The sequence below is a fragment of the Mucilaginibacter sp. MD40 genome (genome assembly GCF_002288635.1).
GTDB lineage: Bacteria > Bacteroidota > Bacteroidia > Sphingobacteriales > Sphingobacteriaceae > Mucilaginibacter.
Map to the genome: position 1 here is coordinate 403,115 of NZ_NRSW01000001.1, position 230,686 is coordinate 633,800.

Genomic DNA, 230,686 nt, shown 5'->3' on the forward strand with positions numbered 1-230,686 from the left:
TCTTCATTTCCAAAAAGTCGCCTACAGTAATTAATTGATCACGATATAACCTTGCCTGATTAGCACGGTCACTTTGCATGTTTTTTTCCATATGCTAATTCTTGATAAGGCAAATTTGACCAAGGAAAATTAAAAGGCATCCACCCTTTATCCATAGGATGGTGTTTTTTTAAGAATATAAATGCTTAAAGGATGAAGCTCAATCTTCTTGTTATGGTGCATTTAGTGAAGAAGTCGGAAAAGAGAATATTCATTACCAACATCAGGTAGCTTGTCTATCGAGCCATCATTTTAAGCCATAGATACTGCTGATCACGTATTCCAGATTTCGCGCGTTCTTTCCCGCTGTGAAGAATGGCTACAAATCCTATTGATTGGAAATGGAATTTAAATGACGGTACTCCACAGGGGTTCGACCGACATGCTGCTTGAACAATCGGGTAAAATGTTGGGGATATTTAAATCCTAAACTGTAAGCAATCTCGCTTATCGATCTATCGCCACGGCTCATTTTTTCTTTAGCAAGATCTATCAGTTTAGACTGGATGTATTCCTGTGCAGTTTGGCCGGTCTCTTTTTTGATCAGATCCCCGAAATATTTTGGGGATAGAGCCAGCTCACCCGCACAAAAGGCAACCGTGGGCAAACCTTTATTCGAAAGGTTTTCTGAATTGAAATAATGATTAAGCAGGTCTTCAAACCGGGTGAGAATATCTTTATTTAAATGTTCTCTGGTAATGAACTGCCTGTCATAAAACCTTTCGCAATAGTCAAGCAATAGTTCAATATTGGTAGCGATTAGCTTTCTCGTATGTTTATCGATAGGTTGTGAAAGCTCGTAAATGATCTTTCTGAAGCATTCTGTCAGCAGCTCCTTCTCCCGGTCTGAAACGTGAAGTGCTTCCCGCACATCGTAGGAAAAGAAGTGGTAATTCCTGATCTGTCTACCTAGCGAGGTACCGTGTATAAAATCAGGGTGAAAGGCCAGGGCGTAGCCGTTCGGCTGTATTAATGCATCTCCTTCCAGCCCAGCAACCTGTCCGGGAGCAATGAAGATCAGTGTCTGTCCCTGGTAGTCATATCTGCTACGACCATATAGCATATCTGCGCATTGCTCCTGTTTAAAAAATACGATGTAAAGATCTGAAACGAACCGGTATGGCCGTATCTGGCAAGACTTTGACTGGTCTAATACGGTCACTAACGGATGATAGGTCACCTGCCCGCGTTCTTTATTGAATTGAGATACATCCTGTAGTCTGCCTGGTGTTTCCATACCGCTTGCTGCTGTGTTGTTCCATCAAAAATAGGATAAGATCGCAATACATGGTCTAAAAACAGGAATTATGGTAGGTAATACAGGAATATATATAACAGGCAAAAGATTTTTTGTTTAGAGCTTTGAATTAAATGAAACAACTGCTTATTGTCCTCTTAATTCTTTCTACTGGTCTGCATTCAGCGGGACAGATCACGCAACATCATTATGAATATGAACCGGTTCTTCACGGAGATACTATTGTTTTACCAATAACACTGATAGATGCTTTTCCCTTTATAACCGGCGAAGTTAACGGCGTTAAGGGCAAATTCATGTTCGATACCGGAAACCAGCGCGCGATCAGTATCAACGATCACGTTATAGATCTTCCTAAAAAGAGATTGGCCGGAAAAGGGATCGTTGGTAGCGGGCAAACATTTAACAATAGTATCAATGACACCATCAGGCAGGTTAAACTTGGTGATGAGATCGTGTATGATCACCTGCTGAATATAAAAAGCGGCAACTACAGTTATTTGGAAGGTATAACGCCGGATGTGATCGGCTACGTAGGTTATGATTATTTCAAGGGATATATCTTTAAACTAGATTATATTAAGCGAAAGGTTACCTTTTACAAGAACACGATCGAACGAAATAGTTTAAAAGATTTTCTGGCCGGTGAGCATGTTCTTGCTGTCATTCCATTTTTTACCCGGAAACTTCCCAATCATCCTATGGTGAAGGTCAAAATAAAAGATGTCGAACTATTGGGTGCGTTTGATACCGGACAATACGGCCTCTTGCAGTTAACCGTTGCAGATCAGAAGGAACTACAAGCTAAAAAGGCCGTGCTCGCTATCGGGGCGGACAGGGATAACACCCCTTTGCTCAACGTCCGGAATATTAACATTGCAGGCGTGTTCATGACCGATCTTAAGGGAGTAGAGTCTGCTACGCTTGGCGACACCGGTACTGTTAGAAAAGCACTGGAGATCACGGAAAAAAACCTGATCAATATCGGTTACCGCTTTTTAACCTCCTACAAAACGGTTTGGGATTATGATAATAAGAAAATATATGTGCTTTCATATTAAAATATGACGGATGGTATCCATCCTGCTTTCGGTTGAAGATGAATGAACTGACTTTACATAGAACAAAATGAAAAATATCGTTATCCTGGTAATTTGCTTATTCAATGTGATTGCGCTGGCGCAAGGACAAGATACCACCCGTATAAAGCATAAAAAGTATCAGGCAAAAGCACCGGAAACGCAGCCGTTCGGTCAGGAAGCCTTCACCAAGTCCAAGGGGACCACTATCCGCTGGCTGGGTATGGCCGGTTTCATGGTCAACAGCAGAGGCACGGTGTTCATGATCGATCCTTTGCTGGAAGGGTACGATATGCCGCTGCTGATGAAATTTCCCATACTGCCGAAACAGGTACCGCATGTAGATGCCATCATGGCGACACACAGCGATAATGACCATTACAGCGTCGAAACCTTTCGTGATCTGAAGCCGGTCACTGCTGCCTATCATTCAACGATATATGTAGACTCCCTGATGAAGAATGAAGGCCTGCCTTCATTTGGTCACCGGATTGGTGAAGCGTTCAGCATCGGTAAGGTAAAAGCTAAGCTGACCCCGGCCGATCATGCCTGGCAAAATGCCTATCCGGGAACCAGCAAGCGGCATTTCAAACCTGAGGACGCCTGCGGCTTTTATTTTTACACGCCGGACGGTACGATCTGGGCCCCTGGCGATTCCAGACTGATGCCGGAACAACAGAACCTGCCCGCCCCTGACCTGATCCTGTTATACTATTCTGAAGATGCCGAGTGGCATTTCGGGCTGGAGGGCTCAGCTAAATTGCTGAACGCCTATCCCAAAGCTCAGGTCCTGCTGGGCCACTGGGGCTTTGTAGACGCCCCCGATTTCAAACCGTTCAATGGGGATCCCGCAAGGTTGAAAAAACTTGTCGTTAATCCGGAACGCATTCACGTATTAGCGCCCGGAGCACCTTTTGTATTGAACGGAGCCAGGAAGAAGTAATGCTTTAAACGCTATCAAATGAAAACATTTAACCGGAAGAAATTGACACTGCTCATTTTATTCGCTCTAAACATCTGCACTATGAAAGCACAGGAAATAACCAACGATCCAAAAAGGTTAAACAGCCATCAGCAAACACTCGCCGCCATTTCCGCCCTTACGGCGACCGGTGACCAGGAAAAACTAAGATCCGCCCTGAATGAGGGGCTGGATGCCGGCCTCGCGGTCAACGAGATCAAAGAAGCATTGGTTCAGTTATATGCCTACTGCGGATTTCCGCGCAGCCTGAATGCTTTGGGCACGTTTCAGAGCGTTCTGGATGAAAGGGCCTCAAAAGGGATCAGGGATAAAGAAGGGAAAGCCATCATAGTGGAAAACGCCACAGCAGACAAATATGAACAGGGACGAAAAGTTCTGGAAGCGCTCACCAAAACCCCGCAGCAGAAACCGGCGCCGGGATTCGGTGAATTCGCGCCCCGTGCCGATGCCTTCTTGAAAGAGCACCTGTTCGCTGACATTTTCAGCAGCGACGTTTTGAACTACCGGCAGCGTGAGTTCGTGACCATATCGGCATTGTCCGCCATGCCGGGCGTAGCGCCGCAGCTGAAAGCCCATATAGCCATGGGCAAGAACACGGGCATAACGGATGCCCAGTTATCTGCACTGACCGGTGTGATCGAGAAAGTCGCCGGACGGCAGCAAGCCAATGTTTTAAGAGCCGCGATCGGTGAACCGGAATTGCCGGTTATGCAGCCCGATATGATGGTAAGGATCGCTGAAATAGAGATCGTTCCGGAATATCTGGAGCAGTATAACGCGATCCTGAAAAAGCAGTCGACCATTTCTATCGAAAAGGAGCCGGGCGTGATTTCCATCTTCCCGATGTATCAGAAGGATAACCCGACGGTGCTCAGGCTGCTGGAGATCTATGCCGGTAAGCAGGCTTACGATGCCCACATCAGGTCGGCCCACTTTCAGGAGTACAAGACCAGTACGCTGAAGATGGTTAAATCGCTCAAACTGGTGGAAATGGGTACAATAAACCCAGAGGCGATACCTGATCTGTTCAAAAAATTAAAGTAACACATAACAATAACCTATAAATAAATACATCTATATGGAAACACGCATTTTAGGACAGGAAAAATTAGCCGTATCCACCATCGGTTTAGGCTGTATGGGCATGAGCTGGTCTTACGGCGAAGCCAAAGATAAAAATGAAATGATAGCGCTTATCCGTTCTGCATTTGAACAGGGCGTTACCTTTTTCGATACGGCCGAAGTATACGGGCCGCTGGTCAACGAAGAGCTGCTCGGGGAAGCGGTTGCGCCTTTTCGCGAGGAGATCGTTATCGCGACGAAGTTCGGGTTTAAACCCCGGGAAAGCGACCCTGACCAGTCCCGCTGGAGTGCCATAGACAGCAGGCCCGAACATATTAAAACAGTGGTGGAGGGTTCCTTAAAAAGGTTAAGGACCGACCATATCGATCTCTATTATCAGCACCGGGTCGATCCAAACGTGCCGATTGAAGACGTTGCCGGAGCGGTCAAAGATCTGATCGCGGCAGGAAAGGTAAAACACTTCGGTTTATCGGAAGCCGGTGTCAGCAATATCAGGAAGGCACACGCGGTTCAGCCGGTAACCGCCCTGCAAAGTGAATATTCTATGTTCTATCGTGAACTTGAAAATGAGGTCTTGCCGCTTTTGGAAGAGTTGAATATCGGGCTCGTTCCGTTCAGTCCTTTGGGTAAAGGTTTTTTGACAGGAAAAATAAATGCGGATACTAAGTTTGACAGTACTGATTTTCGCACTACCGTTCCAAGATTCGAGCAGGAGAACATCAAAGCTAACATGGCCATTGTAGAATTGGTTGAATCGATCGCCCTTCAGAAGGGAGTCACACCTGCACAAGCGGCCTTAGCGTGGCTATTGGCACAAAAGCCATGGATCGTTCCGATACCGGGCACCACCAGACCGGAAAGGCTTTCAGAAAATATCGGTGCTGCAGGTATTCAGTTCACAGCGGCTGAGATCGAAAGTATCAACAAAAAGCTTGCAGGGATCAAGGTCCATGGCAACAGGTATTCTCCTGCCCAGGAAAAGATGATCGACAGGTAGGTAAGTAAATCATCAGGTACAACAAAAATGGGACTGCATATCGCTGTATCAGCAGACAGGCCAGAAGCGACTACTGCATTTTCCGGCAATGTCATCAAAACACAGGATAACAAGTATGTCATCACCATCGTAAAACCAAAGCAGTGGATGTAATCAATGATTTTAAAGTTTTCAGGGTGGAACATCTGGACGGTTATGTTCCTTCTTTCGGAAGGAAAGATCTTTATCGCATCTGTCTGATCACCGGAAAAAGCATCATTCATTATAATGACCAGCAAATTCGGATTGCCGGCAACTACCTGTTCTTTGGCAATATCAATACGCCCTATGCGTGGGAAATTGAATCGGGTGAACAGCTGGGATACAGCTGTTTGTTCACCTACGATTATCTGCTGGGGGCAGATCACGGGCAAAGCCTGAAAGACTTTTCTCCCTTTAATGCGGCCAATATTCCCCTTTACGCACTTACCAGTGAAAATCAGGTGTCAAGTGCGACTTTTATTTTCGATCGTTTGATGGAGATCAACAGTATCGATTATCCTCACCGGAGAGACATGATCAGAAGCCTTATCAATCTTCTGATGCATGAAGCGCTCCTGATCAGGCCATTGGCTACATACAGAACACATCGGATTGAACCCGGGAGAAGTTCACAACAGCTTTCAACTCGGTTCCTGAATCTTCTGGACAGCCAGTTTCCCGTCGAAAGCAAGCGCCTGGGCATTTCGATGACAACGGTGGCTGATTTTGCAGGTAAGCTCGGCATCCATCCAAACTACCTGAACAGGGCGGTAAAAAAGGACACTGGTAAAACAGTACTGAGGCTGATCAATGAACGTATCATTACCGAAGCAAAAGTGCTCCTCGAACAAACGGATTGGAGTATCTCCGAGATCAGTTTCTGTCTCGGTTTTGAATACCATTCCTACTTCGACAATGTGTTCAGGAAAGTGACCGGTTGCAGCCCGAAAGCTTACCGGGAGGGACGGGAACCCGTTCAGCATTCACCATGATCATTCGCCGTCACCGGCCGTACGAAAATAGCAAAAGGAGCAACCGCCCGTAATTAAAAGTTTGTTTCATTGCGGCCCTGAAAAGCTTTTCGCATGTGCAAAACGGTAAGGGCCCTGACTGCTAATGGTTAATTAAGTTCCAACTATTCAAAACAGAAATGATGAAAAACCCAGGATCTTTTAAGGTCATTACGATCGAAGAGCACTTCACTATCGGGGATATCTCTGCCCGGGTCATGATGTTTAATAAAAATTCGGGTAAGATCACGCCTCGTCGTGCGGCAGTACAGAAGGACCTGATGGCGATCGTCCTGCCAACGAACGATCATATAGAAGAAGTCGCCGAACAGCGGATCAAGTTCATGGATGAGGCCGGAGTGGATATGCAGGTGCTTTCCTATGGCGGAAACAGCCCCCAGAATATTACTGATAAAGATCTGGCCATAGGACTTTGCAAAAAAACAAATGATACCCTGGCGGAATTGATTGCAGCCAATCCTGCCAGGTTTTCCGGTTTTGCAACCCTTCCGGTGACCGATCCGGCTGCTGCCAGCGCTGAACTCGACCGATCTGTAAATGAGCTTGGGCTCAGGGGGGCAATGCTTTCAGGAACGCTGGAGGGCCGATTTTTTGATGCACCCGAATTCTTGCCCGTTTTTCAAAAAGCAAGTGCGCTCGGTGTGCCGGTCTACATGCATCCTGCCATCATCAATCCGGCAGTGGCATCCTATTATTATCAAAGTAACAGCTGGTCGGATGTTGCCGCGGCGATGTTCGCAACCGCCGGTTACGGCTGGCATGTTGACTCAGGCATCGCCATCATCAGGATGATCGCCGCGGGAATCTTTGACCGGTTGCCAGATCTCCAGCTGATCTCCGGGCATTGGGGAGAACTCGTACCGTTTTACCTGGACAGGCTCGATGACCAGTTGGGTAAAACGCTTACAATTGAAAGAAGGATATCGGAATATTACCGCAGCAACATCCATATCACACCTGCAGGGCTATTTTCGATCCCGCAATTGCAATATGCCATAGCAGAAATTGGTGCCGACAGGATACTGTATGCAGGTGATTACCCTTTTCTCATTGATCGAAACACCCGTAATTTTATTCTCAACGCGCCGATCGCTCATCCCGACAAGATTAAGATAGCCCATACCAACGCAGAACGACTCCTCAAGCTTTGCTGAAATAAGCTAACAAAGCTTTTCATTCAAATATGAACGAAAGCAAAGGGTTTGAAATTTGGTAGCATTGGTTTTAAACGTGTTAACAGGCAAGCAGATAGGACTTTAACTTTGAGTAACAAAATTTCATCAAACAGAAATCACTATGAATACAATTTTGGTCAATACCGTTTTAGGTAAAGTGGAAAATCTTGAAGAACTTCTTCCTCATGAATTTGCAGTGGTAGAAGGCTGGCAGAAAAGCGGCGTCCTTGCCCATCTTTTTCTGAAAGAAGCAGGTACCGGCGCGGTGCTGGTATTCAACGAAACCGACGAAGCAAAAGTACGTGAACTGATCACACAGCTACCGTTGCATACTCATTTTGAAAAAACAGAAATCATCGTTCTTGATAAAAAATTCTAATTCATGAAAAAGGTATTATTTGTCGTTACCAGTTGTAACGAAAAGGGAGAAACCAAGATCCCTACCGGGTTTAACTTAGCTGAAGTCACCCACCCGCTTTCGGTATTAGAAGACGGAGGTGTCCATGTTGATATCGCGTCCATCAAAGGAGGAGAAGCGCCCTTGGACGGATTGGAGGACCTGAACGATCCGATCAATAAAAAGTACTGGGCAGACAATAGTTTCAGAAACAGGATCGCCCATACACTGAAGCTTGAAGATGTCGATGTATCGGGTTATGATGCGATCTTCTTTGCCGGAGGGCATGGAACCATGTGGGATTTCCCGGATACGCCTGCCGTACAAAAAGCGATCCGTGAAGTCTATGAAGACGGAAAGATCGTTTCAGCCGTTTGTCACGGACCCGCAGCACTGGTCAATGCCAGACTCAGTGACGGATCCTATCTTGTAGCGGGGAAAAAGATAGCGGCATTTACAGATGACGAGGAGGAAGAAGTACAGTCAACGAACGTAGTCCCCTTCCTGCTGGCAAGTACACTGGAAAGTCACGGTGCACAGCATCAGTATTCGCCCAACTGGAGTGATAATACCGTAGTGGACGGTCGCCTGATCACAGGGCAAAATCCCCAATCGGCGTTCAGCCTTGGGAAAGCCTTGTTGAACGCTCTGAAATAAAGTAATATGAGCGTCGGTAATGATCGCATTTGCCGGCGCTTTTATCATGCTGTCACCCGATACAGGTCTTAAAGCGTCAAAAAGAAATGTTTATTTCATCGCGCCTGGTCATCGGATTGAAGAGCGGACCGGTTCGTCAACCTGCCGGGTTGTGAACACGGCCGGAAAAATTGAACTGCGGTCAGCTGATCTGTTTTCCTGAGAGAATGGTGAACTGATCCCGGATATACGGAATACCTAAATTAACCTGTGTTATGAAAAAAACAACCTCATTCAAAAATAAAGGCCTGAATATGGCCGCTGAACTACATTTTCCTGAAAGCTTTTCTGAAACGGAAAAATATCCTGGAATCGTTTGCATTCATCCGGCCGGAGGCGTAAAGGAACAGACGATTGGAGCATATGCTTCGAGGATCGCGGACAGTGGTTTCATCGTGTTGACCTTCGATGCATCTTATCAGGGAGAAAGCGAGGGTGAGCCGCGTTACCTGGAAGATCCTACAGCAAGGGTCGAAGATGCTCGTGCAGGAGCAGACTTCCTGGCTACGCTCAAATATGTAGACACGTCCCGTTTAGGTGTATTCGGCATCTGCGCCGGTGGAGGTTATGCCATCAGCGTCGCGCAGACCGAGCATCGTTTTAAAGCAGTGGCTACTGTGAGCGCCGCACCTATGGGTGAAGGCTTCCGGAATTTTCTCGGTCAGGAAACCCCGGTGCAGGTATTACTGGACATGCTGAAAAGCACGGGGGAACAGCGTAACCGGGAGGCCAACGGCGGCGAGTTGCTGTATATGCACTGGGTGCCTGAGACTACGGCCGAGATGAATGAGCAGACGCCTGACCTCTGGCGGGAGGGGCACGATTATTATAAAACACCAAGGGGGCAGCACCCCAATTCGGTTAACAAATACCTGTTCAGCGGAACGGACCGGATGATCGCCTTTTCTGCATTCGACCAGATCCCGACATTGCTTACCCAGCCTTTATTGCTGATCGCAGGAAGCAAAGCGGATACCCGAATTTTCAGTGAACAGGCGTTTGAACTGGCGAAAGGCGATAAGGAACTGTTTATTGTTGACGGTGCGAGCCATATCGCGCTGTACGATATCCCGGAATATTTTGAGCAGGCGGTGGCTAAACTGATAAACTTTTACCGTCATAAATTATAAGAAGTTAAAGGGGCCGATCCAGGCTCCTTCATTATTAATCATCACGTTAATCAAAGCAAAAGAACTATGAAACACTTACCAGCGATCGCATTAGGTACCTGGTCCTGGGGAACAGGAACTGCGGGCGGAGACCAGGTTTTCGGTAACCGGCTTTCGGCCGAACAATTGAAGTCCGTGTTTGATGCCGCGGTAAAATCAGGGCTGAATTTATGGGATACAGCTGCAGTTTACGGAATGGGCTCTTCAGAAATCATTGTGGGCGAACTTGCCAAAAGCTACGACCGACAGGATCTGATCCTGTCGACCAAGTTTACGCCGCAGGTTGCAGGCACATCGCCTGACCCCGTAGCGGAAATGCTTAATGGCAGCTTTACGCGGCTAAATACAGATTACATCGATATTTACTGGATCCATAACCCGTCGGACGTCGCCAGGTGGACACCCGGTCTGCTGCCGCTTTTAAAAAGCGGGAAAGTGAAAAGCGTCGGCGTTTCCAATCACAACCTGGAACAGATCAGGCAGGCCAACGCTATCCTGGCCGCTGAGGGATTTGGTCTTTCAGCGGTTCAAAACCACTATAGTTTACTTTACCGTTCGTCTGAGGATGCCGGTATATTAGATTATTGCAAAGCAAACAACATGACCTTCTTTGCTTATATGGTGCTGGAACAAGGTGCTTTATCTGGTAAATATAATAGCCGGAATCCATTACCTGAAGGAAGCGGCAGGGCGCAGACTTACAACCAGGTGCTTCCACAATTGGAGGAACTGACCGACGCCATGAGCGCAATCGGGGAAAGCAAAAGCGCTTCTGTTGCGCAGATCGCGATGGCCTGGGCGGTATCCAAAGGGACCGTCCCGATCATCGGCGTTACTAAGGTGCCCCAGGTGGAAGAAGCGGCAGCAGCTGCAAAGATCAGTTTAAGTGAACAGGAAATAGCTCAGCTGGAAACCCTTGCCGCTAAGGCAGGCGTAGATACCCGCGGCTCCTGGGAAGAAGCAATGGTATAAAAAATGAATAACCCGAATTTCAGATGAAGAATATATTGATACTTGGAGCGAGCGGGCAGGTTGCCCGGCTTGTGACTGAGCGGTTGTCAGAAAACAGTTCAGTTTACCTCACCCTTTATCTCCGTGATGCTTCGCGACTTCGATCCATGGAAGGAGAGCGGATCAGACTTGTAGAAGGCGATATCCTGGATGAAGAAAAGCTTCAGGAGGCGATGAAAGGACAGGATATTGTTTATGTAAATATCAACGGACAGGAAGACAGTATCGCCCGGCAAACCATCACGGCGATGCAAAACGCTGGTGTGAAGAGGCTCATATTCATTGCTGCTATTGGTATTTATCATGAAGTCCCCGGTGCATTCGGCCAGTGGAACGAGCAGATGATCGGTCCGATCCTGGAACGCTACCGGAAGGCCGCCAGCCTGATCGAAGCTTCACAACTGGAGTATACCATCCTTAGGCCGACCTGGTATACCAATAAGGATGAGGTTGATTACACCATTTCGCAGAAAGGCGAACCGGTTAAAGGGACGGAAATTTCCAGGAAAAGTGTTGCGGATCTGGTCGTGAGGCTTATTAAGGATCCACGGCTCCATGTCAACGAAAGTTTGGGTATGGAAAAGCCGGGAACGGAAGCTGAAAAGCCTGCATTTATGTAATAACCAATAGCAAACGTGGTTTATTGACCGCAGATTTGCTGAAGGCTTTGGATCCTGTTAAAAGAAATTTTTAAGATTCTGCCGGTGCATGGCTCCCCAGGCACTCAAGGCATTCATAATATCTTGTAAAGTATCGCTATAACCCGTCAGTTCATATTCTATGACTGACGGGTTATCCATCGGGTTCGTTTTTCTGAGAAAGCCGTTGATTTCTAATGCTTTCAATTCATTAGACAGTACTTTGGCTGATACCCCTTCGATTGCTCTATGTAATTCGTTAAATCTTTTTTTACCTTCAGAAAGACTGATAATAATGGGCAGACGCCACTTTCCGCCGACGACGTAAAGTGCATCGTTGATGGCTTGCAGGCTGGCTGTGCATTGCTGGGCCGATGGTATCGGCATTCTGTCATTCATCATTTTTTCCATATCACCATCTTTACTTACTAACCTGAACGTTACCGGTTACCTTCCGGTAAGTAGCGGCTTTCGATAATGAAAGGTAATTATTTTTGGCCTTATATAATTGAACAGACAGCATGAATAATATCTTAGTCACCGGGGCAACCGGACAATTGGGTCAATTGGTTGTAAACGAATTACTTTCCGAGGTAAGTCCTGAACAGATTTCCGTAATGGTCCGTGATCCTGGAAAAGCAATAGCCTGGCAAAAACTTGGAATTAAGGTGATCACCGGGGATTACAGTGAGTACAACTCACTGCTCGAAGCGTTTAACAGGACTGAAAAACTCTACTTCATTTCTTCAAGCGATAAGGCGGACCGGTTCGGACAACACATTAATGTCGTTAGGGCAGCTGCAGCAGCAAAAGTCGGGCACCTGATCTACACCAGTGCACACCGGAGATCAGAAGATGCAAGCTCACTTTTGACAGCCGATGCCCATTGGCAGACAGATGCCCTGATCAAGCAAAGCGATCTTAAATTTACTATCCTTAAACACGGCCTTTACGCTGAATTGCTTCCATTTTTTATAGGAACTGATTTTTTGGAAAGTGGCCTGATTGAATTACCGGCTGGGAATGGTAAGTCTTCTTATGCAACACGGCAGGATTTAGCTGCTGCTGCTGTTAAAGTCCTGATTACTGAAGGTCATGAGTTTAAAACGTACGACCTGGGCAGTGCCCAATCCTATTCGTTTCAGGATGTTGCAGCTTTAATGACTGAATTGACAGGCGAACGTGTCGTTTATTCAGAAATTTCAATTGAAGCATATGAGACAAAAATGCAAGCGCTTAAAGTTCCGGAGCATTTTATAAAAGGTGTACTGCATTTTTGTAATGCGCTGAAAGTTGGAGAGTTCGACTTTCCTTCAACTGATCTTAAGATGTTGCTTGGCAGAGAACCGAAAACCATTAAGGAATTTCTTAAAGACGCCTATGGATTATCACATGTATTTTCGACTGGTAAAAATACATGGGGATAGGCTTTTCCCTGGAACAGTTCCTAACATTATCGGAAAATGGAGAAGCTGTCTCAAAAGTGAGTCAGCTTCTTAAATTTGAGGGGTACTTATTTAGCTGAAAAATATGTGAGGCAAGGTGATTTTAATGAATACGACCCTGATCAGTCGACCTTTTTTCCTTGCAAGTTAGCCGAGCCGGTACGGTAAGTTACTATCAGGAAACCTGTTAAGTGCCTGAGCGGCAGGATATAGATCCGATTGACCGGCAAAAGCACCGGTATCAAATCCTTTTCTTGCGATGAAGTGATTGCATGCTTTGACCAAATCTCTCCAGAGATCGAACGGTAGCACTGCATGGACGGGCTGATGCCTGATTATGCAGCTTTACAAATTATACGAAAGCAGGTAAATCAGAATATATTTTGTCAATTGGAGTTTGATCCGCATTATTAATTAAACCGGGCTTTTAAAGTTGTTGAAAACCAAGGGAATCAGTTCTGAATCTGAACTTTGACGTCTTTTGAAAGCGGGCGATGAAAATATGCGTGATCAATAAAATATAGTGCCTTACATGACGAAGGTGAAGCTTATGACGGTAATTAGATGAAGCTGTTATCGTCATCATCTATAAACGCGGCAACAACATGTTCCATGCCCCGGAATTTCCAATGCATTAGTTACGAACAAAAGCTCGTGTTCGGCTAGGATGCAGGCAGTAGCTGAGCTGAACAAAAGCTGAAAGCTATCTGATGGCCTTACTTAAAGGGCTTGTCTAAAAACTCTTGTTCCGCGAGGTGCAGAAATTAATAAAGCGTTCCCTCGCGGAACGCTTTTACTTAACTATAAATTAACTGACAAATACTATATTTTAGTGCGGTTTAAACAGATTATCAACAAAACTCCTCAGGTTTTCTCCGCGGAGATTGACGGCAATGATCCGGCCGTCGGGGCCGATGATACAGTTGAACGGCACGGCTTTGATGCCGTAAGCATCCGCAACCTGCCCGTTGATCGATTCCGGATCATCCAATTGCGTCCAGGTCAATCCGTCTTTACTGACCGCAGCAAGCCATTGGGACTTATTGCTGTCCATTGAAACGCTGACAAAGTGCAGCTGTTCTTTTCCGTACTGCTGATGAAGTGTTACCAGCAGCGGGTTTTCCTTCCGGCAGGGAACGCACCAGCTGGCCCAGAAATCAAGAAAAACATACTTTCCTCTGTAGTCGCTGAGCTTAACGATTTTTCCGTTCGCGTCTTTCAGAGAAAATTCCGGCGCATTGTGGCCAGGGGAAATCATTTTCTCAGCGTCGATGAACATCTTAACGTTCCGGGCATAAATGGTTGACTTCCCGGCCGGCGAGAGTAACTGGTAAGCCGCTTCCGCTTTTCTGCGGTCCGGATTATTGACATAAAAATCTATAATTGCAAGCGCAGCAGCCGTAGAGCGGCTGTTTTTCATCACAAACGCCTGAAGGAGGCTGTCGCGACTGTACATATAGGCCTTGTAAATGTTGGACGAAGTGTCCCGTTTCGCCGCTCTGGACATTTGAGGCGCGAACTTTTCAAAGACTGCAGTCGACAGGGCCTTGAATTCATGATATAAGGAGTCCTCCCTGCCATTACTTACCGTTGCCTGGACCAATCTTTCCACGTTACCGTTGACGGATATAAGGCGATTTTCTGCCACAAAGATCCTGATCTGCTGATTTGCCGAATTGCTTAATGTACAGACAACAGCCTCGGGCAGACTCCCTTTAAATTTGAACGTGTTGTTCAGGATGCGTACAGAATCGATAAATCGTTTTTCGCCATATCGGTAAGACAATCTCAACACCGTTCCGTCAGTCGCTTTCATCGTCCCGGTGATGATGTAACCCTGAAGGCTGAATCCTGCCAAAACAAGCAAGGCTATTGGCAGCAGTAACAATGCTTTCCGTTGATATCTAATTTTTTTTAACATGACATTAGTAATTCAGTCCCGGTATAGGTGTTTCATTGATGATCTTATCCAGCATTTGTTTCAGATAAGCCAGATGTTCTTTACTCGCAACATCCTTAGTGCGGGGAAGCGCTTTACTGATATCAGCCCTTAGTTTTTTTAAATGGGCGAAAGCAAGGGCACGTACATTGGAATACATGACGTCGTGGGGCGCCAAAGAAGCCAGGATGTTGTCAATTGAACCCTGCAGTGCAAATCTTTTATTATACATCGTGATGATACTGCCTACATAGCTTTTCTGTAGTGCGCGGCGATACTCATCTATCGTTTCGCCTTTTCGCAATTCCGTGAAGATACCCTCTTCCAGATCGTTTAGCCATTCTTCTGGTGAATATGCGCCTTTACCATAGTCACGCTGGTTCAGCATCATCCGGTAAAGACGGCTTTGTGAGGTTACTGCAGCGATCATACCTACCTGCACCTTTTCCACCGGGTTGCCTTCATAACCGGTAGTGACCCTTGACAGAATTTCACGGTTCATCAACCATTTAGGTGTTTTGAAAAGCTGCTCATTAAAGAATTTGATCGCCTCTTTCTGCCTGGTCAGGCTAACCGGCTGATAAACGGCGCCTGGCTGATCATAGGTCTTTTGTGTGGTTTCAACACCTCCCAATATTTTCAGAACGTGTCCCATATAACGGTCGTATTGCTCCACGGCACCTTTATAGATACTGGCCAGCTCACTGTAATCTTCACCGTCTTCACGGGTCCAGGTGATTAGTTGTGGTATGATACGTTTCAAATTCCTGATGCCGTACAGACTTGCCTTTATGCCGTCATCGCCAAGATCTTCTGCTTGCGAACGCGGGTCATAGTCCCGGCCTTCGCCGCCGAACCACAAACGTTTATTATGGGAAAGACTGTCAATGACCCAGTGGTTCAATATCTTTTTATCAGCTTCTGCATCGGGCGTATTCAATATCGGTTTGTAGCCCCACTGAATCGCCCACTTGTCATAGTCGTTTACGCGCGGGAACAAGCCTGCTTCGCTAATATTGTCCTCCGGTTGCGCCACGTAATTGAAACGTGCATAGTCCATAATAGACGGCGTATGGCCATGGGCTTCTACCCAGGCTTTATCGCGCAGTTTTTCTACAGGAACAGTGCTGCTTGCACCCATATTATGACGCAGACCAAGGGTATGGCCGATTTCGTGGGATGACACAAAGCGGATGAGCTGGCCCATCAGCTGGTCATCAAATTTTACTTTCCGGGCGCGCGGATCTACTGCACCGCACTGGATCATATACCAGTCATGTACCAGGCTCATCACATTATGATACCAGCCAACATGGCTTTCCAGAATTTCGCCGGTCCTCGGGTCAGCGACATTAGGACCATAAGCGTTTTGTACCGGAGAAGCAAAGTAACGGATCACGGAAAACCGGGCGTCATCAAGACTCATGGTCGAGTCGCTTTCCGGCCATTCTTTCCCGACAATTGCATTTTTAAATCCCGCCTGTTCAAAGGCCTTTTGCCAGTCATTGATACCGGCAATCAGGTAAGGCCGCCATTTTTTGGGCGTAGCCGGGTCGATGTAATAAACGATCTGCTTTTTCGGTTCCACGAGTTCACCGCGTTTGAATTTGTCGATATCTTCGTCCTTGGGCTCCAGCCGCCAGCGATGTATAAATGTTTCCTTATCCACTTTTTGCTGGTTGTCGCTGTATTTATCGTAGTTGCCAGCGAAATAGCCGACACGTTCGTCGTACAGGCGCATCCGCATGGGTTTTTCCGGCAGTAAGATGAAAGAACAGTTGATGCCTAAAGTCACTGCGCCTGCAAGCCCAATCGCGGGCAATGCAGCAGGCATTCCCGGGGCTGACGGCGGATTGCCTGTATAGGTGCGAACGGTCCTGATTTCTGTATTGATCGGAAAACTTTTAACACTTTCAATGTAAGACCGGTCGGCAATCTGCATCGAAAGGCTGTAAGCGCTTTTTGCCCTGGAATCAAATGACAACAGCGGATTTTCACTTAACAGGAACTCTGTGACATCGATGACAACGGCGGATGAGTCTTTACTTTTTGCTTTAATCGGGAAGGCTGCCATTATGGGGTCGAAATTTGAACTCGAAACAGCCTTAGCGATCATATTGGTGGAATCGGCCCTGCTTACGACTGCGGCAACCTTTAAAAAAAGCTTGTTGTTCGGGCCGGCTTCCCAGTAAACAGTCCGTTCACCGATTTCTTCGCCGCCATAATTTCCCGCACCGGGAGTAGACCTGCTCAATCGGGTCACGGCCAGGATTTCCTTTTTGAGCAGGCTGTTTGGGATCTCAAAGAAATAACGCTCGTTGATCCGGTGAACGGTAAACAAGCCTTTCTGTGTAACGGCCTTTGAGGTGATCACGGCACCGTATGGTTTAAGCAGGTTAGGAACCGTATCAATTTTGGGTTTTACCTGCGTTGCGGCAACCACGACGGGTTTGGCTTTCTGCTTTTTAAAGATACTACAGGAGCCCGCCGTAAAAAGGAGCAAAGCAGTGGCTAAAACCAGGCAATTTTGCCTGGTTTTAGAGGTGTGTATGTTAATTTTCATGTTGCTTTTTAGTAACCGGGATTTTGTATGAGATTCGGGTTGGCATCAAGGGCCGCCTGCGGCAGCGGCAGCAGTTTCGCCGAAGGTTTATAGGTGGTTTTCAGTGCCCCCAGAACAGCGTCAGCCTGACCGGTACGCTTCAGGTTATACCATCTGTAGGCCTGTTCGCAAAACAGCTCCTTCCGGTTTTCTGTTGCGATCTCGTTCAGCAGGTCAGCTGCAACTGTGGTGTTAGTGGTCGGGGCCCCGGCGCGTGTCCGGATTGTATTTAAATCGCTGAGTGCACCGGCCAGGTCAGAGCCGATCCTGGCTCTTGCCTCGGCCCTGATCAGATACTGTTCGGCCAGCCGCATCATGGTCAGGTATTCTGTCACACCGCTGGATGTTGCAGCAGACTGACTGTTGTTTTTGTACTTGAAAGGAATACTGTAAGTAGTTCCGCTCACTGTAACATCATTGATCCATTTCGTACGCCGCAGATCAGATGCTGAAAATAATTTCTTCAGATCAGCGCTAATGCTGTATGAAATTGCGGATGCGCTATAGAAATAAGGAATAAATGTCGAACCTTCGTACGTATAACCGTAGGTGTTGTTGATCGGAGGAGCAAGCTGCCAGATACTTTCCTTGCTGTTCTTTGCAAAAACACCCGTAGCGATGCTGGTTTGCGGGGTCAGGCTGTAAAGACTAGAAGCTAAAACTTCTGATGCATTGGCTTCCGCCTCGGCATAACGCGCTGTAAAAAGATACACTCTCGCCAGTAACGCAGCAGCCGTGAACTTATTTACGCCGATGCGGTCTTGCGCGGTAAAAGCATAATCACTTAGCAGATCCGCCTTTGCATCCGTCAAATCTGCAATGATCTGCTGGTAAATTACGGCAATGTCCGTTCTCGGAAGGAAAGCGGTTTTCGACACAACGGTTTCTAAAACCAGCGGCACGTCACCGAATGTATTGATCAAATTGAAATAACAGTAGGCGCGGATAAACTTAGCCTCTGCTGTAAGCTGCTTTTTTATGGCGGGAGAGGTGCCGGAAGTAGATTGCAAGCCATTGATGATCGAATTGGCCTGATAAATGATATTGTACCAGTTATTCCAGGGGTCATCCGAAATGGTGCTCAGCCTGGTATAGCCGTTGGTCGACAATTGGACCAGAGAAGGGTTTGCAGACAGATAATTAAGATCATCTGCCTGGAGCGAGCTGTACTGCGTTAATTCATAAGTTTGTACAGGAACCTGTGAGAGGGAAGTATACAGGCCTGAAAGGGCACTTTTGGCAGTCGCATCGCTGCTGAAGGCAAGCCGAGAAGACGTTTCATTCAATGGCGGATTGATTTCAACCAGCTTTTTGCATCCGGTCCCGGCAATCGCGATGAAGGCAAGAGACGAGGCTATAATTAGGGTAGTTTTCTTGAACATGATGAGTCTTATTAAAATGAACACTGTAAACCTGCAACAATAGTGCGCAGTGGTGGCGTGGCAACACCCTGCGATTCAGGATCAAAGCCTTTGTATTTGGTAATGGTGAAAAGGTTCTGGCCCTGAACAAAAAGACGTACGCTCTGGGCACTAATATGCTTCAGCCAATCTGAGGATAGGGAGTAGGAAAGGCTCACATTTTTCATCCGTATGAACGATGCATCTACAACAGTCGCATCTGAGACCGTATAGTTGGAATAAGCAGTGTAAGCCGCACCATATCCGGTAGTCGCCAGTTTAGCTGCTGAACTCAAAGCGAAATAATCGTTTGTGACGTTGGCAGCTGCATTGTAGAGGAAGCCCGGCGGGTAAAATGAGGATGCCAGCAAACTGCGTCCTTTTTGTTTCACGAACTGAAAAGTGAAATCAAGGTTGAAGTTTTTGTAAGTAAAGGAGTTATTAAAACCACCATAATAATCAGGATAAGCAGTTCCGGCATAATTGCGGTCGCCGCGGCCTGTCGCTGCAAATCCGTAAACAATTCGGCCATCCCCGTTCAGATCCTTAAAAGCAGGCAGTCCGGTGGATGGGTCTACACCCGAAAACTGGTATAAATAATAGGAATTAATAGGATTGCCTACTAGATATAGGGTATAATAAGATGATTTTTCAATGTTGGGAAAGGAAACCAGCTTGTTCCGGTTCCTGGAAATGTTAAAGGATGAAGTCCAGCTGAAGGCCTTGGTTTTAATATTGGCAGTTCTGAAGTTCAGTTCGTATCCTGAGTTTTGAACTGTGGCAGGAAGGTTGGCCTGGTATGTTGTAAACCCTGCCTGGCCACTGATTCTGTAGCTTAGCAACTGATTACTGGTGCGGTTACGGTAATAGGCTGCCGTCATGGAGATCCGGTCCTTGAGGAAACCCATATCCAGTCCAAACTCCAGTTTTCTGGTCGATTCCCACTTGAAATCAGCGTTTGCAATTCGTGATGGGATCAGTCCTGTCGAACCGTTATAACTATAACCGGAAGCATAATAGCTGTCCAGGTATTGGTAGTTTCCGATATCATCGTTGCCGACGATGCCGTAGCTTCCCCTTAACTTACCGAAGCTTAACCATTTGTCTGCGCTTTTGGCAAACTTTTCTTCTGAAAACACCCAGGCTGCTGCCGCAGACCCGAAATTGCCGTATCGGTTGTTTGGTCCAAACCGGGAGGAGCCATCCCTGCGGAAAGAAAAGTTCGCTATGTATTTACTGTCAACATTGTAGGTCAGTCTTCCGAAGGCGGAAGCATATTTATAATCAGAAGATGCGCTTGAAACTGTCCGGTCGCTGGCAGCAGAAATGTTGGTCAGGAACAGGTCGGACGGAAATCCTGATGCTGTAATATAGTAGGGTTGCTTGGATTGACGGAATTGCCAGGTGCCACCTGCAAGCGCGTTGAGTGTTCCTTTCCAGACGGTTGTCGTATAATTGATCTGGGGCTCGATGATATAATTATTCGTGTAATTGTAGGTGCTGCTTACGATCCCTGTAGTTGGCGGTGTTCCGTACAAAGGGACGGGATTTAAAGAAGACAACGGTCGAATGGCCAGCTGCTCCATGTCGGTCTTGCTGTATCCCAGGGTGGTTTTAATGTCCAGCCCTTTTGCCAGGCTGTATTTCAGACCGAGGCTGCTCAGTAAGTTGCTTGTTTTATTGTCGTTTGTCTGGTTTAAATAGCCAAGCGGGTTATTCACTGCACTGGACCAGTAAAGCGTTCCGTCGGGTTTGTACAGCGGATAATTGGGCGGCAGATTGTATGCATAGGTCGCCAGATCGGTCGTGCTGATATTGTTTTTATCAGCCGCATATATCGTTGAAAATGAAAGGTTAAAGCGCTGGTCATTTGATGTGTGATTGAGGCTGAACTTGGCAGAACCGCGATGGTATCCCTGAGATCCCGGATAAACATTGCCTTCGTTGTGATAGGTTCCGCTCAAGTAAAAATTTGTATTACGGTCACCGCCGGAGATATTGAGATTACCGTCGTATGATTTGGCCGTTCTCCCCATTAGTATCTTCTGAAAATTGTTGCTGGTGTTTTGATCCCAAACCAGTAAATCAGGAGCAGTTCCGACTGTTGGGGTTAAGTTGTCGTTTTTGAACGCCTGACGTCTGATGTTCAGAAATTGTTCCGTGTTCAGCATATCGACGAAGTGTGCCACCTTAGAAAAGCCTGTCTGGAAATTTATCCCGACAGCTGTTTTTCCTTCTTTTCCCTTTTTGGTGGTGATCAGGACAACGCCGTTGGCTGCACGGGAACCATAGATTGCCGTCGCATCAGCATCTTTAAGCACCTCTATGCTTTCAATATCACTGGGATTAATGGAATTCATCGGGCTGGTGTTTCCTTCGGCAGAAGGGAGGACAGCACCTGAGGTAGTTGCGTTTATCGGGCCGGACAGATATGGAACACCGTCAATAATGAATAACGGCAGGTTGCTTTTAGCAAGTGAATTGGCGCCGCGTATTTTAATGTCGATTCCGGCCCCCGGTAATCCGTTGGACTGTGTAACAAAAACACCCGGTAATTGCCCCTGAAGCGTTTGTAATACATTGGTTACCGGCTGTTTTTGGATGTCCTTGGCAGAAATACCTGCCTGCGAACCGGTGCTGGTGCGCCGGGTCGTGGTTCCGTAGCCGATCACCACGACTTCGTCCAATTTGCCGGGGTCAGGTTGCATCTTTACATTCAATGTAGCCATCGAGCTAACTTTCATTTCATACTTCTTGTAACCGATAAATGTAAACTCGATGACGGAATTCGGCGCGGAAACGCCTATGGCATAACGTCCTTTTTCGTTGGTCTGGGTCGCCTGCATGCCATCCTGAATTTTGACGGATACTCCGGGAAGCGGCTCATTATTTTCGTCGGTGACGATGCCCGACACCACGAAGCCGGACGGTTGGGGAGCAGCGGGATTGGCGTCGGGAACCGCATTGATTTCGGCTGTCTGTTTTTTTCCGGATGGTTTTTGTTTCAAGACAATAAACTGGTCGTTGATGACCTCGTAAGACAATTCTGATGAGGATAAAATCTTATCCAGCGCATCTTTAAGGCGGCTGTGATTGAATGCGATACTGATTATTCCTGTTTTACCCCAGATCTGGCTGTTGTATACCAGTCTTACTTCTGCTTTGGCGGCGATCTTTTTTAGAGCTGCTTCCAGCTTCTGGTTTTTCAATTCGATCGTTATGCGCCGTTCCAGAATTTCCTGCGCTCTCAGGGGTGAAGAAAAACTTACCTGAAAGGTAAGGGCAACCAGTATGATTTGAATCAGGGATAGCCTCATGAGCCGGATTAAAAAGGGAAAAACGTTTAACACGTGCGTTCCTATAACGCTTCGGTTATTTGTCGGCCTCATTTTTAGTGCATAGGAAGGCCGTTTGAACAATTTCTTGTACATTTGTTTTGGTTTAGCAGTAAATTAATCAGAGAGTTGCTTCTAAATCTTATAAGGCAGGGCGTGTTGGTAGCACTCCTGCTTTTTTTATTGATAGGGTATAGCTTAATGCATCAGTTACAGCCTCCTCCTGTAATTTTTATTTGATCATTGTTAATAGAAAACTCTGCACCTATGGAGGCGCATATCACTTTAAGGGTATTTTGCAATGATTGGTCGGTTACATTAGCTGATATCCGGCATTGTTGATACGCTGCCTGATCTGTGGTGATACTAACGTCAAACTTTTCTTCTATCCGGCGCTTGATCTCTTCGAAGCGGGTGTCTTCGAATGCCATGGGATATTGCGTTCCGTAGACTACCGCATCCTTGTTATCCAGGGTAGATACCGCTAGACTGGGTTTTATAGCCGGGTTCAGCTTTTCATAAACCTGGCCCGGGGTAACAATTACGGGTTTTTGGTTTGGTAAATTCTTTTCATAAAATACCTGTACTTTACCGGTTAGCACGGTAAGTTTGAATGCCCCGTTATTATTTGATCTGATGTTAAAGCTGGTCCCGAGCACACGGGTAATGTATTTACCTGCGCTGATGATAAAAGGGTGCTGCCGGTCTTTGCTGACTTCAAACAAGGCTTCACCATGAAGCATCACGTTACGCGTACTGTCGCTGAAATGAGCCGGATAACTAATGCTGCTGTTGCCTTTCAGCCAAACCAGTGAATGATCGGGTAACATTATCTTCCGAATCTGACCTGGCCGACCCATTACGGAAAACTGACCGGCACTGGTATCCTGTTTGGCCTTAAAAACTGCAATTCCTGCAGTGGTGATCAGCAACACAGCAGCAGCAATTTTGGCCCATAACGGATATAATCTTTTTACAGGTATGATACGAGCCCTGATATTTTGAAATAAACGCTGTTTAAGATCCTCACGACTTTCGTTTTCTAAAAGCCATTCCGGATTTTCAAGCGATTTTTCCGAATACCATTTTTCCAATATATCCATTTCGGGAGCCGTAATGGTTCCGCGTAGGAATTTTTGAGTAAGTTTATTTATTTGCTCAGGTCTAAAGTCGGCCATCATTATTGCTTTTCGACTTTATAGTGTAAAAAGACGGCTCGACCCCTTAGTAGATGTTAACTTATTTTTAAAAAAGTGTGAATTTTTAAAAAAATCGCATACAATCAGAAGAGCCAAAGTTGATTTATGCCTGATTTTATGACCTTAATCGCTTTTGTAATATGTGCTTCTACCGTTTTGCTGGAAATACCGAGCTCTGAAGCGATTTCCTTGACGCTTTTTCCCTGCTCACGACTCATTCTGAAAACCAACTCACATTTTTCAGGTAATTGACCCATGAGAATTTCCAGTTTGCCACGCACATCGTTGAAACTAAGCAATTCGCGGGTGCTGTCATCGACAAAATGGTCTTCTTCGAGGGAAGAAATGGAAACTTGATTTTCCCTTTTACGCTGCGCTACAGCCGCATATACAGAATAGCGTAAAGCAGCCGAAATATAAGTACGAAAAGAAAACCTTAATTGCGTGGCATGACGGTTGTTCCAAATTTCAAGAAATATCTGTTGCACAACTTCCTCAGCATCTTTTTGCGAATTCAGCTTATAATAAGCCGTCTCCAACAGCCGATCCCAATATCGGTCAAAAAGAATTTTGAATGCCCGGTCATCATTGTCTTTCAACAAGGCAAATAATGCTTCATCAGTATTCTTTTGGTAATCATGCATCCGGAGCAGCTCAAATTAATTATCTAATTTATGGAAATTTAGAGAAATATGAAAATGGCAGGAACTCAATTTGTGGTTGCCTATTACGGATGTGTTCCTTTGTTAACTTCATGTGTAGGGGAAATTCTTTATTAACCGCGCACTTTTCATTTTGCGGATATATTGGCCTCCAGCAATAACGCCTTTGCCGAGGGTTCCGTTGCCGAGGGGCCTGCCTCAACTGATGCCATATATCTTCTTCCAGCCTGGCTTTTAAATATTTCCATGTATATTAAAAGCTCAGTTCAACGACTGACGAAACTCATGAGGGGAAAGGCTTGTCTTTGCCCTAAAAAGTTTACTGAATGACTGCGGATGTTCAAATCCCAATGCATAAGCGATTTCACTTACCGTAAGGTCGGTCGCTGACAATTTTTCCTTTGCCTTTTTGATCAGTTTATCGTGGATATGCTGCTGAGGGCTCTGCCCGGTGACCGTTTTAATAACTGGGTGATATATTCAGCTTTTCGGCCAGGGACATGGCAGTAGGCAAGCCATCCTTTAAAGCATTATCGTCATAAAACTGCTGTTCCAGTAGCGCTTACCGCTTCGACCACCAGTTACTGGCCGCAAAAACGGACACAACCGATAAGCATGACCAATACACCTATAGAAGATTTGAAATATTTTACGACTTATAAAAATGCTACAGGGTGAAGGTCACCCTGCTCCATACAATTCCGGTAAGAAAATTCACTGAACTTTAAAACAACAGAAAGTAATTGCAGCGGTGCCTCGTATTTTCGTACACTTTCCCCAAGAAATTCCCTGAATCCGTCTCTGTCCAGTCAAAACGGATGATATATAACCCCTTTTCCGGCGGGAAGAAACAGACCTCTCCATGGTCATCAACAACAAGTTCCTTCTCCCAGTTATCCGGATTAAAAATTCTGATTTTTGATCCGGCCGGACAAAGTTTGCCTTTTAGAAAAATAGTCGCTTTTTTTAATTTACCGGTATCCGCAACAAATATATCGAGCAATTGAGCTGGCGTTGGATATGTGTATGTCACCTGACCAACTTTATAGTCCGCATAAAGGTAATCGACAGGCTTCACACTGATCCCTCCCTTCGCAGAACGGTCAATTACAGGGTGCTGGTCATTCAAACCAATAATTCTGAATCTGCCCTCATGCATAGGCGTAAAAAATCCTTCCCAATGATCTTTATTTTTAGAAATGATTATTGATGATCTTTTTCCATCTTCCTCCAGAACAAAGAGCTTAAAGCTTCCTGTCAGGTCAAGTTCCGCACCTTTATCCGGCACACGTATACCGAAGTCATTTATGCTGCCGTAAAAGATTTTTACCGCAACTTTTTGGTTTATCTTTCCATTGCCGGCAACTTCTAACCAATAAGCGCTTGCTTTCGTTAGGAAGGGTATACAAAACACCAACAGACCACCGGTCAATAACGTACGGAACAGTTTAAATGCTATCATTTTTGTGTTTATTGTCTAATCAATTAAATAAATTTTTTAGTTGAACAACTCCGGATGCAAACATTGGAATTGCGATTGACACCCGGAGTTTACTTTCAGCATTTAGAATTTAAGGGCGATGCTTCCAATAAATGTTGCCGGTGCCTGCGGCGTTAACCGCTCGGACCATGCCTTTTCACTCGTCAGATTGTCAACTTTTAAGCTCAGCCGGTATTTAGGCTGATCGTAGAATAATGATGCATCCAGCATGGTATAGGACGGAATGGTCACAGTCGTTGTTCTGACACTTGCAGTTGCTCCGGTTCCGACTGTCGCCCGGTTAAGGGTCTGGATCGCTGAACTGCCGTAGTTGCCGCCGAACCCGGCACCCAAGCCTTTCCATTTACCATCGGGAAGACGGTAGCTGGCCCAAAAATTCAAGGTACGCCCAGGGCCGGAAAGCGCCGGGCGGTAACCAATGAACAATGGGTCACCTTTCGTGTACTTGATGTCATTATAAGCATAACCAGCCACCAGGTTAAGGCCAGCAAAAGGATTCGCTACCAAATCTACTTCTATACCTTTGCTGCGCTGGCTGCCGTCCTGAACCTGATAATTGGCATCCGTCGGATCGGTGCGTAAGGTATTATCCACGCGAATATCATACACACTCACCGTTCCTACTATCTTATGATCCAGCAGGTCCCCCTTTAAACCGAATTCCAACTGGTTCCCATGTTCGGGTTTAAAAATACTGCCGTCCTTAGCTGCACCGCTATGATTGAAAAAGCCGTTCATGTAATTTCCAAACAGGGATAGCTGATCTTTAAGGACTTCATAAACTAACCCCAGCTTAGGAGCCAGCGCAGTTTGCCCGAACGGCCCGGCCTGCTGTCCGCTTGTACCCAAACCGCCGCCTGTAACGCCTGTATTGATATTATAATTGCCTTTATACTGATAACGGTCTATACGCAAACTCAGCATCGCATTAAACCTGTCAGTTAGATTTAATACGTCAGAAACATAAGCAGAATACGTATTATCCTTATTGATTTCTTTACGTAGCGTACCTGTATTCGTCAGGACATCCACCTGATTACGAGTGATCCGGTAGGTTGCAGGCGGATTTAAGAAATTGACTGCCGGCGCACTGACAGTCACACGGTCAAAATCATTATAATTGTTGAAGTAGTCTAAGCCGATCACCATCCGGTTTCTCAGGTTGCCGATCTTAAAATCTCCGGTAAAGTTTTGCTGAAGGTCTGTAGCAGTAAAAGAAGTAACACCGGCAATGATGTTCGGGCGAACAGTGGTATCGCCGGCCAAACCATTGAGCGCGGTGATGTACCCGCTGATATTTGAACGTGCCCTGGAGATCACGGTTTGTGAAGTCCAGTTGCCGGATAGCTTATAATTCAATTGTGCAAAAAAATTGACCATTTGCGTCTGATAAGGCAGGTCATTGCTCAGGAAAGTTCGTTTGTAAGGAAAGCCGATATCCGTTATGCTCCAGTTTTTCCCGCTTGAGTTGTAGGGGTTAAAACGGACCACCGACGTGGCTTTTGCCTGACCGTATTCAACATCCACCAGCATCGATAGCCGGTCGTTTATCTGATAAGAAAAACTTGGTGCCAGGCTTAGGGTATTGGAAAAGCCCAGGTCCTGGAATGATTTCTGGTAGGTGGTGGCACCGCTCATCCGGAAGAGCGCAGTTTTATCTGCATTAACAGGTGTGTTTAAATCAACGGTCAGGCGGTTCATGTTGAAACTGCCGCCGTAATAAGCCACCTCCCCGCCAAAACCATTATAGGGCTTTTTGGTTACCCGGTTGATCAACCCGCCATAACTGCTGGAAACACTGTTTCCAAACAAGGTTGCCGAAGGGCCTTTAATAGCTTCCACCCGTTCAAGGTTTGCAGGATCAATTATGGAAAATGCAGTACCCGCAACACCATTACGCGCATTAGGTTCAACCTCAAATCCGCGCGAGTGAAAGGTCACCCTTCCCTGGTTAGCCACTGTTGGAATACCAGCGCCGGGAATGTCCTTACCCACGCTCCCGAGATCTATGATGGATTGTTCTTCAATCATCGCCTTAGACACAGTATTATAAACCTGCGGATTTTCCAGGTTTTTTAACGGCAACCTGGCAACATACGGACTTTCCTTCTTGGCAAAACGGTTGCGGCTGCTGTTAATGCTGACTTCCTGCAGCGCCTGGACATTTTCCTTCGGAAGCTGATAATCTCCACGGCTTGTTTGCCCGTCAGCCACTTTTACCTGCAAAATTTTCTCCGGCGCACCCAGCACCTGAATTTTTAGATGATAAACCCCTGCGGTAATATTTAAGAAGGTATAATTACCCTGCTCATCTGTAAGCGTCCCCTTTCCGGTTTCAATGATGGAAACGGACGCTGAAGCAAACGGATCACCGTTTACAAGCCGAACAGTCCCGGTAATTGAACCGGTTGTCTGTGCGCTGGCGGCAATGGTAAAAAGAAGTATAAAAATTGGTAGCGTAGTAAATCTGAGGAACATGCGATAAACATTAAATTAATTTAGACTAATTATAAATAATGCGCAAATATATAATTCATCTTCTATATTATCCAAACCTTTAGCCATAAAGGCTACCGAAATCAAGTATCAAAAGAATTACATATAATATAACCTTTGAGATGCGCAGGAAAGGAGCGTGCTGAGTAGAAGTTGACATATAAAAGCCTTCATAGTCAAATTAATCAGGCAAATGGAGGCTGGGATAAGTCTGACGATGAGCTTGGTGATCTGAATGTTAGCTTTGAACATGTCTACTTCGAATGATTGTTTGGCTTTTATGAAGCCTAAAGAGCAAACGCGCTACCGTCAGGCGTCACCCTGCCTTTAAGAGGTGAAGTTACGTCGGTACAGAATAGTTTGAAGGCAAACGATCACCGTGACCAGCGCGGTGATCGTTTACAACTGCCGCCCGGATTATTGTTACATATCCCAATCAGAGCGATATGCAATGAACTAACCGTTTGTTTCAGAAGATCTGTTGGAACAAGCTACTGGATTTTCTCCGGTGTTTCAACGCTATGGATATACCGATCGTATTACGGTTTCTATCAATGATAATTGCTTCGTATTTGAATTAAACGAAGAAGAGGTTTAACAGGTCTTGGGTTACGACGATACTGATTTCCGTTTGTTAAAGGCAATCGTGGATAAATTAAAGCAAATATGAATTTTCAGCTATTACCCTTACAGGGCTAGCAACAAACAAAATATAATCCATTTCATTGACTTAGCATTGAAAGACTTACTTGAGTGTTTTATTTATTTCAATCAAGGTACTCACATTCAAAACCGTTACCTTGCAAAATCCGGATGATCTTTTCCAAGCATATTTTATCGGACTTAACCCTTAAAATTCTATCGCAATCATCCAGATCAAAGTTGCAGGATAGTTCCGGCGCTTGTTGTTTTAAAAGCCGGAGCACCTTATTTGCTTGTTCCCGGCTTTCAATGTTTGTTTTAAATATCTCTACAGCCATGCTGCTGGAGTGGTTGATTAGAATGTGTAAAAAAGGCTGGCTTGGATAGTGCTGTTTTTAAAGTCGTTGTTGACCAAAAGGTTGTTAAAATCGCCGACTTTTGAAATGCCATATATATACCTTGCACCGATGCCCAGTCCGATCCTTGATTGATAGCCTAAGCCACCTACCGCTGCGGCATCAATTTTCTTGGCAAAGTTTGTTGAAGAAAAACCAGCTACCTGTTCCTTAACTTTAATACCTGCCTGACCGCCGGCTTCCACGTAAAACCCGGATGTGGTACGGTACTTTAATACAATAGGCACTGTAACATAAGACAACTTAAGATCTTGTGATCCTAAAACCCCGGCTTTAAGCTTGGCTCCCTGGGTAGAGAACAGGAAATCTTCCTGAACCATCAAATGATCTGTAAAACGGTAAGCCACCGACAGGCCGCCATGAAAACCGATTAATGGGTCTGTTGAAGCGTTGAAGTTTTGAAAGTTACTGACATTGACACCACCTTTAATGCCGAACTCTAACCGGCTCAGTATTTTTTGACCAAAGCTTTGTTGTGATGGCGTTGTTTGCGCGAATGTTTTAACTGAAGTGAGCAGCAGGAGTGCTAAAATTAATTTTTTCATAACATTTATTCTTGTGACGTTTACATGCAGCTTTTGCTGTGTTTGTCAAAGGTGTAATGTTATGCTACCCGCTAAAAGCCTAAATATGCCGAAGCGGGCAAAATGAAGGCGGAGCGATCAATATTAAAGGGTAAAGAATCGGACTATTTAGAGTTAAATCAGTGCTCTGCAAGCCAGGCCAGAAATTGCGAAGACTTCGCCTTGCTGACAATTACCTTTTCATCAGTAGCAACCTTTAAGTTAAGCGACAGTTTTCGTGAAAAGAAATGAGAAACGTCTATGATGGCATCCCGGCACACCAGCGCCTGCCTGTTAGCCCTGTAAAAGTTCTTACCTGACAAGCGTTCCAGCTCATCCAGGTTTTTATTTGGATAGTATATTTTCCCGCCAAAGGTCATTAAATGGGTAGTTTCGTTTTTGAGATAGAACAAAGCGACTTCTTCTATTTTGATAGGAATGATTTTATCCTGGTGATATACCAGAACAGACGCTGCCCGTTGTTTCGGCTTTTCGTCCAGCATACGCAGCAAAGCTTCATATTGCGGTACCTGGGCTTTGGAGAACAGGTTGGAAAATTGCTTGTATTTTGTCAAAGCGGCCTCAAGCATTTGTATTGTAAAAGGCTTTAAGATATAATCAATGCCATTGGCTTTAAAAGCTTCCAGTGCGTAAGTATCATAAGCTGTACAAAAGATAACGGGAACATTTAGTTGAACGCTCACGAATATTTCAAAGCTTAGCCCGTCGCCGAGCTGTATATCGCTAAAAATGAGATCTGGTGCAGGGTTATTTTCAAAGTGTAAAATGGCATTATGCACAGATTCTATTTTAATAATTTCAGCATTATTGTTTAGTAATGTCAGTAAGTTCTGTTCCAATTCATCCGCAACAAGCGGTTCATCCTCAATAACGACTATCTTCATTCGGTAATAGTTTTATACTTACGGCAAAATAGTTTTCATCTTCATCAATCCGGATCTCATCGCCTGACCAAAGCCGGTAACGCTCGGCCAGGTTTGCCAATCCGTAATTAGTAGAATCTGCTTTAGTTTTACGTTTTTGCAGGTTATTTTTAATCATCAGCCAGTCGCCTTGCTGGTAAATATTTACACACAGCGCACTCTCCCTGGTGAAAATATTGTGTTTGATGGCATTTTCCAGCAAGGGCTGAAGTGAAAATGCAGGCAAATAAGTATGCTGCAAAGTTTCTTCACTAAGGTTGATATGGCATTTGAGCGCAGTTCCGAACCTGATCTGCTGCATTTGAAGATAATCATTAAGCAGCGCTACCTCATCTGCAAGTTTAGCGACATGCGAAGCTTGATGGAAAATGGACGCCCTTAAAAAGTTAGCCATATGGACGATGTAGCGGTCTGCCGTTGGCAAATCTTTATGGTATAATGCCTTTAAAGTATTGAGCGCATTAAAAAGAAAATGCGGTTGTATTTGCTGCTTCAGGGCAAGGTTCATGGCTTCTGCATTTGCCGTCGTCAGCCTTGCTAATTCAAGTTCTGCATAAAGCTTATGCTCATAAAGTAAAACAGAATCATGAAGCAAGGTGATCAGGGTATTGATCACAATTGCAGATCCTGTAAAAATAAGCAGCGATTGCATGTCTAAGAATGTCCAATGTTCGCCGCCCACATAAGAAAATACTGGCCTTAGGCATTGATAGATAATAAATGCCAGCAGATAAGTAATGATTCGTCTGCAAACTGAAAATTTGCTGCCCCTGATGGACATCGATCTTGACAGAAAGACCATTGTCAGGATATCTGCATAACCCACCATCAAAATTCCGGACATGGTGAGCAGGGTGAGCAGGTTGCCGTGCGGGTTTCCGCTATGTGTGATCAGCAGGTAAAATATGAACCCAATGGTTAAGACCTGCAGCCACGTAAGGCGACTGAGCCGCCTAACCGGTAATTTCTCTTCCATGCTGATAAAGTTAATGATTATTTAAACTAGACAGTCTGTATAAGCGCTGAAGCGGGCAAAACAAGAGCTAAAACGGGCAGCTTGTTTTTTTTGGGGTGCTTATACATAACGCGGCTCAATTATTCCCTGGAAAATTATCAAAGCAAACTAAAGCTGTTTAAGCCGGAAAATTGCCCGCTTCGCCTCTTTTGCGCTTGTCAGGTGGTGGCATTGTACAATAGGTTTGCTGAAAATTAAAGCCATGAAAAGTATAGGTTTAACAATTATTTTGCTGGCAGGAATTGCCATTACAAAAGTAGGTGCGCTGATGCGCGATCAGGAAACGCCGGCCCACATTACCGGTATCAGGTCTTCTAAAGGTCAAATCATCCTTAACATTTTCCGGACAGCAGAAGAGTATGACAAGCAACAGCCTTTTAAAACAGAATCTTTCAGTAAAACGAATCTTAGGAACGGGGAACTTAATATCAGGGTCAACCTGTCTGAAGGTATTTATGGGTTTACCATGATAGACGATGAAAACGGCAACGGTAAACTGGACAAAAACTTTATCGGTGTACCTAAAGAAGGTTTCGGGTTCTCCAACTATTTTATGGAGAAACTGCGTAAGCCGGCTTTCAACGATTTTAAGATAGACCTTGCCCACACGCCATCCTTCGGTATACGTGTAAAATACATGTAATTAAATCTCGTATCATAAATTAGAAAAAGATGAAAAAGAAAAGTATTTATTATTGCCTTATGCTGGGCATATTAACAAGCATCACTTTATTTGCCTGTAAGAAAAACACCATCGATCCATCGGGTCAGTTTAACATTAAGGTAGTCAATGCCTCAGCTACATCAGGCCCTCAAAGCTTTACATTGGCTGGCAACGTGCTGATCAATGGCGGATTAAATTACATGGATAATTCTGCATACATCACTGCTCCGTCCGGAAAAAACATGATTATGGAATTTAAACGTCCGGATAATTCGGTGACTGCTACCGGCTCATTATATACTGCAGATGGCGTAAGTTTTACAGTATACCTGGTCGGGCAAGGTTCAGGGGCAATCGTAAAATCTTACCAGGATGATCTGGCGGCGCCAAACAATGGAAAGGTGAAAGTAAAGTTTATCCATTTAAGTGAAAATGCGCCTTCGGATGTCATAGTAAAAGATGCCTCAGGAAATGATTTAGTAAGCAATGTAAGCAGATTTGTTGCCAGTGGATACAAATACGTTGATCCCGGTGCGTTAAATATTCAATTGGTCAGCTTGGCCTTGAAGAAAGATCTTGGAAATTTCACTATTCAGGATTTGCAGGCAGGTAAAATCTATACCTTATATTTTACAGATGATGCCGGCGGCAACCTGGTTATTAATAAAGTGCTTCATAATTGAGTTTTCGTTTAAATATTCAAACTCTGCATCTATCTTTTAAGTATCATTTCGATGTTTCAAAGAAAAGTCGCCATATATATAGAAAGAGCCTTCTTCTTAGAGGCTCTTTCTATCTCAACTTAATCATTAACTAACTTATCTAAGAACGAAGAAGATCTTATTGCTGCGTCAACAGATATTGTATGGTGCGCTGTACCCAAATGTTTTCAATTGATTTTTTTAGCCAAACCTGATACCAGTCCGTACCGGCATATTGACCAAGCCCCTTAGTTTCCAACTGACCAGCTTCCACTTTTTCAAGTTCAAGATATCTGTTCATTTGCTCTTGCTTTATTTTGCTTTCCGTCTCGGCCTGTTTAAGCCCAATCACTTGTGGTCTTTTGGAACTCAGGAAACGTGATATGGAATCCATCCGGGTGAACCTTCCGGAAAAATCCGGATACTTTAAAAACTCTGTATCAGCAATTTTGACGGGTGTGTAAGTATTCAGATGATAGGATACTGCATCGATTGTATCTGCAGGCAATACTGAAAATTGGTCCTTCTCCTTAAAATGAGCGTAACTGGTGAGATCCGGCAGACAAAGATCAGGATGGACACCGTTCTTTTGAGTAGTTGATCCGTTGATCCTGTAGAATTTTTCCATAGTCAGCTTCAGGGCGCCAAATGACGGTTCTCCGTCCTGATTTATTGTTCCTAAAGGTAACTGGTGCTGTACCGTTCCTTTTCCGTAGGTATCAGTTCCCACAATCACCGCTCTCCTGTAGTCCTGCATCGCAGCAGCAAATATCTCGGATGCTGAAGCGCTGTACCCATTGACAAGTACAGCCATTGGACCATCATAGAGGGTTGTACCGTCATCATCTGTAAGAATCCTCAGCTCACCCTTCTGGTCCTTTACCTGCACGATAGGACCGTATTTCACAAAGTAACCACAGATTTTCACAACATCATCTAAAGATCCACCGCCGTTATAGCGCAAGTCAACAATCAGTGCGTCTATTTTTTCATTCTGTAATAATTTAAGTTCTCTGGCTACGTCATTCGCACTTTTTGCACCATCCCAATGAGCATAATCATTGTAAAATTCTGGCAGGTAAAGCATACCTATTTTCTTTCCGGCAGCCGTTTTTATAATCCCGCTCCTTGCTCCAGACTCCTGAACGTTTACTTTCTCGCGAACCAGGGAAACATCATTGATCAGACCTGTTTTACTATCCTTGACCTTCAACTTGACAATGGAACCTCCCTTTCCCCGGATCTTATCAATAAGCTCCGGAATTTCCAGACCATCTACATCCTCCCAAACACCCTGCTCACCTTCTGCAAAAGAGATAACCAGGTCTCCAGGATTGATTTTCTTACTTTTTGAAGCGGCGGCACCAGTCATCACTGACAATACCTTGATATCACCCTGATCGGTTTTACCTAATGTTATACCCACCCCATAAAATAGGTTACTCATCTGCTGATCATATTTTGTTTTGTTGACCGGAGGCTGATACTCAGAATGCGGGTCAAGTATAAACGTGATCACGTTCACATAATCTGCGAAACTGGCAAAAGAATCCACTGGCTGCAGCTTGCTTTTCAGCCAATGTTCGTATTTGTTCCGCAAGGCTTTCACAATTTTTTCTTTGAGCAGGGATTTGTCGGAATAACCTTTTTCCAAATCAGCCTCTTTTACAAAATATTCATAGGATAATAACCGGTTCCATCGATCTGTCCGCTGTGAACGGCTAAAACACCACTTCAGACTGTCCGCTGGAAATATGATTTCATCTTCATTGCCGGGACGCCAATTCTTTCTTGAAAATATCGGTAATACTGATAACTCTTTCAGCCGATCGAAATAAATGCGCTGAATTTCATCGTAAAATTGCAAGGGCATCTTTTCTCCCCGTAATTCGTCATCCAGCGTGTACTGGTATTTATTGAGATGATCGATATCAGACTGCAGAAATACGGCTTTATTAGGATCGAGTTTTATAAGGTAATTGCTGTAAATCTTTGCGGATAAACCGTCATTGAATAACGGCGGTGCGTAATGGTATTGTCTGATGACACCTGCGAGCCCTTTATACAAAGTCTGCATTTTTGAGGTATTGCTTTGCTCAGGCGACGGATAGTTCTGCGCACTGGCCTTCAGACTTAGAAATGAAGAAGTGTAAATAGCCGTTATATAAAATAGCGATTTAAAAGACATAAGAAATTGGGTAGAATTAATATTGATAAACATTCTTTTGCATTAGCGGCAACCGATCATTTTTTTCTGAATGCAGCTGTGGTCAACGCTTTTAACAATGATGAATTAGGGATAGCATTTTTGATAACCATTTGAGTCAGCGGATAGCCGGTACTATTTTGTTCAATGACATGTGTACTGGAAACCATGCCGATGACATTTCCCCGGTCATTCAGGATCGGACTTCCGCTCGAACCTACTGCAAAATCAGCTGTAATTGCCATAAGGTTTCTGAGTGATCCCCCTTTTCCGTCCGGCCACATGAGCGCATCGGTGTATAAATTGGCGACCATTCCTTTGGTGAAGACGTAATACATATCCTGAGGATTTCCTAACACATAAAGGTCCTGACCGATTTTCGACAAAGTTCTTTCTATAGGCACAAACGGCAGTTTTTCTCCAAGACCAATCGCTAATTGCAGTACCGCAACGTCATCTTCGATGGAAGCATAGAGCACTTTTTTTAACTGGTAGGTTTTCCCATTTCCCAGCCTAACTAAGAATACACCGGTATCATCGATCCCTTTGTCTTTGGCGAAAGCATATAACACGTGGTAATTGGTCAGGCAAACGCCGTCCGGGGTGATCACGAAAGCTGAGGCCGGATTGACCGATACGCCCGCGACCGTTTTGCGGTAGCACATGGCCACCCATCCGACAGCCCCTTTACTTTGTTCGTATATCTGCGTTCCGTCTGATTTCAACGTGTTGCCCTGGGCTAACTGCCTTGTTTTTAAAGATCCTTCCATCCTATTTCCATTAAGAAAAGTAAGAACTACAGCAGGTGAACAAATTACCTGCTGGTGCGATAAAAGGGAATCTGCTATGTGTAAGGTCGGTTCCTTAACAGTAAGATCTCCATTGAGGAATTGTGCCGAACTGGTTTGACCGATCGTCAACAACAGGCCGAATAGTAAAGCGCCTGCAATACATACATTCTTATTTGTCATCATATATATTAAAAAGCCGTGTTGCGATGACAGGAAGCGACCGTACGCAGCGCGGCAGAACTTGTGGGATCTGTTATTTTAAAATTTCTGATAGTTTTTTTTCCAATTCCTCTCCCCTCAAATTGGTTGCTATGATCTTACCGGTTGGGTCAATCAGAAAATTTGCAGGTATACCTTCCACGCTATACAATTTGGCTACGAAACCGATTTGTTCCGGGACGCCAACAACATTTGTCCAGGTATACTTATCTTCCGTGACTGCTTTCTTCCAGGCATCCATATCCTGATCCAGCGAAAAGCTGAGAATGGTAAAATTCTTCTTGCTATAGTCAGCGTAGTTCTTGACTAAATTCGGGCTTTCTCTGCGACACGGGCCACACCAGCTTGCCCAAAAATCCAGCAATACATATTTGCCTTTGAAATCAGACAAATGCAATTCTTTTCCAATGACGTTCTGAGCGGCAAAATCCGGGGCGACCTTGCCAACACCGACTTTAACGGCGTCTTCCATTGAAATTTGATACATTTCTCCCGGCGGCGTTTTTCTGACAGAATCGGTAAGGCTTTCAAAAAGCGACCTGGCCAGTTGAATATTATCTGAGGGTTTAAAGTTAGCCCTGAGCACGTTTAATGCTACCATGGATTTTGGATGGGTATGAATAAATTTAGCCAGGCTCGTTTGCAGCAAAATATCCAGATTTAAATAATCCTGCTGCAACGAGTCAAGCGTCCGCTGATCTTTGATGTCCCGCGCTCGGGCACTGATCCCGGCTTGCAACTCTCGAAGATTTCCTACGGCATCAATATATTCCTGCTGATCTTTATTGAGCGGTGTTCCGCCAACCCTGGCATGTTTTAAAGAATCTTTGGAATCAATCGTGGTTATACCATTTTGAAGATATACGGCGACCTGATCCATGGATGGATGCGAATAGATATTCTGTCCATTCTGAGCCAGCAGCACAAATGCTTTCATGGGCATCGGTGCAGTTCCCTTAAGAACAAACTTTCCGTCCTTCACTACTGCGGAATCTTTATGGAATCCCTGATACTGGTAATACATGTAGGCTTTAGCAGGTTCTTTGATACCATGCAAAGTTCCCTGTATATGATAATTTACTTCCTTTTTTACTTGCTGAGCAAATGTGCTGACGGTTAAAGCGGATAACAGACACGTTGTTAAGATTTTTATTTTCATGATTTTTTAAATGTTAGATTTTGTAGCGTTTTAAGTGTGGCGGGATTGGATGGTCTTGTCATATCACGTACCTGAACTTTTCCGGCAGGGTCAATGAGGATAAAGCGGGGGATGCTGTTGATTTGGAGTTGATGCTCAAATAAAGTATCTGTGACACACCATTGCGTACCTTTCATTCCCACACCGGTCAGGGCACCTTTCCAGCGCCACGAGGTTTTGTCCAGTGAAATCCCGATCACCTTGATTTTAGTCGTATCCAGTTTGCCTGCCATAGCTTCCAAAAGCGGATATTCTTTTCTGCAGGGATAGCACCAGGAAGCCCATATGTCTAAATAGACATATTTCCCCTTGAACTCCCGCAGCGAGTGCTGGCGGTTCGCACTATCAATGAAGATGTGATCGGCGACAGCCAGTTGTTGCGAACTTGCAATACTTTGGGCTTTCAAAACTGAAGTACCGCATAAGGCCAGGATAAAAACGAGATAGGTTGTTGCTTTCATAAAAAAATAATTTGTGTTAGCCATCAATTAGGTTTATTGCAGAAAAAAACGGATGTAAGCGACAGATGAATCGGAAGCTGCCGGAGGCACCCCATACTTTGACGCTTTGTAGTGCTTTAGTTTCACCGCCATCAGGTAATACTGATATTGAACTAAACTGTCCCGGTTCGAAAATTTCAGAACCAGACTATCTTTGCTGACCCCTGCCCCACCAGGTATGGTAACCCGTGAATTGGCCAGTTGGTAACAATAGGATGGCAATGGTACAGAGAAAAAATACTGGGCTTGATTAATAGAATCTACCTGGCTGGCACTCAGTGTCATCGCTTCGGCGATGACGTCCTGTCCAGGAAGCGGCATGTTAAGTCCGACGCTCAATTTCAGGGAATCCGGATAATCAAAATATAGAAAATTAAACGCCCCGCCATCAAGTCTGCTGGTAGCAGCACCATTCAGAGCGGTAGCATTGTCAATGTAGGCGGTAAGCTTTGCAGCTTTTATACTAATCTTAAAATAATATAGATCCTGAGACAGTTTATTACCTTTCCTTGAAGTTAACCTGACCGGCACCAGGTAGACACTTGATGATTTTAAACCCTGACCGCTTCTCAGCATTATAAATAGGGAATCCTTTGAAACCGTCGCCCCTGCTGCGACCGGGAACCTCCCCTGATGGGCGATCATAAAGGCGTCTGCAGGAAAACCAGGATTCCGTTCGCCGTGCTGGGTATTGTATTCACTGATGGCCGAAGGATCGATCACCGCAAGTACCGTGTCCGCTTGCGGTGCTGGTTTACTCAAGGACACGCTCATGGCAGTATAACCCGATGTATGACTGTACGCACTGTCGTTCAGGAACACAAGACTGCCACTCTCCAGATAGGAAACCGTATTACCGCTTCCTGATAATTTCAGGAGCTGACCGTCAAGTTTACTATCCTTTACACAGGCCGTAAACAACAATGCAGGCATGATCGCAGCTATAGCCTTACAAAGCAATTCTGATGAAAGAGTTGAAACCGAAAACTTTTGTAACAGCGCTTTTAAGCAGTGGCTAAAATGGAAAAACTTCATCGCGGGTTTTGAACAATATTGGGGTTAGCAGCTAAAACTATTGGTGAAAAAGGGAACAGGTATCGGGCAGAACCGGCCGGCAGCGTGGCATAAACAGTACCGGACGAACTCATGCGCATTAAATCCGTTTTTAATATAGGTGATGTATTTAGTCGTTTGAGGTCAAAAAGACGCAGTCCGCCGTGAAAGCAAAGTTCACGTCTCCTCTCTCCCAGTACATAACTTAAAATGTTGGCTGCTGTATAATTTCTGGCTGTCAAAGCATCAGGAGGAATCCTGTTACTACGAAGGCGGTCAAGCAGTTTCCCTGCACCATCGGCATCGCCGCTTCGTGCCAAACACTCTGCTTTGATCAGTAGCACCTCCGGTACGGCAACACTGTTATCAAAAACTATTTGCTGCGCGTTGATCGGATTCTGCAGATAAGAACCGAAAGAGAACCTGCTCGTAGAAAATCTGGTACTGAACCTTTTATCCTGACTAAAAAAACCGCCTAAACTATCCAACAGGGAGTTGCCGATCGTGAAAGTGCTTTTATAAACAGTGTAAAAGCCCTCATCGGTACTGGTACGACCAAGTAAAACTTCCGGGTTGCCTACAAGATCCTGGAGTTGATTGGGAACATAGGCACGCGAATTCTGATCGAGCAAACTGCTTACAAGATTCAAGGATGAATCAGCGTATACCTGTGCTGCCTTGTAATCAGCCCTATAAAGATAAGCCCGTGCAAGGAGGGCAAATCCCGCCGCTTTTCCGGGATGAATAATGTCGATCCCTTTCGAGGGCAAACTGTTATTGGCTACGGCTGTTTTGAGATCAGATAAGATCAGCGTATAAACTGCCTCAACAGAAGATCTGGCGGGCAAAGCATAGGCGTCAGGAACGGTTACTAACGGAACACCCGGGTCAGATTTGGCGGTAGCGGGATCATAGGCCGCACCGTAGGTGTTGACCAGTTGTAAATAGTACCAGGCTCTGTTGATCAATGCCTGCGAGATGATATTATTTCTGACCTGTGTAGTGTTAGCGGCATCGGCAACAGCAGCGCCTATTCTGTTTAAAATAACGTTCATCTGCAATATCCTGGAATAGCTGTTAGTGTACATAAAGTCGATTTGTGCCGGATTCCAGATGGACTGCTCCCACTGATAGGTTCTGCGATAAAAGTTATCGCCCATCCCATACTGCAAATCGGAAAGCTGCATGTCGTCCGTCATGAGGTCAAGCGGAAAAAACTGTGTTCGTACCAGGGAATCGCTATTGAGCACTTCCTGGAAATCCTTGATCGTCGTGGGATTGACGGTTTGACTGGAAGGCGTGATCGCCAGAAACTTCTTGCATCCGCAGCAAAAACTGCACAGTCCTAACAGCAGTAGGATGATCAATGAACCGGTGTGTGTTTTATACATTGCTAAAATGAGACATTAATATTTAAAGAGTATTGTTTGGGAATTGGTAAACCGATCCGCCCGGCAGCGTCAACCGTAATGGGATCTACGTGATATGGATTCCTGGTCCAGACATATAGGTTCTGCGCAGTTAAGGCGATCGTACAGGCGCTCATTCCGATATGTTTAAGCATAGATGGGGGTAAATAGCAGCCGATCATCACTTCCTGTAACCTGACGTTATCGGCCGATACGATACTGTTTGTCCCGTTCTGTACCACAAATGCCCGGAAGCTGGTATTACTCGCATTATTGATATCGATACGCGGCACATCAGTATATCTTTCGTCACCGGGTTTCTGCCATCTATCGGTGATGAGGATGCTGTTCTCATTCGTATTGCTAGAAGGATAAGGAATATAAGTGCGCATTACGTGCCCCAGGTTGAATACTAAAGAGGTCCTGGCGAAAAGCGACTTGTAACGGATGTCATGTATGAAGCCGCCGGTCCAGGGTGCCCTTGTCTTCCCGCTGTAAACAACACTTTTGGCAATAGTGCTACTGTCCAGCTTTGCGGTCACCTGACCGTCTTTGTTGTATATCTGGGGATCTCCCTGGTTGTTAAGGCCTGCGGATCTTACACTCCATAAGCTGGATACGTCGTAACCGTTGCGGTACATCGTCGTATAATCTACCGAACCGTAAAATACCGGGTCGGGTACGTTTTTGGCGATGTTCAGATTATAGGCGCCGTTTAACGTCACCTCATAGCTGAACACCGGGGTTTTGATCACTCTTACTTTGAAAAAGGCCTCGACACCTTTGTTGGTAATCGTGCTGTAAGTCACCTTTGCATTGGTACCGGTCGTTGGATCAGTCAGCGTTGCTGTAAAGTTATTTAAGCCGGAAGTCTGACGCTGGTAGTACCTTAAATCGAAGCTATAGGCATCGTCGTTGAGCCCCATTCTGGTGTATATTTCAAAATTTTTATTGTTTGGCGGCAATAACGAAAAACTGTTATTTATGGCCTGGCTGAAAGATCCATTATTAGCCACATTGGTGCCCATCACCAGGCCAAGTCCCTGGTAAGGGCTGATCGTTTCGACCTTAAATCCGATGTTAAATAAGTTTATCGTCTTAGAATGAAAAAACTTCTCATGACCGATGTCATACTCTCCACCGCCATTGATGGTCTTCTGCCCTTCCGGAGATTTGGCATATTCACCTTGAAAGCGAAGCAATCCGTGTCTGAGTTGACCACTAAGGCCTGCACTGATATAATGGAGCACCGTTGTTGACAGGCTGCTGTTATCCAAAGCTGCCGCTGTCGTACTCAAATTGTTCAGATTACCCCGGTTAGTCTGTGTATTATAAGCCACATGAAAGGACAAGGTACTGTCGAGCATGCTGAAGGCGAGCCGTTGATACCAGTTCGTCGATGACTGACCTTTTTGCTGGGTAGGCTGCAGGCCGTTGACCCATATCGCATAGTTGTCCCAAAGCGTCTGTTGATACCTGATATTAGAATAGGCTGCCGGGAGGTCCGGCAGTTTAAACCTGTCAATCCCCGTTTTCAGTGTGATATTTTTAAACAGGCCGGCGATTTTTTTAAATAACAGCGCCTCGCCACTGATTCCCGATGTGGAAAGCACGGAATAGGAAGAACTTTGTCCGTACAATGGGGAAAACACCGTATTGTAATTACCGGCAACTGTAAAGCGGTCTGCGTAATGATAGGTCAACGCCGCATTACCATTCAAATTTCGGTTTCTTGTCGTATCTCCGTTAATAGGACGAAGCAGTGTAGACGGATATACGCTGCCTGCAAAACTATTATTCAGCAGCACGTTATAATTACTGATCGCAGCGTTAGGGTCGGGCGAAGGCAGATATATCGGAGTGATTGTCGAAGCAGTGGTATTATAGCCGTATATCGTCGAGCTGTTTGGACGCAGGCTGCTTGTACTGGATGCACCCGCACCGATAGCCAGATCAAGGCGATGTTTTTTATAGGTTTTTGAATATCCAAGACCCGAACGAATGTTCCATTGTTCGTCATGCCGGTTTCCGGGTTGCAGTACATCGCCCCACGGAACATAAAAATTCACCCCACTATCATGATACTCACCGTAGGTATTGACCAATTGACGGGCATAGCTTGATTGCTTTCCGTAAACGCTTGCCGTGGATCGTTGCTGCCCGTCGTAATAAAGGGATGTTGACCAGTTGAGTCCGGGTATGACATCCCAGCTGAAATTTAAGCTTGTCCGCTTCTGATCCAGCCTGGAAATATTTTTATTGGCCCGGGCATCTTCCAGCAAGTTGACGCCGTTATTCAAGTACCCTTTGGACCTGATAACAGAATCCGCATAGGGCGAGAAATTACCGCTGTAATCGTATACATATCTTCCTTTACTATCCAGTAAAAGCTGATAAGGTTCAGTCACTGAGCTTGGACTGAAACTAAAGCCAGTTCTGCTTAATCCATTGGTATAATTGATGAGCCAATTGATACGAAGCCGCTTATTAAGCAGATTGAAACTATTGTTTAGGTTCAAGGTGATCGTTTTATTATAACCGCCCAGATCATGTGACCGGTCAGTAAGGTAATTGGTCAAAAAGTTGAATTTATAGACGTTGGTACCTCCGCTGATATTGAAGGTCTGATTCTGACTGTAGCGGTCCTGCTGAAGCAGATTAAGCTGCTGCTGGTTATCGAGCCGGCTTAGCGAATCAAAACCTCGTGTATAAGCATCATTGGAGATCAAACCTAATCTTCTTCTTGCAAATAGCCTTTGAGCCGGCGTTACGTAATAAGTGAGGTCGGTGTAATTCGGGCTGAATACAGAGTCAATTGCCTTGACATAATTCAGGTAATCGGCAGTAGATGCCAATCGTAGCTTTTTGCGATCAAATTTAGATGCAGGTTCAAAATAAAAGTTTGCGCTGTAATTGACCTGCAATTGTCCTTTTCTGGCAGCCTTCGTTTTGATGATGATCAAACCATTATTGGCTCGAGAGCCCCATTTAACCAGTTCCCGCGGGTCCTTAACGACTTCAATAGTTTCTACATTTGTCATTGGATAATTGGCGGGAAAACCGTCCTGCGGAAATCCGTCAATCACCACCAGCATACCCGCGGTCGAACCGGCAAAACTGTTGGAGCCGCGAACCTGCGGCACCAGTGTACTCGTTGTTGTCGTTACGGTATTGATGTGAAAAAAATCGCTTATGTTTCTGGGAACATTCCGGCCACTTAAAAGCAAGTCGATGATCTGCTGCCCTCTTTCGCTGCCCTGATCCGCCAGGAATTCATCAACCGTCATTCTGATCACCCCCTGGTATGGCTGACCGTTAACAAATTGTTTGTAGACATCTACACTGGTTACCACCTTGGCACTGGAGGTATTTACTTGTAGGCTCAGTCCGGGTACGGTCCCCTGCAACACCTGCGCCAGACTCATATAACTGCGGTTCGTCAGGTCAACAAATTTATTAGGGTTGGTCTTAGCGTCGTTAGCAGAATGAATACTTACTTCGGAAAGAATAACTGTTTCTTCCTTCCCCTTCTTCATAATTACTTTAAGGTAGCTGGTATCGGTATAATTGACGGCTTGCTTAAGAAAACCAGAAGCCGAAAAAAAAATCATTCCGGTACTGTCGATTACCGGCAGACTGAATTTGCCGTTATCACCGCTGGTAATGTAGCTGTCAGCACCCTGAATTGATACTTTAACCCCTTTGAGCGGCAATTCATTCTCATCATAAACAACCCCGTGTATGCTGCCATGAAGGGAAAAGGCCGATGTTCCTCTTCTTGTTGTGTCTTGAACACCTTCTTTATCCATCTTCTTCACCGCAATGGTCTTGCCGAAAATCTGATAGGTGAATCCCCTTGAGGTCAGCAATTTTGAAAGCACCGTCCTTAATGGAATATTTTTAAAGTTTACGGATACAGTTACATCGTCGAGATCATTATTTTTAAGAAAAAAAACATAAGGTGTCTGCTCTTCAATGGACTTAAAAACCGATTTTATCGAAACCCTGTCTTGTTTTATCGTAATGTTTTGCCCTTTAGCAACTTGGGCAGCTGAAAGGACGGACAAAAATAACAGACACAAAATCAGAACCTTCAAATAACCAGCCCTCAGGAAAAACTGGTCATCGATAGCTGATCCGGTCATAGCGCAGCCCGCGCGGTGGTGTAAAATTTCTGTTCGCTTCCGTTTAAGGCAGCGACTCCTTGTAAAAATCATTAGTTTTGTTGTGTTTAGGGGGGCTTACAGAATCAAGTCAAATTCATCGTGCCCTGCCTCAATCATTACGCCGGAATGTGTTCCACCACATTCCGGTTTTTCTTTGAAGGACAAGGCGGGTGTTATAGAGTCAAAATTTCTTCATACGCGGCTTATTGAATGATTAAAACATATTTATTAAAGGCATTTCGGGAAACTTTGAGATTGATGCCACTGTAGTGCAACAACTCAATCAGTTGTCCGAGGCTGATGTCCTGCGGTATTTTACCGGTGAAACTGATCTGGCTGATTTTATCAGTACCTTCCACACTTAAACCATACCAGGCTCCTATCCTGCTGATGGTCTCGGTGGTATTTTCACCGTCAAATACAAAATAACCATCCTTCCAGCGGCTGATGGCGGCTGCATCTACGTTGGACACCGATAATTTGTTGTTTTTTAAAAAGGCTTGTTGGTTAGGTTTTATGACGACAGGATCAAAGTTCTTATCGACAGGTGTAATCCTCACCGATCCCTCCATTAGCGTTGTTTTAACAGAAGATTTACCAGTCATACTTACATTAAATTTAGTACCCAGTACGGTGATGGTCTGGTGGTCAGTTTTTACAAAAAACCGGGAATGCTGCTGCGTTTTCTGTACTTCAAAAAAGGCTTCCCCAAATAACTCCACATGTCGATCTCCGTTATCGAAAGCAATCGGAAAAACCAGTCTGGAACTGGAATTAACGGCTATGCGTGTGCCGTCAGTCAACTGAATCCGGCATTGAGACGAGGCAGGCGTCTGCAAGGATATCTGCTTAATTGACGCATTGCCAGGCTTTCCGGAAAGAATCAAAAGACCGGTACTGTCTTTCCTGATAAACATGCCGTTGCCAATAGCGATCGCCCGCCCCACCTTCATGGTGTTGGAAGCAAGCAAATGGCCGTTCGGCAGCGTGAGTTCTGTCTTTTCATTGACAGGTTTGATGCCATTCAGCGCAGTGGTATTGAGCGGAGTCTCCTTTAAGGAAAACAGGACAAAACCTATCGCTACCGCTAGTAAGGCGGCCACACCGATAATCGGATACAACTTTTTATAAATCGGATCCTGTTGCGCAAAACCCATCTCATTAAATAAACGTTTTCTTACCCTTAGACGTGACTTTTTGATGTTATCGGCAGAAAGGTCAGCATTATGGTCTCCAGATAATTGTTCATACCAATCATAAATTTCCTTGCGATCATTGGAAGTCTCTTCCAAGCGAAGATATTTAGAGAGTAAGGACAGAAGTTTATTATTTTTAGGCATTGAAATACAATTGCATGGGTGCTTATAACTACAAGTAGCAATTTCCGACCACAGCACCTATACGTATTGGGATTTTTTTTTAAATAATTTCCAAACACCCGCTTATTTAGTGATGATTAGTTGTTTATTTACCTAAATTTTATCCAGAACCATAAATTTTTTATCATACCCGTCAAATTTTCTGTATTTTCAAAAAAATAGTTTGTTAATTATAAGTTATTAATGTTATTCAGATGACGCCCCAACATGTATAAAGTAAATAGCGATGCTTATGAACGATTGTTGCCTTTAATCGCCGCTGGTGATCAGCATGCATTTTCCGAACTTTACGAGATATTCTATCCGACACTTTTGAGACATGTCATCCAGAAGGTCAATAGCCTTTCTGCCGCTGAAGACATTCTTCACGACCTTTTCCTGAGCATCTGGAAAACCCGCGAAAGAATTACGGAAATTGACTCCCTGCCCGCCTATCTTTTTACGTCATGCCGTTATCTCATTATTTCATCAATTAAAAAAAAACAGCTTGAATTTGTTCATGAAGAGAATTATGATGAACATCCCGATACTGAACGATCCATTGAAGAAAAATTGTATTACCGGTATCTCCTTGATATTGTAAATGAAGAAATTGAGCGCTTACCGGAAAAATGTAAAGAAGTATTTAAGTTGAGCAGAATTGAATGTAAAACGAATAAAGAAATTGCACTTCACTTGCACATTTCAGAGTCAACAGTTGAAAACCAAATTAACAAAGCTTTAAAAAGGCTGAAATTTATTACGAAAGACATCCTGATAATAATTGCCTTCATCAACATGATTAAATAGACAAGCCTGATCTGCTTCGGTACGGCGACATTGTTTATTGCCAGCTAGATGGTCGGTCATCACTTGCGCGGAGCAATTGCACCTTTCTCCAAACTATTATGGCGATATGGTCAAGAAGGAGATCGGCAAAACAGCTTCGGAATATATTCAGCTAAAAGTAATGGCTATTGCCAAAGAAAAAATACTGGACGTAAACCGGTCCATCAGTGAAATTGCTTACGACCTACCTGGGGTTCAGATACCCTGCCCATTTTACAAGGACGTTTAAAAAAAGTACAGGTATCACACCGCTCGAGTACAGATCGCTTAATCGAGGGCTGACTTAGGACTTCAAGTCTCTACTTTTGCATCGAGAAATTTTATAATAAACAAAATCAATCAGTTTTGTCATAACAGTCGCAAACTAGCAACATACTTTATGTTCATTTGTAAGGTTGGTTTTAATATTTAAGACCTACTTCCTCGGGCATCGACAACCAAACCTCATTGAACGCTTTGAATATTTTCAGCGTCCGCCTAAGTTGATATGGCTTAAGGTTATGTCAGTATATCAATTCTGATCAGTAGCGAGCAGATCTAATGGTCAGATTTATTTTGACTGATTGAAGACATATTTAAATGAAACTATCCTATTGCCATTTTTGCCGGAATAATGGTTCAGTTGATTTTAAGCTAAAAAGGTGACTTCACAGTCACCTTTTTAGCTTATTCGGTTAATGCTGGTTACCTGAACCATTTAACTGGTAACAGCCAAGATCTGCACCCGGTGGTGTGGGATCAGATAAACCATAAATTTTATTCAACGGTACCAAAATTAAAGGTTGTATGCCAGTATTTCCTTTTCCGATCAGCGGCGAATTGGCCTGCAGGCGGAAGTTGAAGTTACCCACTGCGCTATAATCGGCCAGGGCATGGCCTGAAGTCGGTAAAGGAAAGTTCAGGAACATCGGGTTATTAAGCCTTACCACATCGCTACCATCATAGATACTTCCGGGCTTGTAGGTAGCCGGCAGGTATTTAGCCGAGGTTGTAATCGAAGGGATGTCTGTTGCCTGTGGCTGAGTGATGTAACCGGTAGGATAAAATTGGTTGGCAACACTTACCGAGTCTGCATACTGAAAATTATTTCCGTAAGTAAGGTGTGCAACATCTGCTGCGGGGCTGCCTACTACACGGAAACCATATTTACAGTTAATGGCCACGTTATTATAAAATGCACCCGCAGCGCCTTCCTCAAAATTAATACATCCCCCCCTGCCGCTTTGAACCTGGCGGTAACCACCACTGATAAACGTATTATTATACATCACTACGTTAGTCTGCGGTGCGCCTGTGGCCTGGCCCTTGTTAGATGCTTTCTGTCCGTTGGTGGCGGTACCAATGAATAGATTGTAAGCCATTGTACCTGTTGTACCTCCCTTTACATTCAGGCAGTCGCCGCCATGAACACCATTCTTTTCAAATGTGTTACGGAAAATAGCGATTTTTCCGGCTGATATCCTGATTGGGTCATCCACTCCGCCATAAAGCCAGGAATCTTCCATCACAAAATTGCCTTTATAGTTAGCAAAAAGTATACTGTACTGGTTTCCTGCACCTGAACTTGCGATAGTTGATGTGGCGCTGCCTTCTGTATAACCGGCGTATTCAATATGTGTCCAACGTAAAACCATTAGGTTACAGTTTGGGCCGCCAATAATCCCTTTCCAGTGACCAGCATAAGCAGAGTCTGCCGATGCAGCAACACCGCCCGGCGCATCATTCTTAACCATACCAGGGGCTGTAATGTAATTGGGCTGATCTTTTGATCCATTACTCACCAGGGTACCGAGTACGATGATGCTACTGCGCGAGCCCATATTAATTCGTACCCCTGGTTGCAAAAATAAAGTGTCTGCAGGATTAATAACCAAGTCGCAACCGGCTCCTACGGTGTATGTTTTGCCTGATAACATGGTTCCCTTTACGGGAACTACAGAACTGCCGCCACCGCATGACAAAGGTTGTTTATCACTTACAGGATTTGCCGCAGGAGGCGTATAGGTATAAATATCGGTATGTTCACCTTTCCATTTCTGGCAGGAGGTAATAAAAAATGCAACAGTGATGCTGAGGATAAATGTCAAAAATCGTTTCATTTGATCGGAGATTAAAGTTTGTAGCGAAGTCCGCCAAGGAACAGGGTTTTATAATAGTCGCTTTGAACCAGCGTTTGGGAAGAGATGTCCTGTTTTCCTAAAAACTGCTGTAATTTAGCGTCGATGTTTCCGTGTGGATACTTTAAATATATTTTGCTGGCGGCATTAGTGATATTGTTGATCTTTCCGTAAAGCGATAGATGCTTCGCGATAACTTTTTCAAAAGAAAAGTCCAGTTGCCCGTAAGCATGCTGATAGAAATCCAGGTTGTAATAAGGCGAAACCTGTGCTAAACGCTCACCGGTGTAAACAAAAGCCAGTTGCGCATCAAGGCCAATTCCTGTGCTTTTATAGAGGATGGAAGCATTACCCACATGATCTGCCTGCCCTTGAAGCGGCCTTGTCTCATTTACATAGTTTTGCTGTAAACCCGCGGCCGGATCATTATAGTAGTTCAGTTTCGCCGTAGTGATACGTGAGTGCGTATAGGTATAGTTCAAAGAAAAACCTATGTTGCCAAAAAATTTAGTTGCCAACGCTTCCAAACCTAAATTCGTAGCAGCGCCGTCGTCATTCTGCGGTTTGATCACCTGGTTACTTGGTCCCCCGTCGCGAACAACAAAGTATTCGATAGGGTTATATATCTTTTTGTAAAATCCACCTAATAATACCTGGTCGGCACCACCCGGGAATAATTCATAGCGTAAATCATAGTTATCTGCGGTAATATGCTTCAAATACGGGTTACCCTCCAGGTCGAAGTACTCGCCGCTGACTTTGTAAGGCACCATTTCACCAAAACCCGGACGGCTGATTGATGCAAAATATGAAGCCCGGATATCCTGGTTGTTGCTCAGATCATATTTTAAGTGCAGGCTTGGTAATACATCGGTATACAACACGTGCCCGCTACGCTGCGTGACAGTCATAGGCGACTGGGTGGCGTAGCTCATAGCAGTATTTTCCACGCGCGCACCGCCAAGTACCTGTAATTTACTGAACAGGTGAAACTTGAATTGTATGTATTCGGCATTGTCGTTCTCGGTAATCGTGTAGTTATTGTTCAGATCCGGATTGTTACTGCCGATGCCATCGCTTGCGGTGTTGAAAGCGAAAGGAATTGCTCCGAAGTTATTATTGAATAACGTTGATTTACCACCCGTTAAACTATAAGTGATATAATCTGCATTACGGTTTTTATGCCTGTATAAACCACCAACAGAAAGTTCTACTATCTGCCCTGCTATTTTAGGCGTATAAATCAAATTGGCATAACCCGCCAGATCGCGGTCACGGTTATTTTCCCAGTGATGACTAAGTTTAGTATTGTTATCAACTTCAGCAATAATAGTTCCTGTACTATTCAGCGACCTGTTCGCATCATAGTCAAACTGGGTACGATCCGGCATATGACGAGTTGCGATAGAATAAACGCCGTTCCAGTTGAAATGCAGGTTACCGGCTAACTCATGTTCACCATGCAAAGTGCTGTTGTATATATTCTGTTGTATCAATTGACTACGGTTCTGCAGCGTTATCTGTTTACTTAGTGCTGTTGAATTAAGACCTAAACCTAAAGTATCTGACGTGATACGCGATTCGAATTCATTTTGGTGGATATATAAATTGTAGAGCGAAATTTTATTTTTACTGTCAATCAAATAATCTATCTTATTATGCAACCCGAAACGTTGTGTTTGCGTGGAATAAGTACGGTCATAAGCGTCTGAGAAAACCGGGGTATTTGGTGCAGGGGTTGCTGCAGGCTGAGCATTGGGCGTCAGCTCCTTGGAATTGGAGCCCCGGTAAATGTTCTGAAAGCTTCCGGATAATATTACGCCGAGTTTATGGTTAAGAAACCTGTCGCCGATGGTTAAACCCGCGGTGGTACTAAGAGGCGAGTTCAGGTTTTGCGCACTTGTTAGTGCCTTGTTATTGAAATCTGCATAAGTAGCAGCATAGCTATTTCCATTGACCATTGCAGGAGACTGCCTGTTAGGAGACGCGTTGAAGCTTACAAAGGGCCGGCTTTTTGAAAACAGCGTTGAGAGACCGCCGGAAACATTGGCGCTTAGAATAAAATGATCCGGTGCACTCTTCATCGCCAGATTCATTGCACCGCCAATGGCATCACCTTCCATACTTGGCGTTAATGCTTTAATCACATCAAGGCGCTCTAACATTTCAGAGGGAAAAATATCCATCGGTACAAAACGATAGGCATTATCAGGGCTTGGTATCTTTATCCCATTGACCAACGTAGTATTATAACGCTGATCCATACCGCGAATGATAGCATATCGTCCCTCACCATTTGAAGACCTTTGTATAGTTACCCCGCTTACCCTTTGCAATGCGTTGCCTACCGTAACATCAGGTAACAATTGGATGGTATTTGCCGAAAGCATATTAACCACGCTTGGCGCTACCTGCTCCAGGTGGCGTACGCTACGGTCAGACTCATGGTTTCCCTGCGTGCTAACAACCACTTCGCTCATCTGTGTGTTTGAAGATTGGAGAAAAAGATTTACCTGCTGCTCCGTTTTACCTTTTATTATAATTTCTTTAGGTTCCAGGTTCATGTATCCGGTAAAATGCGCACTAACCGTGTAGGAGCCCGAAGAAAGACTTTTAAAAATAAATGAACCATCGAGGCGGGTTGCAGCATAAGTCGTTGTGTTCTTATGCGTTAATATCACTGTTGCGCCTGCGAGTGTTTCACCCGTTTTTTGATCGAAAACCTTTCCACGGATTATCTGCGCAAGTGTAATTTGTGAAAACAGGGAAAGAAGAATAATCAAAGCCAACTGCCTGGATAACAGACACCAGTTTATCATCCGATAAAGAAAGTTTGTTAGGGGTTTCATCATAACTATTGAATTTAGCGCAAAGAAACCCGCTCAAAACTGGAGAAAATCTGAAATTTTAACTCATTGATGATGAAGTAATAAAAAGATAATAATGACTTAACACGCTTGTGTGTTTGCGCATAGATTTATGCAGATTCTCTACAAAATTCAGCCCGAAGTTTGTGCAAATTGCTAGTTATGAACAAAATAGTTATAACCCTTATTGTTTGCTTATTACCTTTTGCACTTAAAAGCCAAAGTAAAACACCCATCAATATCATATATACCTCGGATGCGCATTATGGAATTTTCCGTGAGCATTTCCGCGGTGATACTAATGTTGCAGGCTACCTTGTAAACGGCGCCATGATCGCAAAAATCAATACATTACCCGGAACAAGGCTACCTGTTGACGGAGGTGTGCAAGCAGGACAGAAAATTGGATATATTGATTATTCAATACAATCCGGAGATATTGCCAATCGAATGGAACCGCCTTATCAATCTGCTACCATCTCATGGCAACAATTCGAGAACGATTATATAGATCATTTGCATTTAAAAGATCAGCATGGAAAGCCGACCCAATTGCTGGTCATACCAGGCAACCACGATATTTCTAATGCCATCGGTTATGTTAAAAAAATGATCCCTGCAACCGATCCGGTTTCGGAAATTGGAATTTACAACATGATGCTAAAGCCCAAAGTGCCGTTAACCGCAAGAGCTTTCAACTATAAGCAAAACAAGATCCATTACTCACGGGATATCGGTGGTGTTCATTTCCTGTTTATTAACCTATGGCCAGACTCTGCCGAACGCGTTTGGATGGCCGGTGATTTAAAGAAAGTTCCTATACAAATCCCTGTAATTATTTTTGCACATGACCAACCCACCTGTGATCCAAAGCATTTTAATAATCCTGCTGCTCCGGGCCAATTTCCTGCCGGAAGCAAATTTGAAGACCTCACCGAAGAACGCTACAAGGAGGGCAATGTACCGCAAAAGGGTGAACATTCGACTGACCTTGAACAACGCGGTTGGGTAGCATTCTTAAAACAGCACCCTAATGTCAAAGCCTATTTCCATGGGAACAGCAATTGGAATGAGTTCTATGTATATCACGGTCCGGACAATGATGTCAACCTGCCGGTTTTTCGGGTAGATTCTCCTATGAAAGGTGATATTTCTAAAAAAGACGAAACCCAGCTATCCTTCCAGTTGATCACGCTTGATCCAGACAGTCTGTTACTCACTGTTCGGGAGTGTTTGTGGAATACTGAACCGGGAAATCCAAAATCACCGGTTTTATTTGGCGCATGCAAGACAATTAAGCTGAAACAATCTGAATAGATTGAAGCTTTTTTATTTTTTCCAGTTTATCTGCGGAATCAGCCTGTATTTTTTCTATATATAAGCGGGGGGTATATCTGACACGAAAGTATTATTGGACAATCATGGACATGCTGAAAAATCTACCAGCCTTCTGGTTTTTCACAATAGCAAACATACAGCTGATATATTTTTAACAGGCACCGAAATTACAATTTAAAGCGGGCTTAGCCAGACAGACTTGAAGATCGTTCAGCTAGCCGCACTGTTTCATAATACAGGGTATTTATACGATTACATAAATTATGAAGAGAAAAGCAAACTCACAGCCGCTAATATCCTTATTCAGGAAAACAAGTAAAGTCTAAACTCGTTCTTGCTACAAAACAAGGCATCAATTCTGAATACTACCTGGAACGTTCTGTCTGGAGAGTTAACGTTTCAATTACAAAGGTGACTCGGCATTACCAAATCGTTTACAACTCAAAGCTGATTTTTTTTTAAATAAGGCCCACATCGGAATGACGCGGGCCTGCATGAAAGGACTGTGACAGTAGTTATTCTTTTTCAGTTTTTACGAAATTACCCTTCTCGTCAAAAACAAGTTCTTTACCTTTAATTTCAGCTTCGAAAAAGATTTTACCAGCGGCGTCAATTATTTTGCCTGCCTCATCCACTTTGGCCTTTCTATAATGCGTTTTGATGTAAACAGTCGCAGCTGCAGGTAACTGCGATGCAGTGATGGCTTGGACCTGTTCAACAAATTTCCCTGCTGGGGTAAACATCACGGATATATCCTCCCCTGATTTACCGCCCCAGTTAGCTTCAAAATTGCCTTTTTCTTTTTCCCAGGTTACTTTAGCCGCCTGCGGGTATTTCGCATGTAACTCCGCAGTTACAGCAGAGGGTACCTGGCTTTGTTGTACTTTTTGTGCGAACATGAGATTGCTGAACAACACTCCCGTTGCAAGCAATGTAATATGCATTAACTTTTTCATCTTTAAGTTTTTCAACAAGTATCATTTATAAAACTGTGTATTTGCTGTAAAAAAACTGTAGAAAAATCGGAATTTCAATTTTTCATGCTTTTGTTCAATAAATCCAATTTTTTTTCAGAATCGATTTTCTATTTTGTTTAAAGTGAAAATATTAGTGATAGAAGATGAACCCGGGCTGCGGGAGAGTATCCAGCAATATTTCGCTGGTGGTGGTAACGTTTGTGAAGTTGTTGCAGACTACGCCTCTGCGCTCCAAAAAATTAACATTTACCGTTATGACTGCATCGTTTTAGATATCACGTTACCTGATGGATCTGGATTAGACATTTTAGAGAATCTGAAAATAAACAATCACCCGGATGGGGTGCTGATCGTTTCCGCGAAAAATTCGCTTGACGATCGGTTGAATGGCCTCGATATGGGTGCAGACGATTACCTGGTAAAGCCATTCCACCTTTCGGAATTAAAAGCGAGAGTCACCTCTATCGTCCGAAGGAAATCTTTTGACGGTAGCCGTACCGTTACTTTCAGTGAAATTAAAATAGATCTCACTGCGCAGCAGGTAATGGTTCATGATATCATACTAAAGCTAACTAAAAAGGAATATGCATTATTGCTTTATTTTATTGCGAACAAAGCTAAGGTGATATCAAAGAATGCCATTGCGGAGCACCTTTGGGGTGACGAGGTGGACCTTTCTGATAATTTCGATTTTCTGTATTCTCATATCAAAAACCTCCGCAAGAAAATTATGGACGCTGGTGGAAAAGACTATATCCAATCCGCTTACGGTATGGGCTATAAATTTACAGACTTGTGAGACTGCTGGATAAATATAATAGAACCAGCCTGATCGCGACATGCTTTATCATCATTGTTGCTGGCTTTGTTTATTATTTTACGATCAGTTACATTTTGACCAGACAGGTTGATAAGGACCTGATGGTGGAAGAAAACGAAATATTTGACTATGTAAAACTTAACGGTCGCCTTCCACAGGTGTTTAAATCTGAAGATCTGAAAATCAAATTTGAAAAAATCGGCAATGAAGCGGTGCTTAGAAAGTTTGTAGACACACAATACTATAATGATCTTGATCAGGAAATGGAGGCCGGGAGAAGCCTTATCAGTTCGGTACGCGTTGGCGAACAGCCTTACAAGATCATCATTACCGAATCAAAAGTAGAAACAGAGGACCTGATCAGGGTAATTTTCTTTATTACGCTTGGCATTATACTGCTCTTACTGGTTTTTCTGCTATTAGTTAACCGGCTGGTGATGCGTAATTTATGGCAACCCTTTTATTCCATGCTTCAGCAGATCAAACAATTTAACCTGGCTGACCAGCAGGCCATTGCTCCGCTGAATGCCAATATAGACGAGTTTAACGACATGAACCGGGAGGTTACCGCTATGTCTAAGCGGGTGACACACGATTATATTGCACTAAAAAAGTTCGTAGAAAATGCGGCGCACGAACTGATGACCCCTGTAGCGGTATTAAATTCCAAACTGGATAACCTGGCGCAAGATAATGACATCACCGTGCATCAAAGCGAATTGATAACTGAGTTGTATGGCGTAATCGGGAAAATGACCCGGTTGAACAAATCCATGCTTTTGCTTGCCCGTATTGAAAATAGGCTGATGCCCGAGCAAGTGGAAATGGAAATTTCTGAAGCATTACGGGAAAAACTTTCAGAATTTCAGGGGCTTTACCAGGCACGCGGTATTGTTGTGGAAGCTCATCTGCAGCCCTGCCACGTCAACATGAACCGGGATCTACTCACCAATTTATTTAATAATCTTCTCGCAAACGCTATGCGCCATAACCATACCGGCGGGAAAGTGATTGTAGACCTTGATGCAAGCGGTATACGTATGAGTAATACAGGCAAGGATACCACTTTAGATGAAAAAGTTATTTTCCAGCGTTTTTATAAATCTTCCGAATCGGATGGTACCGGGCTGGGGCTTACGCTGGTGAAAGAGATATGCGATCTTTACGGGTTTCAGCTAAGCTATCATTACGCCGATCAACTTCATTGTTTCACCATTCAATTTAGAGCCTGATTGCCCATTAAATTATTACAAATTATGAAGCGACTGATTCTCTGTATTGTATTAGCATTTTCTGCGCTTGTAGTGCAAGCACAATCGTCGAAATTAGAAACCTTAGTACAATCAGCCCTGCAGAACAGCCCATTGATCAAAGATCTGAATAACCAGATTTTATCGGCTCAGATTGATAGCGTTCGCCTAAGAGCCGGTTTTAAGCCCCAGGTAACCGCCAGTGGTTTAGGTTTGTATGCGCCGGTGATCAGGGGATATGGTTACGCTAATGCCATTACCAACGGGCAGCAATTAACAGGTCTGCTTACGGTTGATAAGCAATTTATTGGCAAAAATTATCTGAACGCGCAAATATTGAGCATACTTAATCAAAAAGATTCTTTACGAAATACAATTAAGCTGTCTGAGCAGGAATTGAGGAAAACAATTATTGCCCAATACATCACAGCTTATGGGAGCCAGGAGCAGGAACGCTATAACCGCGAAATTACACTGCTATTAAGTAGTGAAGAAAAAGTTTTATTGAAACTTACCCGCAGTAATGTATACAAACAGGCCGACTATCTGGCTTTTTTAGTTACTTACCAGCAAGCGCAATTACAATTAAAGCAGGCGCAACTACAGTACAAGGCTGATTATTCGACGCTAAAGTACCTTGCCGGGATAAGGGATACCAGCCTGGATTCACTTGACAGGCCGAACTTAGTACCAGGCTTTATTTCGGACAAAAGCCAAAGCATCTTTTTCAGGCAATTTCAATTGGACAGTATCCGGATACGCAATCAGCAACAGTTGGTAGATTATGCTTACAAGCCTAAGCTTCATATATATATGGATGGTGGTTATAACTCTGACCTTACAGCGGATTATTATAAAAATTGGGGAGCCAGCGCTGGTTTTGGCGTAACCGTGCCCATTTACGATGGTGGCCAACGTAAGCTGCTACACAAGAAGGTACAACTGGAGGAAGAAACACGACAACAGTATAAAAATTTTTTTGACCGGCAATACAGTCAGCAAATCTACCAACTTACGGAACAGATAAAAGGTTATGATTCACTGCTTGCAGATATCCGGAACCAGTTCAAATACGCTGAATCGCTGATCAAGGTTGACGCGAAACTCATGCAAACTGGCGACCTGAAGATAGCGGATCTGATCCTCGCTGTTAACAATTATCTCTCAGTCCGTAACCTGCTTACCACCAATCTGGTCAGCCAGCTACAACTGATCAATCAGCTTAATTACTATAACCGATAACATGACCATAGAAATCAAACGACTGCTTGCCCGCGCTTTGGTACTTTTTACAGTTCCCGCGCTTTTTTCATGCGGTAGTAAACAACCTGCTGACGACGAGGAGCATACGCCTGAAGCCGTTACGCCGGTTACCATAACACATATTATTACAGAACCTGTTTCTGATACCATAACACTAAATGCCACCTCTGTTTTTTTGCAGAAGAGTTATGTAAAGGCCAATGCCATAGGTTATATAGAAAGGGTTAATGTTAAGCCTGGCCAATATGTACAAAAAGGCCAGTTGCTGTTTATAATTAAAACAAAAGAAGCACAGAGCATTGGCAATACCATCAATTCGCTCGATAAAAATTTTCGCTTTACCGGTGTCAACCATATCAGGGCATCTGAAGGCGGCTACATCAGCCAGCTCAATCACCAGCTTGGCGATTATGTGCAGGATGGCGAACAACTAGCCATTATCAGCGATCATAATAGCTTTGCATTTCTGGTCCAGGTACCTTATGAACTTCACGGGTTAATTGCTCAAAACCAAAATTTGCGTATCGATCTTCCTGACGGCACCAAGCTACCCGGACACATTACCTCAACCATGCCCACGGTTGATACACTGGCACAAACACAAGGTCTGGTGGTGAAAGTTAACGGTTCGGCCTCACTGCCTGAAAACCTGGTTGCTAAAGCACGTTTAATTAAAGCAGCTAAAACCCAGGCACCCACATTGCCAAAATCTGCCGTGCTGGCTAATGAAACCCTAACCAATTTTTGGGTAATGAAGCTGATCAACGACAGCACCGCGGTAAAAACTCCGGTAAAAACAGGTATTGAAACCGGAAACCGGATTGAAATCATCGAGCCTGTTTTTAAATCTGCAGACAGAATAATTGAAACAGGTAATTATGGCCTGGCAGATACCGCAAAAATCAAGATCACCAAACCATGAAGTTTATCAGCGACTTTTTTGTCAAATACAGAACGCCCGTTAGCCTGATGCTGTTCATCCTGCTACTGGGCGGCGCTTTTGCGTATACCCGGCTGCAGACCTCACTGTTCCCGGAGATCACCTTTCCCAAGATCAAAATAATTGCCGATGCCGGCCTGCAGCCCGTTGACAAAATGATGGTAACAGTGACCAAGCCGCTCGAAAATGCCGTTAAACAGGTACCCGATCTGCAATACGTACGCAGTACCACCAGCCGGGGTAGCTGCGAAATATCAGCATTCATGAACTGGAATGCTGATATTGATCTTAGCTTACAACGCATACAAGCAAGTATCGACCAGGTCAAGAATGCGCTTCCGCCGGAAGTGAACATCACGGTGGAAAAAATGAACCCCTCTATTTTACCCGTGAGCGGTTACACGCTGGAGAGCCACAATAAATCACCCATAGAGCTGAAGCAAATAGCTACATATACGGTAAAGCCATTCCTGTCGCAGGTAACCGGGGTATCCGAAATCCGGGTTATTGGTGGTAAAACTAAGGAATACTGGCTGATACTGAATATACAAAAGATGAGCAGCCTGGGCATTACGCCGGATATGGTCAGTAATACATTAGCACAAACCAACTTTATCAGGTCTGAAGGGTATCTTTCTGCCTATAAAATGCTGTACCTAACAGTTATGGATGCCACAGTAGGCGCGGCCGATAAACTGGGCGAAGTGGTGATCAGTAATGACCGTAAGCGCGTGGTGCAGCTGAAAGATATAGCCGAGGTACAAATTAATCCGGGTATTGAATATACTAAAATTAACGCCAACGGGCATGAAGGTGTACTGATAGCGGTGATCAAACAGCCCGGCGCTAACCTGGTTGATCTTTCTGATGCCATGGGCACCAAGATCAGCGCGTTGCAGAAGATCTTGCCGCCGGGGGTTACCATCAAACCCTATTATATACAGGCCGATTTTGTTAAAGATGCGATCCGCAGCGTGAGCGACAGTTTATGGATCGGTTTGGCATTGGCCATCATTGTTGCCATGATATTTTTGCGATCGCTTAAGGCAAGTGCAACCATCTTAATTACCATTCCTGTTACGCTGGCCTGCACCTTGCTGATACTTTACGTAAAGGATTACACCTTCAACATCATGACCCTCGGAGCTATCGCAGCAGCCATAGGCCTCATTATTGATGACGCTATTGTAGTGGTAGAGCAGATACACCGTACGCACGAAGAGCATCCCGACCGGCCAACTACCATCCTGATTCACGAAGCAATCGGTTACCTGCTGCCGGCAATGGTGGCTTCATCCTTGAGTACCATTGTCATTTTTATCCCCTTTGTGTTGATGACCGGCGTTGCCGGGGCGTATTTTAAGATCATGACCAACACCATGATCATTACGCTGGTTTGTTCATTCTTTATCACCTGGATAGGTTTACCTATTGTTTACCTGCTGCTTACCCGCAAAAAGCCCCGGAACGATAGCAGGAAAGAAGAGGAACACCATGTTAAAAAACAACGGTGGGTATCATTATTCATTCATAAACCTTTGATCAGTGCAGTTTTTGTGCTGCTCCTCATCGCCGTGATCATTTTCATTCCCGGTAGGTTGGAGAGCGGCTTTTTACCCGACATGGATGAGGGCAGTATTGTATTGGATTATACCTCCCCTCCGGGAACATCGCTTGAAGAAACCGATCGTATGCTGCGGGAGATTGAAAAGATCATTATCAAACATCCGGATGTGGCTGCGTATTCCCGCAGAACAGGTACCCAAATGGGCTTCTTTATCACGGAGCCTAATACAGGCGATTATCTTATCCAGCTAAAAAAAGGAAGAGAAAAATCTACTGAGGAAGTGATCAGTGATCTGCGTACAGCCATATCATCTACCCAATCCGCGCTCCGGGTAGATTTTGGCCAGGTGATCGGTGATATGCTGGGCGACCTGATGACCTCAACCCAACCTATTGAGATCAAGGTTTTCGGGAATGATCAGCGAATACTCCAGGATCTTTCAAAACAGGTTTCGCATGTGGTTGAGGGGGTGAAAGGCACTGCCGATGTTTTCGATGGTATTGTAATTGCAGGGCCATCGCTGGAAATACAGCCCGACTACGGAAAGCTTGCACAGTACAACCTAACTCCCAACAACCTGCAAATGCAGGTGCAAAATTCGCTTGAGGGTAATATAGCCGGCAACCTGATTGAAAAAGAGCAGCTATCACCTATACGCATGGTTTATCCGGGTAACCGATCATTGGATGTAGCAGGCCTCCAAAAGCAAAGCATTTTTCTTAACAATGGTAAGCTGCTGCCTTTGGCGGAGGTCGCAAAAATCACTATCCACGCCGGCGACGCGGAGGTTCAGCGCGAAAATCTGCAGTCGATGGGTGTGATTACCGCCCGGCTGGATAATGGAAGCCTTGGAAGTGTGATACCGGTGATCCAGAAACAAATTGCCGCCAAAGTTAATCTCCCATCAGGATACCACATCAGTTACGGCGGCGCTTACGCCGAGCAGCAGCAATCGTTTAAAGAATTGCTGATCATCCTGGTTACCGCCAGCTTGCTGGTGTTCTGTGTCATCCTTTTTCTCTTTCGCGATATCCGCGTTGGTTTTGTGATCTTGGGTGTTGCTGTGCTGGGTATAGCCGGCAGTTTCCTGGCCTTGTTTATCACACATACACCTTTAAATGTGGGCAGCTATACCGGGCTGATCATGATTGTTGGCATTATTGGAGAGAACGCCATATTCACTTTCTGGCAATTCAGGGAAAGCGCTCGTGAGAGCACCATTGATGATGCCATTGTATTTTCCATTTCTACACGTTTACGCCCCAAACTCATGACGGCTTTGGGCGCAATTATCGCTTTGATGCCATTAGCGCTTGGAATCGGAGCAGGCGCGCAATTGCATCAGCCGCTGGCTATAGCTGTTATAGGCGGCTTTATAGTAGCGTTGCCGCTGTTACTTATTGTATTACCGAGCACGTTACGGGTTATCTTCGGGAAGAAAATGCTGGATGAGCGTTTATTATAAATCCAAAATTTACACAGAATGATGTTTTAAATAGCACTAAAAAAAGAAAACATGTTAGCATTTAAAAAGATATACCTTTTAATAGGCACCCTTGCACTGGCAGGAACGGCATTAGCTCAGCAAAAATCAGGTTTACGTATTACCAACAATTTCCCTATCAAGAGTAGCGGCGGCTGGGATTACATTACCGTTGATGGCGAAGGTAAACGTATGTTTGTTTCTCATGGAACGCAGGTAAATATCCTAAGCACCGGCGGCGACTCGATAGGCGTGATCAATGGCACAAATGGTGTACATGGGATAGTGTTGGTGAAATCACTGAATAAAGGCTACACCAGCGATGGGCGTAATAACAGCTGTACCATTTTCGACCTTACTTCTTATAAAACTTTGGGAACCATACCCGTGGGAACTAATCCGGATGCCATATTTTATGACGATTTCTCTAAAAAAGTATTTGTTTTTAATGGGCGCAGTAAAGATGCCTCGGTAATAGACCCGGTCACGGATAAGGTTGTAGCCACAATTGCACTGGGCGGAAAACCAGAGACCGGTGTTTCTGACGGTAAAGGCAAAGTGTTTGTGAATTCTGAAACTACAAACGAGGTGGTGGTAATAGATGCCCGTACCTACAAGGTAATTAAACGTTATAAAATTGAAAGCGGAGATGAACCATCGGGCTTGGCCTTAGATCGCCATACCAATCGTTTGTTCGTTGGCTGCGGTGGCAACCAAACCTTTGTGGTGCTGGATGCCGCAAATGGCAAAAACCTGGCAAAATTCAAAATCGGTGATTGCGATGGTGTCGCGTTTGACCCGACGAACAAAATGATTTATACTTCAAATGGCGAAGGCAGCTTGTCAGTGATCAAGGAAGTATCGGCCAATAAATTCGAACAATTGGAAAACGTAGTTACCGAGCCAAGCGCGCGTACATTAGGCGTGGACCTGCTAACCCATAAAATTTATTTACCGGCTGCTAAAACGGAGCCGGTAGCTGCAACGGCTACAAATCCCAAACCACGACCTAAGCCTGCGCCCGGATCTTTCCATATCATTGAACTGAGCAAGTAATTCCCTTTCCCCTCATAGTTTATAGATTAAAAAGTTTTAAGGCTGCTTCCGGGCAGCCTTAAACATTAAAGCTGCATGCTAAAGCTTAATCCCAAAGCTCCATTTTGATAGGAGGGTAATATAATGGAACTGGTACGTTGTTTCTTTTTCAATTCTTCCGGAATGTCCCTGTTTTCCTCTTTCTCCCGTCCTTTCCTGGTCAGCCGGTTACGCAGGTAAGGATAAACCAGATAAGCAGTTTTGGTAGCAAGTATACCAACGCCTGCGCCGGCGATTACATCACTTAGCCAGTGATCCTGGTGATAGATCCTGAATATTCCCGTTGTTGTTGCGAAACCGTAGCCTATGATGCCATAGATCACCGACTTTCCACTCAGTTCCTGCGACATAAACTCTGCCTCAGCAAATGCGTTAGCGGTATGCCCGGAAGGAAAAGAGTATCTGTCGGATCCGTCCGGCCGCAAGCGATGGGTGGCATGCTTTACAGAAAATACGAAAATACTACTCATTGCTTCTGATAAACCCAGTAGGATAGTGCGGTCTAAAAATGTGTTCTTACCGTGTACCCCAACCAGGTTTAAGCCATATGTCAGCACAACGGGGGCATATTGAAAATAATTCTCCAGGTGGCTGTTTGGGACGATATTATGTTTAAGTGTTTCATTAAATACGGAGCGGTCAAGACGGCGGAGTGGTTTAACATAGAAAGAGGCAGCCCCATAACCAATCATCACTGCCGGCGGATATAATGTCCAGATTTTGGTTCGTAAATGAGGCACCGTATCTGGCGCAGTGGTCAGATCTTTTTTTAGTGTATCTGCAACATTGACTTTGGTGGTGTCCTTCTGCTGTGCGTGCAAATGCGTTGCTGACAAAACAGATAAAATGATCAATAATTTTCTCACAATTTTTTTATTTGCGAGATAATTGAACATTCTGGAATAAGTCTGGATTTTTGAAGGTTGAACAAAATTTGCATAATTCTGCTGTCAAAAAGGGGATGCTTGGAGAAGTATCACATGGCTTGGAGTTGTCGATAAGTAAACGCCCCATCGAATCTTACGGCGGGTTGCTTACTTTATACCAAAAGGTTTAAAAAACAATATTATTTGAAATACGGGACATATTCTCACCGTTAGCGAAAAAAATGCTCGGCAGGAATTCCTTCAATGAACAGAGCTTAAAAAGATTGTCACAATTTGAATTCGGAAAAGGGTCTAACCCGGAAAGAATTATCGGCCAGGAGGATATAAATCTGATCAGAAACCTTTTAATGTAAACGATCATATGGTACAAATTACTTTTGGGAAGAAATATTCCCCAAAAAGACGTTGCTTTATTTGATAACCCAAGCATAATCGACATCGGCGGAGGAATGGTCATTCCTGATTTATCATGAAATGATGCATATTAAAAAAAATAGCCCTGCTTCAAAAAATAATTGAATTATGGGATATGCGCACAAGCCACAAATTTTCACGTTTTCTAAAACCAATCCCTTTACTGTAGGATGCTGTATAACGTGAATGGTTCTTGTTATCATCGCCAAGGACCAGTTGAGTTTTATTAGTGCATGGCGAATATCCACAAGTCAACAGTGTTTACAAATTCTATCCGACTCCGATTGACTCGGAGTAGATTTCAAATCACTTAACTCATCTTTGTATAAAAACATCCTACCTCGTACATAATGTGTGATATATATTAGGATCAATCAGCAGCTTGGTACTAAAGCGATCATCATAAAAACACCATAGGGTGGTACAGGTGGTCAATTGTTTTCAGGAAAAGGGAACAATTTTGTTATGTGGGCAACTTAAAGTTTCCACGTATCACTTCATCTGATAGGAATTTAAGTTTGAGTTTTATATCAATAAATGAATAATTATGGCAGCAGAAATCATCACGAAGGAAGACTTGCAGGAGTTCGGAGAGCGACTGCTTAGTCAAATGAAAGCGCTGATCAGCGGAAAATCAAATGAAGAACCAAGGAAATTTTTGAAAAGTTACCAGGTCAAGAACCTGCTTAAAATTTCAAATAATACTTTACAAACGCTTAGGGATAATGGAACGCTTCCATTCACCAAGATCGGCGGCATCCTGTACTACAATTACGAGGATATCATGAAAGTATTAAAAGGGGAAGTGAAGAGCAAGCGGATCAGCTTCACTAAATAGAAGTGTCTTCAAGATCATGGGCAGACCGGCTTTACAGGAAGGGGACAACAGGATCATTCAGTACAATATCCGGCTGACAAAAGAAAATAACGATATGGTTTGCAACTATGTCCAGGCATCGGAAATGATGCCAGCAAACTACACCAGCCACAAAGCATTTGCCGGGAGCTTTCCTGCCATCAGGCTTTCGCCGGTCAATGCAGCTCTTTACAGGGAGCTGCACAAAATCGGTGTAACCTGAAACAGGCAGTTAGGAAACCAAATGTTAGTAAACTATCCCCAGCTTTCACAGAAGGACATACTTAACTGCTTAATGAAATGACAGCAGACTGGGTGAAAGGAAAAGGGTTCAGGTGCGCGTTGCGTTACAACCTTCAAAAGGTTAAGTGTGGTGCTGCGAAGATCCTGGGATATTACATATTATCATCGATACTAGGCAAAGCAGCTAAGTTTACTTATATTTGTTTATCAAACAGTTCTGAGTACCAAAGTGAGTACCAGCTTTTTGAGGCTTTGTTAAGTAACTGATAATCAGCTATAAATATTACGGGGTTCGAATCCTGTTGCTCCCACAACATAAAGCCTTCAGATTAAGTTCTGAAGGCTTTTTTGCTTTAAGCTTGCTCATATTTAACTCATCTATTGATAGTTTAGGTAAGAGACCGCACACAACCGAGATTCTACTTTGCAACTCACATATCTATATTAAAAATTCATAGTGAGGTAATAGAAAAGGGCCGCTCTTTTCAGATACGGCCCGAGCAGTATGTATTGGAATTTGTTTGTAAATAGTTTTTAAAACAGTGTAAACTCTACTCTGCGGTTCATTTGCCTTCCTTTAGCGGTTTTGTTGATTGCTATAGGCTGAAGCGGTCCGTAACCCGTTGCCTCTATGCGCGATGCATTGGCACCTTTGGACACCAGGTAATTCTTTACAGCCTGCGCGCGCGCTTTAGACAAAGCCATATTTGCTTTCATGCTGCCCTTGCTATCTGTATGGCCTGCCAGTTTTAGGCTAAAGTCTTTTTGGATGAGCAATTCTGCTACGCGGTCTAAAGTTGGATATGAGCGCTCTTTGATCTTGGCCTTGCCGTATGCAAACTCCAGGTTCTTAATGGCATCGCCAATTACACGGCGGTCTTGCTGGGTAACTATTTCCTTTTCTTTAACCACAGTCATTGCCGGCAGTGGACAGCCTCCGCCATCTACCTTAGTGTTAACGGGCGTGCCTGGGCATTTGTCGTACTTGTTTGCTACGCCATCGTTATCATCATCAGCCATATCTTTTTCGTTTTGAAGGCGCTTTTGTTCTTCGGCCGCTAACCTGGCTTGTAACTGCGCGGCGGTTTCCTTAACTTCCTCGTGCACAACTGCTACCGTGCTAAAGTTCTGCAGCGGGCGTGAATTTTTCTTACCAAAACTATATTCTATACCCAAGTGCGCATAAGACATGTGATCATTTAAGCCGCTTTTGTAGCCATCAAAGTTGTTTGTTCTTATAGAATAAACAGTGTAACCCAGATCGATGTTAACAGCCCGCGAAACACCTATCTTAAAGCCGATACCAATTGGCAAGAACCAGCTTTTACCATCGCCGCTTGTGGGCTGTGGTACATTAGCCATTGGCGGTGGCGGGTTGCGCACCGTTGTTGAATAAGACATATAACCAACGCCTGCTGTAAGGTAAGGTACTAGTACGGCGGGTTTTATTGATAAACTTAAATTAGGAACGGTGAAATAGCCCCTCAGATCCGCAGCCCAGTTAATATTGGTTTCATAACCGCTCTGGTCCTGCCCGGCCACACCCTCGGGGAAATTGTTTAGCTTGGATGCATTTACCTTTCCAAAAAGCACATCAGCCTGCACACCAAGACTGGACAAGATCTGCCTCTTCACAAAAAAAGAATAGCCAAATTTTTCGTGCGGTGTGCCGTAATCGCCATTGGTCTTACGGTTAAAAGGTGTCCAATGGGTTAAAAAGCCGCCATTAGCACCTATTGACCATCGGCGCAGGTCATCAGTAGGCAATTTTGTTGTGTCGGTGCTGCTTGTTTGGGCAATACCTTGTGCAGAGATCGCCGACAGGCAAGCGATTAGGCACCAGTTTTTTAATGATTTCATTTTTGGAGAATCTTATGTGTGACAGATCTGTTAGCTATTTGCGTTTATTGATTTCATGAATCAGTAGGCGTTTTTGTTACCGGCCAGGGTATACACCACGGTTAAAAAAATGATGTACATATCCAGCAGAAAGGTCCAGTTCTTTAAGTACCATACATCGGCATCCACACGATTCAGCATTTCATCTACTGTTGCCGTTCGGCCACGCAAACCGTTGGCTTGTGCCCAACCGGTGATACCCGGCTTTACCAGGTGGCGTATCATAAAATGTTCTATCAGTTCAGAATATTCCCGTGTTTGAGAAAGCATGTGCGGCCGCGGACCAACTACAGACATGTCACCCATCAGCACGTTAAAAAATTGCGGCAGCTCATCAAGATTGGTGCGCCGTAGAAAAGCGCCTACCCTGGTTATACGGGGGTCGCCTTTGGCGGTTTGCAGCTTATCACAATCATCATTCATGTACATGCTACGAAACTTATAGCAGGCGAAACTTCGGTTATCGCGCGATGAACGTTCCTGTGAAAAAATTACCGGCCCCTTGGATTCAAGCCTGATGAGTAGGGCTATAATGGGCAGGAGCCAGCTTAAGATGAAAATAATAACAGCCAACGAAAAAACAATGTCAAACGCCCTTTTGCTGGCGCGAAACCAGTAATTGTTTTTGTAAAATATATTTTCATTTTCGGCCTCTATGAGTAACCCGTTAAAGGTTAACGCATTATTTATGAACAGATTGGTTGGGGCAGGAAAACTTATGCGGGCGTATGGTTGCGCCATATACCGGGTAAGTTCTTTGTAGTAAGCTGCGCGCAAGGCCGGTTTAAACAATTGATGATAACTGTTCGAAAACCCATCCTGGATTAAAATAGAGATGATACGGCTAAGGGATGTAACTCTTTCCATAACTTATGTACTATCTGTTAAACTTGTTTCAATAATCCTTTTCGTTGTTTTATTTGCGTGCTATGGTGAATATTAGCAGCGCTGTATTTAAAAAAAGCAGTCCCGGCTGCACTATAGTTGAAAAGTCCTGCATCTTCTCGTTCTTTATCGCCCTTCGGTTCTGTGCTACATAGATGATGTCCTGACTTTGCATGATAATGGCCGGGTTTGATACCGTACGAAAATCGTTCAGGTCAAAAAATAAAACCTGCGGATCTGTCATACCGCCCCGCACTATTTTAATTTTCTTTTCGTCGCCTTTTTCTGTCAAGCCGCCGGCTTGCGCCAGTACATCGATCAGGTTGGTCTTATCGCTTGTTAGCATGTAACTGCCCGGTGAGCGTACTTCGCCAAATACGGACACCTTCAGGTTCATTATTCGCAGGTCGATAATGGGGTTTTTGAGTACGGTGCGGGCGTAAAGCCCCTGTATTTTTTTGGCAGCCTCTAACTTGGTTAATCCGGCTACTTTTACTTTACCCAACACCGGCAGGGCAACTGTGCTATCGTTTTCTACCTGGTAGGTTTGGGGTTGCGGCGCATTTGAAGAAGCGTTTGATGTACTACCACCACCCGGAACTGTTACCACATAGTTAATATCCTGCAGGTTGCGCATTTGCAGTATGTCCTGCGTTTGTATCTTGTATTCATAAGGGGCAGCGCCTGCAATTGAAGGGGAATTTGTAGAGGCTACGTGTGTTTCAAAAAGCAATTGATTTTGCTTATATGAACAGGATATCCCTACTAACAAGTAGGCTAATGCGGTTAGGGTATAACACAAAAGGCGTATAGGTTTTTTGTGCATCATCTTAATTGTTTTTAGTTAAATGTGATCTGGCCTTCGCTCACCTTCGCCTGTCTCTTTTCTGCTTTTTCGTTCACTATCTGCTCAAAATGAGCAGCATAAGAATCAACAACATTATCTATACTGTAAAAATTCTTTATCCTGTCGCGGTTGTTCAGCACCATAGCGTTATACTCACCGGTGCCTTTGTTAATGCTGTTGATGTATTGTGCTACATCATTTGAGGTGTGGAAATACCAGGCATTTTCGTTAAGCACTGCGCGGTTAAATACATTATCGCTGGCGCAGATAAGCGCGTTGGATGCCATAGCTTCCAACAAAGATGGATTTGTACCGCCTACAGTATGTCCGTGGAAATAAAGGTTTGAGTAATACCTGAGATTATTAAGCTTATCGCCACTGAATATGCCCCCGCAGAAAATGATGTTAGGGTTGAACTTGAATTTTTTAACCAGATAATTGCCAAACACATTATCAGTACTACCTACTACCAGGAATTTATGTACCGAATTGGTTAGGCAATAACCATCCAATATAGTTTCTATACTATTTTCGGGCTCCATACGCGCGATCAGCATGTTATATTGCTGTGGCATCAGACCATACTCAAGCAAAACGGCAGGATCATGATCATTAAACAAAGTGGCACCATAAGGGATAAACACCGGCTCCTTGCCGTATTTATTATAAAGATAGCGCTGTATCTCAGTGGAATCGGCAATAAGGTAATCGCTTGTGAGTACAGCCAGGCGCTCTGCCAGGCGCAAAAAAGCTTTAGCACTTTTTGAGTATTTAGCCCTGTTCCACTCCATACCATCCATGTTAGTGGTAATCACAGATTGTGTGGGTAACATCCAACCCCATATAGCGCTACTGGTATAGCCCAATTGCAGTATAACATCAAAGTTTCTTTTGCGGGCGTCTTTTATACAATTAAGGTCATAAATAAACTGCCCTGCTGTGCCTAACTTGTATTCGGGATCATAACAATGGCATATCTCAACACCGTTCCATTCCTTTTGCTGGTAAGGGTGGTTATGTGAGTTGTAAACGGTCACTTCAAAGCCTCTTTTTACCAAACCAACCGACAAGTATTCTGCACATTGTTCAAACCCACCGTAGTTGTTGGGGATACCTCTTGTTCCAATGATAGCGATGCGCATAGTAGATATTATTAGCTATATAAATTGTTGCTAATACCTTGAGGTATTAGACCTGTATTTGCAATAAATGCGTTAATCAATACTCTATATTACATCAAAAAACCTCGAAATTTTGCGCTGTAGGGCTATATGAATGAAATGAACAGGCGCAAACAGAGTGAACGAAATAGACTGTAGTTCCGGCCCTGAATAATTTATCTTGTCGCGATTTAAGACAGTTGAGCAGTTGGGAAAACGGATAGAAATAGCTTATTATTTAACAGTTTTTGCGACGTACACAATTAGTTGAATAATGACCTCAACCCATGAATAATTTATTTAAATTCATTACCAGGATAAACCTGAAAACAATCCGCTTTAACTTTAAATACTTCCCGTTTAAAACGGCCATCAAATTCCCGGTACTTATCTCAAACAATGTTTTTTTGCACCAAATGAAAGGGAGGGTAATTATCAACAGCCCGATCAGAACAGCACTGGTGCAGATAGGCTACGGCAAAATAGGTATTGCTGATTTTAAACGTTCACGGGCCGTATGGGAAGTGCATGGCGATGTTGTTTTTAACGGGCGTGCATTTATCATGCATGGCTGCAAGCTAAATGTAAGCAAGGGGGCACAACTGATATTTGGTGATGATTTTAACATGAGCACCGAATGCGCTATAGTGGCTGCTAAGAAAATAGAGATAGGTAACCACAGCGGTATCTCGTGGGAAAGCCTAGTGATGGATACGGATTTCCATCATATAGCAGATGAAACCGGGACAGTTTTTAATCACCCAAAAGAAATTATTATTGGTGATAATGTATGGGTGGCCTGCAAATGCACTATTTTGAAAGGAGCTGTTATCCCTAACGGCTGTGTTGTTGCTGCAAACTCAATGGTTACTAAACCGCTTGTTGGCGAGAAAAGCATTTTTGGCGGCAACCCGCCAAGGGTTCTGAAAAGCGGGATTTCGTGGTGGTATTAAATGATGGGTAATACGTAGTCGCCTAAGTTGTAAACTAAGTTCGGGTTACGATCTGCAATTTTTTTCGCCGGGATGCCGCCCACTACCGTATAAGGTGCAACATCACCTGTAACCACGGCACCTGCAGCTACCACCGCGCCCTTTCCAATTGTTACTCCGGGTAATATAATGGCCCTTGAGCATACCCAGGTATAATCTTCAATAACCACCGGTGCACCTGCTTGTGCAAAATCCGGGCTATTATAATCATGATGTAGTGTCCATATCATTACCTCATTACTTAGGTTTACATTGCTGCCGATGCTCAAACCCATACGTGCATCTAACAGAGCCTTGTGCCCGATGATGGTGTCGTGGCCGATGCTCATCTTCCAGGGCGACCGGACTTCGAAACCTCTATACAGGCCAACATTCCGGTCTATTTTTGCTCTCAGCAATTTTAACAACCCTACTCTAAGTGTGTGAAAAGGTAAGAGGGAGACCAATCCACAAGCCATATAAATGCATGATCCTTTAAATTTCTGATATTCGTTTGCCATCGCTGATAAAATTTTCAGGCTGATCTTAATACTTCTACCTCATTAGTTTGATTGGTGGTGCGGCGTTTGATGACCTTAGCAGGCACGCCTCCAGCTACTGAGTTTGCAGGTATAGACTTGTTAACCACGCTTCCTGCCGCTATCACACAACCATTACCTATTTCAACGCCATCCAAAATAGTTACCGCGGCACCTATCCAACAGTTATTACCGATGATAACACCTTGCCGGGTTACGCCCTGATTCTTAATGATCACGTCCGTGTTTTGAAAAACATGATTCTCTGAAAAAATCTTAACGCCCGGCCCTATTATCACGTCTTTGCCAATGGTTACGCCGCCTTGCCCCGCGATAAAGGCTCCCGCATTAATACCCGTGTTGTTCCCGATGCTTACACCAACACCTTTATTAGCCACAACGCCGGTGCAAACTATAGAACCGTCGCGGGAAATGCTCACGTTATCCCCTATTTGGATGCCCTTTTCTGAAAGTGCGTTGAGGTAAACACCATCTTCCAATATCAAATTTTTGCCAGCCCTTACCAAGTGTGCATGTTTTACTTTTACACCCGTTCCCACGAACGTTATTCCCTGCGTTTTTATAAACAGTTTAAGCCAACAACCGCGCAAAACCTGACCCGCCCTGCCTGATAAGATGATCAGCAGGTCGCGCGTGCTGTATCTGCATTCCCATTTATAATTGGGATCACGCTTTAGTTTTGCTATCAATTTCTCAACTAACACCGGCTTCTTCCATTATGGTTAGGATCTGCTGCACCGAACGTGACCACGTAAACCTTTCAACGTGTTCCAATCCTTTAGCAACCTTTTCGCTATACAGATCAGTATTATTTAAAAGTGTATCTATCTTTAGGGCTATGTCACGGGGATTGTCCGGGTCGATATATATTGCTACATCTCCGCAAACCTCGGGCATGGCGGTTCGGTCTGATACGATGACCGGCACGCCGCATTTCATTGCCTCCAAAGGCGGCAACCCAAATCCTTCGGCATAGGACGGGAAGCAAAAAATAGTTGCACAGGCATAAATCAGCCGCAGGTCAGCCTCCGGCACATGACCAGTAATAATGATGCGATGTGATATATTATACTGAGCGATCAAAGTTTCCAACTCATCAGTCAGATTATTACGTTCCCCTGCAATTACCAACGGTATGTTTTGATCTCCGATGTACAAAATGGCTTTAACAAGGTTAAGCAGGTTTTTACGAACATTTACCCTGCCTACAAAAAGCAGGTATTTTTCCGGCATTCCATAGTTGTTAAGTACTGACTGCACTTCATTATTATTATAAAAACTCCTGGGTTTAAAGTTTTGATCAATACCGTGGTAAACCACATGGGTATTTAAACAGCCGGAAACCTTATTACTTATCAGCCTTTCCTTTTCGGATGCAGATATGGCTATAACCGTGTCTGACCCTGAAGCCAAACGCTTCATCTGCTTAAAATAAAACCTCTCGGTGCCTGTATAATATTCAGGGTAGTCGAGAAACAGAACATCATGTATGTATGCTACCTTATGAAGCCTGCCTGGCCATGTACTTGCAAAATTTTGAAACAGTACGGCTTTTAATTTATGCCGTATAGCCGCCAGGGGAACCAAAAACTGGTTTAATAAAAGGTTGGGTATTTTCGGCAGACCAATCAATTTAACATCTGCTGGAAACAAAGCCTGCGCTTGCCTTTTAAATTTTGATGGTATAAAAAGGTGCAGGTTAAAGCGACCATTGTTATGCAATATCATTTCGCTGACCAGATTCTTAACGACCATATTACCGCTGGGCGGACCGCTAAAGAACCACTTGGCATCAATACCAATATTTATTTTGTCCGGGGTGTTACTCATGGCACAATATTTAACCTCCCTTCTGTAGGATAGCTGTTACGTTGGCCGTGCACTGCAATGGCTTCGTCGTAAATATGGTTCAACTTTTTTAAGCGTTTATCCCAGCGATGTTCGTTGGCACACAGCAGTGTGGTTTGGTGCATATCTGTCAACATCCAAGTGTTGTTGAGCAGAATATTTATGACAGATGCAAGCTGTTGCAGCATGTTATCATAAGTATCAATAGGCACCTTTACCCCGCACTTAGAACATATTACATCGCCCATTCCACAATGGTCTGGCGTAAGAGTAGGCACGCCATTGCTCATGGCTTCAAATATTACGGCAGGGTTATCCTCGGCAATGCTGGTCATAATGTGTAAATGGCCGGCGGCCATCAATCGCACTGCCTCCTTACGTGGCAAATGCCCATGGAAGATAACCTTGTCTGCCATCCTATTCTCAGTGGCGTATTGTTCAAGCTCATCTCGCAGCGGACCATCCCCCAAAACGTTCAGCACCCAATTATCTCTCTGTACAGCAGCCAATGCCTGCAGGCACATTTTCAGGTTTTTGCGTCCATTTAACGTGCCGCTCCAAACCAGTTGCACCTTATCAGCCATGTTATTAAATTTATTCACTGCCGGGAACACATCGCCGGCTATTCCTTGCTCTGGCAGGTAGTAACTGTCCCGATTAAAATATTGCTTGATTGTTTGCTGTCCTAAACGCGTAGCCGCTATCAATATATCGGCTTTTTTAAATGCTAATTTTATCCGAAGTGAGTATCTAAGCTGATATTTGTTGATACAATTTTTAAGGATAAACTTTATTCTCGTTCTAAAAGGCAGTTCTGCTAACAGCTGCTTGTCTATAATCTTCATTCCTCCAATTGGCCCCCATACCAATGGCTTGCCCAGTTTGCTCAGAAAACCCGGCTCCCGAAAACCTATCGGGCCCAGCTGGTGTACTACATCAATATCCACTTCCTTTATTAACTCGCGAGCGACTTTGAGCGCTTGTTTTTGCCACAGGTAGTAGGCAAAATAAAAAAACCACCCAAAGCCGGCCTTATTCAATAGGTTAATGGTTTTAGCACCCCACCCGGCCTTTACCTCAATAAACTTTATCCCGCGCAGAGGATTTCTCTCAATATACTGCCTTAGTGTTTGCGTATCGCCCATGTGGTCATCAGACATGCCGTACAGCACCCAAAGATCATGCTTCCCGGCCAGGTGCTTTACGGTATTCCAGGCCGCAGCATATTCCGACCCCCTTGTTGGAGATATGGCATAAGCTGATATGAGGAGCTTTTTTTTCAAAGCGTTGCTAATTTGTTTCCCGAGCGGAAGGGGTCTTTATACCACAGGCGCCAACGCAGCCTGTTCAGTTGGTTAAACAAACCGGCTATCAGGAAACTACTCCATGACAAGTTCCGTTTCATAACGGCAAGTTCTTCGGCATGCATTTTTTTAACATCGTTACTAACGCCGAAAGTGCGCATACAGGCAATGTGCTCGTCAATATGTTTTATCTTATAACCGGCATGTTTTATCCTCAAAAACATATCGTAATCCATCGCTATTTTATAAGCAGGATCATACCCGCCAACCGCCTTGTAAACGCCATTTCTAACAAAACAGGTCGGGTGCATAATGTACATACCGTAATTAAGCCAGCCGATTTTGCTTTTCTTTATGCGTTTAAAACCGTTATCACCTATCAGCAATAAATTAGCGCAACATACATCATCATTGGCATATGTGTTTATCATCATTAGCTCAATGGCATCCTGCATGTACCAATCATCGGCGTTTATCATACCTATCCATTGCCCGGTTGCGTGGGCTATGCCTTTGTTGAAGCCATCGGCAATACCTTTATCAGGCTCACTTACAATTACCGCTATCCTGTCGCGATATTTTTCAATAATGTCCAGTGTACCATCTGTTGAACCGCCATCCATCACGATGTACTCAATATTTTTATAGGTTTGGTTGAGTACGCTTAAAATAGTTTGCTCGATGGTATCAACCGCGTTAAGCACTGTTGTTACGATACTTACTTTAGGGTTTGCAGTATAATTTTGTGTATTCATGGCAAATTAGTAGGCAAATTGGTTTAAAGGCTGTCTGGCTGCTTCGCGCTGCTCACTCAGAAAGAGCAAATGGTTAAAATTGAGGTAACTAAAGCCGAGAGTTACCATCAGGACACTCATCTCCACATTAAAAAAAGCCGTTACAATATAATTGGTCAGAAAAAGGCTGAGGATGCATCCAATTGAAAGTGCAGCGAATAACTTGATCACCGGTCGGCCGTTTGTGTTGGCATAGTTACGCCAGTTAACAACGATCAACCTTATAAAAACAAACGCGTAGGCTACAATGCCCAACATACCCGTTTTTATAAGCAGATAGAGCCAGCCATTATGCAGCACCGGGATAAACTCGTAATCGGTATCCTCACCCAAACGCAAAAAGGTTTTGAGATCTACCAGTTTACCCAGGCCGCCGAAGACCCAATCCTTTGTATCTCCCTGCATGTATTGATTAAGCGCCATGAAAGATTCATAACCGCGATATTTAGTATTGATATCTTCCTCTGTGCTGTAATCACCGACGCTCAATTCGTTGAAAGAGCCGAGTAGTTTATCGATAAAAGAAGTTGACGACGCGGTTGGTCTGAAAATATCCAGCGGTACAAATGATACCAGAACTATTATTATAAATGATACCGGGAGCACCCATTGCCTTTTGAGTTTATTGGCAATCAAAAGTATCACAAAACAAAACGTGATGATAAGATAGGTACGGGATGCACACATGTAAATACCGAACGCATTAACCACCAGAAACAGGTTAAAATAAAACCCGCTAAACAGTTTAATATTGAACTTCTTAGTGAGCAATAATATGGCAAATGCCAAAGGCGGGCCGGGCGTACCAACAATGCCAATAGCATAGTGGGCGGAATACGGATCGGTAAGTGAACCAAAACCTACATTGTATACGGAAATACCGGTAACCAGCAACGACGTTAGTAAACCTGCGTAAACTAATACTTTCAAAAACTCGTCTATCTTTAAATGGCAGGCAAGCAAAATGCCGGTAAGTGTAAAAAGTACCGGTAGCATGAAATAATAAATATCCTTTAATATAAGGTAATTATTATTCGAGAAACCTGCGAACATCCCTAATACAACCGGAATAACAAGAATACCGAACAGCCTTATCAGCTTAAGCGCAGACACATGCCTGTTTAAAGGCATGGCGATGATGGCAAGTGATACGCCGATAACAATTGCCTGCATATGGAAAAACGAAGTCACAACCAGTAACAATAATAAAGCAGAATAGAACTTCACTCTCAATGCCATACCCTTTTAATTATATGTATTATCTTTTATGTAAACCGCCGGGTTGCCTGCCCATACCTGCTCATCAGGGATACTTTTAAAAACTACCGAACCTGCGCCCACAATTGCATTTTTACCAATAGTTACGCCTTTTAATATAGTAGTATGGCCGCCAATAAAAGCACCATCCATTATGGTTACCGGCTTTGAGCGCACACCCTCTATGCTCTCGGGTATCTGGTTTCTTATCCGCGCATCAAGCGAATGAAAGTCAGTATCATAGATCACCGTATTAATGCCTATCTTCACATTGTTACCGATGCTGATCTTACTATGGCATATTATAGCGATAGAGGTGACACCCACATTATCGCCAATGCTAATTTCGGCACCTTTGGCTGCTACAAAATAGCATTGCTGCTGCCTGCCGCCCATGGCATGATACTTACCGCTGTTGAACCAAAACCTTTTACCTATGGAGAACGTCCCCTCCATATTGATATCAAGAATAGGGATACCAAATCCTACAAAATCTTTATGAAACTGTACACCGTTAAGGTTAAACTTAAATGTGGTTACAGCGTGCGAGTAAATACGGGCGGCGCGATAGTAAACTACCCGCATGCCCCTGTAAGCCTTTCGTATGTAGTATGGTAAAGCCATGTTACACTATGCTATCTACCTGGCCAGCAAACCTGCCGCCGTGCCGTTTATGATCTTTTTAGTTTGTACCAAAAATGCTATCCCCATCAAAATAAAAATGATGGTGTTTGATGTAGTTACCCCTGCAAGTCCCCAATATTTGCCTAATAGTATTGAAAGCGGAATATTGATGAGCGTGCAAAAAATACTGAGATATAATTGCAGCCGTATTTTACTAATGCCATTTAGAAATTGCACGTACATAGCCTGCCAGATAAGCGCTATGGTATAAATGCACATAGCCAGCGAAAGAGTGAACGGAACGCTTACACCGTCTACAAGCCAAAGCTTGTAAATTACCGGTGAGCATATCAGTAACATTACCGTGCATAAGCTCAGCCCCAGCCAAAGCTTATTCATCTTACTGAGGGTTAGCTTTATCCAATCCAGGTCTTTCTTTACATATGCTTCGGTGAAGGCGCTCCAGAACGGGGTGATGATCATGATAAAAACCATCAGGATAACCGAAAAAAGCTTATAGGCAATATTGAATGTGGTTACCTCTCTCGGGCTGAATAATTGGCTAATAACAATGTTATCTGTTTCGTACAACACCAAAGTACCTATTTGTATAATAAAGAACGCACCACCTGCCGTTAGTAATTGACGGGCATACTTATATTTTACCGATTTGAAGGTGGGCGATAAAGAACTATAATCGCCGCTATAAAAGTAAAAGCTTGCAAAAAGCAACACTATTAACGGAATGCCTGTCACCACATACACCAAATATGTTAATGAACCTGCCGTAAAATTGGTAAGGATAACCACACTGATGATAGTAACCGCCTGGCCCAAAACATTAACTAAAGCAGGCAATGCGGGTTTTTGATTGGCGGTAAGTACGGTGTTTATTAACTGAACAATAAATTGAAGGCAAAAGAAAATAAAGATGATGGCAACCAAATGGTTAAGATTGGGTAACTCATTAGCCGGCACATTTAATATGCCGTGCCAGTTGATGTACGGATTAACAAAGCAAAATACTACCAGTAAAGCACCGGATATAGCAGTAAGCATAGCGTAAGTAGAACTGATATGGCTTTGACCTTCCGAGAAATTACCCAAAGCAACATCCTCAGCCAGTTTATTTTTAAGGCCGTTACCCAGGCCCATATCAAACAGCGCCGCCCAGCTAATGATGGAACTTAGCGTTAGCCATACGCCATAATTACTTGCACCAACATAGCTAATCGTTAGCGGGATAAGTGCAAACGAGCAAACAACGCCTCCGCTTTTAATAAGCAACGACTGAAAGATATTCTTCTTTGCCCTTAACGACCGCTCGTGGCCTTTGGTAAAAAAGCTGCGAAAATTTGTTTGAATTACCTGCAACATCGCTTGTTTATTTTACAGTAGGCTTAAGCTTTTTCATAAAAGACAGGAACTTATTACCCTCATCTATCTCTGCGTAATTGTAATTACCATAGCCATAACCGTAACCGGTTATGTTATTGGTGCTCAACTCAATATCATTTACAATTAGGTACAGTTGTTTTACCTTTCGGTATTTTTGCAGATCGTTTACAATATTCAATTGCGACTTGTAGGTGTAATTTTGTCGCATTACGTAGCAAGTAACGTCGGCAAATTCTTCTATTACTAGGGCATCCGATACCTGGCCAACGGGCGCCGTATCAATAATCACGTAATCAAATTTCACCCGCAATTCCTCGATCAGCTCCTTCAGCCTGCTACTCATCAATATTTCAGCAGGGTTAGGCGGTACAGTGCCCGACGAGATAAAATAGAAATTTTCATTAAAGGTTGATGGATGTATCAGATGATCTATGCAATCTTTATCAGGCGTTATTACATAATCAGTAAAGCCGTAGCTGGCCTGCGTGCCCAGGTATTTCAATAACTTTGGCTTACGCAGATCAAGCTCCAGCAGCACCACTTTTTTACCCGATAGCGCAATAGAATTACCGAGGTTTAACGAGATAAATGATTTGCCCTCGCCACTCATGCTTGATGTAAACATGATAACGTTGGATCTTCCACCATCAGTTATATATTTAAGATTTGTCCGCAACGCACGTATCTCTTCGCTTATTACGGTTCGGGCCTCATTATAAACCAACATTTTTTGCTTATGGTTATTCTTACTTATCTGGCCCAGGACGGCAACGGTTGTGTGCTTTTCAATGTCATCTTTTTTACTGATACGGTTATTGGTTATTTGCCTGATACCAAGGCCCGCTGCCGGTATAAACAAGCCGAATAAGGACGCTATAGTATAAATAAAAGACTTTTTGGGAGCGAAAGGATCTTCATCACTTTCTGCATTATCCAATATGCGGCAGTTAGAGATAGTGGCCTTTTGAGAAATAGCGGTTTCCTCACGCTTTTGAAGCAGGAAGAGGTAAAGGTCCTGTTTTAGACTTTGCTGCCTGGAATAATCCAGATAAACTCTCTCCTTTACAGGTGCTTCAGCTATTTTATTACCGATGGCAGCATTTTGCCTCACTATGGCAGATTGCGATATATTAAGGCTATGCTTGTAACTTTTTAAACTGGTTAACAGCATATTTCGCGCTGTTTCTATCTGCTGATCCAGGTTTTTGATGATCGAGCTCGACTCCTGCAGGTTGAGTTTTAATTGTTCGCGGCGCAACAGCATCTCATTGTAAGCGTTAATTGCACTACCGAAAGACATATCCTTGGTGATCAACGAACTGGGCACTACCTGCGAGTTTTTCCCGCTGCTCACGTAACGGTAAAGGTCATTAACTACGGCAAGCTGCACTTCGGTTTCGTTCAGTTTTTGCTGATAGTCGCTTGCGCCCTGTACCAGCGCTTTTGCCTGGGCATTAATGTCCGATATTTTGTTGTTGACCTTATATTTTTCCAGGTTCTTTTCTACTTTGCCCAATTCCGCGCTAACAACGGCGAGCCTGCTATCAATAAATTTAATGGTGCTATCGGCCATGCGTACCTTATTGGATAGATTGTTTTGCAGATAGAGCTCCATAAATTTCTGCAGAATGAGCTCGCCGCGTTTGGCATTTCCGTAGCTTAACTGCACACCTATTACAGTTGATTGCTTATCGCTCAGCGATGCAACAAACCTGGCTGCCAGTTCATTCTCAGCTTTCTTGATAGATTTCACCGTTATTTTATAATTGCCATTGGGGTGGAAATACGCAGTTTTTTCAAGATTGATAGAATAGTCAGGCAGTTTGGTTGGCGAGCCGAAAGTCCCTTTAATATCGTGGTCACTATCAGCATCTGTTAACTGATAATGCTGGTTATCAAGCACCGCGACGTTGTAATTATTTGACCGGGTTACTTCATTATTTGAAAGGACTACATTAAAAGGCGCGTTATCAAAAAGCTCCTTTTTAATGAGGCCACTTTTATCGTACAAATGAACATTGATATTCATTTCAGTGATCACGCGTCGCAACAGGTTGCGCGATTCAAGCACCCTTACCTCGTTGTATGAATTGCTTTTGATATCAAAAAGGGCCGACAGATCGGAGTTCACACCGTTGGATAATAGTTTGGATGGCGAGTTTTTTTCATCCTCAATAATGATCTTTCCGGTAACATTCCATTGCTTTGGAGTATATTGGATAAAAAGGAAACCTATAAGAAAACTTACCAGCACCCCGCCTGCAAAAAGGTACCAGTAATTACCTATCACGGCAAGCAGTTGCCTTACTTCGCCTACATCACCCTGTTTTTTGTAAGTAAAATCCAGTTTGTCAGCTAATATGTCCCTGTCAATCATATTCATCCAAATTTTAGATAGCAAATAGCGGTTGGGCGGAAAGCTTATTGCTGGTGTTCGCTTGTACTAATTTAATTAAATAGGATTGTTCAGTTTAAGGATAGACAACAATGGATAAAGTGAATACGGTGGATGGAGTGAACAAAAAGAATGGCTGAAAAACCTATCGATCAACCAGACAAACTAAAAACCAATAACAGATCTTAGGTAGAATTAAATAGTATGTCGTTTGTACAATATGCCCAATATGCTGTGTATATATAAACAAGTAACCCCGCAAAAACGGGGCTACTTACACACTATGAAATCCTCTAATTACTCCCTGTCATCATAAAACCCGGGGGCAATTGCTACCGACAGCAATGTCCCCATGTGCTTATCTAACAGTTTTTTCCACCAAAACTGGTAATTACGCGGGTAAACAACCCTGTCATGATGTTCTTTGCGGCCAAGTTCCTCAAGCGCGAGTAATTTGTACATTACCCTGCGCGAGTGATCAACCACCGCATGCGACCGTTTGGTGTAACCCAATGCCTGGTTAATTTCACGATTAGTTTTACCCAGTAAGATCAGGTTAAAAATATCGATATGATGGGTTGAAAACCCCTTTGTTTTTAGAGTTGGTCTGGTTGAAAAAATTACGTTAGTTTTCATTGCTTTACTTCTCCTTTACATTTTCTATTCTATTTTTATCACAGTAAATTCAGTGCGCCTGTTAAGCTGCCGGCCAGTTGGATTGTCCTTGCCGTTAGGTAGTGTGTTAGGTGCAATTGGGCGGCGTTCGCCGTAGCCCTTGGCATAAATGCGGTCTTCAGCAATACCCATGCTAATGATGTAGTCTACACAAGCTTGCGCGCGGCGCTGCGATAGGGCCATATTATACTTGTCGCTGCCTTTAGCATCGGTATGAGCAGCCAGTTCTACTTTTATTTTAGGATTATCCTTCATAATGGTAACCAACTCATTCAGTACCGTTTTTGATTCCGGGCGAAGGTTGGCTTTATCGTAATCATAAAGCACATTGTTGATCACTATAGGCTTATCTTTCTTAAAGGCTTGCAAGCATATATCAGGATTAAACAACGTATCACCCTGCATCTCTCGGCCTGCTGCCGGTATCGGTAATACTTTGGTGAAATATCCTTCTTTCTCAAGCACCAGATTATATGGCCTGCTGGTTTTTACATTAAAGCTATAACGTGCGGTTTTGTCGGTAACAACAGATTTAATGGTTTGCTTAGTTAACGAATCAACAAAACTTACCTTAACACCTGCAAGTGCTTTACGGGTATCACAATCAACCACCAAACCGCTCAGCGCATGGCATTTATCGTAAGCTTCGAAAAGGTTTAAACAGCAATCAGATTCCCTGTCAGAGCTGATGTAGAACTTATTGGTGTTAGCCGGATCGGGCACATAATACAGATCGTCTTTGACAGAATTCATCGGGTAACCCATGTTTACCGGGATGCTCCAATTGCCATTGTTGTTCATCGTTTCAAAAAAATCAAAACCACCTAAACCGGTGAAGCCTTTTGAGCTGTAAACCAAGCGCTTGTTTTGAACATCGTAATACGGTGCCTGTTCATTCTGGCTGGTGTTTACCGTTGAGCCAAGATTTTTTGAATTAATGGGACTGCCGTCGCCATTGAGATCGGCTACCCAAATATCGTCGCCACCATAGCCGCCGGGCTTGGTTGATGCAAAGTACATTTGTTTACCATCGGCAGTAATGTAGGGTTGTATCGAGTTAAAGCCATCGGCGTTAACATTTGCGTTTAATTTTTCGGGGGGTCCCCAAACACCATCGCTGCCTTTGCGGCTGGTATAAATAGCATAAGTTGATTTGCTACCTACTTTAAACCAGCGGGTAAAATAGAGGTGCTGACCATCGGGGGTAAAGGCTGGCGTACCATATTCCAGCTCTTTGCTTTTCATGCTGCCATCATCCTTAAACTGCACTAGCTGCGGTTGGCCGCTGCCATCATTCTTCAGCATATAAAGCCTGTTCACATGTGTTTTTTCATCCCTGGCAAATCTTGATGAAGTAAAATAGCTGACACCATCCTTGAGGTACATGGCATAGTCAGACCCATCAGAAAACCAAGCGCCTTTGCGTTTTGCAACATCTAGCAGCAACGGATATTTGTATTGTTCCTTTGCAAAACGGCAATTGTTGATCTCCTTATCAGCAACGGCGCGGTATTTTGCGTCGCCTTTATAATTCGCATTAAAATCGGTAAGCTGTTTTATGGCTTCATCAAAACGCTGGTTGGCACGCAGGCATACGCCGTACCAAAGTCGGCTCAATGGAAATTTAACTTCATCGCCTTCTTGCAATACGCGATAGTACCATGGTTCGGCTTCCAGGTAATTTTCGTATCCGCGGTACGATTCGCCCAACTGGTAGGCGATGTACGACTTGTCGCTTACCTTACCCTCCCTTAATTTGCTCACCTTTCCGCCACCACTGTAAGGAATTGATTGCTGGGTAACAAGGTTCATGCCCTCTGCCGCTTTGCGGTAATAATAAGCAGCTTCGTAATAATCCTTATTATTAAAGGCTTTATCGGCCAATGCACGGGGGTTATCCTTGTTGTATTGTGCATGTACAGGCGCTATTGCGGCAATTAATAACAATATGGTTAATAGTTTTTTCATAAGCGATAAGATTATAGCCTTGGGCAAATAGGTTCCGGTTCCTGTATGCGCCTGCGGAATACGTAGCTAATAGATAACTCAATACCGCCCTGGCCAAAAGCCGACCGGGTTTGCGTAGTATTGAAATCATAGCTGGCGCCGATGATCATATTATTAAAATGGTAGCCTACGTTAGCTATGGCAGCATCTTTAAAGCGGTACATGGCGCCTAAAATAAGGCCCTTATCAGCGTCAACCTTAAACTCGCTATAAGCGCCGGCCGCCTTTTCCTGGGCTTTTTGCTGTTTCATGTAAATAGCATGCGGCACCAGGTCAAAACTCTCGTTTATTTTTAAGCGGATACCCGCATGGGCAGTAAAGCGCATCGGTAAGCGCTGGGCGGTACTGGTATTAGATGCCATAGCGATAGGGTCTTTTGAACGAGCCAGATGCGACACGCTGAACCCGCCAAAGAAGTTGGCATTGTGCGATGGGTCGCCGTCATAATAAAAAGCACCTGCACCGGCATCAAACACAGTGGCGTTGGTGTTCAGGAAGTTCTCATTACTTGGTAAGGTTGGGTCAAACCCGCTGGCAGGGTTAAACTGACTGCCATATTGCGCCTTATTAGCATCAAAAAAACGGTTGATCAAACCTGCCTGCACACCAAAGCTTACTTTCTTGTAACCATCATTTGATATGGCAATATTGTACGAGAATGAGCCATAGGCCGAAAAGTAATTATATCCGATGTCGCCGGCACCTTGATTCAGGATGTTAACGCCTACCCCTACGCGATCGGTAGGCCTGAAATCTGCAGAAACAGCACCGGTTTGATAGGCGTTATTGATGGTGGCATACTGGTTTTTAAAATTTCCGTTTACCCGGGCATCTCCATTAAAAACCCCTGTTAGGGCGGGGTTAAGATACATGGGATAAGCATAATATTGCGAAAAATGTGGATCAATCTGGGCAAAGAGGCGGTTGACTGCTCCTACCTGGAGCAGCACCGCTATCATAACTATTATCTTCTTTTTCATGTGAATAGATTTAGAGGGATTATCTAATAAGTGTTACGGTACCTTTTTTCCTGACCACCTGCCCACTGTTGAGCGTTACATCCGCGTAGTACACATAGACGCCGACTGGTTGTGCATGGCCTTTGTAGGTACCATCCCAGCCTGCAGCTTTGTTAGTAGTACGGAACTGTTGCTCGCCCCACTGATCGTACACAGAGAAGGTTAAGCTCTTGATATTGGTACCATACACATACAGCACATCGTTATTACCGTCGCCGTTTGGTGTAAAGGCGTTTGGTATAAATATGCCGTCGCCAAACGGATTAGAGCTTGTACCGGTAACCGCGTTAGAGTTTGCGCTTAATTGGCAAGCCGTTGTACCCAACGCACGTACCACTATGGTTACCGATTGGTTAGGGTTTAGCCCGCCAACCGTGTGCGTTAACCCATTAGCGCCTGAGCTCGGGGCCGTGTATGTAGCACCATTATCTAAACTCACCTCGTAGCCTGTAGCACCAGGTACCGCGCTGTAAGCGAAGGTTACGCTTGATGTGGTGGTGGTTTGCACGGTAACCACCGGTGCAGGTAGGGGGCCTAACACCTTAACGGTAACGGCCGCGCGCGTTGCAGATACACAACCTGTAGCTGTGCTTACGGCCTCTACATAATAGGTAGTGGTATTAGTCAGCAATGGTGTGATGAAGTTGGCACCTGTGAACAACGCCGTTCCGCCGGATGCATTAGCATACCAATTTAAGGTTGTACCTGCTTCTGCTGTGGCAGTAATGGAGGTGCTGTTGTTAGGGCATATTTCTGTACCGCTTGCGGATGCTACCGGTACGGCTGGCCCCTGGTTTACAGTAACTGTTACCTGTGTACGTGTTGCTGAAGGACAGCCATCTTCATTAAGTGCTTCTACATAGTAAGTTGTATTGGCATTTAATACTGGCGTAGTGTAAGCAGTACCGGTAAATACGGCAGTACCCCCTGTAGCAACGGTATAGAATTTATAAGTAAAGTTTGGCTGTGCGTTAGTAACGTTAAGCACCGCGCTGGTACCTGCACAGGTTGTTACCGGTACATCGTTAGCTATAACCGGTGGCGCAGGTGCCGGCCTTGTGGTAACCTGCACCATGGCCAGGTTACTGCTGCTGCAACCGTTGCTATTAAATGCAGCTACATAGAAATTGGTAGTTGCCGTAATAGCATCTGTTACATAGGTTGGCCCGGTGAATAATACGGTAGTTTGCGCCGGTGAACTGTACCATTTGTAAGTGATACCATTTTGAGGAGCAGCAACACTTAGTGTAGCGCTGCTGCCAGGGCATACCGCAACATTTGCTGTAATAACCGTTGGATCGGGAGGCAGCAGGCTAACGGTAACCGTAACCGGAGTGCGGGTTGATGGGTTACAGTTGCCTGCACTCGCGGCTTCAACATAATAAGTTGTTGTTGCCGAAATATTCACCGTGTATTCCGTGCCGGTGTACAGGAGCGTGCCACCGGTGGCCGCAGTGTACCATCTGTAAACCAGATCGGCCTGCGGGTTAGCGATGCTGATGGTAAAGTCGCTGGCATTGCAAGCCACTAAACCACCTGCCGGTGCCTGTACCTGCGGAGGATTGGGTGCAGGCACAACGGTTATATCTGCACGGGCGCGGGTTGCGCTTGTACAGGTCCCTTGTACGGCCTCAACAAACAGCGATGCGTTTACAGTTACATTGTTAAGCGTGTAGCTCGTACCTGTAAATACCGGTGTTGCCGAAGTGGCATCCGTATAGAAATTATATTGCTGACCGGCTACCGGGTTGTTAACGCTAATGGTAACTGATCCTCCAGTACAAACGGTAGTGTTGTTTGCGTTAAGCGTAGGCGCATTAATAACTCCGGTTACGGTAACGGCTACCGCTGTACGGCCACCATTGTTGATACAGCCGCCGGCATTGTTCACCGCCTCGACATAGAAAGTTGTATTTTGGCTGATAGGCGCCGTAGTAACCGTTGCACCGGTGTAAACAACAGTGCCTGCAGTTGCAGTGGTGTACCAATTGTAAGTAACGCCTGCATCAGGGTTGGTTACGCTTAAATTTGCAGTGCCGCCTGTACAAACCTGTACGTTAGCTGCATCTACACCCGGTTTAGCAGGTCGCGGATTTACGGTAACAGTAGCTGTTGTGCGCGACGGACTTGTACAGGTACCGTTGCTTAACTCAGCGTAATAAGTGCTGTTAGCAAGCGGCGTTACGGTGTAGCTTGGGCCAGTGAATAACAGCGTGCCGTTTGTGGCAGCATTGTACCATCGTACCGTGGCTGTACCTGCGTTGGTAACGGTAAAGTTTACCGTTTCGCCAGCACAGATGGTTGCCGCTGTTTGGTTAAGCGTTGGGTTAACCGGTGATGGCGTTACGTTGGCAGTTACCGCCACGCGGTTAGGGTTAGCACAACCGTTCGATGTGCGACTGCTGCCTAAGTAATATATGGTGGTAGCATTAAGTATCGGTGTTGTAAACGTCACGCCTGTACCTGCTACCGTGTTATCGGTAGCGCTGGTATACCAGGTATATGTTACGCCTGCGTTAGGATTGTTGACAGTAAACGTTGCGGTTGAGCCCGAACAGATGTTTACCGTTGATACGTTTACGATAGGTGCATCAACCTGCTTGCTTGCATAGTAAACATCAGCAGTATTAAATAAGGCAGCTGCGGCACTGTTTAACCTTATCTCGATACGATCAAATGCCGCTTTTGGTGCAAACCTGATTATAGCTATTCGGCCACCGGCCAGCACACGCAAACCGATAAGGCTGCTGCTCAGGTTTATCCTGTCGCCGTTGTATGTGCCACCATTATAAGAAGCTATTTGTAACTGGTTAAGCACCGTTGCCGAAACAATATTCGCCGGGATAGCAATTTTAACCGTAACACTATCACCTGCCAAACCGCCATCACTGAAAATCAGTTGCTGGGCAACGTATGAGCCAAGCACCGCTACCGGCATGTTAAGGCGGGCAAAGTTTGTGGTGTCGGTATCTACCGCATTGTTAGCGCCGGTTATTGAACAGCCAACACATAGCAATCCGCCATTTACATCCGTTAATTGAGTTGATGCAAAATCACATGATGTTGAGAATATAGGGTTTACCGTAACAGTAACCGGAGCGCGCGATGCACTGGTACAGCCCGTTGCCGTTAACACCGCCTCTACATAGTAAGTAGCGTTTGATGTTAATACAGGCGTGGTGAGAGTTACACCGGTAAATATTGCCGTACCACCTGTGGCGGACGTGTACCATTTAAAGGTAACACCCGCAGTGGTTGATGAAGCGGTAAGTGTAGCGGTCTGGCCTGAAGATATCTGTCCGCCGGCCGGGATAACAGTAACTGTTGGGTTAGCCGGCGTTGGGTTAACATTAACTTTAACCTCAGCCCTCGTCGCACTAACGCAGGTACCAGATGCGGCCTCAACAAAGTAAGATCTGCTTGTAGTAAGCTCAGGAGTTACAAACGTAGCACCAGTAGCTACCGGCGTACCGCCTGTTGCGGTAGTATACCAATTAAACGTTACGCCTGGTTGGGTTGAGCTTGCCGTCAGGGTAGCTGTTGAACCCGAGCAAGTTTGTACGATGCTTTGTTGTACGGAAGGCACCAGCGGTGTAGCGGTAACATTAGCCGTAACCTGCGTACGGGCCGAACTACCGCATGCCCCCGCAGCCTGTGCTTCTACATAATAAGTAGCATTGGCGGTAAGCGGAGCGGTTGTAAAGGTGTTACCTGTTGCTAAAGGTGTGCCGCCCGTTGGGGTAGCGTACCATGCAAAGATTACACCGTTTACAGCGGTAGCCGTAAAGGTTGCCGGCTGACCCGAGCAGACCGTAACTGTTGAAGCAGCTACCACCGGTGCATTAGGCGCCGGCGTTACGGTAACTACTACCGGGGTGCGCACGGCCTGGGCACATCCATCAGCTGTGCGGCTTGCTTCGGCGTAGTAGGTAACATTTGATGTAAGTACCGGTGTGTTAAACGTTGCTCCTGTTGCTACCGGCGTACCGCCTGTTGCAGTGGTATACCATTTAATGGTAACGTGGCTCGGGGCCGTTGCGCTAAGCGTTGCTTGCGTTCCGGCACAGGCGGTAACACTTGCCGCGGTTACCGTTGGCGCGGCAACAGATTGTGCAGCATCATGAATATTTAATGCTGTTAAAACACCGGCAACGCCCGAGTTCAACCTCACTTCTACCCTGTCGAAGTCTGCGGTGGCTTTGAATGCCACACGGAAACGGCTGGTGTTGTTTAATAAAGTAATGGTGAGCAATGTGCCGTTGAGGGGTGTCCTGTCGTTGTTAAAACTGGCGCCATTGTAGGTAGCCAAGCTTATTTGCGATAGCACGCCCACACTTGCAAGGCTGCCCGGAACACCCAACTCTACAATAATGCTATCGCCGGTGCGGCCAATGTTGGCAAACCTTAACGTTTGGTCAGCATAGCCACCCAAAACGCCAATGGGTACATTTAGTTGAGAGAATGTGTTACGGTCATTATCAACTGCGCCATTTGCGTTTGATATACCACATAGTGCACATAGCAAGCCGCCACCAACCGTATTGGTTTGTGCAATTGCCGAACCACAAGGTACAGGGTTGGTAGATGTTGAGTTAAGGGTGATTGCACCCAGCGCCCTTGTTGCAGATTTTATGCCGGCTTGTGTAACGGCCTCTGCGTAGTAAGTAGTTGGTGCAAATACCGACGGCGTATTGAATGTTGCGCCGGTATAAACGATTATTCCTCCGGTTGGCTGTGTATACCAGTTAAAGGTAACATTAGGTGTCGTTGATGAAGCTACCAATGTTGCCGATGTACCCGGGTCAACCGCTTGTGTTGGCGGCACTACCGTTACATTAGGCACCACAACAGGTGTCACCGTTACCGATGCCGGAGTGCGATCTGGCGATGGGCAATCACCTAATACCGCTTCGGCATAATAAGTTTTATTTGCTGACAGTGCCGGTGTAGTAAACGTTGCACCTGTAAACACGGGTGTGCCGCCGTTTGCAGCTTCATACCACTTGATCACAGTACCGATAGCGCCGGTGGCCTTAAACGTAGCGGTTTGTCCGGCGGTTATGGTATTGGTTGGCGGTATTACAGTAGGTTTAGTAGGCGTATCATTTACCGTAACTGTTATGGGATAACGCACCGGGCTAATGCAGGTACCACGGCTGTACTCAACATAGTAAGTAGTTGTTGCGGTTAGGTTAGCAGTGTTGTATGATAAACCTGTTTTAAGCGCAGTGCCTCCGGTTGGGTTAGCAAACCAGCTGATGGTGCCATTGGTAGGTGCCGTAACGGTTAGCGTTGCGGGGCTGCCGCTGCATATTTGGGGCGAGCCGTTTCCAAATACCGGTTTAGGGAACTGTTGCACTGCATAATAAACATCAAGCGCGGTAAGCAAGCCCGCAGCACCAGCATTTAAGCGAATCTGCACCCTATCATAATTACCGGTTGCCGGGATGAAAACGCCGTAGCGGTTATCCGGTCCTAACAGGCGTAGCGTTAACAAGTTATTATCAAGCGTATATCTGCCTACCTGTGTAGCGCCATTATATAAGGCTACTGATATCTGTCCGAGCAAACTTACATCAGCCAAGCCTACCGGAGAGCGGAAAACAAGTTTCACAGTATCACCGGCAAGGCCCGGTTGTTGGAACACCAGGTTTTGCTCCTGATAACCACCTAAAAGGCCTGCTATTACATGCAGGGTTGAAGCTGTAGTTGTATCAGCATCGGTAGCAAGCGCGCCGTTCTCAACAAAACAACCAACGCACAGGCCATTAGTATTGCTGGTTTGCACGTTGGCAAATGAACATGGCGAGTTGTTATTAATGTTTACGTTAATGGTAATAGGTGTACGCGCTGCTGATTCGCAGCCTGCATTATTAAATGCAGCTACATAATAGGTTGTATTGGTAAACAAAGCCGGCGTAGTATAGATATTGCCGGTGAATATCGGGGTAGCTGCGTTAGCAGATGTATACCATCTGTAGGTAACACCCGTTTGCGCATTGGTTACGCTAATGGTTGCGGTTTGGCCTGCAGTAATGGTTTGGCTACTTGCAGCCAACGTTGGGTTAGCCGGTTTGGGCGATACTGTAACGTTTGCCTGCACACGGGTGCCGCTTTCGCATCCGGTAGCATTTACCGCCGCAGCATAATAAACTGCATTAGCAGTTAAGGCCGGGGTTGTGAAGTTAACGCCCGTATAAACCGGTGTGCCCTCCGTTGCAACGGTATACCAATTGTAAGTTTGCCCTGCAACCGGCGTAGCTATTGAAAGTATAGCTACATCGCCGGTACAGATAGTTACGTTATTAGCCGTTAAAGTTGGCACTGCAGGCAGCGCGCTTAATGTGGCAGTAACTTGTGTGCGTGTTGGGCTTGGGCAGGTGCCACCTGTTGTAGCCTCTGCAAAGTAAGTTGTTGTGGCATTGATTACAGGCGTGGTAAAACTATTACCTGTAGCCAATACAGTGGTGCTTGTGGCGGTTGCGTACCATTTAACTGTTACGCCCGTAACAGGTGTAGCAGTAAAAGTTACCGTTCCGCCGGGGCAAACTGACAGGTTGTTATTAGTAATAACAGGTGCAACCGGTACCGGGTTGACTGTTACGGTTACCTTGGTGCGCTCAGATTCGTCGGTACAACCGTTGCGCATTGCAGAAACGTAGTAGCTTGTTGTAGCGGCAAGCACGCCCGGTGAAAATGTTGCGCCTGTAAACACCGCGGTACCGCCTGTTGGCTGTGTGTACCATTTAAATACGGTATTAGGCACTGCAACAGCCGTTAATGTTACCGCGCTACCTGCGCAAACGTTCGCGTTATCAGTAACAACATTATTAAACCTGATAACAGGGCGCGCAATGAGCTTTTCGGCTTCAAAAAGATCTAAAGTTGATAATACATTGGCAATTCCACCGCCAAGGCGTAATTGTACCCTGTCAAATGCTTTTGGAGGCGCGTAAGTTACGGTAAACCTGCGGCGGCCATTCACCAGGTCGAGCAACCGAAGGTTGATGAGTGCGGAATTGAATACAACAGCATCGTTATTATAGGTGTTACCGTTGTAAGTTGATATGGAAATGTTAGCCAGTATACCCGCGTCTATCAGCGCGGGCGGTAAGGCCATAGTAAGGCGAACGGAGTCGCCTATGGTTGATAATCTTTCGTAAATAACGGTTTGCTGTGCATAAGCCCCTACAGCAGCTATGCCTGCGTTAAGGGTTGATGCTGTGTTAATATTACCATCAATAGCATTTTGCGGGTTAGCAACGCCCCCTACATCAACACCCAGGTTGAGTAAGCCTGCCGATATACCATGCAATTCGTCAAAGGCATTATTACAGGCTACGTTTGCTGGCCCGTTGTAAAAGGCATCGTAAACATAAATACTGCTCAATGCGCCAACCAAACCGCCGCCAAGGGTAATGCGGATCCTGTCGTACGTAGCGGTTGGTGTAATGCTTAACTGTAACTGGTTATTGTTGCTTACCGATGTTAACAGGGTGTTGGCTGCAATAGCCCCACCTACAGGAGTGCTGCCATTATAAGCGCGGATAGTAATACGCCCCAATACCGTCAGGTCAAGCAAATTATCGCCTGTACCCAGTTTAACGGTTACGGGCGTATTGGCAGCAATCTTAGCAGCACCAGGAAAAATCAATTCCTGATAAGTTGACGCGGCTACACCTACTCCAACCCTCATTATTGAGTTGGTTTGCAGGTTCCCGTCAACGGCAAGAGCTGCGTTGTCTACAACGCAGCCAAGGCATAAAATGTCGTTACGGCCGCTTTGCTGTGTAGTGGCAAAGTTGCGTTGCGCAATTACATTGAGAGTAGTACAAAGCAGTAGTAGCAGAACGGCTACAAATCTGCTAAAGTGGGTAGAGCTTTTCATGCATAGAGTGTTAGGTTTGATCTTATTCCTAAGTACGCTCTTGCAAAGCGAATAACCTTAAAGCACTTTGTTCATTTACCAGGGCGCTTTCATTTTATTCACAAAAAGAATATATTGTTTATTTTGTTCATTATCATAGCTATTGATGACATCCAGGCGTAAATGATCTGTATACAGATAATACTTGAGAACGAAAAGATTTGACGACTAAGAGCTGCGATGTCAACAAAATCGCCTATCAATATTTGGTTACCAAACAATGCCCCTACTCTAATACCCACCTCAGAATATCAACTTACTTATTAATTACTCTAAAAAATAAAATACTCCTATTCGGAATATTTTATATATAACTCTACTGTTAAATATTCAAAGTTTGGCCTTAATAATTTAACAAATAAGAAAAATAGGGGCCTGGCTTATTATATTTACCTGTATACGATTATTCTAAACAGTTTTTAAAACCTAAAAATTATTACAAATGTCAGAGAGATTGATTACGGATAAGACTAAGCTACCCCTACTTAGCAAAAAGGCCAAACACAGGTGCCATAGCCGCGAAATAACTAATCAACCGATAATAAATTGTGAAGCGATGTTAAAAACACCGCTCCTGTTTTTGACAATACCAGTATTGAACTTACATGAAATGCTACCAGTAGAAAGGTTGTTGCGGAAGATATTTAAATAAGTTATGCAAGTGTATTAATTAGTTAAATCCTTATGCCTTTTACTTATGACATCATTTTTACCTCAATATTATGAACTACTTAAGCATGCGGTAATTACTACATCAGGACTAAATAACATTACCCCGCATGACTGCCGCATAATTGCTGCTGAGATATTTCGCAAAACCAAAAACAGCGTAAGCGAAACCACGCTTAAACGGGTTTTCGGGTTTGCTTACAGTAAATTTAAACCATCAATATTCACCATTGACGTATTGGCAAGGTATTGCGGCTATAAGGGTTGGGAAGATTTCTGCCTTAGCCAGGAAACAAAGCTGAACAAAACAATTGCGAAGACTGCCCCTAATTGGGACAACCTAAAACTTAACGCCCAAAAGATCACAAATCTTACCCTACAGGTTTTACGCAATAAATCGGTGATCCCATACAGCCAAACTATTAGCAGGCAAACAGTAACAGATCATTTAGATGATTTTTTAACAGGTGATTATAACGCTACTGTGCTCGCATCACCAGCTGGTTATGGTAAAACCTTAGCACTTTGCCACTGGCTTGAAGAACGTTTATTGAATAATGATGAAAATAACAATCAAGACGTTGTACTATTTTTTAGTACCAGTGCATTAATGAATGCATTTTTAAGCGGGCAAGATATCCACTACTGGCTACTGGCTTTATTAGGTTATACAGCAAATGATGATGTACCATCCATTTTAAACCAGTATCAAGAAAGAGGCGGTAAGTTTTATCTGATTATTGACGCTTTTGATGAGCATGTTTATAAGCCGGAGCAATATAACCTGTTATTAGCCCAACTGGTTGATATTCTTGCTTTATATCGTTTTTCTTCATGGTTTAAGCTAATTCTTACCATGCGCTCATTTACATGGATAAATAAGAAGCACCAGTTTAATATCACTGAAGAGAAGTGGTTCATCAGATTTATAGGCGATGCGAACAGCGCTATAAACGTACCGGTTTTTGACGCCGCCGAAATAAGGCAACTTGCCTTAAATATTAACCAGAATGAAAATTATAACACATCTGCAGATATTTCACTTCAGTTTAGTCATCCACTTTATTTTCAATTTTACTACAAGCAAAACCCAGGAAATTTCACACTTAGCAACATAAGCAAGGCATCTACATATGAAATGGTTGCTGCGTTCAAGCTTAACAAGGTATATACGGGTCAAAACGCGGCAGATAAAATACAGCTCATCCAAGGTTTAACTGAAGAAATGGATATCGCAAATGGAAACTTTACGGTTTTGCGTGCAAAAGTCAATAGCTTGGTTAAGCATTATTCTCAAGCGTATCATGACCTTTTAAGCGTTGGCTATTTGATTGAAACCAATAAGAGCACAGGTTTGCATTACAACGTATATATTGAATTTATAAACCTGCATTTTCGAAATAATGCCTTAGCTGAATTATTGCTGTATAAAAACGATTTTGTTTTCAATGAATTCCTTATAGAAGACATTAACAGACTATTTGAAACAAATGGCCAAAAAGTAGCTGTTTTACAATGGTGTGTGATGTATGCCTTTAAAGCAGGCCAGCAGTACAATTTTAACCTGCTAACCCATGCCCGGTTAAGCCCTACTGAAAAAGCTGATCTAATAAATTTCATGGGCGATATGTTCACAGAGCAAAACGCTACGCCGAATCAGAACGAATTATTGAGTTCATTTTTCCAGCATGACTGCAGCCCTGAACTGTTTAATTACTTTTTTGGGGCCGAGTTTGTAAGTATCAAGTACAAACGAACACTGCAAAGTTTACTGAAATTTAATTTAAGCGACCGCAAAAGGGCATTTTTATACACCGCTTTGGCTTTAATAGCCACCTTACGCCTTGACTTAAGCGAACTGGAAAATTGCGTATCAAAGCTGAGAAGCTTGCCGTATGAAAGCTTTAGCCGATTTGCAATAAATCCAATTAAATGCCTTGATGCTATTTACAGTTATTTGAAAAACGGCGAAATTAAACGTGAGGTTGCTCACGATTTGACAAAGTTTTACTTTAACCCTCCTAAAGAGGGAAACTACTTTACAGATACCGCCTCACACGATATGTTGTTTTTATTAGGTGCCTATACGCTTATATTGTTTCAAAAACCGCTAAAAACGTTACGATACATCAACGCCCTCGAAAAAAACTACAAGTTGCCAAAACTTTGTGCACAACATGGTTACGGGTATTTTATGGAAATGATAAAAGCAGATAGTTATTACAAGCTTGCCCGCAAAGAGCAATTCGCTTTGACCTATCAGCACTATCATATGCTTTACAGGCAAAGCCCGGAAAACTTTACAGATTACATGAAAACTGTTTTCTATGCACTAAGAATAAAAGTCGATTTAAATCAGAAAGACTATAGTCGCCTGATACAAAACACCAAGGCCTTTATGGAAATAGCCGGGCAGCATACCTTGTCAATCTTATTAACACTAAGCATAATCGTAAACAACAACGAACTGATAAATTTTTACCCGGAGTTTTATAAAAATTGCAGGTACGGGCTTGCTAAAATATTAAGAGAGCATGGGTTAGCAAAGCAAACGTTTTCTCCTGCAATTGTAAGTTGTAATTGATTACTTGGAACGATTATTTGTTGTAAAAGCTAACCAGCTTAATTCGCTCAAATCATGTTATAAAAATAGACTGTGATAAAGTAATATTCAGTTAACCCCAGAGCGCAAATTGGGCGGAGATAAAGATGACTCTTGTATTCTTTGAGCAGGTTGACACCTTAAAAAAGTGAGACTGGAAGTTTTTAGGATTATAGTCTTACACTAATTTTGCTGGCCCTCATTTGGGATTTTTTTCTTAAGAGTTTTCAATCTTAATAAATTTATGTATTGTACAGGATTTTTTTGTTTTGATAATATTTGAAATTAGCATGCCTGGATTAAATGATGATAGTAAATCTTTAACAAAGCAAGTTATTCCCACAAACTTGTAGAGCCTTTTAATGTCATTTGGGCTATTTCGTCTTTGCGTTTAAAAGCAACGCCGGGATGCTTTTGCATATATCTTACCAATTCTGTTGCAGCCCTAACCATTTGCGACGTACCGCTTAGATGATCGTGGAATGTTACAAACAGCATTCTGCGGCGGGTTGCTGCTTCTTCGTAAAGCTGATCGAACTCCATTTTTACTTATGTGATATACTGATCAGGAGAAAAGTTCTTCAGCTCGATCATCCCAGATCGTTGTGGCGAAGGGTGTATGGAACAACAGCGAAATCTCTTTGATTAACGCTTATATATAAAAGGCTCCATCTCTGCTCAAGTCGTAGGTATGATAAATACAATCAAGCTCTTGCAATATCTTTAAAGTATTCTCGCTGCGGCGCAAAAACTTGGAGTTATTGCCAACTGCGGTTTGCCCGGTAAACTCGTTGCAGATTGTATTAAGAGATACCTATTTTAACCAACAAAAAAAGGCGCCGCAATTACGCCAACGCCTTTAATTAATCAACTTTAAACAAGTCTTACCAAACGTAAGTGGCAACAGCACCTGCAGGTATAGTAGTGCTTACTGCTTTATTATTATAACTTATATTAAACGCTTGTGAAGTAGTGGCTGTGTTAAGTACTACCATTACTTTAGATCCATCGGTGTTTTTAAAGGCTACCGTTTGCAGTGTATTTAACAGATCAGATGCTATACGGACGGCACCCGGCCTGACAAATTTAGCAGCATGAGCAATAATGTAATATGATACATTGCGGGTTACAGAATTACCTATGGTTACCGCCCCAAGGCAGGTTGTACAACCGCCATCTGTATGTGGTTTCAAGTTAGGATCTGAAGCAAGGTTCCATTCCAAAACATTGCGGCTCCAATTACGCGTAGCCCCTATGATGAGGTTACTGATGTGCCAGGCCAGGTCTCCACCAAAATTCCCGCCACCAAAAGTAGCCTGCTCGGTAAAGTATATATTTTTATCCGGATACTGGCTGTGTACCATTCCAAGCGCGTTGATATTACCGCCATACAAATGGAATGCAGCGCCATCTACAAACCCGGCCGCGGCCGCGTCGGCAAATATATCGGTTGCATATTCCGGATGATCGGCATTATGATCGTAAACAATGATCTTTGTAGCAATGCCGGCTGCACGAAACGCGGGGCCAAGGTTGCTTTTTACAAACTTGCCCTGGTCTGCAGATACCATTAGCATACTTGGATTATTATACGCGTTCAGCGGTTCGTTTTGTGGCGTAATGGCATCAATGGTGATACCTTCGGCTTTCATGGCTTGTATATATTTAACAAAATACCTGGCGTAAACATCATAATACTCGGGCTTAAGGCTGCCTCCGTAAAAGCTGTTGTTATCCTTCATCCATGCGGGCGCGCTCCACGGGCACGATAAAATTTTTATGCCGGGGTTAATAGCCAATATTCTTTTCAACAGCGGGATCAGATCAACCTTTTCTTTATCGAGGCTAAAGTTTTTTAGTTCTACGTCGCCGCTAACATCATCATAACTAAACGGGTTGGCGCTTAAGTCTGACGCGCCGAGAGATATACGCAGGTAACTAATTCCTATATTGTTACCATCCGTTTTAAATAACTCATTCAATAAAGCGGCTTTATCCGTTTCATTAAGCGAATTAATAAGTGTAGCGCTTCCGCCGGTAAGTGCAAACCCAAACCCGTCTATTGTTTGATAAGTACGGCCGTCATCAACCGTTATGGTAGCATTATTATTACTGGCTCCTGCAAATACCAGTGATATATTTTGCTGCTTAAACAATTGTAGCTGATCAGGCGTAGTGAGCCACATGGCCACATCAGTTTTTGGCGGCACACCCGGGTTTGAGGGTGGAGAGGGCTGAACAGGTGTGTTACCTGTTTTAACGCCACCTTTGCTGCAAGCATAGGTAACAATAACCACCCCAAACAAGCATAAAGCGGCTATGTATTTGATTATATTTTTCATTAGCTTTTCAGTTTGTAAAAACGCACATAATCAACTTGCATAGTCACCGGGAAAATAGCATTATCCACCCCTTTTACGCCCCCCCAGTTACCACCAACTGCTATGTTAAGCAAAAAATGAAACGGCTTATCATATGGCCAGCCCGCAGATCCCTTTTTATCATTAGTGTAGGTAAACACTAATTCGTCGTCATAATAACCTTTTATGGTTTCAGGAGTCCAGTCGCAACGATAAACGTGATAATCACTAAATGCTGTTTCTATACGCTTAGTACTGGTTTTTGCGTTGCCGGCATTAAACAACTGATTGTGCACGCTGAAATGAACATTGTTAGGATCATAGCCCACATGTTCCATAATATCTATCTCACCGGAGTTTGGCCACGGGCCATAAGCATAATCGTTTGGTAGCATCCATATGGCGGGCCATGTTCCGGTACCGGATGGTAATTTTGCCTTTATTTCATAACGACCATAAAGCATGTCGTTATTGTTTCGCGATACCACCCTTGCTGATGAGTAATCGCGGCCGCCGGAACTTTCTTTTTTAGCCGTTATAATTAATGCACCATCTTTCACCATCGCATTATCTGTAGAAGTGGTATAATTTTGCAATTCATTATTCCCCCAGCCGCTTCCGCCGGTATCATAAGTCCACTTATTCGCATCGGGGGCACCTGTATAGTCAAACTCATCGGCCCAGCTTACAGTACTTTCAAATCCGTAAGTTTTAACCGGCTGCTCAATAGGTTGAAAGGGTGGCAGAGAAGGTTCGCTCTTTTTTGAGCAAGCTAAGGTTATGGCTAAAACACACCCAATTGCCGAAATCAATATGATTTTTTTCATGATAAAGATTAAAAGGGGCGGTTAAACCGCCCCTGTATCACACATTCTAATTAACGCCTCTAAAGGTAACCTTGTTAAAGCCAATGCCGGTTAGGCCAAGGTTAGACCCTCCGCTTTTGATAAGCAAGTAAACCGTTCCGGATTTATCAAACTTTAAGGTGTTACCGCTCCCCGCGCATGATATGCTGGTTAACTTACCGTTGAAAGCTGTTTTACCGCAACCGGCCCATGTATTTAATGCAATACGAGCCCCTCCATCGCTGTAATCCTGACCGTTTACGGGTTGCTTTGTGCCTGCATATACTTCAAACCAGGTATCGGTAGCACCGCTACCACTTACATTCATGTCCACTTTATAAGTACGGCCGGCTACAACATCAATGGCCTGCCAAACAGCAGCATGTCCGTTATTACCCCCCTTAGCCACCATTTTTCCATCCTCAATAGCAAAGGTAACGCCGCTTGAAATAGTTATGTGGTTCCAAAAGGCGTCGTCGCCAGTACCCATGTTGGCTCCTTTTACCAGGTTTCCGGCAGAAGGATCAGAGGTAGATACTGTTAATTGCTGTGTACTCGTTTTAGATACGCCTCCTTTACCAATGGCAGTTAGCGATATACTATAATTTCCGGCGTCAGGAAAAAAAACCGTGTCTACCGGTTTACTTATCGCGGCGCCATCGCCGGTATCCCATTTTACAGCCAAAACACCTTTTGTATCTGCTTTTAAAATGTAATAATTAGGTTTGCCGGGTACTGGTGTTACATTAAATGCGGCTTGAAGATCGTTTGAGGTAAGCCCGTTACCTTCAAACTTTTCGGGCTTACAACCCGCATATATACCGGTTACTATAATGGCACCGGCTATTACTTTAGTTATACTTCTTTTCATTTCTCAGTTAATTAATAGATTTACAAAGTACCGCCCCATTCCTTAGCCTGCTTAAGCTTTGTGTTGTTCAGATCGTTCAACGGTATAGGCAAAATCTCATTTTTATTGGCTTTAAATCCACGCGAGCCTAACACGGCAGGCGCATCGCCCCAGCGTACCAGATCAAACCAGCGATGGCCTTCGCCAACAAGTTCAAGCCTGCGCTCACGCTTAAGATTTTCAAATGTTGCGGCAAGGTTATGTGTAGTACCATCGTTGTAGGCACGGGTATGTACAGCCGTCATTAAGGCTGTAGCCCTGCTCAGATCGCCGTTACCGCGTATGAGCGCTTCGGCCTCCATCAGATAAGTATCGGCAAGGCGTACCTCATACATATTTTGAGGGTAGTTAAGTTCGGGCGCGCCCCCGCCGGTAGTTTTATCAGATAACCGCCCGGCAAATTTCCCAAGGAAGTACCCGGTATTCATGTAAGCGGGCGTATAATCGGCTATGCCATTGGCTTTTAAACTATCCAGGTTGGCAACAGTTGCTTTATTACGCGGGTCAAAATGAATGGCATCAAACAAGTTTTTAGTTACAGGTAAAAAGCTGTAACCTGATATATAATCCGGAGCACCTGGTTTTAATGCTTTGTAGTCACGCGGCCCTACAATAATGTTCATCACATTGCCTTCGGTACAGGCTATACAATCCCAGCTGCCGGCAGATTTGGATGAGTGGCCTACTTCTAATATAGATTCACTATTAAATTTATTAGAGGTTTTCCAAAGCGATGCAAAATCAGACAGTAGTTTGTAGCCGTATTTACTGTTTTCCTGACCGGGTGTAGCACCGTTCACTTCTTTAAACTCAGTAGCGGCCTCAGCCCATTTTTGCTCATAAAGATATACTTTACCTAAAAGGGCATGCAACGCACCTTTAGTAAGGCGGCCGCCATCAACAGTAACATCAACCTTATCTGGTATATTATTATCGGCAAGAGCTGCTTTAAGGTCATCTTCAATTTGTTTGTATACCGCTGCAGGAGCGGCTTGCTCTATGTCGTAGATCTTATCAGCCGGAATAGATTCTGTTAATAGCGGCACATATTTAAACAGGCGCACCAGATCAAAATAAAAATAGGCGCGCAAAGCCGTAGCCTCAGATTTATACCTGCTTTTAAGGTTCGCATCCATCGGGACACCGGGCAATTTCTGTATCAACACGTTGGCGCGGAATACACCTGAAAAGCCTGCTCTCCATAACTCGTATGAAGGGCCTACTGACGGAGACAGCGTATAGTTGGAAAATACTTGCAGATCGTTAATATCTGTTGCGTTACCGCCACCGGCATAATGGTCATCAGAACCGGCATCCATGGCATTTTCTTTAGTTACAAAGCCACCGCCCTGCCAGCCTACAACATCATATATGGCTACCAGCCCATTAAATGCTTCAGTTTGATTACGATAATAGTTTGATTCCAGATTGGTACCCTTGGGGGTAACATCCAGAAAACTTTTTTTACAGGCCATCAGTGTTAATGATCCTGCCAGAAAAAATGATAAATATTTAATATTCTTCTTCTTCATGTTCTTGGTTATAATTTAGAATCCTACACTTACACCCAGCATATATGATTTAGCCTGCATGTAAAAACCACGGTCAATACTGTAACTGCCGCCACCTATTTCAGGGTCATAGCCAGAGTACTTGGTAAACGTGAACAGGTTTTCGCCGGTGATATACACACGTACCCTTCTCATGCCAGCTTTCTTGATGAGTTGAGATGGCAAGGTGTACCCTATTTGCAAATTCTTGATACGGAAATAATCGCCCTTCTCAAGGTAATATTTAGAGTTATAGGTGGTGTTATGGTTAGGGTCGCCATCCACTACACGCGGCTCGGTATTGCTGGTACCGGGACCGGTCCACCTGTTAAGCCTTTTGGTTGTAAAATTGGCATTGCCGATATCAAGGCGGTGTAAGCCCTGGAATATCATATTACCAGCCTGCCCCTGCCCAAATACTACCAAATCAAAGTTTTTATACTGGGCGTTAAATGTTAAGCCAAATATCCATGATGGTGTGGGGTTGCCTATGTAGGTACGGTCCTGGTCGTTAATAACGCCATTTCCATCAAGATCGGCCCATTTAAAATCTCCGGGCTTTGCATTGGGCTGTATAACTGCCCCGCTGGCCGAGCGATAGCTATTGATCTCATCCTGAGTTTGAAATACGCCCAGGTTTTGGTAACCATAAAAAGAGTTGTAAGCCTGGCCTACAGTTGTACGGGTTATACCACCCTCAATACCCTGAAAACCTGCCCCGTCCAGAAACTTCTGGCCGTTACCTAAATAAGTTACTTTATTTACGATATGTGAAACGTTACCGTTAATATCAAAATTAAAATCACCCACACGTTTGCGGTAGCCTAATTCCAACTCCACGCCGGTGTTTTGCATGTCGCCAATATTAGCGGCCGGGTTAGATATTGCCCCTACGTATAAAGGAATTGGCGGATATTGCAGAATGCCGCTTGTTTTCTTTTTAAACCACTCAAAAGTAATATTGAGATCATTAAACAGCACGGCATCAAAACCTACGTTGGTTTGCGATGTTTCTTCCCACCGCAGGTTAGGGTTTGATGGCGCGTTGGGGCTGTAACCGCTTATGTAGGTATCACCAGTACCAAAGCTATAATTACGGCCACCGCCAATGGTTGACAGGAATGCGTTATCGGCAATAGCATCGCTACCTACCACACCGTACCCACCGCGTAGTTTCAGGAAGCTTACCACATCGTTCTTAGGCCAGAAATTTTCTTTTGTGGGTACCCATCCTAATGAGAACGACGGGAAAGTACCATATTTAAAGTTAGAACCAAACCTTGACGAACCATCGCGGCGGATGATGCCTTCTACGATATAGCGTTCATCATAATTATAGTTTACACGTGCAAATAATGAGCTGATGGTATGTATTTGACCTTCGCTGCCGTATCCTACACGGTTTACCGCCGGGATACTGTAGTTAAGAGATGCGTCTTTAAAATTATCTACCGGCAGGTTATAATAGGTTACGCCATCAGTATACCGGTTATTGTCTGAGTAAGCACCCTGGCCCAACAATATTGTTGCGCTATGCTTATTAAATGTACGGCTGTACGATGCTGTATTCTCCAGATTCCAGTTAAATAAGCGGTTACTTTCACGGTTATAACTGTTTTGAGAAGTAATGGTAGAAGCGTTAAGATAGGCTACAGGGCTAAACGATTCGCTGCCATAAAATGCCAGTTTTGTGCCCACTGTAGAGCGTAACTTTAAACCATGTATAGGTTCAACTTCGCCGTAAACATTTCCTACTACGTTATGCGCCCAGCCATAATTGCCCAGGCGGGTTGATATATAAGCAAGCGGATTAACAATTTCCTGCCCAACAATGCTTGATATACCGTAAGGATAACCCAGCGCGTTGCGGCGTACCGGATTATTAGCATATACCGGGGCAGATGCCGCCGCCTGATCGGTAACCACCGGCAGCGTGATCGGATCAAGGTTAAGCGCCGAACTGATTGGCCCACCAAACTCACTGTTGGTATTGCCCAAGCCAATAGAACGGTTATAAGTGTAACCGATGTTTTCACCGAAGTTGATCCATTTAGCAGGTTTATAAGTTTGATTAACCCTGAAGTTAGCACGCTTATATTTGGATATATCTGTAGCTACGATACCTTCCTGGTCCAGGTAACCAAAAGAAGTGTAATAGGTAGATTTATCATTACCACCGCTTACGCTTAATTCATAGTTCTGGCGTTTGGCACTGTTGTTAAATATAACAGATTGCCAGTCGGTACCTACGCCAAGTGATGCCGGGTCTGCGTATACAATGTTACCACCACCTGCCACACTGGCTTCATTGCGTAAAGTTGCATATTGCTGAGCGTTAAGCAGATCAACCCTGCGTGCAGGCTTAGATATGCCGTAATAGCCCGCGAAATTGATCTGGGGTTTGCCTTCACGGCCTTTTTTTGTGGTTACCAGTATAACACCTGCTGCCGCGCGGGTACCATAAATGGCTTGCGATGCAGCATCCTTTAACACTTCTATCGACTCGATATCTGATTGGTTAAGATAACCAATACCACCGTTATCAACCACCACACCATCTACTACCCATAGCGGGTCGTTATTACCAAACGAGGTAATACCACGCACCCGCACCGTGGCACCTTCGCCGGGCTGGCCATTGTTTGCCGCAATGGTTAAACCAGAAGTACGGCCCTGTAAAATTTGCTCAACACGTGTTACAGGCAGGTCCTCAAACTCTTTAGCGGTTACGCCAGATATAGCGCCGGTGGTTACGCTTTTCTTTTGCGTACCATAACCCACCACCACTACTTCATTAAGGCCTTTTATATCATCAAGCAACTTTATGGTAAAATTGCGCTGTTCGCCTACTGTAATTTCCTGCGTACGGAAACTTACAAATGCCACTACCAATACCGCGTTGTTATCACTTACATTGAGTTTAAAATTACCATTCACATCGGCCATTGTAGCATTGCCTGTACCTTTTTCAGTGATGGTTGCACCGGGTAGCGGTACGCCACGCTCATCAACAATTTTACCTGTTACCGGTACTGCAGCCACTGCAGTTTCAGTATTGCTTGTTTCTGCAGCTACAACACGCCCTTCGCGTATCGCTTTTATTTCTTCGGCCTTGCCCAATACTATGCGGCCCTTTAAAACCTCGTAATCAATGCCGTTACTTTTCAGCATTTCGTCAAGTACGGTTTTCAGGTCCCGGTTCTGGTAATCAATGGTTACCCGCTGCCCCAGGTTAACTGAGTTTTTGCTATAAATAAACTTGATGTCGCTGTTCTTTTGTAATTGTTTAAGCGCATCCTGTAACGGAATATTCTTTACTGAAAGCGTAACGCTTTTTTCAAGTACACTTTGAGCTTTAATAGTACCTGCGCAAGCCATTGAGCTTAACAGTGCAGCCAACAAAATTTGAGTAAATGTTACCTTCATGATTTTAGACCAGGGTATTGGCTTTCGTAATCGAAATTTCATATATTTGTTAAGTTTCTTTGTTAAAAATGAGACAATTAGCGCCCATTACACCATTTTTTGGTATAGCAAATTGGGCGTTTGAAGCTTAGAAGTGGTCGCAACACTTTTAAGCTTTTTTCATATACAGGGATTTTTATCCGCAGAAATGAGGATAAGTTAAGTAGTGGTCTTATATAGCATAGGCTGTGGGTTTGGTTAATAATTGGTTTTACTTATTCAAGTTCGATCGTGTTATCTTTTATCTCATAATTAACGTTGATCGATTTTTTTAATGCTGCCAACACATCCGGAAGGTTAAAGCCTTCAAAGTCGGCGGTAAGCATATAATGGTTTATCTTTTCGTTGTTTACTTTAATTTTAATGCCATAGGTGGCACTTAATACCGGTATAATTTCCCGTAAAGGTTTATTATCAAAAGCAAGACTGGCCTGGCTCCATAATTTAAGTGCAGGCTCTTTAATAAGTCGTTCGGCTTTTAATATATGCTGGTTAATATAGCAAACTGCCTTGTCGCGCGGGTAAAGCAATACCTCATGTTTCTCTAATGCGGTACTAAATTTGTTATCGGCCCCATTTTGCTTAATGCTTACAGAAACCTTGCCGGTTACTACCGAAACATCAGCCGTTGCGCTGCGATAGCGATCCCTGATCAGGAAACTTGTGCCCCAAACTTTAGTAATTATACTACGCCCATTAATAATAAATGGCCGTGATGGATTTTTGGTAACTTCAAAAAACCCTTCGCCATACATAGAAATAATACGTGCATTGGCTGCAAATTTTTTAGGATAACGAATGTTACTACCAGGCTGCAGCCACACGATACTACTATCGGGTAATAGTGCTTTATATACAGTGTTGGAATTGTTAGTTATATCTACCTGTTCATTCACAGCCTGCACTGCCGGCAAGGTAGTCTTAAATGAAACTTTAGCTGTATTAAGCAAATAAAAGCCCCCAATAAATACTGCTGCTACGGCTGCGGCTGACATGATTTTTACCAGCTTTATTACCTTAACTTTTCGAGATGTACCTGTGTGTTCCTCTAAACCGATATTATTAGTGATCTGTTGATACATTCTACTTTCCAACTGATCTATTTCGGCCCTGCTCATTTCAGACAACTGATCATCATCGGCACGAAAGGAATGATACCATGCTTTTACGCGTGCCAGTTCTTCATCAGAACATTGGCCATTAAGGTAGCGTTCCAAGAGATCATTGGGTATAGTTTTTTTCATGAAACAGAAAAAATTATCGGTTTATACTAAAGATGTCGAATTACAGGGGCGCATCCCCTACGCATAGGAAAATATTCTTAAAAAAATATTAATAGGAGGCTGAGGTAGTGATTAAGGCTTAACCGCAATCTTTTAAGCGCTTTGGTGAGTTGGTTCTCTACTGTTTTTTCTGATATGCCTAACTCCATGGCAATTTCCCTGTTAGACTTATGATGCATCCTGCTTAGCTCATATACCGACCGGCATCTTTCCGGGAGTTGTTCTATTATCTGATTGATATGTAACTGCAGGTCTTTTGCCATTAAGGCTTGCTCCATACTATGGTCGGCTTCGGTTTGTAAAACCTGCATAGCTTCTCTGAAACGCAAGTGGAGCGAATTACGGCGATAGCGATCTATTACACGATAACCAACACTGGTATAGAGGTACCCCTCCAGCCCATGGGTAAGGCTAATGGCGTTACGCCTGTTCCAAAGTGCGGTAAAAATATCCTGCACCACCTCTTCGGCGCTTTCACTGTCTTTAAGACGTTTATAAGCTTCTTTATAAAGAATTTTCCAGTACCGATCATAGATTTCACGGAAGGCCCCCAGTGAATCCTGACGCAGTAATTCCAATAGCTCTTTTTCCTCTAAACTCTTATAACCGGCCATGTATAATTGGACAGGTTAACGCAGCGTGATGATAAAGTTAACCTTGTACAAAACTGATAAAAAATTATTCAAATAGCAAAATGCGGATCCAAACTTAATTCATGGTTGTCTATGGCGGAAAAAGAAATGACTTACGTGGTTTTAATTACCTGCATATTTTAAAGGAAACTATCGGTAACTAAAGCGAACGTAGCAACCATAAAACCAACATTATTTATAGCTAATATAAAATGACGGCTCTTATGCCGTTCAAATCGCGATTGCTTATCAGATAAAAAGCAGTACCAACTGCTCAAAGGTATTTCATTAAAAAACCGCAGGCTCTCGACACCTGCGGTTCATACTCAACTTTTATAATTCACAATATTATTACTTGATAGTTTTTAACAGGTACAATCTTGCGTAAAGCTCGGCTATACAGGCCTCATCCAGTAACCACTTTGGTTTTGCAAGTTGTTTACCATCGGGTAGCCAGCTTTTGGTGATCAGGCCATATTTATCTCTGGAGTTTTGCCACGCGTAATTGAGGTCGTGCTCAATGGCGGCTATGTACTGGTAGTTATGATCTATTTTATACAGCGCTTCATACCCCCTGAACAACACCGTCACAAACCAGGGCACATCAATATGTAACTTTAATTCTTTGCTATGGGGCAGGTTGCTGTAATAGCTGAAACTGCTTACTGCCAGCTGTTTAGCCTGGGTAAGATATTTAGCCTCGCCGGTAAATCTGTAAAGCAATACGGCTGCTTCCATTAGAGAACCTGTATTATAGGTCCAGAATGTCCGGTTTTGTTTGCCATCCAATTTCACATCATTACTAATAATGCCGGTGGTGCTATCGCGTAGCGTACTGTACATCCAGTTGTAGAAACGTTTGCCCTGCTCAAGATAATAATATTCTTTACTACCCTCGTAGATCTTGAGAGCGGTTAACGTGGCCATGCCGTTGCTGCAAGCCGGTTTCTGATCATTGTGGCCCTCCAGCCAGGTTACACCACCACCTGCATCATTATTCCAGCCGCTTAGTATAAATTTAAAAACCTCTTTAGCACGCTTTAAGTAAAGTGGGTTATGGGTATTGAAATAAGATTCCATATAATCTATCCCCACTAAACCATTATCATCATAATACCTGTCAGCTTTTTCAAACCTAACCGGATAGGCCTGGTAGCCCGGCGGCTGGCGTAAAGTATCCCGGTATTGCTCTATGCCCGTTACCAAACTATCCTGATAAGGCTTGTACTTGGCCTTAAGCCCGCGCACCCGCATAAGTATATTGGTTGACGTAAAAACACCTGAAAAAGGCCATAGAAAACTCACCTCTTTTTCCTTCACTGATTCGCCCTGGAAGTAATTGAGCGAATCACTTCTTCCGGATGGATAGTTCTCTAAGAAAAGGCCATTGTATTTAGCCACACGGTAATGTGACCAAACCAATCGATACATGCTTTCAGCACGCTTTTTATATTCGGCAGCGTTTGGCTGCGCGAATATTACCAATGGCAAAATTGCTGCAGCCAGACTAAGATAGATGCGTTTATTCATCATCATATGTTTATTGGGCTGATGGCGGTGGCACCTTGGTTCCCCAGGAAATGTTTGGCCGACTGCCCATTACAAATTTCAGTTCGCCGCCATTCATCAGTTCATCGCGATATAGCCAGCAGTTATCCAATGCCTTGCCATTAAACGTTGCCGATTTGATATATACGTTCTGTTTTGAGTTGTTCCGGGTTTCTATGGTGAGCTTTTTACCGTTACCCAGCGTTATCATCGCTTTTGTGAACAAGGGGCTACCAAGTTCAATTATCGGCCTCAAGTCGGTAAAACCTTTAACATCAAACAAGCCAAGAGCGTTGATCACATACCATGAGCCTAACTGCCCCTGGTCTTCATCCTGCCCGTAACCGTAGCCGTGAATAGGCTCGGTACCGTAGAACTCCTGCCCTATTGCCCTTGTCCATTTTTGAGTAAGCCAGGGTTTACCCGAGAAATTGAATAACCAGCTGATATGCAGGTTTGGCTGGTTACCATGGTTGTAAATAGAATTAATGCCTGCAAAAGCATCAATGGTTTTACCACCGCCAAAGCCGAGCTTTTCTGATACGGTAAATATGCTATCCAAACGCTTATTAAAATTATCCTTACCAATAGCATTAATTAAACCTGCTGGATTTTGCGGCACATAGAAAGTGTATTGCACCGCGTTGCCTTCCTGGAAACCGCGCCATGGCTGGTATGGGTCAAACTTTTCAATAAAGCTGCCGTTGGCGCGTTTAGGCTGCATCAGTTTATTTTGCGGATTAAAAATATACCGCCAACCGTTAGATAGTTTGATGAACTTGTTATAATCGGCTGTTTTGCCCAGTGCTTTGGCGATTTGCGCGGCGGCGAAAGCGCTGTAACTATACTCCAGAGTATGAGAACCGGCGAAATTTGAACCGGTAGAATCGGTCACAAAATCGCGACCGGTCTGGTCAAAATAAGGTACATACCCGTGCTCCAAAAAAGCTTTGATATCTAATTTCCCTGAACCAACAGCACGGTTCTTATAGTTCAGTTCATTTGCCTTGACCGCTTCATAAGCCAGGTTAACATCGTAATTACGGATGCCTGTATTGTAAGCACCCGCTACTGCAAGCCCTACAAAGTTGGTTCCCACGCCTGATACATATTCGCTGTTTGCAATACCATCGCCAAACCAGCCCTTGTCTTTATACAATTGAAGCTCCGTATTCACGAAACTGCCATACCACTCGGGGTATGATAGCGCCCACAATTGCGTTATGTTCCAGAACCCACCCCAAATGGCATCAGAATTAATAAATTCGGCTTTAAGCGCGTTATTTCCCTGTGCCGGTAGCTGGCCGGTTTGCCCGCCATGCTTAGGGTAATCGCCGTTAACATCACTGGCTATACCGCGACCCAACAGCGCATGGAAAAGTCCTGTATAAAATTTGGTCTTGTTCGGTATGTCGTTATCTTCAACAGCTATTTTGCCAAGTTGCTCCTGCCAGATTTTCTGTGCCTGTTGCTTTGCATTATCAAAACTCAGGTCTTTTGCCTCGGCTAAAAAATTAGCTTTAGCGTTAATGGTTGATGTGTATGAAAGCCCCGTCTTTACCTCAATGGTTTCGTTATCCGTTGTATGATAGTTCAGTACTAATCCAGCGCCTTTACCTTCAGCAGTATTCCTTCCATCAGATACCTGGTCTGCTGTAAAAGCGGTTACGCTTTCAGGTTTTTTGCTCAGCTCTCCATAGAAATACATGTTCACCTTTCCTTGCGGGTCATATATTTTAACGTACTTGGGATAAGTGCTTACAAAACCTTCAAAGTGGGTATCATCAAGCATCTTAATACCGGCATCAGTAACTATATCGCTTTCTCCCTGCTTGTTACCAATATCCAAAATAATGTGGGATCGGTCATTCTTTGGGAACGTGTAGCGCTGGAAACCTACGCGTTTGGTCGCGGTTAGTTCCGCGGTTATATGGTAATCGTCCAGCAGCACTTTGTAATAGCCCGGTTCAGCAACCTGATTCTTTCTGTCGAAACCTGAACGGTAACCTGGTGTTTTTCTTTCCAGATCGCCGGGCTTTGTAACAATTGCTCCCGTAGTAGGCATATAATTTACCCCACCCACCTGCCATTCGTGGAAATGTACAAAGCCTTCAATAGAGTTCTGGCGGGTATCGTATCCAACTGCTTCCCAACCGGAAGGGTTACCATAGCTTCCGTTTGTTGACGGAGCAAGCTTAGCCATACCATAAGGCACCCCAGCCGGTGTATAAAAAAACCAGCGACTATGTGCTGTACCGATGTTAGGGTCAACGTATCTTAAAACGCTTTCGCGTTTGGTACTGCAACCCGCCAGCGCGAACGCCAAAAATGCAGCAACAGAAATATACTTTATATTCATGTAAATTATATCAACAGAACGGCAGGGCCGCTTTTATTTATTCGTGTATTTAGCCATCATTGCCTGTATACGCTGCATCCAGGCCTGGTCTACCCCTTCTATCTCCGGCGCGCGGTCGTTACCCGCAAAACCGGCGAAAAAATAATAGGCTTTAGAATCGGCATTACGTGTGGCTTTGTTTAAAGCATCAATATTATTACGCGCATAGGTTAACCATTTTTCGTTTTTATCCTGTTCGTACAGCCGCATCATGCCCTGGCTGCCCCAGCCACACCAGGCAGGGTTTACCCGGGTTTGGGTAGGATCGGTATTAAAAATGTAGCCTTTATACTGAGCGTTCCACAATACCGCGTTCATGGCATTTCCTATTGCCTGTGCCTTAGCCAGGTATGACGGATCTTTTATTGCCTCGCCCAGCAGAATGTCAGCCTCAAGTATAACGGCATTATCATACGTAAATTTCTCATAGTGCTTTGTACCTGTGCCGCCACCATCAATTTTCCAGATGTACAAGCCGCTCGCGGAATCGTACATGTTGGTGCGCAGCCAGTCGTTCACCTTTATCGCCCAATCACGATAAGTAGTTTCGCCGGTTAAAGTATATAACTTAGCGAAAAGCTGCATAGCCACACCATTAGATTGCGTTGGTTTATCAGGCTTGGATGTGTTCCACCAAAAGCCTCCACCATAGGTACTATCCCACAAACCGCTATTGATCAGCCAGTCGGCACAGGCTTTTGCCTTGGCCAGGTAAGCCGCTTTATCAGCGCCGCTGGTTACTTCATAAGCTTCCAGGTAAACCATGCCGGTAAGGCCGTTATCATCAACATATTTATCGCCCGCAGCTCCAGTACCGTTTAAATTAACCGATGCGAAATAGCCGCCACGCAGATCTGCCTTGTCCCAAAAATTTTCCATAAACTGGAAGGTCCGGTTCATATACGTAAGTTGTGAAGCGTCACCAGCGGCAATAAGCGCCGCATCAGCATATATCTGGCTTACGTTATACCACTCGTAGCAATTGTTAGCATGCGTGGTTGTGTTGGCGCGGTAACTAAAGTTTGATGTAAGCAGGTTATTGATAATAAAGTTCCGTGTTTCTTTGGCCAGGGATAAATAATCAACACTTGTTACAGGTGGGTCAACCGGCGGTTTTGTACCACCCCCACCTGTGCCGGGCATAACCGGGTTATCCTTACTACATGACGTTGCAAACAAAGCAACCGCTACAGCCAATCTATATATTCGTCTTCTCATCTTTACAAGGCATTAAAGGCACCTGCCGCAAGCAGCAGGTGCTATTATAATTTATATTACAGTTACTTTATGTGTATAGGCTGTTGGCTGGAACATCACATCAACTTTTACATTTTTCCTGTCGGCAGATGGGTCAAACTTGTAGGTATTATCCCACTGCGAATTGCTAACGGGCACCAGGTAAAAGTATGATGCCGGCTGGCCCGCAGGCGCAACGTTGTTGGCGTTGGTACTGCCCTGATACTCTAAACCGGCGGCTGTATGCAGGATAAATTTGTATCGCTCATCCCGCCCCCATGAGAACTGGTAAAACTCTACCGCAATTTTAGGCGCTTCGAACACGCCGTTACCGATGTAATTAAGCGTACCTATTTCCGTGCCGTATGCCGACATGTACAAACCTATGGATTGTATCTGCATTGATTTGGTTGTGGCCGATGTAAAATCATAATTTAAACGGAAGGTTTTTGTATCGCCGGTAACGGTTACGGTATTTGATCCCTCTTTGATAATACCATTATCTATATAATATCTTTTACCGCCATCGCTGTTCTTATCGGTCAGGTAATAGTCGCCAGCCTTTAACGATGTATAGATCTCAAATACGCCGTCTTCAACTTTTTTAAGTTTAACCGCCTTACTCAGGTCGCTGCCGCCTTCTGTGGCAGAACCGGTAATGTAAAGCTCAGTTGGGTTTTCGGCAAAGCCCGCAGGCCGCTCCAGTTGTAAACTCCGTGATACTGATGCCGGTTTTGCATTGATGCCTTTTGACGCGATCACCGTCCACTTCAATTTGCCCGTACTAAGCGAAGCGATACCTGCCGCGCTGGCAATTTTGTTAAGGTCCTTATGGCTGATAGTGAGCTGGGGCTGTATGCCTGCTCCGTCTGACAGTACTTTAGCGACCGGTTTACTAAAATCGCCGCCATCTTTGTCAAACGCTATTTCATATAGTATCACGCCTCCATCATTGGTCTGAGCGGCATCCCACTTAAAAAGCACGCTCGCGGAACTTGTAGGATCGAGCTTTACATCGGCATTATCATTTGGGGTTGCCAACGTACCTACCGGAGTAAAATTAAGATCCAATGGCTTATTATCCTTTTTGCAGGAACTGGTGATGATCATTGCCAGCAGCAGCCCACCTGCCAGCTTCATTATCTTTCTCATATTGGTTTATTTAATTAGTTTAATTGGTGTAACCCGGGTTTTGGCCAAGGTTTTTATTCAGATCAACATCATGCGCAGGTATGGCCCACAAATAATCGCGGTTAGGATTAAACTTGCGCAGCTGGGTTCTGATATAGCCATTATCGGTACTCTGATCGGTTGAAAATTTGGCTCCATGGATGTAACCGTTCATAACGGTTTCGGCAATCTTCCATCTTCTGATATCATCGGGTCGTATGCCTTCCATAGCCAGCTCCACCCGGCGCTCACGACGGATAATATTGGTCATATCCGCTGCACCCGGATAGTTAAGCGCGCCGGCATCGGTAAAGCCCGCGCGTTGGCGCAAAGCACCTATGGTTTTATTCCATACCGTTGCATCCATCTGGCCAAGGCTTTGTTTAGCTTCGGCATAATCTAATAGTATCTCCGCGTACCTGATCAAATGCAGATTATTGCCCGATACGAAATTAGCCAGGGCGCTCGGATCATAGTATTTTCTCCAGTAATAAGCGGTTGCGGATGCTGCCTGTGAGCCCGCGCTGTATTCATCCAGACCGGGCTGCACAGGGTCGGTACCAGGCTTTATATAGATGGTCTTAGTGGTGTTATTGGCGTTTACCCAGGTATAACGGTCATATACAATAGTAGCGGTTAAGCGCGGGTCGCGGTTAACATAAGGATTGCTTTCGTTGTAGCCTGACCCTGCTTCTTTGATACCCTTACCATTCAGCATAATATAATCATCAACCAGCTCCTGTGTAGGCGCCATATTGCTTACACGGCCGCCAACAGTACGTGGTGCAAAATCCCAGAAATTTTGCCAGGTGCGAAGTGTTGGCACGTATTGTAATGACAAGATGCTTTCTTTGGTGTTCTTGTTCACATTCGGATCGCTGAACAATGCGCTGTAGCTGCTCTCCAAACCGTAAGCGCCGTAAGTCCCCTGGTCGTTCATCAATTTTTCGCAGATGGTAACAACATCCGCCATGCGATCGCCCTGGTACAACAGCACCCTGGCCTCTAAAGCCAAGGCGGCACCCTTAGTGATACGGCCATTTTCGTTTGCAGGCAAATTAGTACTTGATGGCAGGTCGTTAACAATTGCTTCCAACTCATCAACTACAAACTTTACCACCGCGGCCTTAGGCGAGCGTGATATGGTTTGTGCCTCTTCGGGCGATATGTCCTTATCAACAATGGGCACATCGCCATACCATTTGGTCATATTAAAGTGCTCAAACGCGCGGATAAAACGGGTTTCGGCCACCAGCCTTGCTTTTGTAGCAGCGGGTAAGGTTGAGTTTTTATCAATATTGGCCAGGAAGATATTGCATGATTTAATGGCCGAATAATAGTTATTCCAATCGCCTGCAAATTTGCCGGTTTGTGAGGTGGCGTTACCGCTGGCAATCACATTCAGGTCGCCTGATGGCGAGTAGGCGTTATCAGACAGTGCCTCAGCATCAAAATACAAACCGCTGTTATAAAGGAGGCTGTAGTTATTATTTAATGCGTTGTAAACGTTGGCATCAACCTGCCAGAAGGTAAGGTCGGAGAACCGGTCTGTTGGTGCTATGTCGAGCTTTTTACAACCCGATATAGCTGCAACCGCAACAGATACGATCAAAAGCTTTTTGTAAAATTTCATTTTCTTATGTTTTAAATTTTATCTGTTCTTAGAATGTGATATCGAGGCCTGCCCCGTAAAATACCGGAAGCGGATATTGCCTTGCGCTGTTGGATGCCGAATTAGGACTAAGGTTGTTGCCAAACTCTGAAGTTTCCGGATCTATGAATTTCAGTTTGCTAAGCGTAGCCAGGTTCTGGCCTATTAATGATAACCTCAGGCGTTGTATGCCCAATTTCCTGGTTACATTAGGGCTAAAACTGTAGCCGATGTTTACGTTTTTCAAGCGTATGTATGCGGCATCGTATTTATACAGGTCTGAGCCCGTGCGCCAGTTGTTGGTATTTGATGGCGAACCAATGTTAGCCAATATCGGGTAACGGGCGTTTGGATTGCTCGGCGACCATATATCCGTTTGATGCTCATATACGGTAGCGCCGTATCCGTAGTGGAATGGCTCAACCAGTTCGCCGCGCAGGAACGCGTCGCGTTTACCAACACCCTGGATGAACAACGACATATCAAACCCTTTGTAGGCAATACGGTAAGTAAAACCAAAGGTGTAACGAGGGAACGGGTTACCTAATACGGTTTTATCTTTTTCATCAATAATACCATCACCGTTACGGTCTTTAAACTTTAAATCGCCCGGCTGTACATTGTTACCGGCAATTTTTGGTGAGTTATCTATATCCTGTTGGTTCTGGAAAAAACCATTGGTTTGGTAACCATAGTATTGCGTAACCGGCTCACCTACCCTGCGTATCAACTGGAATACGTCCTGGTTGTAAATAGTTTCGCTTGCACTACCGGTTAGTTTTAACAGGGTGTTTTTATTATCAGCAACGTTAATGCTGAAGCTTTGGCTCACCTCTTTCCCGCGCAGGTTATAGGTAATGGCGGCTTCCCAGCCGGTGTTACGTACTTTGGCCACGTTGTAATCAGGAGAGCCTGCGCCGAAAATGAAAGGCACATCGGCACGAGGCGCAAGAATGTTACTCCTAACCTCGCGGAAATAATCGAAAGTGGCGGTCAGCTTATCATCAAATAAACCGGCATCCAAGCCAATGTTAAGCTTAGCCGCTTTCTCCCAGGTAATATCCCGGTTCGCGATATTTGTACCTGCGCCGCCAACAATATTGTTGCCGAAGCCATAAGCGTTAGGATAATTGAAATAAGTAGTTTGGTACTGATAGTTGTTAACGTTCTGGTTACCCACTGTACCATATGATGCCCTTAATTTTAAAGTGCTCAGCGTGTTTTTCAGCGGTTCCATGAACGATTCCTGGGTAACTATCCAGCCGGCACTTACCGATGGAAAGAAACTTGCCCGGTTACCCGCCGCGAACTTTGATGACGCGTCCTCGCGGAACAAAGCCTCAAACAAGTACCTTTCTTTGTAGGAATAATTTAAACGACCGAATGCAGAAAGCAAGCTGGACGAGTTTACCGCGATACTATTGTTTGAGTTTTGGGTATCAACAATAGTCCCGGTTGTTGGCGTACCCAACAGAGGGTCGGTAAGCGTTTTTTGTAACTGGAAACCGCGCTGGCTGTAAGTTTCGCTTGATACGCCTAATTGTATCTTAAAGCTATGGTCGTTAACCCTTTTGGTGTATTCTGTTGATAGCTTGGTATTGGTTAACAACGATTTGCTGTTACCGTCTAACACAGTAAGGTCATTCCCGTATACACCTGCAGGCAGGTAATTAACCTGGGTGCGGCGGAAAAAAGTACCGTTATTTTGAATGGTACCGCCAAACTCACCGATCAGTTTCAGGTCTTTGGTGATGCTCAACTGGCCATTAAAGGCACCGAATATCTCATCGTTATCGGCCTGGTTGTAACCACCTTTTTCCAGCACACCATATTCGTTATACTGCGATGCTACCGGGTTGGTGAGGTAATTACCATTCTCGTCTTTCCAGTTGTAGTTATGCGGCACGCGGTTGGCATCGGCAAAAATGTTATTATCGCCAACACTATTGGTTTTATTACGGGTTTTGGTATAGTTTAAGATGATATTCGACCTGAATTTCCCAACTATCGAAGTTTGGTTCATCCTGAGGTTATATTTCTGGTAACCAAAATCGGCCCCCGAGCCACCATTACCGATCAGGTTACTGCCCTGATCCTGGTAACCTGCCGATACATAGTACGAATTGTTTTGGCCGCCACCGCTTAAGCTTACGTTATGCGATTGCAAAGGCGCTTTCTTCAATAAATGCTCTATATCCCAGGTGCCGTTACCGGCATCCTTAAGCGCCTGTATTTGCTCCGGCGTGTAGGCAGGCGGCAATCCGGAGTTGATGAGCGCTTGGTTCTTGTAGTAAGCGTTATCCCAGGCATCTACTTTATGTACCAGTACCTTGGCATCCTGCAAACCGAAACTACCGTTGTAACTAACCGTTGGCTTTGAGTTTACCTTACCGGCTTTTGTAGTTACCAATATAACGCCGTTTGCAGCACGAGAACCGTATATAGCCGCGGAACCCGCATCTTTTAGTACGGATACGCTGGCAATATCATTTGGGTTAAGCGTGTTTAAATTACCACCTACTATACCATCAATCACTACCAAAGGCGTATTATCGCCAAGTGTGCCCACCCCACGGATATTAACCGTTACATCACTGCCAGGGTTAAGGTTGGTTTGCTGAATAATTAAGTTTGGCGATTCGCCCTGTAATGCCTGGAAGGTGTTCAGTACGGGCTTATTTTCAATATTTTTTGAGCTGATGGTACCTACCGCACCGGTTACATTAATACGTTTTTGCGTGCCATAACCTACAACAACTACCTCGTTAAGGCTGGTATTATTAGGTTTTAGGCTCACATTTATCTCGTTACGCCCATCAATGGTATTGGTTTGCGCGGTGTAACCAACGAATGAATAAGTTAGGCTCCGGCCAGCGTATGCATCAGGTATATTCAGCCTGTAGCGCCCATTCACGTCGGTAGTGGTACCTATTGTTGTACCTGCAATGCTAACATTTACGCCCGGCAAAGGCTGATTATTCTCATCAGTAACGCGGCCGGTTATGGTTTTATCAAAGCGGTTTACGGTAGTATATGTATTTGCTTTGATAGGAGCAGCCTGTGCCGCGCCACTAACACCGGCCAAGCCTAATAAGGCGAGCAGGGGCCGGGTGTAAAGCCACTTTAGTTTTAAGTTGTGGAGTAGTTTTGATCTCATAATTATTGAATTAGTTGGGTTTGGTTTTATTTATGGTTTGTAGCAATTGGTAAAGGACTTCTATCCGGTTGGCTCCGCGCGTAATCGTCCTTCCAGTATTTTTCTATGTTTTCGAGCGAGCGGCCTTTGGTTTCGGGGATAAGTTTCCAGGTAAGCCACAGGGCGGGTGAGCAGCTTAAGGCAAACAGCCAGAATGTCCATGATGAACCAAGGCCCTCAAGCATTACCGGCGTTAACTGTCCCACCAGGAAATTCCCTATCCATAAAGACAATGTTGCCAGGGCCATAGCTTTACCGCGCACCGCGTTAGGGAATATTTCACTTACAATAACCCAGCATACCGGGCCAAAAGAGAACGCGAAACAGGCAATGAATGCCAGTATAAAGATCAATATCCATAGGCCCGAGGTAATATTAAGTGCAAACAGGGCACCAATAATGAGCAATGCAGCAACGGCACCGCCGGTTCCGGCGAATAGTAATGGCCTACGGCCCCACTTATCAATGGTAAAGATGGCCACAAAGGTAAAAACCACGTTTACCAACCCTATGGTTACCTGCCCGCCTAAAGCGTTGTTAAGCGTAAAGCCTGCCTGCTCTAAAATACGCGGGCCGTAATAAATAACAGCGTTAATACCACATACCTGGGAAAGAAACGGCAGTAATAGCCCTATCCACAGCGCTTTTCTGTAAACCGGTTTAAAAAGTTCTTTTAATGATGTATCGTCGCTATCATCCTGCTCTTTAAACGCTCTTATCTCGTTGGCAGCAGCTTCTTCACCGTCAATTTTTATCAGTATTTGTTCCGCTTTTTGTTCACGGCCTTTAAGTAATAACCATCTTGGCGACTCTGGTACCGCGAATAACGAAAGCAGAAATATAAACGCGGGGGCGGCGCCAAGGCCCAGCATAGCACGCCATACTTCTACGGAGAATACGGTTCGCGTGCTGCCTTCCGCGTAGCTATCATGGGTATGTGCAGCCAGGTAAGCGTTAGAAAAATAGGCAACTACAATACCAATGGTTAACGCCAGTTGATATAATGAAACCATCATACCCCTATAGCGCGATGGCGAAAACTCGGAGATATACAATGGTGAAACCATTGAGGCGACACCTATACCCAAACCGCCTATCAGGCGAAAGATAATAAGCGCGGTGAATGACCCAGACCACATGCAGCCTAAAGCCGAAGCCAGGAACATAACGGCTGATAGGATGAGCACTATTTTGCGCCCGTATTTATCGCTCAGTTTACCCGAGAAACTTACGCCTGCGATACAACCCAGGAGGGCGCAGCTCACAAACCAGCCCTCGCTTACAGCATCAAGCGAAAAATCGTGCTTTACCAGGCTTACCGTGCCTGATATAACGGCAGTATCAAACCCAAACAGGAACCCGCCTAAAGCAGCCACCAGACAAGTAAGGTACAGGTAGGCACTCCCTTTTTTGGTGGTTGTATGTTGTACTATTTTTGCCATGCTGTTATTTTAAAAATGCTTTGATCACTTTTGCCCGACCGCTGCCGGCGTTGGTGAGTTTGTATGAACCAGCAGCAGCTGGCACCACAAATGTTTCCGCGTACGCAAATTGCTTTTGGGTACCATCAGCGGTTTGCAGCAGTACGGTTTCCCCCTCTACCAGCATCAGTACATGGCAGGTATCATTCGTATTTACCGTTACCGAGCTGTCAAACTCCAGGCGGTGTACATCGTAAAAATGATCGGCATGTGTGGGCAGGTGGACCAGTTGGTAACCCGGCGCGCTTTCAATTACCTGCGGCTTCGAGATCAATTCCTGTTGTACCTTATCGCCTTTGCGCGAAAAATTGAGGTTGTTAAAAGCGTGGTCTATATTGATAGGCCGTGGTTTTCCGTCAAGATCAAGTCGCACCCAATCGTACATTTTAAAGGTGAAGATGTAAGGTGTAGCGCTGATCTCTAAAACCAGGTTACCAGCGCCGGCACTGTGTACCGTACCGTTAGGGATCAGGAACAGGTCATGCTTTTTCGCGTTATGTACCTGTACATATTTCTCTATATCGATGGCCTGGCCTTTTTCCTGGCTCTCTTCAAGGGCTGATCTGAAACCTGACGGATCTATATCCTCCTGAAAACCGAGATAAACACTTGCACTCTGGTCACAATCAAGAATATAGTAGGTTTCATCCTGCGTAATATTTTCGCCGAAGTTTTCCTGTATGTAGTTAAGCGCAGGGTGGCATTGGATGGAGAGATTGCCACCCTGATAAGTATCCAAAAAGTCAAAACGGATGGGAAACTCATCACCAAAACGTTCGGCATGTTTACCCAAGATATGCTGATTGTTACTGAACATGATGGTATCGAATGATACCTCAAGCAGGTTACCGTCGCTTTCAAACACAAGGCCGTTCTCAGGTACGATCAATTCAAACGACCAGGCCAGGTTCACCACATCTTTGTTAAGGCCGCTGATATGTTCTTTCATCCACTGGCCGCCCCAGGCTCCGGGTTCAAACCAGGGGCGTACCCGCAGTACCGAGCGACTAAGCTGATCGAGCCCCGCTTTAAGGTCTTGCTGATACATCCAGTTAATGGTTTGGGGCCATTGCGCATCGGCCATTACGGCAATGCGGTTAAGGATATTTTTTTTGTGCTGATTGAGCAAAACCCAGTCAACAAAGTAGAAGCGCTTGTACATTTGAAAAGGCTCGGCAAGATCAGCAGTTCCCAGATTGGTAATGCTCCCGGCCCGCATCCTGAACTGGATCTCATTCTTGGGAACATCCAGGTAAATTATGGGCGCTGCCCAGCCCGCCAGAGCAGCGCCGGTGCCTATAACGATATTGATATCGGATTTGGCATCCGGCACCTGCTGCTCAATTGCAGGCTCAAATAAATCAATTAAATCAACCGTAGCTTTAGTCCCCCAAACGGAATCATCCGCCCCAAGAAAAGGGCTTACCAATGTGTGTATCTCACTGGCTTCCTTTAGAAACGTTTCGGTATATATCCAGTTAACACTTAAACCCTTATCATTAAAACAGCTTTGTAGCTCCTGCTGAACTTTATCCCAAAACACACCACCAAAACCATCTATCAAAACAGTTTTACTTTTAATGATATAAGCGGCAAGCGTATCAAACCCTGTGAATATTTTACCAGCGCCTAATGGTGCAACAGGATAAATATCGTAGCCGTTGTGCTGCACCGAATCGCCGGTTAGCCTCGCCGGCATTAAATATTGCTGCGTCTTACGCAGTTCAGGATATGTCAACTGCTGCAGTTTGAGCTCTATAGTATCAATATTCATTTTTTGTAGTAATGTATGTACATATAATGCCGTTTAGCAAACGCTACGATTACCTAAAGGCAATAATGAATTAAAATAAAATTATTGGTGGTTTATAATGTACAAACATATAAACAAAAAATTCTTATCCAAATTTATTTGTGGAAATAATTTTAAGATCGCAAAGCTAAACCGGTGAAAAGCGATGTGTATAATTTACAATATGTACATACATTTGCACAACCTCAATTAAATACCTATCATTGTATGAACAACCGGTATGAAGTATTCTATTGACCATAAAAGCCCCATCCCCCTGCATATACAGGCCGAGGAATTATTGAGAAAACTGATAAGCCAGGACGAATACCAAAATGGCAGGTTGTTACCTAATGAGGTTGAATTAGCAAAGCTGCTTGCCATATCCCGTACTACTTTAAGGCAAGCCATTAATAAACTGGTGTATGAAGGTTTACTGGTACGTAAGAAACGTGCCGGCACAAAAGTAAATCAGTCTACAGTAAGCTCAAAATCAAACAATTGGCTCAGCTTTTCGCAAGAGATGAAATTGCGGGGCATCAATATTAAAAACTTTGAACTGCATGTTACCTGGGTTTTTCCGGATGAAACACTTGCCAACTTCTTTGAAATAAAAACCGACAAGAAGGTACTGAAGATGGAACGTGTACGTGGCCGTAACGACGGACCTTTTGTGTATTTTATATCTTACTTCCATCCACGTATTGGCCTAACCGGCGATGAAGATTTTAAACGCCCGTTGTACGAATTATTGGAACAGGACTACTCTACTATTGCAAGTTTATCTAAAGAGGAAATTAGCGCCCACGCCGCCGATGCATTAATAGCCGAGAAACTCCAGATCAAAGTTAACGAACCGGTACTATTCCGTAAACGTTTTGTTTTTGACCAGGGTGAACGGCCTATAGAATATAACCTTGGCTATTACAAAGCCGACAGTTTTGTTTATACGGTTGAAAGCCGCCGGTAATATTCACTATTACCTTCAATAGGCAGCAGTGACATATTTAACGCCCCTGGCTGATCTTTTCTGAATCTATCCGTTCAAAGTTCTTGGTGTCCTCCCTGTAAATGAGCAGGCCTATCATCATTAATATGCTGGTAACAGTCACCACAAAAAATAGTATACCCACATTAAAGCTCTGTAACGATTTTTCGGCCGGGATACTGTAAAACAAGAGTATGGTAATGAGGCCTCGTGGCATCAGGAAAAGCTCGGGGAAAAGGTTGGTGCGCAATATAAACCGCAGGTACAGAAATCTGATGAGCAACAGCGCCAATACGATCAGGGAACCCAGTTTCCATACTGTAGGTTCAAACAGCACGTCGAGGTTAATAGTATAACCAAAAAGTATAAAAAAGAAAGTACGGATCAGGAAAGAAGTTTCGGCGGTAATGGAGCGGAGCACGGTGAGCGTGCCTTCCATATCTGCCGGCAAGGCAAAGTTTTTTAATTTCCCGATGAAGAAGATATCCGTATTATTTAATACCAGGCCGAATACCAGTATGATCAGTAAAGAGGGCAAGTGAATAGCCTCGCCTGTGGCATAAATAATGGAAAGAACCGCGAAAAGCAGGAAAAACTTTAGCTTGATGGTAATTTTTGCCAGTATAAATATTAAAAACAGAGATGCCGCTACCGCGATCAATATGGCTAACCCAATGTTGGCTAAAAATGATACGCCCGACATGAGGCTAAGCACATTTTTCGACAACATATAATTAAAAGCCAGGATGCCAATGATATCCGAAAAGGAAGATTCATAAATAATAAATTCCTTTTTAGGGCCGGGCAAATGCTCGGTACTGGGTATAACGATAGCACTGCTGATGATACTCATTGGGATGGCGTACAGGAAAGCTTTATCAAAATATTCGCCCAGCCAGTATTGTATGAGCCAACCTATACCCAATGCCGACACCAGAGAGATGACAAGCGCGGAGAAAAACGAGTTCCGGATAAGGCGAAGCTTATGGCTGTTCATCTCCAGTTCCAACGCGGCCTCCAGCACGATCATGATGAGCCCAACTACGCCGAGTATCTTTACCAGGCGTGATACATCCTGCTGAACAAAACCCTGGTAAACAGAGAAATACCTGATACCGATACCCGTGCCAATTAACAACAGCACCGATGGTATACGGGTTACCCGCGCAATGAGATTGAAAAAATAACTGAGCACCACAATGGCACCCAGGATGATAATGATATTATTAGAATGCAAGGGCATAGGCTCAAATATAGTAATTGCTTAAGCAAACGCCCTTACCGCTCAAAAGCCAGACCAAAACCCCGACCCCTTGTTAATGGCTCAGCCCTATGCTACTTTTTAAGTTCCGTTTGGTAAAGCACCTTGCCCGTTGCGTTAACGGCTTTAACATTAATTTTATCCTTATTAATGGCAAAGCACATAAAACCGTGGTCTGATGCCTGAAAACGGCTGTAAGGTATACCTTCGGTAACTTGTGTAAGCTCCGAACCGGCGCCTGATATGAACTGGTGTGTAACTCCCTCCGGTTTAAGGTGCTGCAAGGAATGGTCATGCCCGGAAAGATAAATGTCAACCATATATTTGGCGAAAACGGGACTCAGCTTTTCGCGTACGGTTAGTGTATCATAATTTTTTATACGCGGGCCAACGGTGTAATAAGGATGGTGGCCCACAATTATTTTCCACTTTACATCAGCAGGGGCGTTGCGTAACTGCTCGTCTATCCACACCATTTGCTGCTCCACCTGCGCTTTCCGCTCGGCATGCATCATGGGGTCGGTATCAATAAAAAGCATCAGCAATTTATCATTATTACCCAGCTTGTATTGTTTGGAATAATACAGGGCGGGCATACACCAGCGGCGGCTTACCTTGCTGTAACGTATTTGCGCTTCTGTATCCGAACCATAATCGTGGTTACCCAGCACCGGGTACCAGTCGCACTGCAGCGAGTGCGCTGTATAAATGTTTTCGAAAGAATAATGCCACAGCGGGTCATGCTCGCTCACTACCCCCCGTGGGTAAAAATTATCACCTACTGATACCACAAAATCATTGGGGTTGTTCAACGCCCAAAGGCCCATTTGCTTGGCCACTTCTGTTTGGTCATACTCCCCGTTACGGCCCCAGTCGCCTATGGCTATAAAGTGCACGTCATACTCATCTTTTAATGATGATGCCGAGAGGTCCTCACTTTCCAGGTGAGTAATCTCGTTATTTTCGGCCATAGCCATAATTGGGCTAACCAATGATGCGCCCAGGGTAGTAAGGGCCGTATTTTTAAGGAAGCTTCTGCGTTTCATACTGGTAATTATTTTTTATTTGAGCTGAATATTGGATCCATCCGAAAATACCCTCCACCAGGAAAACTAATTACATAGTCTGATTTAAAGTGGGTACTTTTTAAGTAATAATCTGTAGAGATAATTTGCGCGCCTGAACGCATGGCCGCTTCAAAGCTGCTTTTATCATTTACCCTTGCTTCTTCTGTATCGCTATCAGCACGTGTACGCACAATATACCCTTTTTTAACCAGCGAGGTAATTTCTGCCAGTTCCTTACGGGCATTGTTCCTTACACAAATAGCGGCTTCGGGCGTGCCGGGCTGCGCATTGATAAACAATACCCTGCCCTTAAGCGATGGATGCCCCTTTACATATTCGAGGTTCTTTGGCGCCTCCTCATCCAGCAGAAAGATGAACTTACCTTTAGCTTTCTTGAGCGAAGGCCAGTTTTGATGCAATACCGCTTCTTCCAGTGTACTGTATTTACCGCGCACGTCATCAGGTGTAATTACGTGATTCAGCCCCAGGTTATCGGCTATCTCTTTATCCAGCTTGTCATAAATAGCGGAGGTAAATTTATCCGGCACGGTAAAGCCAGGCCGTTTCATTGGCTCGTCCTTAGCATTCATGGTAATAAAAATGGGGCTATGCCCAGGGTGGGCGTCGGACCATTTTTTTAACTCCTGCAGGCATAAGGCAAAGGTAGGGCAATTGCTGCGGTAATCAATATCCTGTATGTGAAACACCTTAAAGCCAGGCTTTTTCATCAGGCCTTCGGTATCATATGGCGGTTGCCCCGGCGCCCAGGTTAAACCTTTAGGATGGGCATATTTACCGCCGGCTGTATCGGCATACACATCAATCTCCAGGTTACGCAAACCCATGTTTAATTGTGCTGTAAGACTAATATGCTCATAGTCGATCTTTGACATCGATACCGAATCATTTTTTTGCAGCAATTTGAACAATTTGGGATCTATCGCTTTCTTATAGCTGTTATGCGAACCTATCACCTGCACATGATTCATAGGTACATTATCGCCGGGACCGGTAAGTTTTGCGGCAGGTAAAAGCGCTATCAGTAATAAGCCAAATATATTTTTCATATACTATATTAAAAAAACAGCCGGTTAAAACCGGCTGTTCTGCTTTATTAATAACCGGTGTTTTGCACCAGGTTAGGATTAGTTTTTAATTCTGTTGATGGTATAGGGTATAACCTGCGGGTTGGGTCGGTATTCATTTTCAGGTTATCGTTCGGTAGCGGATACTCCACCTCGAACAAGCCATAACGGATAAGGTCGTTACGGCGCCATGCCTCCCATGAAAGCTCACGGGCACGTTCATCAAGCAGGCTCGTCAGATCAATAGTTGAGGCCGGTTGAGCACCTGCACGGGCGCGCAGTTTATTTACCAGGCTAAGCGGTGTTTGCGCGTCGCCGTTGATAACGGTTGGCGTTGCGCCGCGTAAAATAGCCTCTGCTTTCATCAGGTAAACATCAGCCAGCCTGAAAACCGGAACATCGTTACCATTTAAGCGGGTCGACTGGATGATCTGCGGATCGGGGTAGTACTTAATTGAACGTACACCTTCAGACTGGCTGGCAATGGTATTGCCCAGGTCCATCGGTTTGCCCGGCACCAATATCAGTTGCGGTGTAATATTGATCTGGGTGGTAGTATTGGGGTAATACACCGGCTGACTGGTGAAGCCACCGTTACCATCTGGATAATATTGCGGGCCAACCAACCAGGTTTTGGTGCGGAAGTCGTTAGGGATATTAAAACGATTATAAAACTCCGGCGTAGTACTCATGGCTATACTCAAGTTCACGTTAAGCCCGTAAGCCTGTGCCAGGTAAAAAAAGAAACCAAAGCGGGTGAACTGGTTACCCGGTATTTGCTGATCATAAGGGATAGCAAAAATAGTTTCGCTCACACCAGGGCCATTAGTAGGCAGGAAAATATCCCTGTATTTAGGGGTTAAAGAATAGTTAGTGTTAGCCTGCACGCTATCAGCCATGGTCACCACATCCTGGTTACGGTTGGTACCGTTATATACCGGGGCATTTAGGTACATTTTTGCCAAAAGGGCAAAAGCCATACCCTTTGTAGGGCGGCCATACTGTGTTGTATTGGTGGTGCTGTTACTGGTTTTAGCAGGCAGCAATGGTAATACAGCTTTTAATTCGCTTTCTATAAAGTCAAACACCTTAGCCCTTGGCTGGTTGGCCGGCGGCGTAGCCACCGGGAAGGTGGTAATAATGGGTACATTACCATAAGTATCCATCATAAAGTAATAGTACAGCGCACGCATGGCCCTTATCTCGGCCATGTAAGCTGTTTTTATAGATGCCGGTGAGTTAGCCGCGTCAATAACGGTTAATAAACGGTTACAGGTATTTATACCGCTAAAACCCCATTGCCATATAGCAGTAACGGTAGGGTGGTCGGCAGTCCAGGTGTGGTAATGTAACTGGCGGTACTGGCCGCCATCGTCAAAGTTACCATCGCGTGCCGGGATAATGGCCTCGTCTGTTGAGAGCTCCTGCAGCCTCCAGTAGTTTACCGCGAAGTTTGATGACAGGTTGGAATACATGGTACCTGTAAGCGCGTTGTAATCTGCTGTGGTAACGGGGAAGTTAGCCTTTACATATTGCGACTCTACCGGCACATCTAACTTAGTACAAGAACTAACGGCTATTACTGCCGCGCATCCTGCTAATACTGTATATATCTTTTTCATGTTAATATGCTGTTGAATAAATTAAAACGATGCGTTTAAGCCAAATAAGAACGTACGCGTTTTAGGATAATAATTGTTGTTATCAATACCCGGTGTTAAACCGCCGATGTTCACTTCCGGATCAATACCCTTGTATTTAGTGATCACGAACAGGTTATTGCCTGACAGATACAAGCGGATTGATTTGATAGCGGCGATCTTAGGCTTAATGGTATAACCAAGTGTGGCGTTATCCAAACGCACGTATGAGCCGCTTTCCAGGAAACGGTCTGATATCAGGTACGCGTTGATATCCTTGTATGACTCGCCCAGTGTAAACCTCGGGATATTTTGCAGTTTAGCATCAGCCGGGTTGTTCAGGTTGGCCAAAGTGGCGTTAAGTATCTTATTACCCGCCACGCCTCTGATCAGGAAATTCAGGTCGAAGTTTTTGTAGTAGAAAGTGTTGGTCCAGCCGTAAATTACCGTTGGCTGCGCGTTACCGGCTATACGCTGGTCGGTTGTTAAAGGCTGGGTAGCGATGGTGTTACCCGCAGCATTTTGGTAAGTACTTACGCCGTTAGCGTTTTTACCCATGTAATGATACAGGTAAAAAGTACCGATAGGCTGGCCGGGCTGAACGATCTGGCTGTAATTACCTGATTGGCCCTTGCCGCCTAACTGCGCCGTGTAGAACGATGGCAGGTTGAACTGGCCTTTAGATAAACTTTCCACAACGTTTTTGTTGTGCGATACGTTCACGGATGTTTTCCAGGTAAATGAACCGGCTTTAACCGCAGTAGCGTTTAATACCACCTCGATACCTTTGTTGCTGATCTTACCGGCATTTGCCGTGATGGTATTAGTAAAGTATTGGGTTAATGATACGGGGTATTGATCATAGATCAGGTCGGAAGTTTTCTTGATATAGTAATCTACCGAACCGGTAATGCGGTTTTTGAATAAACCGAAATCCAAACCGATGTTGGTAGTGGCGGTACTCTCCCATTTCAGGTCAGGGTTTTCGTTACGCACTGGGCCAATAGCATTGGTAATGTTTCCGTTTGACAGGAATTTGCTGCTGGTACCGTTATTGGTTTGGGTACCGTATATCAATATAGACGAGAAGGCATCGAAACCAACGCTGTTACCCGATTTACCGTAACCGGCGCGTAATTTCAAATCACTGAAAACAGGCAGCTTCTGCATAAAGTCTTCACTGATGATCCTCCAGCCTACTGATGCCGCGGGGAACAAACCATAACGGTGGTTAGCACCAAAAGCAGATGAACCATCATCACGTAATGATGCCTGCACCAGGTATTTATCGTCAAACTGATACTGTGCACGTCCGTAGTATGATATTAAACGCAGGGTTGATATCGGTGAGTTATCAAACACGATCTGTGATACCGATGCCGGGTTAGACAGGAAAAGGTTATTGTAAGTAAGGTTATCGTTGCTGAAGTTTTGGGTTTGTACGCCAAAGCCATCGCTGGTGCGGTTTTGTTGGTACGAATAACCTGCCAGTAATTTTAATGAATGGCGACCGAAGTCCCTGTCGTAGTTAAAGTACGATTCAACAATGTTGTTGGTGTTCAGGATAGCTGAACGGCGGGCTACACCATTAAGGTTCACCGCCAGGCCCGACTGGCTGTTGAGGTAAGTATTGTAATTGAACTGATCGCGCTGTTGCGAACCGCTAAGCGTAAATTTTAAACCTCTGAGAATGTCCACCTGCACAATACCATTGATCAGGGTTTTGTTATCATTACTCTTAATGGTATTGTTGTTTAACAACGATAGCGGGTTTAAAGTACCGCTACCTGTACGCTGATAGTTCTCTTTGTAGGTACCATCAGGGTTAAACGGACTTACGGTTGGCAAATAGAACAACATAGCCGGCAACACGTAGTTCTGGTAAATATCGTCGCTGTTGGTATTACTGTTGGTTAAGTTAAGGCTTAACTTGAGGCGGTTATCAAAAAAACGCTGGTTAACATAACCACGGTATATGGTACGCTCCAACGCGGTACGTTTAAGCACACCTTCGTTTTTAAAGTAGTTTACGCTTGCTCCGTAATCGGCACTGTTGCTGGCGCCATTATAGCTTAAGTTATGGTTTTGTGAATAACCTTTGCGCTCGACTAGGTTTTGCCAGTTGGTGTTTGAACCATCATCGTCAAGTGGTTTTGCCAGAGGAGCAACACCATTATCGGCCAGGTATTTACGCAACTCGTCGCCGGTTAGCATATTTATCTTTTTAGATACCTCCTGCATAGTGGCATAAGCGTTGTAGCTGAGGTGGCTCTGGCCTGCTTTAGACCTTTTGGTAGTTACGATAATTACACCGTTTGCCGCACGTGAACCGTAAATAGCGGTTGATGAAGCATCTTTTAAAACGTCGATCGTTTCAATATCAGAAGGTGCCAATACATCAATTGACGCACCCGGCACACCATCTATCACATAAAAAGGCTCCTGTGCGCCACCGGTAGCCCTGATGGTTGATGGGCCACGCAGTACTACAGAAGGCGCTGCATTGGGGTCGCCGCTTTTGGTAATATTTAAACCGGCTACCTTACCCTGCAAAAGCTCGGCCGGGGTAGTGGTAGCACCCACGTTAAACTCTTCAGACTTTAAAGTGGTGATAGAACCCGTTACATCGCGTTTGCTCGCTGTACCATAACCAATTACTACAACATCCTTCAGTTGTTTGGCATCCGGCACCAGGTTAGCGTTGATCACGTTGCCTGCACCCACAATTACATCTTTAGATAAATAGCCTACAAAGCTGAACCGTACGGTTGCATTGGCTCCGGGTACATTGAGTGTATACTGGCCTTTGGCATCCGTCATGGCACCGGCATTGGTGCCCACTACGGTAACTGATACACCCGGAAGCGGTTCGCGCTTCTCATCGGTAACCGTACCTCTTATTGTTTTGCCGGTTTGTGACATAGCCGGCAATACGCTGATCATGACAGCACATACCATCAGCAGCAACTGCCTTGGGTATTTTTTGCCATCATTTAAAAAACGCTCGTAAAATTGTTTCATAAATAACCTGTTTAAATTTTGGAGTTTTTGTGCAATTTAAATTGACCGCAAAGTAAGGGCAGTTCTATTGCCATAATATCAATTGAATGTTAGCTTATTGATGATTTTGGCAATAAAAACAACCCAAACTCCTCTCTTATTAAAGGATTATTTAACGATGTATTAATACCTAATTAAGACACCAGACCTAATCGGATTACTACAACCCAATCTTGCAAAAAGATAATAGTAAGCTAAAGATGGCTTTACACACTTTGCCTACCATTGCGCACCGTTATTTTTGATACCCCGGGATATCGGCTAACAAAAAAAGCCACTTCATTTCCATCACATGCATTCTTCCTCTGGTAGCATTACCCGTAAATTCTCTGTTATCTGTCAGTTCTTGCTATTACTGACTTCCACATGCCAGTTTGCCTCGGCACAATCTAAACATGTTAACCCGTGGACGGCTAAACCGATAGCCATGATACCTCCTCCGGCCAGCCTTACTGATGGTATTTGGCTAAAGGGCGACCTGCACGTACACTCACGACATAGCAAGGAGTCGTCAAATAACCCCATTTCCAGGATCATTTCCTTTTCACGTTCTGTAGGGATGGATTACGTTTGTATTACTGACCATGATAACCACGTAGAGGGCGATGTGGCGCACCATACCTGGGCTGATCCGGAGTTTAAGTCTGACTCCCTTTTGTTGCTGTATGGTGCCGAGTGGACCACCACGCGCGGGCATGGCAATGTATTTTCGGCAAAGCCATATGATCATCAGTTGTTATATGATGTGCGTGATCAGCGGGATGTGAACATCGCCAAAGTAAAAAACAAACTTGGCATACACCTGTCGGCCAACCACCCCAGCGGTAAGGATAATTTCGGCTATTCTTATGACCTGGTACAATCCATAGAGGTATGGAACTCTGCCCTCTGGGGTAAAAACGCCAATGCCATAATGATATGGGACGACATGCTTTCGTCGGGCAGGAAACTTACCGGTCGTGGCGGCAGCGACGCGCATCACGGCATGCCCGAGAGCCCTGACAAAGCCACCAAAAATAGCGGCGAGGCAAAAGTGAACTATGTGGGCACCCCTACTACCTGGGTATTTGCCAAAAACCGGAGCGCGCAGGCCGTAGTTGACGCCTTAACCAATGGCCGTGTATCTGTAAGCGCCAACCCCTATGCACCAAGGGTTGAGTTTTATGCCGACCTTAACAAGGATGGCCAAATGGATATGATGATGGGTGATAACGCCAAAGCAAGCGGCAAGCCGGTTAATTTCCGGGTAAAACTCATCACCGACCATTTCCCCGAGGGTGAATACACCATCAGCATCATTAAAAACGGAGAGAAATTTGGTACTTATACCGTTACAGGCAAAGCACCTGTGGCAGAGTTTACCGACACCCCTGCCTCAACAGGCCGCACCTATTACCGGGTGATGGTTGAAGGGCCGCAAACGCCATACCCTCAACTACCGGGTTGGGCGGCAGTTAGTGGCCGTATGGTAGCATTAGCCAACCCGATATGCTTTAATTTTGACCCGGCGTTTTAAACCTCCAGGCTCTTGTTTCCTCAAAATTCCGCTTTGAATATCAGCGATATACTGACATTCAGGAGACACTATTTTTTAAGATATTGCTTACTTTTGCATACTGAAGATTTTAAAATTCCTTTTCAACCGCAAGCATACAGCAACCCGCTGTTATCTCAATGAGAACCATTTAGCTTTTAGCGCATTACAAGGCTCTGAATCTTTAGCAAATTCACATTTTAAATATTTAAACAAATGAGGCAACTTAAAATTAGTGAGTCTATCACCAATCGTGAGACGGCGTCGTTGAATCAATATTTGTCAGACATTGCCAAGATTCCGATGGTTACCGCACAGGAAGAGGTGATCTTAACTCAAAAAATAAGAGAGGGCGACCAGGCCGCGCTTGAGCGTTTAACTACCGCCAACCTGCGCTTTGTGGTTTCTGTAGCCAAACAATATCAAAGCTCGGGACTAACGCTTGGCGACCTGATCAATGAAGGTAACGTGGGCCTGGTTAAGGCAGCAAAACGTTTTGATGAAACAAAAGGCTTTAAATTTATATCATACGCCGTATGGTGGATACGCCAGTCTATATTGGCAGCTATCGCCGAACAATCGCGCATGGTGCGTTTACCAGCCAACCAGGTGGGCGACCTGTCGAAAATAGCAAAGGCGGCATCTAAATTAGAGCAGGTATATGAAAGGCAGCCAACTCCCGAAGAATTGGCGGACGACCTGGAACTTACCGTTGAAAAAATAACCGGCTCATTAGCCAATTCGGGCAGGCACTTGTCTTATGACACGCCTTTCTCGGCTGATGAGGATAATACCCTGCTTGATGTTTTAAAGAGCGCTGACCCGGATACAGACAAAGACATGATGAATGAATCATTAAGTATTGATGTAAACGAAAGTATGCGCATACTTGGCGATAAGGAAAGAGAAATATTGGAACTTTTCTTCGGCCTTAAACATCAGCACGCGCACAGCCTGGAAGAAATTGGCAATATGTTTAACCTTACCCGTGAGCGCGTAAGGCAAATTAAAGATAAAGCCCTTGCAAGGCTTCGTGGCAGCAGGCAGGCGGTATCGTTAAAAACTTATCTGAATTAAAAAAAGAGGCCTTCAATTGAAGGCCTCTTTTTTTATATGTTTCCTCAGGAGAAACTATTTTGCAGGCTTAACCCCTTCGGAGGTCATTACTACTCTTTTCATGGAACCATCCCGGTTATAGTATAGCCGGTCAATACATACCGAACGGCTAAAACTACCACCATCGCGCTCTATGCCTCCGTTATGGTAAATAAAGTACCATTTCCCTTTAAATGCTACTATTGCCTGGTGGTTGGTACCACAGTTACCGGCCAGTTCATTTAATATGCCTTTGTAGCGGTAAGGCCCTTCCGGGCGATCGGCCATGGCATACGCGGTTTTCTCGGGCAGGCCGGATGCGTATGAAAGGTAATATTTGCCTTTATACTCGTGTATCCACGGCGCTTCCTCAAACTTAAACCCCGGGAAATCTATCTTGCCCACCTTGCCATCAATCTCTATCATATTGTTTTTCAGTTTGGCATAATAACATACGCCATTACCCCAGAATAACCAGGCCTGGCCGGTTTTATCGATCATTACGGTAGGGTCAATACAGGTCCAGTAATGGGTTGAAGCAAAGCAATCGGCATTGGTGAGCAGGGGTTTACCAATAGCATCATGATAAGGGCCCTGGGGCCTGTCGGCCACCGCCACACCAATACCCGAGCCATTGGTACTGATATACCAGTAATATTTACCGTTACGCTTTATGGCCTGCGCTGCATAAGCATCGCCGGTTTTATCCCATTTAAAATCGGTGATCTTTAGTGGAGTGGGGTATTCGGCCCAGTGCTGCATATCGGTAGTAGAGAATACGCACCAATCCTTCATTTTATAGCCATTCTGGCCTCCGGCGTAATCGTGTCCGGTAAATAGCCATAGGGTGTCGCCCTCTACCATGGCCGCAGGGTCCGCCGTGTATTTATGCCTGATAACAGGATTACCCGATGAGGTAAAATGATATAACGAGTCTTTCGCCTGCTGTGCAAAAACTGCATCAGTCGCAAAAAGAACTGCTATGATATAGCCGGCGGCAAAAATTCCTTTAATCTTCCTGGATATCATTCGCGCTTAATTGGATTTGTCAAGTAATTCAGCAGGCACCCCGCCCCATTTGTTATTTAGTCGCTGCGCTTCTGTACGGGTTATACTGATCACGGTACCATGCCGGGGGTTGAAATCTTTAGTAAAGGACTCCGGCGTTTGAGTAAAATTGAAAAGATCTGCACTCCGCTGAAACTCGTAACGTTGGCTGGTGTATAGGTCATACATCAGGATATATTCGTCCTTATTATTCAGCTTAAATATCCCCGAACCCTCAACCGGTATGTGCCTGGCCGAGTAGGCATCTATGTATTTAAAATCTTCCAACCATGGGCCTTGTAAACTTTTACTGGTGGCCTGCTGTATCCCGTTTGACACTTCTTTACCTTCGGCATCCTTTGTATTGCCTTTATAAAAAAAGTGGTACAAACCATCTTTATAAATAATATCGCCGTCAATGGCACCGTATTTCGCTTTAAACATGGGTTTGGGCGCTGCCTCAAAGCCCGTGAAATCTTTATTGGCATAAGCACAGTAAAAATCAAGCGCGGGGTTATCTTTGAATTTAACGGTGAAATAAACCAGGTACTTGCCCGCCTTAGCATCATAAATGGTTTGTGGTGCCCAAACCCATTGTATGTTTGGGAACTGTTGCGGATAGTCTTTCTCCAGATCAATAATACCATGCGTCCAGTTGATCAGGTCATTGGAGCGCAGCATCACGATGCCCGGGTTATGCCCCCAGCCATCTTTAACAGTGAACATATCTGTTGCCACCATGTAAAAACCTTTATCATGGTGTCCCCTCAAAATATGCGGGTCGCGAATGCCTCCCGTTCCGGATATTTGCGCGGAGGGTATAATCGGCTGATTGTTATTGAGCGCTTTCCAGTATATGGCATCGGCACTTACCGCAAACCGGAGCTGCTCCTGCAGTTCGCCCGGCCCGGAACCTTCAAAATAAGCGAACAAATAGCCATCATATTTGGGTTTACTTATAACAGCGGCTTTTTTAGTGCTTTGCGCCTGCAATATAGCCACCCACCATACTGCCGCTAATAAAAAAACAACTCTTTTCATTTACAACTTAACTACCGTTTCACCACCAATATAATTTATAGTTTTTACAGGCGCATTGGCCTCCATACCGTTGTTTGTACCGGATTTAACTACACATATGTTAAATTTACGCTTGCTAAGAATTCCCGGGAAGCTACCTTTGCGGCTGCCTATGGTAAGCTGCTTTTTAGCATCGTTCCATTTAAATTCAATGGTGCTGTACATACCCTTCTCATAATTGTAGTTATCTTTCTCATCTTCGTAAAGGGTAAAGCTGCCGTTAGCGCCGGGGTAAACACGCAGCTCCAGGTCATCCCACTTCTTTTCGCTGCTGTACTGCACTGAGGGGCCCCATGGTAACACGGTACCAGCCTTTACATAAATCGGGACGATATCTTTAGGCACATCTTTACTTACAGTTTGCCCACCAGCGTGCTTTTCGCCGGTCCAGAAATCCCACCAGGTAGTACCCGCAGGCAGGTAAACCGGCCAGGTTTTAACATCGGGCCTGGTTACCGGGCTAACCAGCAATGAACGGCCGAACAAATATTCGCTGCCTATTTCTTGTGTTTTGGTATCAGCCGCGAAATCCATTATCAGCGGGCGCATAAACGTACCATCATTCCTGGAAACATCCCATGAGGTACTATAGTTGTAAGGCAGCAGGCGGTAGCGCAGGTTGATCATTTTTTCCTGCCCGTCAAAACACCAGTCGCCGGGCTTACCAAAGTTGAATATTTCACGAGGGACATCTGTACCATGCGAACGCATCATAGGGCAAAACGCGCCAAACTGCATCCAGCGCAGGTAAAGCTCCTGGAAACCCGGATTTTTAGCACCACCGCCGTCTATCCAGCTACCGGCAAAAAAACCGCCTATATCACTATTCCAGTTAGGTATACCCATTAAAGTGTAGCTAAGCGCCGCCGGTATCTGCTTTTGCAGCATCTCCCATGACGAAGGTACATCGCCGCTCCAGGTATTTGAACCATATCTTTGCTGCCCCACAAAACCCGAGCGTGTTAGTAACACTACCCGCTTATTTTTCGAAAATGCTTTTTGATGTGTAGCGATACCGCCGTTATGCATTAACGAAAAAGCATTTTTTACGCTACGGTATGAACCTAAATGGGTAGGCAGGTCAAAATCAGTTTCCTTAACATTGATATGATCCGGCTCGGTTGAATCCAGCCACCAGCCATCGTTACCTATATAGCTGAATATTCTTTTGTTCAGGTATTTCCAATAAATATCCAGCGCAGCCGGGTTATAAACATCATATGGCCTTGCGCCGCTGTTTGGTGGCCAGGTATCAAAATTAATGATCATATTCTTACTGTCCAGCTCCTTACGCTGGTCGGTTTTGGGGCCAAAGCCCGGCCAAGTAACGATCATTGATTTCGCGTTGAGCTTATGAATCTCATCCACCCACTTTTGAGGTTGCGGAAAACGTTCCGGATCAAACAACTGCGAGTTCCACGCACTGTCTGTGCCTTTATACTCGGGCCAGTACCTCCAGTCCTGTATAATTACGTCAATAGGAACTTTTAATTCGCGGTATTTCTTAAGCACGTTTAAGCTTTCTTCCTGGTTCTTGTAACGCTCCTTGCTCTGGAAAAAACCGTAAGCCCATAAGGGCAGCATGGGCGCTTTGCCCGAAAGACTGCGGATATCTTTAATTACACCATCGGCGTTGCCCCCGTACATAAAGTAATAATCAGCACAATGGCCCAGGCTTTTAAAGGCCAGTTCGCCCGGTTGGTCAGAGAAATTGGATATGGAATAATTATCCCAATAAACACCATAACCTTTTATCGACATGAAATATGGCGCGTAGGTAAAAGTGTTTTCGTTTTTCATCTGGTAAGATGCGCCGCGGCGATTGAACTTGTTATCCATTATCTGGCCAACGCCATAAATGGGCTCGGCTTTATCCAATACAAATGAGCCTTTGACATTGTAGGAAGGCTTACCGGCATCATCCTGAGGCGTAAATGTGGTAGCACTATCTTTTAGTAAGATGCGGCCCTTAAGGTCATAAAAATTAATGCGGCCATTGAGGCGATTAACCGTCACCTTTAAGCTTGCCGATCGCAAGGTAGTTTCATTGCCGTTTTGCTGTTTAACAACACGTGTGGCTTCGGGGGTTTTAATAACTACCAGGCTTGCTTTTGAGTAGGGGTGATTTGATGGCGTTTTAAATACCCTTACAATACCGGGCGAGTAAAATTGCACAGCAACATCCATGTTACCGGTCTTTACTTTTAAGGATTGGTTTTGTTGACCGTTAGACCGGCCCGGCATGGCGCAAATAGCCAATGCAGCTAACACGGTGCTAATGCTTAATCTTTTTATCATAAATGGTTTAACTGGCAGGATAAAATGTAAGAAACACAATAAAAAAGTGCATGCTTAAGCATCTCTAAAATCTCTTACAGACTGCAATATAACCTTTATAATATTAAGTGTCAAAAAAACAATTTAATTTGGAAGATAGTTTATATGTAAACGCAGAAACCAACCGCTATGGGTTGGTTCTTGCTATCTATCTCACACTAAAAAATACTACTTATGCTTTAGCTTATCCTCCGAGTCGGTCACGTGCCCATCATTTTTACCAGGACCGATATTTTTGTCGGAGGTATCCTGCGCCGCGCCTGAACGGCCTGCCGTATCTGCATTTTTATCAAAAGCGGTGCTATCCGGTTTATCGTTAATTCCCATTGCCCCCTCAGGGTTACCGTTATCGCCACAGGCAGTAAGGCTTAGCCCCGCCGCCGTAAATAATAATATCAATATCTTTTTCATAGCAATATGTTATATGGTAGGTATCCCACCTGTTACCTGTATAGTAGCACCTGAAATAAAGCTGGCTTCTTCTGATGCCAACATCACATAGGCCGCCGCAAGTTCTGCGGGCTGGCCGGCCCTTTTAAGAGGAACATCCTGGCCAAATTTACTTATCTCCTCTTCTGTCATGGTTGAGGGTATCAGCGGCGTCCATATCGGCCCGGGGGCAACGCAGTTCACACGTATACCTTTCTCGCCCCAGAGTTGCGCCATACTGGATGTAAAGTTTTGGATAGCCCCTTTGGTTGCCGCGTAAGGTATTAGCGTGGGCTTAGGCTTGTAAGCGTTCACCGAAGTAGTATTAATAATAGCGCTACCCGGCTTTAAATGTTCCTCGGCCATTTTGCACAAATAGAACATGGGGTAAATATTGGTTTTAAAAGTGCGGTCCCACTCTTCTGTTGATATTTCCTGTAATGATGGGCGCGACATTTGGAAAGCCGCGTTGTTAACGATGATATCCACACCACCCATTTCACTTAAAGCCATATCAATTATTTGGCGGCAATGCGCTTCTTCACAAATATCGCCGCTAACTAATATCGCTTTGCGGCCTACTTCTTCAACATAACGAGCGGTTTCCTTAGCATCTTCGTGCTCATTTAAATAAGCTATCAACACATCAGCACCTTCCCGCGCAAAAGCTATCGCGACAGCACGGCCAATGCCCGAATCGCCGCCGGTAATAATCGCTTTTCTACCTTCCAGTTTGCCGCAGCCTTTATAGGAGCTTTCGCCATGGTCGGCCGTTGGATTCAACTTTTCCTCACTTCCCGGGCTTGGTTGCTTATCCGCCGGGAAGGGGTTATTCTCATATTTTGTTCTTGGATCGTTCATGTTTTCAAGTTTGTTTTATTTGATAAGCCGGCGGCTGAGTCGTCATGCAGGTCAGCTTCGGCAAATGTCCTTACATCGCCTGATGATAGTTTAACCTTTATCTCATCACCTATTACTTCCAGCACATCGCCTTCGCCCTCCGGGGTAGTTACTCTTTGGCCCTTGACATATCCTCTGCTGTTATCCATTTTTTAAATATTATGGGTGATTGGGTTGCTGCCCATCAAATGCTGAAGGAATGGCACCATTGTTTTTACCGTCTTTAGTTTCCAGGGCCGGGTGTCCGCTTTGTGCTACCTCATATGTTTTATGACCTGCCAAAGTATCCTCCTGTGTAATCAGATCTTTCGTAGGCGAGGCGCCAACGTGTTGCTCCTCCGGGGATTCAGCCGCGTTTTGTTCCTGCTCTTCCAATTGATCGGTATTACGGGCTCCTTTTATTATTTCATCGCCTGTTGCTTCATCGGGCCGGTAACTTTGCTTACCGTTTTCCGGCGCGTGTTGCTGGCCCGGAGCCATATTATCTTGTTTTGCCATATCTTATTATTTTTAAACAGCAGCCAGCACAGTGTAAAAACTGTTAAAAAAAATTACCGCCGACCATATCACAAGCCATACCCATACGGGCATTTGCTTCCGTAAACCGCTCATTGTATCAATGAATGGAGGTGTCCGGTTTTTTAGCTGCAGGAATACCATTAACCGTATCCTGTTCGGTACGGGTGCTATCGCCTACGGTACCGGCGCCTGCCGAGCCCGTACCTGAACCGGGCGCACCTGTGCCATCATTTATACCTGCCGAGTCTGACTCTCCGGCATTGCTTGACGCGCCTGTGCTACCATTCCCTTTACAAGCCACAAGGCCCGTGCTTAAAGCGATCGCTATTATCCAAACGTACTTTTTCATGTTGTTTATGATTAAGATGCTTAACGTTTCCTGTTAATTAATGATGAACAAATGGCTGCTACCACAAATGCGCCTATAAATACTTTTTTGATCATTGCAGGCCGATTATATTCCCATTCTGCCTTGTAGCCTTTTTCTGCAAAAACATTTGGAAACTCCCCGCTCTTGATGTCGTCAATCAGCCCTTCTACTACATTTATGCGATCGGCGAGGATGAGCGGCAGCCAGTGGCGGTACCTGTCTTCGCTATGTTTAAAAGCAAATCTCCTGATGGCGCCGCTTAAGCCGGATGGCGGTACGCTGGTACCGAAAACAGCGGTTGGAGCAGGCCGTTCAATTGATTGCAGTATTTCCACATTGAGTGGCTGTTGCGCGGCACGCTCATAATTTAATCTTTTATGGTCATCGCCGGTGTAATGTTTCATGGGGTAGGTTGGCTCGTTTTCAGGGTCAGCATCCATTCCCCAACCGGGTATATCTTTATAATTTTCGTTATCAGCTGTCATGATGATTTGATTTTAAGGGATGAGCACTGTTTTAATACAGTTATCCAGTTTTGATGAAAAGAGATGATAGGCATCAGCCACTTCGGCCAGCGGCACGCGGTGGGTAATGAGTTCGCTGGGTTTGAGCCTCCCTGCCTGCACATGCTCAATAAGCTTAGGCAATAACCGTTTTACCGACGCCTGATTAGCCCGCAGGGTAAGCCCTTTATTTAAAATATTACCTATAGGAACGAGGTTAAAGGGCGGCCCGTAAACACCCACAACCGAAACTATACCGCCCTTTTTTACCCCGTTAATAGCCCATTGCAAGGCAGTAGTAGCGCCGGCTTGCAGCAGGCCTACACGGCCTGTTAATGTTTGAAGGGTATTACCTTCTGCCTCGCAGCCAACGCAATCAATACATACATCGGCACCATACCAATCGGTAGTTTTTTTGAGGAACAGTACGGGATCTTCTAACGATTTAAAGTTATATACCTCGCACTTGGCGTAATTTTTAGCAAACTCCAGCCGATAATCCACATGATCGATCACGATTACCCTCGACGGCCCAAAGAACCATGCACAGCGGGCCGCCATAATACCTATTGGCCCGGCACCAAATACTACTACCGTATCGCCCTCTTTTATGCCTGCCATTTCAGCCGCCTGGTAGCCCGTAGGTACTACATCCGTAAGCAATACGGCATCATCGGGGTCCATATCCGGCGGTATCACCGTAGGGCCTACATCAGCGTAAGGTACACGTACATATTCGGCCTGGCCGCCGTCAAAACCGCCCGCGGTATGCGAGTACCCAAATATGCCCCCTACTGCCGTAGCCATAGGGTTTGATTCGTGGCAGTTACCATACAGGCCTTGTTTACAAAAATTACACCTGCCGCAGGCGATGTTAAAGGGGACCAGTACATGATCGCCAACCTTCACATTTTTTACCATAGGGCCTACTTCTTCCACAATACCGGTAAACTCATGCCCAAAGGTTGAGCCTACCCGCGTATCAGGCACCATACCATGGTACAGGTGAAGATCGGAGCCGCATATGCACGACCGCGTTACACGCACAATGGCATCTTCGGGATGCAGTATTTCAGGTATTGCTTTTTGCACAGTACGGACCCGGTACGGGCCACGATAATTCATAGCTAACATAGCAGCGTGTTTTAGTTAATAAAATGATGTGATTTCAGATCTGTTAATGATCTCCGGGCAGCGGCTTCGTATATATTTTCAACATTGCATTGCCAACAATGTTTTTAAAAATTAACTTTTAAATAAATTAATTTCAATAAAATAAATTAAACCCGTATAATGAGCCCGAAGGCCGGCATCAGATCATTTGCAGATGAGGCCTTATCTTTAGTTCCACCACATCGCAACGTGCAGGCTGCTCCAGGGTGTAAGCAATGGCAGCGGCTATATCGTCCGCCTGAAGCATTTCCAGGTTTTGCTGCTTTTCCTTTTTTTCGTCGGTGCTGTAGGGCTGCATATCGGTATCAACCGCCCCGGGTTCTATTAACGTTACTTTTATGCCCTGCTCGTAAACCTCTTTCCGCAGGCTTTCCGCAAAGCCCTGTATGCCTGCTTTTGTGGCTACATAAACAGAGCTGCCTTTCTCCCTTACATCAGCACTCATGGAACCAACATGAACAATGTGCCCGCTACCATTTTGCAGCATCCTGTCAAGCGCGTAGCGGGTACAGGCCATATAGCCCAGCAAATTGGTGTTTACAATTCGTTGCCAGTCCTCATAGTCACCATCAGTAATACCCTGAAAGGCTAAGGCGGCGTTGTTAATTAATACATCCACTTTTTCCAAAGCCTCGTCGGCACGGTTAAATAACTCCTCAATACCTTCTTTAGTAGCAAGGTCGGCCACAAAGCCGGTAACCTTAGCCTCAGATCCAACTGCTTTAATATCATTTAGCGCTTCGTTAAGATGGTCCTGGTTTGAACCCGTAAATACAATATTGGCGCCTTTTTGTGCCAGCAATATCGCAGTTGCCCTACCAATACCGGTTGTTGCCCCGGTAATTACCACATTCATCCCGCCCAGCACTGCCGAAGCATTGCTATTAATTGCTGTAGTCATATCCTTATTTTTAAATTGTTAAACATGAAGTGCCACAAATACGGCTCCTGTTTCTTCCTTATTCCTTGCTGTTTCAAACGCCTCGTTAATCTCATCCAATGAGAACCTGTGCGTTATCATTTTCGCGGCGTTCAGCTTCCCTTTCGCCAGCAGGTCTAATGACATTTGCATCTCCGGATAGATATCCCAATAAGAGTAGCTGGCGCTTGGTATAAGCCTGATCTCCGACATTTGTATATGGCTCCAGTCAAGCTCAATGCCTTTTTGTTCTTTTTCGAAACCGCCTACTATTACTACCTTGCCACCTATACGGCTAAAGCTTACGGCTTGTGGTAATGTAATAGGCATGGCTATCCCCCCGGCGCACTCAAAAACAATATCGGCACCGCGCCCCCCAGTAAACTCCATTACTTTGCGCAGGGCATCTTCTTCACTTGTATTCACTACTACATCGGCTCCTAATTCTTTTGCTAAATCCAGTGCCGAGTTCACTTTATCGGTAATTAATACATCCGCACCGCTGATTTTTGCCAATTGAAGCTGGCCCAAACCAATGCAACCTGCGCCAATCACCACCACCTTATCATTAAGCCTGATGTTGCTTAGTTGGATGGCGTGCATACATACCGAAAATGTATCCAGCAGGGTGGCTTCTTCAAAACTTACATGATCGGGCAGCTTATAAAACTTTTTACAAGGGCCTGCTACATATTGCGCGAAGGCCTGAGATACGGTACGCATACGTACCGGGTATAGGTTAGGGCAAAGGTTATATTGCTGTATGTTACACCATTCGCAGGTATCGTCACCTAAAACGGTTTCAATAACCACACGGTCGCCGGGCTTTACATTTTTTACGGCAGGGCCAACATCCACCACTTCACCGGCCAGTTCATGCCCTATTATTTTGCATTTAAGTTCGGGCTCTTCTTTCTTCCAATGCCGCAGGTCGGTACCACATATCCCGGCGGTTTTAACCCGGGCCAATACCCAGTCATCCTGTGCTATTTCAGGTAGTTTTGCCTCCCCTATTTCAAACTCACCCTCCAACGTTTTAAACGCTGCTTTCATTTCCTGTTGTTCCATATTATATTCTTTAATTGGCCCACCTGATGATGATCGTTTGGTCGCCATGTACATTTACCTCTAAAGGCATTTGGCGCATATCCATTTTGTCCAACAACTCCTGGTCATGTTTATTACCCGCCAAAACGCTGATATCCGGCATATCCTTATCTTCTGTTTTGATGACACACAACCGGCAGGTAAATTGCCCATTGCCCAGCACTGTAATGGAAAGCGTATTATCTTTAATGACCTTGCCTGATGTAGGATAGTCAATGAATACCATAAAAGGCTGGCCGGGGATAATGATGTAATGCCTTGGCACAATACCGAAGGCCAGGCCCGCGCCGTATACTTCCTGCCCAACCGAACCTGATTTTTCCCAGCCATCATGTATGTCTTCCAGCGCAATCCAGAGCTTGGGGTCTATCTCGCCTGTGGTTGGTTCTTCTGCCAGCATTTCATTAGGCAGCATTGGCGGATAATAAAATATAGCCCGGTTGATAAAGTATTTTACGTACTCGGCTAAAAGCAGTTTTGCACTTTCTGATAGCGGAGCTTGCTCTGCCATTACCAGCAGATCCTGGAAGGCGGCAAAACATTCCTGCTCCTCATAAACCGCCATGTAAGGCGCATCATTAAGCGGAAACAATCCAAAAAACAGCGGGAAATTTTTTCCGTAGCCATAATCACACTCCCATATGGCCATGTTTTTAAACATATTGGCAATAAGCATGTTGCAGATATCCAGGTATATCTGTTTCCCGGTTTCTTTATAAAGCCTCAACGTAGCTTTAGTGGCAAAGGCTACATTGTTTGCCTGATAAAAAACATCAAACCCAAACTGTTTAAGCGATTGCGCGGCGGTTTCGGCCTCTTCGTAAAACTTACGGTTGCCGGTAAGGTCCCATGCCTGCAACATAATTTGCACGTATACCCCTGCCACATCCTTTTCGCCGCCGGCCCCGGGCTTGGTTTCGGCCTTAATGGTTTCCAGTGTACGCATGTTATAGAAAACCGGCCACTTATAGTTAAAGTGATGCGCTACCTTTATGGCGTAGTCAATTGATTTCAGAAAAAGATCTTTCGCCATTTCATCACCGGCAAGCGCCATACGCGCCAGGTTAAGCAGCGGGTGGTGCAGGTACCAGGCATCCATCGTATCCGGAACCTTTTGCTCTTCGGAACCATCCAATTGGTCCTCAACAGCGGGTAGCCAGCGCTTTATAGTATGGAGTTCTTCATTCCAGAAAGTTTGAATATTATCATAAATCTGGTTGGCAAACACCAGTTGTTCACCACTCCAATCCTGATAGTCCCAAACGGGGAGCAGTACGGCAAGCTGTACCATAATTTCGGGCGGCGTAGCGTAGTCACATACATAGGCATTTAAATAAGAACACCCCTTATGCAGACTCCAGCAACCTTTGTTATGTTCGATATCATGTATAGAGCTTTTGATGGCCGACTTGTAATCGCGGTATACAGTTTCAGGTTTTGGCAACACTCTATAAATATTGGCCAGGCCATCCATAAAACCTATCGCTATCTCAAACTGGTTAGCTGGTGATGTTTCATTAAAACATACATAAGCATCTGCAATTACCATTTGCCGGCCCGCCGGGAATAGCTTTTCCTTTGTTGGCGGCAACGAGAAACCCCATTCAGGCCATTCGCCGCCAACTGTATCTGCGGCAGAGGTTTCGGTGGCAGTAAAGTAATCATTAATGGCAGTGAGGTTTTGGAAATATAGAAACGAGCCTTTTGCATCCCCCCGTAACCGGCATATATCATTCCGGTGCGTATACCAATTTGTTTGATATATAGTTCACCCTCGCTGTCACTTTTACCTGTTTCGGAGAATGCCAATACATCTTTTGGCCAGTAAGGTATAGTTAAAGGCTCATCGGCTTTAAAGCTTACTGCATAATGCAAAAGCGGCGATGCTGTATCGGGAAAGTTTATGCTCACCTCAAATTCGCCGACATCTGATAGCAGATCAAAAACCGCAGTATTGCCCTCAACCTTTTTATTTGTTATAGTTAAGCCATATGGCGAATAGGCTGTGCGGAATGCCGAGGTGGCGTTATTGCCCCAACGGCCAACAACCCATAGGGTGTCTTCCAGCAAGATCACCTCGAAGTTACCGTAAGCGGTTTGGCGCTCCAAAATAGGCGCATCTTCGGCCTGTTTAATTTTTTTTAAGGCAGTTAACGCCCATACAGTTAATTTAGCTCTCATAGATATTTAGTTTTTTTAGTAGACGCCAAGCGTCCATTTAACATGCCCGCATGAGGGGCATTCGCGGCTATTTACATCAAAAGGTTTTTTAAGCGCCAGGCCGCAATTCTCACAAGCCATCATCTCATCACTCTTTTGCAGCCTACCATATATCTCTTCATCCCATCGTGGTATCACAAATAAACCAGGCAGGGCATGTTCATTTTTGATAATAGAGAAACCACCGTTGGCTTCCATATACAGGCGTTTAACCTCTCCTAACTAACTGCTTTATACCGCTACTGCGCAGCTGCGCCACCAGCCTTTCGCGGGTAAGGCGTACTTTTTTCATTACATTAAGGTCCATTACACCATCATTCACCAGGGTATCAATTCGCCCTTGTGAGGCCGACTCAAATTTTTCGCTCAAAAAGGATCGATAAGCGATCCACCTGCTGATGTATACCACCAGTATAGCAATGATCACCGGAGCAAGCAAGCCGCGTTCGGGCGCAGTTAACGGTATACCTATTGTTGCGGCAAGGGTTACCAGCGCCACCATTTCGTTACGCCCCAGCCGTGATGCCATACGCTTACCCAGCAGGCGCATAGCTACCATGAGCAACAGGTAAACCACAAGGGCCCTTATAACCAGTTCCAGCAGATACTCGGGTGGTACATCACCTAAAAAGATCCGGTACAGGTCGCCAAATTTGATTTGCTCTTTTTCCATTATTCAACCGCCATTATAAAATCATGCTTACCACAATTAGAGCACTTTAAAGGGTGCGGTGTACCGGGCAGGTTACCACAATGATGGCATACCAATATTTGCGGTAACTGCTGTACCCCTATCTGCTGCGGATCATTAAAAACATCATCACCGGGGTAGGTGGCAAGCCCCGGGCGTTCCCCGCTGAACAGATATATTGAAAATAACCCGCATGCTTCCAGGTAAACACGCTCAACCAAACCCAGGTTAGTTATTCCCTGCTGGCGCAGAGCGGCCAGCAACTGGTTTTTTGATATACGGTCGGTACGCATATTTTCTATTTGCATTATCCCATCCCTTACCATCAAAGAGGGCTTGCCCTGAGTAATGTTCTCAAACTTGTGGCTGCGATAGCCGAGATAGCTGATACCCCTTTGGAAAGCTACAGCACACAGCAATAGCACCAAGCCCAACAGTATACCGCGCTCGGGCACTTGCATAGGTGTTGCTACAATGGCCCCGAGCGTCACCATAACGGCCATTTCCATAATGGTGAGCTCGCCGGTCATACGTTTACCCAGCCACCTTACTATAAGCAAGAGCAACGTATAGGTAATAAGGGCCCTGAAAAACACCTCAACCAAAAACAATGGCGGCGCCTGCCCAAACAGAATACGCCCAATATCCTTTAAGTGGATCTGGTATTTGTTCATAAAAAATATAATTGAATCCAGGTTATCCGAACGGAAAAAAAAGAGGATATCGGCAATGTATATTCTGAGAACGAATACCAGCCGAAGTGGTTTTACTAAAAAGTAATTTTTTAATAAATAGAGAAAACTTCGGGTAATAGATGCCCGAGACTGCACTTATACAGTATGCAGAAAAGAAGTTTACAGGTTTGTTTTAATCAACAGAAACGGTGAGGCCTTCCTGTTGTAATATTTTACGATAGATCTCCATTTCAGTAAAGGAGCCTTCCAACACCGCGCACTTACCCTCGTCATGCACTTTCCAGGCGATTTTCTCCGCCTGGCTCTCATTGTAATCAAGATATTTCATCATGCAGTATATCACATGATCAAAGGTATTATGGTCGTCATTCCATAAAATAAGGCGGTGCATTTCTTTAAGCCCGGCCAGTATCTCTTCAAGCGTGAGGGTTTCTTCCTGTACTTCAGTTGGCATATATAAATGCAAATTTACTCAAAAACAGCACATTTACATTAAAAATGATGCTTTAGTATTTTATGCTCTTACAGGTATAACTATTCTACCCGGTAACGCATTACCTGTCTGCCAATGTGTCCATCAGCATCAACGCCTTCTACCACCACGCGATAGTTGCCCGGGCTGGCATTGTAATAGTTCACGCTGGCTTTGCCTTCGCGTGTTACCACATTGGGGTTCCAGTAAATGGTTGACCGCAGATCGGCCAGTTTGTTGTCGCCCTTGGCATCATACTTAGGCGAATAAAATAACCTGGATTTATAGATACCCTGGGGGGAGTATGAAATCACACCCCTACGCAATGATCTTGAATAATCAGACGACTCGTCGCCAATTTTTGTAGTAATAACAAGCGCCCCACCACTGGCACTTGAACCATAGATAGCGGCCACAGCCATATTGCGAAGCACCTCTATTGACTGTATATCATTCACATTCAGCATATTCATCATACTGGCATCGCCATACATCCCGTCAACTACTACCAGCATTGGCCTGATACCACGCGTTGAGTAAGGCACACCATTTCTAAAAATTACGCCAAAAAGCCTTCCCTGTAAGCAGTCGGCAAGTTGCACGCAGCCTCTGCCTATGTCTTTGGCAAGTAGTACCTGATCGGCGTTGCCCGCTCCATTAAGGTTTCTGGAATTCTTCAGCGCGTTCTTTTTTTCAATGATCTTAACTTCGGCAAGGCTTATTACATGGTTACCCAGGCCGCGTTTCATTTGTTCAAAATAAAACTGCCGGCTGTTTTGCGCGTAGCCCGATACACTTTGCCCCGGGTTAACTTTAAAATCTGGATAACCGGCATAATCTGAAGCCGCTACAGGCGGAATAGTATCTAATTTGATAACTACATCCTTCTTATTCTTGGCGGTGCGTGCCTGTAACAGAAACTTGATACTATCCGGATAAATGATATCGGTAAACGCAAACCGGCCGTTGGCATCGGTCAACGTATCTAATTTAAATAACCCATCATTAAAATTGAGCAACGATATTTTCCCGCCACTAACCGGCTGGCCGGAAAGATTAGTAACCCTGCCCGAAATGGTAAAAGTTTTTTCAGCTGCGAAACGATCTGTACGGTTATTACCAGTTGCAATCTCTCTCCATTCAAACCGGCGATAACCTTGCGTAAGCATTAAAACATCCAGGTCGGCACGCTTTTGTGGTGTAATATCATTAAAGTAGTAAGCGGGCCTTTCAATATATCCTTTTATATCCGAGCTAAGCAGCAGTGAGGCAAAAATATTGTTCTCGTCATCTTCATCAACCGGCACAATACTTTCATTAATTACCGCTACAGAAAGACTACACATATCAGGTTTACCTTCAGCCGATTTAGTGTCAAAATTAAGCGTTACAGGCGAGCGGGGCGCCTGCGACTGGTTACCGGTATTTAAACCAATATTGAGCAGATCATGCCCATGCACAAATACCAGACGCTGATTAAGCGGTTCGCCCGTGGCCGAAAAAAGTGTAAACTGAACAATACCCGAAGGAAACTTATTGACAGGTATAACCGAACTGAAGGTAGCTTCTCCAACAGTAGTTTTAGCAGCATAACACACCCTGCCATTGTTTTGGGCAATCAGATTAAGCTTTTCAGCAATGGGTTTAGTTGATGCTATACTTACAATAATCCGGTTAGGATCGGTACCAATTACGTTTAACACGTAACCTTCTTTGCCGGCAGCAGGCAAAGGCACTGTGCCTTTTGAGCCATCAGCATAGGTTAAGGCCGCTTTATAAGACATGCCTGCCGCAGGTGTAAATTCAAAAACGCCCATCCCCAGGTGAGTTGCGCTAACCTCAGCCACATGCTTACCGTTATTATCCACCACTTCGCCTTTTACATCTACGCCAAGCCCGTCGGTACCTATAGCCTTAAAGGCAACTTTTGCAGGTATGCCATTAAGCATGTTACCCCCTTCTGGAAAGAATTGCACATCTGCAGTACCTGCCATTATCCTAATAGGGATACTTTTTATATTGTTCTTTTGCCCTGTACCCGCTATGGTGGTCAATAAACGGGCATTACGCAGACTAACAGGATTTGCTACCGGAATCGTTAGCCGGATGATACCATCGGCATCTGTTACCGCCTTGCCTTTTTGCGCTATACCCGCAGGCCCGAATACGGAATAAGTTACCTGCTTGTTTGAATACGCGGCACCATTAGCATCGGTATAACGGATGGTAGCGCCGGCCTCTTGCTTGTTGTAGGTGAAATCAGCTTTTGTAAAAATTTTATTGGTAATGATATTGCCAATCACGATAGCCTTCTCAAAAAAATACTCAGCACCGGCATTACGCATATACTGCGTATAAGCACGTATACGGTAGTTGCCCTCGTGCATGGTATCAGGCAGCGCTATATCGCCAAACCCTAAGCCGTTATGCAACTGTACCTTTAGCGATTGTTTTATGGTATCCAGTTCATTGATGAGTTCAACATTCAATATGCTGCTATCCGGCTGTAGGTCGCCGTCTGTAAATACGTAAGCCTTAAACCATATATCCTCGCCGGCGGTATAATAGGGCTTATCAAAATGCAAATAAGCTTTCTCTACAGGGTGCTTATCCGTCCACTCAGCAAGGCGCTTGGTGAGGACGTTAATGATGTCATCATCGGCAGTAAAACTGAAGATACCGGCTAACAAAATTACCGGCAAAAGAATGATAAGGTTACGGCGGTAAGTCATATTGTTAAGGTAACTATCTCTTTACATAAAAACACTATATAAGGAAGATAAATTTTAATCGCGCTTAAAACTTATTCTTCCACATCATGCTCTCAACCGGGCGTGTGGTAGGCTTGTTATATTTAGCGTTATTTTTGGTATTGTACATGGTTTCAATATCACCCTCAACCACAAAGTATATCAGTTGGCCTATCGGCATCCCTGCATATATCCGCACTGGCTGCGCGCATGAAATTTCGAGCGTCCAGGTGTTACAGAAGCCTACATCTCCCTTACCCGCGGTGGCATGTATATCAATCCCCAAGCGCCCGGTGCTTGATTTACCTTCCAGAAAAGGCACATGTTTATGCGTTTCGGTATATTCCATGGTTACACCCAGGTAAAGCGTGTTGGGTTGTAATACAAAACCTTCTTTAGGTATTTCAAAATTAATGATCTCGTTGTGCAGCTTAGCGTCAAGCACGCGGTCTTTGTAAGTAGCCAGGTGCTTGCCCAGGTGAACATCATAAGAGTTGGTGCCCAGGTATTCGCGGTTAAAGGGTTCAATAATAATAGTACCCTTGTCAATTTCTTCGAGGATGCGCTTGTCTGATAAGATCATGCGATAAAATTACTTATTAATACGTTAACCCTTACCTGCCGCAACGGGATAATTTTAAATTCGGTTGATATAAATCATCGCGCTTTTTCGCAATTTTACCAAATGGCTATAGCTTACCGGCAACAGGTTGATGAGGATACAGAATTTGCACTCTGGCGGATTGAGGAAACCGCAGATGAACTGTACAGGCAATTACAGCTTGATGACGACGAAAAAGCCTTCACCAAAAAACTCAGCAAAAGTAAACGCTACCTGCACTGGCTGGGTACACGCGTACTGCTGCGCAAAATGCTGCGTACGGATGAATATATCGACTGTAAGGTTGACGCACATGGCAAGCCTTACCTGGTTAGCCTGCCCTACCATATATCCCTGAGCCATTCTTTTGATTACGCCGCCGTAATGATCAGCAAGACCAGCCCGGTAGGTATTGATATTGAACAGATAAAAGAAAAGGTTGAACGCATAGCCGGCAAGTTTATGCGCGCCGAAGAAATGGCCTTTATTAGTGAGGATAAAAAAATAGAGCAACTATACGTTTGCTGGTGCGCCAAGGAAGCGGTTTATAAATGCTACGGGCAAAAAGAGGTTTCGTTTGCTGATCATATTACCCTGTCGCCGTTTACTTTTCAGCACCATGATGTGCTGCAGGCCAGGCTGCAAAAGGGCAATGTAAACCTCAATTACGAGGTGAACTATTTGCAGTATGAAGATTATATGATCGGTTATGTTAAAGGCTGATAAATGAAGAACAAGAAAGTACTTTTTGAAGATTGGGGACTTACCGATTATAAACAAGCCTGGGACAGGCAGGAAGAGATATTTGGCGCTACCGTGAAATTAAAGACCGAACTGCGCAACCGCTCACTGGCAGGAGATGAAACCGATGAAACGATATTAACCCCTAACTACCTGATCTTTTGCGAGCATCCGCATGTTTATACTTTGGGTAAAAGCGGCAAACCCGATCACTTATTGCTTGATGAACAGGGGTTGAAAGAGAAGCAAGCGGTGTACTACCCCATTAACCGCGGCGGCGATATTACCTATCATGGCCCGGGCCAGATAGTGAGTTATCCTATCCTCGATCTGGATAATTTTTTTACCGATATACACCTGTACCTGCGTACACTTGAGGAAGCCGTGATACTCACCATGGCCGATTATGGCCTCAAAGGCGAGCGTTACCCCGGCTATACCGGCGTTTGGCTGGATGCTGATAACAACCGCGCCCGCAAGATATGCGCTATGGGCGTTCGCTGCAGCCGATGGGTAACCATGCACGGGCTGGCGTTTAACATAAATACCGATCTCGATTACTTTAAGAACATAGTTCCCTGCGGTATTGATGATAAGGCGGTAACTTCCATGCAGGCCGAGCTGGGCCACGAGGTGGATATAAATGAGCTCAAACAAATCCTGAAACACCATATTTCCGTACTTTTTGGTATGGAGATAATAGGATGAAAATTTGGTTAACCGTACTGGCTTTTTGCTGTGCCGCATGCGCTAAGCAGCCTTACATGCAAGGGCAGCAAACAACAGCAAACAGTAATAACATGCCCGAAAAAAATAACTTCACCTACCTGGCGCTCGGCGACTCGTATACCATTGGCGAGGCGGTGCCGCAGGAGCAATCATTTCCTTACCAGCTTACACAAAGGCTGGGTAACAATGTTAAGCCGGATATTATAGCCGTTACCGGCTGGACCACCGGCGAACTAAAACAGGGGATTACTCAGCGTTCGCTGCAAAAGCATGATTATGATGTAGTAACCCTGTTGATTGGCGTAAATAACCAATACCGGCACAATAGCCCTGTTGAATACCGCACCGAGTTTGCCGAACTGCTTAATATTGCCATTGGCTATGCGGGCGGCAACAAACAGCATGTAATTGTGCTATCCATCCCCGACTGGGGCGTAACACCATACGGTAAAAATTATGGTAACACAGCCCAAACAGCTGCTGACATTGACCACTTTAACGACATCAATAAACAAGAAACCGCCAAACAGGGTGTTACTTATATAGACATCACTCCATCATCAAGACTGGCAGCCAATGATGTCTCCCTTATCGCTGCAGATGGGCTACACCCTTCCGGCAAAATGTACGGCTTATGGGTGGAGCAGCTTCTGCCGCAGCTACAAAAAATTATCAAGCCATGAAACCGGCGGTACTCATCAGTTGCCTGCTACTATTTGCCGGTACCCTGTTTGCACAGCAACCGGATAGCCTGCGCTACCTTGCCCTGGGTGACTCGTACACGGTAGGCCGTGGCGTAGCGCAAAGCCAATCTTTCCCTTATCAGTTAGTGGCTAAGCTCAGGCAAAAAAATATACCGGTAACAAACCCGGTACTGATTGCGCAAAACGGCTGGCGAACAGACGAACTGCTTATCGGAATAAACGAACAGGCCCATAACGCGCGATATAATTTTATAACCTTACTCATCGGGGTAAATAACCAGTACCAGCATAAAGATACCGCTATCTACCGCAGCGAGTTTAAACGCATAATTACAAAAGCTATTGATTTAGCTGGAGGGAATAACAAACATGTATTTGTGCTCTCCGTACCCGACTGGGGTGTAACACCTTTCGCAAACGGCCGTAACCGAGATAAAATTGCGGCTGAAATTGACGGTTATAACGCTATTAATAAACAAATTACCCAAGAGGCAGGCGCTACCTATGTAGCCATTACCGACCTTACCCGAGATGCAGGTGACGATAAAGCGTTTGTAACTACCGATAACTTGCACCCCTCGCCCAAAATGTATGGCTGGTGGGTAGACAGGCTTTCAAAAGCGATTGTAAAAACGCTGAAAAATTAATCGCTAATCAAAAGCATTTATTAATTGTTACCTTGATTGTATACCAGGTTATTATACTTGATTACTGAAACCAATATAACGATGCATATTTTTGACCGACTAAAGAACGGCGATTTAGTACGACTCGATGACCCTGAGTTTGCCCTTGTGGGAGAAGTGGTTGATCGCACCCTTGCGCTTATTCCTCAACTTAATGGAGCAACTAATACAGACACTGTAAGAGATATACTAGGTGATATTATTGGGCAGGATATTGACAAAAGCACCACCATATTTGCCCCGTTCTACACAAACTTTGGCCGCTTTATCAGCATTGGCAAAAATGTGTTTATTAATCATGCCTGTTCATTTCTTGATCTCGGTGGCATCACCATTGAAGATCATGTACTTATAGGCCCCAAAGTGAATTTGATCACAGAAAATCATCCTTTGGAGAAAACCGAACGCCGGAATCTTATTTGTAAACCTATTACAATTAAGCGTAATGCCTGGGTAGGTGCAGGAGTCACTATTTTGCCCGGGATTACCATTGGAGAAAATGCAGTTGTTGCAGCCGGAGCTGTAGTATCACGAGACGTACCGGCCAATACCGTTGTGGGCGGCATACCTGCAAGGATGATCAGGCATTTATAGAACTGCCTTTATTTTATAATTAACACAGCTTACAACAATTGCCAGCTAAAATTATTATAACTAAAAACAACGAGAATGTATACTGAACAAGAATTAATAACGCAAGGTTATAAGGCCGCACCTGCTGAATATTTCACAGGTAAGGCATGGCTGAAACCCCTTGTTACACCTGATAATGTTACCAATTGCATCATAAGCGATGTATTATTTGAGCCGGGCACCCGCAATAACTGGCATACTCACGGCAGCAATCAGATACTCATTATCAAAACAGGTACCTGTTATTATCAGGAGGAGGGCCAGGCTGTTCAGAAAGTTGAAGCAGGCGGAGTAATTAATGTATTACCAGGCGTAAAGCATTGGCATGGTGCATCGCCAGACAATATAATGATACATACAGCCATCGGTATTAATACTGAGAAAGGTATAGTGAACTGGCTGGAAAAGGTTAGTGACGATCAGTACCAGTCATATTCTTCTTAACCAGCAAATTTATTGTTTAAAGGCTAAGCTCTCGCCGGAGATTAGCCTCTAAATAATAAAAACAAGCACCCTTTACCTCTTGCCTTTAACGGGCTTTACCTTTTACTCCGAATGATTACATTTGGTAAACTTATCACTAATGAGGTACTTAAACCTGCTTATCTTTTTAACGCTTATTTTTTCGCTGGGCTGCAAAAAAAACAACCCGCCGGCAACCGAAATTACGGCCAAAACAATAATTGGCCAGTGGCGTGTTTCCAGCCTAGTTTATCAGACCTATAAAGATGGTAAATTTTACCGCGAAGATCCTTTGGAGACAAATGGTTATTACTTTGAGTTTAAAGGCGATGGAACAGTTAACTATACAGAAGGCAGCGTTTCGTCTACAGGTACGTATGCCATTAAAAATGAAGGTGGCAAATATTACTATTGGGTAGGCATACAAGGGCGTTACGGAGCGCCTGACGAAGGCACTGCCGAAATTAAAATGCTTAATAAAGATTCTTTTTCGCTCCAGTTCACAACATCTGATGTTACAGGCATCAGGTATATTGTATTGGAAACTATGGTACGTAAGTAACCGGAATTACCGCCTCCTTAACATTCGGGTAAGCTTATCGGTATATTAATGGCTAAGCCCCCGTCGGCGGTTTCCTTGTATTTGGAGTTCATGTCCTGCGCGGTTTGCCACATGGTTTTCACTACCGCGTCAAGGCTCACCTTGGCTTTATCAGGGTTACTTTGCAGGGCCAGCTGGCTGGCAGTAATGGCCTTTATAGCACCCATGGTGTTACGCTCAATACAGGGCACCTGTACCAGGCCGCCAATAGGGTCGCAGGTCATGCCCAGGTGGTGTTCCATGGCTATTTCCGCGGCCATCAGCACCTGCCTTTGGCTGCCGCCCAGGCATTCGGTAAGCGCCGCCGCCGCCATGGCTGATGATACACCTATCTCGGCCTGGCAGCCGCCCATCGCTGCCGATATGGTAGCGCCCTTTTTAAAAATGCTGCCTATTTCTGATGCCGTTAACAAGAACTGGATGATGCGCTGCTCATCAAACCCATCGCAAAACGAGATATAATATTGCAACACGGCCGGTATAACTCCTGCCGCGCCATTGGTAGGGGCGGTTACTACCCGCCCAAACGAAGCATTCTCTTCATTCACAGCCAATGCAAAACAGCTTACCCAATCCAGAATATTCTGGAAACCGTTGCCTGTTTGGCGCATGGCTGTTACCCAACTGGCATAATCACTGTAAGGCAGGCCTTTGATAAGTCGCTTATTTAACGCAGCCGCCCTGCGCGCCACCTGCAAGCCGCCGGGCAGGTAGCCCGATGTATGGCAGCCCCGGTACATACACTCCTGCATTACCCTGAAAATGTCCAGCACGCCTTTACGTGTTTCCTGCTCGCTACGCCAGGCCAGCTCATTCTCCATCACCACCTCAGATATTTTGAGGCCGGTTTTACGGCACCAATGCAACAATTCGCCTGCGGTATCAACCGGGAAAGGCAGGTCAACCTCGGCCCTGTGCTGGCTTTGTTCGCCTTCTTTCACCACAAAGCCGCCGCCGATAGAATAATAGGTTGCTGATACAGCGGTTTCGTTATCCAGAAACGCCTGAAAGGTTACCGCGTTTGGGTGGAACGGCAAGCTTTCCGTAAACAGAAAAAGCAGGTCATCATCCGTATAAAAACTAATGGCATGCGTCCCGCCCAACACCATGCGGTGTGTGCCGGTAATTTCGGCTATTTTGCTGTCGATCCGGTCAACTGCAAAAGTAACCGGGTCATCGCCACTGAGGCCAAGCAATATCGCTATATCTGTACCGTGGCCTTTTCCGGTTTTCGCCAGCGATCCGTAAAGCAGCACCTTTAACTCCACCACCCGCTCAAGCACTGCTTTTTCATGCAACAACTCCACAAACTGCTGGGCAGCCCGCCAAGGGCCAAGCGTGTGCGAGCTTGACGGGCCAATGCCTATCTTAAACATATCAAATACCGAAATCTGTTCGCGTTGTTGCATAACCAAAATTAGGGAATATTACACACATAAGCCCTATCATGGCACAGTTATTAAGGCTTTGATGGGCAGACTAAGATGCCTGTACAGCAGAGGTAAACTAACTAAATAAATTTTTCGTTATATAGTTATATTTGTAAGCTAATTATTGAATAAAACATGGGCTTGATACGCTTCTTAATTATATCTATTTGTTCGCTATATATCATTCGCAGCCTGGTACGCATTTTTCTGCCTATCTTGTTCGAGAACGCGATCAACAAAGCGCAGCAACAGGCGCGCCAGCAAAATTATTATCAGCAAAACCAGCCACGGCCCGATGGCAAAATAAGGATAGACCATATGCCCGAGCCAAAGAAAAGCTCGGTGCCCGACTCTGAAGGAGAATTTGTAGATTACGAAGAAATTAAGTAACACATGCTCCCAGAAGGAATTTACAAGCGCAGGAAAAACCATAATAATACGCCGCCAACGGTATTATTGATCCTCACCAATTGCATTGTACTGGCCATATTGATACAGTTATTTACCGGTTGTACAGCTATCAATAACTTTTTTTGGGGGGCTTTAGCCATACTGGCTTTGTATAATGTATACACCATACGGCGCAACCCTGATGAATATACCTGGCTCAACGGCCTTATTTACGCGCTGAGCATAGCCTTCATGGTATTTCTTTTCTTTTATTTTCGCGGCCAGCCCCACAACTGCTAAGGCCAAAACTAATCGTTCTTAATCTCATCCAATTTTTTATTTTTGGGAGATTTTAAAGAATTATAGATATTATTCCCCAAAAGAATTTAAATGAATAACTGGATAAAGCGTAATGGCGGGCATCTGATAGTTGCAGCGATTTTCTTAGTACTTACTTATGCCTATTTCCTGAACCCTATTATGCAGGGTAAGATACTATACCAGGGCGACGTTTTGCAGGCCAAGGCCATGCAAAAAGAAATAATGGATGTAAAGGAGAAAACCGGACAGGCTCCATTATGGACCAACCAGATGTTTGGCGGTATGCCCAGCTATCAGATATGGGCCAAATACGGCAAAAACGTTACCACATATGTTATTGATGTGTTGAAAACGGTTTTCCCTAACCCGGTTGATACGGTACTGCTTTACCTGTTTGGCGCTTACTTCCTGTTCTGCACGCTTAAATTGAAACCCTGGCTGGCAGCCGCGGGCGCAATAGCCTTCGCTTTCTCATCATATAATTTTATTTATATAGAGGCCGGGCACGCTAACCAGGCCTACGCCATTGCCTTTTTTGCTCCTATAGTCGGCAGTATTATCATGACGCTGCGAGGCCGTTACTTATTGGGATCTGCATTAACCGCGCTTTTCTTGGCCATGGAAATACGCTCTAACCACGTGCAAATGACTTATTATTTGCTGCTGGCTATTGCTATATTGGTATGCATTGAGCTTTATCACGCTATTAAAGCCGGAGCCACCAGGCCATTTTTAAAAGCCATTGCCTACCTGTTTGCAGGCACCATTATAGCTGTACTGGTAAACGCCGGTTCGCTCTGGACCACTTACGAGTACAGCAAATACACTATACGTGGTAAACCTAATTTGAAGAGTGAAACCACCGCAGCAAGCACCGGTTTAGCTAAAGATTACGCTTACAACTGGAGCGAAAGCCCTACCGAGATATTTACCTTTTTTATACCCAATGCTTACGGTGGCGGTGGCGCTACCACCCTGGGCGAAGACTCAAAAGTAACTAAAGCCCTTATTGATAAAGGTGTAGACCCAGGACAGGCGCAACAGTTATCTACCCAGATACCATTGTATTGGGGTAATAAACCGAGTACCAGTGGCCCCTGGTATTTTGGCGCTGTGGTATTCTTTTTATTCGTGCTGGGGCTTATTATTGTTAAAAATCGTATCAAATGGTGGCTGCTTGGCGCGGCGCTGTTAAGTATATTCCTGTCGTTCGGGAAAAACCTTCCGTTCATTTCGGACCTGTTCTTTGATTATTTCCCTATGTATAATAAGTTCAGGGCGGTAGAATCAACGCTGGTGATTGCCGCGCTGTGTTTCCCTATATTGGCCTTCCTTGCGCTTAACGAGGTGTTTGAGAATCCGGATAAGGCCTACATCTGGGCTAAAACCAAGCTCGCCTTTTATATCAGTGGCGGCTTAACGCTATTGATGATCGTATTGCCGGGCATCATCCTCAGTTTTAAATCGCCTGAGCATCAAAACCTCATCAGCATGCTTACGCAGGCGTTCAGGGGCGATACCGCGATGGCTAACTCGGTTGCCGGCGCACTTGTTGAAGACAGGCAGACGCTTGAAAGACAGGATGCTATACGCACCTTCATTTTTATCGCGCTGGCGTTCGGCTTAACCTGGATAGTGATCAAGCAAAAGATCAGCCCTGCGTTTGCAGCTATCGCCTTTATGGGTATTGTGCTGATAGATATGTGGAGCGTGGATAAACGTTACCTGAAAGATGAGAACTTCGTATCAGCTGATGTGATTAACCAAGCCTACGTTCCCCGCGAACTGGATGAGTTTATTATGCGCGATAAAGACCCGGACTTTAGGGTGATGGACCTAAGCTTGCAGGATCCTTTCCATGATTCGCGCTCATCATACTTTTATAAAACAGTAGGTGGTTTCCACCCGGCAAGGTTACGCCGCTTTGACGAGATCGTTGAAAATCAGTTCAGCAAAAGCGTAAACCATGATGTGTTGGATATGCTGAATACCAAATATATCATCACCACCGACCCAAAAACAGGTACCGCCAACATGCAGGCTAACCCAACGGCATGCGGCCATGCATGGTTTGTAAAAAGTGTTAAGTATGTGAACGGCCCCGACCAGGAAATGGTGGCTATTAGCAGCTTTGATCCTAAAAACGAGGTAATGGTTGACGAAAGCTTCAAAAAAATTGTTGAAGCCAAACCGCTGGGGTATGATGCTAATGCAACCATTACTTTAACCAGCTATACACCGGAGCACCTTACCTACCAAACCGGCTCTACGGCTAACCAGGTAGCGGTATTCTCTGAAATTTATTACGATAAAGGCTGGACCATGCTGATCGATGGCGTAGAGCAGCCTTACTATCGCGCTAACTATATTTTACGCGCTGCCACCATACCGGTAGGTAACCATAAAGTAGAGTTTATCTTCCACCCTGCATCTTACTATACCGGCGAGAACATTTCATTAGCAGGCTCGGTATTATTGGTGCTGGCCTTAGGCGGAGCCGCTTACAGCGAGTGGAAAAAGAAACAACCGCAAAAAGCATAATGAGCATATAGTGCTTACCAGGAACGGCGATGATCACTCATCGCCGTTCTTGTTTTTATACTATAATGGTTTTACAATTCTGCAGGCAAATCAATCGTTGGTGCGCCGGTTAAGCAACCAATACCAACCAAGATTAAAAGCAATAACCGCATGGTTAAATAAGGTGGGTATTAAACCATAATGCCTTTTCATAATATCAAAGCGTTCCAGTAAACTCTGGCGGTGCCTGGCTTTTGACACACCACCTACCAGGTATTTAGCTACGTAGCCATCAACACGGACAATCTTTTTAGCTTTTTTAGCCGCCCTGATGATCCAGTCGATATCAGCGCTTAGGTGGTATTTAGGGTCGTAAGGCTCCACCAGCGAGCGCCTGATGTAGATGGCCTGGTGGCTCACGCTCATGCCGTATTTAAAACTGCGCCAGGTAAATTTTTCAGGAGCTTTATGGCGGCGGCGGCCAAGGCTTTGGCGCTCATCATTTACCATTTCTGTTTCGCCATAGTAAATATCGGCGCCTTCCGCAGTGGCAAATACTTTCTCCGCCGTATGGGCGTCGTAAAACTCATCGCCCGAGTTCATGAATATCACGTAATCACCCGTGGCAGCGGCAAGGCCTTTGTTCATGGCATCGTAAATACCTTTATCCTTCTCGCTGATCAACTTACTGATACGGCTCCCGTATCTTTTAATAATTTCCAGCGTACCATCGGTTGATGCGCCGTCTACCACGATATATTCAATATTGGGGTAGGTTTGGTTGAGCACAGATACCAAAGTACGTTCAATATCCCGCGCGTTGTTATATACTATGGTGATGACCGAGAGTACCGGTTGTTTCATGTGTTTCAAGACTTAAGTACCGATTGATAGAGGGAAATATACTGCCCGGCCACTTTTTCGTTGTTAAATACTCTTTTTACTTTGTCACGCGCGGCGGCTGAATAGTTATTCCACGACTGGCTTGTCAGTAGCATCCGCATACCTGCAGCCAGATCGGCTGATGAGCGAAACTCAGCCATATAACCATTGGTTTGATGGTCTATCAGATCGGGAATACCGCCGGTATTAAAAGCCACCACCGGCGTAGCGCAGGCCATGGCCTCCATGATCATATTAGGCAGGTTATCCTCTATGGATGGTGATACAAACACGTCTGCAAGGCTGTAAACCTCGGCCAGTGCTTCGGGCGATGTAATGGTGCTCAACTGTTGTACAGGGAAGGGCAATACAGAAGTATCAAAGTGCTTGTTCTTACCAAATATCACCACTTCAACAGGCTCGTCCCCCATTGTTGTTTTGAGGTGTGCAAGCGCTTCAACCAGGTAATTGATACCCTTGCGCCGGTCGTTGATATTGGCTGCACCAAATAAAATAACTTTTGCTGCCGCATTTATTTTCCATTTAGCCCGCATCTCCGCCTTACCTTTTGGGGCGAAAAGCGTAGTATCAATAGGGTTTGGAATTGCCTGCACCATAAAACCTTTTAACAGGCTACTTTGCATAGCCACTTCGCCCAGCCAATGGCTGCAGGTTACAATGGATAAGTTGGCTGCGCCATTAAGCATCTTACTTTTGCGCAGCCAGCCGCTATGTGAAAGGTCATTATCGTCGGGGTTGCGCAAAAAATAGCAATTGCCGCATTGGTTTTTGAAATGATTACATGGCCCCGAGTAATGGCAGCCTCCGGTAAATAACCACATATCATGCAGGGTATAAACAACAGGCTTATTTAGGGCGAATAAAGCTTTCAGATCATTAACGGATAAAAAGCCGGAGTTGGTCCAGTGAAGGTGTATAATGTCGGCCTCCTTAACCGCCCCTACTTTGCTGATATCCGTACCGGCATTGGCACTTGAAAAAGCAAAACGCACTGTTTTATCGCGCTCATAAAACAGCATAAAAGGAATACGCTCCAGCAAAAAATTAATCCTTGCCCGCAACTTCCCCCACCATCCCTGGTTAACGGCTACTACATCAGCATGCTGGCGCCGTTTATCCTGCACCAGCATCTTCGCGTCAACCTCTTGCTGCCGAAGCGCGTTCAGCAGGCGCGTACAAGCTTCAGCAGCCCCGCCTCCGGCGTCAGATGTGTTTATTAATACAACCTTCATTTATTGGGGCAAGTATAACGATACTAAAATAAAAATTTTACTTTTGAATGCCTCATTCGGCTTAAAGTACGGCAAACCTTAATCGGGGTAATATTCATGAGTTTTTTCGGCTATATATTTCAGGACTGGAAAGCTAACCGCGGCAACGTTAAGGGCCGGTTGGTGATGCTAATGTTCAGGCTGGTGAATGCCATTAACCGTTATAACTTTACCAAGATCATTTTTTTTCCGTACCTGATGTTTTACCGCTTTTTTGTAGAATGGCACCTGGGTGTTGAGTTGCCGCGCAAGTTAACCATTGGGCGTAACTTTATTTTTTATCATGGCCAGGGCCTGGTGGTAAACAACAAAGCAGTCATAGGCGACAACTGTATTTTACGCAACGGCGTATCCATAGGCAACAAAAAACTGGCAGATGGCAGTTATAGCCGATGCCCGCGCCTGGGTGACAACGTAGATGTGGGTGCCAATGCCTGCATCATTGGCGATATTACCATTGGCAATAACGTAAGCATTGGCGCAGGAGCGGTAGTTGTAAAAAGCCTGCCTGATAATTGTATAGCGGTGGGTAACCCGGCACGTATATTAGAGAACAAAAAAGTGGCGCAAGCCCTTACTGATGATATTTAATGGAGAATAATTTAACAGATCGCTCGTTCTGGAAATCGTTTTGGGAATCGCGTAAGGGGTTGATATTTAAGCTTAAGCCTAACTATGTTTTCGGCGATATCTTAGGTAAACTCATAGCTGAGAAAAATATCAAAAACGCTATTGAACTGGGTGGCTTTCCCGGCTATTACTCCATCTACCTGAAAAAATACCAGCACCTGCAAACCACCCTGCTCGATTATTTTATACACCCCGAACTGGTGAATAAGCTGCTTGCCGCTAATGACCTTAAACCGGGAGATATTGATATTATCGAGGCAGACCTATTTAGCTACCAGCCCGAAAAGAAGTTTGATATGGTATTATCATTCGGGTTGATAGAGCATTTTAACGATACCCGGTTTATTATTAATGAGCATCTTAAATTCCTTAAACCGGGAGGTACTTTGTTTATTACCCTACCCAACTTTAAGGGAGTGAACGGTTGGGTACAAAAGAAATTTGATAAAGAAAACTACGATAAGCACAACATCAACAGTATGGACCTCGGCCTGCTGAAAAATAGCTGCGAAGCTTTGGGACTAAAAAACATTGAGGTTTACTACCACGGCAAATTCACTGTATGGCTGGAAAATAAATCGGAACAAAAGCCGCTTTCAAAAGCTATCGTAAAAGCTATTTGGCTGGCGGGTAAAGTTTTCACCAAGCTGGTACCGGCAAACGGGACCAGATTGTCGCCCTACATTGTAGTAAAAGCTGATCTGTAATTTATCAGGTACCGGGCAATTTAACACCCGCGGCACTTAAGTCTTTAATAATTCTTTCCTGCAAATCTATCTTAGCGGTAAGGTAATTACCCGGCTCTACCCAAACGTTTACTGTAAACCGCATACCATCCAGTTCAAGCGAAGTTACCCCTACGCGCGTGGCCGGCTCTGTTAATATAAGCGGGTTCTGCTTTATGGCGTTGTTGATCACTTGCTTCACCTGGTCAACATCTACCACATAGCCCAGCTTCAGTTCAAAATCAAGGCGGCGTTTGCCCTCGCGGGTTACGTTTACAATCACCTCATTAAATAGCTTGCCATTGGGTATGATCACCGTTTTATTATCTGCGGTAAGCAATACGGTATAAAACAGTTGTATAGAGGTTACTTTGCCATCCTGGCCTTGTGCACGTATGCTATCGTCAAGTGCGAAAGGTTTTAATAGCAATATAAGCACCCCACCTGCAAAATTTTGTAAAGTACCGGATAAAGCCAAACCTGCGGCCACACCAAACGCCCCTATCACGGTATTGATCAGCGTTAGCTCAAAACCAACAATGTTAAGCACGCTTATAATGAGCAGTACATACATTGCCGTTATGGACAGGCTAATGATAAATGGCTGCAAAGATGAGTTAACCTTGCGGTGGCTCATGCGTTGTAATAGCCTCGCGCGTATAAAGGATATTACCCAAAGGCCAACCAGGAAAATAATAATGCCGAAGATATATACAGGGCCGCGGTTGATTAACCAATTATGAAAAGTGATATAAAATTCTTTAAGCTCCATAACAGGAGCCAAAAGTAACACTATTTATTAACTGTAAAGGGTTACAAATAGTTCAGGGCCTTTAAACAGCACCCACTCCACTATCCTGCTGTGTATATGTTTCCTTTTTTCTACTATCTGTTTCATGCCTCAATATTTGCAAACCTTGTGCCTAAGGCCTTTAATACCAATTATGTAACAGATATTTAACAGGATGCAGTAAAAACAGCAGCGCTGATGTCGAAAAACACCGTATAAAATCTCAAAAACAGCAACAGAACAACTCACGGGGCATTTTAAACAACAAGCCCCTGTATGTTTTACCATACAGGGACTCATTATTATTAATCCGGAAGCTAAGTAATCATCTCAAGCCCAATGGCGACTCTCGACTTATACTTAAACTTTCGACTTGATATTACATCATGCCGCCCATGCCGCCACCCATTGGTGGAGCACCAGCTTTATCATCATCCGGTTCGTCTGCTAACACACACTCAGTAGTTAACAGCATTGACGCGATAGAAGCAGCGTTCTCTAAAGCAACACGGCTTACTTTAGTTGGGTCAATTACACCTGCACCGATCAGGTTTTCAAATTTGTCGGTACGTGCGTTGTAACCAAAGTCGGCAGAGCCTTCTTTAACTTTTTGTACGATGATAGAACCTTCGATACCGGCGTTCTCGCAGATCTGACGAAGAGGCTCTTCGATAGCGCGACGGATGATCTGGATACCGGTGTTCTCATCTTCGTTAGCACCTTTCAGATCAGTTAATGAAGCAACCGCGCGGATGAAGGCTACACCACCACCAGCTACGATACCTTCTTCAACCGCTGCACGGGTTGCATGTAAAGCATCGTCAACACGGTCTTTTTTCTCTTTCATTTCCACTTCAGATGCAGCACCGATGTATAATACGGCAACACCACCTGACAGTTTAGCTAAACGCTCTTGTAATTTTTCTTTGTCGTAATCAGATGTAGTAGTTTCGATCTGCGCACGGATCTCACCAACACGGGCTTTGATCTGGTCGGCATCACCTGCACCGTTTACGATGATGGTATTGTCTTTATCAACTGAAATCTTCTCAGCCTGGCCTAACATAGAAAGGTCAGCACTTTCCAGTTTGTAACCGCGCTCTTCAGAAATTACGGTACCACCGGTTAATACGGCGATATCTTCTAACATCGCTTTACGACGGTCACCAAAACCAGGAGCTTTAACAGCAGCAACTTTCAGTGAACCACGGATCTTGTTAACTACCAGAGTAGCTAAAGCTTCACCGTCTAAATCTTCAGCGATAATTAAAAGTGGTTTGCCGGTTTGTACTTGTTTTTCCAATATCGGCAATAACTCCTTCATTGAAGAGATCTTTTTGTCGTAGATCAAAATGTAAGGGCTGTCTAATTCCACTTCCATTTTGTCAGAGTTGGTTACGAAGTATGGGGAAAGGTAACCACGGTCAAACTGCATACCTTCTACCGTTTTAACTTCAGTTTCGGTACCTTTTGCTTCTTCAACAGTGATCACGCCAGAAGTACCTACTTTTTGCATCGCCTCAGCGATCAGCGCGCCGATCACTTCGTCGTTATTAGCTGAGATAGAACCAACTTGTTTGATCTTGTTGTTGTCTTCACCAACAGTTTGTGATTGCTCTTTTAAGTTAGCAACAACTTGTGCAACTGCTTTATCGATACCGCGTTTCAAATCCATAGGGTTTGCACCGGCGGCAACGTTTTTAATACCTGCAGTAACAATAGCTTGCGCTAAAACAGTTGCAGTAGTAGTACCATCACCTGCTACATCAGCAGTTTTAGAAGCTACTTCTTTAACCATTTGCGCACCCATGTTTTCAATAGGGTCTTTCAGTTCAATTTCTTTTGCTACAGTAACACCGTCTTTAGTAACAGCAGGCGAACCGAATTTTTTGTCGATAATTACGTGACGACCTTTAGGGCCCAAAGTAACTTTTACGGCGTTAGCCAGGATATCAACACCGCGTTTTAAAGTATCGCGGGCTTCTACATTATATTTAACTTGTTTTGCCATTTTTTTAAGCTTCGTTTAAATGTTATAAAGTTGTAAGGTTTAAAGGTTGTATCGGATCATTGTAACGTTACAACATTCCAACTTTGCAACCTTTCAACAATTAATTAAATACCGCGTAAATATCAGATTCGCGCATAATCAAATACTCTTTGCCGTCGATATTGATCTCTGTGCCGGCGTATTTACCGTATAATACCTGGTCACCAACTTTAACTGACATTGGGATTAGTGTGCCGGTGGTATCAGCGTATTTACCAGGGCCAACAGCTACGATAGTGCCTTTTTGTGGTTTTTCCTGAGCTGTTTCCGGAATGTAGATACCAGAGGCAGTTTTGGTTTCTGCAGCAGCAGCCTCAACAACCACTCTGTCTGCACTTGGTTTAATGTTTAATGACATAGTAATGTTATTTTGAATTATATAATTTAAGTTTTGTGCTTTGCAATCAACATCAATTATGCCAAGCGGCTTATCCGTATAAAATTGGCATGTTTTTCTGTTTTATTGTCACTTTTAACTGTCGCGGGTAACACTTGCATAAAACCGGCTTAATAGTAGCGTGCCATCGTGTCAGTTTGCCCACTTAAAAGCACAAAAGGCTTTGGCGCTATGCCAAAGCCTTTTGCAGTATGATGAAAACAGCCTGCTTATTTAGAAGGTGTTTTTTGAGCCGGAGCAGTAGTTGGCGCGGCAGGCACGCTCAATGGTGTGGTTGAAGGCGTAGCCGATGGTTTTGAAATTTGCTTCAATTTTTCTATTGAAGTACCATCGTCGCTTTTTTGCGCGCCGCCTTTTACCGATACATTGATCACCAATGATAATACCATAATACCAATGGCCAAAGCCCAGGTACCTTTTTCAAGGAAATCGCCTGTTTTTTGCACACCCATTAATTGTGATGAGCCTGAAAAATTTGACGCTAAACCGCCACCCTTAGGGTTTTGTATGAGAACGATGAGGCCTAAAAGCACACATAAAATAATGGTGATAATAATGAGTAATAAATACATTTCTTTTTATATCAATTGGTTTTCTTTTCTAATTCTCCAATACGTGCTGCAAAGTACGTACTTTTTTCCGGGAATTTCAATATTAATTTTTTATAAGTAGCTATGGCTTTATGATATAGCATCTGATCGGCATAGATACGTGCCAGGGTTTCTGTCACTACCTCGTTCTGGTCTTCCGAACTCTTTTTGGCCTTGTTCTCGTTATCCAGCTTATCTGCCGATAGTGGTTTGATCTGCGGGTCGGTTTGTATAAACCGCTCAATAATTACATCTTCCTTTTTATTGTGATCAAATTCAACTCGCTCGGGCTCACTCTCGCGCTCAATGCCGCTAACAGAAGTGAGGCTAAATATATTTTCGAAATACTGCTGCTGCAGTTCATCCGCCCGCTTTAAACTATCTACCCCCGCCTCTTTAGCATTACCTGCCTGCACGCGATTAACCGGGGCATAAGGCCTCAGGTTTTCGGCATGCTCCTTACGGGTTTTATTTAACCACCATAAAAAGGTGTACGGCATTTTATCATCATCGTATCTCGCTACCCGGTTTTCATCTGCCTGGCTTTCACCAGTTGGCTGGGATGCAGTATCAATTTGTTGTGTAGGAGTGTCGGTATTCTTTGGCGCGCTTTCTGCCGGTTCGGGTTCCTTATGTTCCGTGGCAGTGTTGCCGTTTCCGGCCCGTATTTCATCAAGTTTTTTGTCAAATAATAAATAGTCGCCGCCTACAATACCGCCTAATATGAGTTTTTCTTCTTCTTCCTGTATTTTCTCCGTTTCAGTATCTGCTTCGGGCTGCGCGTCAGGCTGGTGAAACAATGCCGTAGGCTGTTCGGCATCATCATCATTTTCTACTGTGTCAGGCTCGCTGAAACGATGCTCCGCAGTTATTTCAGGCTGAAAACCGTTTTCCGTCGTTGCGGCAAAACCAATATCATCAATACTTACTATCTCGTCATAAACCTCATCCTCAATAGACTGGTCGGTTGCTGGTTGCTCAGCCGGCTGCACGGGAGACACATCGCGCTTAGGGAAGCGTGAGGCGAAACGGTAGCCATTATCTGCCGCTGGTACATTTTGCTGGTCCTGATGAATGCCAGCAGGCTGCTCAACTTCCGGAGCGGCCGGTACAACAGGCTCCTGTGTTAAAGGCTCATCAGCATGAGCCATAACCTCAGGGTTGGTTCGCTCAGGGCTTTCTTCAATCGCCGGTATCTCTGTTTTTTCAGCTTCGTTTGGCTGCTCTACCGGCAGCGATTCAATTTCAGTTACCCTATCAGTAACATTTTCCTTATCACTGGCGGATGATAAAAGTTCATCTTCCTGACCTGTTACAACAGCTCCTGCCGTTTCATTTACTGTTGGCAGGGGTGCTTCCACCGAAAGGATATCATTATCTGTTACAACCGTGTCAACATGGTGTGCTTGTCCCCCGCTATGCTGTACCCATGGCTCAACATGGTTTTTGGCCACCGGCATAACCAAATCAATAATAGCGCTGCTATCAACCAAAGGCAGCCCGGCGGTGTTATTCACAAATTTATATAAAATACGAGGGGCAACATAAGTGGCAGCCCTGGCAACTTGCGATTCACCGGCGGCACGGGCAAGCATAGCCTGCAGCAAACCGCTTTGCGGATAATCTTTCGCCAGCCTCTCCAGGCTTTGCAGGTACGACGCGCCATTATCAGCCGGATTAGCCAATAAGTTCCAGAAAATTTCTTTTTGCCGGTTATCTATATATTGATCCACGTTGGTCGGTCTGTTTATTAATTACCAGTTGGCAAACGCCCTGTTAAATATGTCTTCGGTAAGTTGCTTGTTAATATCGGCAATTAAAGCCTGCTCCTGCGAAGCTATATCACCTTTATAATCAGCATAGCGCGTAAAAGTTTCATCAAAACTAAGCTTTTTATCGGCTTCGTAAGTATATTTTACTTTAACAGATATGGTTAAACGGCTGGCTCCCGCAATAGGCGGCGCACCGCCGGTTGTTGCCTGTATAGATACCGGCGCTATGGTATAACTGGTAATGGCCCCACTCATGGTGGCATTAGCTTCGCCCCGCACAATGCTCAGGTTGGTAGTAGTACGTATACGGTTCTTTAACGCCTCGGTGAACGACTGGCTTAAAGTGGGCACTACCAGTTGGGCATTGTTCTCAAAAAACTCAATATCAATAGTTTTGAGGCCCGGGGGTATGGAAGCGCCATTTAGCGACAGTTTGTATGAGCATGATGCAAAAAGCATAACCACTATACCAAGCCCTGCCATAACACCTGCTAATAACTTTTTACTCATGTTAATTGGTCTGTTTACAGATCTAATTCCTTTATTTTCCGATACAGCGTACGCTCGGATATGCCCAGTTCATTAGCAGCTAATTTACGTTTGCCTTTGTGTTTTTTCAAGGCTTTTCTGATCAGGTCCGATTCTTTTTCAACCAGTGAAAGCGATTCTTCTACCTCTTCATGGTGATGGGTGATATCGAAATCCTTAGCGCCGCTGTTGATATTAGTGTTAACGGGCTGCTGTAACGTAAATTGTGGCTCGGCAATATTGGCCTGTGGTAGTTCAATATCACGGTAAAGCTGCGTAATAGCTTGCGGATTACCCTGGTAGGCCGGGCTAACGCCGCCATGCTCAATAATATCGGCAACCAGTTTCTTTAGCTCTATCATATCACGCTTCATATCAAACAATACCTTGTATAGTATGTCGCGTTCGGAGAAATCTTCCTTAGGCTGGTTATCCAGGCGCATAGGCAGGTTTGTTCTGCCTGTTTCGTGCGGAATGTAGTTCAGTAAAGTTTGTGCCGTAATAACACGGTCGCGCTCCAGAACAGCCAACTGCTCGGCCATGTTCTTTAACTGCCTTACATTACCCGGCCAAGAATAATTGGCCAATACCTGCTGCGCATCATCATCCAACTGGATGGGCGGTGTGCGGTATTTATCGGTAAAATCTGCCGTAAACTTGCGGAACAATAAAAATATATCCTCCTTACGTTCACGCAATGGTGGTATCTTTAAGGGTACGGTATTTAAACGATAATAAAGGTCCTCACGGAACTTACCGGCTTTAACCGCTTCGTAAACATCAACATTAGTGGCCGCTATTACACGCACATTGGTTTTTTCTACCTTTGATGAACCCACCCTGATGTATTGCCCCGACTCCAGCACGCGCAGTAAACGCGCTTGTGTACCCAGCGGCATCTCGGCAATCTCATCCAGGAAAATGGTGCCGCCGTTAACAGTTTCAAAATAGCCCTTACGCTCACCAACAGCACCCGTATAAGCCCCTTTTTCGTGCCCAAAAAGTTCCGAGTCGATCGTCCCTTCGGGTATGGCCCCGCAGTTTACCGCTATGAACGGCCCATGCTTGCGCGGACTCATCTGGTGGATGATGTGCGAAAAAACTTCTTTCCCGCTACCACTCTCACCGGTAATGAGTACCGAAATATCAGTAGGGGCAACCTGGTTGGCAATGTTTATAGCCCTATTAAGCAATGGCGAATTGCCAATGATACCAAAGCGTTGTTTAATTTCTTGAATATCCATATTTCATAAGAATCAAGAACCAAGAGTCAAGAATCAAGAAGTGTTTCGGCTTTTAATATTCGTTCACGAAATGAAAAAAGCATCCGTTGAACTTCAGATAATACCTGTAAACATTCCTGTAATTTTCCTTCTGATCCATAATGCCTTCGTTCACATATCAGCAATTGTGTTTCAAGCTCAAAGGAAGATGATATTGAAATCGCTAAAAATTCCGCGAAGTGCTTATTGGTGTTTTTTCCTGAACCTTCTGCTATATTAGATGGCACAGAACAAGAACACCTGTTAATTTGATCAATTAAATTATATCGTTCGTTAGCCGGCAGGTCTTTACAATACTCAAAAGCTTTATCGGCCAGCTCCATCGCTTTTTCCCATACTTTCAAATTTTTAAAATTGTGTCGCATGTGGCCCGGCCAAATCTTGTTTCTTGATTCTTGTTTCTTGCCTCTTAAATAATCTTCCCTATTAATGTTGCTGTGGTACAGCGTTCAACCAGTACATTGGCGTATTGGCCGGGCTTGTAGCCTTCCTGTACCGGGAATACCACCATCGCGTTTTTATCGTTACGGCCGCAATAGTCCTTGTCAGACTTTTTAGAGTATCCCTCAATCAGCACCTTTTCTACCCGACCCAGGTGTTGCTGCAGGCGCACGTATGAATACTGCTGCTGCTTGGCTACTACCTGTTTCAAACGCATCGCTTTTATCGGTTCCGGTATATCGTCGGCATAACGCTTGGCAGCCAGGGTACCCGGGCGCTCGGAATACATGAACATATACGCGTAATCATATTGTACATAGTCCATCATGGTTAGCGTATCATTATGCTCCTCTTCCGTTTCTGTACAAAACCCGGTAATGATATCTGTAGATATGGCGCAATCCGGTATAATACGGCGAATAGCATCCACACGTTCCATATACCACGCCCTATCATACGTACGGTTCATTAGATCCAGTATGCGGCTGTTGCCGCTTTGTACCGGCAGGTGTATGTAGTTACAAATGTTATCGTATTTGGCTATGGTGTACAATACCTCATCCGTAATATCTTTGGGATGAGAGGTTGAGAACCTTACCCGAAGATCGGGATGGATCAATGCCACCATCTCTAAAAGATTGGCGAAGTTGACTACTTCTGCAGCCTCACCTAAATCCTCTCCAGACGGCTCACTGCCATCTGCCAACTGTGAGGCATTCCATTTATATGAATCTACGTTTTGGCCAAGCAGGGTAACTTCGCGGTAGCCTTTATCAAACAGGTCCTGGCATTCGGCTACTACAGAATGCGGGTCGCGGCTGCGTTCGCGGCCACGGGTGAACGGCACCACACAGAATGAACACATGTTATCGCACCCGCGCATGATAGACACAAAAGCGTTAATGCCATTGCTGTTCAAACGCACCGGGCTAATATCCGCATAAGTTTCCTCACGGCTTAGCAGCACATTTACTGCACGCTGGCCTTCATCAACCCTATCAATTAAATTAGGCAGGTCGCGGTAGGCATCAGGGCCAACCACTACGTCAACCAGTTTTTCTTCTTCTAAAAATTTAGATTTCAGGCGCTCGGCCATACAGCCCAGTACCCCTACCACCATACCCGGGTTTTTACCTTTTGCACCTGCAAACTCTTTTAACCTGTTGCGTACACGTGTTTCGGCATTTTCACGTATAGAGCAGGTGTTTATAAATACCACATCGGCATTGTTATAATCACTGGTGGTTTCAAAACCTTTTTCGGCTAAAATAGAGGCTACTATCTCGCTGTCAGAAAAATTCATGGCGCAGCCATAGCTCTCAATATATAGCTTGCGGCCATTGTTTTTTTCAACCGGCTCTAATACTAAAGCCTCTCCCTGCCTGCTCTCATCGTGCGTTTTATCCGGTGTAAGAAATTCCATTTTTAAAACTAAGAATTAGGCTGCAAAACTACATAAAATTTAATTAACAGCGTGACAGTTTGTCAGCATTTAACAAATACCATTCTTTGTTGTTGTAAACATACGCTTCACAAACACAAGCTACCTTATATGGAAACAAATAAGCCGAAACGGAGGTGGCCTAAAGTGCTGCTCATTACCACGTCTGTAATACTGGTGCTTGTATGCATTGCAGCTTTGTTCATAAATGGCTACTTAGCCTCCAAATTATCGAAGAAGTTACAAGCGGCTGTATTACAGGGCAGTGACAGTTTATACAGTATTGAACCGGGAAACGTAAAACTCAGCATTTTACAGGGCAAGGCGACTGTTTATAATATTCAGCTGAAACCTAATTTATCGCTGTATCGTGAAAAGAAAAAGCGAAACGTCCAGGTACCCAATACGCTTTACAGCTTACAAGTGCAAAGGGTGATCATTACCGGTGTTAAGCTGAGCGACCTTTATTTTAATAAAGAGCTGAATATTGATAAAATAACAGTTGAACAGCCCGAGATCACCTCCGGCACCTATGCCAACCAGCCGGATACCGGGACAAAAGATAAACGTACCCTTTACCAGAAAATCTCCGGGACTTTCCGCGCTGTAAGTTTGGGTAAGATCATTTTAAGTAACATTCGCTTGAAAAGCATTAATTACACGGGTAAAAAACCTGTGTTTACTTCATTTAAAGATCTGGACATTATTGGCAATGATCTTTTGATCAGCAAGGACTCTCAGCAGGATACCAGTCGATTTTTATTTTTTAAGGACGTTAACACCACCCTGCGTAATTATACCAGCAGATCTGCCGATGGGCTTTACACTTTTAAGGTAAAGCAAGTAAGTTTAAGTACCCGGCATCAAAAGCTGAGCATCAAGGGCATAGACCTCATTCCGTTACCATACCCTGAGTTTTTCGAAAAGAGCAAAAAAGACCGTTTCAAACTACACCTGCAAAACATTACACTCCATAATTTTGATATTTCAGCATATCGATCAACACAAATTGTAAGTGTAGAGAAAGCGGTAATTGACACCGGCGTAATGGAACTTTACAGTAACTACAATGGTACCCCTAAAACCACCGACCGCCTTGTTACTTTTCCCAATTGGGCAGTTAGAAATCTGCTGCCTATGCCTGTTAATGTAGATACGCTTAATGTAAAGCAAATGGCTTTCACCTACGCCGAAAGAAATGGCAAGTCGAAGAAATTTGGTTACTTAAAATTCAGCGATATTAATGGCAGGTTCCTCAATATTACCAACCGTAAAAGCCTGCTACAGAAAAACCCCATCTGCACGGCCAATATCAGCAGCTTATTTTTAGGTAAAACAAAGTTTAATCTGCATTTTACCTTTAACCTTACAGATGCCAATTACAGTTACAGCTATAAAGGCCATCTTGCGCCGCTCAATTTAACTACCGTTAATCCGGTGCTGATGCCATTGGCTATGGTAAAAATTAACAAGGGGCAATTAACCTCGTTTGATTTTAATGTTATCAGCACACAAAAAAAATCAAAAGGCACCGTATCTTTCCTGTATAAGGATCTGAATGTGGATGTGTTGCGGCCCGACTACACCAAAAATACACTCATATCTACACTGACCAATACGTTTGTGCTAAAGCATGACAACCCCGACGATGGCAGCAGAACCCCGCGGCTGGCTAATGTAATTTACATACGCGCGGCCAGTTTCCCTTTCTTTAAAACTATATGGCATGTGCTGCTTAATGGCATTAAAAACTGTGCGGGCATTGGCCCGGCACAGGAAAAAAAGCTGGAGGCAGGCGACCATGCGGATGATAAAAAAGAGCAGGATAAACTGCTGAAAAAAGCAAAGGAAGAAAAAGAAAAGGAGGACAAAAAGTTTAAGGAGAAATTAAAAAAGAAGAATTAGCACGTTCTCACTCTTGCTTTTGAAACTATGCTTCAAGATGCTTACCTTAAGCCATGCAATTGCTGCGCACGTACCTAAACGATTTTGTTTCGCTCCTTTTTCCGAGGCTTTGCCCCGCCTGTAATGCCAGCCTGGTAGCAGGCGAAAAGATCATATGCACCGATTGCCGCTACAACCTGCCATTTACCAATTTTCAGGAGCAGGCTGATAATATAGTAGCCCGACAGTTTTGGGGTAAATTAAATATTGAAAGCGCGTACGCGTTATATTACTTCAACAAAGGCGGCAAGGTACAAAACCTGGTACATCATTTAAAATATAAGGATATGCCCCAAATTGGTAATGTACTGGGCGAGATAAGCGGCATGCAATTAAAAAGCCATCCCATAATAGCCCATACCGATTTGGTAATACCCGTGCCCTTGCATAAAAAGCGGTTAAAAGAACGCGGTTATAATCAAAGCGCGCATTTTGCCGAAGGTATTGCCAGCGTACTGGGCTGCGGAGTTGAAACCGGAAACCTGGTAAGAAAAGTAGCTACAGAAACGCAAACGCATAAATCGCGCTTTGCCAGGTTTAAAAATATGCAGGAAGTTTTTGAAGTGAAGTTTCCCGACCGCCTTGCCGGTAAACACCTATTACTGGTTGATGATATTATTACCACCGGCTCAACGCTGGAGGCCTGCGGAGCCGCGCTGTTAAAAATACCGGGGCTAAAATTAAGCATAGCCACCATTGCTTACGCGGAGTAAGGGTTAGCAATATTAGAGATGGGGTAATTGAAGATTAGTTAAGTAAATTGAAGCCCCCGATCTCTAATCACAAATCACTGATTAACTAAATTACTGTTTCTGATACCTGCTTAATTTTTCAAACAGCGTAGCAGGGTCAAAAGGTTTAAGGATGTAATCATTCATACCCGCGGTTTCAATCTGGCCCATCTGGTTGCTCAGCATAGAAGCGGTTAATGCGATGATGGGTAACTTTTGAAAATACGGCTCGTTCTTCGCACGGATAATACCGGCTGCTTCCAAACCACCCATGATAGGCATATGGATATCCATCAGCACAGCATCATAATTTTGTTGAGCTTCCAGTTTTTCAATAGCTTCTTGCCCGTTCTCGGCAAAATCCGCGGCGGCGCCCCACTTTTTCAGCACTTTATTGATCAACAGCCTGTTTATCTGATTGTCATCAACCACTAATACATTAATGTTTAACGTTGTATCCACTTTATTGCTATTATTAACCGGGCGTTGTTTTAATTTATTAAACGTAATAGTGAACCAAAACACCGAGCCTTCACCCAACACGCTATCAACGTTGATGCGTGAGTCATGCAGTTCTATTAAACGCTTACTTATAGCCAGCCCCAACCCTGTGCCGCCATACTTACGTGTGGTGTCGGTTTCAGCCTGCTTAAAAGATTCAAATATCGTCCCCAGCTTATCCTCTGCAATGCCAATACCGGTATCAGCTACGCCAAAACGTATGCGCACAGTGTCCTTATGTTGTTCAATTACCTTGAGGTCGATGTTCACCCCGCCACGGCTGGTAAATTTAACAGAATTACTTACCAAATTCAACAAAATCTGCACAAGGCGTTGCCTGTCGCCGATAATTGTGTCGGGCACGCCATCGTCAACGCTGCATGTTAGCGATATATTTTTTTCCTGAGCCTTATATTTCATCGATGCAACAATGCTTTGCACCACATCGCGCAGGTTAACGGCAGCCTTTTCCAGCTCGATATTACCCGTTTCAATTTTGGTGAAATCGAGCAGGTCATTAATAAGGATCATAAGGTTCTCTGCTGAAAATTTTAACACGCTCAGGTTCTCTCTTTGAGACTCGCCCGGGTTATCCTCCAGCAGCAGGTGCGACATGCCGATGACCGCGTTTAGCGGTGTGCGTATCTCATGGCTCATCACACCTATAAACATATCTTTAGCTCTGCTCAATTGCAAAGCTTCCTCTTTTGCCGCTATCAGTTCCAACTCGGCCTTTTTCTTGGCAGTAATGTCAATTATGGTTTCGATATACTTTTCTACCCGGCCATTCTCCCCTACGATAATAGAGTTGATCACCGATATCCACAGTGGCTGCCCGTCCTTACGGTAAATCAGCAAATCAACCTCAAAAGACTGCTTTTGGGCGGAGAGCTCGCGGGCTTTTTCAATAATAGAAAAATCTGTTAGCTCGCCTTTTAGTGAATCTCCGAGATGCTTTCCTTTTACATCGGCCAGTGTATAACCGGTTATTTTTTCAAAAGCGTTGTTTACCCACTGCACACGGCCATCCCCATCGTTGATCACCACACCACTGTTAGCTTTGCTGGCTACTAACGACAGCATTTTTAGTTGATCTTCGGTTTTCTTTCGCTCAGATATATCCACCATTACCCCTATCTGGCGGTCAACAGCGCCGTCCTCGTTAAATAAGGGGCTATTAGATATATATACCCAGGCAGTAGAACGATCTTTCTTATATATCTTTATCTCTACCTCGTAAGGGCGGTTTTCTTTCACCGCCTGTACCGCGCTTTCGAAAACAGCCAGGTTAGTTTCCTCACCTATTAATAATGTGCCTACGGTTTTATCTTTCAGATCGGCAAGGGAATAGCCAATAATGCCCTCCATGGCTTCATTCATCCAAACAATGCGCCCTTCTCTATCCCTTATAAAAATTCCGCTTGGCGATTTACGGGCTGCGAACGATAATATCTCTACATCATGTTCTGCCTGTTTACGCTTGGTGATATCTATAATAATACGGATATATTTTTCCACCCGGCCATCCTCGGTATAAATAGGGGAATTATTAACAGATATCCATATAGGCTGCCCCTGTTTGGTATTCAGCGACAGATCTATCTCATAAGGTATGCCTTTTTCGCGCGCCTCGAGCATATTACGCTCGGCGGCATGGTCGGCCGGCCGGCCTTTTAACACATCTCCCAGAAAGCGCCCGCTTACATCGTCAAGGCCGTAACCGGTAATATCTTTAAAAGCGGCATTTACCCAAACCACCTCGTCGCTGGCATTACTGATCACCACACCATTCTTTATCCTGCTGGCCACCAGTGATAGCTCGCGGGTTTCGGTAACCAAGTGGTGCTGGTAAGTGGTATCTCGGCCGCTGGCATACCATTTACCGTTTAAAAAGCGGGCAGTCCAGCTAATGTGCTTTATCTCGCCGTTACGGGTAACCGTTTCTGTTTCCAGTTCAAATGAAGTTTGTGCCCTGATGGATTCGGCAATTAAGGGCGCGTATTTTTCGCGGTTGTGGCCTACCACGTAATCCCATAGCGACCGGCCTATGGCCCGCTCCGGTTTATACCCTAAAACGGAGGTGACCGCGTCATTAATAAACTCCACACGGGCATTTTCATCCGCGATCAAATGAATTTCGGCCGAACTGTTGAAAAGGGTTGAATATTGTTTGTGTACTTCGAGGCTTTGCTCCAGCTCCTTTTTTTGCTTACGTAACAACAGGTGCGACATGGCCTCGCCCGCTAAAGTAATAAGCGCGTCGCGCTGCTCATCGGTGAGGTCTTTAGGTTGCTGGTCAAAAACGCAAAGGGTTCCTATACGGTATCCCTGGGGGTCTATCAGTGGTGCGCTGGCATAAAAGCGTACGCCAAAATCGCCGGTTACAATATCGGCTTCGCAAAAAAGTTCGTTTTTTGTAGCGTCGGGTACTACAACAAGATGGCTATTGAGAATAGTGTGCCTGCAAAAAGAATTTTCAAGCGGAATGAAATCGATGTCGTACCCTATTTTGGACTTAAACCACTGCCTTTTATCATCAATAAAAGTGATAAAAGCCAATGGCGCCTGGCATATATAGGATGCCAGGCGGGCTATGGCATCAAACTCTTTTTCGGGAGGCGTATCTAAAACATCATAAGAATTTAGCGCGGCCAAACGCTGCCGTTCTGTTTCTTCTGGATGTTGCAAATCCGCTTTAATCATTAGTTAAGTTAATCCTCCCGGTACAATGGAAAATCCTCCATTAATTTATGTACTTTTTTACGAATTTTCTTAATAGAAGTTTCATTTTCCGGATCGTTAATTACGCCGTCTATCAGATCTACAATAGTTTCCATATGTTTTTCCTTTAAACCACGTGTAGTTATAGCAGCCGTACCTAAACGGATACCTGATGTAACAAACGGAGATTTATCGTCATAAGGCACCATATTTTTATTTGCAGTAATATCGGCTTTCACCAGGGCATTCTCAGCCGCTTTACCGGTAATGTTCTTATTACGCAGGTCAATCAGCATCAGGTGGTTATCAGTGCCGCCTGAAATGATCTCATAACCGCGGGCAACCAATGCTTTAGCCATAGCGGCAGCGTTAAGTTTTACCTGGGCTATATATTTCATGTAGCTATCAGACAGCGCTTCGCCAAAAGCTACCGCTTTGGCAGCGATAATATGCTCTAACGGACCACCTTGTGTACCAGGGAAAACAGCCATATCCAACAATGACGACATCATACGGATCTCGCCTTTTGGTGTTTTTAAGCCCCACGGGTTCTCAAAATCTTTACCCATCATAATTAAGCCACCACGAGGGCCGCGTAACGTTTTGTGGGTAGTAGTGGTAACAATATGGCAATGCGGCAGCGGATCTGTCAATAAACCGCGGGCAATTAAACCTGCCGGGTGCGAGATATCAGCCAGTACCAAAGCGCCAACTTTATCAGCCACGCTGCGGATGAACGCATAATCCCAATCACGAGAATAGGCCGAAGCACCACAGATAATGAGTTTTGGTTTTTGCTCTAAAGCAACACGCTCTAATTGTGCATAATCAATTAAACCGGTTTCTTTTACCACACCGTAAAAATGCGGCTCATATAATTTACCGGAAAAGTTTACCGGTGAGCCATGGGTTAAGTGGCCGCCATGTGAAAGATCAAATCCTAATATTTTATCGCCGGGGTTAAGCACCGCAAGCATAACCGCCGCGTTGGCCTGGGCACCTGAGTGTGGCTGTACGTTGGCCCATTCAGCATTAAACAATTGCTTGGCACGCTCAATAGCAATGGTCTCAATCTCATCAACCACCTGGCAACCGCCATAATAGCGTTTGCCCGGCAATCCTTCGGCATATTTGTTGGTAGCCACAGAACCTGCCGCTTCCATAACCTGGCGGCTAACAAAGTTCTCTGATGCGATAAGCTCAATGCCTTCTTCCTGGCGCTGCTGCTCTTCTTCTAACAGCTTGAATATTAATTTATCTCTTTTCATTATGGTGTTTTAAAAACGATGCTAAGTTAGGGATTAAGGAGCTAAAAGCCGAAGGCATTTTTAAAAGCGGAAAGCTAAAAGTCAAAAGCTAACGGCTTTCGCTTTTGGCACTGTAATGTTGCCGTCGTAAAGCGGCCATGCAGATACAGATAAAGTTATTAATATTATACTCAGTAGCCAACTATAATAAAAAGCTTTCAGCTTTGGACTTTTAGCTTTTTACTTCCCCCTTCGGCGCTATCCAAAAGTTATTAAAGCCCAGGCCAATGGTTATCTCAATGGCTTCCTGCTGCAGCATTTCCAGCACGGCTAAAAAATTGTAGATAAAATGGACCTTGTTCTCGCTGTTACCGGCGATGTGCTTAAAATCCATTTTTTTGTTGATGCTCAGCAAATGTTTAATGGCTTCCTTTTGCTTCTCAATGGTATAAGGATATTGCACTACCGTGTGATGCACTTCCTGGCTGCGCGTATTGTAGTTACGCATCAGCCGGTGATATACCATCATCAGCTTGTAGAGGTTTAGTTCTGATAATTCTTCGCCGGGTACGGTAACTTTCTCTACCTGCTCCAGATCGGCTTTGATGTTACCACGCCTTTCCTGTTTAAAACGTTCTTCCTCAAAAGGGCGCAGTTCTTCGCATAAAACCTTAAACTTTTTATATTCGATCAGTTTACGGATCAACCCTTCTTTGGTGTCTATCTCATTTTCCTCGTCGCCGGTGTTATGCCGGGGCAAAAGCATTTTCGCTTTTATGCGCATCAGGGTTGCCGCAACAAAAATGAATTCGCTTGCCAGTTCCATATTCAGCACGGTCATCTGGTGAATGTAGTTCAGGAAATCGTCGGTAATGCGGGCAATGGGGATGTCGTGTATGTCCAGTTCATCGCGCTCAATAAAAAACAGCAGCAGGTCAAAAGGCCCTTCAAACTGCGGTAATTTTACGGCGAACGCGTCATCGGTCATTTGTCAAAAATACAGCTATTTAACGGTAAAAAAATATAAATCACAAATAGCAAAACAATAATTACCTTTAATATATTCCAATTAAATTACCTTACTTTGTAAGTTATATTACAGTCACGAAATAATTAAATGCAGGTACCCGCCGGTGAACTTTTAAGTCAAATAAACTTTCCTACTGATCTTAAGCAATTAAAAGAAGACCAGCTTGAACAAGTTTGTAACGAACTGCGCCAATATATTATTGACGTGGTATCAGTTAATGGTGGCCATTTCGCGGCCAGCTTAGGCACTGTAGAACTCACAGTAGCGCTACAATATGTGTTAAACACCCCTTACGACCAATTGGTGTGGGATGTAGGCCACCAGGCTTACGGCCACAAGATATTAACCGGCCGCAGGGATAATTTCCATACCAACCGCGTTTACGGTGGTATAAGCGGTTTCCCAAAACGCAGCGAAAGCATTTTTGATACGTTTGGCGTGGGGCACTCGTCAACCTCTATCTCTGCCGCTTTGGGTATGGCCGTGGCCTCTCAATACAAGGGCGAAACAGACCGCCAGCACGTTGCCGTTATTGGCGATGGTGCCATGACCGCCGGTTTAGCCTTTGAGGCGCTCAACCATGCCGGCATTGAAAACTCTAACCTGCTGGTGATTCTTAACGACAATAACATGTCGATAGACCCTAATGTGGGTGCATTAAAGGAATACCTTACGGATATTACCACATCAAAGCCTTATAACCGTTTCCGCGATGATATCGCTACGGTATTAAGTAAAATATCATCAATGGGCCCTGATGCCTTTAAGATCGCTAAGAAGATCGAGAAGAGCATTAAAGGCACTTTGCTTAAACGCAGCAACTTTTTTGAGGCGCTTAAGTTTCGCTATTTTGGCCCGGTTGATGGCCACGATGTAAAACACCTGGTAAAATTACTACGCGACCTGCGCGATATACCCGGCCCTAAACTGCTGCATTGCATTACCACGAAAGGTAAAGGCTATGCACTGGCCGAAAAAGACCAGACCAAATGGCACGCACCCGGTTTGTTCGACAAGATAACCGGTGAGATAAAAAAGACCAAATATGATAAGCCACAACCGCCTAAATACCAGGATGTGTTTGGCCATACCATTATAGAACTGGCTGAAGCTAACCCTAAAATTATGGGGATTACGCCGGCCATGCCATCAGGCTGTTCATTAAACCTGATGATGAAGGCCATGCCTAACCGCGCGTTTGACGTAGGTATTGCCGAGCAGCACGCTGTTACCTTTAGTGCCGGTTTAGCTACCCAAGGCTTGGTACCGTTCTGTAATATCTATTCCAGCTTTATGCAAAGGGCTTATGACCAGGTGATACATGACGTGGCCATACAAAAGCTTAACGTAGTAATGTGCCTTGACCGTGCCGGCTTTGCCGGTGCCGACGGAGCTACACACCACGGCGCGTATGATTTGGCTTACATGCGTTGCATCCCTAACTTAACGGTGTCTGCACCGATGAACGAGGAAGAACTGCGTAACCTGATGTTTACGGCCCAGCAGGATGATATGGGCCCGTTTGTGATACGCTACCCCCGTGGTAACGGTGTGATGGTTGACTGGCAGCGCCCTATGAAAGCCATACCTGTAGGCAAAGGCCGCAAAATTTGCGATGGCGAAGAAGTAGCGATATTAAGCATAGGCGCCATAGGTAATGAAGTGATTAAAGCCACTGAGCGTTTACACCTCGATGGTTACTTCCCTGCACATTATGATATGCGCTTTGTGAAACCGCTTGATGAAGCTTTACTGCACGAGGTTTTCCAGAAATATCCGTACGTAATAACTGTAGAAGACGGCTGCCTTGAAGGTGGCATGGGGTCGGCAGTATTGGAATTTATGGCTGATAACAACTACAAATCGCAAGTGATACGACTGGGTATCCCGGATGAATTTATAGAACATGGTGAACAACCCGAGCTATGGGCCGAATGCGGTTACGATGCAGCATCAATAGCCGCCCGGGTAAAGCAATATGGCATACTTAGAGAAGCAGCGCAAACGATAGCTTCATAAAATATAACAAGAGCGATGGATGACCATCGCTCTTGTTGGTTATCAGCGCTATATCAATCTTATCGAACAATACCCTCACTTTGAGTGTGTGATATCATTGATAATTTTAGCTGAAGCTTTATGAAGCTCATTCATCCGTTGGCAGAAGCCAACGGCAATGATTTCTCAAACGCCATTTTCATTGAATTGCCTATCATCGGAATCCCATTAAGTGTTTTGTTGAGCTGATTATGCATTCAGTTTCGGCTAAAGCCCTATTAGAATTTTCTAATCCGTTGGCTGAAGCCAACGGCAATGATTTATAAAACGGCCATTATCATTGCCGTCCCATTTATGGGACGGGCATTATACATAATGTAAGAGGCTTTAGCCAAATAATAATGTAAGCAGCTATATTGCTAAACAAGAAGAGCGATGAGTAATCATTGCTCTTTTAGTATCATTGGCTTCAGCTAATGACAATGATTATCAAATAACCATTTTCATTGCCGGGCATTGTGCAAGGGGCTTTAGCCAAAATAATAAATGCAAGCAGCTATATTGCTAAACAAGAAGAGCGATGACTACTCATTGCTCTTTTAGTACCATTTGGCTGAAGCTAACGGCAATGATTAATCAAAAAGCCATTTTCATTGCCGTCCCATTTATGGGACGGGCATTGTGCATAATTTCAAAGGCTTTAGCTAAAATAATAATGTAAGCAGCTATATTGCTAAACAAGAAGAGCGATGATCTCTCATCGCTCTTCCTGCAATCAATTCCTCGCAGGTTGTGCCTTTGGCAACTCTTTGCGCGGGATCATATCTTTACGTTCTGATGTATTGTACACAAACGATGCTACGATGGTAGCAGCTTGTTTAAGGTCATCTTCGCTCAGGCGGTCATAGGTATCCTGGTTACTGTGGTGGGTACGGGTACCATAATCCATGGCATCCTGTATGAACTGGAAACCCGGCAAGCCAACAGCATCAAATGAAAGGTGGTCGGTACCGCCGGTATTACCAATAGTAACCGTACCTGCGCCCAGGTCTTTAAATGGATTTAACCATGCCTGAAAAATAGGACCAGCAGCGCTATCGCCTTGCAGGTAAATACCGCGGATCTTACCGGTACCATTATCTAAGTTATAATAAGCATCCAGTTTAGCCTGCTCCGGTTTTAATTCCATAGTTTTAGGATCGCCGAAGTGGGTAGCCACATAACCGCGTGAACCAAACAGTCCCTGCTCTTCTGAGCTCCATAAAGCTATGCGGATGGTACGCTTTGGTTTAAAGCCAATGGCTTTTAAAATGCGCATAGCCTCCATCATCACCGCGCTGCCGGCTGCGTTATCGGTAGCACCTGTAGCACCGTGCCACGAGTCGAGGTGACCGCCTATCATTACCACCTGTTCTTTCAGTTTTATATCAGTACCCGGTATTTCGGCAATAACGTTATAACCCTGCAAGTCATCCGTAATAAACTGTGTTTTGATGTCGGCCTCCATCTCTACCTTTTGGCCGGCTTTCACTAAACGCAAAATACGCAGGAAGTCCTCCCCGCTGGTTTCCAGTTCGGGTGCTACGGCCTTAGCAGTATCAGCATAAGAGGCTCCGTTGGTGGTAAAGGTAGTACCATCGGTACCGCGGCCCTGTGCCAATATTAAGCCCACCTTCTCGTCAACCAAAAACTGGCTGATGGCTGCACGAGCAGCTCTGGCCTTACGCATAGCTGCGAATTGCGGTGAGTTAGGGTCAAAGGCCCGGCGTTCGCCGCGGGCTGCGGGTTTGGCGTTGGCCATTTCGGTAAGTTGGGCATCTGTGTAGCGCTCCAGATCGGGTTTCTCAGATCTTTTCAACGTATTTTTGGTATCAAATATCACGATCTTTCCGGCCAGCTTACCTTTATATTTATCCAGTTCGGCAACAGAATCGGCCTTTAGCAATACCACTTCGCTTTTAATAAGGCCATTGGTGCCGGGGGTCCATGCTTTAGGGATGGCGATAATGGCATGGTAATATGGCACGGTGATGGCCGCATAGTTTTTCTGCACTTCCCAACCTTTGCCAAATTTGCCCCATGGTTCCAGTTTGGCATTAGCCATACCCCAGGTTTTTAATTGATTAACCGCCCAGGCCTGCGCGCGTTTTAAACCCGGCGAGTTAGCCAGGCGTGGGCCGGATACATCTGTTAAATAAAAGGCAGTTTCCATTACCTTAGAATGGTTGAGGCCTTCCTCTCTGATTTTGGCTACGGCAGCCTGGTCAACCGTTTCCTGAGCGAGGGCCGTAACGGTAAGACCTGTTAATGCCAAAGCCGTGTAAAGTAGTTTTAGTTTCATGTATAAGTCAGTTATAGTTTACAACAAACTTATTAAATAGGCTTATAAAGCCCAACGCAACCCGCTAACAAAGTTGTTACATATACATTAAACAGCAAACGGGCAGTAACCGTAGTTACCGCCCGTTTGTACACTCAACATGATAGATTTAACTATCTAACATCACTCTCCACTTTCCTTGCAGTGCTTTTACCCGGCAGATAGATCTGGAAACCGAATGACAGATTAAGGTTGCTTTGATACGTTTGATTACCAAACCCTACCAAGCCATTGTATTTAAGCAAGGTTTCCAAACCAATGTTTGGAGTTACGAAGTAAGCGAAACCCGGACCAACACCTAAGTTTAGGCCGTTTGTTTTGCCGCCGCCATCGCTTACGTTAGTACCACCTACACCTACAGTTCCTTCTGCGAAGAAACGGCCATGGCGAAGCACTTCAGCATCTTTACCGGTATAATAACGGCCTAAAGCACCAACACCATAAGTAGTTGTGGTTGGGGCGCCTTTAGCAGTTTGTATACCCAAGTTTACATAACCACCCAACGCAACATTGTCCTGGATAAACCATGCCGCTTTCGGGGTAATATCAAAGCTGAATACTTTTGGGTCATCAAGCCCTAAGTTGATGTTTGACAGGTTACCGCCAATTAAAACATTCCCTTTTTGGATCTGAGCCGATGCTGATGCGCAAAATGCTACGGCTAAAACGAATAGTAAAGTAATTTTTTTCATATGCTTATTGTTTTAGCAGGGTTTTACAATAGATATGCCATGGGAGGTTTTAGATTTTATACAGTACAGGCAAAAAATAGCATACAGCTATTTCAAAGAGCCATTTTTTTGATAACAGTCAGTAAAACAGCAATATATTTAAAACTAATAGGTGTGTTAAAATTTTACCTATTTTTAATAATAGTATCAGGTTACCTGAATAATGAGCATTAAAGGCTATTTTCAATACATATTACCGTTTAACCCAACAATATGCTACTAAATACTGTACCTATACTTGCATCGCTCAATACAGAAAGTACGATAACTTTTTATACCGAATTACTGGGTTTTACCTTTCATTCCGAGTGGGATGGCTATCTTATATTTAGCCGGGATGGTATACAGATACATTTATGGCCTTGTGCAGACGAGGAAATCGCAAAAAACACCGGCTGCTACATTAACGTAGATCATGTGGATGAGTTATACCACGAGCTCTCACCAAAGGGTATTTTACACCCCGATGGCGACTTAAAGGATATGCCATGGGGGATGCGCCAGTTTAGCATTCTGGATAACAACGGCAACATTATTCATTTTGGGGAAGACAGGCAAGACGATTAATTTTAACGGCTAACAACCCTACCAAACTCGCTGCCGGTAGCATTGGTTATTACACGGTAAACCGTCCAGTTATCTGTTTCATATACTTTACGGAAATTAAGGTTGGAAATATTACGTCGTATAATGGTAATATATTTATTATTTAACTGCGTATATCCCGACTCGGCATTGCGGGCAGTAGATACCACTATATAATCTACATACTTATCAGGCGATTCCAGTGCGCTCAGGAAACTTCCCTCATAAGGCATAATAATCGGCTTAATGTCTTTTACAAACGCTACAATAGGGTAAGCAATAGCGTCATCAACCAACACGTGCGCGTCTACAGGCAGGCTGTTCAGGTAATTAGCAATATCAATATTTTCGGTATCTATATTTTCCTCGGTACGGTCAACCAGTACTTTGGTAAACTTCTTTTCTTCATCAACGCTTGAGTTGCGCAGGTAATACCAGCCTGCATACAGCTGCACCAATACAGCAGCCAGCAACAATAATTTAAACATACGCTGGTTTTTAACCGTGTGGGCCTTCATCACTACACATAAGTAAGCCAGTATCATAAATATGAGGTAATACTGGTAGGATAAAAAAACCTTGTCGTATTTAATGTGCAAAAACTCAATAAACGCAAAAGGGATTAGTATGGTAAGCACCTGGTACGTACTCTCGCGGAAAAGATATATGGCTATAACGATCATAGGCGCGAAAAGCACCACCCTGGCAGATAACAGTAATGATATTTCAGGTATTTGATAATAGGTATTGGTACTCTGCTGGTCAAAGCTTAGTTTATCGATCAATACGTTCCATGTGGCATAAGGGCTTTCTGAAAAATAATTCAGATCACTGGCGTGTGTAAGGTTAAGTAACTTGTAACACAAAACAGCCACTAACGGGAGGCTAAACAAAATGATGTAAAGCGCGAAAGTTTTATTAGCCAGCTTCCGCCGCAACGACGGGCTGTTAAAACTTATAAAAAGCCTGAATATGGATTCTTTCTCGCTCAGGTTTAAGCTATGAATGGTAATGGCTAATATGAGCGGCAAAAAGAAAAGCGTAAGCCATACAAATTTGTAATCGCAAAAGATGAGCCCTACCAGGCTGATACTGGCTATAGATACGTGGAATGTAGTATTGGAGCGATAAAACTTAAACAGGTTAAGAAAGAACAGGAACAAGAATATCAGGATAAGATAAATACTCTTGCCCGAAGCAGCCGTGTAAATGATACCCGGATGAAAAAGGAAAATAACTAAAAGCAGCAGTACGTAACCATTATCCTTTAGCCTTTTGGCAGCCGTGCTTGCCATAATGTTAAACAACACCGCAGTACCTATGGCCGATGCCAGTGCAGGGGCCAGCGTATAACTTAACGGCATAAACATAAAAGTGGCATAAAAAGGGACCAATGGGGCTGTTAAACCCATTGTTTTTAGCCTGTTGCCTAACCCTTCGAAAACTATTTTGGTTTTTTCAATATAAAATAACGATTCGTGGTTATAGTAATTAAGCTTATTTAAATAAACCGCGCATACCAGGTAGTACACCACCAGGAATATGGTTATAATAAATAAGTATACTGAATCTGCTATCTTCATATTTTACTTCACAAGGTTAGTTGGGTTATTCACCTTACTTAAACCATGATTGGTTTTTTCCCAATAGAATGGTTTTACCACCAATTGATATAAGCCTTTGTAGGCCGATATGGAGTGCATTAACCAATAAATGGGGTTAGCAATAGCAAACAATATCAGCTCATAATAGCGGCGCTTAAAAACCGCTATCATGTTCACATATATCATCAGGATATTACCTACCATGAGGTTAAATATGGACATGAACAGCACCCAATCCGGAAACAAGCTGCGGATGGTGGAAAGGTCAAACACCACGTAGCATATAAATATCAGCAGCAACAGCGGGTACACCAAAAAGGTAATAGGCGTTGCACCAATAAAAAAGTTAAAACCCAGGAAACCCCGCCAGCCTATCTCCCGCCATAGCGCAACCGGGTCGCGCATGTGTACCAAGTAGGTTTGCATGTAGCCCTTTATCCAACGGCTGCGCTGGCGTATCCAGTTAAAAGGCTCATTGTTGGCCTCCTCGTACGTGGTTGAATTGATAATGGCTATTTTATGACCCTTAGCATACGCGCGTACACCCAGGTCGGCATCCTCTGTAACATTGAAGGGGTCCCATGCACCCAGTTCCACCAGCTCCTGTAATTTAAAGTGATTACTGGTACCCCCAAGCGGGATGGGGATATCCAGCGTGTCCAGCCCCGGCAGCATATAATCAAACCAGTACGAATACTCGAGGGTAAACATACGGGTAAGGAAATTCTCGTTACGGTTGAAATAATTTAGCGCGCTCTGCACACAAATATATTCCTCAGGCAGCTTCTCAAACAGCGCTACCACTTTTTTCAGCTGGTCGGTGTCCGGAATATCTTCCGCGTCATAAATAGTGAGGTATTTGCCGCGGGCAAAGTGCAGGCCATAGTTACACGCCTTCGGTTTGGTTTTAGGCATGTGGAAAGGCACTACAATTACCTCGAAAATAGCCGGGAAATCGAGGTTTTTTACCGCGTTAAACGTTTTATCGTCATCCTCCTCTATCAGCAGTTTTACATCCAGTTTATGGCGGGGATAATCTATCGACTGCAGGTTCCAGATCAGCTTTTTTATCAGCTTATCCTCTTTATACACCGGTAGCAGTATGGTGTAAATAGGCAGTCCATCGTCATTTATCTGCCGCAGATCTTCGCGTGTTACCGCCTGGTGCAGCTCAAACCTTGAGCCCACCAGCGCCAAAAACATTTTGAATATAATAGCTACCAGGAAGAACGAGCTGATAAGCACATTAATAATAATAGATGTGTTCTTAAAGCTTAATACCAGGCCAATAGCCACAAGGCTTATCAACACAAAAATAAAAATAAGCTGAGCGGTAGAAAAAGTCACTACAGCCGAGCTGTCGGGGTCGCGCTTCATCAGCTCAAACACGGCTGATTTTACGTAACGCTCGCCCAGTAATTTATTACTCAGCCAGGTAATGTCCAGGTCAGAGGTAACTATCACCTCAGGCTCCATGTCATAAGTAAACTTAATGAAATCATGCACCAGCTGGTCATCCGGCGCGGCCATTAGTGTTACTACCTTGCCATTTTCTACACGCAGGGGCACGGCCAGGCGTTCATGGGCAAATACCAGGTCTATCTTGCTGAGCACTTCAGGGTCATACGCTTCTTCGCGCGGGTGCTCGTTAATAGCAATACCCGCGTTAAGCAGCGAACGCTCATAATTTTTACGAGAGATATACCCTGATGTAAGCGCTATTTTGATGAATGACAAGCCCGACTCCCGCGCGTACGCGTTTATAGCATCGCGTTCGCCGGCGGTAATAAACCTGTCATTCACCAGCAAGTCAGGAATGGATATGCTCATTAATAAACCTTCTGTATATAATTAAAACTTGCCTCAACTACCATCACCTTACGTAATGAGCAATTATTAGTCGTTAAATAACTCCTGTGATTTTTGTACGCGCGAACGTATGTACAGGAACGATAGCAGGATAAGCACCAATATACCTAACAGGATATACAGGTTATACGTATCCCAGAAACGGGTTAACGCGCTCTTAGTATCAATATATTCGAGGTTATCGCTTGATTTGTTGATATTGAACAGGTATTTGTTATTATTTACATCGGATATACAAACGTTGCTCGATAGCGTGGATAACTGCTCGGTAATAGACTTGGACGCCGCCAGGAAAGCCTCGGCCAAATGAGTACCCGTAGCGGTTAACACCAGTGTTGCGTTGTTACTGCGGCCGTAAAATATTTGCGCAAGGCCGTTTGATGTGGTGTCAGACAAGGAGTAAACCACCGTATTATTATCCGTGTTGTAGAGCCTGAAATTACGCTCAAAGCTAATTGGCGCGTCAGGAAACTCCTTCATCATCTTATCATCCTTGCTTAACAGCGCTATGATGTTGTTCTTTTTCAGATCAGCGGCTGTCATCTCATCAGAGTAAGAGAACTCAGGGAAATTATTAGCGTTGATGTTATTGTTTAGCTCATAAATGATCTCGCCCATGGCACCCGCCGCGTAGCGGGCATACGGTTTAGAAACCACTATACGAGTAGTACCACTGTTAAATGCTTCGGGGTACTGGTAAAAGCTCAGGTCGCTGGTAATGAACGGGTTTTTTGACTCCAGGTAAGATTTGTCCACATCAATCTCGGCGAAGAAATTGGTGAAGCTGTTTTTACAGTTACCACTGTTGGGGTAAAAACGGAACTCGCACTCCAGCGTATTGTATTTATGGTGCTGGTAACGGTTAATGGTTACCGAAGTATTAAGCTTACCGGATGCATCCAGCTTTTCGCTGCTGATTAGCAACCCGTTTAGGTAGATGTTAAAGAAACCACGGTCGCCGGGGTTAAGGCTGCTGTAGTTGGCCACTACGCGTATCTCTACCTCTTTGGGTGTAAAGCTAAAATCGGAGTTTTTAAAGTTGAAAGCGCTTTTTAATGAACCAATACCTGATAAGAAATCGCTGGTACCACCTATCTGTTTCAATGATAGTTTAGAGCGGTTCTCATCAATGGTTTTAAAGAAGGTGTTTTGCGCCTTATTCACCAGCAAGTAGTCGCCAAAGGTAGAGTTAAGCACATTCATGTTACCCAGGGCGGTAATGGTTTTTTCGTATCCGGCATCGTCGCCACCGGTAACAAATAATATCTCGGTAGGCACAACTTCCTGCGACACAGATCTCGTCGGTACAAATTTTCCGTTTACATTTACCATATTAGTAATGGTATCCATTATAGTGCTAACAGATTTATTGAGGTAAAGCAAACCCTGGTTACTTTGCGGGGTAACCTTAATAAGGCTGCGCTTATCGGCAGGTAATGAGTTGATGTTACCCACCAGGATATAATTACGCACACTATCAGGCAGCTGATCTATCTGGTAAACGCCGATGTTACGCTGCTGTGTTTTTTTCAAACGCGAGTAAGCCCAGGCTACCGCTTTAAGGTCATGCAGGGTAGGGTTGGTATTATATACAATGGCGGTTTTGGTATCAAAGCAATTGCTGATGTTTACGTTATTAAAAAAGTTCTTATTACTTTTTACCAGGGCAAGGTGCGAGAAGTTCTTAACTCTTACCCACATGGCAGGGTTATCTAAATCGCGGCACTGGTCATCAGTAATAGAAAGTGCCGTTTTCACCTGTATCTTGAGATAATTATCAGCGGGCACATCGGCACGGCTCAGATTAATTTGTATACGCTGTATAGAGTCTTTTGTTAAATGGCCGCTATATACCGGTTTTGTGCCTATAAACAGGTTGATGTATGATTTTTCACGAATAAGCGCTTGAGAAGGCTCAATAAACAACACCAGTTTACTGCCATTCATCTCATATTGCGGCGTAATTTTAAAATAGAAAGAGGTTGCACCGCTCATACCAAAAATAGGCTCATCGTCATTATGGCCCATTGCCTTAAATGAGATGATCTTGAAGTTTTGCGCAAATGCCCCCGCGGTTAAAAGTAAAAAAGCCAGAAGAGTGAAAAATCTTTTCATCAGATTATAGCGTTAGTTTCGATATTATAAGCTTATTAATTTATTACGTAGAACTCTACCCTGAAATAGTTTCCGTTATCGTTGCTGCGGTAAGTGAGTTCGCCGCCAAGTTCCTGTGTCATGAGTTTGGCAATGGAAAGGCCCAAGCCAAGCCGGCTTTCTATATTGCCCGATGCTTCGTTAAGTGTTTTTAACTTGTTAAACATCATATCCAATTCGTCCTGCCCAATGGGTACGCCTTCGTCAATAATTTCAAATACAAATTTCTGGCGTTGCAGGCTGGTAACTACCTTTATGCTGTTATTGGTTTGCGAAAACTTAATAGCGTTTGAAAGTAAGTTTTGGAAAACCTGCCCAACAAAAACCTTGTCCAGTTTTACATTAAGCGGTAGTTTAAGGATATTATCTACCAGGTGGATATTCTTCATACTAGCGGTTTCCTGCAACCCTCTAAACACCTGTGTTACCTCATGGTTAATATCAAATATTTCCATGTTAAACTTCATGTCCGGCGATTCTATCTCCTTCACATCCATCAGCTTGTTAAGCATATACTGCATTTTCTCTGATGCCTCACCAATAAAGCTGGAATACTCTTTCTGGTCGTTACTCAACCGGTAATCTTCCTCACGCAGCATGTTGTTGCTCATCACGATCTGGCCTATGAGGTTTTTAAGGTCGTGCCCGGCAATGTTAATGAAGTTATTTTTCTGATCGTCAAGCTTGCGCAGTTGCTCATACTGGCGGTCAATAATGTTGTTTTTTTCGTTGATATTCTGGTTTTGTTCCTTTAACTGCTCGTTTGATTTTTCAATCAATATCTGCGACCGTACATCGCGGGCAATTACCTTGTAGCGCGCGTTGGGCACCAGGCATGATAAGAAAGCGATAATAAAGAACATGGAGCCACCGTTGTTGATAACCATGTCAAGGCTGTACTCGCTAAAAATATTATAAAAAACGGCCAGTAGCAACAAAGCGATAAGGCCTTGCGCTATTGAGTTGATGGGCTCCCAAAATACCTGTAGGTTAAAAAACAGGATAACCACGGCATATATCAAATAGTAAGTAGTTTGCTGTTGTATATTTACAATATTGCAAAGCAAAGCGCAGGTGGCCGAAAGGATAAAGAAACAAATATGCAAAAGCGTACGGTAGTTGTATTTACGCGCCTGGAAAAGGCTGTATAAACCATATATAATTAATATGGTAATAATACGCACAATTAGAAATTGCAGCCATATGTTGGGGGCGTATATAAAATCAACAACGCTGAATATGGGATATAGAAATATTATTGTCCAGATAATATTATTAGTTTGATACCAGGCTTTTTTTGATATCTCCTTTTTATATTCCTCTTTTGAAATTTGAACAAACATTTGTATCCTTTATTATTTATATAGTCAACTCTCAATAGGGGTGATTAAGAATTGTGAGAAATAAGTTTTTAAATATGGCATTGCCATTTTTGGCAACATTGGCACAACTTGCCATGTATGTATTACCCGCACATGCAAAAAGCACTCCAACGCAGCAGAGCACCAGGCAAACAGCCTTCATGCGTGCACGCTCGCTTAATAATGGAATCAGCCTTTCCTGGCTCGAACAAACCTGGAATAGCAAAGTTTTAGATGAAAAGCCTATTAAACCCTCAGGTTTTGAGCTTTTGAAAAAATTAAACATTACCACGCTGAGGCTACCGGTAGCCTTTGAATACTTTGAAGATAGCAGGATTGCCGATGAGAAAGTATTTGCACAAATTGATGATGTTTTGGAACAATGTAATAAGTATGGTTTTAATATCATTATAGATTTTCACTACGGTAAACTTACAGATTATAACTATTTAACCGAAACTCCCAAAATAATTTCATTATGGTTAAAGTTAACCAGGAGATACATACGGGAAAATCCGGATAAAGTTTTTTTTGAGATTTACAACGAGCCACCACACATGGACCCCAAAGTGTGGCATGATGCCGCTTATAATATTGTAACGGCTATACGGCGGGTGGATAAGCGCCGCACTTTGCTGGTTGGCGCATCCAACTTTAACAGCATATATGAGCTGAGCCGAATGGAGCGACTGGCCGATGAGAACATCATCTACACGTTCCATTTTTATGAACCCTTTTTGTTTACCCACCAGGGCGCGGATTGGGTAGGAGAGCAGGTAGCCACAACCGGGATACCCTTCCCCTATGATGCAGCCGCTTACCCGCCCATGAACCCTAAAACCAAAGGTACCTGGGGCGAAACTAATTATTACCAGTATGCTAAAGATGGCAACGCCCAGGCCGTGCATGACAAGCTGCAGATTGCCAAACAGTGGGGTAATAAGTATGATGTACCTATTATTTGCGGCGAATATGGCGTATATAATAAATATGCCGACCTCGATAGCCGTTGCCGCTATATAAAGGCAGTAAGGCAAAATCTAAAGCAAATGGGCATCCCCGGCATACTTTGGGACTATAACAGCAATTTCAGTATTTTTAGCGGCGAACCTTCACTTAACAATTTGCCTGACTGCATGAAACAGGCGATAGGTTATAATGGTTCTAAATAAAATACATTAAAATAATTAACTTTGCACATCAATTAGGATATATGAAATTTTTCGAAGAAAAACGCAGAGAGGTGATGAAGCATATAGAAAAGTTCATGCTGGAAAAGATGAATGAGTACTTAAAGCCTATAGATACCATTTGGCAGCCGTCAGACTTTTTGCCTGATGCGTCAAGAGATACGTTTTTCAGTGAGATAAAAGAATTACAGGAAAGCGCGAAGGGCCTGTCATATGATCTGGTAGCGGTTTTAATTGGCGATACTATTACCGAAGAAGCGCTGCCCACCTATGAATCATGGTTAACCATGGTTGAAGGTGTTAGCGATGACGAGGAAGGCGGCTGGATGAAGTGGACCCGCCACTGGACCGCCGAAGAGAACCGCCACGGTGACCTGCTTAACAAATACTTATACCTTACCGGCCGCGTTGATATGCGCGCCATGGAAGTATCAACCCAATACCTTATTGCCGATGGTTTTGACATAGGAACCGGGCACGATCCTTACCGTAACTTTATTTATACCTCGTTCCAGGAACTGGCTACCAACGTATCGCACCGCAGGGTGGCATCGCAGGCAAAAAAAGCAGGCGATACTTTGCTGTCAAAAATGTGTGGTGTTATTGCCGGCGATGAGGCCCGCCATGCTAAAGCTTACAAATATTTTATTGAGCGTACTTTTGAGGTTGACCCGAACGAAGCCATGCTGGCATTTGAAGACATGATGCGTAAAAAGATCGTTATGCCGGCGCATTTCCTTCGTGAAGTAGGCTTGAAGATCGGCCAAACCTTTGGCCACTTTACAGATGCCGCGCAACGCCTGGGGATTTATACAGCAATTGATTACGTAGACATACTAAAAGAATTAATAGCCGACTGGCACATTGCCAGCATTACCGACCTTAAAGAGGACGGTGAAAAGGCCCGCGATTACATCATGGCCCTGCCGGATAGGTTACTGCGTGTTGCCGACCGGATGAAGAACCCCATGCTGGAATACAAATTCAGCTGGATAAACGGATAAAAAATTATTGAAGCCTCTGCGAAGAGGCTTTTTTATTACCCTTCCTCCACCAAATCTGTCCCTAACTTTCCTGAAAGATCGTCAAAAAGCAAATTCAGGATGGATTCAATGGTGACTGAGTTTACATCATCCACATAATTCTCGTTGCGGGTTATCCACAGCTCATCGTCCTGAACGGCGATGATATATAAAGGGCCATCGTAAAATTCCGGCTGTAATATTTTAATACCTTCCGGCGTGTTTTCAACGAGAAATTTAAGGTCGCTTTGGCGCTGTTTACGAAACAGCGGATTAAGCTGATCTTTGATGTGGTTATATAGTTTTTCCGTTGCTATTGGTTTATGCAGGGTGATGATCTTCATGTCTAATGCGTTTTTATTATTTACAAGCGGGCAACGGTGATTGTTTAAAGCACCTTTTATTTAATGTTTAAAAACAGCAGCTTTGTACTGCCGTTAATTAATAAACACTACACGCCATGAAATATAAATTGCTGGGCCGCTCGGGCCTTAAAGTATCCGAACTTTGTTTAGGCACCATGGGCTTTGGCACCGAGGCCGGCTGGGGCGCTGATGCCGATACCAGTTTCAAAATTATGGATGCCTATGCCGAGGCAGGTGGTAACTTTTTAGACACTGCCAATATTTACAAATTAGGCACCAGCGAAAAGATCATTGGCGATTACCTGAGCAACCACGACCGCGACCATTTTGTGGTAGCTACCAAGTATACCTTAAAGGATAACCAAACCAACGTAAACGCCAGCGGCAACAATCGCAAAAACATGATGCGCAGCGTTGAGGAAAGCCTCAAACGTTTAAAAACGGATTTTATTGATGTACTTTACCTGCACATCTGGGACGACATAACACCGATAGACGAAGTGCTGCGTGGTATGGATGACCTCATTCGCCAGGGAAAGGTTACCTATGCCGCCATAAGCGATACTCCCGCATGGGTAGTGGCCAAAGGTAACACCCTGGCCGAGCTAATGGGCTGGAGCCAATTTATTGCCTTACAGGTAGAATACAGCTTGCTTGCCCGTACCGCCGAACGCGAACTGATACCCATGGCCAAACACTTCGGCATGACTGTTACGCCATGGGCGCCACTTGCCGGCGGCGCGCTAACCGGTAAATACCTCAAAGGCGAAAAAGGCCGCATAAAGCCCGATAGTAAACGCTTGAATGATAAAGCTGAAAAGATAACCCGCGTGGTAATGGAAATAGCACAGGAGTTAGGCGTATCAGAAAGCCACGTTGCCTTACAATGGACCATAAGCAGAGGTTTCCAATGTATCCCCATTGTTGGCGCCACCAAAGTAGACCAATTAAAAGACAACCTGAAAACAGTTGATGTAACACTAACGCCTGAGCACATTGCCAAACTTGACGAAGCCAGTAAAATTGAATTAGGCTTCCCCGGAGATTTCTTTAACGAGGATGCCGTGAAAATGAATTCGTTCGGCGGGTTTTATGATAGGGTGGAGAAACGGTAGGTTGCAGTGAATAACTTTACGAGCGCTATAGCTTCGGATTTATCAATAAGATCTATAAAATTGGTTCTTGCCGATTATCCCAAAAGTAGAGCAGAATTATCTGTTGTTCGGTTATTTCGTAAAATAATGAAGTTTGTTTGGTAATGAAGGCCCGCCGTATGGTTTGGCCCTTTACAGTTACAAACATTTCGGGATGGGAAGCCAGTGTTAAAATGGTTTGATTAGCCGTGCGAACAAACTTTTGTGCAGATGCAAAGCCCCATTTAGTTTCAATCAACTCAACTATAATATCGAAAGTTTCGGTTGCTTCGGGCGTCCAGGCAACTGTACGACTCATAAATACTTGTCGTATTTCTTTATTACCGTATCGTGCGGGGCTAACAGGCCTTCAGTGGCTTGTTGTTGGGCTCGTTTAATTCCGGCTTGTACGTGGTCAGGCAAATCATTCCACTCAACACCTTCCAGGATGTCCTTGATCTGTCGTAAGATCAGTTCATCATTTGTTTCAAGCAACCGTTTTGCTAATTCGATTTTTTCGGTCTGGATGTCCATATCCAAATTTAAGTATTTTATTGTTGATTGTTGCAATTTCGTTAGGGGATTGTAGCGGATACCTACCCTCGCGCCTAAAGCCTGCGTATTATGAGCGGAAAGCCAGGGCCAAAGGCAACGCCATCATATTAGTACATATTAAGCCTGCATTAAGTTTTCTATCCATCTGTTTATCCTCAACAAATTAACCAACGCCGCCCTCTCCAAAATAAATCACAACCTACTTGTAAATTAAACAATTAAGCGTATCTTTGCAGTCCCGAAAATACGGGGTTTACAAAAACGTTTAATTATTTAATTTAAAGCAAGTGAATACGTTAAGTTACAAAACTGTCTCAGCCAACAAGAAAACCGTTAATAAAGAATGGGTTGTTGTTGACGCTAACAATGAGATTTTGGGGCGCTTGTGTACTAAGATCGCTATGATGATCAGAGGTAAACATAAGCCAGGATTCACCCCAAACGTAGACTGCGGTGATAACGTTATCGTTATTAATGCAGACAAGGTAAGACTGACAGGAGACAAATTTGCTACCAAGCAATATGTTTCATACACTGGTTACCCAGGTGGTCAGCGTTTCATTTCTCCTAAGGAGTTAATGGCAAAACATCCGGAGCGCGTAATTGAAAAAGCGGTTCGTGGTATGTTACCTAAAAACCGTTTGGGCCGTGCTATCTATGGCAACCTGCATGTTTACGCTGGTGCCGAGCATCCACACGCCGCTCAAAATCCTAAAACCATTTAACTTTCAATTTTAAAAGGAGAAAAAACACAATGCCAACAACTAACACTTCAGGCAGAAGAAAAACCGCTGTTGCCCGCATTTACTTAAGCGAGGGTAATGGCGCTATTACCGTTAACGGTAAAGATTACAAAGAGTACTTCCCTACTTTGCCTTTACAATACATTGTTACCCAGTCTACAGAAGTTTCTGGTTCTGCAGGTAAATTTGATGTTAAAGTAAACGTAGCAGGTGGTGGTGTAAAAGGACAGGCTGAGGCCGTTCGTTTAGCTATCGCTAAAGCCATTGTTGAACTGGATCCGGAGAAAAAACCGGCTCTGCGTGCTAAAGGTTTAATGACACGTGACGACCGTATGGTTGAGCGTAAAAAACCAGGTCGCAGAAAAGCTCGCAGAAGATTCCAATTCAGTAAACGTTAATATCAAAGGAGGACACAAACAATGGCAAGAACAACATATCAGGATTTACTGGATGCAGGTGTACACTTTGGTCACCTTACCCGCAAATGGGATCCGAAAATGTCTCAGTACATTTTCATGGAGCGTAACGGTATCCACATTATCGATTTAAATAAAACATTAGCAAAGGTTGAAGAAGCCGCTGCTGCTATCAAACAAATAGTAAAATCAGGCCGCAAAGTATTATTCGTAGCTACCAAAAAACAAGCTAAGGATATTGTTGCCGATTACGCGAAAAGCGTAAACATGCCCTACATCACCGAGCGTTGGTTAGGTGGTATGTTAACCAACTTCGCTACCGTACGTAAGTCAATCAAAAAGATGTCAAACATCGATAAACTGACTAAAGACGGTACTTACGCTATTCTTTCTAAGAAAGAGCGTTTAATGATACAGCGCGAGCGCGTTAAATTAGAAACCCTTTTAGGTGGTATCTCTGATCTTAACCGTTTACCTGCTGCTTTATTCATCATCGATGTTAAGAAAGAGCACATCGCCGTATCAGAAGCTTTAAAGCTGAACATCCCGACTTTCGCGATGGTTGATACCAACTCTGACCCATCTAACATCGACTTCCCTATCCCGGCTAACGATGACGCAACCAAATCGATCTCTTTGATCACCGGTATCATCATCAAAGCTATCGAAGAAGGTTTGGATGAGCGCAAACGCGAGAAAGAAGACGAAACTGAAAAAGAAGCAGCTGCTGCAAAAGCGAAAGCTGATGCTCCTGAAGCAACTTCAGGCGCACGTGGCGCAAAAAGGGTAGCCGAAGAAGCTGAAGCTGGTACCCCAACTGCTGAATCTACAGAAGAGTAATATTTAATGAGTGGTGATTAGTGAATGGTGAGTTTTACTACTCCCTGTTTACTATTCACCACTTATTGATTTAAAAAATATTAGTGTTTGGCGATTCACACATAGAACCATTCTCCACTCACTACTCACTACTTAACAAAAAATAAAATGTCTACAGTACAAATTTCTGCATCAGACGTAAATAAACTGCGCCAGCAAACCGGTGCGGGTATGATGGATTGCAAAAAAGCTTTAACTGAAACCAATGGTGATTTTGAAGCTGCAATTGATTACTTAAGAAAAAAAGGCGCTAAAGTTGCCGCAAGCCGCCAGGACCGTGAGTCAAACGAAGGTGTGGTTATCGCACGTACTTCAGAAGATGGCAAACGTGGTGTGATCATCGAGCTTAACTGCGAAACCGACTTCGTGGCTAAGAACGCTGAATTCGTTGCTTTTGGTAACGAGATCGCTAACGCTGCTGTACAGGCTAACCCAAAATCGCTTGAAGAACTTAACGCTTTAGAAATTGACGTTGAGAACGCACGCGTAAAGATCAGCGACGCTACTGTTGACAAAACAGGTAAGATCGGCGAAAAGATCGGCGTATCAAAATACGAAGTTCTTGAAGGCGAAAAAGTTGTTGCTTACATCCACGGTAACTACCGTTTAGCGGTATTGGTAGCTTTAAACAAAGCTGCTACCGGTGCTGACGAAGCTGGTAAAGACGTAGCTATGCAAATTGCCGCTATGAACCCTGTTGCGGTTGATAAAGACGGTGTTGATTCAACTACTATCGAGCGTGAGTTAGCTATCGCTAAAGATCAGATCCGTGCGGAAGGTAAACCGGAAGAAATGGTTGAGAAGATCGCCGCCGGTAAACTGAACAAATTCTACAAAGACTCAACTTTATTAAACCAGGAGTTTGTTAAAGATTCTTCTAAGAACGTTAGCCAGTTCCTTGATACTGTTGAAAAAGGCCTTACAGTTACCGCATTTAAGCGAGTTGCTTTAGGAGCTTAATCGTATTATCCCCCTCGGCTTACCGAGGGGGATTTTTTTTGTTTGCCCCACCCAACCCTCCCCGGTAGGGAGGGCTTTGTTGTAAAAGGGACATTCACAATTAAAAACAAAAAGTCTCCTCTTAGGGGAGATTCGGAGGGAGCTTTACCAATGAGCACTGCACTGCACAATCTCAAACTCATTACCAACGGCACCATCACTTCAGGAAAAGCAGTCCTGATAGAGGGCAGCAAAATAAAAGCTATAGTTGATGAGCAGGCCATACCTGCTGATGCTGCCAGGAAAGATCTTAACGGCGCTTACCTTGCGCCGGGTTTAATAGACCTGCAGATATATGGCAGTGGCGGCAAACTCTTTGCCGGCAAGCCGGAAATATCGGCGCTGCAACGCATGGAAGACGACCTGCTTAACCAGGGCACTACCGGCTTCTTCGCCACCATAGGTACTAACACCAACGATATTGTAGAGGCCGGGATCGACACGGCAAAAGCGTATCTCGCTAACGCACGCGGTAATTTCTGGGGCGTGCATCTGGAAGGGCCATATCTCAATGCGGCCAAACGTGGCGCGCATCCTGAAAAGTATATTAAAAAAGCAACTTTAGCAGAGGTTAAAGGCTGGGTGGAACGGGCTGAAGGTGTTATCTCTATGATGACGATAGCGCCTGAACTACAGGACCAGGAAGTGATCAATTACCTGCTCGCACAGGGCATCATCCTGTCATCAGGCCATAGCAATGCTACTTACGATCAAGGTAAGAGGTTTTTAAACAAACCCATCCCTGCCGTTACGCATCTTTTTAACGCTATGCCGCAAATGCACCACCGCGAGCCGGGCTATATACCCGCTATATTTGAGGAACGCCCATACACCAGTATCGTAGCCGACGGCAACCACGTTGACTGGCCTATGATACGCCTGGCAAAGCGCGAACTGGGCGATAGGCTATTCCTGATCACAGACGCCGTAACTGCGGCTACTGAAGGCACCTACCAACACCGCCTGGAGGGCAACAAATACGTAATGCCTGACGGCACACTATCCGGCTCGAGCTTAACCATGCTAAAGGCGGTACAAAACTGTGTGGAAAAGGTGGGAATTGAACTGGCCGAAGCGGTTAACATGGCCTCACTTTACCCAGCCCAACTCGCAAACAAGGAAACCAAGGGTAGCATCCGTGAGGGTTATGATGCCGATCTGATTGTTTTTAACGCTCATTATGAAACACTTGCCACCATTATACAGGGCAATTACTTAACCATTAACACATAAAATTTTAACAATACCATTTATTCTCTATTTTTGGTAAATCTTCCGTTTAAATGAAATACAAAAGAGTACTTCTGAAACTTAGCGGCGAATCACTCATGGGTGAACGCCAGTATGGTATTGATAATAAGCAGGTTCTGCAATACGCGCAGGACATAAAAGCCGTAAAAGATCAGGGAATTGAAATTGCTATTGTAGTTGGCGGTGGCAATATTTTCCGCGGTTTAAGCGCCGAAAAGTCGGGAATGGAACGCGCCCAGGCCGATTATATGGGCATGCTGGCAACAGTAATTAATTGCATGGCACTCCAAAATGCATTGGAAAGCATTGGCGTAGATACTCGCCTGCAATCCGCCATAAAAATGGAGCAGATCTGTGAGCCATACATCCGCCGCCGCGCCATGCACCATCTCGAGTGCGATAAGATCGTGATATTCGGTGCCGGTACCGGTAATCCGTATTTTACTACAGACACCGCGGCCTCTTTACGTGCTATTGAAATAAAGGCCGACGTGGTATTGAAAGGTACCCGTGTGGACGGTATATATACTGCCGACCCGGAGAAAGACCCTACCGCTACCCGTTACGACGAGATATCGTTCCAGGAAGTGTATGATAAAGGTTTAAACGTAATGGACATGACTGCCATTACCCTATGCCAGGAGAACAAGCTCCCTATCATCGTTTTTGATATGAACAAAGAAGGTAACTTCATGAAGATTGCCAAAGGTGAACCGATAGGTACGCTGGTAAAATAAAAGATAAGCTAAAAAGAAAGCCCTGCTGAAATCAGCAGGGCTTTTTTGTATATAATCCTATTCTCTCAAAAGAGTGCAATTACGCGTCTATCTCATGCTTTTCGCCTATCTGCTGGCGCCACATGGCGTAGTACAAACCTTTCTGGTCTAACAGATCATGGTGCTTGCCCGACTCGATGATGTTCCCCTTCTCAAGCACGTAAATACAGTCGGCATGCATAATGGTCGAAAGCCTGTGCGCGATCAGTATGGTAACGTGGTCGTTCAGTACAGATACATCACGTATGGTATCGGTAATTTCTTCCTCGGTAATAGAATCAAGTGATGAGGTAGCCTCATCAAAAACCAGTATATCCGGCTTGCGCAGCAATGCACGGGCTATAGAAAGGCGCTGTTTTTCGCCTCCCGATACCTTAACACCACCTTCTCCAATTACGGTGTCCAGGCCTTTATCTGCACGGGCCATCAGGGTTTGGCATGCCGCCCGCTGCAATACGTTCAAACATTCTTCATCGGTAGCGTCAGGGCGCACAAACAGCAGGTTCTCGCGGATGGTACCCGAAAATAATTGCGTGTCCTGCGTTACAAAACCAATGCGCTCACGTAACTGGTCAAGGTCTATCTCTTTGCTGGGTGTGTTATTATAAAGCACATCGCCCTGCCCCGGCTGGTACAGCCCTACCAATAATTTTACCAGCGTGGTTTTTCCCGAACCGGAAGGTCCTACAAACGCTATGGTTTGACCCGTATTCACATTAAAGCTAATATGGTTTAAGGCATTACGGTTGGCCGTAAGGTGTTTAAAGCTAACATCAGTAAATGTTAATTGCTGAATTTTTTCCAGCAGAACAGGTTTTTCGGGCTTTTTATCGATAGGGATGCTCAGGATATTTTTGAAATTAGCTAATGATACCTCAGCTTCGCGCCAGCTTAAAATTACATTGCCCAGCTCTTGCAAAGGGTTAAACAAGAAAAACGAATAAAACAGGAAGCTGAAATATTGCCCCGGTGATATGCTCCCGCGGAAAATAAGCATCAACAGCACTACCACCATGGCGCTGCGCACCAGGTTAACGGTTGTACCTTGTACAAAGCTCATACTACGTACATACTTTACTTTCTTTAGCTCAAGGTCTAATATCTTATAGGTAGTGGCGTTAAGGCGCTTAATTTCCTGCTTGGCCAAACCAAGGCTTTTAATGAGCTCGATATTCCGTAATGATTCGGTAGTTGAACCGGCCAGCGCGGTGGTTTCTTTTACAATGTTTTTCTGGATGCGTTTGATACGCCTGCTCATGGCCATGCTCACAAAGGAGATAATGGGTATAGCTGCTACATATACCAACAGTACCTGGTAACTTACCGAAACCGAATAAACCATTACAAACACCATCCCGATGATGGAAACAAACAGGATGCTGATAAAAGAGGTGATAAACTTTTCGCAATCCAGCCTTACTTTTTGCAGTATCCCGAGGGTTTCGCCGCTGCGTTGATCTTCAAAAACCTGGTAAGGCAGCTCAAGCGAGTGCTTAAGACCATCGGCATACATTTCGGCCCCAACTTTCTGCGTGATGATATTGGTAAAATAATCCTGGAAGTTCTTAGCTATACGCGATACCATGGCTACGCCGATGGCCATCCCCACCAGGGTAATTACACGATGAAAGTATTCGCTCTCGTGCAGCGTTGTACGCTTTTCAATAACACTGTCAACTATGCGACCGGTGATATAAGGGTCAAGCAGTGAAAAGCCAATGTTCATGGCGGCTAAAAACAAGGCCAGGATAACTATCCAGCGATGCTTTTTTAGGTAACTGATAAGTATATTCATTTTTCTCGTCAGCAAAAATACTAAAGGAATAGCCCTATGTGTTTCATTCGCTTTAATTTGACAATAAGGTTATCGTTTAATAAACTTAAGCTGGCTTTTTCGAAAGCACGATTACTCTATCAATTCAGCATTAACGATATCATACTTGAGGACTTTGTTATGTAGTGAACTATCCATTTTCAATTTCTCTGACAGATGTGGCGCCAAAATATGCTCCTCACTATATTCTTTAACATGTTTATCGGGCTGTTGCACATACGCTTTACACACAAATTTTATTTTGTAACTATTTGAGTTATTCGTTATAAAATAAGAACGAAATCCAAGCGAGATCGGATCAACCCCACCTTTAGATGTGTCAAGTGCAGGCGCGGAATCAATACGAGTACTTAAAAAACCATATTTCTTTGAAGACGATCTGCATGAAAAAAGAGAGGCGATTATGATAAAAAAATAAAAGGGTTTCATCTGTTAATACTCGTGATAATATTGTTTAAGGTAAGCTTTTTATAAACAAAAAAGGGATAGCTTTTGGCCATCCCTTTCATATCATATTCACAACGAGATTAAACAGTCATGATGTCTTTTTCTTTTACTTCTGTCAATTGGTCAACCTTTACAATGTAAGCATCGGTAAGCTTTTGCACTTCGCCTTCGCCTGTTTTTATCTCATCCTCAGAAACACCTTCTGATTTCAGTTTCTTAATTTTTTCGTTAGCATCTTTACGGATGTTACGTATAGCAATTTTACCGCTTTCAGCCTCGCCCTTGGCTTTCTTAACCAGGTCGCGGCGACGCTCTTCTGTCAATGGCGGTACATTGATGCGGATAATTACACCATCGTTCTGTGGATTAACACCAAGATTAGCCTCCTTGATCGCTTTTTCAATAGCTGGTAACAAATTCTTTTCCCAAGGCTGTACAACAATAGTACGGGCATCCGGAGTGGTAACACTGCCTACCTGGCTTAGCGGGGTTGGCGTACCATAGTATTCAACCACAACATCGTCCAGCATAGATGGGCTGGCTTTACCTGCACGTATCTTGTTTAATTCACTGTCTGTATGGGCAATAGCTTTTTCCATTAAAGCCTTTGCATCATTTACTTGTTTCTTAATGAGTTCGCTCATCGGGTTTCTGATTTTTCACAAAAATAGCAAAAAGTATGAAAGCGGCTAACAGCCACCTACTTTGTTTGCCATAAAACGTAGCAAATAGCATTGTTGTTTGCCCCAAAGTTTGGCGCATAAAAAAGCACGCCGCGGTTAACAGCGTGTTTATAGCAATAAAGAAAGGCACCGGGTTACCGGTGCCTTTGCTTAAATATTATGACCAACGGTCGTCGCCCCTGTTGTTATCTTTAGAATAGCCACCACCACGGTTACCACCGCCGCCATAGCCACCACCACGGTTACCACCGCCGCCGTAGCCACCGCCACGGTTGCCGCCGCCGCCGTAACCACCACCACGGTTACCACCGCCAAAACCGCCACCACCGGCAGGTTTTTTGTTTTCAGCCTGGCTAACAGCAATTGAACGGCCGCTTATTTCTGATCCGTTTAAGCCTGAGATCGCTTTTTGAGCTGCTTCATCATCCGGCATTTCAACAAATCCAAAACCTTTGCTTCTTCCGGATTCTCTGTCAATAATAATTTTAACGGTGCTTACTTCACCATAAGCTTCAAAAAGCTCTTGTAAATCTGCTTCCTGTAAAGAGTACGGAAGGCTTCCAACGAATATGTTCATTAAAAATTTAATTTAGCACACCGGTTTGTTACCCGGCATTAGTTTTGTTTTTTCAAATATAGAATAGAAAATCATCAATTGTACAAATATTTATGAAACTAAATGTTTTTATTTTTTGAAAATAAACGGGTTAGCGATTTTTTAACTATTCAACAGCCATAATTTCATACGATTTGCCATTTAAAATCAGCCGGTCGCCGGCTTTTTTCCCTTTCAGCGAAAGCCCAAGCGGCGAGGCCGGAGATATGGCCATATAACTTTTACCTGCATACGATATAGTACCCGCGCTGATAGCCAGGTAAAAACTCCCATTATTGGTATGTACAATGCTGCCTGCTTCGGCAACTTCTCCCGTACCGTTAAGCGGCAGGTGATTTAAAGCTACCATTAGCTTATTGGCCTCGTTTAGCTGCGCCAGGTTACGGTTGGTTTCCTGCTGCGCCATTTCACGCCCGGTTTCATACTTATCGCCGGCGCTGCTTTTGGTATCATCGGCCTGTGCCTGCTGCGCTTCGGCTATGGCCTGCTCTGCCGCCTGCATCCGCTGCCGCACATAAGCCGCACATAGGGCGTGCAGGTTTTCCTTTAGTTCACTCATAAAAAATATCACAACAATGGCTAAAATGCGCATTTGAAAGGCGAATTACAAAACGCCTTAAAAACAAAAGCCCCGGACACTCGCTGTCCGGGGACTTTCAACCTAAACCTTATCACAATGTAAATGCGAGGCACTTACATCATCTCTAACGTAATTTATTGGTAAATCATATTAAGAGATGGCGAAAATTACACATTTATATTTGGCTTTTGCAAGCATCAATCATAAATAGCTCTAAAACAATGTTTACCGAAATTTGGTTAATGTTTGAAAAAATTATATTAACCCATACTACATATGAACTTAAAACGGACTTTTGGCACCATACTCACTATTTTAGGTGTAGTGGGCTTGCTGTACACAGGTGTACAGATCATTCAGCATAGCAGCACCCCAACTACGTTGGTAGTAGTTGGCGTTATCTCCATCATTTTCTTTTCAACCGGTATCAGCCTGATAAGGGGTACTAAAGACGAAGCTTAATCTGATATTACCGGCATTATCTTACCCGATGAGGTAATGGTAATGCCGGGTTTAATAAAATCGGCCTCTGTAAGGTATTTAATACGCGCTGCAGCTCTGTTAAGTGTATCAGGCAATACGCTGCTTGCATGTGCCTGGCGGTACGAGCAAATTTGCCCGTTTAAAAATTTACCCTGTTTGCTAAGTGTAACCTTTAGCAAAGGTGCCAGGCCGCAAATGCCGCTTATGCTTACCCCTTTGTAGGTAGCAAAATTGCCCAGGCTGTAAGCGATCAGCCGCTCTTTATACAGCTCCATGCCCCTTACCACATGCGGGCCATGGCCTAATACCAGGTCGGCACCGGCATCCACCGCTGCATGGGCAAACTGCAATACGTTTCCCCTATTCTCGCCCCTGAACTTTTCTGTAGAATCGCGCACATGTTCAAAATCTGTACCCTCACCCCCGCCATGAAATGATACGATCACGATGTCGCTCTTAGCTTTAAGGCCGGCTATCATGCTTTTAACATAACCTGTTTGCAGCATAGGCACCGTTTGCGAGTTAGGCGAGAAAGCGCAGAAGCCATAACGGACGCCTCCATGAGTAACTATTTTTGAGGGGTGCGTCCTGAAGCCGGCCACGCCGATACCCAGGCTATCTAATAAGGCTATGGTGCGGTCGCGCCCGGCCTTGCCAAAATCGTTAGAATGGTTGTTACCTACGCTGATCAGATTAAACCCGGCTTGCTTGAGTACGCCGGCATATTTTTCCGGCATGCGGAATAAATAACTTTTACTGCGCATATGCAGCTTGTAATCAACAGGGGCGCCGCTATCCAGCAATACACCTTCTAAGTTGCCAAATATAATGTCAGCGCTTTTGAGGTCATGCGCCACATATTTGAAAGTTGCGCGGGCGCTGTCAGGTGGCAGGGCGGCACTATCAGGGTACGAGGTGCCCAGCATCACATCGCCCACTGCGGCAATGCTTATTGTGCTGTCATTTAAGATTTCCTTGGGGGCTTTAGGTTTTGATGGGGCTATTGCCTTTTTCTCTTCTGACTGTACAGGCACTGTTGCGTGCCTGCAACCAAAAGCCAGCAACACTATAAAACATACTAACCATCTTGAGAACATGCCGTTATTCAAAAAAAAATCCTTTCATAGTTAGTGAAAGGATCTGTTAATTAATTCAGGTATAAAATTAGTTAGTTGGTTGGTTTCTCTTCAAATTTATCATCAACCGAAGCCGACGAGAACTCATTTTTAAAAGATTCTAATATACGCCCGCCCTTGTAAAAATAACGGCTATAGTAAGCCTCATCAAGGTTGCTGATGGCAACACCACGTGACGAAGCATGGGCAAATCTGCCGTTACCCAGGTAAATACCTACGTGCGAAATGCTGCGGCTGTGTATCTTAAAAAATACCAGGTCGCCTTCTTTCAGTTCATCTTTGCCTACCGGGCTCACCATGCTGAAAATATCACGTGAACTGCGGCGGATAGACATGTTAAATACATCACTGTATAGTTGCTTGGTAAAGGCAGAGCAATCAATACCTTTACGTGAGCTGCCACCAAAACGGTATGGCGTACCTATCCAGTCGTAAACAAAGTGAAACAGTTTCATATTAGATGTGGCCGATACGGCAACACCCATTATTTGCGATAAATAATCTTTAGCTAAACTTTCCTGCTCTGCATCAGCAGCGGCAGGAGTTGGAACACTTTTTGTTTGAGCTTGGGCACCTAAAAAGCTCAAAATTAGAGCAATAGCAATTGTAATTTTCTTCATTTAATCACTTTATTTTGTCGAATTAGGGCGACAAATGTTTATTAAATCAGACAGTATGTCTATTGTTGGATACAAAACTATCTATTTAAACGATATCTGCAAATAATATTTTAAAATCGTTTAAGTAAATTTTTTTGCACCGTTGTTAACAAATCTCCTTTTACGGTAAAATTAAGTGCTTGGTTATACCCCATTAAGTTATGCATGCATAATTTTTTTTACGAAAAGATTATTAGGTAAATCGCGGTTTTTCCCCCAGTTCAAAACGCATGTTAGCAGTACCCCAAAACGAAATTTGGCTTAAATATGTTTTAACAAATACTGTTTAACCTATTATTTAGTGTTAACGTGGTTAAAGTTCACAACAAATTTGTTGCAGTTTCGGTTATTTGCAGGATATAATTAGATTTGCACTTTCTCATAGAAACTTTATTTAATAAATGAGTTCAATCGAAATAACTAAAGACACCTACCTGATGTGGTATGAGTCTATGCTGTTGATGCGTAAATTTGAAGAAAAGACCGGTCAATTATACGGTCAGCAAAAAATACGCGGATTTTGTCACCTCTACATCGGCCAGGAAGCTGTATTAGCCGGCGCCATGTCTGTTATCCGCCACGAGGATAGCATGATCACCGCTTATCGCGACCACGCGCATGCTTTAGCCAAAGGCACATCGCCAAATGCTATCATGGCAGAGATGTACGGTAAAGCCACAGGCTGCTCAAAAGGTAAAGGCGGTTCAATGCACATGTTCGACAAGGAAAACCATTTCTATGGCGGCCATGGTATTGTTGGCGGCCAGGTACCACTGGGTGCAGGTATAGCTTTTGCCGAAAAATATAAAGGTACCGATAACGTAAACATCGCTTACATGGGTGATGGTGCCGTTCGCCAGGGTGCTTTAACAGAAACTTTTAACATGGCTGCCCTTTGGAAACTGCCTGTTATATTTATTTGCGAAAATAATGGTTACGCCATGGGTACCTCTGTAGAGCGTACCACCGCGCAAACTGATATCTATAAATTAGGTTTACCTTACGGTATCCCTTCATCGCCGGTTGACGGTATGGACCCTGTAGCTGTTCATAACGCTATGGATGAGGCTGTGCAACGCGCACGCCGCGGCGAAGGCCCTACCTTCCTGGAAATGCGTACTTACCGCTTTAAAGGCCACTCCATGAGCGACCCGCAAAAGTACCGCACTAAAGAAGAGCTGGAAAGCTACAAAGCCAAAGACCCTATCGAGATCACCAAACTCGCTATACAGAAAAACGGCTACGCCGATGATAAATGGTTTGAAGAGATTGAAGCAAAGGTAAAAGCTCAGGTAGATGAAGCGGTTAAATTTGCTGAAGAGTCGCCATGGCCTGAGGCATCAGAACTTTACACTGATGTGTATGTACAGGATAACTATCCGTATATCCGCGACTAATTATTTGACTGATCACAACATTAACAAAATTCATCACGATATATGGCTGAAGTAGTTAAAATGCCGAAAATGAGCGATACCATGACCGAAGGTGTGGTAGCTAAATGGCATAAAAAGGTTGGCGACAAGGTAAAATCAGGCGATGTTTTGGCCGAGATTGAAACCGATAAAGCCACCATGGATTTTGAATCGTACCAGGACGGTGTATTGCTGTACATAGGTGTACAGGAAGGCAGCGCCGCCCCTGTTGATGCCGTTATTGCCGTTTTAGGTAAAGAAGGTGAAGATTACAAAGCGCTTTTAGAAGGCGAAGGCAAAGCTGCTCCGGCTAAGGAAGAAAAACCGGCCGTTGCCGAGGAGTCAAAACCTGCCGCTACAGCGGAAAAATCTGCCTCAGCAAAACCAAAAGTAGATACATCAAGCATCCCGGCTACAGTTATACGTATGCCGTTGTTGAGCGATACCATGACCGAAGGTACCATCGAAAAATGGAACTTTAAAGTAGGCGATAAGGTTAAAGCCGATGATTCATTGGCCGATGTAGCTACAGACAAAGCTACTATGGAAGTAGTAGGTTATGAGGCTGGCACCTTACTATACATCGGTGTAAAAGAAGGTGAAGCCGCCAAAGTAAATGATATTATTGCCATAGTAGGTAAAGAAGGAACAGACATACAGCCATTGCTGGATAATGCAGATGGCGCCGACGGGCAAGCGTCAGCACCTGCGCAGGAAGAAACACCTGCTGCCGAAGCTGCTGCACCTGCCGCTTCAAACGAAGCCCATGGCTCAACCGCTGATGATAGCCGCGTAAAAGCATCTCCGTTAGCACGTAAGATAGCTAAAGAAAAAGGCATTAACTTAAATGATGTTAAAGGCTCTGCAGATGGTGGCCGTATTGTAAAGAAAGATATAGAAGGTTATACGCCTTCTGCAAAACCTGCGGAAAGCGCTCCTGCAGCGCAAAGTGCATCAGCCCCTGCCGCGGAAAAAGCACCGGTTACTTTACCAACCTTTACCGGCGAAGAGAAATTTAGCGAAAGGCCGGTTACGCAAATGCGTAAGGCTATTAGCCGCCGCCTGTCTGAAAGTTTATTTACCGCGCCGCATTTCTATGTTACCATGTCAATAGATATGGACCAGGCAATTGCTGCACGTACTAAAATGAACGATATTGCCCCGGTTAAAATATCATTTAATGATTTTGTAGTAAAAGCTGTTGCTGTTGCTTTACGCCAGCACCCGGCCATTAACTCATCATTCCAGGGCGATACCATCCGTACCAACCAACATGTACACGTAGGTGTAGCCGTAGCGGTTGACGAAGGTTTATTGGTACCGGTTATCAAATTTGCCGATGGTAAATCATTAAGCCACATCTCTGCCGAAGTAAAAGAGTTTGCCGGTAAAGCAAAATCTAAAAAATTACAACCTGCGGAAATGGAAGGCTCTACCTTCACCATATCAAACTTAGGTATGTTTGGCGTTGACGAGTTTACCGCCATCATTAATACACCTAACGCTTGTATCCTTGCCGTTAGCGGTATACAACAAGTACCGGTAGTTAAGAACGGTGCGGTGGTACCAGGTAATATTATGAAGGTTACGCTTAGCGCAGACCACCGCGTGGTTGATGGTGCTACAGCTGCAGCATTCCTGCAAACACTAAAATCGTTATTAGAAGAGCCGGTTAGGTTGCTGATATAATTTATCCCGTAAAGGGAAAAAAGCTAAAGCGGCGGGTAATTCCCGCCGCTTTTTTTATGGGTTATTTCTGCTGTATAAATGGTATGCTATATGGATCAAAGGCGTATTATTAATAATAATCATTGAATAAACAGGTATTATTTATAAGCAGTAATAATTTTACGCAATCGATTGACTATACCTTAATATACGATTTTTTGAAAAATATTTAATAAGTACGATATTTTCTTAAATCCATGTAATTGATATTCTCGTTAGTAGTATCAATTGCATATATATGAACACTACACTAAATAATAAAGTTAAAGCCGTTGCAGCAAACATACGCAGGAAACGTGAGGCGTTAAACTACACACAGGAGTACCTGGCAGCTAAATTAAAGATCTCACAGAACGCGTATAGCAAGATTGAATTGGGTTACACCAAAATAACCGTAGAGCGATTGTTCCAGATAGCCGAAATACTGGAAACCAACCTCGCCGACCTTATTGAATACAATAAGGCCGAGGCGGCATAATTTTGCCGCAATTGATTTCATAAAAGGAAGCGCGTGATCCCTATATTTGCGCTTTTAAAAATATATGGATCACGCCACCCTTATTTCCCGCACCGTTGCCTTTGTAAAGGAAACACTTCAACATGCCGAAGGGGGCCACGACTGGTGGCACATCGATCGCGTTTGGACCAATGCCCGGTATATCGCCAGGCATGAGGACTGTGACCTGCTTATTGTTGAGCTCGCCGCGCTATTACATGATATTGCCGATAGTAAGTTCCATAACGGCGATGAAGAGATAGGCCCGGCAACCGCCGCTGAATTCCTCCATAGCCAGGGCGTTGATCAGGAGATCATCACACACGTACAGCAAATTATCCGGCACATGTCGTTCAAAGCGAGCTTTGGTGAAGTAAGTTTTCATTCAAAAGAACTGGCCGTTGTGCAGGATGCCGACCGCCTTGATGCCATTGGCGCAATAGGTATAGCAAGGGCCTTTACTTACGGAGGTCACAAAGGGCGTGAGATCTATAACCCCGATATACCACACAATTTAAACATGACCAAAGAGCAGTATAAAAACACTACTGCACCCACCATTAACCATTTTTACGAAAAACTACTGCTCCTGAAGGATAAAATAAATACGCCTACCGCCAGGCAAATGGCACAGCAAAGGCATACCTTTATGGAGCAATTTCTTGAGCAGTTCTACAGCGAAGTTTCACCCGAATAATAATTATTGTAAGCCCCTTGTACATGAAAAAAGTTCTACTCTTAATAGCCCTGCCGCTACTGGTTACGATTTGCGCCGCTGCGCAGGATACCACTAAAAACCAACAGTTCAACCTGCATTTCCAGCAAACGGTTATCACCCAGTTTAAGCCATCATTCAGCGCGCCGTATACCGGCACCAACAGCTTGTTGCCCGGTGGCGAAACGCAAAGCTCCATCACTACTACCCTTTTTGGCGGTGCCAGGTTATGGAAAGGTATGGAGGCTTATTTTAACCCCGAAATGTCCGGAGGGGCCGGGTTAAGTAAAACTTTGGGCATAGCGGGCTTCCCTAACGGCGAAACTTTCCGTGTGGGTACCACCGAGCCTAAAATTTACATCGCCCGTTTGTATTTCACCCAAAACTTTGAGTGGGGTAACGATAAGGAATACGCAGCCGATGATGTAAACCAGTTAGCCGGTCTAAAAAGCAAACGCTACCTTAAAGTTACAGTAGGTAAATTTGGCATGGCCGATTTCTTTGACATCAACGAATTTAGCCACGACCCGCGCTCGCAGTTCATGAACTGGAGTTTAATGGATAACGCGGCCTGGGATTACCCGGCCAATACCCGCGGCTATGTGCTTGGCGCCATGGCCGAACTTGGTCAGCCTAACTGGGCACTGCGCTTTGCTTACACACTCACTACTACCACAGCTAACGGCTCCATATGGGATGAGCGTATTGGCCGCGCCAACACACAAACTTTAGAATACGAGAGGCGCTATACCCTGGGCAGCAGCGACCAGAAAGGCACACTCAGGCTATTAGGTTACCGCAACAATGGTAAAATGGGTTCGTACAGGCTGGCATTGAACCAAAACCCGACAGCGCCTGATGTTGACGCTACGCAGGCTTACGGCCGCCATAAATATGGTTTTGGCATTAATGCCGACCAGTACCTTACCAAAAACTTTGGCGTATTTGCCAAAGCCAGCTATAATGACGGTAAAACCGAAACATGGGCTTTTACCGAGATCGACCGCTCGATAAGCCTGGGTGCGGTATGGAAAGGCGGCTCATGGCACCGCGACGATGACGAGCTGGGCCTGGCCTTTGTAGGCAACGGTATCTCTAAAGATCATCGCGATTACCTGGCGGCAGGCGGATATGGTTTTATTATTGGCGACGGCCAACTGAACTATTCGCCAGAGCTGATAGCCGAGCTTTATTACAAGGTGAACGCCTACCAGCACAAGGTATGGCTATCGCCCGATTACCAATTTATAGAGCACCCTGCCTATAACCGCGACCGGGGACCGGTTAACGTATTTTCGCTCCGGGCGCACGTAGAGTTTTAATTAAACCGTTGAAGATATATCAAGTCTGACACATCATGAAGAAGATCATCACCGTTATGAAGAAGATCATCACCGTTGTTTTACTGCTTATTACCTCGCCTATTTTTGCCCAAACCGGTAACGACCTTACTAAAGCGAAGATTAGCTTTGAGCTCAAAAACCTCGGTATAAAAACCGGTGGAACCATTGATAAGGTACAGGCCGATATAACTTTTGACCCTGCAAACCTTAATGCCGGTAAAATCACCGCGGTTGCCGAGGCGGCATCCATCAATACCGATAATACCATGCGCGATAACCATTTGCGCAATGAGGATTATTTTGATGTAGCCAAATATCCAAAGATCACCATGAACTCAACCGCGTTCAGGAAAAAAGGCAACGGCTTCATAGGTGTGTTCAACCTTACTATTAAGGACAAAACAAAAGCTGTTGAAGTGCCCTTCACGTATACCGCGCTCAATGCCGGGCACCTGTTCAAGGGTAGTTTCAAAATTAACCGTCGCGATTTTGGTATCGGTGGCAGCAGCATGACCATGAGTGATGAGGTAACCATTAATATTGAAGCCGAAACAGGCAAATAATAACGTTTTTTTAACACTCGAACGCGCGGTTTTATAGTAACTTTATGCTATGAAATTGCGCGTTCTCATTTTAATAAACGCCGCCGCGGTTGCCATTACCCTATCGGCCGTTAACTATTACTTCCAGCACAAGTGGTATGATATGATGATCACCTTCCTGGTCACCTTCATTACCAGTTACCTGGTGTTCTATTACCTCATCGAAAAATACATCTACTCCAAGATCAAGCTTATTTATAAGCTCATTCACAATCTTAAACTGGGCCGCGACCTGCGCGACGCGCTGGGCGAACATGTTACCGCCGACCCGATTAATGATGTGGAGCAGGAAGTAAAAGAATGGGCGCGCCAGAAAAAATCAGAGATCGACGACCTGAAAAAACAGGAAAAATTCCGTCGTGATTTTCTCTCTAATATCTCCCACGAGTTTAAAACCCCGCTGTTTGCCATACAGGGTTATATTGAGGCCTTGCAGGACGACGAACTTGAGGACAAGGAAATGGCCATGCAGTTCCTGGAAAAAGCATCCAGGAATGTGGATCGGCTGAGTTATCTCATTAATGACCTGGATGAGATCTCCAAGCTCGAAAGCGGCGAGATCCCTATCAATTATACCCGCTTTAAGATCAATGACCTCATCAAGGAAGTATTTGAATCGCTGGAATTAAAGAGCAAACAGCACCGTATTAAGCTCACCTTTAAACAAAAATATGACGAGCCCATATTTGTAAATGCTGACAGGGAAAAGATAAGACAGGTGTTAGTGAACCTCATCGACAACTCTTTCAAATATGGGCGCGAAGGCGGGCATACCGCGGTAAGCATGTTCCCCCTGCATGATCAGGTTTTAATTGAAGTAACTGATGATGGTATAGGCATAGAGGAAAAATATCTTCCCCGACTATTTGAGCGTTTTTTCCGTACAGATACCAGCCGCTCAAGGCAAATTGGCGGCTCCGGGCTTGGTCTGGCTATTGTTAAACATATTATTGAAGCCCATCAGCAAACCATTAATGTACGCAGTACAGAAGGTTTAGGGTCTACATTTGGCTTCACTTTAGAGATGAGTAAGCAAACGCTTCCCTTCGCCAATATACCTGTATTAAAAAGTTAACATTAACTTAACATAGCAACCGTACCTTTACACAAATTTAAAGCGTAAAATGTCACTTAACAGTATATTCCAGTACTTTGTACCGAAGGACAAAAAAACCTTTTTCCCCTTATTTGAACAGGCAGCAAGCAATGTGGTAGCCATGTCAACCGTTTTGGTTGAGGCGGTTAACTCTACCAACCCTGCCACCCGCGAAGAGCTTTTCAGGCAGATTGATAAGCTGGAGAACAAAGGTGATGAGCTAACCCACCAGGTTTATCTTGAATTAGGAAAAAATTTCATTACCCCGTTTGATCGTGAGGATATCCACACACTGGCTACTGCCATTGATGATATTGCCGATTATATACACGGTGCGGCCAACCGCATGAACCTGTATAAGATTGATGATTATAACGAGCATATTAAAAAGCTTTCTGAACTGATCCTGCAGGCGGCTAACGACCTGGAGAAAGCCGTTCGTGAGTTGAAAGACCTGCGTAACGTACGCGCCATTGCTGATTCATGCATCCGTATCAACAGCGTGGAAAACCAGGCCGATTACGTGTTTGACCGTGCCGTTGCTGATCTTTTCCTTTATGAAACCGATGCTATCCGTTTAATTAAATACAAGGAGATCCTGTCGGCATTGGAAACCGCTACCGATATGTGCGAAGACGCGGCTAACGTAATGGAATCAATATTAATCAAAAACGCGTAAGTAAATGGTTACTACCCTACTTGTTGCCGTTGTTGTACTTGCACTCCTATTTGATTATACCAATGGCTTTCATGATGCGGCTAACTCTATAGCCACCATCGTATCAACCAAGGTGTTAACGCCTTTCCAGGCGGTATTACTTGCAGCAGTATTTAACTTCGCAGCATATTTTTTTATTAAAGACCACAAGGTAGCCAATACGGTTGCCAAAACCGTTCACGAGAACTTTATTACCCTGCATGTGGTATTAGCGGGGCTTATAGCGGCCATCAGCTGGAATTTAATTACCTGGTGGTTTGGTATACCATCCAGCTCCTCGCATACGCTTATTGGTGGCTTTGCGGGTGCCGGTATCACCAATGCCTTGTTCCTGGGCAAACACGCCTTTGAAGCCATTAACTCCCACTATGTATTAACCATTATCGCTTACATTGTACTTGCCCCGTTCATAGGCTTGTTCATTGCTTATATGGTTACCATTCTTATACTACACATTTGTAAACGCGCTAAACCCGCCACAGCCGAGCGCTGGTTCAAACGCCTGCAGCTATTATCAGCCGCCGCGTTAAGCTTTGCCCACGGCACCAACGATGCGCAAAAAGTAATGGGTATATTATATGTAAGCCTTATTGCCGCCAAAATTATTGGCAGTGGCGCCGAAATGCCCGACTGGATACCGCTGGCCTGTTATTCGGCCATTGCATTGGGTACCATGTCTGGTGGTTGGAAGATCGTGAAGACCATGGGTTCAAAGATCACTAAAATAACCCCGCTGGAAGGCGTTGCCGCGGAAAGCGCGGGCGCTATTACCTTATTTATTACCGAGCACTTTGCTATCCCGGTATCAACCACGCACACCATCACCGGCTCTATCATCGGGGTTGGCTTAACCAAGCGTGTATCAGCCGTACGCTGGGGTGTTACCATTAACCTGGTTTGGGCATGGATCATTACCATACCTATATCAGCCGTTATAGCCGGCCTGGTGTTCTGCTTGGTAAGGCACATTTAAAGCACACTCAAAACTAAAACCATAGCAAATTGCTGCCACCTGTTGGCAGCAATTTTGCTTTAAAGCCATTTATGAAAAAAATCCTTTTACTTATCCCTTTTATTTTTGTTGGTTTTAGCAGCTGTGATACGCTTAACCAGGTAGCCCAAAGCACGGTACAGCAATATGGCAACCCCAGCCAGCTGGAAATAAGCAATGGCTTAAAACAGGCGCTTGAATTAGGTACCGATAAAAGTTCAGACCAGTTATCGGCTGTTGATGGCTTCTTTAAAAACGCGGCTGTTAAGATCCTATTTCCGCCTGAGGCGCAAAAAGTGGAGAGTACATTACGCAGCATAGGGCTTGGCAAGCTGGCCGATAATGTAATACTTTCACTAAACCGGGCTGCCGAAGATGCTGCAGGCCAGGCAAAACCGATATTTATTAACGCTATTAAACAGATGACCCTGCAGGACGTTACCAATATCCTGTTGGGCAGGCAGGATGCCGCTACACAATATTTTAAACGTACTACTACCCAGCAACTGTCGGCAAGCTTTAAGCCTGTTATCCAAAATAGCCTGAGTAAGGTTGGCGCTACAAGGTATTATAGCGACGCAGCAGCAGCCTATAACCGTATACCGCTGGTGACCAAGGTAAACCCTAACATTAGTGATTACGTAACGCAAAAGGCTATTGATGGCTTATTTGTGGTGATTGCCCAGGAAGAATTGAATATTCGGCAGAACCTGTCTGCGCGCACCACGCCATTATTGCAAAAGGTATTTGGATATTACGACAGGAACAAGCGCTAATACCTCTAAGCTTTTACCGGAACTGTATAGCTAACTTTACAGTTTCGGTTATACCTGCGGAATTGGACAACCATGCAGGGCCGCTTTTAACCAGGTTAATGGCTTTATTATCGGCGGCTTTACCCAAGCCGCTGATCACTTTGAAATTGGATAAGGCACCTTTGCTATCAACCGTAAATTGCAGCGTAACCGTGCCGGCCACACCTGCTAAACGCGCGTTCTGATCGAGATAACGCGCATAGGCCGGTATACCAATAGTTGGTTCGGCTTTGCGGTTAGCCGGTTTAGCAGCGGCCACCACTACTTCAGCGAGGCTACTGTTAATAGGCTCCAATTCTACTTTTATGCTGTCGCCATTTTTGGCACTCAGCGTCTTACTGTTATAGCCTAAAAAATTAACCGTAACATCTTCATTTGCTTTTGAGCGCCGAAGTGAGAAACGGCCGTTTGCATCGGTTTGCGTGGCTGAAGCTTGTCCGGCTATTTTTACCGTGGCACCGGGGATGGGCGAGCCATCCGCTTTATCCAGCACTACGCCGCTTAGCGCAGGCGGCAAGTTCGCTGCTAAATAAGCCGCGTTGGTACTGCGGGCATCTGGTTGTGTATATCCTGCTCCCTCCGCGCGACTTAACACGGTTACCGGCTGGGAAGCAGTTTTGTTAACAGCCACATGAGCGCCGCCTAAAATAGTGTCTATCCGCGGCTTGATTGTAGCCAATGTACCTGCCGGCTTTTTATCAGCCATTTCCGCGGAATAAAAACCGTTAGCAGCAACGCTATCCGCTTTTTGGGTGGCTACAACCGGCGGCATTACTATCGCCATTTGTTTGGGCTCCACGGGTGCAACGGGCATACTGTTTTTTTCCTTTTCGGGCTGAGCGGTTGGGACCCTGCTGATCGTGATATCAGAGTCAGGCTTGGCTACAGGCGCTATAGAAGGCTTTTCCTGGCTAACCAATAGCTCTTTTTTTGTATCGCCAGGCCTGTCGCCCTTATAAAAAAACAACCCGGCAATAATAACAAAGCCCGTAACCGAAGCAGCTATGGCAACTACCGGCCAGGGTATCAGCTTGCGGGTTGGCCGCGTCCCTGATATCCGTTCCTGCAGACGACTTTGCAACCCACCAAGCTCTGGTCCATGATTAGGCGTATCGGCATACCCTTCCAGCGCATCCATCAAAAAAGGGTCGGCTTGTGCCTCCCGCTCCAGCTGGTGCATGGCTTCGGGGCTCAGTTCTCCTTTCAGGTACTGCTGTATTTTTAATATGTCGGTACGTTTATCTTTCACCGTTCTTCTCCAAACAGATCTTTAAGTTGCGTTTGCCATTCTGGATATAACTTTTTACCTCGTTCATGCTAAAACCCGTTTCGTCAGCAACTTCTTTATAGCATTTCTCTTCCAGATAAAATAATCGAACGCTTTGCTGTTGTGCAGGCGTTAACTTCTCCATGCAACGCTCAAGTGCCTGCATAGCTTGTTCTTTGTCTTCCGTATCAGGATGCAAAACCGGGGTAAATTCCATAAAATCTTCCATACCCACTGTTTCCATTTTTTTTCCGGCTCTTAATTGCATCAGGCAGTAATTACGGCTTAACACGTACAGCCAGCTCCTGAAATGCTTTATTTCATGCTGATGCACTTTCCGTACCAGCTCTTCAAATACTGCCATTACCGCGTCGCTGGCCGCCTCTGCATCTTTAAGATACTTTAACGCCACACCATAAACCAAAGGCATATAGGGCTCATATAACTTGCCCAGCAGCTTAAGGTCGCGGGTATCGCAATAGGCTTGAAGCAGCTGTTCATCGCTGTTATCTTGTGGTTGTGCCGGCCGTTTAAAAAATCTCATTAAGACAGATGCTGCAAAATAATTTTTTTAAGTGGTTTATGAAAATACGCTGTTGCTTTCCATATATCATTCGTCAGCGTTTAAAGAATCAAAATCTGCAGCTGTAGCGTTTGCTGCCTGGCCTGCGTAATTACATTAACTTAAACTCCAAAAGCACATGAAAAAATTATTACTGTTACTTATTCCCGCAGTATTTTTATTTGCCTGTAAGAAAGACAACACCTTACCCCGCACGGAAACCACCACATCCGGCAGCAAATGGGGCATCAGGATAGGGAGTTCGGCTGCGGAGGTATATACCCAGCTACAGGCATCAGCAAAACAGAATAATTTTGAAAACGTAGATGTTCCCGGCCAAAAACTAACCTTTAACAAACCGGAGGAAATACAGCAGCGATATAAGTTTTACGGCATGATCAACCTGCAAAAGGGCACTGATGGCGCTTCCATAGTTTATGACGCGGATAAAGTAACCTATATTACCGGGGCGGTGCCATCACCTGTAACAAAATGGCCGCAAACCGAAGCTGACGGATCTGCCGTAATTGGGAACGAACCGGTGGATAATATTTATAACAAACTGCTGGCCATATACAAACTGCCTGCTTATACAGATTATACCATTACACTTGCTTATAAATTACTAAATAAAGGCTTTGATCCTGATATGGGTAATTATAACGAATGGTCGTTTTATATTTTTAAAGACATAAAACCCGGACTAATAGGACGTAATTACGTGAGGCTGATATTCAGCAATGGAAAGCTTAAACAAATCATTACCGAATACAATGAGTTTGAGGTTGTTAATACCAATCAATAATTAGCCGGGTCTTGCCCAAAGGTTTTAGTAAGCAGCTGGTACAGTTCAGGGTGTTTGGCCTGTAACTGTTCCGGTTTCTCAAAAAAGTATTCCGAAACCACAGCGAAGAACTCCGCCTCATTGGTGGCCCCGTAGGGATTAATGTCAGAATGCCCTGACTGGATACGTCCTATCTCCTGGTGCATCATCTGCACCCAGGGCTTAATGTATTCGTGCGGAAGAAAACCTTCGGGAATGCCATCTGTAGCACCGTCGGCTTTATCCAGCAGGTGCACAAACTCATGTATGCCGGTATTTTCCTTGCCGCTGTTTTTAGAAAAGCCTTTTTGCAATGCCGCACGGGAGAGTATCATTTGCCCATTCATATAGCCGCTGCCCACCATACCCATAATATTGCGCTCGTCGCTGTTCTCAAACTGATAGTCCTTATCAAACGTATCTGGATAAAGCAATACATTGGTAACATTACGGTAGCTCCAGTCTTTAAACCGGAAAATGGGTATTACCGCGCTGGCAGCGATCATCAGCCGGTCGGTATCAGTAATTTCGAGGCCAACACCTTCAATGTTTACAGCATCTAAAAACTGCTCAATCTTATCTACAAAATAAGCCTTGTCATCAACGGAAAGGTTATTATAATAATCAATATGCTGCGCCAGTAACGCCTTTTGCTTATCGTTAAGGATATGTTGTGTAAGGCCGCCACGCTTCCTGCGCCGGGCATTGAAAAGGGTATAGCCAACCAGCAGCACCACTATTATTACTACAAATATCATACTGCGGGCGCTGTTATTTTACGTCATAATTCACCACTACGGTAGGTAGTAGGGTAGCATCATTCAATGGTATCTGGTCGCGGGCAATGATGGGTTTACGGCGTTTGTAAAAATCGTAAGCAGCCTTTTGCACCTCGGCTACACCGGTTGCAGGCGCATTGTAATTGATTGAGAAAGGGATGATAAAATCATGAAACTTCTCTTTATCGGGAATGATCCACTTTTTGGTTGATTTCTTTAGCGCCTCAATAGCCGGCAGGGTGATCAGGTAATCATCAGCGTAATAGATCACAATTTTTTGCACCACGCCGTTTACATCAGCGGTAAATTTCAGTACTGCTACACCGGTAGCTTTTTTGGCAATAATGTCATGACCTACCATTAAGCTATCCTTAAAAAAGCGGGTCATTACCGGGGCGCCACCCTGGAAAGGGAAAGCCAGTTGCTGCTGCGCGCTGCAATACAAAGAGCTGAATATGCAGGCAATAAAAAGTAGTTTCTTCATTTATTCTTCTTTTGGCTGGCGCTTGGTGCCTTCGTACAACTCGTACTCAAACAAACGGCAGTCCAGCTTACCGTTGTAGAACTCAATTTTACGGCTGGCCTTTAATCCGATCTTTTTAGCCAGATCGGGGTTGCCGGTGAAAACGTAACCATTGTAGCCCAGGCACTTCTTTTTAAGGAAGTCGCCAATACGCTTGTAAGTGATCTCCAGCTTGGTATGGGTGCCTAAGCGTTCACCATACTCGGGATTAAACATCACCACACCTGCACCTTCTGGCACTTCGGTTAGTTCAAAGTCACAAACGTCAAAATCGATCAAATGTTCTACACCCGCGGTATTCGCGTTGCGGCGGGCTATATCAACGGCATCTGCAGAAATATCTGTCGCGATAATTTTAAAGTTTACTGCCTTTTTAGCTTTATCCTTCAGTTTACGGCGTTCTGTAAAAAACACCTGCTCATCATACCCTAATATGTGCATAAAGCCATAATTCATGCGGAACAGGCCCGGATGCTTGTCTGTAGCCAATAACGCCGCTTCTATGGCCAGCGTACCTGAACCACACATGGGGTTAATGAAGTGGCTGTTCCTTTCCCAGTTAGTAGCCATAATGGTTGATGCGGCAAGGGCTTCCAGCATAGGCGCTTTACCGGGTATTTTACGATAGCTGTGCTTGGCAAGTGTTTCGCCGGAGGTATCCAGGAAAACGTCGGCCTTGTTATCCTGCCAGTAGAGGTGTACTACGGTTTTATTTACGTCGGCACCGCTGTTAGGGCGAATACCTTTTTTATCTTTTATACGGTCAACAATGGCGTCTTTAACTTTCACATTGGCAAACAACGGCGTGGTGATGTGCTGGTTGTTTACATTAGAGGTTACCGAAAAATAACCTGTAAAATCTATCAGCTCTTCCCATTCTATTTTAACCAGTTCGTTGTACAACTCCTGCGGATTTTCAGCTTCAAAGCTTTTTAACAGGTACAATACCTGGCTGGCGCAGCGCAAGTTGAGGTTAAGCGGGATAGTGTCAGTAATGGTGCCCTGGAGCTCAACACCTGTAGGGAAAACACGCGATGGCTTGTAACCAAGCGCTTCAACCTCCTGCTGCAAATAGGGCGACAGGCGTTTGTTACAGGTAATGATGATCTTACTTTGTGTGTGGAAAACTTGCATAATTATTTCGCGAATTTATGAATTAAATACGCCGCTATTTAATTTGAGGTTATTAACTTTACATTTTAATCATTTTTCTGAAATCATGGAAGTTAAAGGCAAGGTACACGAAGTATCGGCAACCCAACAGGTAACCGAGTCGTTAAAGAAGAGAGAACTGATTCTCGAATACATCGAGAACCCGCAATACCCTGAATATTTAAAATTTGAAGCTATACAAGACCGCTGCAACCTGCTTGATAACGTTAAAGTAGGTGATGATGTAGAAGTGTTTTTTAACCTGAAAGGCCGCCCCTGGACAGACAAAACAGGTAAAAAATCATATTTCAACTCTCTGCAGCTTTGGAAAATTAACGCACTTGGTGGCGCTGGCAGCAGTTCATCACCTGAGTACGCTGCTCCGGCCGACATCAGCTCTACGCCTGATGACGATGATCTGCCATTTTAATTAGTTCGCAGTTTTGAGTTTGCAGTAAGCAGACCAACGAAATAAAAGAAGCCCTTCTGATTCAGAAGGGCTTCTTTGTTTATGCAGTATAATCAATCTAAAAGATGTATGCTGGCTTAATTCAACATTTTGGCTGAAGCCATTGGAGTTTGTTTGTTTACCGTTGACTGAAGTCAACGGCAATGATATCGCTTATCTTTTTCGCTAAGGTTTGGCTAACAATGCATGCGTTTACCGTTGACTGAAGTCAACAGTAATGATATAGCTTAGCTTTTCGCTAAGATTTGGCTAACAATGCATGCATTCATTGCCGTCGGCTTCAGCCAACGGTATATATGTTTAGCTGATGCATATTTACTTTTCTTACCGTTGACTGAAGTCAACGGCAATGATATATTTAGCTTTTCGCCAGGGTGTAGTTAACCGAATATTTTCCAAATCATTGCCGTCGGCTTCTGCCAACGAATTATAAGCTATTCTTTAACTATCTTCTTCAAACTCACTTTGCTGCCTTGCTTTACCTGCAGGTAATACAACCCATTTACCGGCAAAGCGAATTTCCGGCTGTACGCTAAAGCAGCAGTTTTATCCGCCCAAATAATACTACCGGCATGTCCGTAAAAGGTAATTTCCTTTTGCCCTGCCGATAGAAAGTTTAAATTCAACAAAGTTTTCCCTGTAGTGAATTCGTACCCCATGTTAAGATCGGTAAGGAGGTCCGCGGCTTTGCTTACGCCCGATATAGCCACCAATTTTTCAGCTGATGCGTTGGTAACAGTATAGTGTATATCAGTAACGATGCCGTCATTATCGGTATTGGTAAAATTGAAATTCTGACTGTTAGCTGTGAGTTTAATTAAATGGTTAGGCCTGTTTCCGGGCAGTGGAACCATATCCATCTGCGGCAGGTCAGTATCTAAGTGATAAGTAAAGGCACTGTCGGCTCTTAGTCGTTTTATACTTACACGTTTTTCGGCTGCGGGCGCATCTTCGTTAGTACGTACAATATTCCGCTCAATAACAATGGTTTTCTGGTTATTATTCTGCTTAAGCATCATACCTGTATTGGCACCTGGTGTTGGCGGAGGTACAGGCGCATCCTTAATGGCAGCCAGTACATCGGCACGTTCTGCCGTGCTTAACACGCTTATAGCCTTACCATTTACCATGGTATCACCATTCATGATCCTGATATCAATACTTTTACGGGTCTGTGCCAGCACAAATGGCGGCAATGCCATGATCAGTATTAAACTGATGGAAAAAATAAACTCGAAGCCGTATTGTATTGGTCTTTTCATTGTGTTTACGGGTTAGCATGACAAAGGTATAAAACCATTATCAACCAATATCTTAAATCCTCGGTAAACATTTGTTAAAATTTGTTAAAAGCATTTTTAACACTCCAAAATCAGATAATTTTGTTACTGCATGAAAAAGAAAAGTATAGCACTGATTATTGGCTTGATGGGCTTTGCCCTGCTTGGGGTAGTGGCCATGCAGTTGTACTTTCTGCGCCAATCGTACCAGATGCAAACAGAGATGTTCAACCAATCGGTTAACGAAGCGCTCAACAGTGTGGTAACCAAAGTTTCCAAGCAGGATGCCATCAACTTTATTAATGCTAAAACCCAGCGCTCGTTTGCCTTCAATAATATGGATAAGCGTAACGAGATCAGCATCAACGGTAAAAAAATATCCCCCCAGGATTCGCTCATCGCTAAAACAACCAGTAAGCGCCAGCGTAAACTGGCCATGCTGCGCGATAGCCTGCGCCGTATGATACTGCACAAGAAGCAGGACGACGAAATTAACGCGCTGATGCAGCAGGGATCAGTAAACCTGCGTATACGTATTGAAGAATATACCGATGAATTTGGCGACGTGCATGGCCGCTTTATACCCGAAATTGTTAAAGGCCCTAAGCCGGTAAAACGCAAGTTGCATAAGTACGATACCTTATATGCTACCTACATCGACCCTCAGTTTGGCAAACAACTTATTGCTGCACCACAGCTTAATCCGCTTTGGGTACGCGAGCAGCAACGCCTGCAAAAGGAACGACAGTTAGCACAGATCAAGAAGATACTCGCGGCCGATTCTATTGCCAACTCTCCAAATGCCAAGCAATCATCAAACGTAATTGAGAACATTGCCGAGGAGTATCGCAAGTCTGACGAACCCCTGTACAAACGCCTTAACATTTTTTGGATCGATTCGTTGCTTCGGTTTGAGCTGCATAACCGTGGTATATTCCTGCCTTTTAGCTACGAAGTGGCTATGGCCAATAAGGATTCGCTCCTGTTTTCTAAAGCGATGGACATGAGTGGCGAAAAACCCAAATTTGTGCCGGCCAATACTTACCAGAAAACTATTTTTAATAACGAATTACTTACCGACCCGGGGAAAATAAGGGTATACTTTCCGCAGAAAGAATCATTCATCCTCGGCAACATGACGGCCACCATGGGCACTACCGCCGCGTTGTTGTTTGTGCTGATCTTTTGCTTTGGCTACACCATATTTTCCATCATTAAGCAGAAAAAGGTATCGGAGATGAAGATCGACTTCATCAATAACATGACCCACGAGTTCAAGACTCCTGTATCAACCATCATGATCGCGAGTGAGGCTTTGAAAGATGAAGAAATAGCAGAGGATAAGAATAGGGTAGCCCGCCTGGCTAACGTGATTTACGAGGAAAATGCCCGCCTGGGCAGTCACATAGAGCGGGTACTGAACATTGCCCGTATCGAGAAAAATGATTTCAAACTGGATAAGAAACCGTTAGACGTAAACGAGCTGATCTCCGTTGTACTGGATAGTATGGCGCTTAAGCTGCAAAAGTGCAACGCGGTTACTAACCTGCACCTTGACGCCCAGAACCCTATGATACTGGCTGATGAGCTTCACTTTAGCAATGTTTTATACAACCTGATAGATAACGCGGTGAAATACAGCAAAGACGTGCCCGAGATCACCATCACCACATTCAACAAGAATAACGAACTGGTAATTAAAGTTGCCGACAAAGGCATAGGGATGAGCCGCGACCAGCAATCAAAGATATTTGAACAATTTTACCGTATACCCACCGGCAATCTGCACGATGTAAAAGGCTTTGGCCTGGGTTTAAGCTATGTAAACACCATTGTAAAAAGGTTGGAAGGTGCTATCAGCGTACGTTCTGAAAAGGAAAAGGGATCTGAGTTCGAATTAAAATTTGCCGCGGTGTAACAACTTTGAGAGTCCATAAGTCCGATAAGTGAGGGAAAATTTGTAAATCCTTACTTTTCGGGCTTCCGGACTTACCGACTAAAGAGAATCATGAAGAAAATACTACTTGTTGAGGACGATCCAAACCTTGGGCTACTATTGCAGGATTATTTGCAGCTAAAGGGCAAATTTGATGTTACCCTGTGTAAGGATGGCGATGAAGGCCTTAAAGCTTTTACCAAACAAGCGTATGACCTGGTGATACTGGATGTAATGATGCCAAAAAAAGATGGCTTCACACTCGGTAAGGACATCCGTAAAGTGAACGCTCAGGTACCCATTATATTCGCCACAGCCAAGGCCATGATAGAGGATAAAACCCAGGCCTTTAACCTCGGTGGCGACGATTACATTACCAAACCTTTCCGTATTGAGGAACTGCTATTACGCATTAACGCGCTGCTTAAACGCGCGGAGCAAAGCGATAAAAAAGAGGATAACAGCCCTTCGCAATTTAAGCTGGGCAGTTATAACTTTGATTATACCACACAACTCATTTCCAGGGGCGATGCCATACAGAAACTATCAACAAAAGAAGCCGAACTTTTGCGCCTGCTTTGTTTGAAACGCAATGAAGTACTCACCCGCGAAGAAGCCCTTTTAAACATCTGGCACGATGACAATTACTTTAACGGCCGCAGTATGGATGTATTTTTAAGTAAAATACGCAAGTACCTTAAAGACGACCCCGCCGTTGAGATCATTAACGTACATGGCCGGGGGTATAAACTGCTGATCAATTAAGCGGATTTTTCTTCTATCCCTTGTGATGGTGAGTTTGTCGAACACTAACTAACCACGCAAAAATATGCCTTTGCCAAGCTCAGGCTGGCACCACTATCCGCACTGTCATTTCGAACGATAATGGAGAATTAATATGCTCTGCAGGGCCCGTGTATCTATAATATTCGGATTAGATATGCGGAGCAAGTGGGAGAAGTCAAAGTAAATATATTTTGATTTATCAAAATATAATCTCATATTCAGCTTTATAAGGAATAACCACCTTAAAGCTACTAACCTTATCACGAATTATGACTACGCTAAAAAGTAGCCATGTCATCAAAGCAAAACCTTTTTTGCGTTGGGCTGGCGGTAAAACCTGGTTATTAAAACATTTGACTAACGTCAAAAAATATGATTTTAATAACTATCACGAAGCATTCCTTGGGGGTGCAGCAACTTTTTTTTATTTAGAACCTAAAGGCCATGCATTCTTATCCGATCTTAACAAAAATCTTATAGAGACATATAATGTAGTTAAGACTGATGTAGAAGATGTAATTAAAAGATTGAAGTTATTTACTAACGATGAACAATCTTATTACAGGATAAGAGAATCAACCTACGAAAGTCCGGTAGAAAGAGCTGCCCAATTCATTTACCTTAACCAAACCTCTTACAATGGTCTTTATAGGGTGAATTTAAAGGGGAAATATAATGTTCCTTACGGATTTAGAAAGAAAATGTACATAGTAGATGACAATTTAAGAAGAGTTAGTCTTTCACTTCAAAATGCTAACATATTCTCCGGAGATTTTTCATCTGTGCTATGCAATCTCAAAGAAAGGGACTTGGTTTTCTTGGACCCTCCTTACACCGTATCTCATAATAATAATGGTTTTATTGAATATAATGAGAAGATCTTCTCATTAAACGATCAAATTAGATTGAGCGAAATGATTGGTGCTATAAAAGAAAAAAACGCCTTTTACATATTAACTAATGCTGCTCACAAAACAGTTGATAGCATTTTCGAAAGAGGAGATCAAAAATTTGAATTAACCCGAGGTAACGGAATAGGTGGCCATAAAGCCCAAAGAGGACAAACAACTGAGTATATTTTTACTAATATAAAATTATGAGCGAAGATTTACGATTACGATTATTTGATCATTTAGTTAAAGACCAGCAAATATCAAGCATTCTGCGTCAAAAAAAACTTGAGGTTTATAAAGAAAGTCATAATAATGATTCACCTTCTTTAAATGATAAAATATTAAATGGCTGGGAAGTTGATACGATTCTTAAATCGAAAACGAAAATATTTAAAGCCAAAGAAAGTCACGTAGCATTTGTAGATAAAGTTTGGTCCTTATTTGCGCAGCTTGGATTTTGTACAATGAACGCTGAAAGCTTTAACTTATATTTTGATAAAAAAGACGAATCTTTAACACATTTTGTTGACATTTTAGCTAAAGACGATGAAACGATTTTGCTCATAACATGCAAATCATTTGAGAAAAATACAAAATATGATTTTCTCAAAGACTTAGAAGATCTAAAGCTTAAAAAAGCCGGTATCCTAACATCCCTTTACTCGTTATTTCCTGGTTCAAAACCCAAGATCAAATGCATATTTGCAACAAGAAACATTGGTATTGATGAAGCTAGCAATAATGCGTTTGAAAGAACTGACATAGTTCA

194 protein-coding genes (2 of these 194 cut by a window edge) are annotated in these 230,686 nt (G+C 44.4%); 73 read left to right on the forward strand and 121 right to left on the reverse strand.

Translation table 11 applies throughout. The features are described from left to right. Positions 1–91: the 5' portion of a helix-turn-helix domain-containing protein gene (locus CKK33_RS01830; RefSeq protein WP_198952430.1), read on the reverse strand. The gene continues 218 nt to the left of window position 1, outside the view; 91 of the gene's 309 nt are visible here — the first part of the coding sequence; the start codon lies at positions 89–91; the stop codon falls past the left edge of the window. A gap of 276 nt (positions 92–367) precedes the next feature. Next, positions 368–1,276: an AraC family transcriptional regulator gene (locus CKK33_RS01835; protein WP_095702467.1), complete on the reverse strand. Its 909-nt coding sequence runs from the start codon at positions 1,274–1,276 to the stop codon at positions 368–370. 134 nt (positions 1,277–1,410) lie between these two features. On the opposite strand from CKK33_RS01835, the gene CKK33_RS01840 reads away from it, so the two are divergent. The 12 genes from CKK33_RS01840 to CKK33_RS01895 all read left to right on the forward strand — a co-directional run bounded on the left by CKK33_RS01840 (position 1,411) and on the right by CKK33_RS01895 (position 11,558). Beyond that, positions 1,411–2,358, forward strand: coding sequence for a hypothetical protein (locus CKK33_RS01840; RefSeq protein ID WP_095702468.1), 948 nt, complete (start codon positions 1,411–1,413; stop codon positions 2,356–2,358). Between the two features lie 67 nt (positions 2,359–2,425). Then, complete coding sequence (locus tag CKK33_RS01845; RefSeq protein ID WP_095702469.1) at positions 2,426–3,319, forward strand: MBL fold metallo-hydrolase; 894 nt, start codon at positions 2,426–2,428, stop codon at positions 3,317–3,319. A gap of 81 nt (positions 3,320–3,400) precedes the next feature. Continuing rightward, positions 3,401–4,402: a carboxymuconolactone decarboxylase family protein gene (locus tag CKK33_RS01850; protein ID WP_158223375.1), complete on the forward strand. Its 1,002-nt coding sequence runs from the start codon at positions 3,401–3,403 to the stop codon at positions 4,400–4,402. A gap of 34 nt (positions 4,403–4,436) precedes the next feature. Further along, the gene (locus tag CKK33_RS01855; RefSeq protein ID WP_095702471.1) at positions 4,437–5,438 is read left to right on the forward strand and encodes an aldo/keto reductase; all 1,002 of its coding nucleotides are present in this window, start codon (positions 4,437–4,439) and stop codon (positions 5,436–5,438) included. A 27-nt stretch (positions 5,439–5,465) separates the two neighbouring features. Next, a complete protein-coding gene (locus CKK33_RS19795) occupies positions 5,466–5,591 on the forward strand; it encodes a hypothetical protein (RefSeq protein WP_255404593.1) in 126 nt (41 codons plus the stop codon). A gap of 23 nt (positions 5,592–5,614) precedes the next feature. After that, a complete protein-coding gene (locus tag CKK33_RS01860; RefSeq protein WP_095702472.1) occupies positions 5,615–6,451 on the forward strand; it encodes an AraC family transcriptional regulator in 837 nt (278 codons plus the stop codon). Positions 6,452–6,609: 158 nt separating this feature from the next. Next, entirely contained in the window at positions 6,610–7,644 is a 1,035-nt protein-coding gene (locus CKK33_RS01865) for an amidohydrolase family protein (protein WP_095702473.1), read from the forward strand. 142 nt (positions 7,645–7,786) lie between these two features. After that, the gene (locus CKK33_RS01870) at positions 7,787–8,044 is read left to right on the forward strand and encodes a hypothetical protein (protein WP_095702474.1); all 258 of its coding nucleotides are present in this window, start codon (positions 7,787–7,789) and stop codon (positions 8,042–8,044) included. A gap of 3 nt (positions 8,045–8,047) precedes the next feature. Then, on the forward strand, positions 8,048–8,719 hold the full coding sequence (locus tag CKK33_RS01875; RefSeq protein WP_095702475.1) for a type 1 glutamine amidotransferase domain-containing protein: 672 nt from the start codon (positions 8,048–8,050) through the stop codon (positions 8,717–8,719). 254 nt (positions 8,720–8,973) lie between these two features. Beyond that, entirely contained in the window at positions 8,974–9,888 is a 915-nt protein-coding gene (locus CKK33_RS01885) for an alpha/beta hydrolase (protein ID WP_095702477.1), read from the forward strand. A 66-nt stretch (positions 9,889–9,954) separates the two neighbouring features. Beyond that, on the forward strand, positions 9,955–10,899 hold the full coding sequence (locus CKK33_RS01890) for an aldo/keto reductase (protein WP_095702478.1): 945 nt from the start codon (positions 9,955–9,957) through the stop codon (positions 10,897–10,899). A gap of 23 nt (positions 10,900–10,922) precedes the next feature. Next, positions 10,923–11,558, forward strand: a complete 636-nt coding sequence (locus CKK33_RS01895) for an SDR family oxidoreductase (RefSeq protein WP_095702479.1) — start codon at positions 10,923–10,925, stop codon at positions 11,556–11,558. Between the two features lie 57 nt (positions 11,559–11,615). Here the strand turns inward: CKK33_RS01895 and CKK33_RS01900 are convergent, their stop codons facing one another. Beyond that, positions 11,616–11,987: a helix-turn-helix domain-containing protein gene (locus CKK33_RS01900; RefSeq protein ID WP_095702480.1), complete on the reverse strand. Its 372-nt coding sequence runs from the start codon at positions 11,985–11,987 to the stop codon at positions 11,616–11,618. 110 nt (positions 11,988–12,097) lie between these two features. Between CKK33_RS01900 and CKK33_RS01905 the strand changes: the two genes are divergently transcribed. After that, on the forward strand, positions 12,098–13,003 hold the full coding sequence (locus CKK33_RS01905; protein WP_095702481.1) for an SDR family oxidoreductase: 906 nt from the start codon (positions 12,098–12,100) through the stop codon (positions 13,001–13,003). An 847-nt stretch (positions 13,004–13,850) separates the two neighbouring features. Here the strand turns inward: CKK33_RS01905 and CKK33_RS01915 are convergent. The 12 genes from CKK33_RS01915 to CKK33_RS01975 form a co-directional block, all read right to left on the reverse strand. Continuing rightward, positions 13,851–14,942 (reverse strand): TlpA disulfide reductase family protein, encoded by a 1,092-nt coding sequence (locus CKK33_RS01915; protein ID WP_095702483.1) that lies wholly within the window; start codon positions 14,940–14,942, stop codon positions 13,851–13,853. Positions 14,943–14,946: 4 nt separating this feature from the next. Continuing rightward, the gene (locus CKK33_RS01920) at positions 14,947–17,523 is read right to left on the reverse strand and encodes a zinc-dependent metalloprotease (protein ID WP_095702484.1); all 2,577 of its coding nucleotides are present in this window, start codon (positions 17,521–17,523) and stop codon (positions 14,947–14,949) included. A gap of 8 nt (positions 17,524–17,531) precedes the next feature. Continuing rightward, on the reverse strand, positions 17,532–18,944 hold the full coding sequence (locus tag CKK33_RS01925) for a RagB/SusD family nutrient uptake outer membrane protein (RefSeq protein ID WP_095702485.1): 1,413 nt from the start codon (positions 18,942–18,944) through the stop codon (positions 17,532–17,534). Between the two features lie 11 nt (positions 18,945–18,955). Continuing rightward, the gene (locus tag CKK33_RS01930) at positions 18,956–22,279 is read right to left on the reverse strand and encodes a TonB-dependent receptor (protein WP_158223377.1); all 3,324 of its coding nucleotides are present in this window, start codon (positions 22,277–22,279) and stop codon (positions 18,956–18,958) included. Between the two features lie 224 nt (positions 22,280–22,503). Next, a complete protein-coding gene (locus CKK33_RS01935) occupies positions 22,504–23,478 on the reverse strand; it encodes a FecR family protein (protein WP_095702487.1) in 975 nt (324 codons plus the stop codon). A gap of 101 nt (positions 23,479–23,579) precedes the next feature. After that, entirely contained in the window at positions 23,580–24,140 is a 561-nt protein-coding gene (locus CKK33_RS01940; RefSeq protein ID WP_095702488.1) for a sigma-70 family RNA polymerase sigma factor, read from the reverse strand. A 279-nt stretch (positions 24,141–24,419) separates the two neighbouring features. Continuing rightward, on the reverse strand, positions 24,420–24,638 hold the full coding sequence (locus tag CKK33_RS01945; RefSeq protein ID WP_369803586.1) for a helix-turn-helix domain-containing protein: 219 nt from the start codon (positions 24,636–24,638) through the stop codon (positions 24,420–24,422). A gap of 244 nt (positions 24,639–24,882) precedes the next feature. After that, positions 24,883–25,620: a hypothetical protein gene (locus CKK33_RS01950; protein ID WP_095702489.1), complete on the reverse strand. Its 738-nt coding sequence runs from the start codon at positions 25,618–25,620 to the stop codon at positions 24,883–24,885. 102 nt (positions 25,621–25,722) lie between these two features. Then, positions 25,723–28,137, reverse strand: a complete 2,415-nt coding sequence (locus tag CKK33_RS01955) for a TonB-dependent receptor domain-containing protein (protein ID WP_095702490.1) — start codon at positions 28,135–28,137, stop codon at positions 25,723–25,725. Between the two features lie 1,015 nt (positions 28,138–29,152). After that, a complete protein-coding gene (locus CKK33_RS01965) occupies positions 29,153–29,758 on the reverse strand; it encodes a porin family protein (protein ID WP_095702492.1) in 606 nt (201 codons plus the stop codon). 158 nt (positions 29,759–29,916) lie between these two features. Then, the gene (locus CKK33_RS01970) at positions 29,917–30,681 is read right to left on the reverse strand and encodes a LytTR family DNA-binding domain-containing protein (RefSeq protein WP_095702493.1); all 765 of its coding nucleotides are present in this window, start codon (positions 30,679–30,681) and stop codon (positions 29,917–29,919) included. After that, positions 30,662–31,696: a sensor histidine kinase gene (locus CKK33_RS01975; RefSeq protein ID WP_095702494.1), complete on the reverse strand. Its 1,035-nt coding sequence runs from the start codon at positions 31,694–31,696 to the stop codon at positions 30,662–30,664. The genes CKK33_RS01970 and CKK33_RS01975 overlap by 20 nt, the downstream gene beginning before the upstream one ends. A gap of 241 nt (positions 31,697–31,937) precedes the next feature. On the opposite strand from CKK33_RS01975, the gene CKK33_RS01980 reads away from it, so the two are divergent. Beyond that, on the forward strand, positions 31,938–32,378 hold the full coding sequence (locus CKK33_RS01980) for a DUF2141 domain-containing protein (protein WP_198952431.1): 441 nt from the start codon (positions 31,938–31,940) through the stop codon (positions 32,376–32,378). Positions 32,379–32,407: 29 nt separating this feature from the next. Beyond that, positions 32,408–33,082: a DUF4397 domain-containing protein gene (locus CKK33_RS01985; RefSeq protein WP_095702495.1), complete on the forward strand. Its 675-nt coding sequence runs from the start codon at positions 32,408–32,410 to the stop codon at positions 33,080–33,082. A 157-nt stretch (positions 33,083–33,239) separates the two neighbouring features. Here the strand turns inward: CKK33_RS01985 and CKK33_RS01990 are convergent, their stop codons facing one another. The 8 genes from CKK33_RS01990 to CKK33_RS02025 all read right to left on the reverse strand — a co-directional run bounded on the left by CKK33_RS01990 (position 33,240) and on the right by CKK33_RS02025 (position 45,934). Further along, positions 33,240–35,288 (reverse strand): S41 family peptidase, encoded by a 2,049-nt coding sequence (locus tag CKK33_RS01990; RefSeq protein ID WP_158223378.1) that lies wholly within the window; start codon positions 35,286–35,288, stop codon positions 33,240–33,242. 56 nt (positions 35,289–35,344) lie between these two features. Then, entirely contained in the window at positions 35,345–36,280 is a 936-nt protein-coding gene (locus CKK33_RS01995; protein ID WP_095702497.1) for a serine protease, read from the reverse strand. Positions 36,281–36,350: 70 nt separating this feature from the next. Next, positions 36,351–37,475, reverse strand: coding sequence for a TlpA disulfide reductase family protein (locus CKK33_RS02000; RefSeq protein WP_095702498.1), 1,125 nt, complete (start codon positions 37,473–37,475; stop codon positions 36,351–36,353). Next, entirely contained in the window at positions 37,472–37,975 is a 504-nt protein-coding gene (locus CKK33_RS02005; RefSeq protein WP_158223379.1) for a TlpA disulfide reductase family protein, read from the reverse strand. The genes CKK33_RS02000 and CKK33_RS02005 overlap by 4 nt, the downstream gene beginning before the upstream one ends. 33 nt (positions 37,976–38,008) lie before the next feature. Further along, a complete protein-coding gene (locus tag CKK33_RS02010; RefSeq protein ID WP_095702500.1) occupies positions 38,009–39,049 on the reverse strand; it encodes a DUF1735 domain-containing protein in 1,041 nt (346 codons plus the stop codon). After that, a complete protein-coding gene (locus CKK33_RS02015) occupies positions 39,046–40,458 on the reverse strand; it encodes a RagB/SusD family nutrient uptake outer membrane protein (RefSeq protein WP_095702501.1) in 1,413 nt (470 codons plus the stop codon). Before CKK33_RS02015 ends, CKK33_RS02010 begins: the two co-directional genes overlap by 4 nt. Before the next feature lie 2 nt (positions 40,459–40,460). Further along, positions 40,461–44,621, reverse strand: coding sequence for a SusC/RagA family TonB-linked outer membrane protein (locus CKK33_RS02020; protein WP_095702502.1), 4,161 nt, complete (start codon positions 44,619–44,621; stop codon positions 40,461–40,463). Positions 44,622–44,845: 224 nt separating this feature from the next. Further along, on the reverse strand, positions 44,846–45,934 hold the full coding sequence (locus tag CKK33_RS02025) for a FecR family protein (protein ID WP_158223380.1): 1,089 nt from the start codon (positions 45,932–45,934) through the stop codon (positions 44,846–44,848). Positions 45,935–46,228: 294 nt separating this feature from the next. Here CKK33_RS02025 and CKK33_RS02030 point away from each other — a divergent pair, with 294 nt between their 5' ends. After that, complete coding sequence (locus CKK33_RS02030) at positions 46,229–46,810, forward strand: RNA polymerase sigma factor (protein WP_095702504.1); 582 nt, start codon at positions 46,229–46,231, stop codon at positions 46,808–46,810. Between the two features lie 37 nt (positions 46,811–46,847). Next, complete coding sequence (locus tag CKK33_RS02035; protein ID WP_198952432.1) at positions 46,848–47,078, forward strand: AraC family transcriptional regulator; 231 nt, start codon at positions 46,848–46,850, stop codon at positions 47,076–47,078. Positions 47,079–47,523: 445 nt separating this feature from the next. On the opposite strand, the gene CKK33_RS02040 is transcribed toward CKK33_RS02035, so the two are convergent. Both CKK33_RS02040 and CKK33_RS02045 read right to left on the reverse strand, forming a co-directional pair. Beyond that, positions 47,524–48,948, reverse strand: a complete 1,425-nt coding sequence (locus CKK33_RS02040) for a hypothetical protein (protein WP_095702505.1) — start codon at positions 48,946–48,948, stop codon at positions 47,524–47,526. Between the two features lie 11 nt (positions 48,949–48,959). After that, positions 48,960–51,785 carry a TonB-dependent receptor gene (locus CKK33_RS02045; RefSeq protein ID WP_158223381.1) on the reverse strand — a complete coding sequence of 942 codons (2,826 nt, stop codon included), beginning with the start codon at positions 51,783–51,785 and terminating at the stop codon, positions 48,960–48,962. Between the two features lie 210 nt (positions 51,786–51,995). On the opposite strand from CKK33_RS02045, the gene CKK33_RS02050 reads away from it, so the two are divergent. Further along, on the forward strand, positions 51,996–53,150 hold the full coding sequence (locus tag CKK33_RS02050; protein ID WP_095702507.1) for a metallophosphoesterase: 1,155 nt from the start codon (positions 51,996–51,998) through the stop codon (positions 53,148–53,150). A gap of 536 nt (positions 53,151–53,686) precedes the next feature. Here CKK33_RS02050 and CKK33_RS02055 read toward each other — a convergent pair. After that, complete coding sequence (locus CKK33_RS02055; protein ID WP_095702508.1) at positions 53,687–54,127, reverse strand: PepSY-like domain-containing protein; 441 nt, start codon at positions 54,125–54,127, stop codon at positions 53,687–53,689. Positions 54,128–54,269: 142 nt separating this feature from the next. Between CKK33_RS02055 and CKK33_RS02060 the strand changes: the two genes are divergently transcribed. The 6 genes from CKK33_RS02060 (at position 54,270) to CKK33_RS02085 (ending at position 62,527) form a co-directional block, all read left to right on the forward strand. After that, positions 54,270–54,947 carry a response regulator transcription factor gene (locus CKK33_RS02060; RefSeq protein WP_095705717.1) on the forward strand — a complete coding sequence of 226 codons (678 nt, stop codon included), beginning with the start codon at positions 54,270–54,272 and terminating at the stop codon, positions 54,945–54,947. Positions 54,948–55,042: 95 nt separating this feature from the next. Beyond that, positions 55,043–56,200, forward strand: coding sequence for a HAMP domain-containing sensor histidine kinase (locus CKK33_RS02065; RefSeq protein WP_143822885.1), 1,158 nt, complete (start codon positions 55,043–55,045; stop codon positions 56,198–56,200). A gap of 24 nt (positions 56,201–56,224) precedes the next feature. Next, positions 56,225–57,460: a TolC family protein gene (locus CKK33_RS02070; RefSeq protein WP_095702510.1), complete on the forward strand. Its 1,236-nt coding sequence runs from the start codon at positions 56,225–56,227 to the stop codon at positions 57,458–57,460. 1 nt (position 57,461) lies between these two features. Further along, the gene (locus tag CKK33_RS02075; RefSeq protein WP_095702511.1) at positions 57,462–58,403 is read left to right on the forward strand and encodes an efflux RND transporter periplasmic adaptor subunit; all 942 of its coding nucleotides are present in this window, start codon (positions 57,462–57,464) and stop codon (positions 58,401–58,403) included. Beyond that, positions 58,400–61,453, forward strand: coding sequence for an efflux RND transporter permease subunit (locus CKK33_RS02080; RefSeq protein WP_233138132.1), 3,054 nt, complete (start codon positions 58,400–58,402; stop codon positions 61,451–61,453). The genes CKK33_RS02075 and CKK33_RS02080 overlap by 4 nt, the downstream gene beginning before the upstream one ends. 51 nt (positions 61,454–61,504) lie before the next feature. Continuing rightward, a complete protein-coding gene (locus tag CKK33_RS02085) occupies positions 61,505–62,527 on the forward strand; it encodes a YncE family protein (protein WP_095702512.1) in 1,023 nt (340 codons plus the stop codon). A gap of 65 nt (positions 62,528–62,592) precedes the next feature. Here CKK33_RS02085 and CKK33_RS02090 read toward each other — a convergent pair whose 3' ends face one another. Next, positions 62,593–63,432: a phosphatase PAP2 family protein gene (locus CKK33_RS02090; RefSeq protein WP_158223382.1), complete on the reverse strand. Its 840-nt coding sequence runs from the start codon at positions 63,430–63,432 to the stop codon at positions 62,593–62,595. Between the two features lie 982 nt (positions 63,433–64,414). Here CKK33_RS02090 and CKK33_RS02095 point away from each other — a divergent pair. Next, positions 64,415–64,705: a helix-turn-helix domain-containing protein gene (locus CKK33_RS02095; RefSeq protein WP_095702514.1), complete on the forward strand. Its 291-nt coding sequence runs from the start codon at positions 64,415–64,417 to the stop codon at positions 64,703–64,705. 16 nt (positions 64,706–64,721) lie between these two features. Further along, the gene (locus CKK33_RS02100) at positions 64,722–64,946 is read left to right on the forward strand and encodes a hypothetical protein (RefSeq protein ID WP_095702515.1); all 225 of its coding nucleotides are present in this window, start codon (positions 64,722–64,724) and stop codon (positions 64,944–64,946) included. 554 nt (positions 64,947–65,500) lie between these two features. Here the strand turns inward: CKK33_RS02100 and CKK33_RS02105 are convergent. Genes CKK33_RS02105 through CKK33_RS02120 form a run of 4 tightly spaced genes read right to left on the reverse strand, consistent with a single transcriptional unit; the run spans position 65,501 to position 69,739 of the window. After that, entirely contained in the window at positions 65,501–66,826 is a 1,326-nt protein-coding gene (locus CKK33_RS02105) for an OmpA family protein (protein WP_095702516.1), read from the reverse strand. 60 nt (positions 66,827–66,886) lie between these two features. Then, the gene (locus CKK33_RS02110) at positions 66,887–67,732 is read right to left on the reverse strand and encodes a sugar transferase (RefSeq protein WP_095702517.1); all 846 of its coding nucleotides are present in this window, start codon (positions 67,730–67,732) and stop codon (positions 66,887–66,889) included. Between the two features lie 49 nt (positions 67,733–67,781). Continuing rightward, entirely contained in the window at positions 67,782–68,579 is a 798-nt protein-coding gene (locus tag CKK33_RS02115) for a polysaccharide biosynthesis/export family protein (protein WP_095702518.1), read from the reverse strand. 11 nt (positions 68,580–68,590) lie between these two features. Then, entirely contained in the window at positions 68,591–69,739 is a 1,149-nt protein-coding gene (locus CKK33_RS02120; protein WP_095702519.1) for a DUF1972 domain-containing protein, read from the reverse strand. Between the two features lie 305 nt (positions 69,740–70,044). Here CKK33_RS02120 and CKK33_RS02125 point away from each other — a divergent pair, with 305 nt between their 5' ends. Continuing rightward, positions 70,045–70,710, forward strand: coding sequence for an acyltransferase (locus CKK33_RS02125; RefSeq protein ID WP_095702520.1), 666 nt, complete (start codon positions 70,045–70,047; stop codon positions 70,708–70,710). On the opposite strand, the gene CKK33_RS19865 is transcribed toward CKK33_RS02125, so the two are convergent. The 13 genes from CKK33_RS19865 to CKK33_RS02190 all read right to left on the reverse strand — a co-directional run bounded on the left by CKK33_RS19865 (position 70,707) and on the right by CKK33_RS02190 (position 92,497). Continuing rightward, entirely contained in the window at positions 70,707–71,249 is a 543-nt protein-coding gene (locus tag CKK33_RS19865; protein ID WP_158223383.1) for a DapH/DapD/GlmU-related protein, read from the reverse strand. The genes CKK33_RS02125 and CKK33_RS19865 overlap by 4 nt on opposite strands. Before the next feature lie 14 nt (positions 71,250–71,263). Beyond that, positions 71,264–71,977 carry a DapH/DapD/GlmU-related protein gene (locus CKK33_RS02135; protein WP_158223384.1) on the reverse strand — a complete coding sequence of 238 codons (714 nt, stop codon included), beginning with the start codon at positions 71,975–71,977 and terminating at the stop codon, positions 71,264–71,266. Between the two features lie 4 nt (positions 71,978–71,981). Beyond that, positions 71,982–73,118, reverse strand: coding sequence for a glycosyltransferase family 1 protein (locus tag CKK33_RS02140; RefSeq protein ID WP_095702522.1), 1,137 nt, complete (start codon positions 73,116–73,118; stop codon positions 71,982–71,984). Then, on the reverse strand, positions 73,115–74,419 hold the full coding sequence (locus CKK33_RS02145) for a glycosyltransferase family 4 protein (protein WP_095702523.1): 1,305 nt from the start codon (positions 74,417–74,419) through the stop codon (positions 73,115–73,117). Before CKK33_RS02145 ends, CKK33_RS02140 begins: the two co-directional genes overlap by 4 nt. Beyond that, a complete protein-coding gene (locus tag CKK33_RS02150) occupies positions 74,416–75,195 on the reverse strand; it encodes a glycosyltransferase family 2 protein (RefSeq protein ID WP_095702524.1) in 780 nt (259 codons plus the stop codon). The genes CKK33_RS02145 and CKK33_RS02150 overlap by 4 nt, the downstream gene beginning before the upstream one ends. 6 nt (positions 75,196–75,201) lie before the next feature. Next, entirely contained in the window at positions 75,202–76,473 is a 1,272-nt protein-coding gene (locus CKK33_RS02155) for a hypothetical protein (RefSeq protein ID WP_143822886.1), read from the reverse strand. Between the two features lie 6 nt (positions 76,474–76,479). After that, positions 76,480–77,115 carry a DapH/DapD/GlmU-related protein gene (locus tag CKK33_RS02160; RefSeq protein WP_095702526.1) on the reverse strand — a complete coding sequence of 212 codons (636 nt, stop codon included), beginning with the start codon at positions 77,113–77,115 and terminating at the stop codon, positions 76,480–76,482. Between the two features lie 15 nt (positions 77,116–77,130). Further along, complete coding sequence (locus CKK33_RS02165; protein ID WP_095702527.1) at positions 77,131–78,492, reverse strand: lipopolysaccharide biosynthesis protein; 1,362 nt, start codon at positions 78,490–78,492, stop codon at positions 77,131–77,133. Between the two features lie 7 nt (positions 78,493–78,499). Then, complete coding sequence (locus CKK33_RS02170) at positions 78,500–80,896, reverse strand: polysaccharide biosynthesis tyrosine autokinase (protein ID WP_095702528.1); 2,397 nt, start codon at positions 80,894–80,896, stop codon at positions 78,500–78,502. A gap of 309 nt (positions 80,897–81,205) precedes the next feature. Continuing rightward, positions 81,206–81,544 (reverse strand): hypothetical protein, encoded by a 339-nt coding sequence (locus CKK33_RS02175; RefSeq protein WP_095702529.1) that lies wholly within the window; start codon positions 81,542–81,544, stop codon positions 81,206–81,208. A gap of 24 nt (positions 81,545–81,568) precedes the next feature. Next, positions 81,569–83,551: an OmpA family protein gene (locus CKK33_RS02180; RefSeq protein WP_095702530.1), complete on the reverse strand. Its 1,983-nt coding sequence runs from the start codon at positions 83,549–83,551 to the stop codon at positions 81,569–81,571. 11 nt (positions 83,552–83,562) lie between these two features. Next, the gene (locus tag CKK33_RS02185) at positions 83,563–84,570 is read right to left on the reverse strand and encodes a PorP/SprF family type IX secretion system membrane protein (protein WP_095702531.1); all 1,008 of its coding nucleotides are present in this window, start codon (positions 84,568–84,570) and stop codon (positions 83,563–83,565) included. Positions 84,571–84,589: 19 nt separating this feature from the next. Continuing rightward, positions 84,590–92,497 carry a gliding motility-associated C-terminal domain-containing protein gene (locus CKK33_RS02190; protein ID WP_095702532.1) on the reverse strand — a complete coding sequence of 2,636 codons (7,908 nt, stop codon included), beginning with the start codon at positions 92,495–92,497 and terminating at the stop codon, positions 84,590–84,592. 736 nt (positions 92,498–93,233) lie between these two features. Between CKK33_RS02190 and CKK33_RS02195 the strand changes: the two genes are divergently transcribed. Then, positions 93,234–95,789 (forward strand): hypothetical protein, encoded by a 2,556-nt coding sequence (locus CKK33_RS02195; RefSeq protein WP_095702533.1) that lies wholly within the window; start codon positions 93,234–93,236, stop codon positions 95,787–95,789. Positions 95,790–96,140: 351 nt separating this feature from the next. Here CKK33_RS02195 and CKK33_RS02200 read toward each other — a convergent pair whose 3' ends face one another. The 16 genes from CKK33_RS02200 to CKK33_RS02275 form a co-directional block, all read right to left on the reverse strand. After that, on the reverse strand, positions 96,141–96,350 hold the full coding sequence (locus CKK33_RS02200) for a hypothetical protein (RefSeq protein WP_095702534.1): 210 nt from the start codon (positions 96,348–96,350) through the stop codon (positions 96,141–96,143). 341 nt (positions 96,351–96,691) lie between these two features. Continuing rightward, complete coding sequence (locus CKK33_RS02205) at positions 96,692–98,149, reverse strand: glycoside hydrolase family 30 beta sandwich domain-containing protein (RefSeq protein ID WP_095702535.1); 1,458 nt, start codon at positions 98,147–98,149, stop codon at positions 96,692–96,694. Then, complete coding sequence (locus CKK33_RS02210) at positions 98,149–98,994, reverse strand: family 16 glycosylhydrolase (RefSeq protein ID WP_095702536.1); 846 nt, start codon at positions 98,992–98,994, stop codon at positions 98,149–98,151. Before CKK33_RS02210 ends, CKK33_RS02205 begins: the two co-directional genes overlap by 1 nt. 46 nt (positions 98,995–99,040) lie before the next feature. Next, positions 99,041–99,883 carry a PKD domain-containing protein gene (locus CKK33_RS02215; protein ID WP_095702537.1) on the reverse strand — a complete coding sequence of 281 codons (843 nt, stop codon included), beginning with the start codon at positions 99,881–99,883 and terminating at the stop codon, positions 99,041–99,043. 20 nt (positions 99,884–99,903) lie between these two features. Next, entirely contained in the window at positions 99,904–101,454 is a 1,551-nt protein-coding gene (locus tag CKK33_RS02220) for a RagB/SusD family nutrient uptake outer membrane protein (protein ID WP_095702538.1), read from the reverse strand. 15 nt (positions 101,455–101,469) lie between these two features. Beyond that, entirely contained in the window at positions 101,470–104,871 is a 3,402-nt protein-coding gene (locus CKK33_RS02225; RefSeq protein ID WP_198952433.1) for a TonB-dependent receptor, read from the reverse strand. A 281-nt stretch (positions 104,872–105,152) separates the two neighbouring features. Continuing rightward, on the reverse strand, positions 105,153–106,181 hold the full coding sequence (locus tag CKK33_RS02230) for a FecR family protein (protein ID WP_095702540.1): 1,029 nt from the start codon (positions 106,179–106,181) through the stop codon (positions 105,153–105,155). 77 nt (positions 106,182–106,258) lie between these two features. Next, entirely contained in the window at positions 106,259–106,834 is a 576-nt protein-coding gene (locus CKK33_RS02235) for an RNA polymerase sigma-70 factor (RefSeq protein WP_095702541.1), read from the reverse strand. A gap of 369 nt (positions 106,835–107,203) precedes the next feature. Then, a complete protein-coding gene (locus tag CKK33_RS02240) occupies positions 107,204–108,382 on the reverse strand; it encodes a glycoside hydrolase family 76 protein (RefSeq protein WP_233138133.1) in 1,179 nt (392 codons plus the stop codon). Positions 108,383–108,392: 10 nt separating this feature from the next. Next, positions 108,393–110,759 (reverse strand): GH92 family glycosyl hydrolase, encoded by a 2,367-nt coding sequence (locus CKK33_RS02245; RefSeq protein WP_095702543.1) that lies wholly within the window; start codon positions 110,757–110,759, stop codon positions 108,393–108,395. 33 nt (positions 110,760–110,792) lie between these two features. Next, positions 110,793–112,016: a glycoside hydrolase family 76 protein gene (locus tag CKK33_RS02250; protein WP_233138134.1), complete on the reverse strand. Its 1,224-nt coding sequence runs from the start codon at positions 112,014–112,016 to the stop codon at positions 110,793–110,795. 51 nt (positions 112,017–112,067) lie between these two features. Continuing rightward, positions 112,068–113,186, reverse strand: a complete 1,119-nt coding sequence (locus tag CKK33_RS02255; RefSeq protein ID WP_095702545.1) for a SusE domain-containing protein — start codon at positions 113,184–113,186, stop codon at positions 112,068–112,070. Between the two features lie 19 nt (positions 113,187–113,205). Next, positions 113,206–114,837, reverse strand: a complete 1,632-nt coding sequence (locus CKK33_RS02260; protein WP_095702546.1) for a RagB/SusD family nutrient uptake outer membrane protein — start codon at positions 114,835–114,837, stop codon at positions 113,206–113,208. 28 nt (positions 114,838–114,865) lie between these two features. Beyond that, the gene (locus CKK33_RS02265; protein WP_095702547.1) at positions 114,866–118,012 is read right to left on the reverse strand and encodes a TonB-dependent receptor; all 3,147 of its coding nucleotides are present in this window, start codon (positions 118,010–118,012) and stop codon (positions 114,866–114,868) included. Between the two features lie 26 nt (positions 118,013–118,038). Beyond that, the gene (locus CKK33_RS02270) at positions 118,039–119,493 is read right to left on the reverse strand and encodes a sugar porter family MFS transporter (protein ID WP_095702548.1); all 1,455 of its coding nucleotides are present in this window, start codon (positions 119,491–119,493) and stop codon (positions 118,039–118,041) included. A gap of 4 nt (positions 119,494–119,497) precedes the next feature. Further along, positions 119,498–121,306 (reverse strand): class I mannose-6-phosphate isomerase, encoded by a 1,809-nt coding sequence (locus CKK33_RS02275; protein WP_095702549.1) that lies wholly within the window; start codon positions 121,304–121,306, stop codon positions 119,498–119,500. 259 nt (positions 121,307–121,565) lie between these two features. Here CKK33_RS02275 and CKK33_RS02280 point away from each other — a divergent pair, with 259 nt between their 5' ends. Beyond that, positions 121,566–122,294, forward strand: a complete 729-nt coding sequence (locus tag CKK33_RS02280) for a GntR family transcriptional regulator (RefSeq protein ID WP_095702550.1) — start codon at positions 121,566–121,568, stop codon at positions 122,292–122,294. 37 nt (positions 122,295–122,331) lie between these two features. Here the strand turns inward: CKK33_RS02280 and CKK33_RS02285 are convergent, their stop codons facing one another. From CKK33_RS02285 to CKK33_RS02305, 5 genes are all read right to left on the reverse strand, one after another. Further along, positions 122,332–123,555, reverse strand: coding sequence for a cation:proton antiporter (locus CKK33_RS02285; RefSeq protein ID WP_095702551.1), 1,224 nt, complete (start codon positions 123,553–123,555; stop codon positions 122,332–122,334). A gap of 92 nt (positions 123,556–123,647) precedes the next feature. Then, positions 123,648–124,619 (reverse strand): metallophosphoesterase, encoded by a 972-nt coding sequence (locus CKK33_RS02290; RefSeq protein ID WP_095702552.1) that lies wholly within the window; start codon positions 124,617–124,619, stop codon positions 123,648–123,650. 8 nt (positions 124,620–124,627) lie between these two features. Continuing rightward, positions 124,628–125,707 (reverse strand): phosphatidylinositol-specific phospholipase C1-like protein, encoded by a 1,080-nt coding sequence (locus CKK33_RS02295; RefSeq protein ID WP_095702553.1) that lies wholly within the window; start codon positions 125,705–125,707, stop codon positions 124,628–124,630. Positions 125,708–125,754: 47 nt separating this feature from the next. After that, complete coding sequence (locus tag CKK33_RS02300; protein WP_095702554.1) at positions 125,755–127,347, reverse strand: RagB/SusD family nutrient uptake outer membrane protein; 1,593 nt, start codon at positions 127,345–127,347, stop codon at positions 125,755–125,757. A 21-nt stretch (positions 127,348–127,368) separates the two neighbouring features. Continuing rightward, positions 127,369–130,386 (reverse strand): TonB-dependent receptor, encoded by a 3,018-nt coding sequence (locus CKK33_RS02305; protein ID WP_095702555.1) that lies wholly within the window; start codon positions 130,384–130,386, stop codon positions 127,369–127,371. A 331-nt stretch (positions 130,387–130,717) separates the two neighbouring features. Between CKK33_RS02305 and CKK33_RS02310 the strand changes: the two genes are divergently transcribed. Both CKK33_RS02310 and CKK33_RS02315 read left to right on the forward strand, forming a co-directional pair. After that, positions 130,718–131,941, forward strand: a complete 1,224-nt coding sequence (locus CKK33_RS02310) for a CehA/McbA family metallohydrolase (protein ID WP_095702556.1) — start codon at positions 130,718–130,720, stop codon at positions 131,939–131,941. Positions 131,942–132,175: 234 nt separating this feature from the next. Further along, positions 132,176–133,036 (forward strand): RNA polymerase sigma factor RpoD/SigA, encoded by an 861-nt coding sequence (locus tag CKK33_RS02315; RefSeq protein ID WP_095702557.1) that lies wholly within the window; start codon positions 132,176–132,178, stop codon positions 133,034–133,036. A 54-nt stretch (positions 133,037–133,090) separates the two neighbouring features. Here the strand turns inward: CKK33_RS02315 and CKK33_RS02320 are convergent, their stop codons facing one another. The 20 genes from CKK33_RS02320 to dcd all read right to left on the reverse strand — a co-directional run bounded on the left by CKK33_RS02320 (position 133,091) and on the right by dcd (position 150,849). Then, entirely contained in the window at positions 133,091–134,083 is a 993-nt protein-coding gene (locus CKK33_RS02320; protein ID WP_095702558.1) for a glycoside hydrolase family 43 protein, read from the reverse strand. Between the two features lie 6 nt (positions 134,084–134,089). Then, a complete protein-coding gene (locus CKK33_RS02325) occupies positions 134,090–135,142 on the reverse strand; it encodes a glycoside hydrolase family 43 protein (protein ID WP_095702559.1) in 1,053 nt (350 codons plus the stop codon). After that, entirely contained in the window at positions 135,143–137,479 is a 2,337-nt protein-coding gene (locus tag CKK33_RS02330) for a TIM-barrel domain-containing protein (RefSeq protein WP_095702560.1), read from the reverse strand. 207 nt (positions 137,480–137,686) lie between these two features. Next, complete coding sequence (locus CKK33_RS02335) at positions 137,687–137,929, reverse strand: hypothetical protein (RefSeq protein WP_095702561.1); 243 nt, start codon at positions 137,927–137,929, stop codon at positions 137,687–137,689. Positions 137,930–137,938: 9 nt separating this feature from the next. Further along, positions 137,939–138,808: a glucose 1-dehydrogenase gene (locus CKK33_RS02340; RefSeq protein ID WP_095702562.1), complete on the reverse strand. Its 870-nt coding sequence runs from the start codon at positions 138,806–138,808 to the stop codon at positions 137,939–137,941. Beyond that, a complete protein-coding gene (locus tag CKK33_RS02345; RefSeq protein WP_095702563.1) occupies positions 138,805–138,996 on the reverse strand; it encodes a hypothetical protein in 192 nt (63 codons plus the stop codon). The genes CKK33_RS02340 and CKK33_RS02345 overlap by 4 nt, the downstream gene beginning before the upstream one ends. Before the next feature lie 10 nt (positions 138,997–139,006). Beyond that, the gene (locus tag CKK33_RS02350) at positions 139,007–139,345 is read right to left on the reverse strand and encodes a hypothetical protein (protein WP_095702564.1); all 339 of its coding nucleotides are present in this window, start codon (positions 139,343–139,345) and stop codon (positions 139,007–139,009) included. 118 nt (positions 139,346–139,463) lie between these two features. Continuing rightward, positions 139,464–139,715 (reverse strand): hypothetical protein, encoded by a 252-nt coding sequence (locus CKK33_RS02355; RefSeq protein ID WP_095702565.1) that lies wholly within the window; start codon positions 139,713–139,715, stop codon positions 139,464–139,466. A gap of 20 nt (positions 139,716–139,735) precedes the next feature. Continuing rightward, complete coding sequence (locus CKK33_RS02360; protein WP_095702566.1) at positions 139,736–140,221, reverse strand: hypothetical protein; 486 nt, start codon at positions 140,219–140,221, stop codon at positions 139,736–139,738. 12 nt (positions 140,222–140,233) lie between these two features. Next, positions 140,234–141,373: a zinc-dependent alcohol dehydrogenase gene (locus tag CKK33_RS02365; RefSeq protein ID WP_095702567.1), complete on the reverse strand. Its 1,140-nt coding sequence runs from the start codon at positions 141,371–141,373 to the stop codon at positions 140,234–140,236. A gap of 178 nt (positions 141,374–141,551) precedes the next feature. Then, a complete protein-coding gene (locus CKK33_RS02370; RefSeq protein WP_095702568.1) occupies positions 141,552–142,313 on the reverse strand; it encodes an SDR family oxidoreductase in 762 nt (253 codons plus the stop codon). 18 nt (positions 142,314–142,331) lie between these two features. Then, a complete protein-coding gene (locus tag CKK33_RS02375) occupies positions 142,332–143,447 on the reverse strand; it encodes a zinc-binding dehydrogenase (RefSeq protein WP_198952434.1) in 1,116 nt (371 codons plus the stop codon). Next, a complete protein-coding gene (locus CKK33_RS02380) occupies positions 143,410–144,987 on the reverse strand; it encodes a hypothetical protein (protein ID WP_095702569.1) in 1,578 nt (525 codons plus the stop codon). Before CKK33_RS02380 ends, CKK33_RS02375 begins: the two co-directional genes overlap by 38 nt. Further along, positions 144,981–145,619, reverse strand: a complete 639-nt coding sequence (locus CKK33_RS02385) for a hypothetical protein (RefSeq protein ID WP_095702570.1) — start codon at positions 145,617–145,619, stop codon at positions 144,981–144,983. The genes CKK33_RS02380 and CKK33_RS02385 overlap by 7 nt, the downstream gene beginning before the upstream one ends. 15 nt (positions 145,620–145,634) lie before the next feature. Further along, entirely contained in the window at positions 145,635–145,856 is a 222-nt protein-coding gene (locus tag CKK33_RS02390; protein WP_095702571.1) for a hypothetical protein, read from the reverse strand. Between the two features lie 10 nt (positions 145,857–145,866). Next, the gene (locus CKK33_RS02395; protein WP_095702572.1) at positions 145,867–146,331 is read right to left on the reverse strand and encodes a DUF421 domain-containing protein; all 465 of its coding nucleotides are present in this window, start codon (positions 146,329–146,331) and stop codon (positions 145,867–145,869) included. Beyond that, positions 146,331–147,023: a DUF421 domain-containing protein gene (locus tag CKK33_RS02400; protein ID WP_095702573.1), complete on the reverse strand. Its 693-nt coding sequence runs from the start codon at positions 147,021–147,023 to the stop codon at positions 146,331–146,333. Before CKK33_RS02400 ends, CKK33_RS02395 begins: the two co-directional genes overlap by 1 nt. Before the next feature lie 193 nt (positions 147,024–147,216). Then, positions 147,217–147,498, reverse strand: coding sequence for an ATP-dependent Clp protease adaptor ClpS (locus CKK33_RS02405; RefSeq protein ID WP_095702574.1), 282 nt, complete (start codon positions 147,496–147,498; stop codon positions 147,217–147,219). Between the two features lie 80 nt (positions 147,499–147,578). Next, positions 147,579–150,248: a TonB-dependent receptor plug domain-containing protein gene (locus CKK33_RS02410; protein WP_095702575.1), complete on the reverse strand. Its 2,670-nt coding sequence runs from the start codon at positions 150,246–150,248 to the stop codon at positions 147,579–147,581. A 64-nt stretch (positions 150,249–150,312) separates the two neighbouring features. Then, positions 150,313–150,849, reverse strand: a complete 537-nt coding sequence (dcd, locus tag CKK33_RS02415; RefSeq protein WP_095702576.1) for a dCTP deaminase — start codon at positions 150,847–150,849, stop codon at positions 150,313–150,315. Between the two features lie 102 nt (positions 150,850–150,951). On the opposite strand from dcd, the gene CKK33_RS02420 reads away from it, so the two are divergent. The 7 genes from CKK33_RS02420 (at position 150,952) to CKK33_RS02450 (ending at position 155,384) form a co-directional block, all read left to right on the forward strand. Then, positions 150,952–151,590 (forward strand): 4'-phosphopantetheinyl transferase superfamily protein, encoded by a 639-nt coding sequence (locus CKK33_RS02420; RefSeq protein ID WP_095702577.1) that lies wholly within the window; start codon positions 150,952–150,954, stop codon positions 151,588–151,590. Between the two features lie 3 nt (positions 151,591–151,593). Then, the gene (gene lipB, locus CKK33_RS02425; RefSeq protein ID WP_095702578.1) at positions 151,594–152,316 is read left to right on the forward strand and encodes a lipoyl(octanoyl) transferase LipB; all 723 of its coding nucleotides are present in this window, start codon (positions 151,594–151,596) and stop codon (positions 152,314–152,316) included. Next, the gene (locus CKK33_RS02430) at positions 152,313–153,020 is read left to right on the forward strand and encodes an SGNH/GDSL hydrolase family protein (RefSeq protein WP_095702579.1); all 708 of its coding nucleotides are present in this window, start codon (positions 152,313–152,315) and stop codon (positions 153,018–153,020) included. The genes lipB and CKK33_RS02430 overlap by 4 nt, the downstream gene beginning before the upstream one ends. Then, positions 153,017–153,688, forward strand: coding sequence for a GDSL-type esterase/lipase family protein (locus tag CKK33_RS02435; RefSeq protein WP_158223386.1), 672 nt, complete (start codon positions 153,017–153,019; stop codon positions 153,686–153,688). The genes CKK33_RS02430 and CKK33_RS02435 overlap by 4 nt, the downstream gene beginning before the upstream one ends. Positions 153,689–153,745: 57 nt before the next feature. After that, positions 153,746–154,321 (forward strand): DapH/DapD/GlmU-related protein, encoded by a 576-nt coding sequence (locus CKK33_RS02440; protein WP_233138135.1) that lies wholly within the window; start codon positions 153,746–153,748, stop codon positions 154,319–154,321. A gap of 75 nt (positions 154,322–154,396) precedes the next feature. Beyond that, positions 154,397–154,804, forward strand: a complete 408-nt coding sequence (locus CKK33_RS02445; protein WP_095702581.1) for a cupin domain-containing protein — start codon at positions 154,397–154,399, stop codon at positions 154,802–154,804. 139 nt (positions 154,805–154,943) lie between these two features. After that, complete coding sequence (locus CKK33_RS02450; RefSeq protein ID WP_095702582.1) at positions 154,944–155,384, forward strand: hypothetical protein; 441 nt, start codon at positions 154,944–154,946, stop codon at positions 155,382–155,384. 17 nt (positions 155,385–155,401) lie between these two features. Here CKK33_RS02450 and CKK33_RS02455 read toward each other — a convergent pair whose 3' ends face one another. Next, entirely contained in the window at positions 155,402–156,832 is a 1,431-nt protein-coding gene (locus tag CKK33_RS02455; protein WP_095702583.1) for an L-serine ammonia-lyase, read from the reverse strand. 156 nt (positions 156,833–156,988) lie between these two features. On the opposite strand from CKK33_RS02455, the gene CKK33_RS02460 reads away from it, so the two are divergent. From CKK33_RS02460 to CKK33_RS02470, 3 genes are all read left to right on the forward strand, one after another. After that, positions 156,989–157,243: a DUF4834 family protein gene (locus CKK33_RS02460; protein ID WP_095702584.1), complete on the forward strand. Its 255-nt coding sequence runs from the start codon at positions 156,989–156,991 to the stop codon at positions 157,241–157,243. A gap of 3 nt (positions 157,244–157,246) precedes the next feature. Then, the gene (locus CKK33_RS02465) at positions 157,247–157,543 is read left to right on the forward strand and encodes a hypothetical protein (RefSeq protein WP_095702585.1); all 297 of its coding nucleotides are present in this window, start codon (positions 157,247–157,249) and stop codon (positions 157,541–157,543) included. A gap of 90 nt (positions 157,544–157,633) precedes the next feature. Then, positions 157,634–160,105: a YfhO family protein gene (locus CKK33_RS02470; RefSeq protein ID WP_095702586.1), complete on the forward strand. Its 2,472-nt coding sequence runs from the start codon at positions 157,634–157,636 to the stop codon at positions 160,103–160,105. A gap of 90 nt (positions 160,106–160,195) precedes the next feature. On the opposite strand, the gene CKK33_RS02475 is transcribed toward CKK33_RS02470, so the two are convergent. Next, complete coding sequence (locus tag CKK33_RS02475) at positions 160,196–160,948, reverse strand: glycosyltransferase family 2 protein (protein ID WP_095702587.1); 753 nt, start codon at positions 160,946–160,948, stop codon at positions 160,196–160,198. Positions 160,949–160,953: 5 nt separating this feature from the next. Beyond that, the gene (locus tag CKK33_RS02480; RefSeq protein ID WP_095702588.1) at positions 160,954–162,219 is read right to left on the reverse strand and encodes a glycosyltransferase family 4 protein; all 1,266 of its coding nucleotides are present in this window, start codon (positions 162,217–162,219) and stop codon (positions 160,954–160,956) included. A gap of 96 nt (positions 162,220–162,315) precedes the next feature. On the opposite strand from CKK33_RS02480, the gene CKK33_RS02485 reads away from it, so the two are divergent. Both CKK33_RS02485 and CKK33_RS02490 read left to right on the forward strand, forming a co-directional pair. After that, positions 162,316–162,849 carry a serine acetyltransferase gene (locus tag CKK33_RS02485; RefSeq protein ID WP_095702589.1) on the forward strand — a complete coding sequence of 178 codons (534 nt, stop codon included), beginning with the start codon at positions 162,316–162,318 and terminating at the stop codon, positions 162,847–162,849. Beyond that, positions 162,849–163,595 carry a bifunctional 2-polyprenyl-6-hydroxyphenol methylase/3-demethylubiquinol 3-O-methyltransferase UbiG gene (locus tag CKK33_RS02490; protein WP_095702590.1) on the forward strand — a complete coding sequence of 249 codons (747 nt, stop codon included), beginning with the start codon at positions 162,849–162,851 and terminating at the stop codon, positions 163,593–163,595. Before CKK33_RS02485 ends, CKK33_RS02490 begins: the two co-directional genes overlap by 1 nt. A gap of 4 nt (positions 163,596–163,599) precedes the next feature. On the opposite strand, the gene CKK33_RS02495 is transcribed toward CKK33_RS02490, so the two are convergent. The 9 genes from CKK33_RS02495 to miaB form a co-directional block, all read right to left on the reverse strand. Further along, complete coding sequence (locus CKK33_RS02495; RefSeq protein ID WP_095702591.1) at positions 163,600–164,385, reverse strand: mechanosensitive ion channel family protein; 786 nt, start codon at positions 164,383–164,385, stop codon at positions 163,600–163,602. A 397-nt stretch (positions 164,386–164,782) separates the two neighbouring features. Next, on the reverse strand, positions 164,783–166,414 hold the full coding sequence (gene groL / locus CKK33_RS02500) for a chaperonin GroEL (protein ID WP_095702592.1): 1,632 nt from the start codon (positions 166,412–166,414) through the stop codon (positions 164,783–164,785). Positions 166,415–166,514: 100 nt separating this feature from the next. Further along, positions 166,515–166,811 (reverse strand): co-chaperone GroES, encoded by a 297-nt coding sequence (groES, locus tag CKK33_RS02505; RefSeq protein ID WP_095702593.1) that lies wholly within the window; start codon positions 166,809–166,811, stop codon positions 166,515–166,517. A gap of 248 nt (positions 166,812–167,059) precedes the next feature. Beyond that, entirely contained in the window at positions 167,060–167,422 is a 363-nt protein-coding gene (secG, locus tag CKK33_RS02510) for a preprotein translocase subunit SecG (RefSeq protein WP_095702594.1), read from the reverse strand. Positions 167,423–167,433: 11 nt separating this feature from the next. After that, complete coding sequence (locus CKK33_RS02515; RefSeq protein WP_095702595.1) at positions 167,434–169,173, reverse strand: hypothetical protein; 1,740 nt, start codon at positions 169,171–169,173, stop codon at positions 167,434–167,436. Positions 169,174–169,194: 21 nt separating this feature from the next. Next, positions 169,195–169,722: an LptE family protein gene (locus CKK33_RS02520; protein WP_233138136.1), complete on the reverse strand. Its 528-nt coding sequence runs from the start codon at positions 169,720–169,722 to the stop codon at positions 169,195–169,197. 14 nt (positions 169,723–169,736) lie between these two features. Continuing rightward, positions 169,737–170,984, reverse strand: coding sequence for a sigma-54-dependent Fis family transcriptional regulator (locus CKK33_RS02525; protein WP_095702596.1), 1,248 nt, complete (start codon positions 170,982–170,984; stop codon positions 169,737–169,739). A gap of 26 nt (positions 170,985–171,010) precedes the next feature. Then, entirely contained in the window at positions 171,011–171,367 is a 357-nt protein-coding gene (locus CKK33_RS02530; protein WP_158223387.1) for a four helix bundle protein, read from the reverse strand. Between the two features lie 65 nt (positions 171,368–171,432). After that, entirely contained in the window at positions 171,433–172,887 is a 1,455-nt protein-coding gene (miaB, locus tag CKK33_RS02535; RefSeq protein ID WP_095702598.1) for a tRNA (N6-isopentenyl adenosine(37)-C2)-methylthiotransferase MiaB, read from the reverse strand. Between the two features lie 129 nt (positions 172,888–173,016). Here miaB and CKK33_RS02540 point away from each other — a divergent pair, with 129 nt between their 5' ends. Both CKK33_RS02540 and CKK33_RS02545 read left to right on the forward strand, forming a co-directional pair. After that, positions 173,017–174,810: a hypothetical protein gene (locus tag CKK33_RS02540; protein ID WP_095702599.1), complete on the forward strand. Its 1,794-nt coding sequence runs from the start codon at positions 173,017–173,019 to the stop codon at positions 174,808–174,810. A 53-nt stretch (positions 174,811–174,863) separates the two neighbouring features. Next, a complete protein-coding gene (locus CKK33_RS02545; protein ID WP_095702600.1) occupies positions 174,864–175,562 on the forward strand; it encodes a ComF family protein in 699 nt (232 codons plus the stop codon). A 90-nt stretch (positions 175,563–175,652) separates the two neighbouring features. Here CKK33_RS02545 and CKK33_RS02550 read toward each other — a convergent pair whose 3' ends face one another. The 3 genes from CKK33_RS02550 to CKK33_RS02560 all read right to left on the reverse strand — a co-directional run bounded on the left by CKK33_RS02550 (position 175,653) and on the right by CKK33_RS02560 (position 181,037). Next, positions 175,653–178,784 carry a PAS domain S-box protein gene (locus tag CKK33_RS02550; protein WP_095702601.1) on the reverse strand — a complete coding sequence of 1,044 codons (3,132 nt, stop codon included), beginning with the start codon at positions 178,782–178,784 and terminating at the stop codon, positions 175,653–175,655. Between the two features lie 8 nt (positions 178,785–178,792). Further along, positions 178,793–180,070, reverse strand: a complete 1,278-nt coding sequence (glyA, locus tag CKK33_RS02555; protein ID WP_095702602.1) for a serine hydroxymethyltransferase — start codon at positions 180,068–180,070, stop codon at positions 178,793–178,795. A 211-nt stretch (positions 180,071–180,281) separates the two neighbouring features. Next, positions 180,282–181,037, reverse strand: coding sequence for a ScpA family protein (locus tag CKK33_RS02560; protein ID WP_095702603.1), 756 nt, complete (start codon positions 181,035–181,037; stop codon positions 180,282–180,284). Between the two features lie 129 nt (positions 181,038–181,166). Between CKK33_RS02560 and dxs the strand changes: the two genes are divergently transcribed. Continuing rightward, the gene (dxs, locus tag CKK33_RS02565; protein WP_095702604.1) at positions 181,167–183,098 is read left to right on the forward strand and encodes a 1-deoxy-D-xylulose-5-phosphate synthase; all 1,932 of its coding nucleotides are present in this window, start codon (positions 181,167–181,169) and stop codon (positions 183,096–183,098) included. Positions 183,099–183,852: 754 nt separating this feature from the next. On the opposite strand, the gene CKK33_RS02570 is transcribed toward dxs, so the two are convergent. Together CKK33_RS02570 and CKK33_RS02575 are read right to left on the reverse strand one after the other, a co-directional pair. Then, complete coding sequence (locus CKK33_RS02570; protein WP_095702605.1) at positions 183,853–185,418, reverse strand: M20/M25/M40 family metallo-hydrolase; 1,566 nt, start codon at positions 185,416–185,418, stop codon at positions 183,853–183,855. Positions 185,419–185,570: 152 nt separating this feature from the next. Next, positions 185,571–186,149 (reverse strand): outer membrane beta-barrel protein, encoded by a 579-nt coding sequence (locus CKK33_RS02575; RefSeq protein ID WP_095702606.1) that lies wholly within the window; start codon positions 186,147–186,149, stop codon positions 185,571–185,573. Between the two features lie 252 nt (positions 186,150–186,401). On the opposite strand from CKK33_RS02575, the gene CKK33_RS02585 reads away from it, so the two are divergent. Then, complete coding sequence (locus tag CKK33_RS02585) at positions 186,402–186,755, forward strand: VOC family protein (RefSeq protein ID WP_095702608.1); 354 nt, start codon at positions 186,402–186,404, stop codon at positions 186,753–186,755. A 2-nt stretch (positions 186,756–186,757) separates the two neighbouring features. Here the strand turns inward: CKK33_RS02585 and CKK33_RS02590 are convergent, their stop codons facing one another. The 4 genes from CKK33_RS02590 to CKK33_RS02605 form a co-directional block, all read right to left on the reverse strand. Then, positions 186,758–188,356 (reverse strand): hypothetical protein, encoded by a 1,599-nt coding sequence (locus tag CKK33_RS02590; RefSeq protein WP_095702609.1) that lies wholly within the window; start codon positions 188,354–188,356, stop codon positions 186,758–186,760. Between the two features lie 3 nt (positions 188,357–188,359). Next, positions 188,360–190,207: a glycosyltransferase gene (locus tag CKK33_RS02595; protein ID WP_095702610.1), complete on the reverse strand. Its 1,848-nt coding sequence runs from the start codon at positions 190,205–190,207 to the stop codon at positions 188,360–188,362. Positions 190,208–190,273: 66 nt separating this feature from the next. Continuing rightward, on the reverse strand, positions 190,274–192,361 hold the full coding sequence (locus CKK33_RS02600) for a cellulose biosynthesis cyclic di-GMP-binding regulatory protein BcsB (protein WP_095702611.1): 2,088 nt from the start codon (positions 192,359–192,361) through the stop codon (positions 190,274–190,276). 35 nt (positions 192,362–192,396) lie between these two features. Continuing rightward, positions 192,397–193,743: a sensor histidine kinase KdpD gene (locus CKK33_RS02605; RefSeq protein ID WP_095702612.1), complete on the reverse strand. Its 1,347-nt coding sequence runs from the start codon at positions 193,741–193,743 to the stop codon at positions 192,397–192,399. Positions 193,744–193,817: 74 nt separating this feature from the next. Between CKK33_RS02605 and CKK33_RS02610 the strand changes: the two genes are divergently transcribed. Both CKK33_RS02610 and CKK33_RS02615 read left to right on the forward strand, forming a co-directional pair. Beyond that, positions 193,818–194,933, forward strand: coding sequence for a glycoside hydrolase family 5 protein (locus CKK33_RS02610; RefSeq protein ID WP_095702613.1), 1,116 nt, complete (start codon positions 193,818–193,820; stop codon positions 194,931–194,933). A 41-nt stretch (positions 194,934–194,974) separates the two neighbouring features. Then, the gene (locus tag CKK33_RS02615; RefSeq protein WP_095702614.1) at positions 194,975–195,955 is read left to right on the forward strand and encodes an acyl-ACP desaturase; all 981 of its coding nucleotides are present in this window, start codon (positions 194,975–194,977) and stop codon (positions 195,953–195,955) included. 35 nt (positions 195,956–195,990) lie between these two features. Here CKK33_RS02615 and CKK33_RS02620 read toward each other — a convergent pair whose 3' ends face one another. Next, the gene (locus tag CKK33_RS02620; protein WP_095702615.1) at positions 195,991–196,317 is read right to left on the reverse strand and encodes a hypothetical protein; all 327 of its coding nucleotides are present in this window, start codon (positions 196,315–196,317) and stop codon (positions 195,991–195,993) included. Between the two features lie 116 nt (positions 196,318–196,433). Here CKK33_RS02620 and CKK33_RS02625 point away from each other — a divergent pair, with 116 nt between their 5' ends. Beyond that, entirely contained in the window at positions 196,434–197,453 is a 1,020-nt protein-coding gene (locus CKK33_RS02625; protein ID WP_095702616.1) for an aldo/keto reductase, read from the forward strand. 52 nt (positions 197,454–197,505) lie between these two features. On the opposite strand, the gene CKK33_RS02630 is transcribed toward CKK33_RS02625, so the two are convergent. Next, entirely contained in the window at positions 197,506–197,790 is a 285-nt protein-coding gene (locus tag CKK33_RS02630) for a type II toxin-antitoxin system RelE/ParE family toxin (RefSeq protein ID WP_095702617.1), read from the reverse strand. Next, positions 197,787–198,005, reverse strand: a complete 219-nt coding sequence (locus CKK33_RS02635; protein WP_095702618.1) for a hypothetical protein — start codon at positions 198,003–198,005, stop codon at positions 197,787–197,789. Before CKK33_RS02635 ends, CKK33_RS02630 begins: the two co-directional genes overlap by 4 nt. Before the next feature lie 308 nt (positions 198,006–198,313). On the opposite strand from CKK33_RS02635, the gene rplM reads away from it, so the two are divergent. From rplM to pyrH, 6 genes are all read left to right on the forward strand, one after another. After that, on the forward strand, positions 198,314–198,751 hold the full coding sequence (gene rplM / locus CKK33_RS02640) for a 50S ribosomal protein L13 (RefSeq protein WP_095702619.1): 438 nt from the start codon (positions 198,314–198,316) through the stop codon (positions 198,749–198,751). Between the two features lie 29 nt (positions 198,752–198,780). Then, a complete protein-coding gene (rpsI, locus tag CKK33_RS02645) occupies positions 198,781–199,167 on the forward strand; it encodes a 30S ribosomal protein S9 (RefSeq protein WP_095702620.1) in 387 nt (128 codons plus the stop codon). Positions 199,168–199,188: 21 nt separating this feature from the next. Further along, on the forward strand, positions 199,189–200,025 hold the full coding sequence (gene rpsB / locus CKK33_RS02650; protein WP_095702621.1) for a 30S ribosomal protein S2: 837 nt from the start codon (positions 199,189–199,191) through the stop codon (positions 200,023–200,025). A gap of 147 nt (positions 200,026–200,172) precedes the next feature. Beyond that, on the forward strand, positions 200,173–201,024 hold the full coding sequence (gene tsf / locus CKK33_RS02655) for a translation elongation factor Ts (RefSeq protein ID WP_095702622.1): 852 nt from the start codon (positions 200,173–200,175) through the stop codon (positions 201,022–201,024). Between the two features lie 150 nt (positions 201,025–201,174). Then, entirely contained in the window at positions 201,175–202,296 is a 1,122-nt protein-coding gene (gene nagA, locus CKK33_RS02660; protein WP_095702623.1) for an N-acetylglucosamine-6-phosphate deacetylase, read from the forward strand. A 50-nt stretch (positions 202,297–202,346) separates the two neighbouring features. Next, the gene (gene pyrH, locus CKK33_RS02665) at positions 202,347–203,051 is read left to right on the forward strand and encodes a UMP kinase (protein WP_095702624.1); all 705 of its coding nucleotides are present in this window, start codon (positions 202,347–202,349) and stop codon (positions 203,049–203,051) included. A 79-nt stretch (positions 203,052–203,130) separates the two neighbouring features. Here the strand turns inward: pyrH and CKK33_RS02670 are convergent, their stop codons facing one another. The 4 genes from CKK33_RS02670 to CKK33_RS02695 form a co-directional block, all read right to left on the reverse strand. Next, the gene (locus CKK33_RS02670; RefSeq protein ID WP_095702625.1) at positions 203,131–204,885 is read right to left on the reverse strand and encodes an ABC transporter ATP-binding protein; all 1,755 of its coding nucleotides are present in this window, start codon (positions 204,883–204,885) and stop codon (positions 203,131–203,133) included. A 566-nt stretch (positions 204,886–205,451) separates the two neighbouring features. Then, a complete protein-coding gene (frr, locus tag CKK33_RS02680) occupies positions 205,452–206,015 on the reverse strand; it encodes a ribosome recycling factor (RefSeq protein WP_095702627.1) in 564 nt (187 codons plus the stop codon). A gap of 196 nt (positions 206,016–206,211) precedes the next feature. Beyond that, positions 206,212–206,631: an RNA-binding protein gene (locus tag CKK33_RS02690; RefSeq protein WP_095702629.1), complete on the reverse strand. Its 420-nt coding sequence runs from the start codon at positions 206,629–206,631 to the stop codon at positions 206,212–206,214. Positions 206,632–206,776: 145 nt separating this feature from the next. Next, positions 206,777–207,229 (reverse strand): 3-oxoacyl-ACP synthase, encoded by a 453-nt coding sequence (locus CKK33_RS02695; protein WP_095705723.1) that lies wholly within the window; start codon positions 207,227–207,229, stop codon positions 206,777–206,779. A gap of 297 nt (positions 207,230–207,526) precedes the next feature. Between CKK33_RS02695 and CKK33_RS02700 the strand changes: the two genes are divergently transcribed. Beyond that, positions 207,527–207,712 carry a hypothetical protein gene (locus CKK33_RS02700; protein WP_095702630.1) on the forward strand — a complete coding sequence of 62 codons (186 nt, stop codon included), beginning with the start codon at positions 207,527–207,529 and terminating at the stop codon, positions 207,710–207,712. Here CKK33_RS02700 and CKK33_RS02705 read toward each other — a convergent pair. Together CKK33_RS02705 and CKK33_RS02710 are read right to left on the reverse strand one after the other, a co-directional pair. Continuing rightward, positions 207,709–208,830: a CapA family protein gene (locus CKK33_RS02705; protein ID WP_095702631.1), complete on the reverse strand. Its 1,122-nt coding sequence runs from the start codon at positions 208,828–208,830 to the stop codon at positions 207,709–207,711. The two genes, CKK33_RS02700 and CKK33_RS02705, sit on opposite strands and share 4 nt — an antisense overlap. A 71-nt stretch (positions 208,831–208,901) precedes the next feature. Then, positions 208,902–209,489 carry a C40 family peptidase gene (locus CKK33_RS02710; protein WP_095702632.1) on the reverse strand — a complete coding sequence of 196 codons (588 nt, stop codon included), beginning with the start codon at positions 209,487–209,489 and terminating at the stop codon, positions 208,902–208,904. A gap of 440 nt (positions 209,490–209,929) precedes the next feature. Between CKK33_RS02710 and pdhA the strand changes: the two genes are divergently transcribed. The 10 genes from pdhA to CKK33_RS02760 all read left to right on the forward strand — a co-directional run bounded on the left by pdhA (position 209,930) and on the right by CKK33_RS02760 (position 219,408). After that, on the forward strand, positions 209,930–210,925 hold the full coding sequence (pdhA, locus tag CKK33_RS02715) for a pyruvate dehydrogenase (acetyl-transferring) E1 component subunit alpha (RefSeq protein WP_095702633.1): 996 nt from the start codon (positions 209,930–209,932) through the stop codon (positions 210,923–210,925). Positions 210,926–210,967: 42 nt separating this feature from the next. Beyond that, a complete protein-coding gene (locus CKK33_RS02720; protein WP_095702634.1) occupies positions 210,968–212,632 on the forward strand; it encodes a pyruvate dehydrogenase complex dihydrolipoamide acetyltransferase in 1,665 nt (554 codons plus the stop codon). A 277-nt stretch (positions 212,633–212,909) separates the two neighbouring features. Beyond that, positions 212,910–213,149: a helix-turn-helix domain-containing protein gene (locus CKK33_RS02725; protein ID WP_095702635.1), complete on the forward strand. Its 240-nt coding sequence runs from the start codon at positions 212,910–212,912 to the stop codon at positions 213,147–213,149. Between the two features lie 64 nt (positions 213,150–213,213). Continuing rightward, a complete protein-coding gene (locus CKK33_RS02730) occupies positions 213,214–213,864 on the forward strand; it encodes an HD domain-containing protein (RefSeq protein ID WP_095702636.1) in 651 nt (216 codons plus the stop codon). Between the two features lie 23 nt (positions 213,865–213,887). Then, complete coding sequence (locus tag CKK33_RS02735) at positions 213,888–215,204, forward strand: carbohydrate porin (RefSeq protein WP_095702637.1); 1,317 nt, start codon at positions 213,888–213,890, stop codon at positions 215,202–215,204. A gap of 35 nt (positions 215,205–215,239) precedes the next feature. Next, a complete protein-coding gene (locus tag CKK33_RS02740; protein ID WP_095702638.1) occupies positions 215,240–215,788 on the forward strand; it encodes a YceI family protein in 549 nt (182 codons plus the stop codon). A 49-nt stretch (positions 215,789–215,837) separates the two neighbouring features. Beyond that, a complete protein-coding gene (locus tag CKK33_RS02745) occupies positions 215,838–216,902 on the forward strand; it encodes a cell wall metabolism sensor histidine kinase WalK (RefSeq protein WP_095702639.1) in 1,065 nt (354 codons plus the stop codon). 49 nt (positions 216,903–216,951) lie between these two features. After that, positions 216,952–217,602, forward strand: a complete 651-nt coding sequence (locus CKK33_RS02750) for a DUF47 domain-containing protein (RefSeq protein WP_095702640.1) — start codon at positions 216,952–216,954, stop codon at positions 217,600–217,602. A 4-nt stretch (positions 217,603–217,606) separates the two neighbouring features. After that, on the forward strand, positions 217,607–218,614 hold the full coding sequence (locus tag CKK33_RS02755; protein WP_095702641.1) for an inorganic phosphate transporter: 1,008 nt from the start codon (positions 217,607–217,609) through the stop codon (positions 218,612–218,614). Between the two features lie 71 nt (positions 218,615–218,685). After that, positions 218,686–219,408 (forward strand): DUF4197 domain-containing protein, encoded by a 723-nt coding sequence (locus CKK33_RS02760; RefSeq protein ID WP_095705724.1) that lies wholly within the window; start codon positions 218,686–218,688, stop codon positions 219,406–219,408. A 13-nt stretch (positions 219,409–219,421) separates the two neighbouring features. Here the strand turns inward: CKK33_RS02760 and CKK33_RS02765 are convergent, their stop codons facing one another. Next, positions 219,422–220,696, reverse strand: coding sequence for a carboxypeptidase-like regulatory domain-containing protein (locus CKK33_RS02765; RefSeq protein WP_095702642.1), 1,275 nt, complete (start codon positions 220,694–220,696; stop codon positions 219,422–219,424). Beyond that, entirely contained in the window at positions 220,686–221,258 is a 573-nt protein-coding gene (locus CKK33_RS02770; RefSeq protein WP_095702643.1) for an RNA polymerase sigma factor, read from the reverse strand. The genes CKK33_RS02765 and CKK33_RS02770 overlap by 11 nt, the downstream gene beginning before the upstream one ends. A 157-nt stretch (positions 221,259–221,415) precedes the next feature. Between CKK33_RS02770 and CKK33_RS02775 the strand changes: the two genes are divergently transcribed. Then, the gene (locus tag CKK33_RS02775; protein ID WP_095702644.1) at positions 221,416–222,081 is read left to right on the forward strand and encodes a hypothetical protein; all 666 of its coding nucleotides are present in this window, start codon (positions 221,416–221,418) and stop codon (positions 222,079–222,081) included. On the opposite strand, the gene CKK33_RS02780 is transcribed toward CKK33_RS02775, so the two are convergent. The 3 genes from CKK33_RS02780 to CKK33_RS02790 are packed head-to-tail and all read right to left on the reverse strand — an operon-like array spanning position 222,075 to position 224,535. Continuing rightward, positions 222,075–222,857, reverse strand: a complete 783-nt coding sequence (locus CKK33_RS02780) for a zinc-dependent peptidase (RefSeq protein WP_095702645.1) — start codon at positions 222,855–222,857, stop codon at positions 222,075–222,077. The genes CKK33_RS02775 and CKK33_RS02780 overlap by 7 nt on opposite strands. Before the next feature lie 13 nt (positions 222,858–222,870). Beyond that, positions 222,871–223,362, reverse strand: a complete 492-nt coding sequence (locus CKK33_RS02785; RefSeq protein ID WP_095702646.1) for a hypothetical protein — start codon at positions 223,360–223,362, stop codon at positions 222,871–222,873. Then, positions 223,363–224,535: a class I SAM-dependent RNA methyltransferase gene (locus CKK33_RS02790; protein ID WP_095702647.1), complete on the reverse strand. Its 1,173-nt coding sequence runs from the start codon at positions 224,533–224,535 to the stop codon at positions 223,363–223,365. Positions 224,536–224,620: 85 nt separating this feature from the next. On the opposite strand from CKK33_RS02790, the gene CKK33_RS02795 reads away from it, so the two are divergent. Further along, entirely contained in the window at positions 224,621–224,983 is a 363-nt protein-coding gene (locus CKK33_RS02795) for a DUF3127 domain-containing protein (RefSeq protein ID WP_095702648.1), read from the forward strand. 473 nt (positions 224,984–225,456) lie between these two features. Here CKK33_RS02795 and CKK33_RS02800 read toward each other — a convergent pair whose 3' ends face one another. Then, positions 225,457–226,284, reverse strand: a complete 828-nt coding sequence (locus tag CKK33_RS02800) for a T9SS type A sorting domain-containing protein (RefSeq protein WP_095702649.1) — start codon at positions 226,282–226,284, stop codon at positions 225,457–225,459. A 130-nt stretch (positions 226,285–226,414) separates the two neighbouring features. On the opposite strand from CKK33_RS02800, the gene CKK33_RS02805 reads away from it, so the two are divergent. The 4 genes from CKK33_RS02805 to CKK33_RS02820 form a co-directional block, all read left to right on the forward strand. Beyond that, a complete protein-coding gene (locus tag CKK33_RS02805; RefSeq protein ID WP_095702650.1) occupies positions 226,415–228,220 on the forward strand; it encodes a sensor histidine kinase KdpD in 1,806 nt (601 codons plus the stop codon). 90 nt (positions 228,221–228,310) lie between these two features. Further along, positions 228,311–229,003: a response regulator transcription factor gene (locus CKK33_RS02810; protein ID WP_095702651.1), complete on the forward strand. Its 693-nt coding sequence runs from the start codon at positions 228,311–228,313 to the stop codon at positions 229,001–229,003. A 290-nt stretch (positions 229,004–229,293) separates the two neighbouring features. Beyond that, positions 229,294–230,124 (forward strand): Dam family site-specific DNA-(adenine-N6)-methyltransferase, encoded by an 831-nt coding sequence (locus CKK33_RS02815; protein ID WP_095702652.1) that lies wholly within the window; start codon positions 229,294–229,296, stop codon positions 230,122–230,124. After that, positions 230,121–230,686, forward strand: partial view of a DGQHR domain-containing protein gene (locus CKK33_RS02820; protein WP_095702653.1) — the 5' end (the start) only. It continues 1,717 nt past the right edge of the window; 566 of the gene's 2,283 nt are visible here — the first part of the coding sequence; its start codon is at positions 230,121–230,123; its stop codon lies off the right edge, out of view. Before CKK33_RS02815 ends, CKK33_RS02820 begins: the two co-directional genes overlap by 4 nt.

Coding starts and splice junctions, on each gene's coding strand:
- CKK33_RS02805 (WP_095702650.1), top strand. CDS start 226,415: ATGAAAAAGAAAAGTATAGCACTGATTATTGGCTTGATGGGCTTTGCC.
- CKK33_RS02260 (WP_095702546.1), bottom strand. CDS start 114,837: ATGAAATTTTACAAAAAGCTTTTGATCGTATCTGTTGCGGTTGCAGCT.
- CKK33_RS01845 (WP_095702469.1), top strand. CDS start 2,426: ATGAAAAATATCGTTATCCTGGTAATTTGCTTATTCAATGTGATTGCG.
- CKK33_RS02390 (WP_095702571.1), bottom strand. CDS start 145,856: ATGGAAGCCAACGGTGGTTTCTCTATTATCAAAAATGAACATGCCCTG.
- CKK33_RS02780 (WP_095702645.1), bottom strand. CDS start 222,857: ATGATATTTGTAGTAATAATAGTGGTGCTGCTGGTTGGCTATACCCTT.
- CKK33_RS02335 (WP_095702561.1), bottom strand. CDS start 137,929: ATGAAAAAGATATTGATATTATTATTTACGGCGGCGGGGCTAAGCCTT.
- CKK33_RS02720 (WP_095702634.1), top strand. CDS start 210,968: ATGGCTGAAGTAGTTAAAATGCCGAAAATGAGCGATACCATGACCGAA.
- dcd (WP_095702576.1), bottom strand. CDS start 150,849: ATGATCTTATCAGACAAGCGCATCCTCGAAGAAATTGACAAGGGTACT.
- frr (WP_095702627.1), bottom strand. CDS start 206,015: ATGAGCGAACTCATTAAGAAACAAGTAAATGATGCAAAGGCTTTAATG.
- CKK33_RS02725 (WP_095702635.1), top strand. CDS start 212,910: ATGAACACTACACTAAATAATAAAGTTAAAGCCGTTGCAGCAAACATA.
- CKK33_RS02150 (WP_095702524.1), bottom strand. CDS start 75,195: ATGAATACACAAAATTATACTGCAAACCCTAAAGTAAGTATCGTAACA.
- CKK33_RS02615 (WP_095702614.1), top strand. CDS start 194,975: ATGAAATTTTTCGAAGAAAAACGCAGAGAGGTGATGAAGCATATAGAA.
- CKK33_RS02770 (WP_095702643.1), bottom strand. CDS start 221,258: ATGAGATTTTTTAAACGGCCGGCACAACCACAAGATAACAGCGATGAA.
- CKK33_RS02320 (WP_095702558.1), bottom strand. CDS start 134,083: ATGATATCCAGGAAGATTAAAGGAATTTTTGCCGCCGGCTATATCATA.
- CKK33_RS02455 (WP_095702583.1), bottom strand. CDS start 156,832: ATGCAACAACGCGAACAGATTTCGGTATTTGATATGTTTAAGATAGGC.
- CKK33_RS02070 (WP_095702510.1), top strand. CDS start 56,225: ATGAAGCGACTGATTCTCTGTATTGTATTAGCATTTTCTGCGCTTGTA.
- tsf (WP_095702622.1), top strand. CDS start 200,173: ATGTCTACAGTACAAATTTCTGCATCAGACGTAAATAAACTGCGCCAG.
- CKK33_RS02380 (WP_095702569.1), bottom strand. CDS start 144,987: ATGGTAATTGCAGATGCTTATGTATGTTTTAATGAAACATCACCAGCT.
- pdhA (WP_095702633.1), top strand. CDS start 209,930: ATGAGTTCAATCGAAATAACTAAAGACACCTACCTGATGTGGTATGAG.
- CKK33_RS02520 (WP_233138136.1), bottom strand. CDS start 169,722: ATGAGTAAAAAGTTATTAGCAGGTGTTATGGCAGGGCTTGGTATAGTG.
- CKK33_RS02040 (WP_095702505.1), bottom strand. CDS start 48,948: ATGAAACGATTTTTGACATTTATCCTCAGCATCACTGTTGCATTTTTT.
- CKK33_RS02185 (WP_095702531.1), bottom strand. CDS start 84,570: ATGAAAAAGAAGATAATAGTTATGATAGCGGTGCTGCTCCAGGTAGGA.
- CKK33_RS01930 (WP_158223377.1), bottom strand. CDS start 22,279: ATGAGGCTATCCCTGATTCAAATCATACTGGTTGCCCTTACCTTTCAG.
- CKK33_RS02480 (WP_095702588.1), bottom strand. CDS start 162,219: ATGAAGGTTGTATTAATAAACACATCTGACGCCGGAGGCGGGGCTGCT.
- CKK33_RS02585 (WP_095702608.1), top strand. CDS start 186,402: ATGCTACTAAATACTGTACCTATACTTGCATCGCTCAATACAGAAAGT.
- CKK33_RS01875 (WP_095702475.1), top strand. CDS start 8,048: ATGAAAAAGGTATTATTTGTCGTTACCAGTTGTAACGAAAAGGGAGAA.
- CKK33_RS02125 (WP_095702520.1), top strand. CDS start 70,045: ATGAATAATTTATTTAAATTCATTACCAGGATAAACCTGAAAACAATC.
- CKK33_RS02210 (WP_095702536.1), bottom strand. CDS start 98,994: ATGAAAAAAATCATATTGATTTCGGCAATTGGGTGTGTTTTAGCCATA.
- CKK33_RS02015 (WP_095702501.1), bottom strand. CDS start 40,458: ATGTATAAAACACACACCGGTTCATTGATCATCCTACTGCTGTTAGGA.
- CKK33_RS02790 (WP_095702647.1), bottom strand. CDS start 224,535: ATGCAAGTTTTCCACACACAAAGTAAGATCATCATTACCTGTAACAAA.
- CKK33_RS02690 (WP_095702629.1), bottom strand. CDS start 206,631: ATGAACATATTCGTTGGAAGCCTTCCGTACTCTTTACAGGAAGCAGAT.
- lipB (WP_095702578.1), top strand. CDS start 151,594: ATGAAGAACAAGAAAGTACTTTTTGAAGATTGGGGACTTACCGATTAT.
- CKK33_RS02140 (WP_095702522.1), bottom strand. CDS start 73,118: ATGAGTAACACCCCGGACAAAATAAATATTGGTATTGATGCCAAGTGG.
- CKK33_RS02055 (WP_095702508.1), bottom strand. CDS start 54,127: ATGAAAAAGTTAATGCATATTACATTGCTTGCAACGGGAGTGTTGTTC.
- CKK33_RS01940 (WP_095702488.1), bottom strand. CDS start 24,140: ATGCATGATTACCAAAAGAATACTGATGAAGCATTATTTGCCTTGTTG.
- CKK33_RS02760 (WP_095705724.1), top strand. CDS start 218,686: ATGAAAAAAATCCTTTTACTTATCCCTTTTATTTTTGTTGGTTTTAGC.
- CKK33_RS02075 (WP_095702511.1), top strand. CDS start 57,462: ATGACCATAGAAATCAAACGACTGCTTGCCCGCGCTTTGGTACTTTTT.
- CKK33_RS02080 (WP_233138132.1), top strand. CDS start 58,400: ATGAAGTTTATCAGCGACTTTTTTGTCAAATACAGAACGCCCGTTAGC.
- CKK33_RS02340 (WP_095702562.1), bottom strand. CDS start 138,808: ATGAACGATCCAAGAACAAAATATGAGAATAACCCCTTCCCGGCGGAT.
- CKK33_RS01835 (WP_095702467.1), bottom strand. CDS start 1,276: ATGGAAACACCAGGCAGACTACAGGATGTATCTCAATTCAATAAAGAA.
- CKK33_RS02000 (WP_095702498.1), bottom strand. CDS start 37,475: ATGAAAATAAAAATCTTAACAACGTGTCTGTTATCCGCTTTAACCGTC.
- CKK33_RS02255 (WP_095702545.1), bottom strand. CDS start 113,186: ATGAGAAAGATAATGAAGCTGGCAGGTGGGCTGCTGCTGGCAATGATC.
- CKK33_RS02730 (WP_095702636.1), top strand. CDS start 213,214: ATGGATCACGCCACCCTTATTTCCCGCACCGTTGCCTTTGTAAAGGAA.
- CKK33_RS02430 (WP_095702579.1), top strand. CDS start 152,313: ATGAAAATTTGGTTAACCGTACTGGCTTTTTGCTGTGCCGCATGCGCT.
- CKK33_RS19795 (WP_255404593.1), top strand. CDS start 5,466: ATGGGACTGCATATCGCTGTATCAGCAGACAGGCCAGAAGCGACTACT.
- rpsI (WP_095702620.1), top strand. CDS start 198,781: ATGCCAACAACTAACACTTCAGGCAGAAGAAAAACCGCTGTTGCCCGC.
- miaB (WP_095702598.1), bottom strand. CDS start 172,887: ATGGAATTTCTTACACCGGATAAAACGCACGATGAGAGCAGGCAGGGA.
- CKK33_RS02525 (WP_095702596.1), bottom strand. CDS start 170,984: ATGGATATTCAAGAAATTAAACAACGCTTTGGTATCATTGGCAATTCG.
- CKK33_RS02250 (WP_233138134.1), bottom strand. CDS start 112,016: ATGAGAAGACGAATATATAGATTGGCTGTAGCGGTTGCTTTGTTTGCA.
- CKK33_RS02120 (WP_095702519.1), bottom strand. CDS start 69,739: ATGCGCATCGCTATCATTGGAACAAGAGGTATCCCCAACAACTACGGT.
- CKK33_RS02360 (WP_095702566.1), bottom strand. CDS start 140,221: ATGACAGCTGATAACGAAAATTATAAAGATATACCCGGTTGGGGAATG.
- CKK33_RS01970 (WP_095702493.1), bottom strand. CDS start 30,681: ATGAAGATAGTCGTTATTGAGGATGAACCGCTTGTTGCGGATGAATTG.
- CKK33_RS02590 (WP_095702609.1), bottom strand. CDS start 188,356: ATGAAGATAGCAGATTCAGTATACTTATTTATTATAACCATATTCCTG.
- CKK33_RS01925 (WP_095702485.1), bottom strand. CDS start 18,944: ATGTTCAAGAAAACTACCCTAATTATAGCCTCGTCTCTTGCCTTCATC.
- CKK33_RS02230 (WP_095702540.1), bottom strand. CDS start 106,181: ATGAAAAAAACTATACCCAATGATCTCTTGGAACGCTACCTTAATGGC.
- CKK33_RS01980 (WP_198952431.1), top strand. CDS start 31,938: ATGAAAAGTATAGGTTTAACAATTATTTTGCTGGCAGGAATTGCCATT.
- groES (WP_095702593.1), bottom strand. CDS start 166,811: ATGTCATTAAACATTAAACCAAGTGCAGACAGAGTGGTTGTTGAGGCT.
- CKK33_RS02005 (WP_158223379.1), bottom strand. CDS start 37,975: ATGAAAGCAACAACCTATCTCGTTTTTATCCTGGCCTTATGCGGTACT.
- CKK33_RS02200 (WP_095702534.1), bottom strand. CDS start 96,350: ATGGAGTTCGATCAGCTTTACGAAGAAGCAGCAACCCGCCGCAGAATG.
- CKK33_RS02215 (WP_095702537.1), bottom strand. CDS start 99,883: ATGAAAAGAAGTATAACTAAAGTAATAGCCGGTGCCATTATAGTAACC.
- CKK33_RS02610 (WP_095702613.1), top strand. CDS start 193,818: ATGGCATTGCCATTTTTGGCAACATTGGCACAACTTGCCATGTATGTA.
- CKK33_RS01965 (WP_095702492.1), bottom strand. CDS start 29,758: ATGAAAAAATTAATTTTAGCACTCCTGCTGCTCACTTCAGTTAAAACA.
- CKK33_RS01890 (WP_095702478.1), top strand. CDS start 9,955: ATGAAACACTTACCAGCGATCGCATTAGGTACCTGGTCCTGGGGAACA.
- CKK33_RS02295 (WP_095702553.1), bottom strand. CDS start 125,707: ATGAAAAATATATTTGGCTTATTACTGATAGCGCTTTTACCTGCCGCA.
- CKK33_RS02350 (WP_095702564.1), bottom strand. CDS start 139,345: ATGGCAAAACAAGATAATATGGCTCCGGGCCAGCAACACGCGCCGGAA.
- CKK33_RS02300 (WP_095702554.1), bottom strand. CDS start 127,347: ATGAAAAAGATATATACAGTATTAGCAGGATGCGCGGCAGTAATAGCC.
- CKK33_RS02165 (WP_095702527.1), bottom strand. CDS start 78,492: ATGTTGCAGGTAATTCAAACAAATTTTCGCAGCTTTTTTACCAAAGGC.
- CKK33_RS02560 (WP_095702603.1), bottom strand. CDS start 181,037: ATGACCGATGACGCGTTCGCCGTAAAATTACCGCAGTTTGAAGGGCCT.
- CKK33_RS02475 (WP_095702587.1), bottom strand. CDS start 160,948: ATGAAACAACCGGTACTCTCGGTCATCACCATAGTATATAACAACGCG.
- CKK33_RS02420 (WP_095702577.1), top strand. CDS start 150,952: ATGGCTATAGCTTACCGGCAACAGGTTGATGAGGATACAGAATTTGCA.
- CKK33_RS01985 (WP_095702495.1), top strand. CDS start 32,408: ATGAAAAAGAAAAGTATTTATTATTGCCTTATGCTGGGCATATTAACA.
- CKK33_RS02600 (WP_095702611.1), bottom strand. CDS start 192,361: ATGAAAAGATTTTTCACTCTTCTGGCTTTTTTACTTTTAACCGCGGGG.
- CKK33_RS02020 (WP_095702502.1), bottom strand. CDS start 44,621: ATGACCGGATCAGCTATCGATGACCAGTTTTTCCTGAGGGCTGGTTAT.
- CKK33_RS02795 (WP_095702648.1), top strand. CDS start 224,621: ATGGAAGTTAAAGGCAAGGTACACGAAGTATCGGCAACCCAACAGGTA.
- CKK33_RS02460 (WP_095702584.1), top strand. CDS start 156,989: ATGGGCTTGATACGCTTCTTAATTATATCTATTTGTTCGCTATATATC.
- CKK33_RS01920 (WP_095702484.1), bottom strand. CDS start 17,523: ATGAAAATTAACATACACACCTCTAAAACCAGGCAAAATTGCCTGGTT.
- CKK33_RS02245 (WP_095702543.1), bottom strand. CDS start 110,759: ATGAATATAAAGTATATTTCTGTTGCTGCATTTTTGGCGTTCGCGCTG.
- CKK33_RS01885 (WP_095702477.1), top strand. CDS start 8,974: ATGAAAAAAACAACCTCATTCAAAAATAAAGGCCTGAATATGGCCGCT.
- CKK33_RS01950 (WP_095702489.1), bottom strand. CDS start 25,620: ATGATAGCATTTAAACTGTTCCGTACGTTATTGACCGGTGGTCTGTTG.
- CKK33_RS02095 (WP_095702514.1), top strand. CDS start 64,415: ATGGCAGCAGAAATCATCACGAAGGAAGACTTGCAGGAGTTCGGAGAG.
- CKK33_RS02710 (WP_095702632.1), bottom strand. CDS start 209,489: ATGAAGAAAATTACAATTGCTATTGCTCTAATTTTGAGCTTTTTAGGT.
- CKK33_RS02170 (WP_095702528.1), bottom strand. CDS start 80,896: ATGAATATGATTGACAGGGACATATTAGCTGACAAACTGGATTTTACT.
- CKK33_RS02085 (WP_095702512.1), top strand. CDS start 61,505: ATGTTAGCATTTAAAAAGATATACCTTTTAATAGGCACCCTTGCACTG.
- CKK33_RS02815 (WP_095702652.1), top strand. CDS start 229,294: ATGACTACGCTAAAAAGTAGCCATGTCATCAAAGCAAAACCTTTTTTG.
- CKK33_RS02755 (WP_095702641.1), top strand. CDS start 217,607: ATGGTTACTACCCTACTTGTTGCCGTTGTTGTACTTGCACTCCTATTT.
- secG (WP_095702594.1), bottom strand. CDS start 167,422: ATGTATTTATTACTCATTATTATCACCATTATTTTATGTGTGCTTTTA.
- CKK33_RS02160 (WP_095702526.1), bottom strand. CDS start 77,115: ATGGCTTTACCATACTACATACGAAAGGCTTACAGGGGCATGCGGGTA.
- rpsB (WP_095702621.1), top strand. CDS start 199,189: ATGGCAAGAACAACATATCAGGATTTACTGGATGCAGGTGTACACTTT.
- CKK33_RS19865 (WP_158223383.1), bottom strand. CDS start 71,249: ATGGCAAACGAATATCAGAAATTTAAAGGATCATGCATTTATATGGCT.
- CKK33_RS01935 (WP_095702487.1), bottom strand. CDS start 23,478: ATGATGGCCGACTTTAGACCTGAGCAAATAAATAAACTTACTCAAAAA.
- CKK33_RS02375 (WP_198952434.1), bottom strand. CDS start 143,447: ATGGCGACCAAACGATCATCATCAGGTGGGCCAATTAAAGAATATAAT.
- CKK33_RS02545 (WP_095702600.1), top strand. CDS start 174,864: ATGCAATTGCTGCGCACGTACCTAAACGATTTTGTTTCGCTCCTTTTT.
- CKK33_RS02270 (WP_095702548.1), bottom strand. CDS start 119,493: ATGGCAAAAATAGTACAACATACAACCACCAAAAAAGGGAGTGCCTAC.
- CKK33_RS01955 (WP_095702490.1), bottom strand. CDS start 28,137: ATGTTCCTCAGATTTACTACGCTACCAATTTTTATACTTCTTTTTACC.
- CKK33_RS02315 (WP_095702557.1), top strand. CDS start 132,176: ATGAGGCAACTTAAAATTAGTGAGTCTATCACCAATCGTGAGACGGCG.
- CKK33_RS02670 (WP_095702625.1), bottom strand. CDS start 204,885: ATGAATATACTTATCAGTTACCTAAAAAAGCATCGCTGGATAGTTATC.
- CKK33_RS01855 (WP_095702471.1), top strand. CDS start 4,437: ATGGAAACACGCATTTTAGGACAGGAAAAATTAGCCGTATCCACCATC.
- pyrH (WP_095702624.1), top strand. CDS start 202,347: ATGAAATACAAAAGAGTACTTCTGAAACTTAGCGGCGAATCACTCATG.
- CKK33_RS02445 (WP_095702581.1), top strand. CDS start 154,397: ATGTATACTGAACAAGAATTAATAACGCAAGGTTATAAGGCCGCACCT.
- CKK33_RS02310 (WP_095702556.1), top strand. CDS start 130,718: ATGCATTCTTCCTCTGGTAGCATTACCCGTAAATTCTCTGTTATCTGT.
- CKK33_RS02550 (WP_095702601.1), bottom strand. CDS start 178,784: ATGATTAAAGCGGATTTGCAACATCCAGAAGAAACAGAACGGCAGCGT.
- CKK33_RS02625 (WP_095702616.1), top strand. CDS start 196,434: ATGAAATATAAATTGCTGGGCCGCTCGGGCCTTAAAGTATCCGAACTT.
- CKK33_RS02365 (WP_095702567.1), bottom strand. CDS start 141,373: ATGTTAGCTATGAATTATCGTGGCCCGTACCGGGTCCGTACTGTGCAA.
- CKK33_RS02105 (WP_095702516.1), bottom strand. CDS start 66,826: ATGAAATCATTAAAAAACTGGTGCCTAATCGCTTGCCTGTCGGCGATC.
- CKK33_RS02345 (WP_095702563.1), bottom strand. CDS start 138,996: ATGGATAACAGCAGAGGATATGTCAAGGGCCAAAGAGTAACTACCCCG.
- CKK33_RS01905 (WP_095702481.1), top strand. CDS start 12,098: ATGAATAATATCTTAGTCACCGGGGCAACCGGACAATTGGGTCAATTG.
- CKK33_RS02235 (WP_095702541.1), bottom strand. CDS start 106,834: ATGGCCGGTTATAAGAGTTTAGAGGAAAAAGAGCTATTGGAATTACTG.
- CKK33_RS02190 (WP_095702532.1), bottom strand. CDS start 92,497: ATGAAAAGCTCTACCCACTTTAGCAGATTTGTAGCCGTTCTGCTACTA.
- CKK33_RS02115 (WP_095702518.1), bottom strand. CDS start 68,579: ATGATGCACAAAAAACCTATACGCCTTTTGTGTTATACCCTAACCGCA.
- CKK33_RS02030 (WP_095702504.1), top strand. CDS start 46,229: ATGTATAAAGTAAATAGCGATGCTTATGAACGATTGTTGCCTTTAATC.
- CKK33_RS02800 (WP_095702649.1), bottom strand. CDS start 226,284: ATGAAAAGACCAATACAATACGGCTTCGAGTTTATTTTTTCCATCAGT.
- CKK33_RS02435 (WP_158223386.1), top strand. CDS start 153,017: ATGAAACCGGCGGTACTCATCAGTTGCCTGCTACTATTTGCCGGTACC.
- CKK33_RS02570 (WP_095702605.1), bottom strand. CDS start 185,418: ATGAAACTAAAACTACTTTACACGGCTTTGGCATTAACAGGTCTTACC.
- CKK33_RS02305 (WP_095702555.1), bottom strand. CDS start 130,386: ATGAAACAATTTTACGAGCGTTTTTTAAATGATGGCAAAAAATACCCA.
- CKK33_RS02395 (WP_095702572.1), bottom strand. CDS start 146,331: ATGGAAAAAGAGCAAATCAAATTTGGCGACCTGTACCGGATCTTTTTA.
- CKK33_RS02745 (WP_095702639.1), top strand. CDS start 215,838: ATGAAATTGCGCGTTCTCATTTTAATAAACGCCGCCGCGGTTGCCATT.
- CKK33_RS02010 (WP_095702500.1), bottom strand. CDS start 39,049: ATGAAGTTTTTCCATTTTAGCCACTGCTTAAAAGCGCTGTTACAAAAG.
- CKK33_RS02465 (WP_095702585.1), top strand. CDS start 157,247: ATGCTCCCAGAAGGAATTTACAAGCGCAGGAAAAACCATAATAATACG.
- CKK33_RS02180 (WP_095702530.1), bottom strand. CDS start 83,551: ATGAAAAAACTATTAACCATATTGTTATTAATTGCCGCAATAGCGCCT.
- CKK33_RS01900 (WP_095702480.1), bottom strand. CDS start 11,987: ATGGAAAAAATGATGAATGACAGAATGCCGATACCATCGGCCCAGCAA.
- CKK33_RS02400 (WP_095702573.1), bottom strand. CDS start 147,023: ATGAACAAATACCAGATCCACTTAAAGGATATTGGGCGTATTCTGTTT.
- groL (WP_095702592.1), bottom strand. CDS start 166,414: ATGGCAAAACAAGTTAAATATAATGTAGAAGCCCGCGATACTTTAAAA.
- CKK33_RS02775 (WP_095702644.1), top strand. CDS start 221,416: ATGAAAAAATTATTACTGTTACTTATTCCCGCAGTATTTTTATTTGCC.
- CKK33_RS01840 (WP_095702468.1), top strand. CDS start 1,411: ATGAAACAACTGCTTATTGTCCTCTTAATTCTTTCTACTGGTCTGCAT.
- CKK33_RS02285 (WP_095702551.1), bottom strand. CDS start 123,555: ATGCCCTTGCATTCTAATAATATCATTATCATCCTGGGTGCCATTGTG.
- CKK33_RS01915 (WP_095702483.1), bottom strand. CDS start 14,942: ATGTTAAAAAAAATTAGATATCAACGGAAAGCATTGTTACTGCTGCCA.
- CKK33_RS02175 (WP_095702529.1), bottom strand. CDS start 81,544: ATGAAAACTAACGTAATTTTTTCAACCAGACCAACTCTAAAAACAAAG.
- CKK33_RS02750 (WP_095702640.1), top strand. CDS start 216,952: ATGTCACTTAACAGTATATTCCAGTACTTTGTACCGAAGGACAAAAAA.
- CKK33_RS02050 (WP_095702507.1), top strand. CDS start 51,996: ATGAACAAAATAGTTATAACCCTTATTGTTTGCTTATTACCTTTTGCA.
- CKK33_RS02325 (WP_095702559.1), bottom strand. CDS start 135,142: ATGAAAAGAGTTGTTTTTTTATTAGCGGCAGTATGGTGGGTGGCTATA.
- CKK33_RS02495 (WP_095702591.1), bottom strand. CDS start 164,385: ATGGAGCTTAAAGAATTTTATATCACTTTTCATAATTGGTTAATCAAC.
- CKK33_RS01995 (WP_095702497.1), bottom strand. CDS start 36,280: ATGATGACAAATAAGAATGTATGTATTGCAGGCGCTTTACTATTCGGC.
- CKK33_RS02280 (WP_095702550.1), top strand. CDS start 121,566: ATGAAGTATTCTATTGACCATAAAAGCCCCATCCCCCTGCATATACAG.
- CKK33_RS02595 (WP_095702610.1), bottom strand. CDS start 190,207: ATGAGCATATCCATTCCTGACTTGCTGGTGAATGACAGGTTTATTACC.
- CKK33_RS02540 (WP_095702599.1), top strand. CDS start 173,017: ATGGAAACAAATAAGCCGAAACGGAGGTGGCCTAAAGTGCTGCTCATT.
- CKK33_RS02370 (WP_095702568.1), bottom strand. CDS start 142,313: ATGACTACAGCAATTAATAGCAATGCTTCGGCAGTGCTGGGCGGGATG.
- CKK33_RS02705 (WP_095702631.1), bottom strand. CDS start 208,830: ATGTTCTCAAGATGGTTAGTATGTTTTATAGTGTTGCTGGCTTTTGGT.
- CKK33_RS02275 (WP_095702549.1), bottom strand. CDS start 121,306: ATGAATATTGATACTATAGAGCTCAAACTGCAGCAGTTGACATATCCT.
- CKK33_RS02110 (WP_095702517.1), bottom strand. CDS start 67,732: ATGGAAAGAGTTACATCCCTTAGCCGTATCATCTCTATTTTAATCCAG.
- CKK33_RS02045 (WP_158223381.1), bottom strand. CDS start 51,785: ATGATAAACTGGTGTCTGTTATCCAGGCAGTTGGCTTTGATTATTCTT.
- CKK33_RS01990 (WP_158223378.1), bottom strand. CDS start 35,288: ATGTCTTTTAAATCGCTATTTTATATAACGGCTATTTACACTTCTTCA.
- dxs (WP_095702604.1), top strand. CDS start 181,167: ATGCAGGTACCCGCCGGTGAACTTTTAAGTCAAATAAACTTTCCTACT.
- CKK33_RS02740 (WP_095702638.1), top strand. CDS start 215,240: ATGAAGAAGATCATCACCGTTATGAAGAAGATCATCACCGTTGTTTTA.
- CKK33_RS02605 (WP_095702612.1), bottom strand. CDS start 193,743: ATGTTTGTTCAAATTTCAAAAGAGGAATATAAAAAGGAGATATCAAAA.
- CKK33_RS02695 (WP_095705723.1), bottom strand. CDS start 207,229: ATGAGTGAACTAAAGGAAAACCTGCACGCCCTATGTGCGGCTTATGTG.
- CKK33_RS02205 (WP_095702535.1), bottom strand. CDS start 98,149: ATGAAAAATATAATCAAATACATAGCCGCTTTATGCTTGTTTGGGGTG.
- CKK33_RS02490 (WP_095702590.1), top strand. CDS start 162,849: ATGGAGAATAATTTAACAGATCGCTCGTTCTGGAAATCGTTTTGGGAA.
- CKK33_RS02410 (WP_095702575.1), bottom strand. CDS start 150,248: ATGACTTACCGCCGTAACCTTATCATTCTTTTGCCGGTAATTTTGTTA.
- CKK33_RS02470 (WP_095702586.1), top strand. CDS start 157,634: ATGAATAACTGGATAAAGCGTAATGGCGGGCATCTGATAGTTGCAGCG.
- CKK33_RS02330 (WP_095702560.1), bottom strand. CDS start 137,479: ATGATAAAAAGATTAAGCATTAGCACCGTGTTAGCTGCATTGGCTATT.
- CKK33_RS01975 (WP_095702494.1), bottom strand. CDS start 31,696: ATGGAAGAGAAATTACCGGTTAGGCGGCTCAGTCGCCTTACGTGGCTG.
- CKK33_RS02355 (WP_095702565.1), bottom strand. CDS start 139,715: ATGAAAAAGTACGTTTGGATAATAGCGATCGCTTTAAGCACGGGCCTT.
- CKK33_RS01895 (WP_095702479.1), top strand. CDS start 10,923: ATGAAGAATATATTGATACTTGGAGCGAGCGGGCAGGTTGCCCGGCTT.
- CKK33_RS02635 (WP_095702618.1), bottom strand. CDS start 198,005: ATGGACATCCAGACCGAAAAAATCGAATTAGCAAAACGGTTGCTTGAA.
- CKK33_RS02485 (WP_095702589.1), top strand. CDS start 162,316: ATGAGTTTTTTCGGCTATATATTTCAGGACTGGAAAGCTAACCGCGGC.
- CKK33_RS02700 (WP_095702630.1), top strand. CDS start 207,527: ATGAACTTAAAACGGACTTTTGGCACCATACTCACTATTTTAGGTGTA.
- CKK33_RS02220 (WP_095702538.1), bottom strand. CDS start 101,454: ATGAAGAAGAAGAATATTAAATATTTATCATTTTTTCTGGCAGGATCA.
- CKK33_RS02450 (WP_095702582.1), top strand. CDS start 154,944: ATGAGGTACTTAAACCTGCTTATCTTTTTAACGCTTATTTTTTCGCTG.
- CKK33_RS02385 (WP_095702570.1), bottom strand. CDS start 145,619: ATGAGAGCTAAATTAACTGTATGGGCGTTAACTGCCTTAAAAAAAATT.
- CKK33_RS02405 (WP_095702574.1), bottom strand. CDS start 147,498: ATGCCAACTGAAGTACAGGAAGAAACCCTCACGCTTGAAGAGATACTG.
- CKK33_RS02290 (WP_095702552.1), bottom strand. CDS start 124,619: ATGAAACGCAGAAGCTTCCTTAAAAATACGGCCCTTACTACCCTGGGC.
- CKK33_RS02240 (WP_233138133.1), bottom strand. CDS start 108,382: ATGAATAAACGCATCTATCTTAGTCTGGCTGCAGCAATTTTGCCATTG.
- CKK33_RS01865 (WP_095702473.1), top strand. CDS start 6,610: ATGATGAAAAACCCAGGATCTTTTAAGGTCATTACGATCGAAGAGCAC.
- CKK33_RS01850 (WP_158223375.1), top strand. CDS start 3,401: ATGAAAGCACAGGAAATAACCAACGATCCAAAAAGGTTAAACAGCCAT.
- CKK33_RS02100 (WP_095702515.1), top strand. CDS start 64,722: ATGGGCAGACCGGCTTTACAGGAAGGGGACAACAGGATCATTCAGTAC.
- CKK33_RS02630 (WP_095702617.1), bottom strand. CDS start 197,790: ATGAGTCGTACAGTTGCCTGGACGCCCGAAGCAACCGAAACTTTCGAT.
- nagA (WP_095702623.1), top strand. CDS start 201,175: ATGAGCACTGCACTGCACAATCTCAAACTCATTACCAACGGCACCATC.
- CKK33_RS02195 (WP_095702533.1), top strand. CDS start 93,234: ATGACATCATTTTTACCTCAATATTATGAACTACTTAAGCATGCGGTA.
- CKK33_RS02575 (WP_095702606.1), bottom strand. CDS start 186,149: ATGAAAAAAATTACTTTACTATTCGTTTTAGCCGTAGCATTTTGCGCA.
- CKK33_RS02735 (WP_095702637.1), top strand. CDS start 213,888: ATGAAAAAAGTTCTACTCTTAATAGCCCTGCCGCTACTGGTTACGATT.
- CKK33_RS02810 (WP_095702651.1), top strand. CDS start 228,311: ATGAAGAAAATACTACTTGTTGAGGACGATCCAAACCTTGGGCTACTA.
- CKK33_RS02785 (WP_095702646.1), bottom strand. CDS start 223,362: ATGAAGAAACTACTTTTTATTGCCTGCATATTCAGCTCTTTGTATTGC.
- CKK33_RS01870 (WP_095702474.1), top strand. CDS start 7,787: ATGAATACAATTTTGGTCAATACCGTTTTAGGTAAAGTGGAAAATCTT.
- CKK33_RS02155 (WP_143822886.1), bottom strand. CDS start 76,473: ATGGCATTGAGAGTGAAGTTCTATTCTGCTTTATTATTGTTACTGGTT.
- glyA (WP_095702602.1), bottom strand. CDS start 180,070: ATGAAAAGAGATAAATTAATATTCAAGCTGTTAGAAGAAGAGCAGCAG.
- CKK33_RS02265 (WP_095702547.1), bottom strand. CDS start 118,012: ATGAGATCAAAACTACTCCACAACTTAAAACTAAAGTGGCTTTACACC.
- CKK33_RS02620 (WP_095702615.1), bottom strand. CDS start 196,317: ATGAAGATCATCACCCTGCATAAACCAATAGCAACGGAAAAACTATAT.